Source organism: Nucisporomicrobium flavum, assembly GCF_016464385.1.
GTDB classification, from domain to species: domain Bacteria; phylum Actinomycetota; class Actinomycetes; order Mycobacteriales; family Micromonosporaceae; genus Actinoplanes; species Actinoplanes flavus_A.
This window is the reverse complement of record NZ_JADMLH010000005.1, coordinates 1-229,587: the sequence shown is the minus strand read 5'-3', so window position 1 is coordinate 229,587 and position 229,587 is coordinate 1. Positions and strand designations below refer to the sequence as shown.

The window sequence follows — 229,587 nt, the reverse complement described above, 5'->3', positions numbered from 1 at the left end:
CACTAGTCGGGGCGCTGGCTGTCTCGGATATGCATCCGCCTAACCGGAAGTTCGGAGTGCGGCCGGCGGCTTGGAGCGCGGTCAGGCTGGCGAGTGCCCATTGCGTCCGCAGCGACGCGCGGCCGGCCGGATGTGCGCGAATGCTGGGCGGCGCTTGCGCACCGCCGGATGCCCACGACGAAGCGTTAACTCCGGGCTAGGCCTGGGCGGTCGCAAAGCTGTCGCATGCAGGCGCCCACGCACGCCAGTTGCAACCTGTGCTCAGGGAGACAACGATCCCACGCGGTCGCTCATACCGGCTTCGCGACGTCAGTGGGCAGCGTCGTACGCCTCTACAACTGCCGCTGAAATACGCCCTCGCTCCGACACATCATGGCCGTTGGCAAGCGCCCACTGTCGGATTGCCCGGTTACGCTCCCGCTCAGAGACCACCGTTGTCGCGTGCGAACCGCGCCCTTTGCGCCGGTCTAGGTCTGCGCGACCTACCCGCGTGGCCGCAGCGAGGTAGACATCGAGGGCTTTGCGCAACTTCCCGGCGTTCTTCTCCGACAAGTCGATGGTGTAGCGGACGCCGTCTAAGCCGAACTCGACGGTGCGGTCGGCTTGGCTGCCGTCCATGTCGTCGATCAGTGTGGTGACAACTTGCCGAGCCATAACCTTCACTCCTGACTGGAGTCGCCGTTGCGTCAAATTCCCAACAAATTAGGGACATTGCGGGAGTCGTGATTAGTCTAGCGTCGTACCGATCCCTGAAGACGGCCGACCCGCTTACTTGATACCCCCGGGCCGCGCATGAACGGCTCCGCCTTCGGTAGCCGGGATTCGACGTGCTTCAAGCCCGGAGGCTGGTTCGGCGCCCCTGGCGCGCCAAGTCCATGAGCGCAGAAGTGAACCCCTGTACGTTCACGACAGTCGCTCCACCGGGTGTGTAGACGCTGACGACACCGCACCGGCGGCAGTACCACGACCGCCGCCACAGAGTCCATGCATCGTTGACCACCGGACCCGTGACCTGAAGGTCTCGGTGACGAGCGCGCAGAAGCCACCCACTTCCGAGCGCAACGATGCTGAAGAACAAAAGGCCGAACCACGCCGTGCCATCAACCGGGTTCAGGACCGCTAGTTGGAGGTCCCACAACGCCAGGGCACCTGAAACGCTGAAGGCAATGGCCGGCTTGGTCACGGAGCGCGGCTTCATCGGTGGAGTTAAGGCGCGAGCCAGCGCGGTCGTGAGCTCGACACGGGCTTCGATCGGCACGTCGTAACCGAACCGGCCAGGCATGCTGCCGCGAGCCACGCCGGTGCGGCGGCCTTCACGTACGACGGCCGCCACGCTTACTGACTGGTCCGCATGGTGACACCGCAGACAGCCCTGGGCGCGTGAAGATTGCTGGTGCACGGGACTCGCAGTCACGCTCACACCTCCACTGGAAACATCGGCGCGTAGGAAGGCTCGTTCTAGAGGTGGTGCTCCGTGGCCTCACGAGGGGAAGGGGGCCACCGCAAGAAGGCATGCCCATTCTCATGGTCCTGGTACGGGCCGCTACGGTGAATAGCGATCGGTATTCGAAGCCAGCATCAGGCCGGAATATAGATCGTCGGCAGATGTCGCATCCGGAACGCTACCACGCCGTCTCCGAATCTGCATTCGGCTGTTTGCCTTGTCGAGTCCTGATGCGGCCGATCGCGAGCGTCCAATGGTGGCAATAACGCTACCGGTGCTCACCGGAGCGCTAGAACTCGAAGAGATGATCCTAGGACGGCTCACGAGCTGTGGTGCGGCTAGCTCTTGCCCGGTGCGTGCCACACCGGAAGGGGGTGGAAGCAGCGCGCCGACAACGATCGAGGACAAGGGGAGACAACACCACGCAACGCGGGACAACTTCACGCACGCGTCCTCGCGTCGTTCGCTGGACACAGCCGAAGGGCGTCGCCTCAATCCGAGGCGGAAACAGCGTGGAACCGGCCCGAAGGGGAGTTGAGCCCTTGTATCAGCAAGCGCAAGTCCCAGTGCCGCGACCCGCGGTGTCGCGCAACGCCATCCCGCACCAGCGAGCGGTCCCCGGTCTCACCGTTCCCGACCTCGCGCACCGCCGCCACGTCCAGCCTGCGCACTACGCCATGTCTGTCATCGACACCCATGGCCGAATCGCCAGCTCTCCCACCGTCGAGGAACTCGCATGGGAGCCTGGGAACGCCATCGCCTTCACAGTCGACAACGACGGACTCATAACCGCCTGCCGCTGCACAGCCGAGAACCCGCCGCCCAGCACCGCACCCCAAAGCACAGTCGATCCGCGAAGGCACATAACTTTGCCGGCGCTAACGCGCCGCCGAGCCGGCATCACCACCGGCGATCGCCTGCTCCTGTCCACCGACCACCGGACCGAACTCCTCGCGATTTACCCACCCGGGCTGCTCACCGCCATCCTTCGCGAGCACTCCGACACCCAGATGCCACAGCCATGAGCCAGCCCGACATCAACTCCACCAACATCGCCCTGGTTACGGCCCTCATGGCCCAGCTCAACATCACCACTGACCAGCTCACCGGCAAAGCCCCACACACCCCACGACCGGTGCCGACCTTCGCCGAGTACATCCCTCACGTCGCCGCCGGGCTCTCCGCCAGCACCCGCCGCCTATACGACACTTACTGGCAGCGGATCCTCGCGCAGTGGGGGAGTCGCCACCTCGACGAACTGAAACCCTCAGAGATCAGACACCTCGCTGAAGAAGCCCGTGCACACGCCGTCATCCGCCGCAGCCACCGCGGCGGCGCCTCCGCCGCCGAACACCTCATCGCCGCCCTGCGCTGCATCTACCGTTACGCCGTCGACGACCGACTGATCTCCCCGGACCACAACCCCGCGGCCCGCGTACCCAAACCACGCCGTCAGCAAAGCTTGCGCCAAGCGCTACCCGAACCAGCGCTCTCCGCAATCTTCACCGTCACCCGTGAAACCGGCAACGACCCCGATCTCGACCTGCTAATACTGCGGCTGCACCTCGAAACCGCATGCCGCCGTGCGGGAGCGCTCAGCATCAGACGCCAAGACCTCGACACGCAACAGTGCCTCGTGCTCCTGCACGAGAAAGGCCAGACCCAACGCTGGCAACCCATCTCGCCCACCCTCAACGCTGCCCTGATCACCCACTTCGACCACCGCGGCGACGGCAACCCAACAAGCCAGCTCCTGCGCTACCGCAACGGCCGCCCCGTCGGCCGACGCCGCTACGACTACCTGTGGCAGCGCATCGGCAAGCACCTGCCATGGGTCGCATCCCAACAGGTCAGCGCCCACTGGCTACGCCACACCACGCTCACCTGGGTCGAACGGCACATCTCCTACGCGACCGCCCGCGCCTTCGCTGGCCACGCCAGCGCCGGCGACGGAGGCACCACAGCCACCTACGTCAAAGCCACCCTGCAGGAAGTAGCCCAAGCCCTCGCCGCCCTCACCGGCGAACCCCATCCACTGGCGGAGACGGACCGAACGCACGCTGGAAGCCGTGCTGGCCACTGGTCCAACACGCTGGTTCAAGCGCACCGGGTCGAGGCGCATCAATAGCGTGCAGGCGACCAACCCGGTCCTGGAGCCTGCAGGCTGAGTTAATCTCGGCGCATGTGGCGAGCCCGATGGACGCTGTACGGCGCCGCCCTCGTCGGCGCAGTCGTGGGCACCTCAGGCTGTGACAGCGCCCATCCGGCCCCGGAGCCAACGCCCTCCACATCTCAATTGGGCCCTGCAGCGCGGTACAGCGCTGTGGACGGTGGTTGTCCCACGTTCGACGGCGCCGAGGCGAGCCGGTACAACGCTGCGGGCAAGGGCAGGCCCGATGTATCCGCCTCAGCCGAAGCTCCGGTGCCGGGCGTGACGACGATCGACTGCCTGTGGGCGTCTGCAGATGCACGGCCGTCGGTCAGCGTGAGCGTGTCGCTCTATCCCAACGGTTTCGCCCCGGCCGGTAGCGGGGCCGGCAACGCGCGTCATTTCTACGACGGGCTTCGCGCCGAGGCAGACCGGGACGCCGCGCGGCCCTCCGCGCACGTCGCGGTCGCCGATCAGAGCCAGGGTTTCGCCGCCGCGTACGCGCCGACCGGTTCGCTGTCGCGGACGGTGCTGGCCGACAACGCGGTCGTGACGGTTGTGGTGCGGCCACCCACCGATGCGGCCGACGATCTCGACGGCCTGTCGCGTTATCTGCTCGATCGCGTGGCGCCGGACGCCGGCGTGCTCGCCGATCAAGTCGTGGCCGCCCTGCGGTGAGCGTTCGCGGGGCGGGTCAGCGGTAGACGGCTTGCGGCCACTTCCCGTTCTCGAAGGCTCCGTGGTCGTTGCGCCGTGCCAGCAGATCCCGGCTGTCGCCCAGCGTGGCGACGAACTTGTTGGCCAGCTCGGCGAACTGGACGACCGTGGCCTTGAGCAGCTTCTTCACGGCCTCGGCGAGCTTGTCGAGCGCGAACTGGATGTTGATGATGGAGGCGGCGTCCACGGTCACGTTGACCAGCTCCATGCCGGCGTCGACGAGCAGCTTCACGATCTCGACGGCGTACGCGACGTTGGTCTTGCCGACGTCGAACAGCCACTTGCTGATGACGACGGCGTTCTCGGCCGCCTTGTCGGTCGCGCTCTTCTGCGCCGCCTGCTTCTGCTTGTACGCACTGGACGCGGCACCCGACCACGCGTTGAGGTTGTCGTCCTGCGGAGTGTTGATGTCGTAAGAGATGTCCGAGACCGGCCCCTGGGCCGCGTTGAGGTAGTCGATGCTCGTCTGGAACAGCGAGAACACCGGCACGCCGCCCTGCAGCACCTTCTCGGCGTACCCGATGGCTTCTGTCAGCGTTTTGCGCAGGTCGTCGAGGTGGTTGTGGATGAACCACAGCGGGATCGGTCCCATCAGCCAGGACCAGTGGTTGACGCCCTCGACGATGCGGTTGAAGTTGTCCACGCACGAGTCGACGCCCTTGCGCAGCGAGTCGAACGCCTGCTCCAAGGCGACCTTGGATGATTCGACCTCGTTGGCGTCCACGTCCGGTGCCACGTCAGTTGCCCTCCGGCCGGGTCCCGTAGATGGTCTTCAGGTTGACACTCGAGCGTGTGTCGGCGTTCCGGTAGGCCTCGGCGGACTTGTCCAGCGCGCCGGCGATCTCCCCGAACTCGGTCGTGGCATCCCCGAGCAGCTGCTGATACCAGTCGTGAAAAGTCCGGTACGCAATCGCGTGGCCTTCCACCGAGACCACGTCGGCGAAGAAGAACGCCGTCGGATACAACTCAAGCCTGACGACATCCGCGTGCACGGCGGCCATGTCGCCCGACAGCTTGCGCCACTTGCCGGCCTCCGCGTGCACGGCGTCGACCACAACCTGTACTTGCTCGTCACCCGCTCCAGGCATCGACGAACCCCCTTTCGTCTACCCGCCGCCGGCGGGTCTTGTGGGATGTCACCCTCGCCGGACGCCGTCGAAGGCGGACCGCACGTCGGCCGCAAGAGCCTCAGGATCTCGCCGGGCGGTGTGGACGCCATCGATGAGGACGTCGCGCACCGATGTGCCGACCACGCGCAAGCGGACGAGCCCCGCGGGCCCGGCGACGGTGCATTCCTCGGCCGCGGCCTCGTGGAGCCGGGGCGCTGACATCTGCGCGAGGCGGCGGCGAGAGTCGTTCAAGGTCTCCCAGACGAACTCGAGCCAGCGGGGATCGTCGGTTTCCGTCAGCGGGGAGGGCGCCGCGTCCGAGTCGCCGTTGTCGTCATCGGTCGTGCGGGCGCCGGCGAGGGCACGTTTGTGTTCGGCCTGATGGTAGGCGGCCAGTATCGCCGCACCGAGCTGGTCTGCAGGAATGCGTTCATGCCATCGCCGGCTGATCGATACGTCGGCCACCACCCCGTCCGGCCTGACGCTCACCCAGACAGAGCTCGAAGGGTCAGTACCCTCCAGGGCCGCGCCGGGCCGGATGTCAATCTCCAGGCCGGCGATCGCCTCCTCAGCGCGGCGACGAAGCGACTCGGGATCACCGATCGCGTTCAGTGGTGCCAGGCCGTAGTCGCTCACATCAGCCTCCCCGCGGCGTAAGCCCTCACATCATAGGTGAGTGTCACTCACGTGGCCGGGCTGCTCAGGTGCGCCGCAGCACGGCGCACACCGCATTGCCGGCATCGAACTCGATGGTGTGCACCAGCTCGAACCCGGCGGACGTGAGCATCTCCGTCGCGGCCAGTACCTGGGCCAGACGGGAGTACCAGAAACCGCGGGTGGCGGCGACCACCAGGTGCCGGTGCGGGTACGCGCCGAGGTCGAACCGGCCCGCGAGGACGAGTTCCACGCTGACCTGGAACGTCTGCGCGATCTGTTCAGGCGTCTCGGCAGGCATGCCAGCACCTTAGCCGCGGGTGAGCCTCGTCCGAGCCGTGGACGGACCTGGCGTGACCTTCAACGGTCAGAACGACTCGGCACAAGCGAACAGGGCTAGACGAGACCGGCGATGGGCCGACGCAGCTGTGAGCGCGATCACCAGAAGAAAGCCATAGCCGCTCAGGCGCATGGACGAGATACCAACGTAAGGAGCGCGATCCGCGCTACTGCTTACAAACAACCCGCGAACGAACCAGCGACTGTTCAGCTGGCTATCATGTCCGCATGAACACCCATGCTGTGCATGGGTGCTACGGATTTGTGTCCGAGGGGGGACTTGAACCCCCACGCCCGATAAAGGGCACTAGCACCTCAAGCTAGCGCGTCTGCCATTCCGCCACCCGGACCTGCTCTGTCCAGCCTTGCCGGGCCGATCCGCGGTTGGCATCCGTGGTCGGTGGGCCCCGGCGGGCCGCACAGGAGAGAACTCTACACGGCGCCGTTGGGGGGTTGCATGCACCCCACCCTCGGCGTGCCGGTGGGGCTTGCCTGTGGGTGGGGGCCGCCGGGGTCGGCCGGGTCGGGGGAGTGCGGCGGGGCGGGCGGCCACCGGGTGGCGGGGCGGGCGGCCACCGGGTGGCGGGGCGGCACGCTGGCAGGGCAGGGGCAGGGGCAGGACAGGGCAGGGCGGTGCGGCGACGGGTCGGGACGCTGGCGGGTGAGGGAAAGGGATCTTGAGCTGGGGTTTTACCGGGCGGAAACGTTGACCGGATGGAGAATGCATCCTATGTTGTGGTGCAGGCCACTCATTCCGCGTCGCCCTTCGATCTCCCGGGGCGGTCGGTGAGATCGGGGTGCGGTGGCCGTACAGGCGCCTGTTCATGCCGGCTCCCCACCGGCTTTGCCCAGTCCTTCCAGTTGTCGAGCTACCGAGTGCCGAAGATCTGCGTTCCCGCCCTCGACCGGCCGGACGAGCGGCGGCGACGCGTATCCCTCGAGACGGCCGCGTGCCGACCAGCATCGCGGTCCTACACCCCCTAGTGAGCCGCCGGGCGCCGGGCGCCCGGTTGCGGCCGAGCGCAACAAAAGGGCCAGCAGCGAGAAAAGGGCCAGCAGCGAGGCCTGAGCGCAACAAAAGCCCCGGTGCGACAAGGGCACGGTGCAACCAATAGCCCCGTGCAACGAACTAGCCGGCGCACCGAAAGGCCGGCGCCAAGAAAAGGCCGTTCGGGGCGAGGCCTGAGCGCAACCAAACCCGGAAGAAAGCGAAGGCGGGCCGTACCCACCCGCCAGCCGAAGCAGACCCATCCCAGGAGGCCGTCATGAGCCACCCCCGTACCGTTCCGCCCTCCGTCGACGTCGTGATCGTCGGCGCGGGGTTCTCCGGTATGTATCTGCTGCACAAGTTGCGGGAACTCGATCTTACCGCCGTTGTTTTCGAGGCCGGCGCCGATGTCGGCGGGACCTGGTACTGGAATCGCTACCCGGGTGCTCGCGTCGACGTCGAGAGCCTTGCCTACTCGTACTCCTTCTCCGATGAGCTCGAGCAGGAGTACGAGTGGCAGGAGCGTTACCCGACGCAGCCGGAGATTCTCAGGTATGCGCGCCACGTCGCTGATCGGTTCGACCTTCGGAAGGACATTGTGTTCCGTACGCGGGTCAGCGCCGCCACCTGGGATGAGGGGCAGAAGTCGTGGCTGGTCCGTACCGAGCATGAGGATGCCGTCACCGCGCGGTTCCTGGTGATGGCCACTGGATGCCTGTCCGCGTCGAAGATGCCGGAGATTCCCGGCCTGGAGACCTTCAAGGGCGCGACGTACCACACGGCGCACTGGCCGCATGAGGGTGTCGATTTCTCCGGGCTGCGGGTGGGGATCATCGGGACCGGCTCCTCGGGGGTGCAGTCCATTCCGGTGATCGCCGAGCAGGCCGCGGATCTGACCGTGTTCCAGCGGACCGCTGCGTACTCGTTGCCGGCGCGGAATCGGCGGTTGCGGCCCGACGAGGTCAAGACGATGAAGCTGAACTATCGCAAGTTCCGGCAGGCTCAGCGGGAGTCCGGTTTCGGGGTGCCGACGCCGGTTCCCACGATGTCCGCGCTCGAGGTGTCCGATGCCGAGCGGGATGCGGCGTACGAGGTGGCGTGGGAGAGCGGGAGCCTGGTGAACCTGCTGACCGCGTACAAGGATCTGGCCGTTGACCAGGCCGCCAACGACACCGCGAAGCGGTGGATCCACCGCAAGATCCACGACATCGTCGCCGACCCGCAGGTGGCCGACGATCTGAGCCCGGACTATCCGGTCGGGACGAAGCGGCCGTGCCTGGACACGAATTACTACGAGACGTACAACCGGCCGAACGTGCATCTGGTGAATCTGCGGCGCACGCCGTTGGTCGAGGTCACCGAGAAGGGGATCAGGACCTCGGAGCGGGAGTACGAATTCGACGCGATCGTGTACGCCACCGGTTTCGACGCGATGACCGGCGCCCTCACCAACGTGGACATCCGGGGGCGGGACGGGTTGTCGCTGAAGGAGACATGGAGCGCGGGGCCGCGGACCTATCTGGGCATCGGCACCGCCGGGTTCCCGAACTTCTTCATGATCACGGGGCCGGGCAGTCCGTCCGTGCTCTCGAACATGGTGGTGTCGATCGAGCAGCACGTCGACTGGGTGACCGACGCCATCGCGCATCTGCGGGAGCAGGGGCTGCGGGTGATCGAGCCGGCTCGCCAGGCGCAGGACGCCTGGGTGGACCACGTCAACGAGATCGCGAGTTACACCCTCTATCCGAAGGCGAATTCCTGGTACATGGGCGCCAATGTCCCCGGCAAGCCGCGCGTTTTCATGCCGTACGCCGGCGGTGTGGGCGAGTACCGGAAGAAGTGCGACGAGGTCGCCGCCAAGGGCTACGAGGGCTTCGAGCTGACCGTCTGAGAGGAGAATGCCATGTCCCGTCGTGACCTGATCGATCCCGAGGTGCGCGTACCCCTGGATCAGTTGCTCGAAGCGATGCCCGGCGGTTTCAACGCCGTCGCGGACATCGTGGAGCGCCGCGCCGCCGTGACGGCGATGCTGGGCGCCATCGAGGTGCCCGAGAACCCGAATGTGGTCAAGGAGGACCGTACGGTTCCCGGGCCGCAGGGTGAGCCGGACATCAGCGTACGGATTTACAAGCCGGTCAATGCCGAGGCGCCGCTCCCGGGCATTTTCTTCATCCACGGTGGGGGGATGATTCTCGGGACCGTGGAGGGTGAGGATCCGACCGCGACGCTGATCTGCGACCAGGTGGGCGCGGTCGTGGTGTCGGTGGAATACCGGTTGTCGCCGGAGAACCCGCACCCGGCGCCGGCCGAGGACTGCTATGCCGGCCTGAAGTGGACCGCCGAGCACGCCGACGAGCTGGGCATCGACCCGCAGCGGCTGGCGATCTACGGCGCCAGCGCGGGCGGCGGGCTGACCATCGCCACCGCGCTGATGGCCCGCGACCGGGGCGGGCCGGCGCTCGCGTTCATCATGCCGATCTACCCGATGGTCGACGACCGGAACGAGACCGCGTCGAGCCACGAGATCACCGACATCGGGATCTGGGACCGGGCCGGCAACGTCGAGGCGTGGGCCTGGTACCTGGGCGGCAAGCCGGCCGACCAGTACGCGGCCCCCAGCCGGGCGGAGGACCTGTCGGGGCTGCCGCCGGCGTTCATCGACGTCGGCACGGTGGACCTGTTCCGCGACGAGGACATCGCGTTCGCGCAGCGGCTCATGGCCGCCGGCGTGTCCACGGAGCTGCACGTGCACCCGGGCAGCTATCACGCCGCGGAGACCTTCGCCCCGGACGCCGCCCTCGCGCAGCGGATCTGGGCGCTGCGGATCGATGCGCTGAAGCGGGCCCTCGGGTAAGGCGGAGACGTCAGGCGACGGCGAGCCGGTCGCGGCCGGCTCGCTTCGCCGCGTACAGGCGGGAGTCGGCCCGGTCGTAGAGGTCGCGGCCGCTCTCGCCGGGCCGGCACGCCGTCAGGCCCATGCTCAGCGTCACCCGCAGCCCGGGTGCGATCGCCGACCAGTCGCGCGCGCCGATCACCTGCCGGATCCGTTCGGCGACCTGGCGGCCCTCCAGCTCGCTGGTGTCCAGGAACATGGCGAACTCGTCGCCGCCGAAGCGGATCGCGACCTCGTCGTGGCGGCAGTGTGCGCTCAGCACCGCCGCGATCTCGGCCAGCACGCGGTCGCCCACGCCGTGGGAGAACTCGTCGTTGATGTCCTTGAAGCGGTCCACGTCGATCAGCAGCAGCGTGCCGGAGCCCGCCATCGCCGCGATGCGCCGATCGAAGAGACGGCGGTTGCCCAGGCCGGTCAGCGCGTCCGAGGCCGCGGCCTGGTCGGCGGTGCTGCGGGCCGCCTCGAGCTCGACCCGGCGGTACGCCTGCTGGAGCATCGTGCGCCGGTCCAGCCGCAGGCGCCAGAGCACGCGGATGTGGCTGTGCAGCGCCTCGAGGACCGTACGGGTGGCCTCGCCCGGGCTCTCCAGCGTCGCCGTGAGGGACAGCTCGTACTGGAACAGCAGGCTCTGCGCGGGCAGCACGCACAGTTCGAGCGCGGCGAGGAACTCCCGGCGCGCCGCGCGCAGCTCCCCGGCCGCGCGCAGGCTCAGGCCGTGGGCGAGGTGCAGGAGCCGTGCCTCGTGGTGCTGGCCGGCCGCCCGTACGGTTGCCAGCGTCCGGTCCACGACGGCCGTGGCCTCCTCGTGCCGGCCGGTCTTCGCGTGGCCGACGGCGAGCAGGGCGGCGCCGAGCGGGGAGTCGATGGCGCGCCCGGTCCAGTACTGCAGCAGCGCGACGCTCTTGTGGACCAGGACGGCCGCTTCCTCGTGGCAGCCGACCTGTTCCAGGCGCAGCGCCCATTCCAGCAGCAGCTCGGCGTACTGCAGCTCGGCCGAGGAGCGGTACAGGTCGTCGGGGGAGTCGAAGGCGTCGATCGCGTTGAGCAGTGCCACCTCGGCGAGCTCGAACAGGTCGGCGGCGCGGGCGGAGTCGGCCAGCGAGGCCATCGCCGAGAAGTAGCGCAGGCTCTTGCGGGGCACCACGTCGAGGATCGTCAGGGCGCGGGCCAGGTGATGCAGCCCGTCGTCGACCCGCCCGACCTGGATGAGCATCCGGCCGGTGTCCGCCAGGATCTTCGCGTCGGTGGTCCGGGGCCCGGTGAGGTGGCCCGGCTCGGCGACCAGCTCCTCGCCGATCAGCAGCGCCTCGTCGAGGCGGCCCAGGGAGCTGAGCGCGTACATGCGGCCGAGGCGGGCGACCCGGCGGGTGCGCTCGTCGCCGAGGATCCGCAGCACGCCCTCGGCCTCGTCGGCCGCCACCAGCGTCTCGCCGTGGTGGCCGCGAATGGTCAGGTCGTGGACGTGCAGGCCCATTCCCGCGTACGGACCGTACGGGGAGACCACGGCGGGCAGATGATCGGAGGCCACGAGCTATAGGTCGGTTGCGGGGGAGGCGACGTGAGCGTTAGCAGCCGTACCGGGAAGAATCCGAGAGTTACGGACGGCGAATGGCATCACCGATTCTGGCAGGCCGCCCCGCTGATCGCAAAAGTGCGCGTTAACAGCTCTGAAAACTTCCGGAAATTGCCTGTTGACGATCGGGCCACCGGGCTCCAAGAATGGGCGCAACGACGGCCGTCGATCCCCCTACGGAAGGTGAGCAGTCATGATCAGAAGAGCTGCCGACGACACCGGGCAGCGGCGTTCGCGCCGCTGGTCCGCGTTCGTCGCCTGTGCGGCCGGCCTGCTGACGGCCGCCGCCGGCGTCGCCGCCACCGCGAGCGCCCCGGCCGCGGCCGCCGCGAGCTGCAGCAACGGCTACGTCGCGCTGACCTACGACGACGGACCCAACCCCAGCAACACGAACAACCTGCTCAACGCGCTGCGGCAGGCGGGCGTCCGGGCCACGCTGTTCAACATCGGGCAGAACGCCGCGAGCAACCCGTCGCTGGTGGCCGCCGAGCGGGCCGCCGGCATGTGGATCGGCAACCACAGCTACACCCACCCGCACATGCTCAACCTCAGCCAGAGCCAGATGTCGTCGGAGCTGTCGCGGACCCAGTCGGCGATTCAGAACGGCGGCGGCGGCACCCCGCAGCTGTTCCGGCCGCCGTACGGCGAGACCAACGGCACCCTGCAGTCGGCGGCGTCCGCGCTCGGCCTGCGCACCATCACCTGGGACGTCGACTCGCAGGACTGGAACGGCGCCAGCACCGCGCAGATCGTGCAGGCGGCCGGCCGGCTCACCAACGGCCAGAGCATCCTCATGCACGACCAGTACGCGACCACCATCGCGGCGATCCCGCAGATCGTCTCCGGCCTGAACAGCCGGGGCCTGTGCGCGGGCATGATCTCGCCGTCGACCGGCCGGGCCGTGGCGCCCGACGGCACCAGCAACCCGCCGCCGACCGACCCGACCACCCCGCCGCCGGGTGGCGGCTCCTGCACCGCGACCCTCTCGGCCGGCCAGCAGTTCGGTGACCGGTTCAACCTCAACGTCGCGGTCAGCGGTACCAGCAGCTGGACCGTCACGCTGGCCCTGAACGGCGGCCAGAGCGTGCAGAACAGCTGGAACGCGTCGGTCAGCGGCACCACGGGAACCGTCACCGCCAGGCCGAACGGCGCCGGCAACAACTTCGGCGTGACCATCATGGCCAACGGCAACTGGACCTGGCCGGCGGCGAGCTGCCGGGCGGGCTGACAGCAACGAGCCGCGAGCGGCCGGGCGGGGGATTCCCCGCCCGGCCGTTTTTCGCTCCGGAAGGCTGACCGTTTCTGCTCCCGGGCGGCACCCGTACGCCCCGAGCATGAATCTCTCCGGTCAGTGCCCACCCGGCGAGAAGGCGGCCCCATGACGATCCTGCAGCGCGCCCGCAGCGGCTTGCTGGACGCCGTCCGCGCCGGTGACGCCTGGTGGTGGTTCCTGCTCGGGGGCACGCCGCTGCTGATCGCCGGGGCGTGGCTGGGCCCGGCCGCCCAGGAGGCCGCGTACGCGGTGCTCGCCGCGCTGGCCGGCGCCGGCGTGCTCACCGGGCTGGCCGTGCACCGTCCCGCCCGCACGACCGGGTGGTGGCTCGTGGCCGCCGCGATGACCTGCGGCTCGGCGAGCAGCGCGGCCTGGTCGCTGGCCTTCCTCGACGGCTCCCCGCCCGGCGGGCTGACGGTCGTCGACGCGGTCTACTTCGCCATGTACCTGCTGGTCGCCGCCGCGCTCGCGGCCGTGGCGTCCCGTGGCGCCTCGGCCCTGGCCGGCATGGTGGAGGCCGGCGTCGTGGCGTGCACCGCGATCGTGCTCGGCTGGGTGTTCCTCATCGACCCGTTCGTCAACGACAACGGCGGCTGGACGTCCGGCTCGACCGCGGTGGCGTACCCGCTGCTCGACCTCTTCATCCTGACCATGGCGGTGCGGCTCGCCGTGGCCGCGGGCGGGCTCACCCGTACGCACGTCCTGATGCTGCTCGCGGTGGCCACGATGGTCGCCTCGGACATCGTCTACTTCGTGTCCGTGTCCTCCGGCGGCGCGTGGTCGGGCCCCGGCGTCAGCGTGTCCGGCTGGATGCTGTTCTACCTGCTGCTCGGCGCCGCGGCCCTGCACCCGTCGATGGCGGCCCGGACCGCGGACCGCTCCGGGCAGGAGGTGCGCTCCTCGCGGCGGGTGACCGCCCTGTACACCGCCCTGGTGGCGATCGGACCGCTGGCCACGGCGTACGCGTGCCGGCGTGATCTCCGGGCGGGCGACTTCGACCTGGCCGACGTCGCGCTGCCGCTGGCCGCCACGGCCGCCACCGCGGTGCTGCTGGTGATCCGGCTGTCGCACACCAGCGCCCTGGTGAACCGGCGCGCCGCCGAGCTGGAGCAGTCGCTGGCCGAGCAGGCGGTGCTGCAGGAGCGGATGAGTCACCTCGCCCTGCACGACGCCCTCACCGGCCTGCCCAACCGGCTGCACGTGGAGCGCAGCCTCGACGAGGCGCTGCGCCGCCCCGACCCCGGCACCCTGCTGATGATCGACCTCGACGGCTTCCAGCAGGTCAACGACAGCTTCGGCCACCCGACCGGCGACGCGCTGCTGCAGGCGGTGGCGGGCCGGCTGACCGAGGCGGTCGGCACGGAAGGCGTGCTCGCCCGCCTGGGCGGCGACGAGTTCGCCGTGCTGCTGCCGGGCGTGGGCCACGCCGAGGCGGCCGCCGCCGTCCAGGAGCTGCTCGCCGCGCTGCGCCGCCCGGTGGCGGTGCTCGGCCACCGGCTGCACGTCACGGCCAGCATCGGCGTCCGGAATCTGGCCTCGGCGTCCGGCAGCGCCGAGGTGCTCAGCGACGCCGACATGGCGCTCAACGCCGCCAAGCGGGCCGGCCGCGACCGCGCCGAGGCGTACGACGTGCGCTTGCGCGAGAGCCAACTGCGCCGCATCGCCACCGTGGAGCGGCTGCGCGGCGCGATCGGCACCGGCGACATCGTGGTGCACTACCAGCCGATCGTCTCGCTCACCACCGGCCGGTTCACCGCGGTCGAGGCGCTCGTACGCTGGTGCCCGCCGGGCGCCGCCCCGATCATGCCCGACGACTTCATCCCGGCCGCCGAGGACAGCGGGCTCATCGTCCCGCTCGGCGAGCAGGTGCTCCGGGATGCCTGCCGCGACGCCGCGGGCTGGCACGCCCGGTACGGCATCGGCGTGACCGTCAACGTGTCGCCGCGGCAACTGGCCGAACCGCACTTCGCCGCCAAGGTCCGCGCGGCGCTGAGCGACTCCGGACTGCCCGCCGCCGCGCTGATCCTCGAGATCACCGAGGGCATGCTGATCGGCGCCGGCCCGCACGCCCGGCAGAGCATCGCGCACCTGGCCGACCTGCGCCACGACGGCGTGCGGGTGGCGGTCGACGATTTTGGCACCGGGTACTCGTCGCTGGCGTACCTGCGCGACCTGCCGATCGACATCCTGAAGATCGACCGGTCGTTCATGCCGGCCGGCGACGACGCGGGGGAGCAGGTGGCGCTGGTCCGCACGATCGTCGGCCTCGCGCACGACCTGCGCCTCGCGACGGTCGCCGAGGGTGTGGAGACCCTCGAGCAGGCCGCCGTGCTGCAGACGCTGGGCTGCGACAAGGGGCAGGGCTGGCACTACGGCCGCCCCGCCCCCGCCGACCGGACCACCGCCCTGTTCGCCGGTGAGGAGCTTCAGCCGGTGACGGCGAGCCGGGAGTCCCTCGCGCACAGGCGTTCGTAGAGCTCCAGATAGGACGCCGCCATCACCGCCGGGGTGAACCGGCGGGCCGCCTCCGCCCGGCATTCCGCCTCGGCGATCGCGGCGCTCGCGTGGACCAGGTCGCCCAGCTCGTTCTCGTCCGTGGTGAGCAGGCCGGTGCGGCCGTGCTCCACCAGCTCCGGCAGGCAGCCGCGGGCGATGCCGACGACCGGGGTGCCCAGCGCGAGCGCCTCGACCACCGCGGTGCCGCCCGGCTCGTTCCACCGCAGCGGGAACAACGCGGCGCGGGCCCCGGCGACGAGGTCGTCACGGTCCACGCCGGTCACCGTCCCGACCCAGCGCACCCGGACGCCGTCCACGTGCGGCGCGACCCGCTCGCGCCAGAACCGTACGTCCGGGTTCTGTGGGTCGGCGCCGTTCAGGTCCTGCGGGCGGTGGTACGGACCCACCGGCCCCGCCAGCACCAGGTCGAACCCTGCCTCGTGCGCCAGCCGGGCCGCCAGGTCCTGGCCCTTGCCGGGGTTGATGCGCCCCAGCACGACCACGTAGCCGTCCTTGGCGTGTGGCGGTCGCTTGTCGGCGCCCGTCGCCAGCGGCGTTCCCAGGTGGACGTGGCCCACGGCGTGCGCGCGCAGGGCCTCGGGGGCGTGGCTGAGCTGGTCGGCCGAGACGCCGTTGACGCGTACGCGGGCCCCGCCGTCGAAGCCGCCGTACAGCTCGGGGTGCTTGGCGAGGTCCCAGTGCAGAGTGTGCAGCCCCGGCGGCGCGTCCGGGCCCAACGAGGCGAGCGTGGCCAGGCCGGCGGCCTCGACGTGGTCGTGCACGAGGTCGATGTCGCCGGCGTCGAGGCGGCGCACGACAGCGCTCTGATGCGCCGGCACGACACCGCACACCTGGTTGTACGGCCGCTGCAGCTGCGGGAACTGTCCCGTGCCGAAGACGCTCAGCCGCTCGTCCACCGGCAGCGTGCTCTCGCCCACGGAGGCGAGCACCACCTCGACGCCGAGCCGGCGCAGCTCGGGGATCAGCGTGGCCACCACGTTCTCGATGCCGCCGTACCCGTGAGGTGGCACCGGCAGCCACGGGCCGGCGTTGACCAGGACCCTCATGCCACACCCACCGCGTACGGCCGGCGCGCCAGCGAGGCCAGCGGCGGGCGCTCCTGGACGCCGACGTCGCTCACCACGATCTCCCGGTCCAGGTGGGGCAGGTGCCCGTCGCCGCCCCGACGGAACTGCGTCATCAGCGTGGACGGTGGCATCGGCTCGGCGACCAGGCCGCGCCGGTGCAGCCGGGACCACGCCGTCACCATGATCTGAGCCGACATCCGGCCCAGCGCCTCGGTGCCCTGGTGGCGGTGGAAGCGCTCGCCGAGGTCCACCTGGGCCAGCGCGTCGAGGCCGACGAGGTCCAGCAGGTCGATCAGCATCGCGATCTCGACGCCGTACCCGGAGACGAACGGGATGCGCTCGAGGGCGGCGCGGCGGCCCGCGTACTCGCCGGCGAGGGGCTGCACGACGCCGGACAGTTCCGGCCAGAACAGATTGATCAGCGGCCGGGCGCCCAGCTCGGTGACGCGGCCCCCGCCGTCGGTCTCGACGCCCGAGGAGCGCACCAGCGGACGGTGGTAGAAGCCCTTGACGAACTCCACCGACGGGTCGGTGAGCAGCGGACCGAGCAGGCCGGAGACGAAGCGTGCGGAGAAGTCGCGCAGGTCGCCGTCGACGAAGGCGACCACGTCCCCGGTGCTCGCCGCCAGCCCCGCCCACAGCGCGTCGCCCTTGCCCTCCATGCGGGGCAGCCGCCGGGTCACCTCGTCCTGGCCGACCACGCGGGCGCCGGCGGCGCGGGCCACGGCGGCTGTCGCGTCGCCGGAGCGCGAGTCGACGACCAGGATCTCGTCGACCAGCGGGACCCGGCCGGTGAGCTCCCGGCAGATGGTTCCCACGATCGCACCGATCGTGGCCTCCTCGTCGCGGGCGGGGATCACGACGCTGACCCGGGTGCCCCGCTTGGCGCGGACGAGCTGCGCGGGCGTCCAGTCCGCGGCGTTGCCGGTGCGGTACGTCGTCCAGGCCTCGACGATCGGTGAAGCGGTCGGTGTCTCAGTCGCGTGCGAATGCCGCATCGGGCAAACCCCCAGATCGCTTGCACGAATGAAGATCGGCCTGTTCCCCGCGCGGTCGGCGCCAATCTTGGCGGTGCGTTAAGTGTGGATGTCGGGAAGCTGAGAATGCGTGGTCAGACGTTTCGCCGCCGCCGCTCCGGAGAAGTGCCGGGTCTGAAGACAGTCGACGGGCGGGAGGGCCGGATGGCGGCGACACGGGTGGGTCTCATCGGAGCCGGGGGAGTGGCGCAGCGGCACGCGCGGGTGCTCTCCGGGCTGCCGGACGTGCAGGTCGTGGGCGTGACGGACGTGGTGCCCGAGGCGGCGGCCGCGCTGGCCGAGCAGTACGGCACCCGGGCCCTGCCGGACGCGGCGGCGCTGCTCGGTGAGGGGCTGGACGCGGCGTACGTGTGCGTGCCCCCGTTCGCCCACGGCGCCGCGGAACGCCTCGTACTGGAGGCTGGAATTCCGCTTTTCGTGGAAAAGCCCATAGCGATCAACTGGGACGTTGCGCAAGAAATTGCCAGCCTCATTGCACGCCGAAATGTCTTGACTGCGGTGGGTCACCACTGGCGATATCTCGCCATTGTGGAAGAAGCCCGGAAATTGCTTTCCGACCGGCCCGTACGGCTCGTCACCGGGGCATGGCTGGACAAAGTGCCACCGGTCGCGTGGTGGCCGCGCCGCGACCGCTCGGGCGGCCCGGTGGTCGAGCAGGCGGCGCACGTCCTCGACCTCGCCCGTTGCCTGGCCGGGGAGGTGACCGAGGTGACCGCGGCCGGCAACGGCACCCCGCCGCCGGTCGACGGCGCCGACGTGGACGGCGCGACGGTCGCCACCCTGCGCTTCGCCTCCGGCGCGGTGGGCACCCTCGCCGCCACCTGCGTGCTCGGCTGGAAGCAGCGCGCCGGCCTGGAGATCTACGCCGACGGGCTGGCGCTGGACGTCAGCGAGACCGGGCTGGTCGTCCGCGACGCCGACGGCACCCACACCGTCGGCAGCGACCCCGATTCCGCCCGGGAGGCCGTCGACCGCGCGTTCATCCAGGCCGTCCGGGGCGAGGGCGACGACATCCGCGTCCCGTACGCCGAAGCGCTGCGTACCCACGCCCTGGCCTTGGCCGTCGCGGAAGCCGCGGTCACCGGCCGGGCCGTCGCGCCGGCCTCCCCGGAGGCGTCCCGTGCGTGACCGGAACATCGTGGTGACCGCCCCGGGCCGGCTGGAGATCCGCGAGGAGGAGGTGCAGCCCGGCCCGTTTCGCGTCCGTACGCTCTTCAGCGGCATTTCCGCCGGCACGGAACTGAGCTACGTCAAGGGCACCAACCCCGCCCTGCACGCCACGTACGACCCGGCGCTGGGCCTCTTCGGGGCGGCGCCCGCCGAGCCGTGGCCGGTCACCCGGCTGGGCTACATGGAGGTCGGCCGGGTCGAGGAGAGCCGTACGCCCGCGGTCGCCGAGGGCACGGTCGTGGCCATGACGTACGGCCACCGCACCGGCTGGACCGGTGACCCGCTGCGCGACCGCGTCGTCGCGCTGCCCGGCGACCTCGACCCGATCCTGGGCATCTACGCCGCCCACATGGGACCGATCTGCGCCAACGGGTTGCTGCACGCCGCGGCGGACCTGCGCGGCACCGACGTACGGTCGCTCGCCGACGGCGTGGCCGGGCGCCGCGTCGCGGTGACCGGCGCCGGGGTGGTCGGGCTGCTGACCGCGTTGTTCGCCCGTGAGCACGGCGCGGCGTCAGTCGTCGTGCTGGATCCGACCCCGCAGCGCCGCGAGGTCGCCGCCGCGCTCGGCCTGCAGACGCTCGACCCCGAGGCCGACGACCCCGCCGTGGTGCTGAAGACGGCGTGGCGGCACACCGCCGACGATCGCGGCGCCGACGTGGTCTTCCAGTGCCGGGGACAGGCCTCGGCGCTGCACCTGGCGCTGCGCCTGCTGCGCCCGCAGGGCACGGTCGTCGACCTGGCGTTCTACCAGGGCGGGGCGGACGCCGTACGGCTGGGCGAGGAGTTCCACCACAACGGACTGGGGCTGCGGTGCGCCCAGATCGGCCGGGTGCCCCGCGGGCTCGCGCCGACCTGGGACCGGGAGCGGCTCTCCGCCGAGACCGTCGCCCTGCTGCGCTCGTGCGGCGAAGCCATCCGCCGGCACCTGATCTCCGCGGTGGTGCCGTTCGACGAGGCCCCGGCCCTGCTGAACGACCTCGCGCAGCGCCGCCGGCAGGAACTGCAGGCCGTCATCGCCTGCTGAGAAACCCGACGTTTGCGGCCGTTACGGGTGGGCATCCCCGGCCTGTCCTCCCCACGAAAGAAGGAACCATGGTCAGCAGATCCCACGCCGGCGGCGTCGCATCGCCCCGCGCACGCACCCTTGTGCAAACGGCCGCCCTCGCCGTCGCCGCCGTCTTCGTGCTCGTCGGGATCCTGGGATTCATTCCCGGCATCACGACCCACTACGGCGACATGACCTTCGCGGGGCACCACAGCGACGCCAAGCTGCTCGGCGTCTTCCAGGTGTCCATCCTGCACAACCTCGTCCACCTGCTGTTCGGCGCGGTCGGGTTCGCCCTGGCCCGCACGGTCCCGGGCGCCCGCAACTACCTCATCGGCGGCGGCGCCATCTACCTCGTCCTCTGGCTGTACGGCCTGGTGGTCGGCCAGAACAGCGGCGCCAACTTCATCCCGGTGAACCCCGCCGACGACTGGCTGCACCTGCTGCTCGGCCTCGGCATGATCGCCCTCGGCTTCCTCACCACCCGCACCACCTCTCACCGCTAGGCGGTACCCCGCCCGCCGCAAAGGGCCGTACCGGTTAAGGTACGGCTCTTGCCGTGCGGCGTCGGCTAGCCTGCCGTCATGGCGAGCACGGAGCTGGATGAGCTGATCGTCGCGGACGCCGAGGCGCTGCGCGCGTGGTTGTCCGTCCACCACGCCACCTCGCCCGGCGTCTGGCTGGCCCTGACCAGGAAGGGCGGCACGGTCACCACGCTGACCTGGCAGCAGGCGGTGGACGAGGCCCTGTGCTTCGGCTGGATCGACGGGCAGGCCCGCAGGGGCGACCACGAGGCCTCCTGGATCCGGTTCACCCCGCGCCGGGCCCGCAGCGCCTGGTCGCAACGCAACATCTCGCACGTGGAACGGCTGGAGGCCGAGGGGCGGATGCAGCCCGCGGGCCGCGCCGCGGTCGACGCCGCGAAGGCGGACGGGCGCTGGGCGACGGCGTACGCCCCGCAGTCGGAGGTCGAGGCGCCGGCCGACCTGCTCGAGGCCATCGCCGCCGTCCCGGCCGCGCAGGCCATGTTCGACGTGCTCACGAAGAGCAACCTGTTCGCGCTCGTCTACCGGGTCAACGCCGTCAAACGGGCGCAGACCCGCGAGCGCAAGATCGCCGAATTCGTCGCCATGCTGGCCCGCCACGAGACGATCCACCCGCAGAAGGCCAGGCCCCCGGCTTGATCTTGCGTGAGGAACGGATCGGGGACTTCGCCTACACGCCCGTTCCTCCCAGGATTCCGGCGCGCCCGGCGAGGGCGGCGGCCTCCGTGCGGCTGGACACCCGCAGCTTGCGCAGCAGCGTGGCGGTCAGCCGTTTCACCGTCCGTTCCGAGACGTGCAGCCGTCCGGCGATCTCGGCGGTGGTGGCGCCCGCGGCGATCAGCTGCAGCAGCGTCCGTTCCCGCTCGTCGAGCTCGACCGGGGCCGGCCGGGCGCGGCGGGCCGAGCCCAGCACGGCGCTCAGGAGCTCCGCGGGCATCACGGCCCAGCCGTCCAGGATGGACAGCAGCGGCTGCAGCAGGCGTTCCGGCTCGCCGGTCCTGGGCAGGAAGGCCTCCGCGCCCGCCTGCAGCGCCTCCACCGCGAGCGCCGGATCGTCGTCGCCGGACATCGCCACGATCCGGGCCCGGGGCGCCGCCAGGCGCACGCCGGCGATCGCCCGGATCCCACCCGGTGGCGGCATGCGCAGATCGATGAGCACGAGATCCGGTACCCAGTGCCGGACCAGGCTCTCGGCGGCGGAGGCGTCCCCGGTGCTCGCCACCACTGTGGCGCGCCCGTCGGTCATCTCGGGGAGCAGCAGCTCGAGGCGGCTGACGACGAGCGGATGGTCGTCGACGATCACGATCCGGACAGACGTGGACACCCGCCTCGCATGCCCCGGGACCGCGCGCTCATGCGTCTGAGGTGCCGGGGGCGGATCCCGTTTACCCCCAGCCACCGGGGGAACGCTCCCGGCCATGACCGATGACATCCGAACCGACCGGACCGACGAGCCGGACGGCTCCACCGCGTACGAGGCGTCGTTGCGCGCGCCCGGGAACTCCGTCACGTCGACCGGCGACGACACCTCGCCCGCGTTCGAGGCGGGGGACGACGAGACGTCCGGCGCGAACCCGCACGCGGGCTACGACCCCGGAGCGGTCTCCGGGGACACGCCGGAATACCGTCCGGAGCGCTGACGGCGGACCGCCGGGCGCCGCTCGGGCGGCGTCCGGCGGCTCACGACTCCGAGGCGGCCTCCCTGGTCTCATCCGGGACGAGATCCGGGTCGAGGCCGGGGGCGAGCACGCGGTCGAGGTTCGTGACCTCGAGGACCATGCGCACCATCGGGCCCGGCTCGCGCAGCTGCAGCGTGATGCCCTGCGCGGCGGCGGCGCGCTGGGCGGCCACCAGCATGCCGAGGCCGGAGGAGTCCAGGAACGTCACCGCGCTCATGTCGATGTCGAGCCGCGTGCAGTCGCGGCGCTCGACGACCTGCTGGAGCACCTGACGCAGCACCGCGGCGTTCACCACGTCCACGTCGCCCTCGGGTACGACGACCATGGTCTCGCCTTCCCGTTCGATCGTGCAGTCGAAAGGCATGGCCGATCAGTCCTCCCCAGGGTTGGTCGCGTGGAGCGCGCTACCCCGGAAACGGGCGATCGAAACCCGGGGGAGTCGTCAATCACGTCCGGCGTGCCGCGTCGCGTGCAGCGCCTGCAGGAGCTCCGCACCGGTGAACGGCTTCTCGAGCAGGTGGACGTCCGCGGCCAGGGTGCCGTGCGTGGTCAGCACCGGCTGGGCGTACCCGGACATGAACAGCACCCGGATGCCCGGGCGCGTCTCGGTGATCGCCTCGGCGAGGTCCTTGCCCAGCATCCCCGGCATGATCACGTCGGTGAGCAGCACGTCGATGGTGCCCTCATGGGTACGGCTGATCCGCAGCGCGTCCAGTCCGTCGGTCGCGGTCAGCACGGTGTAGCCGCCGCGGCGCAGGATGCGCTCGGTCACCTCACGCAGCGCCGTCTCGTCCTCGACGACCAGCACCGTGGCGCCCCGCCCGCTGTGGTCGCCGGACGGCGTGGAGGGCCGGGTGTCCTCGGCGACGGCGTCGGTGACCGGCAGCAGGATCGTGATCGTCGTGCCGTACCCGGGCTCGGAGTAGATCTGGACCGTGCCGCCGGCCTGCGTGACGATGCCGTACACGGTGGCCAGGCCCAGGCCGGTGCCCTGCCCGCTCGGCTTGGTGGTGAAGAACGGGTCGAACGCCTTGTCGATGACGTCGCGCGGCATGCCGGTACCCGTGTCGGAGACCCGGATGCGCACGTACGGTCCCGGCTCCAGCCCGGCCCGCGCGGCCGGATGGTCGGCGTCGACCCGCACCTCGGCGGTGTCGATGGTGACCGCGCCGCCGGAGGGCATGGCGTCGCGGGCGTTGACGGCGAGGTTGATGAGCACCTGTTCGAGCTGGCCCGGATCGGCCATCACCGGCGGCACCGGCGCGGTACGGGTGGTCAGCGTGATGTGCTCGCCGATCGAGCGCCGCAGCATCTGCTCCACCTCGGCGACGATCGTGTTGACGTCCAGCGCCCGCGGGCGGATCACCTCCCGGCGGGCGAACGCCAGCAGTTGGTGGGTGAGGTCGCTGCCCCGGCGCGCCGCCCGGGCGATCTGCTCGGCGTCGCGCGCGAACGCGGTGCCGGGGGCGTCCTCGGTGATGAACGACGCGTAGTTGAGGATCACGGCGAGCAGGTTGTTGAAGTCGTGCGCCACCCCGCCGGCGAGCTGGCCCAGGCTCTCCAGCCGCTGGGTGCGCTGCAGGCGGGCCTCGATGCGCTGCTGCTCGGCCTCGTCGCGCAGCGCCTGCTGCTCGGCCTCCGCGGTGAGCCGGTCGGTGATGTCCCGGATGGCGGCCACGACGATGATCCGGCCGTCGGCGTCGAGGGCGCTGCACGATATCTCCACGGGGAGCTCGCTGCCGTCGCGGCGCCGGGCCGTCCGGGTGGCCCAGCGCGGCGCCGCGGTCGCGGGGTCGTCGCCTCCGTCGATACGTTCGGTGTCCAGCGGGGTCGAGTCGCCGCGGGTACGCAGCATCGCGACCGCGGGCGGCAACCCGTCGGGCAGCAGCCGGCTTACCCCCGTCTGGACGAGGTCGTAGCGCGGCAGCCCGAACAGCCGTTCCGCTTCGGCGTTGACGAGCACGATGGCGCCGAGCTCGTCGACGCCGAGCAGGGCGTCCGGCGCGGCGTCGAGGACGGCCTGCACCTGCGCCTCGGCGCGTTCCCGCTCGCTGGTGTCGCGGGCCGTGGTGGCCATCCCCACGATCGTCCCGACGGGGTCGCGCAGCGGGCTGACCTGCACAGACACCGGCAGGACGGAGCCGTCGGCGTGCACCCGGGCGGTGCGGTACCGGTCCATGCGGCCGCCGATGCGTACCAGGGTCCGGATCTCCTCCTCGTCCACGCGCCGCTCGGGCGGGACGATCCGGTCGATCGGCCGGCCCACCATCTTGGCGGCCGGGTAGCCGTACAGCAGCTCCGCGCCGGGGTTCCAGGTGAGCACCACGCCGTCGAGGTCGGTGGTGACGATGGCGTCGTGCGAGGACTGGACGACGGAGGCCAGCAGGGACCGGGCCTCCTCGGCCTCCCGGTGCCGGGTGTCGTCGCGCAGCACCGAGGCCACCAGCAGGTCGCCGCCGGGCACGGTGACGGCCGCGAGCGAGATCTCCACCGGGAAGACCTGACCGTCGCTGCGCAGGCCACTGAGGGGCAGCCGGCGCAGCGGCGGATGCTGGCCGGCCAGGTACCCGGCCCGGTGCCCGGGGTGGCGGGCGCGGACCTCGTGCGGGACGAGATCGTCGACGGAGAGCTCCAGCAGCCGGCCCGGCTCGTACCCGAACATCTCGTGCGCGCGGCGGTTGGCGATGACGATGGCGCCGTCCGCCCGGCTGACGATCACCGCGTCGGGTGCCTCGTCCACCAGGACTCCGGTCAAGGCGTCGGTCGTCGGCACCATTCCTCGCTTCCGGGGCTCGGCCCCCGCACTGCCTTACTCAACGTAGAGTGATCTGGACCGTCAGTGGTTGCTGTTCGCCGAAAACGGGGGTGGCATGGCAGGGGAGAACCATCTGCCGACCGGGATCGATCCCAACCGGCCCAGCGCCGCGCGCATCTACGACGCGTTCCTCGGCGGGAACCACAACTTCGCGGCGGACCGGGCGGTCGCCGACCGGGCCCGCGAGCTCGTCCCCGAGCTGCCCGGCATCGTGCAGGCCAACCGGGCCTTCCTGCGCCGCGCCGTCCGCTTCGCCGCCGGCCGCGGCATCCGCCAGTTCCTCGACCTCGGCTCCGGGATCCCGGCGAACGGCACCGTGCACGAGGTCGCCCGCGAGGTCCAGCCCGAGGCCCGCGTCGCGTACGTCGACCTCGACCCCACCGCGGTCCTGCACGCCCGGGAGATCCTCGGCGCGGATCGGCGTACCGTCGTCATCCAGGGCGATCTGCAGCGCCCGGAAGCGGTGCTGACCGACCCGCACCTGCGCGGTCTGTTCGACTTCGGCGAACCGGTCTGCGTCCTGATGATCGCCGTGCTGCACTTCGCGCCCGACAGCGCCGAGCTGACCGCCGCGCTGCGCCACTACCGCGACGCGGTCTCTCCCGGCAGCTGCCTGGCCGTCTCCCACGCCACCGGCACCGCGCGCGCCGAGGAGATGGAACGCTTCGTGGACCTCTACAACCGCACGGGTACGCCGCTCGTCACGCGCGACCGAGGGCGCGTCGAGGCGCTGTTCGACGGCTGGGACCTCGTCGAGCCCGGCGTGGTGCACAGCACCGAGTGGCACCCCGATCCGGGCGACGACGTGCCCGGCGATCCGGCCGCGACCCTCACCTACGTCGGCGTCGGCATGAAGCCTCAGACCGGCCCGCGGTAGAAGCCGGCCAGCGCGTGGAACGCCTGCTTGGGCTCCCACGGCACGTCCGGGTACGTGACACCGTGCCGTCCGGGCCGCAACGTCCGCACGAGGGACAGTGCCGTGGCATCGAGGTCGTACCGCGGGTCGTCGTCGTAGGGCGCCGGCGGGAAGCTGAAGCTCATCACGAACGCGCCGGCCACCCCGCGCCGGTCGAGGTCGTCCATCTGATCGATGAGCATGCGAGCCTGCGCCGCTTCGTCGCGCGGGTGGATCGTGCGTACGCGTGGCCTTGCTTCACCGAACAGCCGGGACAGGGCGAGACTCCACGGCGTCGCGTTGAAGGTGCCGAGGAGCTCGGGGTTGTCGGCGTCCCTGCAGGCGGCGTACCCGAGCTCGGTCACCGCGACCGGCTTGCCGGTGGCGGCCAGCCGGTCGAGCACCGTGCCGTAGCCCCGCTCGGTGGCCGGGTTGCGGTAGAGGTTGACGCCGACGACGTCGAACGGCGTCCAGTCGGGGTCCTCGAACGGCAACGCGCAGTAGGTGAGCGGGCCGTCGTACGACCGGCGCACGACCGCCACGGCCTCGGCCAGGAACGCACGCAGGGGCGGCGTGTGGCGCCGTTCCCGCAGGATCGGCCTCAGCTGCCGGCCGTGGGCCCGGCGGCGGTGGGTGCGGCCGGGCACGATGCCCCGCATGAAGAACGTCAGCTCGTTGCCGACCGAGAGCGTCACCCGGCCGGGAGCCCGCCGGCGCAGCTGCTCGACCACCGGCGCGGCCGCGTCCAGGTAGGCCAGGGTGCGCGCCGGCGTCGCGTTCCACAGCTCCGGGCAGACCCACACGTCAAGGCCGAGGTCGAGGGCGTACGCGCCGGCGAAGGCCAGCCGCTGCGGGTCGCGGGCGCACAAGCGTACGGCGGTGGCGTGCAGGTCACCGCGGATGATCTCCAACTCGCGCCGGACCAGCCGGGGCGTGTAGTCGGGCCGCCAGTCGGCCGACCGTGGCCCCATGGCCCGGCCTACGTCGTAGACCACGCCGGACCACCGCATCCCCGGTCACGATAGCCGTGTGGACGGTTTTCTCCCATTGCCTCCAGAACCCCACGGCTGTAGTTCGGGGGAATCCCGCCGCCCGGCTTGACGGTCGCGGCCGCGGGGACGTCACTGGAGATCATGGACCTGCCCGAGTCGATCGCGCCGATGCTCGCCACGCTGGGCGAACCGTCCGCGGAGCCCGGGCAGGCGATCGAGTTCAAGTGGGACGGCATCCGCTGCGTCTCGTTCGCCGAGGGTGGCGGCGTACGCCTGCAGACCCGCAACGGCAACGACGTCACCGCCGCGTACCCGGAGCTGGCCGGGTTGCCGGACGTCGTCGGCGACCGGCCGGTGGTGCTCGACGGCGAGATCGTGGCGCTGGACGAGGCCGGCCGGCCCTCCTTCGCCCGGCTGCAGCAGCGCATGCACGTGGCGGATCCGTCGCCCGCGCTGGTGGCGGCGGTGCCCGTCGTCTACTACGTGTTCGATGTGCTCCACCTCGGCGGGGTGTCGACCATGCCGCTCCCGTACGCCGACCGCCGCGACCTGCTCACCGGTCTGGCGCTGAGCTCCGACGAGGTCCGGGTGCCGCCGCACTTCGTCGACGCCGACCCGCAGGCGATCCTGACGGCCGCGCAGGCACAGGGGCTCGAGGGCATCGTGGTCAAGCGGCTCGGGTCGGCGTACCAGCCGGGACGGCGCTCGCCGAGCTGGATCAAGGTGCCGATCTCGCTCACCCAGGAGGTCGTGATCGTCGGCTGGAAGCCCGGCCAGGGCCGCCGCGCCGGCACGATCGGCTCGCTGCTGACCGCGGTGGCGGGCCCGGACGGGCGGCTGTCGTTCGCCGGCGGGGTGGGCACCGGGTTCACCCATCAGATGCTCGGCCACCTGCAGGACGTGCTGCGACCGTACGCCCGCGGCACCGCCCCCGTGCCCGGGATCCCGCGCGAATTCGCCCGCGGTGCCCACTGGGTCGAGCCGCTGTTCGTAGGGGAGGTGGCGTACCGGAACTGGACGCCGGACGGCCGGCTGCGGCACCCGTCGTGGCGCGGGCTGCGGCCGGACAAGACGCCGGCCCAGGCCGTACGGGACCTCGCCGCGGCGCAGACCCTGGTGAAGGGGCTGATGGTCACGCCGGACGGTGGCTGGCGGGTGGAGGTGGTCAGCCGGCACGGCGTCGAGTCGTTTCGCATCGTGCACGGCGACAACGTCGTGGAGGGGCTGGACCTGGCCGGGGTCGAGAAGGTCCTCGGGGCGCAGGGCATCGACCTGCGCAGCCTGGAGGCGGGCCCGGCGGCCTGACCCGGCTCACCGGTACGGGTCGGTGATCTCGCGCAACTGGGTGAGGAGCTGGTGCAGGCGTTCGGTGCCGCGCCGGCCGAGGTGACGGGTCCACTCGTCCTGGACGGCCACCTCGGTGCGGCGGGCCACCTGCTGCGCGGCGAGTCCCGAGCCACTGCGCATCCGCGGCCGGTCCGCCCGTCACCGAAGGCGACCGGTGGCCGACCTCGCCGCGCTTCAGCAGGTGCGTGCCGTCTTCGCCCGCGGGGTGAGAAGTGCCTACCACCGCAGGGTCCCGAACTCATCCGTGAGGGTCCCGGTCGGGCCGTCCGGGCCCAGCGTCGCCAGCCGTACGACGTTCCGCGCGCTCTCCGCCGCCGGCCTTCCCACGCCGAACGCGGCCGTCATGTCGGTGGCCGTGGTGCCCGGCTCCAGCGCGTTGACCTTGATGCCGGGGTGGGCCTTGGCGTACTGCACCGTCAGCATCGTGGCCGCCGCCTTGGACGCGGCGTAGAGCGGCAACGGCAGGCCGAACTCCGGCCGGTCGGGGTTGGTCACCGCCCAGAAGGATCCGAGGCTGCTCGACACGTTCACCACCGTGGGGTTCGCCGACCTGCGCAGCAGCGGGAGCGCCGCCTCGGTGACCCGGACGATCCCCACGGCGTTGGTGTCGAACACGCGCAGGGCGGTCGGGCCGTCGACGGCCTCGGCGCCGAGGATGCCGGCGTTGTTCACCAGGACGTCAAGCCGGCCCTCGGCCGCGTCGACGGCGGCCAGCGCGGCCGTCACCGAGGCGTCGTCGGTCACGTCGAGCGGCACGAAGCGGGCGCCCAGCTCGGCGGCGGCCTTCTCGCCGCGCTCCGCGTCGCGGGCGCCGATGTACACGGTGTGGCCGAGCTCGAGGAGCTGCCGGGCGGTCTCGAAGCCGATGCCCTTGTTGGCGCCGGTGATCAGGGTGACGATCATGGATCCTCCTTTTGTACCGATCGGTTGCCGAGCCACCATAGCAGCTTTTGTACCGAGCGGTAGGATGGGTGCATGAGCACCGGCACCCCCGCCATCGGGCGGCCGCGGGCCTTCGACGAGGAGACCGTCCTCGCCCGCGCCGCCGAGGTCTTCTGGCGCCACGGCTACGAGGGCGCCTCGCTGAGCGCGCTCACCGGCGCGATGGGCATCAACCGGCCCAGCCTGTACGCCACGTTCGGGAGCAAGGAGGAGCTGTTCCAGCGCGCCTTCGCCCGCTACCACGAGCGGCAGGCGGCCGTCGCCCGCGCCGCGCTGGACCAGCCGACTGCGTACGCCTCCGTCGAGGCGTTCCTGCGCTCCAGCGCCGACGGTCTCACCGCCGGCGACCACCCCGCGGGCTGCCTGTCCATCCAGGGCGGCCTGGCGTGCTCACCGGAGAACGCCCGCATCTCTCAGGTGCTGGCCGCCGGCCGGGCTGCCACCGAGGCGGCCCTGCGCGAGCGGCTCACCCGCGCCGCGCGCGAAGGCGACCTCCCGGCCGGCGTGGACCCGCAGGCGCTGGCACGCTTCGTCATGGCGCTGAGCGAGGGTCATGCCGTGCACGCCGCGGCGGGGGCGAGCCGGGAGGAGCTCCAGGCCTCCGTCGACATCGCCCTGCGGGTCGTCGCGCTCACGCCGCCCGGGCGTCCTTGACGAACACGAGTCCGTCCGTCTGCGCCACGTGGGCCGGATCGAGCGGGGCGTAGCCGAACCAGGGTGAGACGCGGGCGGCCGGTGCCGCTTCGGCGAGGAGGCCGGTCAGCTCAGCGGTGCCGAGGAGGCAGGTCTCCGGCGGGCGGGCGTACAGGATGCCCTCGATGGTGTCCGGGGGTGGCGTGCCGACCCCGCGGTGCTCGATCGTGCCGACGGCCGAGGCGAGGAAGGCGTAGGCGTCGCCCAGGTGGGCGCTGACGATCGCGCCGGCGCTCCACCAGCTGAACGGCTCGCCGCCCAGGCTCATGCTGCTCTCGCTGCGTTGCAGGTGCGCGTTGTGGGACGCCACCAGCGCCGGGCCGCGTTCCGCGAGGGCCAGCAGGTTGGCGGCCATGATGGAGTCCCGTACGCCCAGCAGCCGCGGCATCCGGCCGGGTGACGCGTCGGCCATCCAGTAGTGGTAGCGAAGCAGGCCGACGGCGGTACGCCCGTACAGGCGCGCCCGGTGCCATTCCTCCTCGGTGGACGTGGCGATCAGGTGGGGTGTCTGCGCCTCGAGCAGGGCCATGAGGTCGTCGGCGAGCAGCCGCAGCCGGTCGGCCTCGGGGGACCGGCCCACCGAGGCGGACGGGTTCATCATCGCGGCCTGGTCGGGCCATCGCCCGTCGGTGCCCAGCAGCCGGTCGAGCTCCTCCTCGGTGCAAGGCAACAACTCTTTGCCGACCCGCGCGGCGAGGTACGCGTGCAGCCCGGTGAGCGCCTCCCGCGGGCTCTGCGCGCCGGTGATCTCCAGCGGGCCGTCGAACCCGGCGAAGCGTACGTGTTCCGCCGCCGGCCGTCCCTCGTTGTACGCCCGCATCCAGCGCACCAGCTCGCGGTTGCCCGGGAACGCGCCCCACTCGTGGCTGAAGCCGCGCTCCATGGCCTCGTCGAGCGTGCCGGTGCCGGCGGTGACGTACCCGTCCACGATCAGCCCCATCAGGCAGTCGCTCTCGATGGCGATCGTCCGGTAGCCCTCCTGCTCGACCAGTTGCCGGAACAGCGTGTTGCGGACGGCGAGCAGCGACTCCTCGCCGTGGGTGGGTTCGCCCAGCGCGAGCAGCCGGGGCCGGTGGGACAGCACGCGCATGACGGTCGCAGCGTCGACAATGTTCATAGGTTCAACGCTATCGTTGAACTATCCGTTGAGACTCTGGAGCGATTCGAGCAGGACTGTGGCACAGAAGCTTCAAGAGGGGGAACGGCTCAGGCCGGTCGATCTGGCCCGCCGCCACGGCCTGTCCACCCAGGCGATCCGCAACTACGAGCAGGCCGGCATCCTCCCGGCGGCCGGCCGGAGCCCGCACGGGTATCGCGCCTACACGCCGCTGCACGCCTCCGCGCTGCGGGCGTTCCTCGCGCTCCTGCCGGGGTGCGGCCACCCGGCGGCCACCTCGATCCTGCAGGCGGTCAACCGGGGCGCGACCGGGGACGCCCTGCGGATCGTCGGCGAGTGCCACGCCCAGCTGCTCGAGGACCGCCGGACGCTGCGGGCCGTCGAGGTCGCCCTGACCGACCTCGATCCGGTACGCCGCGAGCGCGGTGACACGTTCGTCGGCCCGCTGTCCCGGCGGCTCGGCATCCGGCCGGCCACCCTGCGCAAGTGGGAGCGCGCCGGCGTGGTCCGGCCGCGCCGGGACCCGCGGACCGGTTACCGCGTCTACGGCGAGGCGGACGTCCGCGACGCCCAGCTGGCCCACCAGCTGCGGCGCGGTGGCTACCTGCTGGGGCAGATCGCGCCGGTCATCGCGCAGGTCCGGTCCGCGGGCGGGGTCGCACCGCTCGAGTCGATGCTGCGCGACTGGCACGCCCGGCTCTCGGCCCGCAGCCGTGCCATGCTCAGCGGGGCTGCGGCGCTGGACGCGTACCTGGAGTGTCGCGGGGAATGACGCGCCGCGCCCGGGCGATGCCCCAGGTGACGAGTGCCGCCGCGACGACGGTGAGGGTGAGCCCCGCGATCGTGACCGCCTCGCGGAACTGCGCGGTCTGCCCGGCGCTCCACCGCGACGTCGCGAGGTCGCCGGTGAAGAGGGCCGCGAGGATCGTGCCGGAGACCGCGATGCCGGCGCCGGAGGTGACCTCGGTCGCCGTGTCGGTGAGGGCCGCGCCGATCGTCGTCCGGTTCTTCGGCAGCCCGCGCAGCACGTTGACCCCGGCGACGACGCCGACCACCCGCATCCCGGCGGCCACGAGGACCAGCGCGAGCGCGACCCACCCGTACCCGGATCGGCCCAGCGCGCCGTAGACGCCGAGCCCGGCCACGACCGCCGCGGCGCTGAGCCACCCGGCCCGCTCCAGGCCGACGCGCCCGACGAACGGGCCGATGACCGCGCCGCCGGCGAGGAGCACGACGACCTGCGGGAGCATCCCGAGCGCGGCGAGCCCGGGCGTCCAGCCCCAGTCCAGCTGCAGCTGCAGGGTCACCAGGTAGCCGAGGCCGGCGGTGGCCAGCCCGGCGGCGGCCTTGAACGCCAGGCCGCTCGACACCAGCGGGTGGGCGATCAGCCGCAGGTCCAGCAGGGGGTGCCGGGCCGTGCGTTCGCGGACCACGAAGAGGATCGCCCCGGCGGCGGCCGCCGCGGTCGCCGCCCACGGCAGCACCGAGCCGGCGCCCTCGTCGACGAAGAGCGTCGGCGCGACGAGCGCGAGCATGATCGTCGCCGTGCCCAGCGCCGCGCCGGCGAGGTCCACCGGGTCGCGGTGCAGGGCGGCCGGCGAGTCCGGGGCGATGCCGGACCGTACGCCGATGAACGCGAGCGCGGCGATCGGCGCGTTGACCAGCAGCAGGACCTGCCAGGGCGCGATCGCGAGCACGAACCCGCCGGTGGTGGGGCCCACCGCGAGGCCGGCCAGGCCCACTGTCGAGATGAGGGTGGTCGCGCGGACCCGCAGCCCGTCGTCGTCGAACAGCCGGAAGGCCAGCGCCATCGACCCCGGCGTCGTCATCGCGGCCGCCACGCCCATCGCCGCCCGTACGGCGATCAGCTGGCCCGCGGTGCCCACGACCACGGTCGCGAGGCTCGCGGCGCCGAGCAGGCCCAGTCCGGCGAGCATGATCCGCCGGGGGCCGTACCGGTCGGCGATGGCGCCGGCGGCGAGCATCAACCCGCCGAACACCACGGCGTACGCGCCCGTCACCCACTGCAGGGCCGTGGTGGAGGCGTGCAGCTCACGCCCGATCGTGGGCAGCGCGACGGTGAGGATCGAGGTGTCCAGCATCTCGACCAGGAAGACCGCGGACAGCCCGGCGAGGGCCACCCACGCCTCCCGCAGCGACCGTGGTGAGGTTTGCTTGAGCGCGGTGGTGGTCATGTCACTAACTTAAGTGACTAAGTTTAGTGAGACAAGGAAGTGTGATCGGATGCCCAGGACGGGAGCGCGGGGCGGCCCGCAGACGCGCGCGAAGATCTCCGAGGTCGCGACGCGGCTGTTCCTCGAGCGCGGGTTCGACACGGTCACCGTCGCCGAGGTCGCCCGCGAGGCCGGGGTCTCCAGCGTCACCGTCTTCAACCACTTCCCGCGCAAGGAGGACCTGCTCCTGGACCGGGAGGCGGACGCGGCCGAGCTCCTGCGCTCGGCGGTGCGCGACCGGGCTCCGGGCGTCGACGTGCTGACCTCCCTGCGCGCCGCGGCCCTGGCACTGGTCGGCGACCGGCACGCGCTGTCCGGGCTCAAGGACGGATCCGTGCCCTTCTTCCGTACGGTCGCGGCCTCGCCGGCCCTGGTGGCCCGCCTGCGGGAGATCGCCGCGGAGCTGCAGAACACCCTCGCCGAGGAGCTCGGCCGTGACCCGGCGTTCGACGGCGACGCCACCCTGCTCGCCGCGTTCCTCATCGCTGGGTACGGCACCGTGATCGTGGAGACCGCCCGCCGCCTCACCGAGGGGGAGCCGCCGGACGCCGTGGCCGCCCACCACCGCGCGCGCCTCGAGCGACTCTTCGACGCGCTCCGCACGGGGGTCGCCACCGCGCCGCGCTAGGGGGTTATCCGGCCCACTCGCGCCGGAGCAGCCCGTAGACCCACGAGTCGGAGACCTCGCCGTTCACGACGCAGTCCTCCCGCAGCGTCCCCTCGCGCACGAAGCCGAGCTTCTCCAGCACGCGGGCCGACGCCCCGTTGCGGGTGTCGCATTCGGCCTGGACCCGGTTCAGGTCGAGGGTGTCGAACGCCCACCGCAGCAGTGCGCCCGCGGCCTCCGTCGCATACCCGTGGCCCCACGCCGCCTTGCCGAAGCAGTAGCCCAACGACGCGCTGCGGTGATCCGGATCCCACCGGCTCAGGCCGCACCAGCCGAGGAATGATCCATCGGAGGCGCGGACCACGGCCGGCCGCGACCCGGAGCCGTCCTCCGCCATCTGCCGGCACACGGCGATGAACCGCTCGGCCCGGGCGCGCTCGGTCCACGGTGGCGCGTCCCAGAAGCGCAGCACATCAGCGTCGCTGTGCAGGGCGAACAGCTCGTCCACGTCGGAGTCGTCGAAGGGCCGCAGGCGCAGACGGGCGGTGTGCAGGGTGGGCGTCGGCAGAACCATAGGGGCACCCTTCCACAGCGAAGAGGGTCGATACTGGGGCTTGGCCCGCGCCGGCCCGGCGCGGCCGAGGGACAGGGGGTAGGCCGATGTCAGTGTCGATGTCGCGGCGTACGTTGCTGAGCGCCGCCGCGGGAAGCGTCGCCGCCGTGGCGGTGGGCACGGAGTCGGGCGCGGCGCCCGGCACCCGGGACCACGTCTCGCCGGCGCTGCGCGAGCTGGAGGCGAAGATCCGCACCGGCATGGCCCGGTACGCGATCCCCGGCGTGGCGGTCGGCGTGTGGCACCACGGCACCGAGTACGTGCGCGGCTTCGGGGTCACCAACGTCGACGATCCAGTGCCGGTGGATGGCGACACCGTCTTCCGCGTCGCGTCCACGACCAAGACGTTCACGGGTACGGCCGCGATGCGCCTGGTGGAACGCGGCCGCCTCGACCTCGACCGTACGGTCCGCAGCTACCTGCCGGACTTCCGCACGAGCGACCCGGCGGCGTCCGCGCGGGTGACCGTACGGCAGCTGCTCAACCACAGCGCCGGGTGGCTCGGCGACTTCTTCCTGGACACCGGCACGGGCGCGGACGCGCTCGCCCGGTACGTCGAGGCGATGGCCGTGCTGCCCCAGCTCACCCCGCCGGGGAAGGTGTTCTCGTACAACAACGCGGCCCTGTCGCTGGCCGGCCGGCTGATCGAGGTGATCACCGGGGCGTCGTACGAGGAGGCCGTGCGCACGCTCGTCCTCGACCCGTTGCGGCTCAGGCACAGCGCCTTCTTCCTCGACGACATCCCGGGTGCGTCGGTCGCCGTGCCGCACGGTGTGGACGCCGACGGCAAGCCGTACGCCGTGCCGGAGGCGTTCGCCATCCCGCGGAGCATCCACCCCGCCGGGGGCCTGATCTCCAGCGCCCGCGACCAGCTGCGCTGGGCCCGGTTCCACCTCGGCAACGGCCGTACGCCCGATGGCCGCCGGCTGCTCACCCGCCGCTCGATGCACGAGATGCAGTCGCATCCCGGGCCGGGCGGCACCCTGTTCGTCGAGCTGGACGGCTACGGCGTCTCCTGGATGCTGCGCCCGACCGCGCAGGGGCCGAAGGTGGTGCAGCACGGCGGCGACTGGGCCGGCCAGCACTCCGGCTTCCTCATGGTGCCCGAGCGCGACTTCGCCCTGACCGTGCTGACCAACTCCGAGGGCGGCCCGCTGCTCACCGCCGAGCTGTTCGCCGACGACTGGGCGCTGCGCCGTTTCGCCGGGGTCCGCAACCTTCCCGCGGTGACCCGCCCGGTGCCGGACGCCGCGCTGGCCGCGTACGAGGGCCGGTACTCGGGATCCCAGATCGGCTTCGAGGGCGAGACCGCCACCGTCGAGATCGACCTGGTCGCCGCCGGCGGCGGGCTCAGCGTCCGGGTCGACGGGCAGGAAGCGCTGCGGCTGGCGTTCTACCGCCGGGACTACGTGCGGGTCCTGGAGCCCGGGGGAGCGGACACGTTCTTCCGCGCCAACTTCGTCCGCGGGCCCGACGGGCAGGTCGCCTGGCTGCGCTACGGCGGCCGGCTCTACCGCCGCGGTGCCACGACGCTGCGCAGCGCCGGCACGTCGCTGCCGCTGCAGCGGTCCACGCTGCCGTACCCGGGTCTCGGGTAGGGCCGGATGCCGGGCGTGGCGTTCAGGCCGCGCCCGGCACGCCCGCCGCCCGCAGCCACAGATCGCGGTTGCCGGCGATCAGCACGCGCCCGTCCCGCAGCGTCGTCACGGCCTGCGGCGGCGCCTCACCGCAGCCCAGCTCGCCGCGCTTCCACGCCCGGACGCCGTCGCCGATCCAGACCACGCCGCAGGAGTCGGCGCGCTTGCCCGCCTCGACCGGGCGGGAGTCGTCGATCACCCCCACCACGATCAGCTCCCCGGAACGGTCGACCGTGACGTCCTGCGCCCGGCCCGCCCCCAGCCCGCCGGTGGCGCCGGGCCGCCAGGTGCGCCCGTCGGTACTCGTCAGGACGTACGTGTCGTCCTGGGCGCCCTGCTCGGAGCGTTCCACGCCGCCGAGCGCGACCCACCGCCCACCGGCGTGCACCAGCCGGGTGAGCATCAATTGCGGTGGCAGGCCCGTCACGGCGGAGACCGACCAGGTGCGGCCGCCGTCGGTGGAGCGCCAGGCGCTGGTGCGGGGGAACCCGGACCCCAGCGCCACCACGGTGTCGCCGTCGGCGGCGAGCACGCTGATCACCTGCCGCACGGACCGTTCCGGCCCGTCAAGACCCGGATCGGACGGCAACGGTACGGGGCGCAGCGACGCCCCGTGGTCGTCGGAGCGCAGCACCACCGGCGCGTACCCGTCCTTCGTGCTCATCCCCGCGTCGACGACGATCCGGCCGCTCCTCGTCACCGCCATGCCGCGGACGAGGCTGCGCGACCCCTGCCCCTCGAGCCCGGCGGTGGACAGGTCCGCCCGGGCGAGCTCCTGCCGCACCTCCCCCCGGTAGCGGGCGAGCCCGGCGTCGTCCGCGGCGAGGATCGACCCGTCGCGTTCCACCACGGCCGCCTGCGCGCTGATGCCGCCGCCGCGCCAGCCGTTGACCGCGTCGGGCGGCCCGTCACCACCCCTCGTCGTGCCGTCCGGCGCCGGGTCGAGGCGCAGCCGGTCGCAGGCGGGCTCGCCGATCCAGTTCGCGGTGACGGCCCGGTATCCGTTCTGGTAGTCGCCGATCGCGCGGGCGCAGTCCCCGACAGGCAGGAGCAGACGCAGGCCGTGCCCGGGCGGTACGAAGTCCGATGCGGACGGCCACTGCACCGCATCGGCGTGACGCACGAACCCGAGGTCGGCGGCCGGAACACTGCCGAGCCCCGTACGGCCGGACTGTGGACTGCTGCCGCAGGCGAACAGCACGCCCGCGCCGGTGAGGGCGGCGATGACGGAGGCGGTACGGCGCATCGCGTGATCCTCGCATCGGACGGGACAGTGCGACGGCCCGTTTCCCCGTACAGTCCTCGCCTTGTGATGAGACGTATACATCTGTCCACTGCGGCTGCCGGTCTCGGCCTGGTCCTGCTGACCGGCGCCTGTGGCACCGGCGACGGTGGCGCGGCGGCGCCGGCAACCTCCACCACGGCGTCGGCCGCCGGTAACACCGCCGAGATCTGCGCCTCCGGCGGCAAGGCGGCCCGGGACGTCGTGGTCGGCCTGTTCTCCAAGCTCGGCGCCGCCGCCAAGGACGGCGAGCCCAGCGAGGCCGACCTCACCCGCATCTACCAGGACACGTTCGGCAAGCTCGGCGACGATCTCGAGGCGCACGCCGCCCGGGCCACCGACCCGGGCCTGGCCGCGGTGCTGCGGGAGATCGCCGCGGAGGCCGACAAGGTGGCCGCCGCGCCGGACGCCGACGCCGGCACCAAGGGCTTCCAGGCCACCCTCGGCAAGCTCGAGCAGTACTGCCCCGACGGGGAGCCCGGCGCCGGCTCCTCCGCGAAGCCCGGTGCGGTGGCCGGCGGCGCGGTCGGTGCGAAGGGCAGCGCGTGCGAGCTGCCGGTGACGTTCCCCGTCGCGCCGAAGTGGAAGCCCAAGGCGGTGCAGGTGGACGACGGCGACCCGCTCGCGGAGCTGGCCCGCAAGGGTTCCCTGCGGATGGTCTGCGAGATCGACGCCAAGCCCGCCGGGCACCTGGGCTTCCTGCGCGTCTGGTCGGATCCGAAGGGCGGCGATCCCAAGGCCGCGCTGCAACCCCTCGTCGCCGGGAAGAAGACCCGCAAGATCGAGTACACGTCCTTCACCGCCGGTGGGCAGGACGCCGTGGAGGTGTCGTTCGAGCAGTACCAGGAGCTGCTCGAGGAGCACGTCAAGCGCCGGGCCTTCGCCGTACGCACCACGGCCGGCGCGATCGTGGTGGAGCTGGGCACGCTCGACAGCGAGGAGTTCGAGGGGATGCTGCCCGCGTACGAGCGGGCGAAGACCGGGCTGACGGTGAGCTGAGCGGGCGTGGCAGGGGTCCCGCCGGCGGGGGCCCAAGGTCCCGGCGCGGTGGGGTCCCGCGGCACTGATCTCCGATGCGGCGGCGGGATGGAATAGGTGTGCCACGACGAACCAGGAAGGACGTGGACGCCATGACCGCCGTCCCGCACGCCGAAGCCCCCAGCACCATCAGCACCGAGATCAACGGCACCAAGGTGTCGATCGGCGCGACCGGTGCCACGGTCACCGAGACCACCCGCCGCAAGGCCGCCCGCTACACCCTCGCGGGGCTGCGCCTGGCGCTCGGCTGGATCTTCCTCTGGGCCTTCATCGACAAGCTCTTCGGCCTCGGCATGGCCACCCCCGCGAAGGGCGCCTGGATCGACGGCGGCAGCCCCACCAAGGGCTTCCTCGGCAAGGCCGTCAGCGGCCCGTTCGAGGGCTTCTACCACAACATCGCCGGCGCGGCCTGGGCCGACTGGATGTTCATGCTCGGCCTCGCCGCGATCGGCACCGCGCTCATCCTCGGCATCGGCCTGCGCGTCGCCGCGGTGGCGGGCAGCCTGCTCCTGGTCATGATGTGGACCGCGGTGCTCCCCCCGGAGAACAACCCCTTCATGGACGACCACCTGGTCTACGCCGGCGTGCTGGTGCTGATCGCTCTCACCTCGGCCGGTGACACGCTCGGCCTGGGCCGGCTGTGGGGCCGCCTGGCGATCGTCAAGCGCCTCCCCTGGCTCAAGTGACCGGACAGGAATGCAAGGGCCGCACCCGACGGGTGCGGCCCTTCGTCATTCGTCGCTGCGGCGACGCTCGCCGACGTAGTCCAGCAGCTCCGGGTCCGCAGAGGCGAGGCGGTCCATCTCCTCGCCCGCGTCACAGCTGAGCAGCGCGATGACGACCCCGTCCGGGCCGCGGGTGAGCACCTCCCAGGTGGCGCCGGAGTCCTCCCAGCGGCGCAGCCGCCCGACGTCGCCGGGCCCGGTCATTCCGCCACGACCAGGGCCTGCGGGGCGGCCTGCTTCATCCGCGTGTTGAGCCACGACAGCTGCCGGGACGTCTCGCCGTTGGCGTGCTGCGCGAGCTCCAGCAGATCACGGTCGCGCAGGCCCTGCGCGGCCTGAGCGACGACGGTCCACGTGGTCTGCACGAGCGTGCCCAGCACGTGCAGGTCCTGCAGGTCGCGCAGGAGGCCGACCGGGCCCGAGCGCACCTCGGCGAGGCCGGCGGCATGCAGGCGCTCGGGCTCGTCGGCGTCCGCGTCGTCGCGCTCGCCGTAGCGTCGCACGATCGGCGCCAGCCGGCGGACGTGGTCATCGCTCATCCCGGCCAGCGTGCGGCAGGTGAACAGCACATCGGGTTGCTGGGCGTGGCCCTCGCCCACGACCCGGAACGAGTCCGCGAGGGTCTGCTCGGCGCGGTGCGCGAGCGCCAGATAGATCGCGAGCTGCATCAGGACACTCCCGGGTCGTTCGGGTACGCCGGCGTGGGCACCGACCGGCTCGTCGTGGCTGCGCCACCCTCGGTCGGCGGCACTCCGGCATCGGCCGGCGCGGACCCGGCCGTGGTGGGTGCGGGGGCCGGCCCGTCGCCGTCGCGCAGCTTCGTCACCCGGCACGCGGCGGTCTTGAAGTACGGCTGCTTGGACACCGGGTCCCACACCGTCATGGTCAGCTCGTTGGCCTGCCCCGGCGGATCGTCGCCCGCCGAGCCGTAGTGGAACGGCGCGAACACCGCACCCGGCATGACCTGCCCGACGCGGGCCTTCACCTCGATGGACCCGCGGGGCGACTCCACCCGCACGAGGTCGCCCTCGGCGATGCCCAGCCCGGCGGCGTCGGCGGGGGAGAGCTCCACCCAGGACTCCGGCGCGGCGTCGTTCAGCGACCGGGACCGGCTCGTCTTGGTCCGGGTGTGGAACTGGTAGACCGTCCGGCCGGTGGTGTAGAGCAGCGGATACTCGTCGCTGGTCTCCTCGTGCGGCGGTGTCCACGCCGCGCCCTTGAGAAACGCGCGCCCGTCGGGCCGCAGCGCCCGGTGCTCCTGCTCGGTCACGGACGCGCCGGTCAGCAGGTCGTGGCCGTACGTCTCGCAGTAGTCGGTGGCCGTCGGGAACACCGCGTCGGTGTAGAGCCGGTCGGTGCCCTCCGGGGCGTCCTCGTTCACCGGCCACGGGATGCCGGTCGGGCCGCGCAGCTTCGCGTACGACAGCCCGGTGTAGTCGACCGGGCGGCCCCGGCTCGCCTCGCGCCACGCCTCGAAGGCCTCCTCGGCGGTGCGCCAGCGGATCAGCGGCTCACCCGCGGCGTCCCGGAAGTCCATGGCCCTCGCGTACGCCAGGAAGATGTCGAGGTCGCTGCGGGCCTCGCCGGGCGGCTCCACGGCCTGCTCGGACAGGTGCACCGTACGGTTGACGTTGGTGAAGGTCCCGGTCTTCTCGCCCCACCCGGCGGCGGGCAGCACCACGTCGGCCAGCCGGGCGGTCTCGGTCAGGAAGAGGTCCTGCACCACCACGAAACACCGGTCGCCGCTGAGAATCCGGCGGATGCGGGCCGACTCCGGCATGGACACCGCGGGGTTGGTCGCCGAGATCCAGAGGAACCCGATCGAGCCCTCCTCGGCGTAGCTCATGATCTGCATGGCGTGCGTCGGCGGGGCCCAGTGCGGGATCGTCAGCGGGTCGACGTTCCACAGCCCGGCCAGCTCGCGGATGTGCGTCTCGTTGTCCCAGTTGCGGAAGCCGGGCAGGTCGCCGTCCGCGCCGGTCTCCCGGTTGTTCTGCGCGGTGGGCTGCCCGTTCATCTGCAGGATGCCCGAGCCCGGGCGGCCGATCAGCCCGCGCAGCAGGTGCAGGTTGTGCACGGCGACGGCCGACGCGGTGGCCTGGTGCGACTGGTAGAAGCCCTGCAGCACGGTGGAGAGCACCGCACCGCTGGTCCCGAAGATGCGGGCCGCCCTGCGCAGGTCGTCCGCGTCCACCCCGCAGATCCGCGCCACCTCGTCCGGGGTGTACGGCTCCACCACCGCGCGCAGGTCGTCCACGCCGAGCGTGTGCCGGGCGACCCACTCCTCGTCGACCCAGCCGTTGGCGAACAGCTCCCGGGTCAGCCCGTTCATCAGAGCGAGGTTGGTGCCGACCCGCGGGGCCAGGTGCACGCCGCCGGTGCGTTCCGCCTCGGCCGCGACGGGCGTACGGCGGGGGTCCACGCACACGATCACCGGCGGGTCGGCGGCCCGGGTCCGGTCGAGGATCCGCGACCAGAGCACCGTCTGCGTCTCGGCCATGTTGTGGCCGTACAGGAAGATCGCGTCGCAGTGCTCGATGTCGGTGTACGACCCGGGCTGCCCGTCCGCGCCGAACGACTCCTTGAACGACGCGGCGGCCGTCGCGGTGCACAGCCGCGTGTTGCCGTCCATGTGCGGCGTGCCGATGCCGGCTTTGCCGATGACGGCCAGCGTGTAGTACTCCTCCAGGAACAGCTGCCCGCTGGTGTAGAAGCCGTGCGACAGCGGGCCCTTCTCGTCCAGCAGCCGCCGGGAGACCTCGGTGACGCGGGCCATCGCCGTGTCCCAGTCGGTCTCGACGAGCTCGCCGTTCTCACGCACGAGCGGGCGGGTGAGCCGGTCGGGGGAGTGCGCCCAGGCGGTGCTGCCGTACAGGCCCTTGGGGCCGAGCCGGCCATGGTTGACGACGTCGGTGGCCCGGCCGCGGACGCCCACCATGCGCCCGTCCTTGACGGCGATGTCGCAGCCGCAGCCGTTGCTGCAGAGCAGGCAGGCGCTGAGCACCCATCGGTCGACGTCACTCTCGGTGATGCCGTCGGCGAGGTACTGGTCGACGCGCGCCGGCCAGACCGTGCCGCGGGGGTGCGGGGTCCGTGGCCCCCAGATGTCGGCGATGCGATCCATCGTGCCTCCGATCAGTCCGGGGAGATCCTAGGCCGGTCCTGCGGGCCGCGCCGGGCGAGAAGGAACCCGATACCCCGTCGGTGGCCGATCGAAAAGTCCGGCCCGGTGGGATTGTCCCTGGTCAAACGCGGGTAGACGAGATCGCGACAGAGAGCCGATCATGCTCAGGAGGCTGGATATGACCGATCCACGCGCAGGCATGTACGCGTCCGGCGGCGCCCACGCGCAGGAGACCTCCGCGGCCAGACAGGTGGCGGGGCAGAGCGCCGAGGCGGCGGGGCAGGCGGCCGGCGAGGTCGCCGGTACCGCGAAGGACCAGGCACAGCGCGTTGCGGCCGAGGCCGCCTCGCAGGCCCGCACGGTCGCCGCCGAGGTGCGCGACCGGGTCGGCGAGCAGGCCCGTACGCAGCACGACAAGCTGGTGACCACGATCCGCGAGACCGCCGACCACCTCGACGAGATGCGCGGGGACCGGCAGGACTCGCCCGCCGCGACCGTGGTGGCCCGGGTGGCCGACAGCGGCCGGCAGTTCGCCGACTACCTGGACCGCAACGGCCCCGAGGGCGTGCTGCGCGAGGTCAGCGACTTCGCCCGGCGGCGTCCCGGCGCGTTCCTCGCGAGCGCGCTGGCGGCCGGCTTCGTGGTCGGGCGGCTGGGCAAGGGCGTGATGAAGGCCGACGACACCGCGGGCAAGCCCGCCGGCGACTCGTTCGTCTCCCGCGCCGAGGACACCCCGGCCTACGGGACCACCGCGACCACCGGGACCTACGGGACCACGGAGGCGTACGGGACCACCGGCTACACCCCGGCGGACGCGTACGACATCGGCGCCACCACGGCCGACACGGCGGTGTACGGCTCCACGTACGCCTCCACCGGCACCGGTACGCCGGTCGTCGCCGACGAGGGCTACCGGACCGACCTGCCGGGAGGCACCCGATGACGACCACCGCGAACCGTCCCGGCCACCGCGAGGAGGTGGCGGAGACGTCGATCGGCGAGCTGATCGGCAACATCAGCAACGACCTGTCGCAGCTGTTCCGCCAGGAGGTGGAGCTCGCGAAGGCCGAGCTGAAGCAGGAGGCCACCAAGGCGGGCAAGGCCGCCGGCATGCTCAGCGGCGCCGCGTTCGCCGGCTACATGGTCATCGTGCTGCTCAGCTTCGCCCTCGTGGCGGCCCTGAGCAACGTGATGGACCCGGGCTGGGCCGCGCTCATCGTCGCCGCCCTGTGGGGCGCCGCCGGCGCGGTGCTGTTCCTGAACGGCCGCAAGAAGCTCAAGACCGTCGACCCCATGCCCCGCCGCACCGTCGACACGATCAAGGAGGACGCGCAATGGCTGAAGAACCCGACCGGCTGAGGCAGCAGATCGAGCAGACGCGCGCCTCGCTGACGCGCGACGTGGACATGCTGGCCGAGAAGACCAGCCCCAAGCAGGTCGCTCAGCGGCGCTGGACCGCGGTGAAGGAGAAGGTCATGGGTACGACCGAACACGCCCGGCACAGCACGTCCGACGCCGCGCACTCCGCGGCGGGCACGGTGCAGGACAAGGCTTCCCAGCTGGGCGACAAGGCGTCGGAGCTGGGCAGCCAGGTCTCCGACAAGGCGCACGGCGTGGCCGACTCGGTGCGCAGCGCCCCGCAGGCGGTGACCCAGCAGACGCAGGGCAACCCGCTGGCCGCCGGCATCATCGCGTTCGGCGTGGGCATGCTGGCCGCGACGCTGATCCCGGCCACCGACGCCGAGAAGCGCGCCGGTGCGCAGCTCAAGGAGCACAGCGGCGACCTGACCGACAAGGTCAAGGAGGTCGCCACCGAGATGAAGGACGACATGTCCGGCTCGGTGCAGCAGGCCGTGGGCCAGCTCAAGGAGACCGCGCAGGACGCCGCGCAGACGACCAAGCAGCAGGCTCAGTCGTCGGCGCAGGACGCCCAGGAGCAGAGCAGGCGCGCGTTCAGCGACGCCCGTTCCTGACGGTCCGGCACGGCAGAGCAACGCGGGCCCGCGGATTTCTCCGCGGGCCCGCAGCCGTGTCCGGAAGGGTTACGCGGGTGCGCCGGCCAGCAGGCAGACCGCGAGCAGGCGTACGGACGGCCACGGCGCCCGCGCCCAGCCGTCGGCGGGGGTGTGCAGCGGCGACCAGCCCCGCCGGGTGGCCACGTCGGCGACCCCGTCGGCGTACGCGGCCAGCGTCACCGGGTGCAGGCCGCCGCCGCGCCCGTCGGTGAGCTGCTCGCGCACCTCGGCGATGTGCTGGTCGACCTCGGCCGCCAGCCCGGGCAGCACCCGCAGGGCGGCGGCGCCGTGCCCGCCGAGCCGCGCCCACCACTGCGCGAGGGCCAGGTGGGCCGCCGACGCGACGTGCTCGCGGCCGTGAGTCTCGAGATCCATGGCGACAACGTACGAACGGCCTCCGGTGCCGGGCAATGCCGCCGGGGCACGTGCACCCCAGATGTGACCGTTCGGCCACCGGGACCTCCGAGGATTCATCCCGCTCGGACGGTGGAATCCCGTTGATCCGGTTTGAGGTCACCGCCGGGCGGCAAAGTGATCATCACACCGCCCGGGTGTGTGCGGCAGCCGATCCCCGCGCCCGGTCGAGTCGGCGACCGGCCCCTCCGCACGGAGGGGCCGTCGTCTCGTTTGCGGCGCGCCGGGCGCGGGCACACCCGGGCGACAGCCGTCGTCAGGGAGGTGGCCATGCCGGCACGCGACGAGATGCCGAGTACGCTCAAGCGCTCACCCCGCAAGGCCCAGGACACCTGGGCCGCGACCCACGACTCGGCGGTCGAGCAGTACGGCGAGGGCGAACGCGCCCACCGCACCGCGTTCTCGGCGGTGAAGCACTCGTTCGAGAAGGTCGGCGACCACTGGGAGCCCAAGGCGGAGAAGGGGCCCAGCGACGAGCGGGCGGCCGGCGGGCGGGACACCGACGCGCCCACCGCGGGCGGGGTGGACGCCAACGCGAGCAAGCAGCACCTGCTGGACGTGGCGCGGCGGCTGGGCGTACGCGGCCGGTCCCGGATGACCAAGCCGGAGCTCGTCGACGCGATCGGCAAGGCCAACGAGCGCGAGACCCGCCGGGCGCGTACCGGGCGGTGAGGCTCAGACCGGGGCGTGCCGCTGGTCCGCGGCGGGCACCGAGACGGCCGCCGGCAGGGTGAATGTGATGCACGTGCCCCGGCCGCCGGGATTCGGCTCGGCGGCGATCGTGCCGCCGTGGCGTTCCACGATCCGCCGGCAGATGCCCAGACCGAGGCCGGTGCCCGTGTAGCCGGCCGCCGGGTGCGCGCGGTGGAAGTTGTCGAAGACGCGGCCGTGCTGCCCGGCCGGGATGCCGATGCCGTTGTCGCGGACCTCCACCCGGACCCGGCTGCCGGGCTCCGCGGCCGCGGCGATGGTGACCTCGGGCGTGGTGCCGGGGGCGGTGTACTTGATCGCGTTGCTGATGAGGTTGTCCAGCACCTGGCGGACCAGGACCGGGTCGGCGTGCACGGGCGGCAGGTGGTCGGCGCGGAACCGCGGCACCGGGCTGCCGCCGCTCTCCGCCTGGTCGACGCGGGCCGTGGTCAGCTCCGCCACCAGGGTGGTCAGCGAGACGTCCACCGGCGCCAGCGCCGCGTCCCGGGCGGTCGTGTACGCCAGCAGGTCGTTGATGAGGTTCCGCATCCGTATGCCGGCGCGCCGGATCCGGCGCAGCCCGTCCCGGGCGTCGTCGACGGCCGGGTGCTCGGGCGCCTCGTCGAGGGCCGTCATGCCGGCGTCGGACCAGCCCTCCACGGTGGCCAGCGGGTTGAGCAGGTCGTGGGCCACCACCCCGGCGAAGGACGCGAGCTCGTCGCGGTGCCGCCGCTCGGCGGTGACGTCGCTGAAGATGCTCACCGCGCACGGCTCGCCGTTGATCGGGTGCGGCAGCGGCGTGGCCGCCACGTGCAGGATGCGGCCCTCCGGCACGGCCGGGTTGCGCACCACCATGTCCATGCTGTGCGGCTCCCCGGTGCGCAGGGCGCGCTGGAACGGCAGTTCCTCGGCGGCGATGATGCGCCCGTCGGGGTGGAACAGGCCGTAGTGCTCGGTGCCGGCCATGTGGTCCGTGGTGCTCGCCAGCCCGCCGAACATCCGCCCGCTGGCCGGGTTGCGCAGGATGAGCCGGCCCTGGGCGTCCATCACCGCGAGTCCCTCGGCCATGCCGTCGACGATCGTGGCGAGCACGATGGCCTGCTCGGCGGCCGCCTGCTCGGAGGCCCGCAGGTCGGCGAGGAGCCGGTCCCGCTCGTCGCGCCCGAGCGCCAGCGCGAGCCCCACCACGGCCACCATCCCCACGAAGGCCTGGGCGATCAGCGCCCGCAGGGCGTTGTCGTGGACCTGCGCGAAGGGCCCCGCGCCGTGCAGCGTGAACAGCACGGCGGCGGACCCGAACGTCAGGTCGTGCAGGATCACGAACCCGGTCCGCAGCCGCAGCCCGGCCCACACCGTCATCGCGAGCAGCGGGAAGGCCAGCGGCAGCCCGTGGTTGAAGCCGAACGCCACGGTGTACGTCAGCGCCGAGACCACGACGACGGTGGTGTACTCCAGCGCCCGCCGGAGGTTCAGGCTCCCCAGCTCGGCGCGCAGCACCGCCCGGAGGCCGGCATGTTCGGCGTGCCACCGGCGTACGGCGTAGCCCAGCCGCAGCCCGACGGTGCCGATGAGCAGGATGCTGACGGTGTTGCGGGTCAGCCACACCGCCGTCGACGCGGGTGAGTAGACGCCGTTGACCAGCCAGGCCGCCGTCGGGCCGATCATCGCCCCGGCGGCGGTGGCCACGAACGCCGCCGCGATCAGGCGCCACAGCTCCGGCAGGCGGCTCATCGGCAGGCTGCCGCCGCCGCCCCAGACATGGGGCAGCCACTGCCGGAACAGCACGCCGAACAGCTCCGCCTGCACGAGGTTGGCCACCACGAAGCTCGCAGCGAGCGCGGGCGGCGCGCCGGTCGCGGTGTTCACCACCACCGTGACCACGGCCAGGGCCAGCACGTCGAGGGCCCGCCAGCGCGACCGGCGCTGGGCCAGGAACCACACCGCCGAGATGCCGGCCGCGGGCCAGACCAGGCTGAGGTTGGTGCCATCCATGATGGTCTGCCGGCCCAGCCACGTGGCGAGCAGGTACAGCGCGGCGAAGCCGGCGGTCCGCAGCAGTGAGGCGGGGAGGCTCATCGTGCCGTCTCCGACTGCCGCGACGCCCCGCCTCTCCGGGCGAGCAGTTCGTCCACCGCGGAGCACAATGCCCCGGGCGTGAACGGCTTGGCCACGTACGCGGCGTCGAGGCCGGCGATCCGGGCCAGCACGTTGCCGTGCCACAGCACGGTCAGGAAGAGGGCGGCCAGGTCGGGGTGGTCGGCGCGCAGCCGCTCGAGCAGCTCGAAGCCGTCCACGGCCGGCATGTCGACGTCGAGCACGGCGGCGTCCGGCGGCCCGTGCAGGGCCACCTCGGCCAGCGCGGTGGCGCTGTCGTGCGCGCAGATCACCTCGTGCCCGGCCCGCACGAGATACCGCGCGATGAGGGCGCAGATGTCCGGTTCGTTGTCGACCACCAGCAGACGCGCCACGCCGACCCCCGTTCCCCTCACAGGTCCTATCGGCACGCGGCCGGGGGCGCTGAGCGCGGGCGCCGGCGGGCCACGGAAATGGTGACTCCATTTCTGGCCGATCATCGGCACATGCATTCACCAGCATCTTTCATATATGCGCAGAACGGCATGCCGAAGGGTGAATGAATACCCGCGAACAATCGTGAGTATTGGCACCGGCCGGGCCGTCGGTTAGGTTGTGGAACAGGACGTCCTGACGGTTCACCGCTGTTTTCGCCGGATCGACCGGGAGTCGCCCGTGACGCTTCGCCTATCACCGAGAATCGAACCGGATGTGCGTTCCGCGCTCGCCGAGACCGTTCTTCTGCAGCAATTGGTGGACGCCTGCGGATCCCCGCTGAGCGTCGTCCTGCCCGACCGGATGGCGGACAATGTGGCCGCCTTCCGCGCGGTTCTCGCCGGGCACCGGCTGGCCGGCGAGGTCTTCTTCGCCCACAAGGCCAACCGGTCCAGCGCCCTGGTGCGGCACCTGGCGGCCGGTGACGCCGGCATCGACGTCGCGTCGCTCGGCGAGCTGCAGCACGCCCTGAGCGCCGGGATCGCGGCGCGGCGCATCATGGCCACCGGACCGAAGAACCGCGAGTTCCTGTGGCTGGCCGCCCGGGCCGGCGTGACGGTCAACGCCGACTCGATCGACGAGCTGAGCGAGCTGGCGTCGCTGGTCACCGCCCACCGGCTGCCCCGCGTCCGCGTCATGGCCCGGCTGTCGGGCTTCGCCTCCACCGGCGCACGGGTGACCAGCCGGCGCAGCCGCTTCGGCGTGCCGGCCCGCGCGATCGGCGCCGTCGCCGACCTGATCGGGAAGGAGGCCGGCGCGCTGGACCTGACCGGCGTCGCGTTCCACCTCGACACGATCGGCCTCGCGGAGAAGGTCGTGGCGATCGAGGGCTGCCTGGCCGCGCTGGACGAGTGTCACCGCCGGGGGCTGCGCCCCCGGTCGCTGGACATCGGCGGCGGGTTCGGCGTCGACTACCTCGCCGACGCGGCCGAGTGGGAACGCTGGACCAGCGAGCTGACCGAAGCCGTCCTCGGCCGCCGGCCGCCGCTCACCTGGGACGGGCACGCGTACGGCCTGCGCAACGACGGCGGCACGGTCCGCGGAGCGCTGGGCCTCTACCCGGCGCACCGGCCCGTCGCCGGGGCCGCGTACCTGGACGCGCTGCTGCGGGCCGAGGTGCGGGCGCACCGGCGCACCGTCGGCACGCTCCTGCTCGACGCCATGTACGACCTGCACGTCGAGCCCGGCCGCGCCCTGCTCGACCAGTGCGGCATGGTGCTGGCCCGGGTGCTCGAGGTCCGCGACGACGGCGACGGCACCGTGGTCCGGCTCGACTGCAACGCGCGGGACGTCAGCCTGGAGGAGCACGGGGTGCTCATGGACCCGGTCGTCGTGCACCGCTCGAGCCCGGCGGACCCCCGGCCGGTCGGTGCGTACCTCGTCGGCAACCTCTGCCTGGAGGCGGATCTCATCACCCGGCGCAGGGTGCATCTGCCGGCCCGTCCGCGCCCCGGCGACCTGCTGGCATTCGTCAACACGGCCGGCTACTTCATGGACTTCAGCGCCACGACCGCGATCCGGCAGCCGGTAGCCCGCAAGGTGGCCCTGTACCGCGACGGCGGCGCGTGGCGATGGTGCCTCGACGAGCAGTACTGGCCCGTGCACCCGGGCACGGAGGCGGCATGAGAGTCGACGCCGTGACCGACGCCATCGGGAACACCCCGCTGCTGCGCATCGACCCGTCGGTGCACGGGCTGCGCCACATCGACCTGTACGCCAAGCTCGAGCTGCTCAACCCGTTCGGTTCGGTCAAGGACCGTGCGGCGTGGGCCATGGCGCGGCCGCTGCTGGCCCGCGCCGCCGGGCGGGGCGACATTGTGGTCGAGCTCTCCAGCGGCAACACCGCCAAGGCCCTCGCGGTGATCGCGGGCATGCACGGGCTCGGCTTCCGGAGCGTCACCAACCGCATGAAAGTCCCGGAGATCAAAGACCTGCTCCTCCTGCTCGGCGCGGACATCGAGGAACTGCCCGGGCAGGCCGAATGCCTCGACCCCACCGACGCCGAGGACCCACTGACCCGCATGCACCGGTCCCTGGCCGCCGCAGGCACCGGCTACCTGCACACCGACCAGTACTTCAACCCGCTCAACGTGGACGCTCACCGGCACGGCACCGGCCCGGAGATCGTCGCGGACCTCGACGGGCGCGCCCCGGACTACTTCGTCGCCTGCGTCGGCACGGCCGGTTCCTCGACCGGCGTCGCCGCCGCGCTGCGCCGGCACAACCCGGGCCTGCAGGTGGTCGGGCTGGTCGCGCACAAGGCGGACTTCATCCCCGGCATCCGGACGATCGACGAGGTGCACGAGGTCGGCCTCTTCGACCCGGGCGTCTACGACGCCATCGAGACCATCACCGCCGACGACGCCGTCGACGGGCTGCTGACCCTGGTACGCCGGTGCGGCACCCTGGCCGGGCCCACGGGCGGGGGCGCGTACCAGGGTGCGGTGCGGCACCTGCGGACCGTGGACGCCGGGCTGACCGGGCGCCGGACGGCGGTGTTCATCGTGTGCGACCGCGTCGAGAGCTACCTCAGCTACCTGCGGGAGCGGCGGCCGGAGTTGTTCCGGCAGCCGGCGCGGCCCACGTCCACCCGTACGGTCACCGACGCGGAAGCCGCCCGGGCGCCCTCGGTGGACGTCGGCACGGCGCAGCGCTGGGTGTCGCAGGGCCGGGGGCCCGTGGTGGATCTGCGCAGCCCGTTCGCGTACCAGGCGCTGCACATCGACGGCTCCATCAACATCGTCGACGAGCTCTTCGCCGAGCTGCTGCACGGCGGGCTGCCGTTCGGGCGGCGGCAGCCGGTGCTGCTGGTGTGCCCGGTGGGGGAGAAGTCCGCCCGGTACGCCGCCCTGCTCACCCGGATGGGGCACCCGGACGTGCACTCCCTCGAGGGCGGCATCATCGCCTGGCGCGACGCCGGTGGGGAGCTGGTCCGTGACTGACGACCTGACCGGTTGGCACGAGAAGCTGCGCGCCCAGTTCCCGCAGGTCGTCGCCGATCCCGCGGTGGCGTACCTCGACAGCGCCGCGACCTCCCAGAAACCGCGGGCGGTCCTGGACGCGGTCCTGAACTACCTGACCACCGGCAACGCCAACGCCGCGCGGGGCACCTACCCCTGGGCCAACCGCACCACGGCGCGCATCGAGCGGACGGCCGACCGGCTGCGGCGTTTCCTCGGCGATCCGGAGCCGGACCGGTCCGGGGTGCATTTCGTCGGCGGGGCCACGGAGGGGCTGCGAACGGTGGCCCGCGACTGGCTGGCCCCGCAGCTGCGCGACGGCGACCGGATCGTCGTGCCGTACGCCGACCATGCCGCGAACATCGAGCCGTGGCGTGAGGCCGCGGAGCTGCTGCGCCGGCAGGGACAGCGGGTGGAGCTCGTGCCGATGCCGTACGACGCCGCCCACGACTACGACGCCGGGCGGCTGGCGGCGCTGCTGGACGGGCGGACCCGGCTGATCGCGGCCACCCACGTGCACCACGTGTACGGCAACGACATGAACGTCGACCGGCTGCGTACGGTCGCCGGCCCGGGCATCCCGATCTGCCTCGACGCGGCCCAGGGTGTCGGGCACGTGCCGTTGTCCACGGCGGAGCTCGACGTCGATTTCGTGGTGTTCTCCGGCCACAAGGCGATGGCCCTGCCCGGCACCGGCGCGGTCTGGGCGCGCAACGCCCGGGGCCCGGCGTTCGCGCCCGGCGGCTGGCGCGGTTCGCCCAACACCAGCGGCATCGTCAGCCTGGGCGCGGCCCTCGACTGGCTGGACGACGCCGGCGTGGACCGGATCGCGCGATGGACGAGGGCGCTGGCCGCCCGGCTCACCGACGGGCTGCGCGGGCTGCCGGCCTACGAGGTGCTGGGGTGCCGGCAGAGCCTCGCCGTGGACTCCCCGGTGCAGCAGCGGCACGGCATCGTGTCGTTCCGGCACCGCGACATCGGTTCCCAGGATCTCGGCTTCATCCTGGCCGCCGAGGGTCTCCTGGTCCGCGCGGACGGTCACTGCCAGGGGGAGCAGGGCGAGAAGACGGCATCCGTACGGGTGAGCCTGCACGTCCACAACTCCGTCGAGGAGGTGGACCGGCTGCTGACGGTGCTCGCCGGCCTCGATCGCCTCCGGTGACGGTGCGCCGGACGGCCCTATCGGAAATGGTTCCCGTTATCGTGTGCTGATGTTCTCCACCGCCGCTCTCGACCAGTCCCTGACCGCGGCCCGCCGGGCCGCCTGGGACGCCGTGATGGGCTCGTTCGTGCCGGGGATGACCGCGCTGGAGGAGGTCGTCCACGCCGCGGCCGAGGCGCTCGGCGGCGGCCCGCCGCGGCGCGTCCTCGACCTCGGCGGCGGACCCGGCGTGCTCGCCGAGCGGATGGCCCGGCGCTGGCCGTCGGCCGCCGTGTCGCTGCTGGACCTCGACCCCGTCCTGCTGGCCCTCGCCCGGTCCGCGCTGCCGGGCCGGGTGTCCGTGCTGGACGGTGACCTCGCCTCGGCGGGCTGGACGGCGCTCGCCGGGGGCGGCCACGACCTCATCACGGTCGTCATGACCCTGCACTACCTGCCCGCCGAGCGGGCCCGGGCCGTGTACGCGCACGCCCGCCGCTGCCTGGCCCCGGGCGGTGTGCTGATCGTCGCCGACCTGATGCCGGACGACGGCCTGCCGTCGCTGATGCGCGCGCTGGATCCCGGCGCCGGGGAGGCCGCCGCCGAGCTCGCCTGGGCGCAGTGGTGGAACGGGATCGCGGAGGCGGACGACCTGCGTTCTCTCGTCCGGTCCCGCGCCGTGGTGCTGCGGGACCGGGCGCCGGCCGAGTTCACCGCGAGCGCCGCCTGGCACGCCGCCGCCGCGGGCGCGGCCGGGTTCGCGGAGGCGGGCGTCATCTGGCGCTGCGGCCGGCACGCCGCGCTGGCCGCCGTCGCGGGGCCCGGACCGGCACACATCGTCACGTCGGCATTAGACGATGGTTATTGAAAACGATTACCGTTCCGGCACTGACGGAACGGAGTACTGACGTGAACCCACAACGCACGCTCGTCGCCGTGGCGGCCGCCGCGGCCCTCGCCCTTCTCGGCGGTTGCGGCTCCGGTGACGAGGCCGCCGGCGCCGCGAGCGCGTCGCCCGGCGCCCGGCTGGCCGTGGTCGCCACGACCCCGGAGGTCGCCGACTTCGTCCGCACCATCGGTGGCGCCGATGTCGCGGTCACCCAGATCATCAAGCCGAACGTGGACCCGCACGACTACGAGCCGACCCCGGCCGACCTGCAGGCCATCGGCGCCGCGAAGCTGGTCGTGAAGAACGGCGTGGGGCTGGAGGAATGGCTGGACCGCACCATCGAGGCGGCCGGCTTCGGTGGCACGGTCGTCGACTCGAGCCGGGGCGTGACGCTGCGCGACGGCGAGGGCGGCGAGCACGACCCGCACATCTGGCACGACCCCCGCAACGCGAAGATCATGGTGACGAACATCGAGAAGAGGCTTGCCGCCGCCGACCCCGCGCGCGCCGCCGACTTCGCCAAGAACCTCGCCGGCTACTCGGGCCAGCTCGACAAGCTCGACGCCGACGCCGAGGCCGCGTTCGCGAAGATCCCCGCAGCACAGCGCAAGCTGGTCACCAACCACGACGCGTTCGGCTACTACGTCGAGCGCTACCGGCTGCAGTTCGTCGGCTCGGTGATCCCCAGCCTGGACACCTCCGCCGAGCTGTCCGCGCAGCAGCTCGCCGACCTGGTCGCGAAGATCAAGTCGACCGGCACCAGGGCGATCTTCACCGAGAGCTCGCTGCCGCCCAGGACCGCCGAGGCCATCGCGCGGCAGGCCGGCGTCAAGGTCGTCGCCGGCGACGACGCCCTGTACGGCGACAGCCTCGGCGCGCCCGGCACCCCGGAGGGCACGTACCTGGGCGCCGAGCGGCACAACACCGAGGTCATCGTCGCGGCCCTCGGTGGCTGAGTCGCCCGGCGCGGTCCTGCGGTACGCCGGTGTCCAGGCCGGCTACCGGGGCGTACCCGTGCTCACCGATGTCGACCTGGACCTGCGCGCCGGGCAGCGGCTCGCGCTCGTCGGGCCCAACGGCGCCGGCAAGTCCACGCTGATCAAGTCGGTGCTGGGGCTCGTACCGGTGCTCGGCGGGACGGCGACGGTGCTCGGCCGCACGCCCGAGCAGGCGCGCGGCGAGACCGGGTACGTGCCGCAGACCGGCGCGCTGGACACCGATTTCCCGGTGACCGCCGCGCAGGTCGTCATGATGGGCCGCTACCGCCGCATCGGCTGGTGGCGGCCCGCCCGGGCGGCCGACCGGCAGGCCGTACGCGAGGCCCTGGACCGGGTGGGGCTGGCCGGCCGGGGGCGCGTCCCGTTCGGGGTGCTCTCCGGCGGGCAGCGCCAACGGGTCCTGCTCGCCCGGGCGATCGCCGCCGAGCCGCGGCTGCTGCTGCTCGACGAACCCTTCAACGGCGTGGACGCGGTCAGCCAGGAGGCGATCCTGGCGGTGCTGCGGGAGCTGAGCGCCGCCGGGACCGCGCTGGTGCTCAGCACCCACGACCTGGCCGTCGCCCGGGACCTCGCCGACCTCGTGTGCCTGCTCAACGGCCGGCAGTGGGCGGTCGGGCCGCCGGCGGAGACGCTGGTCGCCGGGCCGCTGCGCCGGGCGTACGGCGGCCACGCGGTCGACCTGGCCGACGGCCGTACGGTGCTGGTGGAGCCGTGACCGAGCCGTTCGCCGTCCCGTTCATGACGCGGGCGCTGGCCGAGCTGGCCCTGCTGGCGCTGATCTGCGGGCCGGTCAGCGTCTTCGTGTTCGTGCGCCGGCTGTCGTTCGTGTCCGACGCGCTGACCCACACGGTCTTCCCCGGGGTCGTCATCGGCTTCGTGGCCGGCGGTGCCGAGGGGCTGGTCACCGGCGCCCTCGTCGCGACCGTGGCGACCGCCGTGGCGCTGACCCTGCTCACCCGCGCGGGCGCGCTCACCGATGACGCCTCGACGGCCGTGGTGCTCACCGCGATGTTCTCGGCCGGCGTTGTGCTGGTGTCGCGCCGGTCCTCGTACACCTCGGATCTGACGTCCTTCCTCTTCGGACGCCTGCTGACGGTGACCCCGCGGCAGCTCGCCGAGACCGCCGTCCTGGTCGTCGTCATCCTCGCGATGCTGCTCGCCGCCGCCCGGCCGCTGCTGTTCCGGGCGTTCGACCCAGCCGGCGCGGCGGCGGCCGGCTTCCGGATCGGGCTGCTGGACCTGTGGCTCAACCTCATCGTCGCCCTGGTGGTGGTCGCGGCCGTACGCGCGGTGGGCACGATCCTCGTCGTGGCCCTGCTCATCGTGCCGGCCGCGGCGGCGCGCATGGTGACCGTACGGCCGGCCCTCATGGCCCTCGCCGGCACCGGGCTGATCGCGGCCGCGGGCTACGCCGGACTGCTCGTGAGCTGGACCGCGTCCGTCGGGCACGGTGTCGTGCTGACCTCCGCCTCCGCCGTCGTGCTGCTGCTCGTGCTGGCGTACCTGGCGTTGCTGCCGGTCGGCCTGCTCCGCCGCCGGCGGCACCGGCCGGCCCGGACTGGAAGGACGTCCCCGCATGAACTGGTGGGATGACGCGCTGCACCGCGCCGTCGCCGAGGTCGTCCTCGCCGGGGCGCTCGCCGCGCTGGTCGGCGTGCACGTGGTGCTGCGCCGGCTGTCGTTCTTCACGATGGCGCTGACCCACGCCACCTTCCCCGGCGTCGTGGCGGCCAGCATCGCCGGTGTCTCCATCTACGCCGGCGGGGTGGCCGCCGGGGCGGTGATCGCCGTGGGCGTGGCCGCCCTCAGCCGCCGCCGGGGCCAGGACGCGGCCGCCGCCACCGGGGTGATGCTGTCGGGCGGGTTCGCGCTCGGCGCGGCGCTGGTCGCCACGCAGAACGGGTTCAGCCGGGACCTGTCGTCGTTCCTCGTCGGCTCGATCCTCACGGTCGGCCCCGGCGACCTCGTCACCACCGCCGCGGTGCTGGCCGTGGTCGCCGCGGTGCTGACGGCGTGCGCCCGGCCGCTGCTGTTCACCGGCTTCGACCCGGCCGGGGCGCGGGCCGCCGGCTTCGCGACGGGCGCCTGGGACCTGGTGCTGCTGCTGACGATCCAGGTGGCGGTGGTGACGATCGTGCCGGCCGTCGGCACGATCCTCGCGCTGGCGTTGATCGTCGCCCCGGCCGCCGCGGCCCGGTTCTGGAGCTCCCGCCTGCCCGTCATGACGGCCCTCGCCACCGCCTTCGGCGTCACGGCCGGCCTGATCGGTCTGTACGCCTCCAGCCGCTGGAACGTCGCGGCGGGCGCCGCCATCGCCCTGGCCGCGACGGCGATCCTGCTGCTGTCCGCACTGCTCGCCCGGATGCCCGTCCTCCTGCGCCCGCGGGCGGCCGAGTCGTGAGAGCCGACGAGGAGCCGGTGCTGGAACGTGCCGTCGCGGTGCTGCGCGGGATGGCGTACGAGCACCGGCTGCGGATCCTCGTGGCGCTGACCGCCGGCGAGCGCACCCCGGGCGCACTGACCGAGGTGGTCCCGGCCGACCCCACCGCCGTGGCGCACCACCTGCGGTTCCTGCTCGACGCGGGGCTGATCCGCCGCCGGCGGCGCGGCCGCAACGTGTTCTACTCGCTGCGCGACGAGCCGACCCGGCGGCTGCTCGGGGAGGTGCTCCGCTACGCCGGGCTCCCGGCGTGACAGCCCGTCGCGCAGCACGCGTCGCCCCGCCAGGCCTCGCGTCCCTCTTTGACCGCGACGGCGGCGACGACGAGCGCGGCCACCGGATCCGCCCACCACCAGCCCAGCACGCTGTTGAGCCCGAGGCCGAGCAGCACCACGGCCGACAGGTACGTACACAGCAGCGTCTGCCGCGAGTCGGCGACCGCGCTGCGGGATCCGAGCTCGCGGCCGGTGCGGCGCTGGGCGTACGACAGGGCCGGCATGACGGCGAGCGACACGGCGGTCAGCACCAGGCCCGCGGGGGAGGCGCCGGGCTCGGCGCGACCGGCGAGCGACAGTCCCGAGTGCACGGTGACGTACGCGGCCAGCGCGAAGAACGACAGCGCGATGAGCCGTAGCGCGGTGCGCTCCCGGGCCTCGGGGTCGCGGCCCGCGAACTGCCACGCCACCGCGGCCGCGGACGACACCTCGACGAGCGAGTCGAGGCCGAACCCGACCAGCGCGGCGGAGGAGGCGAGGGCTCCGGCGGCCAGTGCCACCCCCGCCTCGACGAGGTTGTAGCCGATGGTGGTGGCGACCAGCAGCCGTACCCGCCGGGTGAGGACGGCACGCCGGGCCGGCGCGGGCCCGGCGACGGGAGAGATCAGCGGCAGGCTCATCAGCAGCAGCCCTTCGCCGGCGCCTGCGGGCACGCCGCCGGGTCCACCGCCAGCACGATCCCCAGCAGGTCGCCGAGCGCGTGGCCGATGCGGCCGTCGGCCAGCTCGTACCGGGTGCGGCGCCCCTCGGGGACCGCCGCCACCAGGCCGCAGCCGCGCAGGCAGGCCAGGTGGTTGGACAGGTTCTGCCGGGTGGTGCCGAGCAGGGCGGCCAGCTCGGCCGGGTAGCCGGGCGCCTCGCGCAGCGCGAGCAGGAGCCGGGCCCGGGTCGGGTCGGACAGGGCGTGCCCGAAGCGGGCAAGGACTTGCCCGGGCGTCAGCGTCTCCACCCGGCCGACAGTACAGCAGATGCTGTACTCAGGCCACGGGGCGGCGGCCCAGCCAGACCGTCCTGGTCGTGCGAACGGTGAGGTCGTCGCGGTCCGCCACCCCGGCCGCGAGGGCTTCCAGGGCCGCGAGGTCGGCCGGGTCGAGCCGGCCCTCGAGGCGGGGCGCCATGCGGCCCAGCGAGACCTGCGCGTACCGGCCGGCCGCCGGGGGCAGCGGGGGCCGCAGGTCGATGTCGGCGCGCCGCTCCTCCTCGACGGCGAAGCCGGCCTTGGCCAGCCGGTCGCCCCAGTCCTCGTGCATGTGCAGGCCCGCCTCGTCGCGCAGTGCCGCGAGCGCGGCGTGGGCCCGTTCCTCCAGGCCGGCGTCGGCCGTACCGGTGAGGAACAGCGGGAACGAGTCGAGCTCGGTCGCCAGCATCACGCCGCCCGGGCGCAGCGTCGCCAGCGCCTGGGCGAGGGTGTTGCCGGGGTCGGCCATGTGGTGCAGCGACGCCGACGCCCACACGAGGTCCGCGGGGCCGAGGTCGGGCCATGGCTGGTCCAGGTCGGCCTGAACCGTGCGGACCCGGTCGCCGAGGCCCAGTTCGTCGGCGCGGTGCCGCAGGTGCTCCAGCATCTCGTCGTCGACGTCGACCGCGGTCACCTCGGCGTCGGGGAGGTGCCGGGCCAGCGCGAGGCTGCCGGTGCCCGTGCCGGCTCCGAGGTCGATGATGCGGGGACGGGCGGGGACCAGCGATCCGGCCCAGGTGATGACGTCGCGGTGGTATTCCTGCAGGACCTCGGCGTCCAGGTCCAGCATCTCCGCCAGATGAGAATGTGCCATGCGCCGACCGTACCCAAAGCTTGCGCGTACGGCATAGCATCTTGCGTATGAAGCAAGACGGTGATCTGGACTCGCTCGTCCGGCAGCGCATCCGCGGGCTGCGGGTGGCCCGCGGCTGGTCGCTGGACGAGCTCGCGGCGCGCAGCTACCTGAGCCCCTCCACCCTCAGCCGGATCGAGACCGGTCACCGGCGGATCGCCCTCGACCAGCTCGCCCCGCTCGCCCGCGCGCTCGGCACCACGCTCGACCAGCTGGTCGAATCCGGCGACGACGGCGACGTGGTGATCCGCCCGCACCGCGACGACGCGCGCGGCATGACCACCTGGCTGTTGTCGCGCGAGGGTGCCCCGCACGGCGTCACGGTGGCCAAGCTGCGGATCACCCGGCCGGTCCCCACCGACCTGCGGGTGCACCCGGGCCGCGACTGGTTCACCGTGCTGTCCGGCACGGTCGTGCTGCGCCTCGGCGAGCGCACCATCCGGGTCCGGGCCGGCGAGGCCGCGGAGTTCTCCACGATGGTCCCGCACGCGTTCGGCGCCGAGGACGGCCCGGCGGAGGTCCTCTGCATCCTCGACCACGACGGCGAACGCAGCCATCTGGGACCCGCCCGCGACGGAGTGGCCCGGGACGGCTCGCCGGGCGCACGATACGAGGCATGACAGCGGCGAGCGGCCCCCTCAACGCGGGCGAGCCGGCGACGGCCGATGCGGCGGTGACCCTGTTCTCGGGCCCGGTCTTCTGCCTGTCGGACCGCTGGGGCGACATCGCACCGGGCAGCGCGCACGGCCTGTTCGTCCGCGACGCCCGGCTGCTCTCGGGCTGGCAGCTGCGGCTCGGCGACGGCCGTCCCGAGGCCCTGGCCGCCCAGGCCCCGGAGGCGTACGCGGGCCGGTTCGTGCTCCGCGGCCCGGGCGGCAGCGGGCTGCTGCTCGTCCGCGAACGCCTGGTCGACGACGGGCTCCGGGAGGTCCTCACCGTCCGCAACCTGGGCCGGACGGCCGTCGAGTGCGAGCTGACGCTGACCGTCGCCGCCGACTTCGCCGACCTGTTCGCCGTGAAGGACGGCCGGGGCGGGTCCGGCGCCGCCGACACCGCGGCCGGCGACGGGGAGCTGCGGCTCACCTCACGGTCCGACGCCGGGCGGGGCGTACGCGTGACGGCCTCCGGCGACCCGCTCCTCGAGCCGGGCCGGCTGACCTGGCACGTCGCTGTGCCCGCACGCGGGTCGTGGCACACCGAGATCGTCGTCGAGGCGATGGTCGGCGGCCGGTGGATCACCCCGGGCTTCGAGCGCGGCAAGCCGGCCAGCGACAGCGGGGCCGGACGGCGGTTGCGCGCCTGGCGGACGGCGGTCGCCCGGATCGACGCCGCGGACCCGGGGCTCGCCGCGGCGCTGCGGCGTACCGAAGACGACCTGGGCGCGTTGCAGGCGCCGGACCCGCGCACCGGGCGGCCGTTCGTGGCCGCCGGCGCACCCTGGTACATGACCCTTTTCGGCCGCGACAGCCTGCTCACCGCCTGGATGACGCTGCCGCTCGACCTGTCGCTCGCCGTGGGCACCCTGCAGGCGCTCGCCGCGACGCAGGGCCGCACCATCGACCCGGCGACCGAGGAACAGCCCGGCCGGATCCTGCACGAGCTGCGCCTCGGCCCGGACAACGACCGCACGCTCGGCGGCAGCCGCTACTACGGCACCGCCGACGCGACGCCCCTGTTCGTCATGCTGCTCGCGGAGGCCTGGCGGTGGGGCGCACCCGAGGCGGTGGTCCGTGAGCTGCTGCCGGCCGCCGACGCGGCCCTGCAATGGATCGACGGGTACGGCGACCGCGACGGCGACGGCTTCGTCGAGTACGAACGCTCCGCCGGTCACGGCCTGATCAACCAGGGCTGGAAGGACAGCGCGGACGCGGTCAGCTTCGCCGACGGCTGCCCGGCGCGCACGCCGATCGCCCTGTGCGAGGTCCAGGCGTACGTGCATGCGGCGTTGCTGGGCCGTGCCGAGCTCGCGGACGCGTTCGCTGACCCCGGCCGCGCCGCCGCCTGCCGGGACCGGGCGGCCCGCCTGCGCGAGTCCTTCGCCGACGCGTTCTGGCTGCCCGGGCGCGGCTGGTACGCCCTCGCCCTGGACGGCGTCAAGCGGCCGGTGGACGCGCTCACCAGCAACGCGGCCCACGCCCTGTGGACCGGCATCGCGACCGACGCCCACGCCGAGACGCTCGTCGCGCGGCTGTCCAGCCCCGACATGGACACCGGGTACGGGCTGCGCACGATGTCCCGGGCCATGGGCGCGTACGACCCCATGAGCTACCACAACGGCTCGGTGTGGCCGCACGACACCGCGATCGCCGTGGCGGGACTGATGCGCTACGCGCACGTACCCGGGGCTGCCGAGCTCGCCCACCGCCTGGCCGCCGGCGTCCTCGACGCGGCGGCCGCGTTCGGCGCCCGCCTCCCCGAGCTGTACTGCGGTTTCGGCCGCGACGAGTTCTCGCCGCCGGTGCCGTACCCGACATCCTGCTCACCGCAGGCCTGGGCGGCGGCCGCACCGCTGCTCCTGGTCCGGGCGGCGCTCGGCCTGGAACCGGACGTGCCGCGCCGCACGGTGGGACTGACCCCGCGGCTGCCGGCGTCGTGGGGTGAGGTGACGGTGTCCGGTCTGCGGCTCGGCCCGGCGACGCTGCGAATCACGGCCGAAGCAGACGCGGGGGAGCTCACCGGTCTGCCGCCCGGATGGCGGCGGGCCGGGGCCTGACCCGGCCGTACGCTGGCCGGGTGGCGAAGGTTCTGATCACCGGCATGTCCGGGACCGGCAAGTCGAGCGCCCTGCACGCGCTGGCCGGGCGCGGGCACCGCACGGTCGACACGGACACCGGCGAGTGGAGCCGGTGGACGACCCTGCCCGACGGCACCCGCGACTGGATCTGGCGCGAGGACGCGATGACCGCGCTGCTGAGCGCTCCCGCACCGGGCCACCTGTTCGTGGCCGGCTGCAGAAGCAACCAGGGCGCGTTCTACCCCGGGTTCGACGCGGTCGTGCTGCTGAGCGCGCCGGCCGACGTCCTGCTGGCCCGGGTCGCGGCGCGCACCGGGAACCCGTACGGCAAGACCGAGCGGGAACGCGCCGCCATCCTGGAACACCTCGAGTCGGTCGAGCCGCTGCTGCGGGCCACGGCCACGGCGGAGCTCGACGCGACCGCGCCGCTGGAGACCGTGACCCGGCAGCTGGAGGAGCTCGCGGAAGCCGCGGTGGTGGGCAGGTGACGGAACGTATGCGCCTCGCCGTTCTCGACGTCGGCTCCAACACGGTGAACCTGCTGGTCAGCGAGGCCGGGGGTGGGCTGCCGCTGCCGGTGCACACGTGGAAGCTGCGGACCCGGCTCGCCGAGCGGCTCGGCCCGGACGGCACCATCGCGGCGGGCGGGCGGCGGCGGCTGGTGCGGGCCGTCGCCGCGGCGGCCGGGGAGATGGGGCGTGCGGGTGTCGACGGGCTTTTCGCGTACGCCACAGCCAGCGTGCGGGATGCGCCCAACCGCGATCATGTCCTGGCCGAGGTCGAGAAGGGCAGCGGGATCCGGCTCGGCACGCTGTCCGGGCTGGAGGAGGCGCAGCTGACGTTCCTCGCGGCGCGGCGGTGGCTGGGGTGGAGCGCCGGGCCGATGCTGCTGCTGGACATCGGCGGCGGCACGCTGGAGGTGGCTTTCGGCCGGGACCGGCTGCCCGAGTCGGCGCTGTCGCTGCCGCTGGGTGCCGGGCGGCTGACCCGCGAGTTCCTGCGCGACGGCGACCCGCCGAGCGAGCAGGCGCTGCGCGAGCTGCGCCGGCACGTCCGCGAGCAGGTACGCCGCATCGCCGCCCGCGGATCCTGGGAGTCGCCGCGCACCGCGGTCGCGGCGTCGAAGACGTTCCAGCAGCTGGCCCGCCTCACCGGGGCCGCCCCGCTGCGGCACGGCCCGTTCGTCACCCGGCGGTTGCGGCGCCGGGCGCTGCGGCCGGTGATCGAGCGGCTGGCCGGGCTGTCCTCCGCCGAACGGCAGCGGCTGCCCGGGGTGTCGGCGCACCGGGCCCGGCAGATCCTCGCGGGGGCGGTCGTGGGCTACGAGGTGATGCGCGGGCTCAACGTGGAGGCGGTGCGGATCTGCCCGTGGGGGCTGCGCGAGGGGATCCTGCTGCGCCGGATGGAGGCGTACGAGCCGGAGCTGGGCAACGCCGCCTGGCTGCCGTGGCCCCCTCAGCGCCCGGCGAGGTCGAGAACGTAGGACTCATCCTCGCGGCGGAAGCCGAGCCGGTCGTAGTACGGCGCCAGCATGCCGGGCGGCGTCACGACCGTACGGCAGGCGCGGTCGGTGAACAGGTGGCTGCGCCGGTACACGAATTCGCCCGGGGTGAAGTCCCTGTACCGCTGGGTCACGTAGTCCAGTTCGACCCGCGCGACGCCCGCCTCCGGCCGGAACAGCACCACCCCGACGATCTCGTCGCCGTTGACGATCAGGTACGCGGCCCGCCCCTCGCCGGCCTCCGGACGGAAGCCGGGGTTGAACCGCACGATGTCGTCGTGGTGCAGCTCCAGTACGTGCCGCAGCATGTCCCCGCCGGGATTCACCTCCACCACCCGGTACGCCCGCTCGTCGTGCCGGCTGGTCACCATCCGGGCCAGGTACCAGACGTTGATGATCGTCAGCACCACGTTGAGGCCCACCATGGGCCACACGCCCAGCGCCGCGTTGAAGCCGATGAGCACCAGGCAGCCGACCAGGTTGAGGGCGCGCAGCCGCAGAAGCCGGCTCTGCAGCAGCGACCACACCAGCAGCGCCGAACCCGTCCAGCCGATCACGTCCAGCCACGTCATCCGGCCAGCCTAGGCGGGCCGGCCGGCCGGTACGCCCGGAACCCGGTGCGGATGTGCCGTCAGTCGCAGGAGACGCTGATCCCCTCGGCGACCAGCGCGTCCTCGCCGCCGTCGCCGCCGTCCCCGCTCTCGTGCTCATCCCCGTCGCAGCCGGGTGCCGCGATGGTCTCCACCTTTGCCGGATCCGGGTTGGCCAGCAGCCACTGTCCATAGCCGGACAGTGAGGCCAGCATCGCCGGCCATGCCGTGCCCGTGTTGCTCACCGAGGGTGCGGGGTGCGCGGCTTCGGGGTCACGGCGACGATCACCGGCAGCGGAGGCGCCGGCGAGGCGCCGAGGGTCGCGGCGGTCGGCAGCGCCGTGGCGCCGCCCATGGCGGCGCAGCCGGACAGGCCACACGAGAGAAGCGCCGCCGTCGCACCGATCTTCACCTCAGATCTCTCCTCGGCCATTCGACAGCCTTGTCGGTCATCGAGGCGCGCGAGGTGAGGGTCGTATGTCCGGCAACCGTGCCGCGACCGTTCCGTACCCGGAAGACCAGGCCGGCGTCTTCGGATCAAGGTATTCATGGGGTGTCGGGTGTGCCAGTCCTCCGGTATTTGGTGTGTTTGCTCGCGGTCGACTTCTCGGTGGCTTCGATTTGTCCTTCGCTGCGCAGGATGGTCAACCAACGGCGGACTGTCTGATCGGAGAGCCCGGTTCGGTGGGCAAGTTCGGCGCGGGAGGCCGTCGTGGTGCCGAGCGCTTGGAGAATCTCCGGACGCCGGTCGGCAGGTGCGTGGCGTTGTGCGCGGGTGTGGGTGTCGCCCGGGTTGAGTAGCGGGGCGAGGCTGTAGCGAGCCCATCTGCGGGTACCCACCTGCTGGATGAGCTCACGGGCGACGAGGTTCTGCAGCTCCGCGGTGGCCTTCCGAGAGTCGAGGCCGGTCAGTTTCCGGTACGTGGCGTTGTCGAGGGCGGCGCCGGCGTGCAGCACGCCGAGGGCCATGCACTGGCTGTTGGTGAGCCCTTCCTGGCCGAGGCTCCCAATCCATTGGACGACGTCGTCGTTGAGGAGAGCGTGGTTGGGAAAGGTCACCACGAACGAGGAAATGCGGTCGTCGAAAGCGGGCGCGCTCATGCCGGCTCGGCGCAGGGAGTTCAACATGGCTCGGATGCCGGAACCTCTGTTCTCGCAGACAGTCCGGTCCTCGCCGGGAATCGGTACGTCTTCGAGGATGCGCAGCAGAGTCGCGTTGCGGGAGGAAGTGGCGCCTTCCTCACCGAGGTTCTCCAGAGTGACCGGGCCGTAGAGCCCGCCTGGGTTTCGGATCACCAGGCGGTTGGGGAACATCTCCACCTGGACCTGGGCGCCACGGGAGGCGGCGGAGAGATCGCGGTGGACCAGCGCGTTGACCACCGCTTCACGCAGCGCGGTTTCGGGGTACTCCCAGATGTCCTGTCGACCCGCGCCGGTGGTGATCGAGCGGCGTGACATGTTGCGGCGCAGCGCGGCGAGAGCGTCGCGGACCATGACGGGAATCGGTCCTTCGACAGCGACGTTGTCGAGGAACCGCACGCCGGTCTGTTCGTCGGGACCGTTGTCGGTGGGGTAGTGGACGACGGTGAGCATGAGCTGAGGGAAATGCTCCTGCGGATAGCTTCCCAGGGCCAAGAGGCCGCCGATCGAGACCTCGTCGGTGGAGGTGCCCGGATTGGCAATGAGGATCTTTGTGCGGCGCAGAATCTCTTCCGTGCCCAGGTCTCGATAGGCATAGGGCCGGCTGTTGCGCAAGCGAAGCACCATCGCGGAGACCAGGTGCTGGTCGAGGGCGTCGAGGCCGACTCCGGCAACCGGCTCGAGGTCGTCTTTCGGCTGTCCTCGGGCGGACAGCATCATCTGCACTTCGTAGCTGGACAGTTGCCGGTCGCCGTCGTGCACGCGGGTGTAGGCGCCTTTGGCGAGGCCGGAGCCGCGGTAGAAGCACGGCTTCTGTTCGCGGGGGAGTTCGGGGATCTCCGCCACGACGAGCTGGACGCCCTCGAAAGCGAGGATCTGGATGTGCGGCCGCAACGGCGGATCCATGTCGTTGCTGCAGAGCGAGGCCAGGTCCGAGGCTAGCTTGGCCGGGTTCCCCAGCTCCGCCGGCGCGAATCCGGCAGTCTCGTCTAGGCCGAGGAGGAGAACTCCGCCGCGTGTATTGGAGAAAGCCGAGAGGGTCTCCCGCAGGCTCTTCGGCAGCCCGCCTGCTGCCGCCTTCTTGACCTCGATGTCGGTGACGTCGCTCCCCAGAACACGGAGATTCTCGACGATCTCCGCAAGCTCATCCGTGTTCATCGTGGCTCACATCCCGCCAATGATCCTGCCAATCCAACTGGTTGGCAGGTAGGTTAGCAGGATGCCGGTGTTCAGCACGGCCGAGCGCATGGGGGGCAGCGGCCTTTACTGTTCGCCATGGTGAACCGGATGGGAGTAGGCGGCCTCGAGCCAGTCCGCCGCCTCGGCGTCGACCTGGCCCGGTTCCTACAGCTCGACGTGGTGCATCCACACCCCGGAGCGGGCTGCACCACCTGCTTGATCCGGGGCGAGTCCGGTGTCACGGTCCGGAGGGCCGTGGTTTTCCGGTGTGCACGACCCGGTCGAGGCGGATTGCGGCGTACCCCAGGCTGGACAGGGCGCAGATGACCAGCAGGTCCGTGAGCGCCACCGGTTCGGTGCTCAGCAGGCCGGCGAGGAACGGTACGTACAGCGCGGCGAACTGCAGGCCGAGCGCCGCCGCGACCGCGACCAGCAGCATCGGGTTGGCGCGGGAGCCGGGGCGGGCCCGGGAGCCCAGCGCGACGGCCAGCTGGGTGGCGCCGAGCGCGAAGAAGGCCATGCTCTGCCACGGCCGGTCGGTGGCGTGCGCCCAGACCGCGATGCCGAGCGTGACGGCGGCGATAACCGCGCCGACGCGGAGGATGCGCTGCCACAGGCCCGCGCCGAGCACCGACTCGGCGGGCGGGCGCGGCGGGCGGCCCATGACGTCGGGCGGGGCCGGTTCGCTGCCCAGGGCCACGCCGGGCAGGCCGTGGGTGAGCAGGTTGACCCACAGGATCTGGGCGGGCAGCAGCACCAGCGGCAGGCCGAGGAAGGGGCCGGCCAGCATGACGGCGATCTCGGCGGCGCCCCCGGACAGCCCGTAGAGCAGGAAGCGGCGGATGTTGGCGTACACGCGCCGGCCCTCCTCGGCGGCGGCCACGACGGTGGCCAGCTCGTCGTCGGCCAGGACCAGGTCGGCGGCCTGCCGGGCGACCTCGGTGCCGCGCAGCCCCATGGCGACGCCGATGTCGGCGCGGCGCAGCGCGGGCCCGTCATTGACGCCGTCGCCGGTCATCGCCACGATGTCGCCGGCCTCCCGGCGGGCGGTGACGATGTCGACCTTCTGTTCGGGAGTCGCGCGGGCGAACACGCGCGCGTGCCGCATCCGTTCGGTGTCCGCGGGCTCACGGCAGTCGACGACGTCGCCGTCGGACGCGATGATGCCGACCTCGGCCGCCACGGCCCGGGCGGTCGCGGGATGGTCGCCCGTGATCAGCACCGGGGTGATGCCGGCGCTCCGGCAGGCGGCGATGGTCGCGGCGGCCGAGGGCCGGGCGGGGTCACGGATGCCGATGAGGCCGAGCAGCCGAAGGCCGCGTTCCCAGTCGCCCGGTGCCGGGGCGCTGTCGTGGTCGGCCCGGGTGACGGCCAGCACCCGGTAGCCGTCGGCGGCCAGCGTGTCCGCCGCCGTGGTGGCAGCCAGGACCGCGTCGTCCGGATCAGCGAGGTACCCGGAGTGCAGCAGCACCTCCGGCGCGCCCTTGCAGATGATCCGGGTGCCGCCGCCGGGCAGCCGGTGGACGGTGGTCATGCGTTTCCGGACGCTGTCGAACGGCAGTTCGCCGATGCGCGGCAGGCTGAGCTCGAGGGCGGCCGGGTCGAGCCCGAGCCGGCCGGCGGCAGCCAGCAGCGCCGCCTCGGTGGGGTCGCCGATCGCGGTCCAGTCGGCGCCGGGCTCGTCGGGGGCGCGCAGCGTGGCGTCGGTGCAGAGGGCGGCGGCGGTGAGCAGCTCGTCCAGGTCGGCGGCGGCTCCGGCCGTGACCTGCTGACCGTCGCGGTGCACGGTGCCGTGCGGGGCGTACCCGTGGCCGTCGATCTCGGCCTCGCCGGCCGGCGTCCACAGCCGGCGGGCAACCATGCGCCCCTCGGTGAGGGTGCCGGTCTTGTCGGTGGCGATGACGGTGACCGAGCCGAGCGTCTCGACCGCGGGCAGGCGGCGGATCAGCGCGTGCCGGGCGGCCATCCGGCGGGCGCCCAGCGCCAGGGCCAGCGTGACCACGGCCGGCAGCGACTCCGGTACGGCGGCCACCACCAGGCTGATCGCGGTGACCACCATGAGCTCGAGCGACTCGCCGCGGGCCAGTCCGAGCGCCAGCACCACGGTGCACAGCACGACGGCGGCGACGGCGAGCGCCCGGCCCACGCCGACCAGGCGGCGCTGCAGCGGGGTCAGGCCGGAGCCGGTGGCCATCAGCCCGGCGATGCGGCCCATCGCGCTGGCGGTGCCGGTGGCGGTGACCACGGCCCGGGCGCGTCCGCGGACGACCACCGTGCCGGAGGAGACCTGATCGGCGGTGTCCCGGCCGTCGCCTGCGGCGGCCTTGTCGACCGGTACGGACTCGCCGGTGAGCGCGGACTCGTCGACCAGCAGCGCCGCGGCCTCGACGACCGTGGCGTCGGCGGGCACGATGTCGCCCTCGGCCAGCACGAGCAGGTCACCGGCGACGACGTCGGCGGCGGGGACGAGCCGCTGCTCCCCGTCGCGCAGCACCCGGGCCTCGGGCGCGGTCATCGTGGCCAGGGCGGTGATGGCCTGGTCGGCCTTGACCTCCTGCACCACCCCGACGCCGGTGTTGACGACGATGACCAGGGCGATGACGGCCGCGTCGGTCCAGTCGCCGGTGGCCACGGTCAGCGCGATCGCGACGAGCAGCACGATGATGAGCGGGTCGCGCAGCTGGGCGAGCACCCGGCGCCACACCGGCACCCGCGGGTGGGCGGGCAGCGAGTTGGGGCCATCCTGCGCGAGACGGCCCGCGGCCTCGGCGGAGGACAACCCGAGGACACCGGCCGGCGTGGTCTGCAGATCTCCGGGCACGGCCGCCTCCTCGCGTCAGCTTCCTGCGTCGAGTCTGTCCCCGTTCGCCCGTGCCGTCCCAGGGGCTTAGGTCCCGCGCGCGGGGGCTCTCCGCCCGCGCGATGCTTCGCGTACCGTGCTGGCGTGATCGACACTGACCCGGTTCAGGGCGGGCCCGGCCGGCGGCGCGGGCGGGCGTCGTGGACCACGCAGCGCTGGTTCGCGACGGTCCTGCTCGCCATGGTCGTCCTGATCGTCGCCGGAACGGTGATCGGCGCCGCCGCGCTGTCCCGGACGGCCGCCGTGTCGAACCGGCTCAGCGACCGGATCGCCCCGGCCGGCAAGGCCACGGTGCAGCTCGGCGCCGCGCTGGCCGACCAGGCCGCCGACGTGCGCGGCTTCCTGCTCAGCGGGGATCAGGCCTTTCTGGATTCGTACGCCGACAGCCAGGCACAGGAGCGGCAGGTGCTCACCCGGCTGCGGGAGCTGCTCGGCGCCGAACCGGACGCCGTGGCGCAGGTCGCCGTGGTCGAGGAGCAGGCCCGGGAGTGGCGTACCACCGTCGCCGGCCCGCTCGTCGAGACCCGGCGTGCCGGGGCGGCCGCGGATCCGGCCGGTCCGGTGGCGCGCAACCTCGCGGCTTTCGAGTCCGTGAGCACCGGGGTCGCCGCCCTGGAGGGACGGCTGTCCGGCCTGCAGGGCGCCGCCCGGCAGGACCTCGCCGCGACCCGACGGGTCCGCGACGGCGTCTTCATCGGGCTGGTCCTGGCGCTGCTGCTGCTCATCGGGGTCGTCGCCGTGCTGCTGCGGGTGGTGGTGCTGCGGCCGCTGACCCAGCTCGGCTCGGCCGTGCGGCAGGTGGCCGGCGGGGACTTCCACCACCGGCTGGCCCCGGGCGGCCCGGCGGACCTGGCCCGCCTCGCCGGGGACGTCGAGGCGATGCGCCGCCGGCTCGTCGACGGGCTGGACGCCAGCCAGCGGGCCCGGGAGGAGCTGGAACAGCGGCAGGTCGAGCTGCACCGGCTGAACACCGACCTGGAGCAGTTCGCGTACGTCGCCTCGCACGACCTGCAGGAGCCGCTGCGCAAGGTCGCATCGTTCTGCCAGATGCTGCAGCGCCGGTACGCCGGTTCCCTCGACGACCGGGCGCAGCAGTACATCACCTTCGCGGTCGACGGCGCCACGCGCATGCAGCAGCTCATCAACGACCTGCTCACCTTCTCGCGCATCGGCCGCCTGTACGACGCCAGCCGCCCCGTGGACCTCGACGAGGTGCTCGACGGCGTGGAGCACACCCTGGCCCTGAGCATCGAGGAGTCCGGGGCGCGGATCTCCCGCCCGCCGCTACCCACCGTGGTGGGCGACCCGACGCTGCTCACCATGCTGTGGCAGAACCTGCTCGGCAACGCGGTGAAGTTCCGGCATCCCGAGCGCGCCCCGCGGGTCGAGATCGCGACGGCGCAGGCGGACGGCTGGTGGACGTTCTCGGTCAGGGACAACGGCATCGGCATCGCGCCCGAGTTCGCCGACAAGATCTTCGTGATCTTCCAGCGGCTGCACCCCCGGGAGGCGTACGCCGGCACCGGCATCGGCCTGGCCATCTGCAAGAAGATCGTCGAGCACCACGGCGGCACCATCCGGCTCGACGCGGCGCACAGCCCCGGCGCGTGCCTGACCTTCACGCTCCCGGCGGCCTGATCTTTTCTTCGCCGGCGGTGCAACCTCCTCGCGGCCGGGACACCTCTATGGGTGGCCGTCCACCACGGGACGGCCCAGGCACCCCAGGAGATCCCGATGCGACGTGTGCTCGTACCCATGGCTGTGCTCAGCCTTGCTCTGATCACCGCCTGTAGTGGAAACGACGCCGGCTCGCAGGCGGCCGGTGCCACGCCGGGCGCCGTGGGCGCCACGGGCGCGGCGGCCGAGGGGGCCGCGAAGCTGCAGGAGGTGGAGAACCGGACCGCCGACTGCATGAAGAAGAAGGGCTTCCGGTACGTGGCGTACGTCGAGCCCGCCGCCAGCGATGCGCGCGGCCGGTTCGCCGGGCCGCAGTCCGTCGTGGAGTCACCGAACGACGTGCGGGCGTTCCGCGCGAAGTACGGATTCGGCGTCCTCGCCAAGCTCGTCTACCCGAACGATCCCGTGCTCACCCCGCCCACCGGTCACAACCCGAACACGCCCATCCGGGACGCTCTCGATCCGGCCCGCCAGAAGGCCTGGGACGAGGCGCTGAACGGCTCCGGCGAGTTCCCCAAGGTCGGATCCGACCGCAAGAAGAGCACCTGGAAGCCGGGCTGCGCCGCGCAGGCTTCGACCGAGGTGCTCGGCGACGCACAGCAGGACGAGGCCGCGTCCAAGGAGGGGCAGCGCGCGTACGAGGCCTTCCAGACCGACCCGCAGGTCGTCGCCGCCGCGCAGGAGTACGCCGACTGCCTGCGCGAACAGGGCTACAAGGTGACCACGACCCGGCCCGGTGAGATCGAGGCGGCGATGTCGGAGGCCGCCATCGACGGCCGGCTCCCGGCGCAGACCGGCCCCGACGGCGGGAAGGTGCCGGTGGGCGGAGCCGTCACCGCCGCGGTGGCGGGCGACAAGAAGCTGAGCCCCGACGAGGCCAAGGCGGGACTGCAGGTCGAGATCAAGGCCGCCCTGGCCGACCTGGACTGCCGTACGGACTACGCGATCCAGGTCCGCAACAAGTACGCGGCGGTGGTCGTCGCCGGCAACGGTCGGGGCTGACCGTGCGGCTGGGTCTGCCCCGTCCCGGCCCGGCGCGGGTGGTCGCGGTGACCACGGCGGTGGCGCTCGCCGCCGGGGCGGCCGGATGGCTGGTGGGCGCCCGGGTGCGCTCGCCCGCCGATGCCGCGGCCGCGCACCGGCCCCCACCGGCGTCGCTGATCACCGTGGCGGTGGAGCGGCGCACGCTCACCGCGACCGTCACGGCGCAGGGCACTGTCGCGTACGGGGCCCCGCAGCCGCTCACGCTGACCGGCTCGGTGGCCGCCGCCGAGGACGGCACGGTCGCCGCCCCGCTGGTCACCAAGGCGCCGGCGGCCGGCCGTACCCTGCGCGAGGGCGACGTGCTGCTGGAGGTGAGCGGCCGCCCGGTGTTCGTCTTCAAAGGCTCGGTCCCCATGTACCGGATCCTGAGGCGCGGCAGCAGCGGCGACGACGTCCAGCAGCTGCGCGCGGCCCTGCGGCGGCTGCTCCCGGGCCGCGGTGTCGCCCGGTCGGGGCCGCTCGACGGCCGTGCCCTCGACGCCGTGGCGCGCTGGTACGACAAACGCGGCTACGAGGCCGTCGGACCCAGCCGCGAGCAACGTGCGGAGGTACGCAGGTTGGAGGAGGCCGTACGCTCCGCCACCGGTCCCGCGCTCGCCGACGCCAAGGCGGAGCTGGCCGACGTCCGGAGGACGTACGGCATCAGCATCGCCGGCGGCGAGGTCCTGTTCCTGCCCAGGCTGCCCGTGCGCCTGACAACCGTGACGGTCAAGGCGGGCGGCGCGGCGTCCGGGGTGATCGGTACGGTCTCCGACCCGGCCCTCGTGGTGAACGGGGACGTCGCCACCGACGACGCGGACCTGGTCCGCACCGGTATGCCGGCGACGCTGGAGCATTCGTCCGGCGCCACCTTCCCGGCGACGCTCAGCGCGATGGGGGCCGGCGCCGTTCCCGCGGCCGGGGCGTCGGCGGACGGCACCCCGGCGGCCGGGGACGAGGGCGCCGAAGGGTCGCAGGAGGCAGCCGCCGCGGGCACGCCGATCCGGCTCAGGCCGCGCAACCCCGCCAAGCTGAAGGCGCTGGCCGGGCAGTCGGTCAAGATCACCATCAAGGTGGGCGGCACCGGCCACGCCGTCCTCGCCGTGCCGGTCGCCGCGGTCTACACCGCCTCGGACGGCCAGGCGCGGGTCAGCGTCCAGGACGGCGCCGGGAAGGTACGCGACGTCCCGGTCGAGGCCGGGCTGACCACCGGCGGGTACGTGCAGGTCACCCCGGGCGGCGCGGAGACGCTGACGGCGGGGGACCGGGTCGTGGTGGGCAACCGATGAGCGCCGTCATCGCCCTGCGCGGCGTGAGCCGTACCTTCGCGAGCGACCCGCCCGTCGCCGCTCTGTCCAATGTGGACCTGCGGGTGGCGGCCGGTGACTACGTCGGCATCGTCGGGCCGTCCGGATCCGGCAAGTCCACGCTGCTGAACCTCCTCGGGCTGCTGGACCGCCCGGACTGCGGCACGTACGCGCTGGAGGGCGTGGAGACGACCGGCCTGTCCGACCCGGCCCGGACCGCGCTGCGCGGATCCCGGATCGGCTTCGTCTTCCAGGCGTTCCATCTGCTGGCCCATCGGGACGTGCTGGACAACGTCATGCTCGGCGAGGTGTACACGGGCGCGCCCCGCGCCGGGCGGGCGGCCCGGGCGGCCGCCGCGCTCGACCGGGTCGGGATGGGGCACCGGCGCGACTTCCGGCCCGGGCGGCTGTCCGGCGGTGAACGCCAGCGCGTGGCCATCGCGCGGGCACTCATCGGCGAGCCGGCGCTGCTGCTGTGCGACGAGCCCACCGGCAACCTCGACAGCGTCACCACCGGCGCGGTGCTCGACCTCTTCGACGAGCTGCGGGACGGCGGCACCACGCTCGTCGTGATCACCCATGACGAGGCGGTCAGCGCCCGGGCCGCCCGCCGCGTCCGCATCACCGACGGCCGGCTGAGCGAGCTCGACGCGCCGACCGCGGAGCTGCCGGCGGTGAGCGCGCGATGACCATGGACCTGCGCGATCTCGCCGGGGAGGTGCTGGCGGGGATCGGCACCCGGCCGGCGCGGACGGCGCTGACGATCCTGGGCACGGTGCTCGGCATCGGCACGCTGGTCACCACGCTCGGCGTCTCCGCCACGGCGGGCGACCAGATCGCCGGGCGGTTCGACTCCGTCACGGCCACCGAGATCACCGTGGACGTCAATCCGCCGGCGAGACCGGACTCGCCGCCCACGGTGCGGTGGGCCGCCCTGGACGACCTGGCCAGGCTGAACGGGGTCGAGGCGGTGGCCGCGTACTCGCAGTCGCCCGCGGGTCAGGAGCCGGCTGTACGCGCCAACACGCTCCGCGATCCGGAACGGGTGCTGGACCGTACGCTGCCGCTGCTCGGGGCGAGCACGGCGCTGCCCGCGGCCGCCCGTACCGAGATCTCCCTGGGCCGCTTCTTCGACGACGGCCACATCCGCCGCCGGGACCGGGTCGCCGTCCTCGGCGAGCAGGCGGCCCGGCTGCTCGGCGTGACCCGCATCGACAACCAGCCCGCGGTCTTCGTCGCGGGCGTGCCGTTCACGGTCGTCGGCGTGCTGGGCCCGGTACGCCGCGCCGACCAGCAGGGCCTGACCGGCGCGGTGATCGTGCCGTGGACCGCCGCCGACGACACCCTGCACCTCGGCCCGGCGAGCTCCGTCATCGTCACCACCAGCCTCGGCGCGGCCCCGCTCGTCGCCGGCCAGGCCCCGATCGCGCTGAGCCCCGACGACCCCGCGGCCGTCCGGGTGCAGGCGCCGCCGGACCCGGCCGAGCTGCGCACCGGGGTCGCCGAGGACGTCAGCGGTCTGCTGCTCGTCCTCGGCGTGGTCTCCCTGGTCGTCGGTGCGCTCGGCATCGCCAACGTGACCCTGGTGACGGTCATGGAACGCACGGCGGAGATCGGCCTGCGCCGGGCCCTGGGCGCCCGCCGCCGCCACATCGCCATCCAGTTCCTGCTGGAATCCACCGTCGTGGGCCTGCTCGGCGGCATCATCGGCGCCAGCGCGGGCATCGTCGCCGTCGTGGTCATCAGCGTCGCCCGGCAGTGGACCCCGGTCCTGGACGCCGGTCTCGCCGCCGCCGCACCGGTGGCCGGCGCGGCGGTCGGTCTGCTGGCGGGGCTGTATCCCGCTTTGCGCGCGGCCGGCATGCAGCCGGTCGACGCGCTGCGCGGGCCGGGCTGAGGCAGCGGCTGGTCCGCGCCCGGCGACGGCGTGGGCGGGGGGCCCCCCCCCCCCCCCCCCCCCCCCACGCCCGTCGGTGCCGTTCCGGTCAGGAGAGCGGGTGCGGCTCTCCGTACAGCAGGTCGTCCATGACCACCACGTCGCGCGTCGAGGTGTCGGTGTTGGTCGCGCTCAGCGGCGCGTTCCCGGTGGTGATCCGGACCTCGTAGACATCGGCGCTGGTCTTGACGCCCAGGAACGACAGGCTCTTGGACGCGGTCGTGCCCTTCGGTACGGCGTGCCACCACAGCCGGGCGCCCCAGCGGTCGTACAGCTCGATCTTCGTGGTGTCCGCCTTGTCGACGTCGGTGAAGACGGCGCCGAAGCCCTTCACCGTGGCCGGTGTGGTCGTGCCGGGGCTGAAGAACCGGACGCTCATCTGGTTGGTGCCGATCGGCGTGAACAGCCGCTGCGGGCTGAACGTGGCGAAGATGCCCGGGTACTGGCTGTTGAGGTTGCCGAAGCGCACGGGCGTCCAGGTCGGGTTGTCGGAGTCGGCGCTCACCTGGAACCTGTTGCCCGCGCCGGAGGAGAACACCGCGCCGCGGGGCACGGTGGTGTTGAAGAAGTCGCGGGGCAGCGCGTTGGGTGCGGACTGGGCGTCCGGCGTACCGTCCCAGTTGATCTCGCGGCGGCCGGCCGGCTGGCTGCCCGGCGTGCTGCCGTTGTTGGGCTCGCCCAGCAGGGCGCGGTACGCGTCCACGGTGGGCTGCAGGCCCGCCGCGTCGCCGGCGGCGCCCTCGATCTTCGTGAACGTCGGGGCCGCGGCCGCGCCGGTGGTGGCGGCGGCCGGGGAGGCCGTGAGCGGCAGCAGCGCGGCGGGTACGGCGGCCGCCGCCACGGCGAACTGGAGCAGGCGCCGGCGGAGCGGGTTGGTTCGCATCGGTGGTTTCTCCCTCGTGAACGGCCCGGGCATCGGAGCTCCGGGACGCATCGATGCTGCGCCGCGGGCGTGGGGGGCGCTGCGGGGTGCCGTGGGGGGAATCGCGGGGGAGCGCAGGTCAGGGCGGCGCCGGGTAGCCGACATTCGCCTTGACCGGCCCGGCGGGGGACTCGACCCTGGAGCCCGGTCCGCCGTCACCGGCCCGGGAGCCGCCCGCATGTCCGTCGAGTCCACCGCCGCGCCGCCCTGCGCCGCCGTCGTACCGCGCGGTGCGGGCTCGCCGCTGACCCGGTTCGTCGGGCGGGAGGCGGAGACCGCCGCCCTGGCGGCCGCCGTCCGCACGACCCGGCTGGTGAGCGTGGTCGGCCCGGGTGGCAGCGGCAAGACCCGGCTGGCGCACGCGGTCCGCGACCGGCTGGAGGCCGAGGGCGGGCCGGTGACCTGGTGGGTGTCGCTCGCGCAGCTCGACCGGCCGGCGCTGCTGTGGTCCACGGTGGCCGATGCGGTCCGGGTGGCCGAGGTCCCCGGCCGGTCCCCGGCGGAGGCGGTGGCCCGGCGGTTGCGCGAGCGGGACGGCCTGCTGGTGCTGGACAACTGCGAGCACCTCGTCGCGGGCTGCGCGGAGCTCGCCGGTGAGCTGCTCGCCGCCTGCCCGCGGTTGCGGATCCTGACGACGAGCCGGGAACCGCTCGCCGCGGCGGGGGAGAGCACCTGGTGGCTGGAGGGTCTGCCGGTTCCCGCGGAGCCGGCCGCGCCGCGCGCCGCGGATCTCACCGTCAGCCCGGCCGTGGAGCTCTTCACCGACCGGGCCCGGCTGGTCCGGCCGGACTTCGCGGTGACCGACGCCAACGCGGCCGACGTCGCCCGGCTGTGCCGGAGGCTCGACGGGATGCCGCTCGCCCTGGAGCTCGCCGCCGCGCGGCTGCGCGTGCTGCCGCTGCCGCGCATCGTCGGGTGGCTCGACGACGCGGTGTCGCTGCTGGTCACCACCGGGCGCGACGTCCCGCCACGGCAGGCTACGCTGCGCGCCACCCTCGACTGGAGTCACGACCTGCTGCCGGCCGCCGAGCGGGACCTGTTCGCCCGGCTGTCGGTCTTCCGCGGCGGGTTCGGCCTCGCCGCCGCGGCGGCCGTCGCGGGCGACGACGCCGGGGCCCTGGACACGCTGCAACTGCTGACGCGGCTCGTCGAAAAGTCCCTCGTGCAGGCGCGCACCGACGGGAGCGAGGAGCGGTACCGGTTCCTCGAGGTCGTCCGCCAGTACGCGGCGGACCGGCTGGGCGAGCAGGCCGGCATCACCGGCACCCGGCACGCCCATTTCATGCTGGAGCTGGCCGAGCGCGGAGAGCGCGGGCTCGCCGGCGCCGGCCTGACCGGGTGGCTCGATCGGCTGCACCGCGACCGCGACAACCTGCGGGCGGCGCTGGCCTGGTCCCGCGGCCACGATCCCGGGCTGGGCGTACGCCTCGCCGGAGCGCTCGGCCGCTACTGGCGGCTCAGCGGCCAGTACGCCGAGGGCCGGCAGTGGCTGGCCGCCGCGGTGTCCGGCCTGGACGGAAGCACCGCTCCCGCCGCCCGGGCGAAGGCGCTCACCGCGCTCGGCACGCTGGAGTTCCTGCAGTGCGAGTACGCCCCGGCCACGGCCCGCCTCGACGAGGCACGACGCCTGCACACCGCCACCGGCGACGACCGGGGCGTGGCCGACGCGGTGCAGAGCCTCGCCAGCATCGCCCGCGAACAGGGCCGGTACGCCGACGCCCGCCGCCACCACGCGGAGGTGCTCGCGATCGCCCGCCGCCGCGGTGACCCGGCCGGTACCGCCCGGGCCATCAAGTCCATGGGTTTCACCGCCGGCCTGGAGGGCGACCACGACGCGGCCGTGGAGTGGTCCGCCGACGCCGTCCGCCGCTTCCGGGAGCTCGGCGACGACGAGGGGCTGGCCGGCGCGCTCATCGACCTCGCCGCCGCCACCCGCCATCGGGGGGATCCGGGCACCGCGTGGTCGCTGCTGGACCGGAGCCTGGCCATCGGCGACCGGCTCGGGCTGCGGGAGGCGACGGCCTGGGCGCGGGACCAGCAGGGCATGATCGCGGCGGCGCGCGGCGAGCGTACGGAGGCGGTCCGGCTGCTGCGTGACAGCCTGCGCGTGCACCACGAGCTGGGCGACCGCTGGCGTACGGCGAGTGTGCTGGACGCGCTCGCGGGCCTGCGGACCGACCCGCCCGGCGGCGCCCGGCTGCTGGCGGCCGCGGACAGCCTCCGCGAGACCCTCGGCACCCCGCTGCCGCCGTGCGAGCGGGCCGGCCACGAGCGGCGGTGGCAGGCGGTCCGCGCGCAGCTCGCCCCGGCCGAGCTGGAACGAGCCTGCTCGCAGGCCCGGGCGTGGACGGTGGACGAGGCGGTCGCGGAAGCGTTGACAGACCCGCCCGCGGTCGTCGCCGCGCCGGTCGCCGTGGCCGTGTCCGCGGCGGAGGTCGTGGTGCAGGCGCTGGGCCGCACCCGGGTCGTGGTGGCAGGCCGCACGGTGGGGGCGGCGGACTGGACGTACGCGAAGCCACGGGAGCTGCTCTACCACCTGCTCACCCGGCCCGGCAGCACCAAGGCCGAGATCGGACTGGCGCTGTGGCCGGACGCCGCGGGCACCGAGCTGCGCAACAGCTTCCACACGGGACTGAAGCTCCTGCGTCGCGCCCTCGGTGACGCGGTGCGAGTGCGCTACGCCGGCGGCACCTACCGGTTGGAGCCGGTCCTTCCGCTCCACTTCGACGTGGACGACTTCGGTACGGCGGCCCGCAAATCCGAGGACATCGGCGCGCTCACCGCCGCGGCGAGGCTGTACGCCGGCGACTTCCTGAGCGACGTCCCTACCGGCGCCTGGGCCGAGCCGCACCGCGAGCAGCTGCGCCGCGAGTACGAGTACGTGCTGCGCACGCTGGGCGGCCTGCTCGCGAAACAGCACCGCTTCGGCGAGGCGATCGAGGTGTTCACCCGGCTGGCGGCCCACGACCCGTTGCTGGAGGCGGCGCACCGCGGGCTCATGCGGTGCCACGCCGCGCTCGGCGACCGGGGACGGGCCGTGCGGCAGTACGAGCAACTCGCCGGGCTCCTGCGCGACCAGCTCGGCGTGCCGCCGTCACCGGAGACCGTGCAGCTGCGCGCCCGGCTGCTGAGGGACCGCTGAACACCGCCCGGGGCGCGCCGGTGAGCCCGGGGCGGTGCCGTCAGCGGGTCAGCTCAGCGCGAACTTCTGCGCCGCGCTGCCGTTGCAGTCGTAGATCTGCAGGCGGGTTCCGTTGCCCGTGGCGCCGTTCGGGGCGTCCAGGCAGCGGCCGGACTGCGGGTTGCGCAGGGAGCCGTCGGCCTGTTGCTGCCACACCTGGCCGCCGACGCCGTTGCAGTCGTACAGCTCGACCTGGGTGTTGTTGGCCGTGCCGTTGCCGTTGATGTCGAGGCAGCGGCCGAGCGTACGCAAGGAGCCGTTCGCGTTGTGGAACCAGTGCTGGTCGACGGCGTAGCTCTGGCAGTCCCAGAGCTGGACCGCGGCGAGGTTACCGCCGGTGTCGTCGGCTGCCACGTCGACGCATTTGCCGCCCGGGCCGGTGGTGACGCCGCCGCCGGTGACCGCGAATTTCTGCGCCGCGCTGCCGTTGCAGTCGTAGATCTGCAGGCGGGTGCCGTTGCCCGTGGCTCCGCCGGGCGAGTCGAGGCAGCGGCCGGACTGCGGGTTGCGCAGGGAGCCGTCGGCCTGCTGCACCCACTTCTGGCCGCCGACACCGTTGCAGTCGTACAGCTCGACCTGGGTGTTGTTGGCCGTGCCGTTGCCGTTGATGTCGAGGCAGCGGCCGAGCGTCCGCAAGGTGTTGTCGGGGAAGTGCGACCAGTGCTGGTCCTCGGCGTAGCCCTGGCAGTCCCACAGCTGGACGGCGGCCAGGTTGACGCCGGTGTCGTCGGCTGCCACGTCGACGCACTTGCCACCAGGGGCGGCGATCGTGCCCTGCGGGCCGTTCGGCACGTTCGTCTGTCCGGAGTAGCCGGCCGCGACGATGTTCGCCTGCACCGCGTTGTCGGCGGCGTCGGTCGGGTAGCCGGACGTCATGACGCCTTCGAAGAACGTGCCCATGTTGCGGTTGCTGTTGTCGCCGCCGGTGCCCAGGATGATCGAGCCTTCCTGGTGCATCGGGATGTAGCCGCCGCGGTTGGGCAGGGCGCCGTTCCACCACGTGGTCAGCCCGCCGGACTGCGAGTTGCCGCCCTTGAGCGCGTACGTGGTCTGCCCGTTGTTCTTCAGCAGCGCCGTCACGTACGTGCTGCTGTTGCCGAGGTTCGCGGTGTTGGAGCCGTTCGCGCCCTGGAACATGCCGTTCTCCAGGTCCGCCTCCACCCACGGGCCCGAGCCGGTGCAGGGCGGGAAGTAGCAGGTGGTGGCGATGCTGACCGCGTCCATGTGACCGTTGCCGGTGTCCGCGACCTGGATCTCGGCGTTGCCGTAGTCGAAGCAGCAGTCGGAGCCGACGTGGGTGCCGCTGGCGACCATGTACATGCCCTCGGGCTGCCCGTTGACGGCGACACCGGAGCCCGCGGTGCGCCGGTAGCCGTGCTGGGGTGAGATCCAGATGCCGTACACCTTGTGGCCGCCCGCGGTGACGGCGATCTCGCTCGCGTCGGCCGGGTAGTCCGCCGGGCCGGCCGTGCCCGCCGGGGAGACGGTCAGGTCGTTGTGCCGGGCGGTCTGGTCGTAGATCTTGGTGATGCTGCAGGTGGTGCCGTTGCAGAACGCGTCGTGGTCGGCCGCGTTCGCGTAGCCGCCGGCCGCGAGCAGGCCCACGTCGTGCGTGGCCCGGTCGGAGGCGCGGGTCAGCTGGTAGAGCGGGCCGGCGTACGCGCCGAAGAGCGCCCGGGTGGTGCTGTGCGCGGCGACGCACGGGGTGCCGGCCGAACCGTAGATGTCGCAGGGCTGGGAGGTGGCGGCCGAGGCGGCGCCGGGGAAGCCGGCCAGCATGCCGGCGACGAGCGCCAGGGTCGCGGCCAGGGTGAGCAGGAGTGATCGGTCTCTGCGCATGGGGATGTGCTCCTAGCAGGGGAAAGCGGAGCGGGCGTCTGCGCGGTGGCCGGACGGCAGACATTGACGCAAGTCGACTTTCAACCGGAAGTTACGCCGCCTGATCGTTTGCGTCAATGTCCGAGTATCGATGTTCGTTAATGTTCGAAAGAACGGTCCAGCGGCGGTGCACCACCGCGAGGCCGCCCTTGCCCGGCGCCACGGCGATGCCGCGGTTGTGCGAGCGCTCCGGTCGCTCCGCCGTCGGGACGAACGTGAAGTCGCGCAGCAGCGTGCGCAGGACGACATTCATCTCCAGGGTTGCGAATGCGGCACCGATGCACCGGCGCACGCCGCCGCCGAACGGGATCCAGCCCGCGTCGGTCCGCGCGCCCACGAACCGGTCGGGGTCGAACACCTCCGGGTGCGGGAACAGCGTCTCGTCGTCGTGCAGCAGCGCGATGCAGGCCGTGACCACGGTGCCGCGGGGCAGCGTCCAGCGGCCGATGCGCAGGCTGTCCGCGCGTACCTGCCGGGAGGTCATCTCGACGACGGGCCGGACCCGCTGCACCTCGATGAGGGTGGCCTCGCGCAGCGCGCTGCCGCCGGCGTCGTCCTCGGCGACCAGGCGGTGCAGCAGCCCGGGGTGGCGGCGCAGCCGCTCGACCGCCCACGCCAGCGTCGTGGCGGTCGTCTCGTGGCCCGCCGCCAGCAGCGTCAGCAGCTGGTCGGCGATCTGGCTGCGGCTCATCGCCGAGCCGTCGTCGTAGCGGGACTGCAGCAGCATGGCCAGCACGTCGTCACGGTCGGCGAGGCCGGGATCCGCGGCCGCCCGGTCGACGAGCCGGTCGACGGCCGCGTCGTACCGCTGCCGGTAGCGCCGGAACCGCGCTCCCGGACCGTGACCGCCCAGCTCGACCCGCGCCGCGGGCACCACCGCCAGCACCGAACCGAGCTTCACCATGGCGGGCAGCAGTTCGCGCAGGTCGTCGCGGTCGGCGCCCTCCGCGCCGAACACCGCGCGCAGGATCACGTTCAGCGTGATGCGCATGGTGGACGGCATGACGGGGAACGGCCGGCCCTCCGGCCAGGACGCCGTCTCGCGCCGCGTCTCCTCCTCGATCATCGATTCGTACGCCCGCAGCCGGCGCCCGTGGAACGGCGGCGTGAGCAGCCGCCGCTGCTGCCGGTGCTCCTCGTCGCGGATCGCGAACAGCGAGCCGGGCCCGAGCACCGAGCCGAGGTTGGCGTCGGGGGTGTCGGCGAGCTCGGGGCCGGTCTGGAACAGCTCCCGCACCTCGGCGGGGTCGGCGAGCATCACCATCCGGCCCAGGTTGAGCGAGTCGACGGTGAACGCGGAGCCGTACCGCGCGCGCAGCCGGCGCATCGTGCGGCGCCGCCCGGCCGCGAACCGCACCGCCTGCACGAGGCGGGGACTGCTGGGGCCGTCGGGCAGGACCGCCTTCAGGGTGGTCGCGGTCATCGCTCACCTCCGCTGGTACGCCGGCGTACCAGGCCACGGTACGGCCGCGTACCGACACCGCACAAGGGTGCAGGCGATAGCTTTGTGGCCGTGACGACCACCGACGTGCCGGCCGGCGCGGACACCGGCTTCCGCCGCCGCCTCCTCGACGGGATGGCGGCCTGCATCCGCCGGCACGGCTACCCGGACACCACGGTGGCGGACATCGTGCGGGCGGCGCGCACGTCGCGGCGTACGTTCTACGCGCACTTCACCGACCGCCAGGAGTGCCTGGTCGCCCTGCTGTACGAGACCAACGAGCGCACGATCGCCCGCATCTCGGCGAGCGTCGACCCGGGCGCGGCGTGGGAGTTGCAGGTACGCCAGGCGATCGAGGGCTGGATCGCCGCCGTCCAGGCCGACCCGCCCATCACGCTCAGCTGGATCCGCGACGTGCCGGCGCTCGGACAGGGCCACGCCCGGCAGGTCCAGCGGGAGACGATGGCCGCGTTCGTCGTGCTCATCCAGCGGCTGACCGACACGCCGCGACTGCGGGCCGCGGGCGTACGGCCGCCGTCGGACCAGACCGCCGTCATCCTGCTCGGCGGGCTGCGCGAGCTGATCGCCGCCACGGTCGAGGACGGCCGCGACGTGCGGACCATCGTCGACCCGGCCGTCGAGGCGACGCGCCTGCTGCTGGGACCGCGGGCCGCGTCCTGACGCCGTCCCGGCGACCCGGGGCGGTGCGCGGCGATGATCCATGGTTTGCTCGGGGCATGGCGACCTACCCGAAGATCCTGCAGACCGTGCTGGACACCACGGACGTCCGCGGGCTGGCGGAGTTCTACCGGCAGATGTTCGGGCTGACGTACCGGCCCGGCGACGAGGAGGACAAGGGTCAGGACTGGCTCGTGCTGCGCGGCGGCGACGGTGCCCGGCAGCTCGCGTTCCAGCAGGTCGGCGAGCTGCCCGCGGCGACCTGGCCGGACCCGCGCGTGCCGCAGCAGCTGCACCTCGACACCACGGTGCCCGACGTCGGTGAGCTGGACGCGCAGCACGAACGGGCGCTGGCCCTCGGTGCCACGCTCCTGCTCGACCGCCGCGACGACCCCGTCGAGCAGCTGTACGTGTACGCCGACCCGGCCGGCCACCCCTTCTGCATCTTCGTGGGCTCATGACCGCCGCCGACCGCGGCGCCGTGCTGGCGCGACTCAAGGCCGACCCCGAGCTGTCGGGGCTGCGCCGGTCCCTGGACTTCTACTACGGCGACACCCGCCGCGAGGCGAGCATGGACGCGTTCTACGGGCGCTTCGTGCGGCCCGGCGACCTCGTGTTCGACGTCGGCGCGCACGTCGGCGACCACATCGCCTGTTTCCGCCGGCTCGGCGCCCGGGTGGTCGCCCTGGAGCCGCAGCCCTCCTGCATGCGGGTCCTGGAGGAGCTGTACGGCGACGAGCCGGAGGTGTCGCTGGTGCACGCCGCGTGCGGCGCCGAGCCGGGCACCCTGGAATTGCACGTCAACAGCGACAACCCGACGGTCTCCACGGCCTCGTCGCACTTCATCGAGGCCGCCGCGGGCGCCGACGGCTGGCACGGCCAGCGCTGGGACGGCCGGATCGAGGTCGCCTCGACCACGATGGACCTGCTCATCGAGCGGTACGGCGTCCCCGCCTTCGCCAAGATCGACGTCGAGGGCTTCGAGGACCGGGTGCTCGCCGGGCTGAGCCGGTCGATCCCGGTGCTGTCGTTCGAGTTCACCACGATCGAACGCGACCTCGCCGCCCGGTGCCTGCAACGGGCCACGGAGCTGGGCTTCGACGGCTTCACGCTGTCGCTGGGCGACGAGCGGCGCTTCCTCGTCCCGGACTGGGTCTCCGCCGGCGAGCTGGGGGAGCGCCTGCGCGCCCTGCCGCACGAGGCGAACTCGGGCGACGTCTACTGCCGCGCGCGGGAGGAACGCTGATGCTGCCCCGCCCGCCCCGGGTCTTCGAGGCCGACGACGTCCTCTCCGGCCGCGTGGTCCTGGACGGCTACCCGTTCCGCCTCATCTACCTGGTGATCTCGCACGCCTCGTACTTCGCCGACGCGAAGGTCCATCCCGGCGACCTGCCGCGGGTGGACGTCCTGCTGTCGGCCGCCGAGCTGCTCGAGGAACGCGGCTGGGAGGTGGTCGCGGTCGACGCGGGCGGCAAGCTCATCTGCCTGCGCCGCCGCGGGTGAACCCGGCGGGCGTCAGGCGGGGCCGCGGTCGACGAGCGTGAAGGCGGTCGGCTCGGTGCCGCCGCCCGGCCGCTCGAGCACGATCGCGCCGCGGTCCTCGCTCCACCGCGCCACCCCCGTGCCGGCGTGGGAGAGCAGGATCGTGTCCTCGCGCACCGGGTCGACGGTGAACAGGGCGGCGTCGCCGGTGCACGCCCCGAGGGTCACCGCCGGGCCGGCGGTCAGGCAGCGCCCGGAGACCGTACGGATCCGGTACGCCCCCGCCGCCGGGGTGAGCACGAACTCTGTGGGTTCCGCCGACCCGGCCGGGACGACACGTCCGCCGGCCGCCACGCCGAGGTCGAGGTCCGTGCCCACCGGCCGCAGCGCGACCCGGCGATGGCCGGTCAGCGCCGGGGGAGTGGCGTCGCCGGGGTCCGCGAGCGTGGACGCGGCAGCGGCCGGCGGCTGGGCGGCGGTGGCCACGGTCGCCGGCCGGTCCGCCGCCTGATCCGGCGCTGCCCCGGACGGCTGGCCGGTGGCGCGCAGGGTCACCACGACAGCGGTCGTGACGGCGAGCACCACGGCGGCCGCCGCGGCCACCTCGAACCGCCGCAGGGCGCCCACCCAGCGCGGCCCCGAGCGGCGGACGGCCGGTGGCGGGGTCATCGGGATGGGCCGCTGGACGGGCGCCGCCGCGACGGGACGCCGGCTCGCCGCCGCCTCGACCACCTCGCGCAGGAACGGAGTGCCGCGCATCGACGCCGGGGGTGCGGCGCTCACCGGCGCGGAGGTGCCGGACGTCGTCTGCGGCTGGGGTGCGGTGGCGAGCAGCTCGTCGAGCAGCTCGCGGGTGCCCGGCCGGTCCGCCGGGTTCTTGGCGAGGGCCCGCGCCACCAGGCCGCGCATCGGCTCGTCCAGCCCGGACAGCTCCGGCGGGTGGGTCATGATGCGCACGGCGGTGGCCGCGGGGGACTCGGCGCCGAACGGGGTACGGCCGGTGCCCGCGTACGCCACCACGGCGCCCCACGCGAACACGTCGGCGGGCGTGCCGACCTGCGACACCGACTCGTGTTCGAAGCGCTCCGGCGCCATGTACGACACCGTGCCGACCATCTGGTTGGTCCGCGTGTGCATGCTGGTCGGCTCGAGCGCCCGGGCGATGCCGAAGTCGATGACCTTGATGCCGCCCAGCCCGAACAGCACGTTGCCGGGCTTCAGGTCGCGGTGCACGACCCCGGCGCCGTGGATGGCGGTGAGCGCGGTGGCGATGCCGACGGCCACGCTGTGCAGGGTCGTCCGGGACAGCGGTCCCTGCCGCTGCACCACCTCGTAGAGGCTCGGCCCGTCGATGTACTCGACCACCAGGTACGGCGGGTCGTGGTACGGGTCGGCGTCCAGCACCTCGGCCGTGCAGAACGGCGGCACCTGCCGGGCCCGGTTCACCTCGCTGCGGAACCGCCGCCGGAACTGGTCGTCGAGCGCCAGGTCCGGCCGGACGACCTTGACGGCGACCTCCCGGCCGCCCGGGTCGGCGGCCAGGTAGACGGTGCCCATGCCGCCCTCGCCGAGCCGGCCGAGGATCCGGTACGGGCCGACCTCGGCGAGGTCCCCCGTGAGCCGCATCGGCCCCCTCTTCCCAGCATGATCGAACCGTCGATGAACGTGACGGACCCTACCCCAGGAAAGCGGGGGAACGACTGTCCCAAAGGCGTCACTCAGGTGCTCGTAACCATTCAGAAATCGCTACTCGCGAGTACGGCAGAACGGATCGGACAATTCGCGGATATACCGGTTCAGCGTCTCGGCGCGGCATTTCCCGCCGCCGGACCGCGGTGCCGGATCATCGCATCAGGCGGACGAAGACCTCGGCCAGGGCGGTGGCCGAGGTGGCCGGATCGCCGAGCGGCAGCACGATGTGGCTGACCGTGAGGCGGATGATGGACGCCGCGGCGAGGTGGACGACGGCGGGGTCGGCGTCCGGGAGATGCGCGGCGGCCCACTCCTCGACGACCGCGCCGGCAGCCTCCAGGACGATCCCCGAACGGGTCGTCAGGAAGGGGAACAGCTCGTCGGCGCCGCCGCGGGCGCTGGTCAGGATCGCGCGGACGAGGGGATTGGCCTCGGCCTCCCGCAACGTGTGCAGGATGGCGGCGTGCGCGGCCGCCCGGACGTCGGCGCCGTGGGCGAACAACTGCTCGCGGACCGCGGCGACGAAGTGCCGGATCTCGGCGGTGGCCAGCGCCTCCGCCAGCCCCGGCCGGCCCTCGAACTCGTTGTAGACCGTCTGCCGGCTGACGCCCGCCGCGCTCGCCACGTCGGCCATCCGGACGTGCTCCCACCCGTGCGCGACGGTCAGGGCCCGCGCGGCGGCCACGAGGGACTCGCGGAGCCGGGCGCGGGTCGCCTCCCGGTACGAGGAAGCTGAGGTCATGGCCCGCCCAGCGTAGACGGCGCCGTTACAGGGGCGGGGCCGTGTTGGCCAGGGAGGCGTCACCGCCGTAGTGCGCCAGGACCCGGTGGTCCATCACGCGGCGCCACAGGGGCGGCACGAGCGCGAGGAGCAGCATCGTCGCGTACCCGGCCGGCAGTTGCGGGGAGACGTCGAAGCTCCGCAGCGTCTGGTAGCGGCGTAGCGGGTTCGCGTGGTGGTCGCTGTGCCGCTGCAGCTGGAAGAGGAAGACGTTGGTGGTCAGCCGGTCGCTGTTCCAGCTGTGCCGCGCGTCGACCTTCTCGTAGCGCCCGGCGGCGTTGCGTTGCCGGAGCAGGCCGTAGTGCTCGAGGTAGTTGACCGCCTCCAGGACGGAGAAGCCGTCTCGAGCCGCCACGCCGAGCGCAGGCTGCCCAGCACCGTCCGGGGCCAGAAGCGGTAGTACGACTCGCCGAGCCGGGAACTGGCCGGATCCTCGGGTGTGGCGACGCGGACGTGGTGCCCGCGGTTGTGCTCGACGAAGAAGTGCCCGTACCCGGTCGGCGCCAGCGCGATCTTCGACAGCCACCGTTCGGCGCTCTCCCGCTTGTGCCCCAGCTCGTGCGCGGTGTTGATGGCGATGCCGTTGACCAGGCCCGCGGTCAGGACGAGCCCGGCGCCGCCGGCGACGCCCGGCCCCCGTACCCACGCCGCGCAGCACACCGCCAGCGCCGCGAACTGCGCGGGCAGGAAGAGGTACGTGATCCACCGGTAGTACGGCGACGCCTGCAGCGCGGGGACGGCGTCCTCGGGCGGGTTGGCGCGGTCGTCGCCGACGAGCAGGTCGATGACCGGGATGACGCCCAGGATCACGACCGGCGTCAGCCACCACGCCCAGCCCGAGCCGGTCGTGGCGGCCAGGGCCCAGGCGGCGAACGGCAGGGCCGGCACCACGAGCGCCAGGGGCCACAGCGGCCGCTTGGTGTCGCGCCACACGGATTCGGCAACGTCCATGCGGACATGGTTTACACAAGGCGCTCCTGTGTCAAGCGAGTGGCTTCTGAGCAGTGATTACTTGACGGCTATCGGGTTGACCGGGGAGCCGACGGCACCCGTGACCGGCAGCGGCGCGGCGGTCAGCCAGAAGTCGTACACGCCGTCGGCGGCACAGTCGGCGGCGAGCGCGTCGAGGTCCCACATCTCCCCGAGGAACAGTCCGATGTGGGGGATGGCGACCTGGTGCAGGGGCTGGAACGCGTCGTCGAACTCGTTCGGCCGTACCTCGAAACCCCATGTGTCGGTGGCGATCGCGGCGATCTCCGTACGGTGCAGCCAGCCGGCCGTGGTGAACGACAGGCCCGGCGCCGGACCGCCGGCGTAGTCTCCCCACCCGTCGCGGCGTGCCCGGGCCAGCTGCCCGGTGCGCACGAGCACCAGGTCCCCGCGGCCGACGGCGGCCGACGGGCCCTGCCGCTCGACGGTGGCTCGCAGGTGCTCCTCGGTGATGGCGAAGCCGTCCGGCAGCTCCCCGTCCCTGCCGAGAGCGCGGCCCACGTCGAGCAGCACCCCGCGGCCCGCCACCACCTCCGCGATCGTCTCGATGCCCGTCACCGCGTCGCCGAGGCTGGTCACCACCTGCCCGGCGGGCCGGCCGTTGTACGCGATGCCGTGGTCGAAGATGTGGCCCAGCCCGTCCCACTGCGTGGAGCACTGCAGCGGCATGGCGATGACGTCGTCCGCGCCGCCGATCCCGTGCGGGAAGCCCTGGATGCCGGCAGCGGCGTCGGTGCCGGTGTCCAGCATGGTGTGCACCGGGTTGGTACGCCGCCGCCATCCCTTCTGCGGGCCGTTCATGTCGAACGACTGCGCCAGCGAGAACGACACCCCGCGCCGGACGAGCGCCGCGCCCTGCCGCCGCTTCTCCGCCGTCAGGTAGTTCATCGTGCCGCGGACGTCGTCCGGGCCCCAGCGTCCCCAGTTGGAGCAGCGCTTCGCCGCCGCGGCGACGGCTCCCTCGGGATCCGTACGGTCGATCACGCGAACTCCCCGGCGATCCAGTCGGCGATGAAGACGCTGACGTGCGGCAGGTGGTCCAGGCCGATGTGCTCGGCGCCGCCCTCGGCCGCGGTGAAGACGCGCAGCTCGCGTTTCGGGCTGTTGACGGCCTGCTCGTACGAGCGGTGCGCGTACGCGAGGGGGATCTGCCGGTCGTTCTCCCCGTGCGCGATGAGGAACGGAACCGTGATGTGCTCGACGACCCCGTCGAGGTTCACGGCCTCGGCCTTCTTGATGAACGTGCCGAGGTCGGTCTCGCCCCACACCCACAGGACGTGGTCCCAGTAGTGCGGGACCGGGCGCTCGCCCTCGCGTTCCAGGCGGCGCTTCTGGACCGTACCCCAGTCGTGGTTGGCGCCCCACGCCACGCAGAGCGCGAGCCGTTTCTCGAAGGCCGCGGCCCGCGGGGCGTAGTAGCCGCCCAGCGACCAGCCGACCAGGCCGATCCGGGCGGGGTCGACCTCGCCGCGGGCCAGCAGGTGGTCGACGCAGGCGGCGGCCCAGCCCTCGGTCTCCACACGGGCGGTCAGCCCGCCGAAGCGCAGCGCCTCGCCGCTGCCGGGGCAGTCGACCATGAGCGTGGAGATGCCCCGGGCTGCCAGTTCCTGCGGGAAGCCCGAGACGTACATGTGCTCCTTGGTGGAGTCCAGGCCGTTCCACAGGATGATGCAGGGCGCGCCCGGCCCGGCCGATGTGAAGTACGCGGGAAGCTCGCCGCCCTCGAACGGCACGGCGACGCGGGTGGTGGCCGGGTCGATCAGGTCGAACGTCTTCCGCATGAGGTCGAGGCAGCGCTGGTAGATCGCCCGGCGGCCGGGGGAGTGCACGCTCTGCATCCGTTCGGCCTGGATGAGGTAGTTGGTGGCGCGCAGGTACCTCTGCCCGGCGGAGCGGCGGCGTCCCGCCCGTTCGTCGGCCTCGGCGCCGGCCTGCAGGTCGTCGACGACGGCGGTCCAGGACGCCATCAGCTCGGCGGTGCCCACGTCCGAGCCCTGCGCGGCCAGGTCGCGGATCGGCCGGCACGCCCGGTCGACCTCGTCGATGAGCCCGCCGCTGTTCAGCGCGGCGACCACGCCCAGGTTCCACACGTAGTTGCCGGGGAAGTACTCAAACATCGAGGTCCTTTCGCGAGAGTTCGGGGGAGCGGCGGCGGACCGCGGGCAGGGCCGGGCCCGGCGGGGCGGAGGTCACCCGGTTGGTCAGGGAGCCGATGCCCTGCACGGCGAGCGTCACCACATCGCCGTCGCGCAGGGGTGGCGGGTCCTGCCGGCCGTTGCGTCCCCACAGCTCGGCGAGGCAGCCGCCGTTGCCGACCGTGCCGGAGCCGAGGACGTCCCCGGCGATCAGGCGGCTGTCGCGGGCCGCGTACGCGGCGAGCGTCTCGAACGTCCAGCCCATGTTGGACAGCAGGTCCCGGCCGACCTCGGCGCCGTTCACCGACGCCGTGCACCACAGGTCGAGGAAGCCGTCGCTGTCGCGGTACGGCTCCAGCTCGTCCGCGGTGACGATCCACGGGCCGAGGCTGCCGGCGAAGTCCTTGCCCTTGGCGGGCCCCAGGCCGACCTGCATCTCGCGGCTCTGCAGGTCCCTCGCCGACCAGTCGTTGAGGATCGTGTAGCCGAAGATCCCGCCGCCCGGCCCGATCACCGCGGCGACCTCCAGCTCGAAGTCGCGGGCGACCGAGGCCGCGGGGAAGCGGATGTCGTCGTCCGGGCCGTGGATCGTGTGCGGGTTGCTGAAGTAGAACGTCGGGGCGTCGTACCAGGCCTCCGGCACGCCGCCGACGCCGTCGATGCTGCGCCGCACGCCCCGGACGTGCTCCTCGAAGGTGACGAAATCGCGCAGGGACGCGGGGACCAGGGGCGGCCGCAGGCGTACGTGCGCCAGCGGCACGCCGTCCTCCAGCGCCGGTGTGCCGGGTCCACCGGCGATGACGGCCCGCAGATCGGCGTCGGTGGCGAACGGGCGCACCACGTCACCCGCCACGACGCCGCAGCGCTGCCGGCCGCCGTACGCGAAGGTGGCGAGCCGCATCAGACCGGCGGGGCGACGAAGACGCCGCGGTCGGGGTCGTTGAACGACTTCTTCGCGACGAACTCGGTCATCGGGTTCGCGGTGCCCCACTGGTCGCTGACCATCGGATCGGTGATGTCGTACAGGTGCGGATGCCAGGTGTCCTCGTCGAGCTGTTCCAGTTCGGTGGTGTACTCGACCGTGTTGCCGTGCGGGTCGAGGAAGTAGCTGAAGGTGTTGTTGCCCGCCATGTGCCGGCCAGGCCCCCAGACCTTCTCCACCCCGGCGCGCAGCAGCCGTCCGGTGCCACGCATGTACTCGTCGATGCCGCGCATCTCGAACGAGGCGTGGTGCAGCGAGACGTGCGGGCAGCGGGCGATCGCCAGGCTGTGGTGGTGGCGGTTGGTGCGCAGGAACCACATCATCTCGCCCATGTGCGGGTGCGTGAGGGTGTCCGACAACGCGAAACCGAGGTGCCGGCGGTAGAACGCGACGGTCGCCTCCGGCTCCGGCGCGTTGAGGACCACATGCGAGAGCTTGACCGGTACGGACTCGCCCGCCTCCACCCTGCGATGCGTACGCACGGCGACGTCGCTGGACACCTCGACGGTGCGCCCGTCGTTGTCGAAGAAGCGGAAGCCGTAGCCACCGCCCGGCGTCGTGAGCTTGCCCGGTTCGGCCACGAGCCGTACCCCGCCGGTGCCGAGGCGCTCGGCGAGCGCGTCCACGTCGGACGGCGACGCGGCGCCGAACGCGACGAGGTCGAGCCGCTTCTCGTCCGCCCGGCGCAGCCGCACCGAGTACTGCTCGGGCGAGCCGGCCGCGGCCAGGAACGCGATCCCGCCGTCGGTGATCCCGGGGGTCAGCCCCCACATCGTGGTGTAGAAGCCCAGTTGCCGGTCGTAGTCCGGCACGGCCAGGTCGACGTGCCGCAGGTGGGTGATGAGCCGTTCGTGCATGACACTCCTCAGGCCGGGGTCGCCAGCAGGTGCGCGGTGCGTGCCATCAGGCCGGGCACGTCGCCGCGTTCGTGGTCGAGCAGCCAGCGCGACAGCTGCAGGGACGCCTCGACGATCGTGGCGGTCCGCTCGAAGCGCCGGTCGGTGAAGTCCTGCCACAGCCGGTCGCCGAGCGTGCCGGCGTCCAGCAGCAGCTCGGCGAGGACGGCGGCGTCCTCGAGGGCCTGCGCGGCGCCCTGCGCCAGGGTGGGCGGGCAGGCGTGCGCGGCATCGCCGAGCAGAACGACCCGGCCGCGGTTCCAGGGCGGCGGCAGCACGTGGCTCTCGAACCACGTGTAGTTGACCCGCGCCGGGTCGGTCAGCGTCTCCCGGATGTCGTCCCAGGGGCCGTGGTACGCCTGCGCCAGGTCGCGCATGACCGCGAGGGCCTCCTGCGGGGACAGCGTGCTGCGGTCCTGCGCGTCCTCGACCAGGTACGCGTACAGCGAGTCCTCGCCGGTCGGGCAGTAGCCGGCGATGTAGCAGCGGCCGCCGTAGTACAGGTCGGTGCGCGTGACGCTTGCGGGCCGGGCGGTGAAGGCACGCCAGATGCCCATGCCCACGCTGTGCGTCTCCAGGTTGATGCCGAGCATCCGGCGCGTCCACGAGCGGATCCCGTCGGCGCCCACCACGAGGTCGTAGCGGCCCGCCGAGCCGTCGGCGAACGTGACGTCCACACCAGCGTCGTCCTGGGACAGCGCCGTGTACGTGGTGCCGTACCGGACCTTCACGCCGGCCGCCGCCGCCCGGGTCATCAGGATGCGGGCCAGGTCGGGCCGGTACATGCCCACCGTGGCCGGCAGATCCGGGCCGCCGGTTCGGAGGTCGTCGAACTCGGCGATGAGCGTGCCGTGCGGGTCGGGGGCGCGCAGGCCGAGCGAGTCGAACGCGTACCCCTGCGAGCGGACCTCCTCCCAGACGCCCAGGGAGCGCAGCACCCGCAGCGCGTTGCCCTGCAGCGTGATGCCGGAGCCGGTGGCGCCGGCGTCGGGCCGGATGTCGATCAGGTCGACCGATACGCCGCCGTCGGCGAGAAGGATCGCGGTCGCGGCGCCGGCCGCTCCGGCGCCGACCACGAGAACGGAGCGGACCGCGGGCATTGATGTCTCCCTTGCTCGTCCGTGTGACTGGGACCACTGTCGCGCCGCGCCCGGTCCATCAGGAAGAGCGATTCGTTGATGCCGCCCATCCATGGCGTTTATGGTGGCGGCGTGGCCGTCGACCGTGTGCTGGTCAATCTCGACCTGAACCTCCTGGTCACGCTCGACGTGCTGCTGCGCGAGCGCAACGTCACCCGGGCGGCCCAGCAGCTCGGGTCGAGCCAGCCCGCGGTCAGCGCGGCGCTGGCCCGGCTGCGCCGCCATTTCGGCGACGACCTGCTGGACCGGATCGGCAACCGCTACGAGCTGACCCCGCTGGCCGTGCAGCTCGCGGCCCGCACGGCGCCGGCCCTCGCCGGGGTACGCCGGGTGTTCGACGTCAGCGCGGAGTTCGACCCCACGTCCATCGAGCGCGAGTTCACGGTCGTCACCTCGGACTACGCCGCCGCCGTGCTCGGACCCCTGGTGGCCGGCCTCCTCGCCGAACGGGCGCCGGGGATCCGCCTGCGGCTGCAGCAGACCACGCCGTACGCGGTCGACCACGCGGTGGACACCCTGCGCGGCGTCGACGGGCTGATCCTGCCGCACGGCTTCCTCAGCGACATCCCGCACACCGACCTGTACACCGACCGGTGGGTCTGCATCGTGTCCGCCGGCAACGAGGCGATCGGCGCGGGACTGACCCTCGAGCAGCTCGGCGACCTGCCCTGGGTGGTGCTCTACAACCGGCCCACCGCGTTCGCCCCGGCGACGCAGCAGCTGCGCATGATCGGCGTCGAGCCCCGGGTCGAGGTGGTCGTCGACGGCTTCCTGCCGATGCCGTTCCTCGTGGCCGGCACCAACCGCATCGCGCTGCTGCAGGAGCACCTGGCCCACCGGATGGCCGCCGTGGCCGACATCCGGGTCGTCGCATGCCCGTTCGACGTCGTGCCGCTCGCCGAGGCCTTCTGGTGGCATCCCATGTACCGCACCGATCCGGCGCACGCCTGGCTGCGCGGCGTGCTGGCCGAGGCGGGACGACGCCTCACCGCGGCCGGCCATCCACCGGCCTGATAGCGGCCATCACGGGTTTTCGCTTCCGCCGTTCCCGCGTCGCCCCCGATAGTCGGGCCAAGCATGTGACCGCGGTCACTGCCTCGACCGTCCCCGCGTCGGAAGGCACCCATGTCCGAGACGATCCTGCCCGCCCCGGCCGCCACCCCCGCGGCCCGGCGCCGGGCCGGCCTGCCCCAGCTCGTGCTGCTGCTCGCCGGCAGCTGCATGTCGGTGCTGGGTGCCGTGCTCATCGCGCCCGTGCTGCCCCGGATGACCGACCATTTCGCCGGTACGCCCGGGGCCGGCGTGCTGGTGCCCGTCGTGCTGACCGTACCGGCCCTGCTCATCGGACTGACCGCGCCGTTCGCCGGGTTCGTGGCCGACGCCGTGGACCGCAAACGGCTGCTCATCGCCGCGATGGTGGCGTACGCGCTCTTCGGCACCGCCCCGCTGTACCTCGCCTCGCTCGGCGCGATCATCGCCAGCCGCGCCCTCGTCGGGCTGTGCGAGGCCGCCATCATGACCTGCTGCACCACGCTGATCGGCGACTACTGGACGGGCGCGCGCCGCAGCCGCTACATCGGACTGCAGACGCTCGTCGCCTCGCTGTCGGCGACCGTGTTCCTCGGCCTGGGCGGCGCGCTCGGGGCGGCGGGCTGGCGCACCCCGTTCTGGCTGTACGCGGCCGCGGCGCTGCTCGCCGTACCCATGGCCCTGCTGTTGTGGCAGCCCGCGCGGCGCCGGACCCGCACCGGACAGCGACTGCCCGCCCTGCCCTGGCGGCACCTGCTCGTGCCCTGCCTGGTCACGCTCGCCGGCGGCGTGGTGTTCTACGCGCTCATCGTCGAGCTGTCGTTCGTCCTCACCGACGCGGGCGTCGGCTCCACGGCGACGATCGGCGGGCTGAGCGCCGTCATGTCGCTGGCGACGGCCGTCGCGGCCGGCTCCTTCGCGAAGCTGTCCCGGCACAGCCCGCGCCGGCTGCTGCCGGTGGCGTTCGGGCTGGCCGCCGCGGGCTTCGGCATCGTCGCCGCCACCGGATCGGTGCCGGCGATCACGATCGGGGCGGTGCTGACCGGCGCGGGCACCGGCCTGCTGCTGCCCACGCTGCTCACCTGGGCGCTCAACCGGCTCACCTTCGACCAGCGGGGCCGCGGCACCGGGGTGTGGACCGGCGCGCTGTTCATCGGCGAGTTCCTGGCGCCCGTGCTCATCACCGGCGTGGGCGCGGCGACGGGCGGGCTGCGGCCGGCACTGGGGCTGCTCGGGGTCGCCGCCGCCGCGCTGGCCGTGGGGTCGGTGCTCGTCGTCCCACGTGACGCCGAGGCGCTCGACGTCACGCGGGACTGAGCGCTCACTTCTTCGGGGCCATCACCATGACGCCCAGGCACATCTCGTCGCTCGTACCCTCGCCCCAGACGACGTACCGCGGGGGCAGGGTCTTCAGCTGGGGGAGTTGCTTGCGCAGGGTGGCGTCGTGGGTGCAGGTCACGCGTACGGTGTCACCGCGCTCCACAGTGACCGGTTCGGGCAGCGGCACCAGCGCCTGGTTGTCGAAGTCGTACGCCGGCACGTCGACGACCGTCCGCGCCTCCGGCGTACCCGGATTGATCTCGACCTTGATGGCCCGGCCCAGCAGATGCATGTGTCCCGCGGCCATGTAGATGGTCCCGGCCTCCCGGGCCGGCTGATCGCAGTGCTGGGTGTCGCCGGGCACCGGCGCCTTCCCGGGATTGCACATCGCCTGCAGGCCGGACACCATCTCCGCCGAGCCGGCGCCGAACCGCTCGCCGACGTCCGCCACGGCCGCCGCCCGGTCGCACAGCGGGCCGCTCGCACCCGGCTCGCACGGCAACTCGATCGGCGCGAACGCCAGCGCCGTCTGCAACGGGGTCAACGGCGCCCCGCCGTCCGCGAGGCGCATCCGGATGCCCGACCGGTCGGTGTCCCCGCCCTTGGCGCCCAGCAGGTTGTAGTGCACCTGCATGACCAGGTTGCTGCCCGGCGGCATCTCGAAGCCGAACCCGGACGGCATCAGCGTCTCGCCGGCCCCGGGCGCCCAATGCGCCACCCATGCGGTCTCGCCCTGCACGCCGGCGTCGCCGAAACAGGTCCAGCCCTCGCCGGGCGTACCGGCATCGGCCTGGGCGGCCGACCGCGCCTGCTCGCGGCTCAACCGGTAGAAGATCGCGTGGTGCACGATGGCGGCGTTCTGCGGCAGGAACCGGCTGCCGGTCAGGAAGGCCGGCTCGGTCAGCTTCGGATCGACGAGGAAACACCGGTACTCGTCGGTGCCACCGTGCGGGGCGGCCGGCTCGTACGCCTCCGGCAGGGCCAGATCGACGAACCGCTCCCCGGTACGCAGCGGGGCGGCCGACGCGGCGCTGTGCCCGGCGTGTGAGCTCGCGGCGGTGGTCGGCGCGGCGGCCGGGGGCGGCGACTCGGTCCTCGATCCGCACGCGGCGAGCAGCACGGCGGCGGTGAGGGCCGCGGCGGTACGGGCGGATCGCATGGCGGCTCTCCCGTGGGTCCGGCGGTGAGACCCGTCCATCCTCGCAGCGGCGGTCCGTCGGAAATATCCGGGAAGACCCGGACAGGCAGCTTTCGATCATTTCCGGTCCGGTGGGATCGTGCTGACGCGGGCGGCCCCTCGAGCTGCCGCTGCCCGCGCCGCTCCGGACCGTGATGTGTCACACGGTGGCACGAACGGGGGATTCGCCCCCGCGTCCGGCACCCTAGCGTCGGCGCGGAGATCGACTCCGCCGACCGTCCCGGGAGACCCGACATGCCCCGCATCGCCCCGACCGGCCGTCCCGCCCTGCGGCTGGCTGCCACCTGCGCGGCGGCGGGGGTGGTGGTGCTGGTGCTGGCCGGGTGCGCGTACGGCGGGTCCGGGGGCGGGGGGAAGCGGTTCGCCTCGCCGGTCTCGTTCATCCCGCCCTCGTCGGCCGCGGCCGCTCCGGCGACCGTGCCGGGTTCCGGAGTGAGTCCTTCACCGGCAGTGGTGACCACCAGTGCTGCTCCGGTGCCGGCCGCCTCGGTGATGCCGTCCGGCGGGTCGCATACCGGCACTCCGCGGTCCGGCCGGCCGCGGCCGGGCAAGCCGCATTCTGGGAGGCAGCATTCCCCTGGATGGCGCACCGGCAAGCCGCACTCCGGGAGGCCGCGTCCTGGCAGCCCGCGCACCGGCGAGACGCACCCCGGGAAGGCGCGTTCCGAGAATCCGCATGTCAGCAAGCCGCATCCCGGCAAGCAGTAGCCCGAACCTGGCACCTAGGTTCCTAGGATGCCGCATGCGCGGTGTGCTTCGGCACACGGGCGCGACATCGGCGACAACCGCTCACGTCGGCCGCGGCGGGTCAGGCTGGGGAGGCGGCGGGGGAGCGGGCCGGGGCCGCCGGGAGCCACACCGTCATCGTCGTTCCCAGGCCGGGCCGGCTCGCCGCCGTGATGGTGCCGCCGTGCGCCTCCGCCAGCTTGCGGGCGATCGGCAGGCCGAGCCCGCTGCCGCCCGTGGCGCGGGTCCGGGAGCTGTCGGCGCGCCAGAACCGGTCGAAGATCCTCGGCAGGTCTTCCGCCGCGATGCCCACGCCGGTGTCCGTGACCGCGACGGTGAGGCCCTGCATGTCGGCCGTCGCCGTGACCGTCACGGTGCCGCCGGGCGGGGTGTAGCGGATGGCGTTGGAGACGAGGTTGCCGACCATCTGACGGAGGCGTACGGGATCCGCCTGCACCTCCGGGTCTCCCTCGACGTGCACCGACAGTCTGACCTGGGCCCGGGCCGCGGCGCTGCGGTGGGCCTCGCCCACCTGCGTGATGAGGTCGCCGGCGTAGACGGCCTCCGGGTGGACGCGCAGGTTGCCCGCGTCGGCGGCGGCCAGGTCGCTCAGGTCGTCGATGATGTGCTGCAGCAGCAGCGCCTCCTCGTGCAGGAGGTCGAGCAGTGACGGGCCGGGCGCGGTGAGGCCGTCCTGGGCCGCCTCGAGCCAGCTGCGGATGTTCGTCAGCGGCGTACGCAGCTCGTGGGCCACATCGCTGACCATCGCGCGGCGTTGGGCCTCGGCGTGTTCGCGGCGTTCCGCGAGGTCGTTCAGGGCGCGGGCGAGGTAGCCGATCTCGTCGTCGCCGGCCACCGGCATGGGGGCGCGGTCGTCGACCGGTTGCGCCGCGGCGTCGGTGAGGGCGCGCAGCGGGCGGACGAGGCGGCGGCCCATGAGGATCGTGACGAGGACCGCGGCGAGCAGCACCGTGCCGGTGACCCAGGCGATGCGGATGGCGTTGGCGCGTGACAGCGTGAACACGGGGGTGTCCGCGCCGTCGTCGGGGTCGGTGACGAACAGCAGGGCCGGCGGGGCCACGTACGGCCGCAGCTGCCGTACGCGGGCCTGCTGCAGGCACGAGCGGATCTGCGCGGTGTCGGCGGCGGGGCTGGGCTCGCCGACCCGGAGCGGGAAGACGCGGAACTGGCGGGAGATGTACACGTCGTCCGCGTCGACGTCGAGGCACCGGGCGGTCAGCTTGGCGAGCTCGCGCAGCGCCCGGTCCTCGGTCTTCGTGATGATGTCGCCGACGCGGTCGCCGCAGTAGGCGGTCATGTTCTTCGGGTCGAGCGAGACCGCCTCGACCACGGGACGGCCGCCGGGCGAATCGACGATCTTGCCGTCCACCTGGCCGTCGGCCATGCATTTGAGCTGCGAGTCGAGCATCCGGCGCACGATGCCGCGTTCCTCGCTGGGGAGCCGGTACGGCCCGACGGCCCGCGGGTCGATGCGGTCGGTGCCGCCGGTGAGTCCCAGGTCGAGGCGCAGCGGATCGACGGTCGCGGACGGGCGGGCCGTGCGCAGCGACGGTCCCGGGCCGGAGTCGGCGATGATGTCGCGGTCCTCGGTGGTGAGCGTGATGCGCCGGCCCAGCTTGGCTGCGCGGGGCACGATCACGGTGCCGACGTCGGACCAGTCGCGGTGGGTGGCGGCGTACCCGACGAGCATGTCGTACACGCTCTTGTCGTCGGCGAGGGACCGGCCCTGTTCCTGGCGGATGGCGCGGGTGGTGGACTGCGTGGCGAGCCAGGCGGTCGCCACGATCGCGGCTACGGCGATGAGCAGCGAGGTGGCCAGCAGGCGGCCCACCAGGCTGCGGTGCAGGGGTACGCGGCCGCGCGTCACTCCGCGCCGCCGGTGAGTTTGTAGCCGACGCCGTACACCGTGACGAGGAGCTGGGGCCGGCGTGGATCCGCCTCGATCTTGCGGCGCAGGTTCATCACGTGCACGTCGATGGTCCGCTCGGTGGAGTTGCGGTCGAGGCCGCGGGTGCGGGTGAGCAGCTGGGCCCGGGTGAAGACGCGGCCGGGCTGGCGGGCCATGGCCTCGAGGATGGCGAACTCGCCCGGCGTGCACTCGATCGGTTCGCCGCCGGCGAGGACGCGGTGCCGGGCGGGGTCGACGGTGATCGGGCCGACCGTGATGAGCGGCCCGGCGGCGGGTGCGGTGCTGCGGACCCGGCGCAGAAGGGTACGGATGCGGGCCATGAGCTCGCGCGGGCTGTAAGGCTTCGTCAGGTAGTCGTCGGCGCCGAGGTCGAGGCCGAGCAGCAGGTCGTCCTCGGTGGCGCGGGCGGTGAGCATGAGCACCAGCACGTCGGATTCGCGGCGCAGCGTACGGCACACGTTGAGCCCGTCGAGGCCGGGCATCATCACGTCCAGCACGAGCAGGTCGGGGGGTTCACGCCGGGCCTGGGCGAGGGCGGACAGGCCGTCGTGCACGACGGTGGCGGCGTGACCCTCGGCTTCCAGGTACCGCCGCAGCACCTCGGCCTGTCGTCGGTCGTCCTCGGCCACGAGCACATGGGCACACACGACGGCGACTATAGGTGCGATGCGCGACTACGCCCATGGTTCGCAGGCGATCCAAACAACTTCCTCACGATCGCTGCCCACGATGGTCCGCATGTCATCTGAGGCCCCGACCGAGCGGATCACCGTGCCCCCGGGCGCGTTCGACGACCCCCCGCCCCGGCGGAGCCGCCGCCGGTGGGCCGCGGCCGCCGTGGGTCTGGTGCTGCTGGCCGCCGGGGTCGTGGCCGCGTTGCGCTGGCCGGACCGCGCTGCGGGGGAGCAGGTGCCGCAGTCCGGTCCCGCGGTGGAGACGGCCGAGCTGGAACGGCAGGACCTGTCGACCACGGACTCGCTGACCGGCACGCTCGGCTACGGCGCCGCGCGCCCGGTGACCGGCGGCGGCGAGGGCGTCGTGACGTGGCTGCCGAAGCCGGGTGCGAAGGTGACCCGCGGCCACCAGCTGTACCGGGTCGACGACCGGCCGGTCCAGCTCTTCTACGGCAGCCTGCCGCTGTACCGCCCGTTGAGCGTGCGCAACACGGTGGGGCGTGACGTCCGGATCGTGGTGAAGAACCTGCGGGCTCTCGGGTACTCGATCGGCGACCAGCCCTCGCCGGGGTCGTGGGTGACCGAGCCGAAGCCTGCCGCGGGGAAGAAGACCGCTGATCCGGCGAAGAAAGAGCCCGCGCCGAAGTCGGTGAAGGTGCGCAGCGGCGAGGGCGTGCTGACCGCCTCGCTGATCGCGGCGATCAAGCGCTGGCAGCATGACGGCCGGATGCCCGAGACCGGCAGGATCGGCCCCGGCGACGTGGTGGTGCAGCGCGGGCCGGTCCGGGTGGACTCGGTGGCCGTGCAGCCGGGCGCGGCCGCCGACGGCCCGCTGCTGTCGGTCACGCCGACCGACAAGGTGATCACCGTGCTGGCGGACGCGGCCGAGGCCGGCGCCGTCGACCGGGGTGACAAGGTCACCGTGTCGCTGCCCGGCGAGCAGACGGCGAAGGCAACGGTCAGCGCCGTCGGCACCGAGCTGAAGGCCCAGGACGGCGACGGCGGCGACGGGCCGCCGCGGCTGAGCATCACCGTCACGCTGGACGATCCGGAGAAGGCCAAGCGCATCGACTCCGCGGACGTCGAGGTCGCGTTCGCCGGGGAGACCCACGAGGACGTGCTGGTCGCGCCGGTGGGTGCGCTGGTCGCGCTCAGCGAGGGCGGGTACGCCGTGCAGGTGGACGGCGGCCTTGTGGCGGTGGAGACGGGCATGTTCGCCCGGGGCCTGGTGGAGGTCGAGGGCGCCGGACTGGGCCCGGGCACCAAGGTGGTGACCACCTCGTGAGCGGTGTGACGCCCGTGCTGTCCGTACGCGACGCCACCATGACCTATCCCGGCGGGGTGACCGCGCTGGCCGGGGTCTCGCTGGACATCGCGCCGGGCGAGCTGCTGGCCATCGTGGGGCCGTCCGGGTCCGGCAAGTCGACGCTGCTGCACCTGATGGGCACGCTCGACCGGCCGACGTCCGGGACCGTCCGGGTGGCCGGGCACGACATCGCCCGCCTCGGCGACCGGCACCTGTCGGCGTTGCGCGGGCGGCTGCTCGGCTTCGTGTTCCAGCAGTTCCACCTCACCGACGGGCTGAGCGCCGCCGAGAATGTGGCGACCGGCCTGCTGTACGCGGGGGTGCCCCGCAAGCACCGGCGCCGCCTGGCGCACGAGGCGCTGGCCCGGGTCGGGCTCGCGCACCGTGCCGGGCACCAGCCGCGGCAGCTGTCCGGCGGGGAACGCCAGCGGGTCGCGATCGCGCGGGCGCTGGTGAACGGGCCCGCGCTGGTGCTGGCCGACGAGCCGACCGGCGCGCTGGACACCGCCACCGGCCACGCCGTGCTGGACCTGCTGCACCGGCTGCACGCGGAGGGCACCACGATCGCCCTGATCACCCACGACCGGGACATCGCCGCGTCGCTGCCGCGGCGCATCGAGATCCGCGACGGGCGGCTGGTGGCGGATACCGCGCGGGCCGCCGTACCGGTGGTGTCGCGGTGACGGGCATCGGAATCCGCCCGGTCCGGCTGGCGCCGCTGGACCTGCTCGGGCTGGGGCTGCTGGGGATCCGTACCCGGCGGCTGCGGGCGGCGCTGTCGGCGCTGGGCATCTCGATCGGCATCGCCACGATGATCGTGGTGACCGGCATCCCGGCGTCCAGCCAGGCCGCGCTCATGCAGGAGCTGTCGGCGCTCGGCACGAACCTGCTGCAGGTGATGCCCACCCCGGACCAGGATCCGCCGGCGCTGCTGCCGGAGCATGCGGTGCCGATGGTGCAGCGCATCGGTCCGGTCACGGCGGCCAGCGCGGTGGCGAACACCCATACCTTGGTACGCCGCAACGACCGTACGGATCCGAAGGACGGTTCCGGTCTCACGGTGCTGGCGAGCCGCCTGGACCTGCTCGACGTGCTGGGTGCACACGTACGCGACGGCCGATGGCTGAACCCGGCCACCGAGAAGTTCCCGGCGGTGGTCCTGGGCTCGGTGGCCGCCGACCGGCTCGGCTTCGCGGAGTTGCCCGCCGGCGAGGCGCCGCAGGTGATGATCGGCGACAAGTGGTTCACGGTGGTCGGCATCCTCGCCACCACGCCGCTGTCGCCGGACGTGGACCGGTCGGTGCTGGTCGGCTGGGAGTCGGCGCGTACCCAGTTGCGTTTCGACGGTCACCCCACCGTGCTGTACATCCGGGCCGAGGAGGCGCAGCTCGAGGCGGTCCGGTCGGTGCTGCCGGCGACCGTGTACCCGGAGCGGCCGGGCCAGGTCATCGTGAGCCGCCCGTCGGACGCGCTCGCCGCGAAGCGGGCCACCGAGAGCGCGTTCTCCAGCCTGTTCCTGGCCCTGGCGGCGGTCGCGCTGCTGGTCGGCGGCATCGGCGTGGCCAACACGATGGTGATCTCGGTGCTGGAGCGGCGCTCGGAGATCGGGCTGCGGCGGGCGCTGGGCGCCAGCCGGGGTCAGATCCGCGGTCAGTTCCTCACCGAGTCGGTGGCGCTGGCGGGGCTGGGCGGGCTGGCGGGGACAGCGCTGGGGCTGCTGGGCACGGCGGCGTACGCGGCGGGGCACGGGTGGCCGGTCGTCGTGCCGGTGAACGCGGCGGTCGCCGGGGTCGCCGGGGCGGTGGTCGTGGGGGTCCTCGCCGGGATGTACCCGTCGATCCGGGCGTCCCGGCTGACCCCGACCGAGGCGCTGGCCACGGTGTGACCGCGGCGGCCCGGCGCGGGCCGCCGCGGTGGCGGATCACTTGTGTTTGGCGGCGATCTGCCGTTCGCACTCCGGCGCGAGATCCAGTCCCTTGGTGATGGACTCGCGGTCGTTCTGGTCGCCGCCGAGCGCGATGTCGAGGCCGTTGTCGCCGACCTCGACGTACCGGATGCCCTTCTCCTTGAGGCACTTCACCACGTCCCGGGCGAAGTCCTTGGCCTCCGGGTTCGCCGGGTCCTTCTCCCAGGGCGGCAGCGGGTAGTACAGCGGGTTGCAGATCTTGTCCGCGGCCTCGAGTTTGCTGATGACGCGGGTCGTCGGCCGCTCGTTCCTCTTCCAGTCCTGCTTGGGCTTGGCCCCGTGCTCGCGCAGGCACTCGTTGTACGGCTTGAGCATCGCCTCGAACTCCTCGGGTGTGGTGTCGAGCCGTTCCCGGGGGCGCGCCGCCGCGGCGGAGGCCGACGCGGACGGGGTGCTGCCGGTGCTGGCGAGCGTGGCGACCTGCGGGCTGTCGCCCGTGGACTCTGCGCTCGAGCACGCCGTGCCGGCGAGCATGACGGCGGCCATCATGACGACGGCGTGCCGGGATCTGCGTTTCGTTGCCATGGCTTGCCTTCCTGACGCGAATTCCTCCGCCAGGCAGCATCGCGAGCGTATGTGTGGAACCTGTCAGGTCCGCGGGGCGGAGCCGCCGGTTGCCGGTCACCGCAATAGTGTGGTTGACTACTCACATGTCACCAGCGAGGGGAACCCGGGTCCTGGGCACCGCCGAGGACCGCCGTGAGGACGTCCTGTCCACCGCCATCGGCGCGTTCGCGGCGCGCGGCTACTTCGGCACCACCACCGTCGAGGTGGCGAAGGCGGCCGGCATCTCCCAGGCGTACCTGTATCGGCTCTTCCCCGACAAGGAGGCACTGTTCGCCGCGGTGGTCGGCCGGTGCTTCGACCGCATCCGGGAGAGCTTCGCGGCCGGCGCTGCGGCCGCGACGGGCAGCTCGCCGGAGGCCGTCCTCTGGGCCATGGGCGGCGCGTATGCCGAGCTCATCCGGGATGAGCACCTGCTCATGGTGCAGATGCACGCCCAGTGCGCGGCGGTCTCGGTGTCCGAGGTGCGCCGCGCGGTGCAGCAGGGCTACGCCCGCCTCGTCGAGTACGCCCGCAGCGTCTCGGGTGGCACCGACGAGCAGCTGCAGGAGTTCTTCGCCCGGGGCGCCCTGTGCACCGAGGTGGTCACGATGGGCGCCCACGCGATCGACGCTCCCTGGGCCCGCACCCTGAACACCGGCCTGCGGCACTGATTCTCGCTCCGGCCGCCGCCTCGTCGCCGTTCCACGCTAGTGAGTGGTCAACCACTCTTTCTGGAGGTTCCCATGTCCGTCACCGCCACCGAGATCGTGCTCCCCGGCATCGTCGAGCCGGAGGGCCTGCAGGCCCGCGAACGCCCCCTGAACCCACCCGCCGCCGGACAGGTCCTGGTCCGCGTCGAGGCGAGCGGCGTCTCCTTCGCCGAACAGCAGATGCGCCGCGGCAAGTACTACGACCAGCCGCCGTTCCCGTTCGTGCCCGGGTACGACCTCGTCGGGCGCGTCGAGGCCGTCGGGGCCGGGGTCGGCGCCGCGCTGGCCGGCACCCGGGTCGCGGCCGTCACCAAGACCGGCGGCTGGGCGAGCATGGTGCTGCTCGACGCCGGGGACGTCGTACCGGTGCCGGAGCGGCTGGACCCGGCCGAGGCGGAGACCGTCGTGATCAACGGCGTGACGGCGTGGCAGATGCTGCACCGGGTGGCCCGCGTCCGCCCCGGCGGCACGATCCTCGTGCTGGGCGCCAACGGCGGGGTCGGCTCGACGCTCACCCAGCTCGCCCGGCACGCCGGGATCCGCGTGGTGGGCACCGCATCGCCGCGCCATCACGACGCCGTACGCGCCCTCGGCGCCGAACCGCTCGACTACCGCGCCCCCGACCTCCCCGCTCAGGCCCGCAAGCTCGCGCCGGAGGGCTACGACGCGGTGTTCGACCACGTCGGCGGCCCCGGGATCGTCGACTCGTGGCGCCTCGTCCGGCGCGGTGGTGCGCTCGTCTCGTACGGCTCCGCGTCCACCCGCGACGTCGCCGGCAACTCCCGCCTGCCCGTGCTCGCGCTCATCGGCCGTCTGCTGTGGTGGAACCTGCTGCCCAACGGCCGCCGGGCGTCGTTCTTCAACGTGTGGGCCGGCCGGCGCCGCCGGGACGCGTTCCGCCGCCGCATGCGCGAGGACCTGACCGCCGTCTTCGACCTGCTCGCCGCCGGCGCGCTCACCGCGCAGGTGGCCGCCCGCATCCCGCTGACCCGGGCTGCGGAGGCGATGCGCCTGGCCGAGTCCGGCACCGTCGCCGGCAAGGTCGTCCTCATCCCCTGAGCGCGCGGACGTCCTGAGTAGACGTACTCAGGACCCGGGCGGCTCGATGCGGCAGGGTACGCGGCATGGTGAGCCATGGGCGGGCGCTGGCGGTCCCCGCCGCCTGGATCATCGTGCCGTCCGCGACCGCGGCGGTCTGGGTGAGCGTCGTGGCGGCGAGGTCCGACGGGCCATGGGACAGGCTCGCCATCGCCTTCGCGCTGGGCGGCGTGGTGATGCTGACGCCGCCGGCGCTGCTGGCCGCCGCGGTGTGGATCACGCGTCGCGCCGGACGGGCCCGGACGGCCGCCGGGCTCGGCGCCCAGGGTGGCTTCATCGGACTGTGCCTCGTCGCCGCGTGCGTGGCCGGATGGATAGCAACGCACTGGTGACCCGACGCAACGATTACGGGTACCCCGGACGTGTAGTTTCCATGACCGCTACCGGGACCAGGCCGGAGGCGCCGACAGCCGTGCAGACCGAGGCCGCGTCCTTCGACGAGCTGTACGCCGCGCACTACGGCGTGCTGACCGTCCAGCTCTACGCGTACTTCGGCGACCGGCAGGAGGCGCAGGACATCGCCCAGGAGGCGTTCTGCCGCGCGCTGGCGCGATGGCGCACGGTGTCACGCTACGACGATCCGGTCGCGTGGGTGCGCCGGGTCGCCTGGAACCTGGCCCTGAGCAGGTGGCGGCGCGCGCGGACCGCCCTGGCGTTCCTGAGCCGGCAGCGGCGCGGCGACGAGCAGGTCGCCGGGCCCAGCCCTGAACGGGTCGCCGTGCTCGCGGCGCTCGCCGCCCTGCCGCCCCCGCAGCGGCGGGCGGTGGTGCTGCGGTACCTCGCCGACCTCACCGTGCCCGAGATCGCCGCGCGGGAGGGCGTACCCGAGGGAACCGTGAAGTCCTGGCTGCACCGCGCGAAGGCGACCCTGGCCGCCCAGCTCGACCCGGCCGACGCCGACGGAGGCGCGCGATGAGCGAGCATGTCGACAAGCTGCTGACCGACCTGCGCACCGAGGCGCTCGGCGAGGTCAAGGCGCCCGGCGCCGAGCAGGCGCGGCGCACCGTGCGCCGCCGCCGCGGAATCGCCGCGTCGGCCGGGACGGTGCTCGCGGTGACCCTGATCCTGTCGGGCGTCGCGCTCGCCGGCGGCCGGCCGCCGCACGACCCGGCGCCGCTGGCACCCACCACCGAGCCCTCCCGGCTGCCCGACCCCGATCCGCAGCAGCTGTCCCGGCTGGACGCCGCGAACCGCGCGCTGGGCGACCCCGAGAAACAGCCGTGGATCATGGCGACCGCGGGCGTGGTGACCGCCGACTACGAGAACCACGTCAACGACGTGCCCGCCGACGACTACCGCCTCTTCGTCTACTGCGCCGGCCCCGGCACGGTGGACGTCGTGGTCAAGGCCGGCGACCACGGCGACGACAAGCTCGCCGCGGGCACGGTCACCTGCTCCGACGACCCCGTGCCGGGGCAGCTCGCGCTGACCCAGCCGGTCGACGGCTACCTGCGGGTCTTCCTGTACGGCGACGAGCAGGCGGCCGGCCGGGCCGGGTTCTCGTTCAAGTTCGTCCGCACCGCCGAGATCAAGGACCCGCCCAGCCGGGCCTCGGCCGCCAACGCCACCACGGCAGCGGCGCTGCTCGGTGGCCCCGGGGTCGCGAAGGTGACCACCGAGACCGACAGGACCCTCGACGAGCGGCGGCCCGCCGGGCGCTACCTCGCGAGCTTCGCCTGCGCCGGCCCCGGCCAGCTCAGCTTCATCATCCGGTCGGCGCGGACGCTGCGCGACGGTACGGTCGCCACCGACGGGCAGACCCAGACCGCGGTCACCCACGTGTGCACGACGGCCGGCAAGGCGACCCGGGACGTGGCCCTGTCCCTGCCGGCCGGCTCCGCCTTCACGATCACGGCCGAGGCGGACGACGCGGCGCGCAACCGGGCGGGGTGGGCGTACGCGTTCCGGCCCGCGTGAGCTACTCGGGCGGTGAGTGCCCGCATGCCGGCCCGGCTGACGTACGATCTGCGCACTTTGTCCGTTAAGCGGGGAGTGTCATGAGAGTTGTCGTCGGTGTGCTGGCTGTCGCAGGACTGGCGCTGGGAGTGCAGGCGCCCGCCCGGGCCGCGCCGCCCGACCCCGCGAAGATCGAGGCCGTCACCGAGATCCAGGACGGCATGTGGCCGATCAAGAGGGAGTACGCGGTCGCCCCCGGCGAGGTCGTGCCCGCGCCGCTGGGCGTGCAGAGCGTGGACTCCCGGCCCGTACGCGGCCTGGTGGCGCAGGTGGAGGCGGGCGAGGGCCTGGAGTTCACCCGCCGGTACCGCAACTGCTGGTACACGCGCGGCAGTCAGGGCGAGATGGCGTGGTGCTCGTTCGATGCGGTGCTGGCGCCGTACCGGACGCTGGCGATCACCGCGCCGATGGTCGCCGCGACGGCCGAGGCCGAGCCCGGTGCGGGGGCCGTGCTGGCCTTCCGGTGGCAGAGCCGGGCGTGGGCCGACGCGCGCGGTGGCCTGCGCGAGGTGGTCGACTTCTTCGCCGCGCCGGGCGCCCCGGTCGTAGCGGGTACGGACGGCCTGCTGACGCTGGAGCCGCGGGAGCTGCCCACGGCTGACATCCGCACCAACGGCAACCACGTCCAGGTGCATGTCGTCGCCGCGACGCCGGGCCCGTCCGCGACGCCGACCGCCGGAGGTGCGGGCACACCTTCGCCGACGCCGAGCGGCAGTCCCTCCACGACGCCGACGGCGACCGCGACGGTGACCGCGACGGCGGCCGGCGGTTCGGGTGCGGCGGGTGGCTCGGGGGCGGGGCTGCCGGTCACCGGGCCGAACACCGCCGCGGTCGGCGCGGTGCTGCTCGCCGCCGGCCTGCTCGGCTACCTGAGCGGCCGCCGCCGGCGGAATCGATTCGAGTCGTGAACGCGAAAGGGCCGGGACCCGTCGAAACGAGTCCCGGCCCGGTGCCGTTCCGGCCGGCGGTCAGTCCCGGCAGTTGACGGTCATCGCGTACCAGATCAGCGTCGCCGACTGGGTCGGGTTCAGCGCCGGGTTGCGGCCCAGCGACTGGACGACGACCTTGGCGATGAACTGGCCCCAGTTGCGCTTGGCGATCGCGGCGTCGAGGTCCTTCAGCGCCGTCGCGTTGGCCTTGCCGTCCAGGTACTTGTGGGTGAGGGCCGACAGCCAGTTCCCCGTGGCCTCGACGGTGTAGGTGATGCCCACCTGCGCCGCCGCGTTGCCGGCCTTGTCGGTGGCGCCGGCGCAGACCACGGTGTGCACACCGTTGTCGGTGGTGTCGGTCGCCTTGGCCTCGGTCACGACGCCGGACAGCGCGTCGGTGGTGCGGCAGGAGACCGCCGGGGCGGCGTCCGCGCCGTACTTCGCGCCGTTGGTGGCGCCCACCACGGTGACGACCGGGGCGGTCTTGTCGACGTTCACCGTCGTCGTACGGGAGGTGGTGTTGCCGGCCTTGTCGCCGGCCGCACCCGGCACGCTGATCCCGGCGCCCTCACCGGCGACCGTGGCGTCGGCGGGGCAGGAAGCCACGCCGGAGCCGGTGTCGGTGCAGGTGTAGCGCACGGTCGGGGCGCCGCGGTACCAGCCCGCGGCGTTCTTCGTGCCGTCGACGGTGGCGGTGAGCTCCGGCGAGACGAGGTCGACGTCGACCGTCACCGTGGCGGTGGCGGTGTTGCCGGCCTTGTCGGTGGCCGTACCGCTGACGACCTGGCCGCCGCCGTTGGTGGTGACGGTGGCGTCGGCCGGGCAGTCGGCGATGCCGGAACCCTCGTCGGTGCAGGTGAAGTGGACGGTCGGGGCGGTGGTGAACCACCCGTTCGCGTTGGCCGCGCCCACCAGGCTCGCCGTGACCACCGGGGCGGTCAGGTCCACGCTGAGGGTCGTGGTGCTGGTGCTGGTGTTGCCGGCCTTGTCGGCGGCGCTGCCCGGCACGCTGATGTCGGCGCCGTCGGTCGTGACGGTGGCGTCGGCCGGGCAGGAGCCCAGGCCCGAGCCGGTGTCGGCGCAGGTGTAGCGCACGGTGGGAGCGCTGCGGTACCAGCCCGCGGCGTTCTTCGTGCCGTCGACGGTGGCGGTGAGCTCCGGCGAGACGAGGTCGACGTTGACCGTCACCGTGGCGGTGGCGGTGTTGCCGGCCTTGTCGGTGGCCGTACCGCTGACGACCTGGCCCGCGCCCTCCGTGGTCACCGTGGCGTCGGCGGGGCACTCGGCGATGCCGGAACCCTCGTCGGTGCAGGTGAAGTGGACGGTGGGGGCGCTGTTGAACCAGCCGTCGGCGTTCGGCTCGTCCACCAGGGTCGCGGTGATCGCCGGGGCGGTCTGGTCGACGCTGACCGTCACCGAGGTGGTGGCGGTGTTGCCGGCCCTGTCGGCGGCCGTACCCATGACGATCTTGCCAGTGCCGTCGGCCACCGTGGCGTCCGCGGGGCAGCCGGCGATGCCGGACGTCGCGTCGGCGCAGGTGAAGTGGACGGTCGGGGCGGTGCGGTACCAGCCGTCGGCGTTGGCCTCGCCCAGCACGGCCGCGGTGACGGCCGGCGTGGTGCGGTCGACGCTGACGACCACCGAGGCGGTGGCGGTGTTGCCCGCCTTGTCCACGGCGGTGCCGATGACGGTCTGCCCGGCGCCGTCCGTGGTCACCTGGGTGTCCTCGGGGCAGGCGGCCAGGCCGGAACCGGCCTCGACGCAGGTGAAGTGCACGGTCGGGGCGGTACGGAACCAGCCGTCGCCGTTCGCCTCACCCACGAGGGTGGCGGTGATCGACGGGGCGGTCCGGTCCACGCTCACCGTGACCGACGTGGTGGCGGTGTTGCCCGCCTTGTCGGTGGCGGTGCCCGTGACGGGCAGGTTGGCGCCCTCGCCGTCGACCTTCACGTCGGCCGGGCAGGTCTTGACGCCGGCGCCCGCGTCGGAGCAGGTGAAGCGGACCGTGGGGGAGGCGCTGTACCAGCCGTCGGCGGACACGTCGCCCAGCACGGTGGCGGTGATCGCCGGGGCGGTCTGGTCCACGTTGAGCGTGACGGAGGTGCTGGTGCTGTTGCCGGCCTTGTCGACCGCCGTACCCGTGATCTTCTGGCCGACGCCGTCGGTGGTGATCTTCCGGTCGGCCGGGCAGGTCGCGATGCCGGAGACGGCGTCGGAGCAGGTGTAGCGGACGGTCGGCGCGGTGGTGAACCAGCCGTCGGCGTTCGCGTCGCCCACGACCGAGGCGCTGATCGCCGGGGCGACCTGGTCGATGTTCAGCACGACCGTCGCGGTGGCGGTGTTGCCGGCCTTGTCGGTCGCAGTGCCGATGACGGTCTGGTTGACGCCGTCGACGGTGACCGGGGTGTCGGCCGGGCAGCTCAGCAGCGTCGAGACGCCGGAGACCACGTCCGAGCAGGCGTACGTGACGACCGGCGCGGTGGTGTACCAGCCGGCGGCGTTCTTCGTTCCCCGGACGGTGGCCGTGATGGCCGGAGCCGTCTGGTCGACGTTGAGCGTCAGCACGATCGTCGCGGTGTTGCCGGCGGCGTCCACGGCGGTGCCGGAGAACCGCTGGCCGGTGCCGTCGGTGCCGGCCCGGATGTCGGACGGGCAGCTCGCGATCGTGCCGCTGTCGTCCTTGCAGGTGAAGTGGATCGTCACCGGCGTCTTGAACCAGCCGTTGTACGGCGCCTGCGACAGCGAGGTGGTGATCGTCGGCGGGGTCCGGTCGGAGCCCGTCGTCACCGTGGTGGTGGTCGTGGTCGAGTCCGTCGGCTGGACGGTCGGCGTGCCGGCCTCCACGGGCGCGGTCGTGACGCCCGGCTCCGGGGTGGCGGTGGCCGTCGGGGCCGGGGTCGCGGTGGGCTCGGTGGCCGGCGCGGGGGCCGCCGCCGTGGCCTCGAAGACCGGTACGGAGCCGGCGACCGCGCCGCTGCCGCCGTTGTCGTTGTACGCCTTGACCTCGACGATCCAGTTCTTGGCGACGTCGAGGGGCAGCGTCGCCGAGGTGGTCGGCGCGTCGACGCGTACCGAGCTGGTCACCTTGGTCTGGCCGTAGCTGATCAGGTAGTACGTCGGGACGGGCCCCGAGGTCGCGGACTTCCAGACGACCTCGACCGTGCCCGGCGCGTCGGCGCGGCGCTGCACGACCAGGTTCGTCGGGTCGGCCGGGCGGAACCGGTCGAGCAGCGACTTGGCGGTCGAGCAGGCGCCGTACTCGTTCACGGTGGTGACCGCGAGCGTGTACGCGCGGGCCGGGTCGACGCCCGGGTAGCGGAACGACGTGTCCAGCGACGTGGTGTCGGAGAGCACGACGCCGTCGGACAGGCGCGTGAAGACGGCCCGGTAGCCGGTCAGGGGCGTGTAGCCGGTCCAGGACGGGGCGCGCCACGACGCCGTGGCGACCGTGCCGTCCGCGTCGCGGCCGGTGGACATGCCCATGACGGTGCCCGGCGTCAGCGACTTGAGCGACCAGAACGTGGTGCTCGAGGTCGCGCCGGCCGCGTCCGCGGCGCCCACCCGGATCTTGTAGTTGGTGCAGTTGTCCGGCGCGTCGATCGTGTAGCTCGTCGTCGAGGCCGGGACGTTGATGATCGTCTCGACGTCGCCGGCGATGCTGTCCACGACGTAGTGGTCGGCGTCGGCGACGGCCTTCCACGTCACGGTGATCTTGTGTACGTCGCCCGGGGCGCGGGCGACGCTGAAGCTCTTGGGGGCTGCCGGGGCAGCGCTGGCCGCGGTCGGGGTACCGACGGCGGTCACCGCCACTCCCAGCAGCCCGGCGCCCACCGCGGTGAGCAGTCGCCTCACGTCCATGTGGCCTCATCTCGTTCGAGCAGTTCGACCGTGTGATCGGCGGCGAACCTCAAGCCGACCTCAAGCCCTGCTCTGTTTCGGGGAAAGATCGGCGGCCGGGGGAGGGCCGCCGTCGGTCAACCGGCCAGGTCGGCGACGACCGGGACCGGGCCGGCCGCGGTCTGCGCGGCCGGCAGGGTGAACCAGATCCGCGCGCCACCGCGGAAGTGCGGGTCGGCGCCGATGGCGCCGCCGAGCCGCTGCGCGATGCGGCGGCAGATCGTGAGGCCGAGGCCGGTTCCCGGGTACGCGTCCGGGTGCGCCCGGTGCAGCTCCGCGAAGATCGCCTCGTGCTGGCCCTCGGGGATGCCGACGCCCTCGTCGGTGACCTCGATGCGGACCATGCCGTCCTCCTCCGGCCGCGCCGAGACGTGCACCCGGGCGGTCTCGCCGGGGCGCACGTACTTGAGCGCGTTGCCGAGCAGGTTCTCCAGCAGCCGCCGCAGCATCCCGTGGTCGCCGCGGACCGCCGGCAGGTCGTCCCACGTGACCCGCGGCACCGGGCGTGCCGGTACGCCCGGCCGGGGCAGGTCCAGCGCCCGGTCGGCCACCACGTCGTGCACCAGCGCCGACAGGTCGATCGTCGTCAGGTGCAGGCGGGCGCCGCGGACGGTCGAGTACGCCAGCACGTCGTCGATGAGCCGGCGCATCCGGTCGGTGCCCCGGTTGATCTCGGCCACGAAGTCGTCGTAGTCCGGCGGCGGTACGAACCCGAGGTCCATGTGGGTCAGCAGCTGGGCGTACCCGCAGATGCCGGCCAGCGGCGCCTTGAGGTCGTGGCTGATCTCTCGGGAGAAGGCCTCGAGCTCCGCCACCGAGCGGCTCAGGTCGCGGACCTGCCGTTCGAGGTCGGCGTTGCGCCGCCGCTCGCGCTCCAGCTCGGCGCGCAGGGCGGAGTCAGCGTGTTCCGGCATCGTCGCCCCCCTCGTCCGAGGCCAGGTAACCGGCCATGACCTTGACCGCGCCGGCCACCGCCTTCTCCACGCTCGCCACCAGCGCGCTGAGTTCCTGCTCGCTGGTGCCGGCCGTCGCGCCCCGCTCCACCTGCGCGCACGCCTCCGCCAGCGGGTCGGCGCCCAGCAGCGCGCTCGACGACTTGAGCGTGTGCGCGGTCGCCCGCAACGCGTCGTGGTCCTGTTTGCGCAGCGCCTCGGCCAGGGCCGTACGCCGCACGTCCAGCTGGGACAGGAAGGTGTTGACCGTGGTCACCACCAGCGCCCGGTCCTCCAGCTGGTCCTCCAGGTCACGCAGCTTGCTCAGGTCCGGCCGGCCGGTGTCCGGCTCGGGCGCGGCCTCCTCCGGCTCGTCCCCGCCGGCCGACAGGTACGGCTCCAGCGCCGCCCGCAGCTCGGGCAGCGTGATGGGCTTGCTGAGGTGCCCGTCCATCCCGGCGGCCAGGCAGCGTTCGCGGTCGCCGTGCAGCGCGGTCGCGGTCAGCGCGAGGATCGGGGTACGCGACCCGGCCGCCCGGATGCGCCGGGTGGCCTCCAGCCCGTCGGTGCCCGGCATCTGCAGGTCCATGAGCACCACGTCGTACGGCGTCCCGCCCAGCACCGCCTCCGCCGCCGCGGCCCCGTCGGCGACCGTGTCGCACTCGACGCCCAGCAGCTGGATCATGCGCCGGAAGACGGTCCGGTTGACGTCGTTGTCCTCGGCGAGCAGCACCCGGCCGCCGTCCAGCGCGGGCACGGTGATCGGGGCGCCGCGTACGCCGGTGCGTTCCAGGTTCAGCGCGGAGACGAGCCGGGAGAGCACGAGCGGGGCGGTGAGCACGCCCGGCTTGCGGACGATGCCGGTCCGCGGGTCGGTGGTGCTGATCATCAGGGCGCGGCCGGTCGGGCCGAGCGCCTCGATGACCGAGTCGGCGCGGCGTACCGCCCCGGGGTCGTGCGAGTCGTCGCACCACAGCACGGTGTCGGCGTCGGGGATGCGCCGGGTGACGTCCTCGAGGCGCGCCTCGACCGGCTCGGCGCCGGCGCTGGTCAGCAGCCACGAGAGGGCGAGCACCGAACGCGGCGAGGGGGCCACGACGGCGACCCGGCGGCGGGTCAGCGGCAGCGGCGCGGCGGGCTCGGGCTGGCGGGGCGCGGCCTCCAGCGGGAGCCGGATCGCGAAGTGCGAGCCCTGTCCCGGCTCGGAGTGCACGTCGATGCTGCCGCCGAGGGCCGCCACGAGCCGGGCGGCCAGCGCCAGGCCCAGGCCCGCGCCCTCGTGCCGGCGCGCCGCCGAGGAGTCGGCCTGCACGAACGGCGCGAAGATCCGCTCCCGGTCCGGCCCGGCGATGCCCGGGCCGGTGTCCGACACGGTGATCACGTACGCGTCGTCGCCGTCGCGTTCCGCCGTCACGATGACCTCGCCGGACTCGGTGAACTTGACCGCGTTGCCGACCACCCCGGTCAGCACCTGGCGCAGCCGCCCGGCGTCGCCGAGCACCATCGCGGGCAGGTCCGGGGCGGGCGCGGCGAGCAGCAGGATCCCCTTGCGGCGGGCCTGCTGCTGCAGCGGCTCGACGATGCCCTCCAGCACGGCGCGCAGCGGTACGGGCTCGTGGTCGACGGTCAGGCTGCCGGTCTCCAGGCGCGCCAGGTCCAGCAGGTCGTCGGTGAGCGCCTTGAGCGCGTGCACCGAGCGGTGGACGCTGTCGACGACCTCGCGGACGTCCTGCGGCAGCGGCTGCGCGCGCAACAGGTCCACTGTGGCGACGACCGTGGTGACGGGCGTACGGATCTCGTGGCCCAGCAGTGCGAGGAACTGCGACTTGGCGTGGCCCGCGGCGTCCGGGCCGGCGGCCGCCGCAGTCACGGTGATCAGCCGGCGGGGTGCGCCGCAGTCGCTCTCGAGGTGCGCGACGCGTACGGCACTCGCGGCGCCGTCGCACTGGCACGTCAGAACGGCGGGCTCGGCAGCCGGCGTCAGGTCCCGGACGATCCCGGCGAGCTGCGCGTGTGCCGGGCACCCGCCGGGTGCCCCGATCAGGGTCGTGCCCTCGGCCGGGCGACCGTCTCCCGACCACCGTCCGTTGGCGACGAGGACGCAGGCGTCCCGGTCGACGATCGCAGCCGGGCCGGGGTACGCCTCGACCAGCGTGCGTGCCGCAAATCCCATGCGCAGACCCTTCGCAGGACGGGACCCGGGGGTAGGTCCGCTCACCATGCTCGGGACACCTGGGGGCTACGCGGGAAGCGAACGGGTGCGAATCGGTTTCAGGCGGCGCGGTGCCGGCTGAGGTAGCCGGCCGGGGCCACCGACGGGGCCGGCGTCCGGCGGGACCGCACGCGGTGCAGGGCGCCGAGGGCGATCCCGGCGATCGCGAGCGCGGCGATCGACCAGGGCAGGGCGTCGACCGGTCCGCGGGCGGCGGCGCGCGGCGGCACCGCGGAGATCAGCACCCGCGAGGCGCCGGAGACCGACCGCCCGGCGACGATGATGCTCGCCCCGGACTGCCCGGCGGCGACCAGCTCCTGCGGCACGGTGACCTGGACGCGGCCGCTCTCGTCGCTGCGGGCCTGCTGCAGCGGGCTGTCGCCGAGCCGCACGTCCACCACGGCCTTCGGCCGGTACGCGAACCCGTCCACCTGCAGCTGCCGGCCACCGTCGACCCAGGTGAGCGCCAGCTTGTCCGTGCCCGTCCGGGTCGCGGCCCCGGCAGCAGCGGGCCGCGTGACGAAGAGCGCGCCCCAGAGGCCCAGCGCCATCACGACGAGGGCGACGGCGAGGCGGGTCGGCAGGGAGAAGGTTCGCATGAGATGAGATTGCGCCTCCGCAAGCCGTTACGGAACGTCATGGAGCCAACCTTGCCCGACGCCTGAGCTGCGCTTGACCTTCGCGCCTGTCCGGGCTCATTTCCGCGCTCACCGCGCCGATGAGCGGGATAGGTCCGGAAACGGCGAGGGAGGTGAGGCATGGCGGTCGACCTGACGCCCGCGCCGGCAATCACGCCCCGTGAGCCGCTCCCACCGCCCGCCCCCGCTGCGGCCGGCGACCCGCCGACGCGCCCGAAGTCCCGGCACCGGCGGCCGCTCACCCTCGCCGAGCTCGCCGACCGGGGCTGGCGCCCGCCGCTGGCCCTGGCCGTCGCCATCTTCGCCGCATGCGGCCCCGCGCACGCCCTCGGCCACACCGACCTCGTCTACTACGCGGTCCTGGTCGGCCTGGCGCTGAGCGCCTGTGCCGTACCCCTGGGGTTTCTCGCATCGCGGCACGACGCGAAGATCTCAAGCCGGGGGTCCGCGGACCGATGAGAGGGCGATGACCGCCACCGTCCCCGTTCACGCCCTCGCCCCGGCCGCCGCACCCGCCCGGCCCGGCCCGCACCGCGCGCTCAACGCGCTGCGGTCCGCGGCGGCCGTGCTCGTGGTGGTCTACCACCTGCGCACGCTGCTCTTCGTCGACGCGGCGGACGCGGGCGACGGCCTCGCCACCCGGGTCCTGTACGTGCTCACCGGCCTCGGACCGGCGGCCGTGGTCGTGTTCTTCGTGCTCAGCGGCTACTGGGTCGGCGGCAGCGTGCTGTCCGCGTTCCGGCAGGACCGGTTCCGCTGGGCGGGCTACGCCACGGCACGCCTGAGCCGGCTGTGGATCGTGCTCGTACCGGCCGTGGCGCTCACCGCCGTCCTCGACACCCTCGGGCTCGCGGTGCTCGGGCACACCTCGATCTACGCGGGCGACCCGGCGTACCACCACACCGTGCCCGCCGAGGACCTGGCCGGGCGGCTCGGACCGCTGACCGCCCTCGGCAACATGGGCTTCCTGGGGAAGATCGCCGTGCCCACTTACGGCACCAACGCCTCCCTGTGGTCGCTGGGTTATGAGGCTGCCTTCTACGCGATCTTCCCGCTCGCGCTGTACGCCTGGAAGGGCCGAGGCGGCGTGCCGGCACGAATTCTCAGTGCGGTTCTGCTGGTCGTCATCTGCAAATTCGTCGGTATTCCGGTGCTGATGTACCTGCCGGTGTGGCTGATGGGCGCCGCTGTCGCGCTGTTCCGCCGCCCGATCGCTGCCCGCCTGGTCACGCTGAGCCCGGTCGTCCTGGCGCCGGCCCGTACGGCGGCCTCGGTGGCGCTGGCCGGCGCGCTGTGGGCGACCCAGGCGAGCTACTCCGGACGCAACGTGCTGCTGCTCGCCGGGACCACGACGGTGCTGCTCGTCCTGCTGGTCGAGGACGTGCGCTGGACCGGTCTGCCGGGCCGTGCCCTCGACGCCGCCTCCCGGTACGCGGACTCCTCGTACTCCCTCTACGCCGTGCACCTGCCGATCGCCGCGCTGATCGCCGCGCTGCTGACGCCGCAGGCCGCGCACCGCTGGGCGCCCTCACCCGCGCACTGGCTCGCCCTGGCGGCGCTCAGCGCGGTGCTGGTCGCGGCGGGCTGGCTGTTCGCCCGGGTCACCGAGCGGCACACGAGCCGCCTGCGTGCGGTGCTGGACAGCCTGCTGCGGTCGCCCGCCGGCCGCCACGCCCGTCCCTGATCCCCCCTTCAGGGCAAGGAAATGGAGCGTTCTTGAAACAGCAGTTGATCTTGGGCGTCGCCGTGCTCGCCGCGGCCCAGGCCGGGTTCGCCGGCCCCGCCTCGGCCGACGTGCCCGACGGGTCCGGCTACAGCCTGGCCCCGACCGTCGGCGCCCCGGCGCTGACCGCGCAGGACTGCGCGGCCGACCCGGGTTGCGCGGCGGTGAGCCCGCCGCTGGGCGCAGGCCAGGACGACTGGCCGGCCCTGAGCGCCGCGGTCGCGTCCGCGGCGGCCCGCGGCACGTCCACCGCGCCGGCGACCGTGTTGCTGCCGGCCGGCGTCTACACGATGAAGAAGCCGCTGAGCCTGCCGCCGAACGTCAACCTGCGCGGCAGCGGAATGACGGCCACGACGCTGCTGATCGCCACCGGCAGCCACGCCGCGTTCGGCTACTCGTTCCTGGTCCGGCCGGACGACAAGGCGGCCGCCGTCGCGAACAGCACGAACCTCGTCTCGGACCTCGCCGTCAACGGCAACTGCAAGGCCGGCGCCGGGCTGACCGCCGATGCGGTGCAGCCCGCGGCGGCGTGCGACCACGGCGCCGGGAACAACGTGGGCGGCGGCGTATCGGCCGGCGACCGGTGGACCGTGCAGCACGTGCGCTTCACCAACCTCGAGTACTTCAAGCTGTGGATCCGCGGCACCAAGGGCGTCCGGGCCGTCGACAACCGGTTCGACAACCTGGGCGGCGCGGGCTCCGGCGACGAGGACAACATCGGCGGCGGCGGCAACGCCACCGACACGCTGGTGAGCGACAACCAGTACGACGGTACGGAGCTGGGCAACGCGCTCGACTTCACCAACGCGCGGAGCCTGACGTTGCGCCACAACACCGTCTACACCGACCCGCGGATGCTCGGCTGGTTCAACCGGGCCGACAACGGCTCGATCTTCCTCGAGGCGGTGACCGACTCCGAGATCAGCGACAACCTGCTCCACGGCGGCCACATCGTCCTCAAGACCAACGCCGACTACAGCCACACCGGCACCAACAAGGACGTCACCAACCCGGCCCGCAACGTCGTCCGCGGCAACCGGCTGGTGGGTTCGTACTTCGCCGGCATCACCGTGGGCTACAACGACTACCTCGACCCCGACGGGACGACCGGCCGCGTCGACGCGGCCGTCGACCCCGCCGACACGACGAACCACACGCTGTGGTCCGGCGGCGGCAACCAGATCGTCGGCAACGTCATCACCGGCGCCGACGAGGGCGGCATCCTCGTGTACGGCTGCTACGAGGCCGCCAAGAGCGTCGCGGACACCATCGCCGGCAACACGGTGGAGAACGCGTCGGCGAACGGGGCGAGCTACAGCACCGGATGCGGCACGTTCGACTCGGCCGGCATCGGGCTGAGCATCGGGCGCGGCGACCGGATCTACGGCAACCACATCACCGGCGGCGGCCTGCCCAGCACGTGGTACGGCGTCCAGATCGGCTCGCGCACGGCCAAGACCGTACCGGGCGGGACCGTGCTCACCGACCCGAGCGGGGCGTACGCCGACAACGACCTCACCGCCGCCGCGGTGGGCCCGTACCGCTACGGCCGCGGCACGCCCGAGTCCCCGGTGGCCGAGGCGGGCACGCTGACCGCCGACGGGGCGAAGCTGACCTGGCGTGAGGCGTACCCGCTGGCCAACGTCTGGGTCGGCGGCTACCGCGTCTACCGCGGCGGCACGCTGGTGGCCGACCTGCCCGTCGGCAGCCCGGTGGTCCCCGGCAACCTGGTGACCGACGAGGGCGCCACGCTGGAGACCGGTCTCGGCGGCTGGACCGCCGCCGGCGGTGCCTCGGTGAGCCGCGTCACCGGCGCCCCGGCCCCCGGCGTGGGCGCGGCCTCGCTGGCGATCACGGCCACCAAGGCCGGGCAGATCGGCGCCACCGGCCCGGCCACCCCGGTCACGGCGGGACAGACGTACACGGCGGTCGCCTCGTTCCAGGCGGGCGCCCAGGCGAGCGGCCGCCGGGTCCGTACCGGTGTGGTCTGGCTGGACGCCGCGGGCACCGCCATCTCGTCGCGGGTGTTCTCCGGCAACGCGAGCACCGTCGACGGCCCGGACCGGTGGATGACCAGCTCGTACGCCGTCCAGGCACCGGCCGGCGCGGCGTACGCCCGGGTGCTCTCCGCCGTCGACAACTGCGTGCTCGGCGAGACGCACCTGATGGACCGCATCGGCCTGATCGCCGGCACGGCCACCGAGGGCTGGACCGACCCGTCCGGAACCCCCGGGGCGGCCTACCAGGTCGTCGCGTACCAGGTCGGCGGCCCGGTGGGCAGCGAGTACTCGATCCCGGCGCCGATCTCGGTGTCCTGACGTCGCGGCGGCGCCGCCCGGGCGCGAGCTCCTCAGGGCGGCGCCGCGGCGGCCGATCAGCTGAGGAAAGGCGTGACCGGCCGGTCGCGACCCGCGGACCGGGAGGGGCAGGGGTGCGACGCTTCGCCGACCGTGCCGCCTGGATCGCCGCCCGGCCGTACCTCGTCGTGCTGGCGATCTCCTCGCTGATCGTCAGCCGCTGGTTCCGGACCGGCACGTTCATCGCGACCGGGGACATGGGCCCGTTCATCCGCCGCGGGTGGGCGCCGGAGGTGCTCTGGTCCTGGAACCACCAGACCACCGGCGCCGGCTCGGCGAGCTACACCATGGTGCGGTCCTTCGAGTTCATCCTCATCTGGTGCTGCCGGACCGTCGGGCTCACCGAGTACTCGGCGCAGTGGCTGTTCTACACGTGCATCTACGGCCTGGTGGGCTTCGGCGTCGCGTACCTCGCGGGCGCGTTCGTGAAGAGCGAGCTGGGGATCATCGCGGCCGGCGCGTTCGGCGTGCTCAACGGCTTCTTCCTGACCCGGCTGCCGAACCCGCTGAACATCATCTCGGTCGGCAGCGTCGCGTTCATCACCGGTATCGCGATGCGGGTGGCGATGGGGCGGCGGGTGCCCACGCCGATCGCCGGGTTCGCGCTCATGCCGACGTCGTTCCTCGGCTTCAACCCGCCGATGCTGGTCGTCGCGTACGCCTGGGCGGTCGGCGGCACCCCGCTGCTGGCCTGGCTCGTGCTCGGCCGGCGCGAGGCCGTACGCCTGCTGAAGTGGTTCGTGCTCGCCGCGCCCTGGGCCGCGCTGCTGAACGTGTGGTGGTTACTGCCGCTCGCGCAGGGCTTCACCGGCGGCGGTGGCGCGACAGCGAACGCCACGTTCACCGACCCCACGAACTGGTCGTGGTCGCAGATCAACAACACGCCGCCCAACATCCTGACGATGGTGGCGGTCTTCGCCTGGTTCCGGCCGCAGTACCTGCCGTTCGCCGCGGACCTGGACCAGCCGTGGTGGATCTGGATCCGGTACCTGCTGCCCGCCCTGGTGTTCGTGGCCCCGCTGCTCGCCCCGCGCCGCCTGCGCCGGCTCGCCTTCGGCCTGCTCGTCCTGGTGCTGCTCTTCGTCTTCCTGGCCAAAGGGCTGCGCCCGCCGCTGAGCCAGCTCAACCTGCTCCTGTACCTGCATGCCCCCGGGTTCTGGCTGTTCCGCGAGCCGATGAGCAAGCTGGGCCAGCTACTGGTCAGCTTCTTCGGCGTCATGCTGGCCATCGGCATCGAGGGCGCCCTGCTGCGCCTGCGCGCCCGGCCACGGCTGCGGCTGCCCGGCTGGCCGCGACGGTTCGCGTACGCCGGTTCGCTGCTGCCCGTGCTGCTCGTGCTGGCCTACCCGTTCCCGCTCTACACCGGCAGCGTCATGCCCGACGAGCGGCCGACGCAGCCCTCCGCCCACGTCCGCGTCCCGCAGGAGTGGTGGGACATGGCCGCGCACATCGACGCGGACGAGCGGCCCGGCAAGGTGCTCGTGCTGCCCCTCGACGACTACTACCAGATGCCCACGACCTGGGGTTTCTTCGGCGTGGACAGCGTCGCGAACCTGCTCATCGAGCACCCGGTCGTGCAACCCAAGCCGGACGGCTACTTCGGTGACGTGGCCGGCTTCAGCGCTGACGTGCACGCCGTGGAGACCGCGCTGCTCGCCGGCGACCTCGCCCCGGTGCCGAAGCTGCTCGACGCGATCGGGGTCAGCCGGGTCATCGTGCGCCACGACCTCGTCCGCGGCCTGCCGAACCGCTACTTCGCCGACGACCGGCTGCTCGGTGCCGCCATGGCCCGGGTGCCGGGCGGCAAGCTCGACGTCGACGGCACCCTCCAGCTGTGGGCGTTCAACGGCGGGACGAGCCCCACCGTGCGCACGTACGACCGGGTGCTCGACGCGCCGGCCCGCCCGGACGCCGGCGCGGCCGTGCTGGGCACCGTGGACACGCGTACCGCGATCGCCGCCCGGACCAGCGCCGATCCCGCCTCGACCAGCCCGCAGGTCGACGACACCGCGGTGGTCACGCCGGACGTCGTGCACTGGCCGGTGCCCGCCGTGGACAGCGGCTCGCCGACCACGACCGTCGACGTGGCCGCCGGCCGCTACACGCTCGCGCAGCGCGCCCGGGCGGCCGCCGTGCTCGTGCCGCGGCTCGACCTGGCGAACAACCGGCTGCTGCTGCAGGACCCGACGGTCGTCAAGGTCGACGGCAGGCCCGTCTCGGCCCGCCCGGCGCTGTCCGTGCCGCTACCCGCCGGCCGCACGATCCTCGCGGTGCGCGCCGGCAACCGTACGGTCTCCCTCGACGCCCCCGGCCCGCAGACGATCCAGGTCGGCGCCGCCACCAAGCTCACCCTGCTCGCCGCCGCGCGCAAGCCGGCCGACACGACGGGCTACTCACCGGTCTTCGACTGCAACAACTACGAGCCCCGGCCGTGGAAGGAGCTCGGCCTGAGCGCCGCGGTCACCGACACGCCGCAGGGCCCCGCCGTGCGCCTCAGCGCCGCCGACCACGCCGCCTGCACGAAGGTCGTCGTCCGCAACACCAAGGGCGGAGACATCTTCCGGGTACGCCTGCAGTACCGCCACGTGACCGGCGCCCGCCCGCAGATCTGCCTGTGGCAGGCCGGGGCGTCCGGGTGCGAGCTGGCCGCCCGGGCGGTGCTGGACGACAACTGGGCCTCGTACGAGCGGGTCGTGACCATGGACAGCCTCTCCGACGAGCTGCAGCTCATCCTGCACGCCGACGTGGGCGAGCGGCTCAAGCCGAGGACCGTCACCGAGTACCGCGCGCTGCGGGTCGACGCCCTCGAGCCGGTGGTGAGCCGGACCGTGTGGCCGCCCGCGGTCCCGGACGTCACGGTGGACCTCACCGCCGGCCGGCACGAGCTGCGCGTCGACGGCGGCCTGTCCGGGTCGGTGCTGGCCCCGTTCGAGCCCCTCGAGGACTGCTTCCGCTACGACGACCAGACCGCCGAGCAGGCCGGGCTGGGCGCCGAGTCGCAGATCGGCGACGACGGCGAGACGACGTACACGCTCAAGGCGGTGCGGCACCTCGCCTGCATCGGCGCGCCGGCCGAGGACGTCGGCGCCGCGTCGCTCTACGAGCTGTCCATGCAGGCGCGCAGCGTGGCCGTCCGCAACCCGAAGTTCTGCCTGTACCTGCGCGGCCCGGACCTCTGCCGCACGCTGCCGTCGGTCGCGCTGTGGCAGGGCTGGACCTCGTACGAGGCGCTGATCCCGCCCGACCCCAACGCCGTGGAGACCCGGCTCTACCTGTACGGGCTGCGCGACCTCAAGGAGAAACAGCAGTCCGAGGTCGAGTACAAGGGCGTACGCCTGCGCCCGGTCGCCTCGCCGTCGTCCGTGGTGCTGGTCCGGCAACAGGAACCGGCCACCACGTCCACGGTGGACTGGGAGAGGCACAACCCCACCCAGTTCTCGGGTACGGTCACCAGCGCCGGCCGCACCACCGTCGCACTGGCCGAGAACGCCGCCCCCGGCTGGATGCTGACCGGCGTCGACGGCGCCCGCAAGGTGACGCTGCAGGGCTGGATGAGCGGCTGGGCGCTGCCCTCCGGCGGCACGGTGACCCTGCGGTACGCCCCGGCCAAGGTCGCGCGGTACGCCCTCTACCTGCTGCCGGTGGCGGTCGCGGGGGCGGTCGCCTTCATGTACCTCGTACGCCTGCCCACCGGCCGGCCCGGCGTCTGGACCATGCGGCACCGGCGCCGTCTTATCTCTCGCCGGCTTTCCCTTCGCCGGCTTTCCCTTCGCCGGCTCCTTCGGAGGCGAGCCTCATGAGGGCTGTCCCGAAGCGCCGGCTTCGCATCACCGTCGCGGTGCTGCTCGTGCTGGTGCTCGTCGTGCTGTGGCTGCTGAGCCGCTGCTCCACCGGGCCGGAAACGGTCCGCGTCGCCGCGGTCGGCGACATGGCCTGCGACCCCGCCGACCCGGACCTGGCCAAGGCCGCTGCCAGCGGCGAGCGCTGCCGGCACCAGGCGGTCTCCGACCTGGCGGTCGCGATGAACCCCGCGGCGCTGATCGGCCTCGGCGACTTCCAGTACGAGCTGCCGAAGGCTGAGGCCTACCGGACCGTCTATGGGCCCTCCTTCGGCCGCCTCCTCAACCGCACCATCCCCGTGTACGGCAACCAGGAGTACAAGGTCCAGGACGCCAACACGTTCACCGCGTACTTCGGCAACCGCATCAGAGACACCAGGGGCTACTGGTCCCAGACCATCGGCCGCTGGCACGTGGTCGTCCTCAACTCCAACTGCGCGGCGGTGGCGGGCGGCTGCCGTACGGGCTCCCCGCAGCAGACCTGGCTCGCCCAGGACCTCGCGGCCAACGACCGCACCTGCGTCCTCGCGGCCTGGCACCACCCCCGCTGGTCGACCGGCATCGCGGGCCCCGACCCCCGCACGGCGGACCTCTTCCGAACCCTCTACGACCACCGCGTCGACCTCGTCCTCTCCGGCCACGAAGCCGACTACGAACGCTTCGCCCCCCTCAACCCCGACGGCACCCCCGACCCCCAGGGCGTACGCCAATTCGTCATCGGCACGGGAGGCCAGGCCCACTACCGCCCAGCCGCCACCGACGACACCCGCGACGAACACGGCAACCCGGAGGTGACAGCGGGCCGCCCGGCCGGGGAGTACGCCGACTTCGACCACCACGGCGTCCTCGAGCTGGAGCTGCGCCCGACGTCGTACGCCTGGCGTTTCCACCCCCTCGAAGCGGAAAAGCCGGTGACGGACGAAGGCACCGCAACCTGCCACTGAGCCACCCGAGCCGCAGCCGATCGAACCTCGCCCTGGCGAGAGCTCCGCCGTTTCGACCGGGCCTACCGTCGCGCACCCGCATGAGCCAGCACGTGGCGGCAACTGCGTGCTCGGGTCCGTACCAAGATCGGTGTTTCCGGCTCTTCGGTTAGTAGGTCTCGGCGGCCGGCCAGCGGTCACCGAAGGTGATGGCGAAGGCGTTCAGCACGGGCTTCCAGCGCATCGTCCATCGGGCGCGGCCGGCCCCGGTGGGGTCCAGGCTGCGGGTCACAAGGTACAGGCATTTCAGCGCGGCCTGCTCGCTCGGGAAATGTCCGCGGGCCCGGACAGCGCGCCGGTAGCGCGCGTTCAGCGATTCGATCGCGTTCGTCGAACAGATCACGCGACGGATCTCGACGTCGTAGTCGAGGAACGGGATGAACTCGTTCCACGCATCACGCCATAGCCGGATCATCGCCCGATACTTACTGCCCCATTTCTCGTCGAGGGCATCCAGAGCAGCTAGGGCGGCGTCGGCGTTGACCGCCGTGTAGATCGGTTTGATATCCCGCTTGATCGCATCAGCGTCCGCCCGCGAGGTGAGCCGGAACGTGTTCCGGATCAAATGAATGATGCAGGTCTGGACGATCGCTTCCGGCCACACGGCCTGGACCGTGTCCGGCAGTCCCTTCAGGCCGTCGCAGACGACGAAGAACACATCGCGCACGCCGCGGTTCTTCAGGTCGATCAGGACACTCATCCAGAACTTGGCGCCCTCGCCGCCGGAGCCGGCCCACAGCCCCAGGACGTCCTTGCGGCCGTCCACGGTGACCCCGATGGCCGCGTAGATCGGCCGGTTGGCGACCTGGCCCTCGCGGACCTTGACGACGATAGCGTCGATGAACACGGCCACGTAGACGCTGTCGAGCGGCCGCGTCGACCATTCGGTCATCTCGGCCACGACTTTGTCGGTGATCCTCGAGATGGTTTCCTTCGACACCGACGCCCCGTAGATTTCCGCGAAGTGAGCGGAGATCTCTCCGGTCGTCATTCCTTTCGCATACAACGACAGGACGATCTCATCCACTTCAGTCAGGCGGCGCTGCCGCTTCTTGACGATCTGCGGCTCGAACGTTCCTTCCCGATCCCGCGGCACATCAACGTGCACTTCACCGGCGGCGTCCGAGATGATTGTCTTCCCGCGGCTGCCGTTTCGTACATTCGTCGACTCACGGCCCGGCTCAGCCCGGTTCTTTTCATGCCCGAGATGCTCGGTCATTTCCTCGTTCAACGCCGTCTCGAGGACATTCTTGGTGAACAGCTTCAACAGGCCGTTCGGGCCCGTCAGCTCCAGCCCCCGGGCCTTCGCCTCGGCCACCATCGCCGCCGCAGCGGCCTGCTCCGGCGACAGCTGCCGCCCGTCACCCTCGATCTTCTTCCGTGGACTCACAACGTTCGATGTCATCACTCACGGTGCCCATCCCGCCGGACCTCAGCCCGGCGTGTCGGACCGGAAACACCGCTCCTGGCACAGTCCCGCGTGCTCAGCCGGTCGCCATCGGCTCACTCTCGCCGCGATGTCAGATGCTTTCTGATAGCTTGGGTCGACGTCAAGAGTCCACTTATTACCGAATGTTTGAATCTCGGATGCGGCCAATGGTGGGCGCCGATTTAGCTGTGGTGATGGTCGCTTTTTCGCTGTGATCACTCAGTGGAGCGGTGGCGGGTGTCGCGGAACAATGTAGGGGTGCGGCACCTTCAATTTTTCTCCACGTCAGAATTGGCGTCGATGCGTGACCGGACGGCATCGCGCGGCTATTCCCCGGCCGCAGAAGATCTCCGCCGGGAGCAGGCTCGCCGTCGTATGTGGGGATTGGCCCGCCGGCACGCCACGAAGCTGCATCGCTCGCGGGGCGGGGGAGACGTGCAGCGCTCGGTGGGCACGGGAAGTTGGCCGTGCTCGATGACGGCGTCGGAGCAGCTGCCGGGCCAGGCTGAGGGGTTGGAACGCGCTGAAATGCATCCCGGCGCGGTCGCGGAGGCGGATGCCGCGCAGCTGGCAGTGGGCCCCGAGGTCATGGCGGCGGAGCCAGCAGTGGGTTCGCACGTCATACAGCCGAGCCGGGTGTGGGTTCGGGCGCTGGCGCGACCTCAAGGCCGCGATTCGCGTCATCGGGCCTCGAGCGGCGGAGACGTCAGGGCCGGCCAGCCGTGCGGGCATCGCTTGTCATGTCGCCGCGGGCTGTCGGTGGGGAGCGCCGAACCACCGGGACAGGTGGTCGGCCAGGGCCCGCTGATCGTCGCCGATCCAGGCCACGTGCCCGTCCGGGCGGAGCAGAACGGCGGGTGCGCCTAGGTCCGGCCGGCGCCGGTGACGAGGTCGACCCGGTCGCTCCAGCCGTCCACCGCGAGACTCCCGGTCCGGTCCAGCAGGAGACCTCGGCCCCGGCGCATCAGCTCGTACAGCCGGCCCCGGCCGATCGGCATGTCCCGCAGCCGCCGGCCGAGCAGCTCGGGACCGGGGCCGAAGTCGTACCGGATGCCGATTGCCGTGATCCGCTCGGTGAGGAACCGATTGACGTCCTCGAAGTCCATCAGCTGTGCGAACAGCCGCCGCACCGCCTGCGGCCCCGGGTCGGTGGAGATCAGAACGGCCTGCGCCCGCGTCAGGTCCAGCACGTCGGCCGCCACCGGGCGGCGCTCGGTCTCGTACGTGTCCAGCAGGTCGTCCGGAGCCCACCCGTTGATCGCGGCCGCCAGCTTCCAGCCCAGGTTGAACGCGTCCTGGATGCCGAGGTTGAGGCCCTGCCCGCCCAGCGGTGGATGGACGTGCACGGCATCGCCGGCGAGCAGGATCCGCCCGGCCCGGTACCGGTCCGCCAGCCTTGTGGCGTCATCGAACCGGGACAGCCATCGGGGTGAGTGCACGCCGAAATCCGTACCGGCGAAAGCTGTCAGCCGTTCCCTCAGCTCCTCGAAGGTCGGCGGTGCCGCGCGTTCATCAGCGACCCGAGCGGCGGGGACGACCACGCGCCAACCCCCGCGACCGGTCGGTCCGACGCCGAAGCCGAGCTGGGTCTTGCGGATCTCGGCCACGGTCGCGGCGACGCGCTCCGGCGCCTCGGTCGCGTCCATCTCACCCAGCAACCACTCCGTCTGCGCGGGCTCACCGGGAAAACCGATCCCGAGCAGCTTGCGGATCGTGCTGCGGCCACCGTCGCAGCCGACCAGGTACCGCGCGCGCACCTCGGTCCCGTCGGCGAGCGCCACGGTCACGCCGTCGTCGTCCTGGCTCACGCCCACGACCGCGCATCCGCGCCGGATTTGCGCGCCGGCCTCAGCCGCCTGCTCCTCCAGCAACCGATCGGTGATCGTCTGAGGCATGCCGATCAGGTACGGATGCGAGGTGTCCAGCCCTTGCGGCACGGGCTTGGGGATGCCGGCGAACGACCCACCCGCCGGGTATTTCGTGCCGGCCGCGAGGAACCGATCCAGCAGGCCCCGCTGGTCCAAAACCTCGACGCTGCGCACATGCAGGCCGAGCGAGCGGACGAGCTTCTTCGGCTCCGCGTCCCGCTCCACCACGAGCACGCCCACGCCATGAAGACGTAACTCGGCCGCGAGCATCATCCCAGTAGGGCCGCCGCCGGCGACGACCACGTCGACTTCGTGTCCTTCCATGTTCACCGGGCGATTCTGAGCCGTCACCCGGTCCTTGCCGCAAGCCCCGGGGTGCGATATACGTTGAGAGTGGCAGGGAGCGGTCAAGCTTCCTGCCTTTGTCGTCGGTGCCCGCAGAAGTGGCAGCCGGTCTTCCCGCCGGCGGGTGGCCGCCGCCGCGCTCGTCGGCTCGATGACCACCGACGTCTGGCGTCCGGCCAATGCCTCCCGTCACAAAGCCCGCGTAAGTCGGCACGCTGCCCGCTTGGTCAGTCGCCATCGGCTCACTTCCGCTTCGACAGCCGACGTGCGCTCGATCCAGAATTGCGAGCGGGTCACCCAGCCTTCCGGCGGCTGGGGTAGAAGGCAAGTGTTCAAATTCGGTAGCGGCCAATAGCGGATGGCGATTTCCCTGTGGCGATCGTCGCTTTTTTGCGGTGATCGTTCAGTGGAGCGGTGGTGCGGGCCGCGGAACAATATGGGGGTGCGGCAACTTCAATTGTTCTCCACGGCAGAATTGGCGTCGATGCGTGACCGGACGGCGTCGCGCCGCTATTCCCCGGCCGCAGAAGATTTCCGCCGGGAGCACGCACGCCGTCGTATGTGGGGATTGGCCCGCCGGCATGCCACGAAGCTGCGTCGCTTGCATGGCGACGGTCATGCGCAGTTGCCGGAAGGTCGGCAGGGTCAAGCCTGCTCGATGACACGCACTGCGCCGGCGGAAGAGTCACCGGCGGAGTTCAGCGGACCGGTGCAGGAGGCCAGCGTCCCGGTGCAGGCCTGCGTGCCAGAACATGCCGAGTTGCGGCCCGGCGTGCTCGCCGAGGCAGATGATGCAGCGCGGCCCCCGTCGTTTCCGGTCGTCCTGGCGACCGGGCCGGTGGCGGATCCGGGAGTTGTCAACGCCGAGCCGTCAGTGACGGTGAGCGTCACCCTGTCGCAGGTTGTGGAGTCACCGGCAACAGTGCGCGAAAAGGTTAGCGGCCGCCTTTCATCGACGAATCGCGGAGAGCGATTCGCCAACACGGGCGCGTTCATCGCACGATCGGCATCCCCGAGGTGCGACGCGGGCAAGGGGGTCCGGACAAGCTCGCCTTTGTCAGTGGCGCTCGGTCGACAGAAATGGGCGGCGCCCGGCCGTGGGTCCACCAGCCGGAGACGTTCTGTGCTGTTACCGCCGGCCGACGCCGGGCCCGCTGCCGCCGTTGGCTCCGCCGCCGGCCCCGGCCCCGGCCCCCGCGCCGGCCCCGGCGAGCGTGGACGCGTATGCCTCTGCTGTCACGGCCGCTGCGCGGTCCCAGCCCAGTCGTTCCCGGACCGAGCGCACCCCCGCCTGCGCGAACCGCCGCCACGTCACTTCGTCGCCGAGGACGCGTACCAGGGCGTCAGCCAGCGCGACCGGGTCCGCCGGTGGGACTGCCAGACCGTTCACGTCCGGGTCGAGGACTGCCCGTACGCAGGCCACGTCCGTGGCGACCACCGGGAGGCCGACGCTCATGGCCTCGGCGACCGCCATCGCCGGCGGCGAGGTGGTGTAGTCGAATTTGAACGGCCAGGTGCCTGCCTGGGCCGCGGCCAGTTCGGCCAGCAGGTCCGGGACCGTCTCGGTGACGATCTCGACCTGTTCGGCCGTGCCGGCTCGGGCGAGGATCGCGGGCAGTTCCGGGCGGGGGATGAGCAGCAGGCGCAGGCGGGCTCCGGGGATGCGTTCGCGCACGCGGGGGAACGCCGCCAGCAGCGTGTCCAGGCCGCGTACGCTCTCGGCGCGGCCGGCGAAGACGATGGTCGGGTTGTCGCGGTCGTAGCGGGCGCGGCGGTCGTCGGCCGGGGCGCCCGAGGGCAGGCGGGTCACGGTGATGCCCGGGTGGCCGCCGAGGCGGGCGGCGACTCGGGGGTCCGGGGTGAGGACCGTGGTGACGCCGGCTCGGCGCAGGGCGGCCGTCGCGACCGCCGGGGGGAGCAGGGTGGTCAGGGCGACGCGCGGTTGCAGCACGTTGGACGCGCGCATCTCCGCCAGGGTGGCCCGGCGCCAGGCCATGGGGCCCGGCACGGTCGGCCACGCGTACGCGGTCAGCACCGTCTTGTACGGCCGCAGCACCGCCATGGCCGCCTGCAGGGGGCCGAGCGCCCCGGCGTGCAGGTGCACGACGTCCGGGCTGATGCGGGCCAGCGCCCCGGCCAGGTCGGCGGCGCGGCCCAGCGGGAACGTGGTGACGCCGCCGCCCAGCTCGTGGACCTCGGTGAACGCGTCGCGGCCGTCGTGGGCGCGGGTGGTCACCAGGTGGTGCTCGCCCGGCACGCGCCGGGCGGTCTCGGTGACCGTACGGCCCATCGCCTCGTGCGCCGAGAACTCGGCGATGAGGTGGGCGACGCGCGGGCTCACCGCGTGCCGGCCGAGGCGGACCCGGGCGACGCGGACCCGGCCGAGGCGGACCCGGCCGAGGCGGACCCGGCCGAGGCGGACCCGGCCGAGGCCGAGGCGGACGCTGCGGCCCGGCTGTCGCGGATGCCCATGACGAGGCCGGCGGCCTCGGTCAGCTTGAGCGTGGCCAGGCCGGCCGTCAGCATCGGGTGGCGTAGCAGCCTGCCGGGTTTGCGCAGCAGCGCGGTACGGGCGAACTTGCTTCCGCTGGAGTCGGCGTGCATACGGACATACTGGTCGATCCAGCGGCCGTAGTAGCGCTTCTTGGCGAAGGTCGCCCGCAGCTTGATGTGGCCCTCGTCGTGCCAGATCCATGCCGTGACCCGGCCGACGGTGGTCACCTCGCGGGTGCGGTCGGCCAGGTCCCAGTCCTCGGCCGCGGTGAGCTTCTCGTCCCAGCCGCCGAGCTTGTCGATGATCTCGCGGCGGAACGCCCGGGGGGATTCGACCGCCTCGTCACCGACGTACAGGTGCTTCTCGAGTTGCCGGCAGCGGGCCAGGAAGCCGTCGCCGAACGACCGCTCGGGGATGATCAGCGCGCCCACCTCGGGGCGGGCGGTGAACCGGTCGTGGATCTGCGTGGCGATGTGCGGCTCCAGCACCATGTCGGAGTCGATGAACACGACGACGTCGCCGGTGCTGCGGTCGGTGCCGTGGTTGCGCTGGGCGCTGCGCTCCGGGCCCCACTGCAGCACCTGGTCGGCGTGCCGCGCGGCGATCTCCGTGGTGGCGTCCGTGGAGCCGTTGTCGACCACGAGCACCTCCACGTCGGGGTGCGTCTGCGTGCGCAGCGAGGCCAGGCAGGCGTCGAGGGTGCGCGCGGAGTTACGCGTCGGCACCACGAAGCTGATTCTCACGGATACTCCTGTCGGTGGCGGGGGTTGCGGCGCGGACGCCGTCCGGTACGCGGGCGTGCTGGTCCACGGCGGCCAGCAGGGTGGTGGCGACGTCGTCCCACGAGTGGGCTCCGCCGTACGGCAGGGGTGCGGGCGCGGCGGTGGTCAGGCCTGGGAGCAGCTCGACGAGCCAGCGGGCCAGCGCCTCGGGCTCCGGCGGCACCACGACCCCGCCCGCCGCCCGCGTGGAGTCGCGCAGCCCCGGCACGTCGTACGCGATGGTCGAGGTCCCCATCGCCGCGGCCTCGGTGACCACCAGGCCCCAGCCCTCGCGGACGCTGGTCGCCAGGTGCACGTGGGCGCGGGCCATCCGGTCGTGCTTGGTCTCCTCGGGCACCCGGCCGAGGAACTCGACGCCCGCGGGGGCCTCCCGGCGCAGCCGGTCCAGCAGCGGGCCGCCGCCGATCATCCAGAGCCGCAGGTCCGGGACCTCGCGCCGGGCCAGCTGGACCGCGCGGATGACCTCCCGCGGCCGCTTGTAGCTGACCATCCGGCCGCAGAAGACGGCTGTGGGCGTCGCCTCCTTGGCGACCCGCGGCAGGTCCCCGGGCGGCTCGTAGCCCTCCGGCACCACCGTGACGTCGCGGGCGCCGAAGCGGGCCAGCGCGTCTCGGGTCGACTCGGAGACGGCGAGGATCGGGGCCCCGGCCAGGCGGCGCAGCCAGTTCGGTTCGAGGACGTACCGGCCGAGCTGCGCGGCGAGCGGCGGGGCGTTGATGTGCCAGATCTCCTCGCACGTCTGGTGCACCAGGGCGATCGTGCGGGCGCCGTCGCGGACCCATTCGTGGGCGTGGAACGGCACGGTGTTGGTCTCGTCGACCACCACGTCGAAGCGTCCCCGGCCGTACCGGTCCCACCACCGGCGCGCCTCGCGGTACACGGTGAAGCGGTTCCCGGCCCGGACGACGCGGTAGCCGTCGACGAGCTCGGCGGCGGGGCGACCGGCGACGGCCGCGGCGAACAGCGTCACCTCGTGCCCGGCGGCCGCCCAGCGGCGCAGCACCTGCTCGGTGTAGACCTCGGCGCCGCCGGATTCCGGGTGGGCCAGGTCGCGCCAGTTCAGGACGAGGATGCGCACGAGTCGACTCCGCAGGTCAGGCCGCGGTAGCGGCGGTACGGGAAGGATCGGCATCCGCCGCGGCGACCTGAGGGCCGGACCGGGGCGGGCGCGCCCACAGCCGCCCCTCGAGCACCGCCATCAGCAGCAGCGTCGGGGCCAGCGCAAGAGCCGAGCACGCGGCGATCTGCGCGGGCGAGCCGTGCCACACCTCGATGAGCGCCACCTCCAGCGCCGCGCCGGCCCACGGCACCGCGATGGTCCACGCCTTGCGGGCCAGCGCCGCGTTCGTCAGCAGCGTCACGAGCGACGTCGTCGCGGCGATCGCGGACAGCGCGCGGACCAGGTTGCCGGCGTCGGCGTACCCGTCGCCGTAGAGGACGCGCAGCACCAGCGACGGCACCGCGACGATCACGGCGGCGCCGAGCACGGCCGGCCCGGCGACGGCGAGGCCGCCGGTGGCCAGCGCGCGCCCGCGGCCGGGCAGCGGCCAGGCGGACAGCAGACGCGGGAAGACGGCCGCCATGATGCCCGCGGGCAGCGCCAGCACGGTCTTGGCCACGGTCGCGGCCGCCACGTACGCGCCGGACGCGTCGTCGCCGAGGTGGTGGCGGGCGAGCAGCAGGTCGGCGGTGGAGAACAGGAACAGCCCGGTCACGGCGAAGCCGGCGTGCGCGACGGCGCCGAGGCGCAGCGCGGCGGTGCCCCGGGGGCCGTCCGGCCGGCGCAGCGGCCCGGCCGCCACGATCAGCGACGCGGCCTCGGCGACGACCGTGCCGACCAGGGCGCCCGTCACCCCGAACGGCACGACGAGCAGCAGGCCGAGGGTGAGGCGGGCGACGGTGCCGACCACGTACGTCATCGCCACCGTGCCGACGCGCCGGTCGCCGAGCAGCAGCCCACGCGCCGCCGCCACCACGGCCGCCACCAGCAGGTACGGCCCCAGCTGCGCGGCCTCGGCGACCGAGGCGAGGTGGAAGTAGTCGCGCAGCAGGGGAGCGCACAGCAGCACGACGAGCGCGGGCCCGAGCGACCACAGGGCCACCGAGCGCAGCGTGCGCCGTACCGTGTCGCGGGTCAGCCCGTGCTCGGCGACCAGGGCGGACGCGGCGGTCTGCAGCGCGCCCAGCGGCACGCCGAGCATGAGCATCGCGGACAGCACCGCGCCGAGGGCCCCGTACGCGCCGGGGTCGAGGAGCCGGCCGACCACCGAGTGGAACGCGAGGTTGCCGGCGCTCTGCACGGCCACGGCGGCGGCGATCGGCGCGGCGCCACGGGCGGCGAGACGCGCGAGGCGGCCGAGGAGTGGAGGCACATCGTCTCTATCGACGGCCGGGCCGGTTTTCGCAAGCTTCTCTCGCCGGCTGCGTCGGAGATCCATAATCGGGGGGAAATGACCGATTACCGGCAGGCAGAGACGGCCCCGCAACCGCCGCGGACCACCGCGGCGGCGCCCGGCCGCGCCGCGATCGTGGCGGCGGTGACCGAGGCGCTGGAAGCCTCCGGACAGCGGTGGGCCTGGCAGGGCGAGGTGGGCGAGGAGCGGCGCTGGGCCGCCCGTACCGGCCCGAAGGACCTGGACATCTGGTACGCCGGGGAGCCGTCGGACGACGATCCCGTGGCCGTGCTGGGCCGCAGGTTCGCGTGCGCGCGGGTCGCCGAGGCGCTCGACCGGCGCCGGCTGCGGCACATCAGCGTGGCTGTGGAGACCCCGGCCGGTCCCGCGGTCGTCGACGTCACGTACGGCGACCTGTGCGTCGGCCCGGTGCTGCTGGTGCCGGGCACCCACGCCACCATCGATCCGGTGACCCACCGGTTCACCGGCGCAGCCGCCATGGCCGACCTGCTCGTCCGCCCGGTGCTGCGCGGCCGGCTGCCCACCCGTGACCGCCTCGACGAGGCCCGCGCCGCCTGGGCCGACGCCGACCCCGGGCACCGCCGCGCGCTCGCGTACGGCCTCACCGCGCAGCTCGGCCCGGCGGTGGCGAGTGAGCTCATCGCCGTGGCGAAGGGCGCGGCGCCGTCCGCCTCGCTGCCCCGGCGGGCCCGGATCCGCCTGGTCGCCCGCAGCCTGGCTCCCGGGGTGGTGGCGGCGACCTGGGCGCAGCGTCGCGCGGTGCTGCCGGCGGCGGGTGCCAAGGGCCCGCTCGGCCTGCGGACCCGTGGCGTGGTGGTGGCGCTCGTCGGCACGGACGGCTCGGGCAAGTCCACGGTCGCCACCGAGCTGCACGAGCGGCTGTCGCGGAACGGCCTGCCCAGCGCCTCCGCCTACTTCGGCATGGCCCGCGGCAACCTGCCCGGCGTGGCGCTTGCCCGCCGCGTGCTGAAAGTCGGCTCGACGGCACCGCGACCCGACGACGCACCGGCCCCGCCGGAGGCCGATCGCCAGGCGTTGCGACGGGTCGCGGCCTGGTTCTACGCGGGCGAGTACCTCTGGCGGTACCTGAGCGTAGTCGCGCCCGCGGTGGCCCGGCGCCGAGTCGTCATCGCCGACCGCTGGGTGTACGACCTGCGCGAATCGCCCTGGCCCGGCTCCGCGGCCGCCCGGGTCGCCGAATGGGTCGTGCCCGCGCCGGACCTGCTCGTGCTGCCGGACGCCCCCGCCGAGGTGATCCACCGCCGTAAGCCTGAGCGCAGCCTCGCCGAGCAGGCCGGGCAGCAGCAACGGTTCCGTGACCTGCTGGCCGAGCGCCCGGCCCGGCACGCCGAGCTCGTGGTGGACAGCTCGGGAGGCACGGCCGACCCGCTCGCGGCCCTGGTGGCGGCGGTCGTGCAGGCGGCGCACGCCCCGCGGCGCCGCCCCCGGTGACCCTGACCGCGAGCCGGCCCGCCGCGGCGCGCACCGGACCGCGGCACCGGTGGCTGCCCGGAGTGGATCCGCGCTCGGCCCGGCTCACCGCGGAGTCGGCGCTGCTGGGAGTGGTGGTCGGCGCGGCCGTCGTGGCGCCGTGGACCCGCGAGGGATACCTGCTCCTGCTCGACTGGGTGTCCGGCCCGCACCAGGCGATCACGCCCGGGCTCTACGGCCTCGACCCCGCGGCCCTGGACGCGCTGCCGTACCGGCTGATCACCCACGCGCTCCGCTCGGTGGTCGGCGCCGGCGCCACCAGCTGGCTGATCATCTTCGCGTACTTCCCGATCGTGGCCTCCGGCGTCTCCGCTCTCGCCGCGGGCGGCCGTCGCCGCCGCCACCCGGCCGCGCTGTTCGCCTGCTGCAACCCGTTCGTCGTGGAGCGGATCCAGGCGGGACACGTCGCGTTCCTGCTGTCCGTCGCCCTGCTCAGCTGGCTGCTGGCCTCGGCCGTCCGGGCCCGGCGCCGGGACCGCTGGTTCGCCGCCCGGCCCGCCGGCTGGTACGCCCTCGCGATGGCCGTCGGCCCGCACGCGGCCTGGCTGGGCGGGGTGGCGCTGCTGGCCGTCACGGTGCTGCCGCGTCCCCGGCGGCGTGACCTGATCCGGCTGGGTTTCGTGGTCGCGGCCGCCGCCTGCATCTACTCGTACGCGGTGGCCCTGCTGCTCAGCGCGATCCTCACCGTCCGGGTGGGCGGGCAGGACCTCGAGGTGTACGCCCCGCACGCCGGGCCCGGGGGCCTGCTGGCGACCCTCGCGTCGCTGCGCGGCTTCTGGCGCGGCGCGGCCGACAGCAGCCCGCAGGTGTCCCTCGGGTTCATCCCCGCCGCGGTGATGGTGCTTGCCGCCGTCGCGGGGCTGGCCCGGCTGTGCCGTCGCGGCCCGGTCGCCGGCGCGCCGCTGGCCGCGCTCGCCGTCGTGGGGGTGCTGCTGGGCGCCGGCATCCACGGCCCGCTCGGCGGCGCGTACCGCACCGCTTTCGACGTGCTCCCGCTGTTCGCGGCGATGCGCGAGCAACAGAAGTGGGTGGCGCTGACGATGCTCGCGTACGCGGTCGGCATCGGCGTGGCGGTGGAGGCGCTGTACGGCGTCTGCCGCTCGGCCCGTCCCGTCGTGGCGCGCCTGTCCGCCGCGGGTTCCCTGGTCGCGGTCGCCGGGGTGTACGCCGTGGTCGCCCCCTCGCTGCTTTGGGGGCTGGGCGGCAGCGTCACGGTGAGCCGGTACCCGGAGTCCTGGTACGCCGCCGACAAGATCATGGGTTCGGGTACGGAGTCGGTGCTGTTCCTGCCCTGGCACGAGTACCAGCCGTTCGGCTTCACCGGCAACCGGACGGTCGCCACCCCCGCCGGGGCGTTCTTCCGCCGGCCGGTGATCAGCAGCGATGCGGTGGAACTGGGCCCGGTCCGCACCAACTCGGTGTCGCGGCGGATGGCGTACGTCCAGCGCCTGGTCGCGGTCGGCGGTGGCGGTGCCTTCGGCCGGCTCGTCGCGCCCCTCGGAGTGCGCTACGTGGTCCTGGCCCGCGAGCGCGAGACCGACGAGTACGGCTGGCTCGCCGCGCAGCCGGACCTGAGGCGGGTGCTGCGTACGCCCGACCTGGACGTCTACCGCGTCGAGGCGCAGGGCACGGGCCGGGTCGTCGGCGCCCGCGGCGGGGGATACGACGATGCGGTCCGGCTGGCGGCACGCGGTGGGCTCGGCACCGAGGCGGTGCTGCCGGGCGGGGCGGCGCGGGAACCGCTGCCGTCGCCGGCCTCCGGCGGGGTCCGCCGGCTGAGCTCGACGGGCTGGCGGGTGGAGGCCGGCACGCCGGGCTGGGTGGTGATCCCGGAGGAGTGGTCAGCGGGCTGGTCGGCGGGCAACCGGCCCACCCGGGCCACCGCGGCCGGGACGGTCGCGATCGACGCCGGTGAAGCCGCGTTCTCCGTGCACTACCTGCCGTGGCGGTGGCTGCGGCTCGGCCTCGCCGCCTCCCTGCTGTCGCTGGCGGTGCTGATGGCAGCGGGTCTCGTGGAGCACCGCCGGGAGCTGTGGCACTGGTGGTGGGGCGACGCCCCGGAGGTCAGGCGGCCTCGGCGACCGGAGCGGTCCACGCGGCGGGGACGGTCACAGCCTGCTCACGCTGCGCGGCGTGAGCGCCGGCCGCCCGGTACTGACCGGTCAGGTGCAGCCGGGCGAAGATGACGAACGTGTCGCGGATGGTCCGCAGGATCGCCCGGCTGGTCACCGTGGAGCCGGCCACCCGCTCCTCCAGGCGGACCGGCGCGCCGACGAAGCCGCCGATGCCGGCCGCCTTGGCGGCGACGAAGAACTCCAGGTCGAAGGCGAAGCGGCGCTCGCGCAGCCGGGGCAGCAGGTCGGCGAGCACGTCGCGGCGCAGCACCTTGCAGCCGGTCTGGGTGTCCCGCATGCCGAGCAGGAACAGCAGCGCGACCAGCGTCGAGTAGAAGACCGAGACCAGCTTGCGGAACGGCGAGGAGGCGCTGGCCGAGGCGGCGTGCCGCTTGTCGGCGTAGACGCCGGCGTGCCCGCCCTCGCGCGCCACCCGCAGGTACTCGGCCAGGTGGGCCGGGTCGATGTCGCCGTCGGCGTCCACGAAACCGATCCACGCGCCGCGGGCGGCGGCGAAGCCCAGGTGCAGCGCGCCACCCTTACCCTGGTTGACCGGGCTCCTGATGACGCGTACGCCGGGAATGCCGGCGAGCGTGCGCTCCGAGTCGTCGGTGGAGCCGTCCGAGACCGCGATGACCTCGAAGCCGACCTGCTCGGCGGTCAGGCAGGCGACCAGCCGCTGCACGGTCGGGCGCAGCGCGGCGCCCGGGTTGTAGAACGGCACGACGACCGTCAGCTCGACGGCGGCGTCGGCCGGTGCCCACAGGCGGGTGGCGTCGAACAGCGACGCCGTGCGGGGGGTGCCGGCCGGAGCAGCGGTACGGGCGGAGACGGGGTGCAGCGTGACGGTCATGCCCGAGTCGATCGGCGGGGCACCTCAATGCAACCTCTAGTGATCTTCAAGGTGGCGGCAAGGTTGCGGACCGGGTTCAGCGCCGTCGGATTCTGCAACCCGGGCGTGTCACGATGAACCGGTGAACGTCGCCCGTACGCCCAGGTCAGGCCCGCTGCTGCTGGCCGCCGCGCTGCTGGGTGCCGTCGTCTCCCCGGGCGTCGCGCTCGCCGACGGGCCCGGGTACGGCGGCACCGCGGACGCCCTGACCGTGCAGTGGAAGCAGCCCGCCGGCGCCGACACCGACGGTGACGGCCTGGCCGTGTACGCCGTCGGCTTCCGCGGCGGATCCCCGGTGAACCTGCGCGTGGGCGCCGCCGCCGAGCGGTCCGTGATCGCGGACGCCTCGGGTGCGCTGCGCGTGCTGGTGGTCGCCGGTGCCACCCCGGCTCCGGCCCCGACGGTGGACACCACGGTGCTGCCGGTCGGCGCGGGCTCGGCGGCACGACTTTCGACCGGTACGAGCGTGCTGGCGGTGGGCAAGACGCCCACGGGGGCGCTGCGGACGCTCGTCGGCTCGGTGCCGCCGCCCACGACCGGGCGGGGCGTGCAGGACCTCGCGCCCTGGGCCGGTGCCGTGGCTGCGCTGGCCGGTGCCGTGCTGTGGCTGCGGCGGCGCAACGCGGTCGCGGCGGCGGGGCTCGCGCAGCGCTACCGCCACCCGGCCCGCCACCGCGCCTGAGGGTCTACGTACCGGAGGGTTCGAAGCGGTAGCCCACGCCCCGCAGCGTCCGGATGTACCGGGGCGCCGAGGCCGACTCGCCGAGCTTCTTGCGCAGGTTGCCGACGTGCACGTCGATGATGTGGTCGTCGCCGTACCAGTTGTCGCCCCACACGTCCTCGAGCAGCTGCCCGCGGGTGAAGGTCCGGCGCGGGGCCGACGACAGCAGGTCCAGGATGCCGAACTCGATCTTGGTGAGCTCGAGGACCTCGCCGTCCAGGGTCACCTCGCGCACGTCGGGGTCGATGCGCAGGGTGCCGTACTCGCGGATCGCCGCGCCCTGCGCGGACGTCGCGGAGGTGCGCGGCCGGCGGCGCATCGCCTGGATGCGGGCGGCCAGCTCACGGGGGGAGAACGGCTTGGTCACGTAGTCGTCGGCGCCCACGGACAGGCCCACGACCTTGTCCAGCTCGTCGGTGCGCCCGGTGACCATGACGATGTACGCGTCGGTGAACTGCCGGATCTGCCGGCACACCTCGATGCCGTCGACGTCGGGCAGGCCGAGGTCGAGGATGGCGATGTCCGGCTTCTGGCTCTGGGCCTGCTCGACCGCGCCACGACCGTCGGTCGCGACGACGACCTCGAAGCCCTCCTTCTCCAGCAGATGCCGGCAGAGCAGCATGAACTCGGGCGAGTCCTCGACGACGAGCGCACGCGGCCTGGACACGTGACCTCCAACTTTCCTTGCGCAGACGGGACGTGGTCCGAAGGTCCTATCGGTCGCGGCGCGCGGAAACGAAGAGTTAGGCCCGGGTACGCAGCGCCGGCGTCTCGATCTCGGCGCGGTCGGGCAGCGGGCCGGGCCGGGCGAGGAAGTACCCCTGGCCCAGCCGTACGCCCAGCGCCCGCAGCTTCTCGTGCTCCTCGACGGTCTCGATGCCCTCGGCGATCAGCATGGCGCCGATGTCCTGGGCGAAGCCGACCAGCGAGCGGGCGAGCGCCATCCGCACCGGGTCCGCGTCGATGCCGCGGGTGAGCGTGATGTCCAGCTTGATGATGTCGGGGCGCAGCTGCAGGATGTGGCTCAGGCTGGCGAACCCGGCGCCCGCGTCGTCGACGGCGATGAGGATGCCGGCGGCGCGCAGGGCCTCGGTGACCCGGACCACGGCGGGATAGTCGTGCACCTGGGCGTGCTCGGTCAGCTCGACCGCGATGCGCCGGGAGGCGTGCGCCAGCAGCGTCGCGCTGACCTCGGGGGTCAGCAGGGCCTCCACCGACAGGTTCGCGCTCAGCCACGCGCCGGCCGGCATCTCGTCCAGGTGCGCGAATGCCCGCTGCAGCGCCAGCAGCTCCAGCTCGACGCCGACGCCCGCCCGGGTGGCGGCGGCGAAGGCGTCCGCCGGGCTGGGGAACTTCTCCTTGTCGAAGCGGGCGAGCGCCTCGTAGGCCTTGACGACACCGTCCTCCAGATGCACGACCGGCTGGAAGGTGGGCTGGATGGCCCGGGAGTGGATCACTTCCTGGAGGTTCCGCATCGTGGGCGGTACAGGCACGGTGAGCGTCATGCCGTCCAGATCGGCGCCGATCCTCAAGCGAGTCTCAGACGGGTTTCAAGAGATGGGCAAGCCGCCCGGCCGCACCGGTCCGGACATGACCGGGCCCCGGCACGCTGGGCGTGGCCGGGGCCGTGTGGTGCGGACGGGCGTCAGACCAGGGCGGCCTCGTTCTCCCGGGCGCGGTGCAGGCATTCGATGAGCTCGTACGGGTCCACCTCGGCGTCGCCGTCGACGTCGACGACGCCGACCCAGGCGCCGTGGGCGGCCGCCGCGCCGGTCTGCAGCGCCGCGCCCTTGTCGCGGACGTCGGGGTCGTTGATGACCCGGATCCAGGGCAGCTCGGCCAGGCTCTGCTCGGAACCGTCGCTGGAGCCGCCCGACACCGCGATCATCTCGAACGAGATGTTCTGCGCGTACAGCGTCTCGGCGAGGCGCTCGACGGTGGGCCGCAGCGAGGCGCCCGGATTGTGGAAGGGGATGACCACGGTGAACTCGACGGCGGCCTGGCCCCGTGACCAGAAGTCCCGCGGGGCGGGGCCGGCGACGACGAAGGGAGGAACGGCGATGAGGTGTGCGACAGTCATGCCCGGTGTTTCGGCCCGCCACCTCAACGCCGGCTCAGGCCGTTCTCAAGTGGTGCGCAAAGCTGCGGTCATCTGCGCAGCGGCTCGATCGGGAGGCGGTGCACCACGCGCGGCTCCGGGTGGGACAGCGCCCGGACGTGCCGCTCCAGCTCCTCGTCGGCGCCGGTCATGCGGCCGCTGTGCTGGCGCAGGTGCTCGTCCCAGCTGGGCACCACGTACACCTCGACGAGCTGGTCCGGGCTCTCCCCGGTCCGGAACACGCCCCACTGCACCGCGCCGGTGCGCTGCCGGGAGCGGCGCAGCCGGGGCATCGCCGCGAGGAACGCCGCCTCGTCCTCCGGCGCGACCGTGTAGCTGACCTCCACCACGACCGGGCCGGCGTCCGGGTCCGGCTCGATCTTCAGGTGCGGGTCGGGCCATGGGCGGGCGGGCTCGCGGTTCAGGTGCCGCGAGGGCAGCAGCGGCCCGAGCGGGATGGTCGCCACGCCCAGCGCGGTGGCCGCCCCCGCCGCGAGCAGCGCCGGGACCAGGCCGATCCGGTCGGCGACCAGGCCCCAGAGCACCGCGCCGATGGCCTGGCCGCCGAAGAACACCGTCTGGTACGTGCCCAGCCCGCGGGCCCGTACCCAGCGCGGCAGGAACAGTTGCACCTCCGCGTTGAGGCTCGACAGGACGGCCATCCAGGCGGCGCCGGCCGGTACGAGCACCACCACGGCGACGGCGGGCACCCGTACCAGCGCGAGGATCGCCAGCACCACCGCGTACGTGAGCCCGGCCGCGGCGAGCATCCCGTTGGCCGAGAGGGCTGAGCGGATCCGGGGCAGCACGAGAGCGCCGAGGACCGCGCCGACGCCGAGCGCGCCGAGCAGCAGGCCGTACCCGCCCGCGCCCATGCCCAGCCGCCGGCTCGCCACGAGCGGCAGCAACGCCCACAGCGCGACCGCGGGCACGATGAACACGCTGACCCGCAGCAGCAGGCGGCGCATCACGGGGGAGTGCCGCACGTACCGGCCGCCCGCGCGCAGCGCCGCCACGAACGGCTCGGGCAGGCCGGCGTCCTCGGGCGGGCGCCGGTGCCAGAGGAACAGCGCCACCGCGAACACCAGGAAGCTGACGGCGTTGATCCCGAAGACGGCGGCCACCCCGACGTGCGCCACGAGCAGCCCGGCCAGCGCCGGGCCGACCGAGCGGGCGAGGTTCATGCCGATCGACCCGAGCGCGGCCGCCTCCGGGATCTGCGAGCGCGGCACCAGCTCCGGGATGACCGCCTGGTACGCCGGGTTGGTCAGCGCCATCCCGCAGCCCAGCGCGAACGTCAGCGTCAGCAGCAGCGGCGGGGTCATCACCCCGGCGAGGGTCAGCGCGGTCAGTGCGACGCCGACGCCCACCTGGAACAGCTGCACCCAGATGAGCAGCCGGCGGCGGTCCAGCGAGTCGGCGAGCACGCCGCCCGGCAGCGCCAGGAGCAGCACGGGCAGCGTCCCGGCGGTCTGCACCAGCGACACCAGAGTGCCGGCGTTGGGCTCGTCGACCAGCAGCCACTGCGCCCCGACCGTCTGCATCCAGGTGCCCAGCTGGCTGCCGAGCACGGCGAGCCACAGCACCCGGAACACCCCGATGCGAAGCGGCGCCCAGGTCGACTGGGGTGCAGTGGTGATGGTGGCCATGCGCGCGGGTATTCCCCGCATCCCCCCGGATGTACCTGAGCAGTTTGTGATCTTCCGTCACCGGCTTCGCCCGCCGGGCCGTACGCCCTGACCGCTGCGCCATAGCCGGACCACAGCAGCCTCTCAGCGGACATCCGGGCTGTCCCAAGGGGGCGCTCACAGGATGGCGCCATGCAGGAATCAGCGCCGGCGCTGCACCCGCCGCTGTCACGGCGCACGATCGCCCGGCTGGTGCAGCTGGCCGGTCTCTTCGACGTCGTCACGGCCGTGATACCCCCGCGGCACGGGCGGCTGCTCGCGCTCATGGAGTTCGTCCCGGCCGCCGGCATCCTCTCGGCCCGTACGGCAACCGCCCTGGTCGGGCTGTTGCTCATCTACCTCGGAGCGGGTCTGCGGCGCGGCAAACGGCGCGCCTGGCAGGTCGCCACGGTGCTGTCGGCCCTCGCGACCGTCCTGCACCTGGCCAAGGGCCTGGACTACGACGCGGCCGCGGTCTCCGCGCTGCTGCTGGTGACCCTGCTCGCCACGCGGGACCGGTTCACCGCACCCGCCGACCGGGGCAGCCGCTGGCGCGCGCTCACCGTTTTCCTCGGCTTCACCGGCGCCGGGTTCGCCCTCGGCCTCGCCGAGATCGCGGTACGGATGAACCGGCTCGTCGGCCATCCGGGCGTGGCGGACTGGGCCAAGGAGGCCGCGCTCGGGCTGATCGGGCTCGACGGGCCGATCCGCTACCAGCACGCGCTCGGCGCCGAGGCGGTGAGCCTCACCACCGGCGCCAGCACCCTGCTCGCCGCGGGACTGGCCCTCATCGTCCTGCTGCAGCCCGGCTCGCGCGCGCCCGGCCGTACGCCCGAGGAAGACCTGCGACTGCGGGACCTGCTGCGCCGGCACGGCAGCGCGGACTCCCTCGGCTACTTCGCCGTACGCGCCGACAAGTCGCTGATCTGGGCGCCGGACGGGGCCGCGGCGGTCGCGTACCGGGTCGTGCGCGGGGTGAGCCTGGCATCCGGGGACCCGCTCGGACCGCCCTCGGCGTGGCCGGGCGCGATCGGCGCCTGGCTGCGTGACGCCGCCGCGCACGGGTGGACGCCGGCGGTGCTCGGGTGCGGGCGGGCCGGCGGTACGGCGTACCGGCGGGCCGGGCTGGACGTCATCGAGCTCGGCGACGAGGCGGTGGTCGACGCGGCCGCGTTCCGGCTGGACGGCCGCCCGATGCGCGGCGTACGCCAGGCGGTCAACCGGATCGGCCGGGCCGGCTACACGTGCCGGGTCGCGCGCCAACGGGACCTGACCGAGGAGGAACTGCGTGAGGCGGCGCGGGCCGTCGAGGCGTTCCGCGACGGCCGGGTGGAACGCGGCTTCGCCATGGCGCTGTCCCGGTTCGGCGATCCGGGCGACGGCGACTGCCTGCTCGCGCTGTGCCGCGACGGGGACGGGCACCTGCGTGGGCTGCTGCAGTTCGTGCCGTGGGGCGACGACGGGCTGTCCCTGGACCTGATGCGCGCCGACCGTACGGCCGCCAACGGGATCACCGAGCTGATGGTGGTGGACGTGCTGCGCGCCGCGCCCGGCCTGGGCGTACGCCGGGTCTCGCTGAACTTCGCGGTGCTGCGCTCGGTGTTCGCCCGGGCCGACGAGCTCGGTGCGGGACCGTTCCTGCGCCTCGGCCACCGGGTGCTGAAACGGGCGTCCAAGGTGTGGCAGATCGAGTCGCTGTACCGGGCCAACGCCAAGTACCACCCCGCGTGGGAGCCGCGCTACCTGTGCTTCCCGGTCGCCCGTGACCTGCCGCGGGTGGCTGTCGCGGCGCTGACCGCCGAGGCGTTCCTGCCCGCACCGGCCCTGCGCGCGCGCACCCGGCCACCGGCGGTGCTGAGCGGGGGAGGGCGATGACGCTCACCGGCGTACCCCTGCTCGTGCTGGCCGTCGCGGCCACCGCCGCCGCCGGTGCCGCGACCGTCCGGCTGTGGCCGCGCCGCCTGCTGCCGGTCCGCATCGCCGGCGTGCTGCTCACCGAGGCGCTGCTGACCGGGGCCGTGGGTCTCGCAGTGAACCGGCAGGAGGGCTTCTACCCGTCCTGGGAGGCGCTGGCGGGCAACACCGGCACCGTGGCGCACGCCGGCCCGGCCGCCGTGGGCCGCCTCGACGGCCGGCTGCCGCCCGGGACGCCGGTGCCCTGGCGGCCGGACGGATGGCAGGCCTGGCGGCTGGCGGGACCACCCCGGCTGGTGGTGCCGGCTGCCTACACCACGTCGCCCCGCGACACGTTCCCGGTGGTCCTCGCGCTCGTACCGGCCGCCGCGCCCGCCGTGGCGACCGCGCGACGCCTCCCGGACGTGGTGACCGTGGTCGCCGTGCCGGGCCCGGGCACGACCGCCGCCGAGCTGCGCACCCTGCCCGGCCGGCTGCGCCTCGACGCGCGGGTGACGACGACGGGCTGGGACCTGGTCGCGCCGGGCCGCTCGGCCGCGCTCGCCGACGCGCTGGCCCGCACCCAGCCGCCCGGCTTCGCGGCGGCCCGCGGCTGGGAGCCCGACCAGCTCCCCGCGCCGTTGGCACCCGCGATGCGGCTCCCGGCGTGAGCGCGGACAGCCTCACGCCGCTGGTGGCGGCCGTCGCCGCCGTGATCGGCACCGCGGTCCTGGCGGCGCTGCGCTGGGAGAGGTGGCGCACCCCGGGCCGCGCCGCCGTCACCTTCGCCGCGCTGCTGGGCCTGGCGGCCGCGGCGGTCATGCAGGTCAACCGCATGACGGAGACCTATGCGTCCGGCAGCCGGCCGGCCGCCGCGGCCACCGGGAGCGAGCTGCTGACCGTACGGGTGCCCGGCCCGGCGAGCGGCCTCACCCTCACCATGTACGCGTACCTGCCGGCCGCCTACCGCACCGGACACGACCGGTACCCGGTGATCGAAGCGTTGCACGGCTATCCGGGCTCGCCGCGGACATGGCTGCGCCGGCTCGACGTCCAGTCCGTGCTGGACGGTGAGATCGCGGCGGGACGGATGGCGCCCACGGTCGTGCTGTTCCCGTTCCAGACGCCGGACCCCCTGCTCGACACCGAATGCACAGATCTGGTCGGCGGCCCGCGCACGGAAACCTTCCTGACCACGGACGTGCCCGCGTACGCCGAAGCGCACTGGCGGGTCCGCACCGACCGGGCGGGCTGGGCGTTGACCGGCTACTCGGCCGGCGCGTTCTGCGCAACCGACCTCCTGCTGCGCCACCCCACCGAGTACGCCGCCGCGGCCTCACTGTCCGGGTACGCCTCGCCCGGCATCCGCATCGGCGACGGCACCGAGAACACACTGCACAACCCGGCCTGGCGGCTGCGCCACCTTCCACCCCCGCGCGTGGCACTGTGGCTGGGGTGGGCCGCGGACGACCGAGGGACGAGACGGGCATCAACCCTGCTGGCACGCCTGGGCCGGCCACCGCTCACGGTGACCACGGCAGTGGTCGCACGCGGCGGCCACAGCGACGCGGTCTGGCACCAGATGGAACCGGTGGCCTTCGACTGGCTCTCCGCCCACCTCGCCCGGCCGCAACGATGAGGACCGTGGTCCTCCGCGCTTTCGCCGTCGTCATGGCGGGCATGCTGGTGGCGGCGTGCGCCGGTGCCGCCCCGGTCGCGCCGGCGCGGATCGTGGTGGCGCTGGGCGATTCCGTACCGGCCGGCACGGCCTGCGGCTGCGACCCGTTCCCGGTGCTGTACGCCCGCGCCCAGCGCGCCGCCGCCGTGAACCTCGCGGTCCCGGGCGCGACCTCCGCCGACGTGCTGGCCGGGCTTCCGGCCGCGCGGGACACGCTCGCCAGGGCGGACGAGGTGCTGGTCATGGCCGGTGCCAACGACGTGGCACCGGTGTTCCGGGGCGACTACGCGGCGGCCACGGCCGGGGTCCGCACCGCCGTCGCGGCCACGATCGCCGGTATCGAGGGCGTCCACCGCGTACCCGTGGTGGTGCTGGGCTACTGGAGCATCGTGCCGGACGGCCACGCCGGCACCGCCGACCCGCGGGCCGCCGCCCGGGCGACGGCCGCCGTCAACGACGCATTGCGGGCCGCGGCCCGGGACACCGGCGCCCGCTACGTCGACACCAAAGCGGCCTTCCACGGCCCCGACGGAGACAGCGACCCGACGCCGCTGCTGGCATCCGACGGCGACCACCCCGACGCCCGCGGCCATGCGGTGATCGCCGCCCTGCTGCCGCCTCTGCAGCGCTGGCCTTGAAAACGCACAGCACCGTTGACCCCGGCGGTCGGGTGAGTCAACACATTCGCATTGTGGCGGACCTCGACGCAACGATACATCGTTGGCGGCGATCCGTGGCCATCCTGAATGTGGTGGCGGACCCGCCGAGATTTGATCGCGCACCGATTCCCCACGTCGGCAATTCCCATACGAGGGCACTCGGCTCCCTGACCGCCCGAAGCATGTATTCTTCCATGGCGAACGCGTTCCGGCGATTTCGGCCCGACGCTTTGATACGCTGTCGCTCTGCAGATACGGTGGGCGCGCCGACAGGCGAGCGTGTCATTGTGTCGCTTTACGCGATTCCATAAGCAGTCGTGGCGCGTATCGGTTCCTGCCGCCGGCGACTCGGCCGAGGCGACGGTCGGGGTCGCCGAAGGCTTGACTGCGGTGGTGTCCGGGGTCGCGGGCGACTCGGTCGCGGTCGCGGTCGAGGTCGCCGAATGCGGGACTGTGGTCGCGTCAGGGGCCGCGGGTGGCTCGGCTGCGGTGGCGTCCGGAGTCGCTGACCAATGGTTGCGTTCGTCCCCCGACTGGTGGTGGCGGTCACCCGCCGGCTGGTGGTCGCGCGCGCCGGCTGGTCGGCGTCGCTGCGCACACCTGCTGGCCGGTCAGCCTTGCCACGCATGCCTGCTAGCAGGTCGGCGTCTTTGCGCGCGCCCGCCGGCCCGCCGACGCCCGCCGGCTGGTTGGCCTTCCTCCGCGCGCCCGCCGGCTGGCCCGCGCCCGCCGGCTGGTCGACCTCCCTCAGCGCGCACATCGGCTGGCCTGCGCACATCGGTTGGCCTGCGCTCGCCGGTTGGCCTGCGCTCGCCGGTTGGCCTGCGCGCGCCGGTTGGCCTGCGCGCGCCGGTTGGCCTGCGCGCGCCGGTTGGCCTGCGCCCACCCGTCGGCCGGGCCCCACCGGCTGGTTGGCTTCCCTCCGCGCGCCCGGCCGCCGCCCCGCGTCGCTGTCGCCGTGCAGGCGGCGCAGCTTCTCCGCGTGCCTTCGTGCCAATCCCCACTGTCGGTGTCGTGCGTGTTCGCGGCGAAACTCCTCCCGCGCCGGGGAATGGTTTCGCGATGCGGTGCGGTCACGCATGGTGGCCAATTCCGCCGTTGAGAATAACTGTAGCTGCCGCACCTGAAAATTGTCCCGCGTCCCGTCCCGTCGGGGAACTAGACGATCTCCCCGGAAATGCGGCGATCGTCACAGTGGGCGCCCTGGTGCGCCAATGCCAGAGTCAAGCTGAACAATCAGACATTCATCCGAGATAAGAAAGGAGCCTGATGTCGACGCCTTGCCTTCGCAGGGGCGGCCGGCGTGATGTCAGCGGCGAAAATACTGTCCCTGCGCGCCGCGCTGCCGATCATGCCGGTGTGGAGCTGGTGGTGAAGCGCTGGAGCAGTGGCCGGGCCTGGCGGATCGTGCTCAGCGGTGCGATGGGTGTCGCCGCGAACGCCATTGCGCTGGCGTATGTCGCGATGACGTGGGGTGGGCCGCATCGGGGTGTCATGGTGGCGTTGTACGCGGCCGGCGCGCTGATCGGCGTCGTTGTCATCGCCGCCGCGCAGACGCTCACCACTGCCCGCGGCAGCCGGCTGATCATGCTGGCGGTGGGGGTGGTGTCCACGGTCATCGTCGGGGTGGGCGCCGAGCTCGACGGTGGGGCCGGCTCGCCGGCGGCGCTCGGGTTCTTCGCGCCGAGCCTGCTCTTCGCGGTGACCTGTCCGCCCCGGGTGATGGTGGGGATGGAGGCGATGCTGGTCGCCGTCTACGCCGCGTCCGCGTGGTCCGGTACGCCGCCGCCCGGCTACATCTTCGTCAATCTGGGCGGCATGCTGGTCATCGTGGCGGTCTGTTCCCTGCAGGCGGCCATGGTCGCGGCCCAGCGGCGGCAGCTGCACGAACTCGCCCAGCTGGATCCGCTGACCGGCGCGCTCAACCGGCGCGGCATGGAGCAGGAGGCGGTTCCCCTGCTGTCGAGCGCCACGGCGGACCAACCGCTGTCGGTGCTGTGCCTCGACTTCGACGACTTCAAGCTGATCAATGACACTCAGGGCCACGCGGCCGGCGATCAGCTGCTGCGCTGGGCGGTGCAGACCGCCCTGCTCACGCTGCCGATGGACGCGCTGGTCGCGCGTACCGGCGGCGACGAGTTCATCATGGTTCTGCCGGGGCATGCGGCTGCCGCGGCTGCCGCTGCCGGCGATCGGCTGCGGACCGCGCTCGCCGCTCGGGTCGGCATCTCGTGCGGTGCGGCCACCGCTCCGGACGACGGCTCGGACCTGGCCGCGCTGGTCGCGGTCGCCGACGAGCGCCTGTACGCGGACAAGACCCGGCGCAGAGCCTCCCGTGGCGCCCTGACGGTTTAGCGGCGGATCGCGGCGAGGCGGTCGCGGCGGTCGTGGGACAGCTCGAGGTGGTGCGCGTGGCCCGGGTGGCTGTCCGGGTCGACGTGCACCGTGGCCGCGCTGAGCCGGGGGACACCATGGGTGAGCTGGTGCTCGGCGTCCGCCGCGATCTCGTGCGCGGCGAGCAGGGTCAGCCTCGCGTCGACCACGACCGCGGCCTCGGCGTGCAGGTGGTGACCGATCCAGCGCAGCCGCAGCTCCGACACGTCGCGTACGCCGTCGACGGCCCGCAGGTGGGTCTCCGCCCGGTCGACCAGCTCCGGATCGACCCGGTCCATCAGCCGGTGGTAGACCTCGCGGGCGGCGTCCTTGAGGACGAACGCGATGGCCACCGTGATGGCGAGGCCGACCACCGGGTCCGCCCAGCCCCAGCCCGCCCAGGCGCCCGCGGCGGCGAGCACCACGGCCAGCGACGTGAAGCCGTCCGTACGCGCGTGCAGTCCGTCGGCGACGAGCGCGGCCGAGCCGATGCGCCGGCCGACCGTGATCCGGTAGCGGGCGACCAGCTCGTTGCCGGCGAACCCGATCACCCCGGCCGCCAGCACCCACGGCAGGTGCGTCATCGCCCGCGGGTGCAGCAGCCGGTCGGCCGCCAGCCAGGCCGACGCGACCGCCGAGGCGGCGATCACCAGGACGATGACGACGCCGGCCAGGTCCTCGGCGCGGCCGAAACCATAGGTGTACGCCCGGGTGGCGGCCCGGCGGCCGAGCCAGAACGCGATGCCCAGCGGTACGGCGGTGAGCGCGTCGGCGACGTTGTGCAGGGTGTCGCCGAGCAGCGCCACCGACCCGGAGAGGACCACGATCAACGCCTGCAGCGCCGCGGTGACGCCCAGCGCGGTCAGCGAGATCCACAGGGCCCGCATGCCCTCGCGGGAGGCCTCGAGCGCGGAATCCACCTTGTCGGCGGTGTCGTGCGAGTGCGGCGTGAGCAGGTGCCCCAGCCGGTGCCGCCACCCGACGTGGCTGGGCGCATGCGCGTGCTCGTGCTGATGCTCGGACATTGTCATCCTCCTCAGGAGGCGAGGACCCATAATATGTGCTCATGCACGCACGCGACAACGTTGCAACTGCCGGTGAGCTGCAACAACAGCCCGCCGACCTGGTGGTCGAGGCCGCGACCACGGTTCTGGCCATGCTCGCCGACAGCACCCGGCTGCGCCTCATGGTGGAGCTCGTGCGGGGCGAACGCGACGTGACGGCGTTGACGGCCGCGGTCGGCGCGGCCCGCCCGGCGGTCTCCCAGCACCTCGGGAAGCTGCGCCTCGCCGGCCTGGTCCGGGGCCGCCGCGACGGCCGCCGCCAGGTGTACGCGCTCACCGACGAGCACGTGGCCCGGCTGGTGACCGAGGCGGTACGCACCGCGGAGCACCGGGTCTCCGACCGGCCCGCCCACCACCTCCCGCCCGCGGACGGCACGCCGGCCCAGCGATGACCGGAACGCCCGGTCCGCGATCAACCGGCCGGCATCGAACGGGCGCCGCGGTCAGCCGGCCGGGCGCCAGCCCAGCGCGGGCCCCAGCCGCGTCGCCATGTCGGTGAGGATCTGCACGTAGTCGGCGTGCTCGAAGCTGAACGGCAGGGCGAAGGCCACCTCGTCGATCTCCCGGAACGCGGCGTGCGCCCACAGCCGCTCGGCGATCTCCTCCGACGTGCCGACGAGGTCGGGCGCGAACATCATCCGGGCCGGCCCCTGCGGCGTCGTGGTGCGGGGCGTGCGCTTCTCGGCGTACGCGAGGTATCTGGTCCTCTGTTCGGCCGTGGCCGTGTCGGTCGGGATGACGACCAGGCCTTGCGAGACGCGGGCCCGGTCGCCGTCGGGGTGGCGGGCGCGGAACGCGCGGATGTGCGACAGCTGGATCTGCTCGAAGTCCTCGGACTCCTCGGCCTTGACCACGCTGCTGGTCAGGAAGTTCATGCCGTGCTCGCCGGCCCACTGCGCCGAGCGCAGGCTGGCGCCGCCGTACCAGAGGCGCGAGCGCAGGCCGGGGGAGTGCGGCTCCACCCGTTCGGAGAACACCTCGAAGCCCTGGACGCCGCCGGCGGTCGCCGCGGGCTCGCCGGCCACGAGGTCGAGGAGCCGCTCCACCCGCCGGTAGCTGAAGTCCTCGACGTCGCCGGTGTCCGGGTAGAGCGTCTCCTTGACGGTGTCGTAGCGCATCGGCGGGCCGACGCTCACCCCCGGGTTCAGCCGCCCGCCGGACAGCACGTCGACGGTGGCGAGGTCCTCGGCCAGGCGCAGCGGGTTCTCCCAGCCCAGCGGGATGACCGCCGTGCCCAGCTCGATGCGGCTGGTGCGCTGGGAGGCGGCGGCCAGCAGCGCGACCGGGGAGGAGATGCCGTACTGCAGGTGCCGGTGGCGTACCCAGGCGCTGTCGAAGCCGAGCTGTTCGCCGAGCCGGATCACCTCCAGCGTCGACTCGTGGCCGGGGCGGGGATCGGCGCCGTCGAACAGGCCGATCGTCAGGAAGCCCAGCTTGCGCAGCGGGCGGGAGGGCAGCGGCACACCGGAGATTCTGCCCTCAGCCGCGCAGCTGCGTCAGGGCCGCGTCGAAGATCTCGTGGTGACGTGCGACATCCGCGGCCGTCGTCTCCGGGCACATCAGCGCCATGTTGTGGAACGGGGTCAGCAGCACACCCCGGTTGAGCAGGTACACGTGCAGGAAGTCCTCCAGCTCGGCGTCCGCGCAGGCCGCCGACTCGGTGCCGGTGCGCGGAGCCGGGGCGGCGAAGCGGTACTCCGCGCGGGCGCCGAGCCGGCTCACCGACCACGGCAGCGCGTGCCGCTCGATGATCGCGCGTACGCCGTCCTCGAACCCGGTCGCCACCTCGGCCATGCCCGCGAACGCCGCCCCGGTCAGCACCTCCTCGAGCGTGGCGCGGGTGGCCGCCATCGACACCGGGTTGCCCGCGAGGGTGCCGCCGACGCCGCCCATGTCGACCAGGTCCAGGTCCGTACGCCCGCCCAGCCGCCCGGCCAGCTCGGCGGAGAGCCCGTACGCGCCCACCGGCACCCCGCCGCCGATCGCCTTGCCGATCGTCACCACGTCCGGGCTGAGCGCCCACGCGGCCGTGGCACCGCCCGGTCCCGCCGAGAACGTGTGCGTCTCGTCGTTGATCAGGTAGGTGCCGTACCGCCGGGTGAGTTCGCGGACGCCGTCCAGGTAACTCGGCTCCGGCAGCACGATGCCGATGTTGGTCAGCGCGGGCTCCATGAGCACCGCGGCCACGTCCCCGTACGCCAGCTCGCGCTCCAGCCCGGCCAGGTCGTTGAACTCGGCGACCCGGCTGGTCGACGTCACGTCGGTGGGGGCGCCGACGTTGCCCTCCCGGCTGCGTGGGCGCCCGTCCGGGCCGACGACGATCAGCGACTCGTCGACCGAGCCGTGGTAGCAGTAGCTGTTGACCAGAATCCGGGGGCGGCCGGTGACCGCGCGCAGCAGCCGGATCGCCCAGCGGTTGGCGTCCGTCGCGGTCAGCGCGAAGCTCCACAGCGGCAGCCCGAACCGGCGGGCCAGCTCCTCGCCGACCGCGGCCGCGTCCTCGGTGGGCAGCATGACGCTGGCGCCGCCCAGCTCCCCGAGCCGGCGGGTGACCGCGGCTACCACGGGTGCGGGGGAGTGCCCGGCCATGGCCGCCGTGTCGCCCAGGCAGAAGTCGACGTACTCGTGGCCGTCCACGTCGGTGATCCGGGCGCCGCGGGCGCGGTCGGCGTACACCGGGAAGCCGGCGGCGGTCTTGTTCATCCAGGTCATCGGCACGCGGCCGAAGAGGTGCCCGGCATTCGCGTACGCCGCGGCCGAGCGCGGATGCCGCTCGGCGAACCGGACCCGCTCGCGGTCCGTCAGCGTGCGCAGCCTGCCCCGATCGATCTCCGGCATGGCGCGACGCTACTCACCCGATCAGGCCCGGGTCCAGCCGATCGCCGGTGCGATGTCCCGGACGATCGTCTCCAGGATGCGGGCGTTGTACGCGACCCCGAGCTGGTTGGGCACCGTGAACAGCACGGTGTCGGCGGCGCGGACGGCCTCGTCGGCGGCGAGCTCCCCGGCGATACGGTCCGGTTCGCCCGCGTACGTGCGCCCGAAGCGGGACCGTACGCCCTCGAGCAGCCCGACCTGGTCCTCGTGGGCCTGATCGCCGAAGTACAGCCGGTCGATGTCCTCGGTGATCGGCAGGACGCTGCGCGAGACGGACACCCGCGGCTCGCGGTCGTGCCCGTGCTCCTTCCACGCCTGCCGGTACAGCTCGATCTGCTCGGCCTGCAACCGGTCGAACGGCACGCCGGTGTCCTCGGACAGCAGCGTGGAGCTCTGCAGGTTGACGCCGATGCCGGCCGCCCACTGCGCGGTCGCGCGGGTGCCGGCGCCCCACCAGATGCGCTCGCGCAGGCCGGGGGACTGCGGCTGGATGGCCAGCCCGCCGCTGATGCCCGTGCGGGCGGGGTCGGTACGCGCGACCGCGGTCCCGTCGATCGCGGCGAGGAAGATCTCGGTCTTGCGCCGGGCCGCGTCGGCCGCGGTCTCGCCCTCGGCCGGGACGTATCCGAACACCTCGGCGCCGCGCAGGACGGTCTCGGGTGAGCCGCGGCTGACCCCGAGCTGCAGCCGTCCGCCGCTGATCAGGTCGGTGGCGGCGGCCTCCTCGGCCATGTACAGCGGGTTCTCGTACCGCATGTCGATCACGCCGGTGCCGACCTCGATCCGCGAGGTCCGCGCGGCCATCGCCGACAGCAGCGGGAACGGCGACGCCAGCTGCCGCTCGAAGTGGTGGACGCGGACGAACGCGCCGTCGACGCCCAGCTCCTCGGCGGCCTGAGCCAGCTCGATCGTCTGCAGCAGGGCGTCCGCCGCGCTGCGGGTTTGCGAGCCGGACGCGTTGCGCCAGTGGCCGAACGACAGGAATCCGATCTTCTTCCGCACGAGGGTCTCAACCGTGCCGCGGCCGCCCGGATTCCCCGTTGCCGGCGTCGGCGCCGTCGGCCCCCTCGGCGTGACCGGTCGCCCGTCGCAGCCGGTCCATCCGGTCGGCGCCGCGCTGCACGGCCTCGCGGGAGCGCTCGAGGAAGTCGTTGCTGCGGTCCGTGCGCGCCGAGGTGCGCCCGATGGACTCCTGGAACCGCCGCATCGGATCGGCCGGCTGCGGGTCCTCGTCGGCCTCCGCCTGCTCGAGGCGGCGTTCGCGCTCGTTCGCGGCGTGCTCGCGCGCGTCGGCGTCGCGTTCCCGCTGGTCGGCGTGGCGTTCCCGGGCGTCGGCGCCGGCGTCGCGCCGGTCGGCGGCACGCTCGCGTGCGAGCACGCGGCGTTCGCGCTCGTCCAGCTGCGCCGCTCTCGCGTCCCGGTCGTCGTCCCGGACCTCCGCACCACCCACGGAATCACAGTATCCAAAAGCAGTACCATCGGCCGTCTGCAGCCAGGAGGTTTGTGCCGTGACCGGAGCCCGCCGTGCCCGCCCGGGCCTCGGGCTGGCCGCCGCGCTGGCCGCCGCCGCCCTGCTGCTCGCCGTGCCACCGGCCGCCCAGGGCCGGCGCAGCGGTCCCACCCCCGCGGCGCTGGCGTGGCCGGGCGCGCAGAAGGATGCCCTGGCCGCCACGCTGGCCGACGGGACGGCGTACGAACCGGGCGCGTTCCTCGACGCGCACACCTCGATCGGCACCGCTCCCAGCCGGGACGGCAAGCTCATGCGCCTGCTCCGGCGCGGCCCGGACGGCTCGGTCCGCCAGCTCCGGGCGCTGCCCGCCGCGGCCCATCCCTCGTTCCAGGGCATCACCGTCACGGGTGACCTGCTGGCCTGGTTCGAGCGTACGGACGGCGACCGGCTGGAGCTCTGGGCTGCGGATCTGCGCGCCGGACGGCCCGCGCACCGGGTGACCGCCGACACGGGCCAGGCCCGGTTCTACCGCTCGGAGAGCGACCTCGTGGCCGCGGACGGCCGGCTGCGCTGGGTGGCCGCGGGCGCCGGGGGAACCACCGAGGTCCGCTCGGCCGCGGTGGCCGGCGGGCCGGTCGAGGTACGCCCGGTGCCCGGGACGTGGCGGCTGCTCGCGTGGCCGTGGATGGCCGACGGCGTCGCCGAGTCGGCGGGCGCGGGGACCCTGCGCAACCTCGTCACGGGACAGGACGTCGCGGTCACCCGTACCCGTAAAGGGGCGACCAGCTGCAGTCCGAGCTGGTGCCAGGTCGTCTCGCTGGACGGCGACGGCTACAGCCGCATCGAGCTGATGCGCCCCGGCGGCGGTGACCGCCGCGTCGTCGCCGGCGGCACGGCGGCGACCGAGATCGTGGACGTCGCGCCGCTGGACCGCTTCGAGGTGTTCGTGCAGGTCGGCCGGACCGCGGAGCTGACCGGCAACGCCGAGCTGCTGGCCTACGAGATCGCCACGCGGCGCACGGTGCAGATCAGCCCGGACGCGGGTCAGATCGGCTACCGCGGCGGGGTGCTGTGGTGGTCGACCGGCAACCAGGAGACGTTCGTGCGCCACAGCCTGGACCTGCGGACGGTGCCGTAGCGAGCGCGCGAGGCCGCGGCCGCGCCCCGATGCGGTCGCAGGCGTATCGGGGCGTGCACGGGGTAGCTCGACGGGGTCCGCCGAGAACGAGGAGCCCGTCATGCCCAAGCCGGTGTCCGCGCAGGTCGTGGTCGTCGCCGGGGCGTCCACCGGCATTGGCCGTGCCACCGCGCTCGCGTTCGCGGCCCGCGGCGCCCGGGTCGTCTGCGCAGCCCGCGGCACGACGGCGCTGGACACGCTGGTCGCCGAGATCCGCGAGCGCGGCGGGACCGCGGTGGCCGTACCGGCCGACGTGGCCGACGCCGCCGCGGTGCGGTCCCTGGCCGAGCTGGCCGAGCGGCAGTTCGGGCGGATCGACACCTGGGTCAATGTCGCGGCGGTCGGCATCTGGGGCCGGGTCGAGGACATCAGCGCCGCGGAGTTCGAGCGGGTGATGCGGGTGAACTTCCTCGGCCACGTGCACGGCGTGCACGCCGCGTTGCCCGCGCTGCGCCGGGCCGGTGGGGGCGTGATCATCGGTGTGTCCTCCGGCGAGGGCAAGCGCGCGGTCCCGCTCAGCGGACCGTACGTCGCCAGCAAGTTCGCCCTGCAGGGCCTCTACGACACCCTCCGGATGGAGCTGGCGCAGGAGGGCGCGCCGATCGCCGTCACGACGATCCTGCCGGCCTCCGTCGACACCCCGTTCTTCGAGCACGCGCGCAGCAAGCTCGGCGTGCTGGTCAAGCCCCCGCCGCCGGTGTACGCCCCCGAGGTGTCGCCGCCAGCATCGTGTTCGCGGCCCGCCGTCCCCGGCGCGAGATCCCGGTCGGCGGCGCGGCGGCAGCCTTCATGCTGGGTCAGCGCGTCGCGCCGGCGTTGCTCGACGCCGCGCTGTCCGTCCGGCGGCTCGGGATCGGCATGCAACGCACGGACCGTCCGGACACCGGTACGGACAACGTGGACCACGCGCTGCCCGATCCTGGGCGCGTTCACGGCACCCACCCCGGCCGGGTGCTGCGGCACTCCCTGTTCACCAGGCTGATCGGTCACCGGCAGCGTCCGGGCGAGCTTCTGACGGCGGCGCTGACCGCCCTGCACCGCCGCGGCGCGAGCTCGCGGTGACGGCCCTTGCCGTATACCCCCTGGGGGTATAGAGTCGCGGCGAGGAGGCGATGGGCCATGGCACCCAGCGACGAGAAGATGAGCGGTCTGCGGACCGCGGAGCACCCGCACCACCCCGCCACCCACGACCACGGGCACCAGGAGCACGGTCACGGCGGCCATGACAAGCACGCCGGTCACGACCCCGAGATGTTCCGGCGCAAGTTCTGGCTGAGCTTGCTGCTGACCGTGCCGATCGTGGTGACCAGCCCCATGGTGATGGACTGGTTCGGCTACTCGATCGACTTTCCCGGCATCGGCCTGGTCGGCCCGGTGCTCGGCACGGTGGTGTTCTGCTACGGCGGCCGGCCGTTCCTGGCCGGCGGCGTCAGCGAGATCCGCGACCGGGCGCCGGGCATGATGCTGCTGATCTCCATGGCGATCACCGTCGCGTACGTGGCGTCGCTGGCCACCAGCCTCGGCCTCTTCGACCTCGACTTCTGGTGGGAGCTGGCCGCGCTGGTGACGATCATGCTGCTGGGCCACTGGCAGGAGATGAAGGCGATCGGGCAGGCCCAGGGCGCCCTGGCGGCGCTCGCGGCGCTGCTCCCCGACGACGCCGAGCGCGTCACCGGCGCCGCCGAGGTCGAGCGGGTGCCGGTCGGCGACCTGAGCGTGGGCGACGTGGTGCTGGTGCGCTCCGGCGGGCGCGTGCCCGCCGACGGGCGCATCGTCGAGGGCACCGCCGAGCTCGACGAGTCGATGATCACCGGTGAGTCCCGCCCGGTCGCCCGGACGGTGGGGGAGCGCGTCGTCGCCGGCACGGTCGCCACCGACTCGGCGCTGCGCGTCCGGGTGGACGCGGTGGGCGAGGACACCGCCCTGGCCGGGATCGGCCGGCTCGTCGCCCAGGCGCAAGCCTCCAGCGGACGCGCGCAGGTCCTCGCCGACCGGTTCGCCGCCATGCTGTTCTACATCGCGACGGCCGCCGCCGTGGTGACGTTCGCGGTGTGGTGGGCGCTCGGCGACGTCGGCCAGTCGGTCGTGCGTACCGTGACGGTCCTGGTGATCGCCTGCCCGCACGCGCTCGGCCTGGCCATCCCGCTGGTGATCGCGCTGTCCACGGCGCTGTCGGCGAAGGCCGGCATCCTCGTCAAGGACCGCCTCGCCCTGGAGCGCATGCGCACGGTCGACGCGGTGCTCTTCGACAAGACCGGCACGCTGACCAAGGGCGCGCACACGGTGACCGGGGTGGCGGCCGCGGACGGCGCGACCGAGGACGAGGTGCTGCGCATCGCCGGCGCGGTGGAGGCCGACAGCGAACACCCGCTCGCCCGGGCCCTGACCGCGGTCGCCCGCGACCGTGGCCTGCGGGCGACGGCCACGGACTTCCGGTCACTCACCGGCCGGGGGGTGCAAGCGGTCGTCGACGGTACGGCGTACGCGGTGGGCGGCCCGGCGCTGCTGCGTGAGCTGAACACGGCCGTGCCCGAAGCCCTCGCACAGACCGCGAACCAGTGGTCGCATCGTGGTGCTGCCGTGCTGCACCTGGTACGGATGCCCAGCGCCGGCAAGCCCGAGGTGGTCGGTGCGTTCGCGCTCGAGGACGAGGTACGGCCCGAGGCGCGGCAGGCGATCGAGCAGTTGCGCCGCACCGGCGTCCGCAAGACCGTGATGATCACCGGCGACGCGCGGCCGGTCGCCGAGGCGGTCGCCGCCGACCTGGGATTCCGGCCGGGTGTGGACGAGGTGTTCGCGGAGGTGCTGCCGGCCGACAAGGACAAGGCGGTGGCGGACCTGCAGGCGCGGGGGCTGACCGTGGCCATGGTCGGCGACGGGGTCAACGACGCCCCGGCGCTGGCCCGCGCGGACGTGGGCCTGGCCATCGGCGCCGGCACCGACGTGGCGATCGAGTCGGCGGGCGTCGTGCTGGCGTCCTCGGACCCGCGCGGCGTGACCAGCGTGATCCGCCTCTCGAAAGCCTCGTACCGCAAGATGGTGCAGAACCTCGCCTGGGCGGCCGGCTACAACGTGCTGGCGATCCCGCTCGCCGCGGGCGTGCTGGCCTGGGCCGGCATCACGCTGAGCCCGGCGATCGGCGCGGTGCTCATGTCGGCGTCGACCATCGTGGTGGCGCTCAACGCGCAGCTGCTGCGCCGGGTGCACCTCGACCCGCAGCAGCAGTGACGGCGGCCGGGGATGCCGGAGGTGCCGGCACCCCGGCACGCTAGCGTGGACACCGTGATCCCCGCGGAAGCAGCAGCCACCGGGCGTGCCGTCCGGTGGATCCTGCTGTTCTGCACCGTCTTCGGGCTGGCCACGATGCACACGCTGGGCCACTCGGGGGTGCACCGCCACGCGCACGGGCACCCGCCCGCCACGGCCACGGCCACGGCGGGCTCCGTCCCGATGGCGACGGCCGCCGCGGGGCCGGGTGCCGTGGCCGCTGAGCATTGCCCGGACGGGCGCTGCCACGACCACGGCGGGATGAACGGCTGGGCGGTCTGCCTGGCCGTCCTCGGCGGTCTCGCCGTCGCGGTGCTGCTGGCGGCGTTGCTGCTGACCCCGCGACGAGGCCTTCTCGCCTGGGGCCGGGATCGGCGCGCCGGACTGCGTGTGCCGCGACCACCGCCGAGACGGTGGCTGGGACTGACCGTGGCATCGGTGTCGGTGCTGCGCATATAGGACGCCTTCACCGGCATGCGGCCGTACGCGCCGTGTCCCGGTCCGTCCCCGCGCACCCCGTCCCAGCCTCGAGAGGTTGTACGTCCATGATCACCGTACGTTTCCTGCGCCGCGGCCTGCTCGCCGGCGCCGCCGTCACCGCCACCCTCGTCCTGTCCGCCTGCGGCGGTGACGACTCGCCGTCCGGCTCCGGGATGGACCACGGCGCCACGACCGCCGCGAGCGGTGCACCCGCGAGCGCCGCGGCCAACGACGCCGATGTGGCTTTCGCCCAGCACATGATCGACCACCACCGGCAGGCCCTCCAGATGGCCGCGATGGCCGAGGGCCGCGCCGCCGACGCCGGCGTCAAGGAGCTCGCCGGCCGGATCAAGGGCGCCCAGCAGCCGGAGATCGACACCATGAACGAGTGGCTGACCGCCTGGGGGAAGCCCGCGCCGATGCCCGCCGCGAGCATGGCGTCCGACATGCCCGGCATGCAGCACGGCGCGATGCCCGGCATGATGTCCGCCGAGGACATGACCACGTTGATGGGCGCCAAGGGCGGCACGTTCGACAAGCAGTTCCTGACCATGATGATCGCCCACCACGAGGGTGCCGTGCAGATGGCACAGCAGGAGGCGGCGCAGGGGTCGAACGCCGACGCCAAGGCCCTCGCCCAGAAGATCGTCACCGACCAGCAGGCCGAGATCGCCTCGATGAGGACGATGCTCGAGAAGCTCTGACCGGTCATCCGCGGGTGCCGGACGGACCGCCGTCCGGCGCCCGCGGGGACACCCGGCCGCTTCACAGCAGGCTCCCAGCCGGACCCGCTTCCGGCCGGGCCCGGTATATGGCAGGTTTGTGGTGAGAAGTCGGGCGGTGCGCGGGGGGATCCACAGTGGCAGGTGATGCGGTGCAGGTCCGGGCCGTGGTGGCCGCCGCGCTCGTCGCCGGTTCGCTGATCGCAGCGACGCCCGCCTACGCCGCAGCGCGGGAGACGTCCGCCGTCCCCGGGATGGCCGCCGCGGCGGCCCCGTCCGCCCCGTGCCAGCCTGCCGGTGTGTCCGCCGCGGACAGGGCGGTGGCCGACCACCTGAGGGCCGCGATGACCGGTCCGCGGATGGGCTCGGCCGTGACCGGTTACAACATCTCCTGCGCCCGCGCGGTCGTGAGCAACGTCCGGGCCCGCGGGCTGAACCAGCGCGCCGCGGAGATCGCCGTGACCGCGGCGATCGCCGAGAGCACCCTGCACAACTACAGCGTCGCCGTCGACCACGACAGCCTGGGCCTCTTCCAGCAGCGCCCCTCGCAGGGGTGGGGCAGCCCCGGTCAGCTGCTCGACCCCCGGTACGCCACCCAGGCGTTCCTCAACGCGATGATCCGCAAGCACCCCGGAGGCCGCTGGCTGACCGGCGACATCGGACAGATCTGCCAGCGCGTGCAGGGCTCCCGGTTCCCGCTGGCGTATGCGCCGGAGGCCCCGGACGCGCGGCTGATCGTGGCCGCGCTGTGGCCGGGCAGCGCCGCGGCGGCCCCGGTGGAGCAGGGCGCGGTCAGCAAGCCGGCCTCGGCGAAGAAGCCGGCCGGGCCCTTCCGGCGTGACCTGGCGGTGGCCGTGACCAGCCAGGGCTGGACCGACGCCCGCCACGACATGTCGACGGCCGACTGGAACGGCGACCGCCGCCCCGACCTGGTGGTGGTGCAGCGCTCGGGCACCGGCAGCGGAAGGACCGAGCTGTTCATCCTCGACGGCACGTCGACCCTGCCCAAGGGGGCGTCCAGCTTCCAGTACCTGCTGCTGCACACCGGCACCGTCCTCGGCCCGACGGACGAACGCCACACGTTCTCCCTGGCCGACTGGAACGGTGACGGCAAGCTCGACCTCGTCGTCGTGCAGCGGTCCGGGACCGCGAGCGGCCGGACGGAGTTGCGGGTGGTCGACGGTGCCTCGGCGTTCCAGCGCTATCTGCTGGAGACAACGACCGTGCTCGGGCCGACGGACGAACGCCACGCCTTTGCCGTGACGGACTGGAACCGCGACGGCCGCCTCGATCTGGTGGTCGTGCAGAAGTCCGGCACGCCGAGCAAGCGGACCGAGGCGCGGATCCTCGACGGCGCTTCGCAGTTCCAGCGCTACCTGGAAGAGGCGGCCACCGCCGTCGGCGCGGGCGACGCCCGCCACGACATGTCCCTCGCCGACTGGAACGGCGACGGCCGGCCCGACCTGGTGGTGGTGCAGAAGTCGGGCACGAAGTCCGGGAAGACCGAGGTACGCGTCCTGGACGGCGCGGCAACCTTCCGGCGGGTGCTGTTCAAGGCGACGACGGCGCTGGGGCCGACGGACGCCCGCCACGGGTTCTCGCTGGCGGACTGGAACGGCGACGGCAAGCTCGACCTGGTGGAGATGCAGAAGTCCGGGACGGCGAGCGGCCGGACCGAGGCGCACGTCCTGGCCGGATAGAGCGCGGCCTCAGAAGAGCGACATCTGCCCCGGCGTCGGGTCGCGTCGCCCGCTCATGCCGCGCCGGATCACCCAGGGCCGCAGCTGCGGGATCGGGTCCTCGTCGAGCGGCTCCCGCTGCGGCGGTACCCCGCCGGTGAGCGCCCACAGCGACGGCCCCAGGTTGATGCCCCGTTCCCGCAGGGCGCGGCGGAACACGGCCATGCTCAGCGGCAGCCGCAGCGCGTCCAGCTCGGGGAGGTCCAGGTCGGTGCGCATGCGCATGAGCCGCCGGTTGCGCTCGACTGCTTCGCGTACGCCGTCGGCAGCCAGCTGGGCCGCGGCCTTGTCGCCGACCGCCTCCCGGACCAGATGCAGCTCGCCCGCGTCCAGGGCGGCCCACGCCGAGTCCACCGAGCCGAAGGCCGCGAGCAGCCGGGCCGCGGTGGCCGAACCGAAGCCCCGGACGCCCGGCAGGTTGTCCGACGGGTCTCCGCGCAGCGCCGCGAAGTCCCTGTACTGCCACGGCTCGACCCCGCACAGCTCCGGCAGCCCGGCCGCGTCGACCAGCACCGCCTCGTCGAAGCCGCCGTTGCGGACGCGCAGGACCGAGGTGCTCTCGTCGATCAGCGCGAACGCGTCCCGGTCGCTGGTCATCAGCACCGAGCGCCACCCGTGCCGCCGGGCGTGGGCCGCCGAGCTGGCCAGCACGTCGTCGGCCTCGTACGCAGGCGGCACCACCGTACGGACCCCGGCGGCCGTCAGCAGCTCGGGCGCCGCGGCGATCTGCTCGGCGAGGTCCGCGGCCTTCGGCGGCCGATGCGCCTTGTACCCGCCGTAGTCGTTCCGGCGCGCTGAGTCATTCGGACAATCGAAGCCGACGACCAGCGCGTCCGGCCGCAGGTACGCCGCCGCCCGCGCGATGAACCCGACGAGCCCGCGCAGCGCCCACACCGGACGGCCGTCCGCGTCCAGGAAGCCGTCCCCCGCACCGGCGTGGTACGCCCGGTGCAGCAGGCTGTTGCCGTCCAGGACGAGCAGCAGGGGCACCGGCACCCGGCGATTCTAGTCCTCGCCACCGCCGGCGTTGACGGACGACGCCTTCACCGCGCCGCTGGAGAGGCCCCAGCGTTCCAGCAGCTCGGCGTACGCACCGGAGCGGATCAGCCGGTCCAGGGCGTCGCGCAGCGTGTCCCGCAGCGCCGTGTCGTCCCGGGCCACGGCGAGGCCGTACAGGCCGGGCTCGTACTGCACGGTCGAGGCGAGCTGGAAGTGTGAGCGGGTGCGCTGGTCGGTGGTCAGGTGCGCGGCGGTCGGATAGTCGCTCAGCACGGCCACCGCCCGTCCGGTCCGCAGCTGCAGCAGCGCGTCGGAGTTCGTCTTGTACGTGCGTACCGTCATCGGCTGGGTGCCGCAGCCCCGCTTCGACCGCTCCAGCAGGTCCACCTGGACCGTGCCCTTCTCCACCGCCACGACCCGGCCGCAGAGGTCCTTGAGGTCGGTGACGCCGTGCGCGTTGCCGCGTTGCACGACAATCGACGTACCGGCGGCGAAGTAGTTCACGAAGTCCGTGATCTTCTCCCGCTCGGCGGTGTCGGTCATCGCCGACAGCACCCCGTCGTACGTGCCGGCGGCCGTCTCGTCCAGCGACGAGTCGAAGTCGGCGGCGACCATCTCCACCTTGATGCCGAGCACCGCGCCGAGGGCGGCCGCGAGGTCCGGTTCGAAGCCGATGATGCTGCGCCCGTCGGTGCCGTACGACTCCATGGGCGGGTAGCTGGGGTCGGTGGCGAGCCGGATCGTGCCCCGGTCGCGGACCTTCTGCGGGAGCGCGTCGTGCAGCCCCTGGTCGAAGGCGACGTCGCCGGCCGTACCGGCGCCCGCCTCGCCCTTCACGCCCGCGCAGCCGGTCGTGGCGGCGACGAGCAGCACCGCGGCCGACGCGAGAGCCGTCCGGAATGCCGTCATGGGTACCCCTTTCACATGCCGGCCGGGACGGCGGGCAGCTCGTGCCCGGTCCGGCCGGTCGTCTCGATGAGGTCGGTCCAGCTCAGCGGGGCGGACAGCAGCGTGCCCTGGACGGCGTCGCAGCCGGCGTCCTCGAGCCAGGCCCGCACCTCGGCGGTCTCCACGCCCTCGGCGGTCACCCAGCACCCGAGGCCGTGCGCGAGCTCGATCACCGAGCGCACGATCGCCTCGCTCTGCGGGTTGCGCGTGATGCCGCGGACGAAGACCTGATCGATCTTGATCTCCGACACCGGGACGTTGCGCAGCTGCGACAGGCTCGTGTAGCCCACGCCGAAGTCGTCGACCGCGACGCCGGCGCCGAGGCCGACCAGGTCGATCACCGTCCGGGTGGCGGTCGCGGCGTCGCCGGCCAGCGCGGTCTCGGTCACCTCGAGCATCAGCATGTCGGCGGGTACGCCGTAGCCGGCGACCGTCGCGGCGACGAACGGGGCGAAGCCGGGCACCTCGAGGTTGCGCGCCGACACGTTCACCGCCACCGGCCACGTCCGCCCGGCGGTGAGCCAGTCCCGCTGGTCGGCCAGCGCCCGGTTCAGCACCCACGCGGTCAGCGGCTCGATCAGCCCGGACTGCTCGGCGGCGGGCAGGAACTCCGACGGTGGCAGCAGCCCGCGTACGGGGTGCTGCCAGCGTACGAGCGCCTCGACGCCGCAGATCTCGCCGTCCGCCAGCCGGATCTTGGGCTGGTAGTGCAGGACCAGCTCGTCGCGTTCCAGCGCGTGCCGCAGCTCGGCCTGCACGACGAGCCACTGGGTGGAGTGCGCGACGCCGCCGCCGGCGTACACGACGATGTTGACCGTGCCGCGTTTGCCCTGGTACATGGCGGCGTCGGCGGACTGCAGCAGCTCCTCGACGCCCGCGCCGTGCTCGGGGTAGAGGGCCACGCCGAAGCTGGCCTCGATGGTCAGCGGGATGCCGTCGAGCACGATCTCCTCGGTGAGCCGGGCGCGGGCGCCGGCCAGCAGCGTCACCACCTCCTCGCTCCCGAGGCCCGGCAGGATCACGCCGAACTCGTCGCCGCCGAGCCGGGTCACCGTGTCCTCGGGCCGCAGCGCGCCCACCAGCCGGTCGGCGACGACCCGCAGCAGCTCGTCGCCGGCGTGGTGGCCGAGCGTGTCGTTGACTTCCTTGAAGTGGTTGAGGTCGACCAGCACGACGGCGCCGCGCCGCGGAGCCGTCTCCAGCGCTGTCCGCGCCCGCAACCGGAACGCGGCGCGGTTCGGCAGCCCGGTGAGCGCGTCGTGCAGCGCCTCGTGCTCCTGCCGGGCGGCGTAGCGGCGCAGCGACCGGGTCGTCGACCAGGAGATCAGCGCGAGCACGAGATAGAGCCCGACGAGGCCGACGCCCAGCCGCCAGTACGTCACGCTCATCTGCCGCTGCAGGTGCGCGGCGATCGTCTCGTACGGCAGGTACAGCTCCAGCACGCCGATGGCCCGGCCGGAAGCGCTGGGCACCACCGGCTCCAGCACGCGGATGACCTCGCCGGGGCCCCGTTCCGGGTCGGGCACGACCGCCACGTCGGTGCTGCCGACCGCGGCGGCCGTGAACGCCGGATCGGCGACCGGTACGCCCCCGACGGTGGAGCCGTCGTCGGAGAACACGACCTGGCCGGTGAAGCTGCGCAGGCGCATCCGCACCACGGAGCCGTGGAAGATCGCGAAGTCGGTGGCGGACTGCAGCCGGTCGCGCTGTGCCGTGGTCAGCCCGGCGGTCAGGTCCGCGTCCTCCAGCGCCGGCGCGACCGCCATCTCGGCGATGACCACGGCCTGCGACCGGCCCTGTTCCTCGGCCTGCCGGATGGCGTCGTCCCGGTACCCGTTGACGAGCACGGCGCCGAGCAGCGCGACGGGCACCAGGCTGGCGGCGGCGTACGCGACGAACAGCCGCGACCCGCCTTCCGCACCCGATCTGCTCCGTAGCCGCACGGGGCTTCTATCGGCGCGAGCCGCGTCACCTGAAGGAGAACGACCCTCAGGCGCCGGTCCGGTTGCGGAACAGCGCGACGGTGGCCCCATCGACCTGCCAGTACCCGACGCGCACGAAGCGCGTGCCCAGCACCCCGCGCAGCGCGGGATAGCGCTCGAGGGGATCGTCGCGGTGGCCGTCGACGATGAGCCACACGCGGCGCTCGCCGCTCAGCCGGGCCGGGGCGTCGCGACGGTACTCGTCGGCGGGCAATCGGCCGACCTCCGCGGCCGGGCGGTGTACCAGCACGTCCCGCGGCCGGGCGGAGTCGTGGCGCAGGTAGTAGTCCACACCCGCGCGCAGAGCGCGGGTACGCGGCTCGTACACCAGGGCATCGCCCGCCTGCCCGTCCCGCTCGATCAGCGCGGCTGTCCCGCGGTAGTCCGGCCCGTTCTTGTAGGTGGCGCTGCGGACCCGCCGCTGATCCGGGTACGCCGACATCGCCAGCAGGAGCAGGACGGCGAGGATACGCAGCACGGTCAGCACGCGGCCCCGCCGGGACGACCACGTGACGGTCCCGGCGACGGCCACCGCGGCGAGGATGGCCGTCAGTGCGAGCACGATGAGCAGATACCGTCCGACCCAGAACGGGTGGAACAGCAGGGACACCACCGCCAGTGCGGCCGGCGGGGCCAGGGCCAGCACGGTGAGGTAGGCGACCGGGCGGGCCGGACGCCACCGGGCGAGCACCGCCAGGCCGATCAGCAGCCAGGCGGTGCGGTGGGCGCCGGCGATGGCACCCGGCGCCTGGTACAGCTTGCCCAGGGTCAGCGGGTCCACCCAGGTGAGCTGCGTGTCGCTCTGCCGGGTGCCCAGCCACGCCACCGGCAGCAGCACGACGGCGCAGATGGCGAGGGTCACGGCCCAGGGCGCGAGCACCCGGCGAGGGCCGTCCCGGTGGCGCATCACCACGATGAGGGCGTGCGCGGCGAGAGTGGTCAGCGCGACGAGGTGGCTGACGCCCAGCAGCACCACTGCGCACCCGTACGCCACCCACCGCCATCTACTTGTGCGTTCCGTGGCGCTGAGCAGCAGCAGGACCGCCAGGACCGAGAGCAGGCAGGTCAGCGCGTAGGGGCGGGCCTCGGCGGCGTACCGCGTGCTGTTCGGCAGGATGCACAGGAACAGCCCGGCCAGCAGCCCGACCAGGGGTGAGAACAGCCGGCGGCCCAGCTCCCCGGCCAGCCCGGCCGCCGCCGCCATCGCGATGATCGAGGGCAGGCGCAGGTCCAGCTCGCTCGTGCCGACCAGCCGGGTCCATCCGTGCATGAAGAAGTAGTACGGGCCGAAGACGGCGTCGACGTGCTGGACGAGCTGCCAGATCTGCGCCGGTGACCGCCGCGCCACGTCGGCGGTGGAGACCTCGTCCCAGCTGAGGACGGGGCGCCCGGCGCCGATCACGCCGACCACCGTCATGAGTACGGCGGGCAGCACTCCCGGAAGCAGGCGCCACCAACGGTCGCCGGACGGCGGCGGTGTGTCTGCCCGTTCCTTCTCCGTGGCGGCGAGGACGTCCATCACCACTCCCCGTTTCCGGGTGCTTGGTGCCCGGTTGTCACCATTGCACGGGGTGACCTTCGGTGACTGTCACCGATCCGACTGGGAGGCCACTGTGGACTGCGGGGTCGCAGCGGCCCCACTTCGACGGAAGACGTGGGTTCGGGGGGTTGTCAGCTGCGGATTCGGTGGAAAGGATGGGGCAGCAGAACGGGATACCGCACCCTGGAGGCCGGATGTCCGCCAAGACCGTGTTGCATAACGTCATCGCCGGAGCTCCGACCGCGCCCGCCGACGGCCGGTACGCCGACCTTGTCGACCCCTCGACCGGTGAGGTGTTCGGCAGCGCCCCGGTCTCCGGTGCGGAGGACGTCGACCGGGCCGTGCGCGCCGCCGAGGCGGCGTTCGAGGGCTGGCGTGACACCACCCCCGCCGAGCGCCAGCGGGCCCTGCTGCGCTTCGCCGACGCCGTCGAGGCCCACGCCGAGGACCTCGTCATCGCCGAGTCGCAGAACACCGGCAAGCCGATCGGGCTCACCCGGAGCGAGGAGCTCCCGCCGGCCGTCGACCAGCTCCGCTTCTTCGCCGGGGCCGCGCGGCTGCTCGAGGGCCGGTCCGCGGGGCAGTACATGTCCGGCTACGAGAGCTACGTGCGGCGCGAGCCCGTCGGCGTCTGCGCGCAGGTGACGCCGTGGAACTACCCGCTGATGATGGCCGTCTGGAAGATCGCGCCGGCGCTGGCGGCCGGGAACACGGTGGTCCTCAAGCCCTCGGACACCACGCCGGTCACCTCGGTGGTGCTGGCCGAGATCGCCGCCGAGTTCCTGCCGCCGGGCGTCTTCAACGTCATCACCGGCGACCGCGACACCGGCCGGGCGCTGGTGGCGCACCCCGTACCGCAGATGGTGTCGATCACCGGGTCGGTCCGCGCCGGGATGGAGGTCGCCGGGTCGGCCGCGGCCGACCTCAAGCGCACCCACCTGGAGCTGGGCGGCAAGGCCCCCGTCGTGATCTTCGACGACGCCGACGTGGCGGCCGCGTCCGCCGCGATCGCCGAGGCCGGCTACTTCAACGCCGGGCAGGACTGCACCGCCGCCACCCGGGTGCTGGCCGCGCCGGGCGTCTACTCCGACTTCGTGGCCGCGCTGGCCGAGCAGGCCCGCGGCACCCGCACCGGCGCACCCTCCGACGAGGACGTGCTCTACGGCCCGCTCAACAACGCCCGCCAGCTGGAGCGGGTCAGCGGCTTCCTGGACCGGCTGCCGGACCACGCCACGGTCGAGGCCGGCGGCTCGCGGCAGGGCGACCGCGGCTACTTCTACACCCCGACCGTCGTCTCCGGGCTGCGCCAGGACGACGAGATCATCCAGGACGAGGTGTTCGGCCCGGTGATCACCGTGCAGCGCTTCACCGACGAGGACGAGGCCGTGCGGTGGGCCAACGGCGTCGAGTACGGCCTCGCGTCCTCGGTGTGGACCCGGGACCACGGCCGGGCGATGCGGATGACCCGGCGGCTCGACTTCGGCTGCGTGTGGGTCAACTGCCACATCCCGCTGGTCGCGGAGATGCCGCACGGCGGGTTCAAGCATTCCGGGCACGGCAAGGACCTGTCCGTGTACGGGCTGGAGGACTACACCCGCATCAAGCACGTCATGCACTACACCGGGGAGTAGGCGTGCCGTCGTCCGAGGAGCTGCACAAGCGGCGTACGGCGGCCGTGGCCCGCGGGGTGAGTTCCGTGGTGCCGTCGTACGTGGAAAGCGCCGGCGGCGGGACGCTGCGCGACGTCGACGGGCGCGAGTGGATCGACTTCGCCTCCGGCATCGCGGTGACGAACGTCGGCAACAGCGCGCCCCGGGTCGTCGAGGCGGTCCGTGAGCAGGCCGGGCGGTTCACCCACACCTGTTTCATGGTCGCGCCGTACGAGTCGTACGTGGCGGTGTGCGAGCAGCTGATCGCGCTGACGCCGGGAGAGTTCGAGAAGCGCGCGGCGCTGTTCAACTCCGGCGCCGAGGCGGTGGAGAACGCGGTGAAGATCGCCCGGCATGCCACCGGGCGCCCGGCGGTCGTCGTGTTCGACCACGCGTATCACGGGCGGACGAACCTGACGATGGCGCTGACGGCGAAGGTGATGCCGTACAAGCACCGCTTCGGCCCGTTCGCGCCGGAGGTCTACCGGGTCCCGATGTCGTACCCGCTGCGCGACGGCGGGCTGAGCGGCCCGGACGCCGCGATGCGCGCGATCGACGTCATCGAGAAGCAGGTGGGCGGGGCGAACGTCGCCGCGGTGCTCATCGAGCCGATCCAGGGCGAGGGCGGCTTCGTCGTCCCGGCGCCCGGGTTCCTTCCGGCGATCGCGGCGTGGGCGAGGGGTGCCGGCGCGGTGTTCGTCGCCGACGAGATCCAGACCGGTTTCTGCCGTACGGGCGCCTGGTTCGCGAGCGAGCACGAGGGCGTCGAGCCGGACCTCGTGACGACGGCCAAGGGCATGGGCGGCGGGCTGCCGATCGCCGGTGTCGTGGGGCGTGCCGAGCTGATGGACGCCGTGCACGCGGGCGGGCTCGGCGGCACGTACGGCGGCAACCCCCTCGCCTGCGCCGCCGCGCTGGCTGCGATCGAGACGATGCGAGAGCTGGACCTGGCCGCCGCAGCCCGCCGCATCGAGGCCCGGATACTGCCGGCGCTGGAACGGCTGGCGGCGGCCGACGCGGGCATCGGCGAGGCCCGCGGGCGCGGCGCGATGCTGGCGATCGAGCTGGTCAAACCCGGCGGCATCGAGCCGGACGCGGCACGTACGACGGCCGTCGTGCGGGCCTGCCACGACGCCGGCCTGCTGGTGCTGACGTGCGGCACGTACGGCAACGTCCTGCGGTTCCTCCCGCCGCTGGTGATCGGCGAGCGGGAGGTGGACCGCGGGCTGGAGATCCTCGAGGCAGCGCTGCGCTGAGGGTCAGGGCAGGTAACGCACCTCAGGGAAGGCCGGGCTCGGCCCCTCGAGCAGGCGCTGCCGCCGGTGCCGCAGATGCAGGTCGAAGAACGCGAGCGGGTACGCCTGCTGGATCCGTACGGCCCGGCCGGGGTCGAGGGTGCCGATCCAGCCGGCGAGCTCCTCGTCGCTCATCCCGGTGATCGCGGCGAGCTGGGGGATGAGCCACTGGTGGTCGCAGTACGCCCCGTGCAGCGCGCCGTCGGCCTGCACGTTGAGCCGCCAGCCGCGCAGCTTGGACCAGAATTCCTCGACGCTCGGCTCGGCGGCGCGGCTGAACTCGGCCGTCATCAGCATGAACGGCCGGCGGAGCCCGGTGACCGGCGGCTGCGACTGCATCGGGCCGTCGAGGCTGAGCCCGGCGCGCACCCGCCGGTCCTCGTTCATGACCAGGGCCGTCGACGTGGCGCCCTTCGACCAGCCGTACATGCCGACGCGGTCCAGGTCGAGCGCGCCGGCCAGCCCGGCCGCGATGTCGTCGAGCCGGTCCAGAACGAACACCATGTCCGCGGCGGAGTCCCACGGCGTGAAGGACGCGTCCTCGTCGGGCACGACGACCCGCCCGCCCGGGAACTCCGTGTACGCGTCGCCCGTGTGATCCACCGTGACCACGACGTATCCGTGGCTGGCGAGCTCCTGCACCACGATCGTCGTCTCGGACCGGTGCCCCCCGGCGCCGTGCGAGAACAGGATGACGGGGAGCCGGCCGTGCCCCCGCAGCACGGCGGCACCCTGGTGCCCGGCCGTCCGCGGACCCGCGGCGGCGTCCGGGTCGAAGCCGTTGTCCCCGAGCAGCGCGCGCAGGGAGGCGGGGGTCATCCACGGGGCCACGGGGTGGCGCAGCGGCCGCCCGGCGGCCGGATACCAGAGGCCGGCCATCAGCTCGCGCCGCCCGGGGCCGCCGGCGAGGTGCAGCGTCACGGTCCCGACCCGGTGCGGCCCGGTGGGCGCGGGAAGCGTCAGCCGGGCCCGCGCGGGGGCTGCCCACCCGGCGCCGCCGAACGGTACGGCCAGCCCGGCGGCGGCAGCGGCGGTGAGGATCTGGCGGCGGGTCAGAGCGGTGGTCATCGGTCCTCCTCGGTGATGGTGGTGCCGATCCGGTCGATGAGCTTCCTCAGCCGCCCGATCTCGGCCGCGAGCGCCGCGGTCCCGGTGGGGGTGAGCGTGATCCAGGTACGGCCGCGCCGGCCCTCGTACCCCTTCTCCACCTCGATGAGCCCGGCCGCCTCGAGCACGCTGAGGTGCTTGGAGAGGTTGCCGGCGGTCAGTTCCAGCTGGTTACGCAGGTAGCCGAACTCGACCCGGCGGGCCTCGTGCGCGATGGTGAGGATCCCCAGCCGGACCCGCTGGTGCACCACCTCGTCGAGCCCGGTGGCCGGGTGCGAGCTCTCCGCTTCGTCGATCACCGCTGCCGCCGGGCGGCGCGCCGGAACCCGATGCCACCCAGCAGCAGGAGGGTGCCGGCGAGGATCTGCTGCGGCAGGAACGCCCCGCGCGTACCCCAGTGGGTCTCCGAGCCGAAGGCGCCCTCGAGCGGCATCAGCATCACCGCCAGGTAGACGACGGTGAACAGCAGCAGGGGCAGGTTGCGTTCCAGCCGGGCCAGCACCAGCAGCGCGATCCCGATCATGCCCCACGGGGAGAACAGCCGGTCGACCACCATCACCCACGAGGGGAACGCCTGCGGGTGGCTCGGGAGGTAGAGCGCCGCTGCCACCCAGAGGGCGGTGAAGACGACGGTGGTAACGGCGCCGGTCACCGCGTACGGCAGCACGCGCGCCCCCAGCCCCCGCGCCCGGGCGGCCCGTACATAGCTGTAGGCGATCGCCGCGTACGCGAGGAGGAGCGCGGGCGGCCAGTAATAGAGCACGCCCCGGCGCGCGAACTCGCAGCTGCCGTCGGAGAGGCAGTGCACCTTCATGCCGAACCAGTCGAACGGGATCCCGAGGAAGGTCACTCCGGCCAGCACGAGCAGCGCGACCCAGGTCAGGCGCTGATCCTGCCGTACCCGATGCGCCAGGGAGCGGACGTCCGAGAGCAGCCGGCGGGCGTCGCCGGCGGGTACCGAGTCTGTGGTCATGCCAATAGGTTTCCACAGCAAACCTATTTGCGCTAGTGCTTCACTGCGCGCGCATCGCCCACGGGGATCCGTACGCATTCAGCAGCTCGAGGAACGGCACCGCGTCGAACGCCTCCGGGCCGAGCACTCCGGCGCCCGACCATGTCCCGGCGGCGAGCAGTTCCAGGGCGACCACGGGGTTCACGGCCGTCTGCCACACCACCGCCTGGGAGCCGTACTCGTGCATCGACCACTGGTTGTCCACGACGTGGTGCAGGTACGCGGTGCTCGGCGCGCCCGCCTTGTCGAGCCCCGTGACGAGCGTGCCCGCGCACGTAGCACCGGTCATGCGCTCGCCCAGCGTGGACGGATCGGGCAGCACCGCGGCGACCACGTCGCGCGGCGACACCGAGACCCCGCCGACGCGCACCGGCCGGGTCTGGTCGAGCCCGAGCTTGTGCAGGGTCTTCAGCACGTCGATGAACTCCTTGCCGAGCCCGTACTTGAAGGTGACCCGGCCCGCGTCGACCCAGCGGGGGATGAGCAGCACCTCCTCGTGCTCGACGTGGACGCACTCGACCGGTCCGATCCCGCCGGGGAAGTCGAAGGTCTCCGGCTCGGACAGCGGCTCGGTGGTGAACCAGCCGCGCCCGCGCTCGTAGATGACCGGCGGGTTGAGGCACTCCTCGATCGTGGTCCACACCGAGAACGAGGGGGCGAAGTCGTAGCCCGCGACGACCAGGTTGCCGCCGTCGCGGATCCCGATCTCGTCGATGCGCGAGAAGAGATGATCGGCGGCGTAGCGGGCGAACACGTCGGAAAGCCCCGGTTCGACGCCCATGCCGACCAGGGCGAGCCGGCCGGCCGCGGTCCACCGGTCCGCGGCGGCGAACTGCTCGTCGCCGAGCTTGACCCCGGTACGCGCGAACGGCTCCCGCGGGTGCGGGCGGGACAGCGACATGGCCATGTCGAGGTAGTCGGCGCCGGCGGCGAGCGCGCCCTCGAAGACCGGCATGACGAAGCGGGGATCCACGGCGTTGAGCACGTGCGTGATGGCGTGCTCGCGGCACAGCGCGGCCACGGCCTCCGCCGAGGAGGCGTCCACCCGGGCCGCCGTGAAGCGACCGTCCGCAACGGACGCGACGGCACGCTCGGCGCGTACGGGGTCGAAATCGGCGATCACAAATCGGTCATAGAAGTCACGCCGGGCGGCGATCCGGGTGGCCGCGGTGCCCACGCCGCCCGCGCCGATGATGAGGATGCGCATGAGGGGTAGCGCCTTTCCAAGGGAAACCTTGCTCGCAGAGCGTTGTGGCCACGGAAACACTTGTCAAGGTCGGGGAAAGCTGCGATAAACGTATGTACATGAACGACCGCCACGGATTCGCTCGCGACACGGGAGGGTGACGACCGATTCCATTGCCGAAGCCGGGGCGCCGGGGAACAATCGCGGCGTGACGGACCAGGCTCTGGACAGCATCAACAAGCAGATCATCGAGCACCTGCAGCGCGACGGCCGGATGTCGTACGCGACGCTCGCCAAGACCATCGGGCTCTCGGAGGCCGCCGTACGCCAGCGCGTGCAGCGCCTGCTCGACCACGGTCTCATGCAGATCGTCGCGGTCACCGACCCGCTCACGCTCGGCTTCGCCCGCCAGGCCATGGTCGGCGTGAAGGTGCTCGGCGACATGCGCCGCATCGCCGACGAGATCGCCGCGATCCCGGAGGTGGACTACGTGGTGATCTGCGCCGGCGGCTACGACATGCTCGTCGAGCTGGTCTGCACCGACGACGAGCACCTCCTCGAGCTGCTCAACGACAGGATCCGGGCGATCGACGGCGTCTCCGCCACGGAGACGTTCATGTATCTGAAGCTCGCGAAACAGACCTACGCGTGGGGAACGAGATGAGCCAGGACCTGTCAGCCGCAGCCCGTGACCACCTCTGGATGCACTTCACCCGGCTCTCCGCGTACACCGGCGAGCAGGCCGGGGAGGTGCCGGTCATCGTGCGCGGCTCCGGTCCGTACATCTACGACCAGCACGGCAAGCGCTACCTCGACGGGCTCTCCGGCCTGTTCGTGGTGCAGACCGGGCACGGCCGCACCGAGCTCGCCGAAGCCGCCGCCAAGCAGGCCGCCGAGCTCGCCTACTTCCCGGTCTGGTCGTACGCCCACCCCACCGCCATCGAGCTGGCGGAACGCCTCGCCGGCCTGGCACCGGGCGACCTCAACCGGGTCTTCTTCACCACCGGCGGCTCCGAGGCGGTGGAGAGCGCCTGGAAGCTGGCCCGCAACTACTTCAAGCTCACCGGCAAGCCGATGAAGACCAAGGCGATCTCCCGCGCGGTCGCCTACCACGGCACCACGATGGGCGCGCTGAGCATCACCGGCCTGCCCCTGCTCAAGCAGCAGTACGAGCCGCTCGTGCCGAGCACGATGCGGGTGCCGAACACCAACTACTACCGGCGCCCCGACGAGTCGATGAGCGAGGAGCAGTTCGGCATCTGGGCCGCCGACCGCATCGCCGAGGCCATCGAGTTCGAGGGCCCCGACACCGTCGCCTGCGTCTACCTCGAGCCGGTGCAGAACGCCGGCGGCTGCTTCCCGCCGCCGCCCGGCTACTTCCAGCGGGTCCGCGAGATCTGCGACCGCTACGACGTGCTGCTCGTCTCCGACGAGGTGATCTGCGCGTTCGGCCGGCTCGGCGAGTACTTCGGCTCTCAGCGGTACGGCTACACCCCCGACATCATCACCTGCGCCAAGGGCCTCACCTCCGGGTACGTCCCGCTGGGCGCGATGATCGCCTCGGAGCGGCTGGTCGAGCCGTTCCTGACCGGCAGCGCGTCGTTCGCGCACGGCATCACCTTCGGCGGGCACCCGGTCGCCTCCGCGGTCGCGCTGACCAACCTGGACATCTTCGAGCGCGAGGACCTCAACGGCCACGTCCGCGCGCAGACCGGGCTCTTCCGGTCGTACCTGGACCGGCTGCTCGACCTGCCGATCGTCGGCGACGTCCGCGGCGACGGCTACTTCTTCGGCATCGAGCTGGTCAAGGACAAGGCGACCAAGGCCACGTTCGACGACGCCGAGTCCGACCGGCTGCTGCGCGGCTTCCTGTCGCAGGCGCTGTTCGACGCCGGCCTCTACTGCCGCGCCGACGACCGCGGCGACCCGGTCGTGCAGCTCGCCCCGCCGCTGATCTGCGAGGAGGCGCACTTCGCCGAGATCGAGCAGATCCTGCGTGCGGTGCTGAGCGAGGCATGGACACGGATCTGAGCCCGTCGTTCTGGCTCGCCTCGCTGGGCCCGGTGACCCGCCGGGACCCGCTGCCCGGCGACACGACCGCCGACGTGGCGATCGTGGGCGGCGGCTGCACCGGACTGTGGACCGCGTACTACCTCGCGGTCGCCGCGCCCCACCTGCGCATCGTCGTGCTCGAGGCCGAATACTGCGGGTACGGCGCCTCCGGGCGCAACGGCGGCTGGTGCTCCGGGCTGTTCCCGGTGCCGTACGAGCGGCTCGCCCGCCGCTACGGCGCGGACCGGGCAGATGCGATGACGCAGGCGCTGGCGGATGCCGTGGACGAGGTCGGCCGGGTCGCCGCGGCCGAGGGCATCGACTGCGACTACGCCAAGGGCGGCACGGTCTCGCTCGCCCGTACGCCCGCCCAGCTGCGCCGCGCCGAGGCCTCCCCGGACTTCATCGACGCCGACAAGGCGGCCGCCATCTGCGGTGCCACGCACGTGCTCGGCGGCACGTACAGCCCGCACTGCGCGGCCCTGCACCCGGCGAAGCTGGTCCGCGGCCTGGCCCGGGCCGTCGAACGACGCGGCGTCACCATCCACGAGGCCACCCGCGTGCGGCGCATCGAGCGCGGCCGCGTCGGCACCGAGCACGGCACCGTCCGCGCGCCGACGGTGGTCCGCGCGCTGGAGGGCTACACCGCCGCGCTGCCCGGGCACCGGCGCACGCTCGCGCCGGTCTACTCGCTCATGGTCGCCACCGCGCCGCTCGACGCCGCGACCTGGGAGCGGATCGGCCTGGCGCGGCGCGAGACCTTCACCGACGAGCGGCACCTCATCGTGTACGGCCAGCGCACCGCCGACGATCGCCTCGCCTTCGGCGGCCGCGGGGCGCCGTACCACTTCGGTTCCCGGGTGAGAGCCGGCTACGACCGGGACCCGGCGGTCTTCGCCGCGCTGCGGCGCACGATCACCGAGATGTTCGGCATCGACGCGCCGATCGAGCACGCCTGGGGCGGCCCGCTCGGCATCCCGCGCGACTGGATGCCCTCGGCCGGCCTGCACGAGGGCGTGGCCTGGTCCGGCGGGTACGTCGGCGACGGCGTGGCGGCGTCCAACCTGGGCGGTCGTACGCTCGCCGACCTCATCACGGGCGACCTGACCGTGCGCACCACGCTGCCGTGGGTGGGCCACCGCTCCCGCCCCTGGGAGCCGGAACCGTTGCGCTGGCTCGGGATCAACGCGGCGTTGCGTGCCACCGCCGTCCGCGACGCCTGGGAACGCCGCTGACGGCTCGGTAGGCTCCTGCGTCATGGGACGCCGTCGATGGATCGTGGCCGCGGTCGTGGTGGCGCTGCTCGGCGCCGGTGCCGGCGCGGTGTCGTATGCCGTTCCCGGGCTGGCCGCCACCGCCTGCCCCGGCTGCTACGGGCTCGACGACCTCGGCGGCCACGTGTACGCGGACACCGCCGACCCGCGCCTGCGCGACGTGGTGGCGGCGGCCGACCGGCGCATCGCCGCGTTCTACGGCGAGCGGCGCAGCGACCCGCGCGTGCTCATCTGCACGACCGACGAGTGCTACCGGCGGATCGGCGGGGGCGGCGAGAAGGGCCGTGCGCTGCGCGACTGGTCGCTCATGCTGTCGCCCGCGGGCGCCAACGAGACCATCGCGACGCACGAGCTGTCGCACAACGAGTTCCACGAACGGCTCGGCGGGGCGAGGTCGGCGGTGCCGCAGTGGTTCGACGAAGGTCTGGCCGTGCTCGTGTCCGACGACGGCCGCTACCTCGGGCCCGGACCGGACCGGTGCAGGCTGCCGTACGAGCAGGCGCTGCCGGTCGTGACCGCCGACTGGTGGAGCGCGGCGGGCGGTGGCGATGACCGTGCGTATCTGCAGGCGGCGTGCGTGGTGAGCCGCTGGGTGGGGCAGCACGGCGGGGCTGCGGGCGTGCTCGAGCTGATCTCGCGCCTGCGCGACGGCGAACCCTTCGCGGACCTGGTACGGCCGTGAACTCGGTCACATAACGGACGGTATTGAGCGTCATTCGCTGATCGGACAAGTCCGGACTCGTCCCTTCGGCCGAGGTCGGCGCGGGGCGGGCTCCGTACGGTTACACCCGATTCGCACCCCACCCGCTACCGCCCGGAGACCCGATGCGTCCTTCCCTGACCGCCACGGCGATCGCCCTCGTGCTGCCCGCCGCCCTCGTGGCCGTCGCCGAGCCCGCCACCGCGGCCGTCTCCGAGCCGGCTCCGGCGTACTCCCTGGAAGCGACCGTCAGCCCGGCACCCCTGACCGCGGCCGCCTGCGCCTCCGACCCGACGTGCGTGGCCGCCCCCGCCCCGCGCGGCGGCACCGCCGACGACTACGCCGCCCTCAACCAGGCGATCACCGCCGCCGCGGCCCGGACCCGCCCCGCGGTGCTCGCAGGCGACGGTACGGTCGTCACCCCGCCCGTCACCGCGACCGTGCTGCTCGGCGCCGGGGCGTACCGGCTCACCAAGGGTGTGAAACTGCCCCCGGATGTCGACCTTCGCGGTGCCGGGATCGCCGCCACCAGCCTCCTGCTGGACCCGACGGTGAACTGGAAGAACTTCAGCTACAGCTTCCTGGTGCGCCCGGCCGACCTTCAGGAGCCCGGCAGCACCAACCTCGTCGCCGACCTCACCGTCAACGGCAACTGCCGCACCGGCGCCGGCGCCCCCGAGCCCGCCGCCCTGCCCGCGCGGCCGGGGGAGACCTGCGACTTCCGTACCGCGCTGGGGACGAACGGCAGCACCGGCGGCGGCATCGCGGCCGGCGACCGGTGGACGATCCGCCAGGTCCGGTTCACCAACTTCGAGTACTTCAAGCTGTGGATCTCCGGCACGACCGGCGTCCGCGTCGTCGACAACCGCTTCGACAACTGGGGCGGCGCCGAGTCCGACGGCGAGGACAACATCGGCGGCGGCGGCCGCAACGACGGCACGGTCATCGAGCGCAACCAGTACGACGCGACCGCCCGCGGCAACTTCTTCGACTTCACCAACGCCGCCCGGACGACCGTGCGCGACAACATCGTGCACACCACCCCCGCGGTCGCGGCTGCGCGCGGCGTGACCGAGTACGGCAACCTCTACTTCGAGGGCGTGGCCGGCGCGACGGTGACCGGCAACGTGCTGGAGGGCTCGCACATCGTGCTGCAGTCCAACGCGCGGTACTCGCACGTCGCCCCGAACAAGGACATCACCCAGCCCCGCGACACCCTGGTGGCCGGCAACCGCATCCTCGACTCGGCGACGGTCGGCGTGGCGGTCGGCTACGAGGACTACCTGGACGCGGACGGCACCGGCGGCACGACCGGCGGCTGGGACGACACGAGCACCGACCCGGCCGACCACGTGGTCCGGCCCGGCGGCGGCAACGTGGTGCGCGGCAACGTCATCGAACGCCCCCGGCAGAGCGGCATCCTCGTGTACGGCAACCCGGCCGTGAAGGACACCGCGGACACGATCACCGGCAACGAGATCCGCAACGCCGGGTTCGGCGGCTCCACGGCGTACAACTCCGGCGTGGGCTGGTTCGACACCGCGGGCATCGGCGTGTCCACCGGCACCGGCGACGTGATCACCGGCAACGCGGTCATCGACGACCAGGAACGCCCCACCACCTGGTACGGCGTCCAGCTCGGCGCCCGCAAGACCACGACCGCGCCGGCCGGAACCGTGCTGAGCGGCAACACCACCACGGGCGTCATCGCCGCGCCCGTCCGTACCGCCGCCCTGGCCCCCGAGGCGCCCACCGGCCTGGCCGCCACGCCGACCGGGCTGACCTGGAACGAGTCGTACGCCACCGGCAACCCGATCGCCGGCTACCGGGTGTACCGCGACGGCCTCCTCGCCGCCGACCTGCCCGTGGGCAGCGCCGAGGTGCCCGGCAACCTGCTCGACGCCGACGCGGCGAGCCTCGAGTCCGTTCCGGCGGGCACGGCCGGCTGGACCGCGGGCACGGCCACGAAGGTGTCGCGCACCGAGGCCGCCGGTGCTGTGGGTGCGGCGTCGCTTCAGGTGACCGCCACCGGCAGCGGGCAGCTGAGCGCATACAGCCGCAAGGTGCCGGTCACCGCCGGGGCCACGTACACCTCGGCCGGTTCCTTCCAGGCCGGCACCACCGGCCGCCGGGTCCGCGCCGGCCTGGCCTTCACCGACGCCGCCGGCAAGGTGACCCGCCTCGCGTCGTCGAACGCCGCCACCGTCGACTCCGCGACCGGCTGGATGACCAGCTCGTACGGCGCCGCCGCGCCGGCCGGCACCGTCTCGGTCCAGGCGATGCTGCTGGTCGAGGGCGCGGTCCCCGGCGAGACCCACCTGCTCGACCGGCTCGGCCTGGTCGCCGGCACGGCCACCGAGCAGTGGACCGACCCGGCCGGCCGGGCGGGCGGCTACCAGGTCGTCGCCTACCGCGCCGGGAGCGGCGACACGTCGGCCGTCAGCACCTTCTGACAGCGACCATCCTGCCGCCCCCACCTCAAGAACGGCTCAGGCCCGGCTCCGCGGACACGCAAATCCGCGAAGCCGGGCCGATCCGGTTTCGACGCCTGATCTTGGGGGTATAAGGGCTCGCCCTACCGAGCCCGGGCGGAGAGGACGCGCACAATGGACGGTCAGGACCTGATGGCGCGGATCCAGGAACGCGGCCGCCTGCACGGCACCAACCAGACCCGCCGCGCGGTCCAGGGCGTCCTCGGCGTCCTGCAGGACATGCTGCCCGCGCCGGCGTTCCGGCGGCTCACCGCGCACGTGCCGGCCGAGCTGCACCCCGCCCCGCCGTCCGCCGCCGTCCGCCCGATCGAGATGCTGGGCTGCCGCGCCTTCATCGGCCGCGTCGCCGCCCGGCTGTTCCTCGACGAGCCGGACGCCGCCTTCCTCGCCCGCGTCGTCTTCGAGAACCTCAACGCCGCCGCCTCCGGCACCACCCCGGCGGCGATCGCGCATCTCGTGGCCGCCGACCTCCGCCCGCTGCTGCGCGCCGGCGTCACCCACCGGCCCGCCCCGCAGCTGCGGATCACGGTCCCGGCCCCGGCGACCGCCACCCTCAAGCGGGCCGCCCCGGCGCTGACCCGCCCGTAGCCCGGGCGCACGACCCCGCGGGCACATGTGCCGGGTCCCCGGGCAGACCGGTCCCCGAAGATCCGTTGGCGTTGTAGTGTGAGGCGCCACACGGGCCGGAGGAGGGCTATGACCGCGACACCGTTGTCCCTTCCGGTGCCGCCGCCCAAGGGCCCGGAGTTCGGCGCGGGTGCGCTGATCGTCTGCGAGAGCCTGGTCCGCATCTACCAGACCGGGTCGATCGAGGTGCAGGCGCTGCAGGGGCTCGACCTGATCGTGGAGAGCGGCGAGATGGTCGCCGTGGTGGGTGCGTCCGGCTCCGGGAAGTCGACGTTGCTGTCCATCCTCTCCGGCATCGACGCGCCGACAGCCGGCCGGGCCCGCGTCGACAAGTGGGACCTGCTCGCCATGTCGCGGGCCGACCGGGTGCGGTACAGGCGCCACGCCGTCGGATTCGTCCGGCAGCAGACCTCGGCCAACCTGGTGCCGTACCTGACCGCGCGGGAGATGGTGGACCTGCCGATGGTGGCCGCCCGGGTGCCCGCACGCCGCCGCCGGGAGCGCTCCCGCGAGCTGCTCGACGCGCTCGGCGTCGGGGCGTGCGCCGACCGGAGACCCGCCCAGCTCTCCGGCGGTCAGCAGCAGCGGGTCGCCATCGCGGTCGCGCTGGCCAACGAGCCGCAGGTGCTGTTCGCCGACGAGCCGACCGGTGAGCTGGACACGGCCACCTCGGCCGAGGTCTTCGGCGCCCTGCGGGACGTCAACCGGCGGCTGGGCGTGACCATCGTGGTCGTCACCCACGACCCCGGCGTGAGCGGCCAGGTCGAGCGTACGGTGGCCATCCGCGACGGGCGCACCAGCAGCGAGGTCCTGCGCCGCACCGCCACCGCCGACAACGGTGACGAGCACGTGATCGCCGAGGAGTACGCGGTGATGGACCGGGCCGGCCGGGTGCAGATCCCGCGCGACTACCGCGAGGCCCTGGCCCTGACCCGGCGGGTACGGCTGGCGCTGGAGCCCGACCACGTCACGATCAGGCCCGACGCATGACGCTGCTCGAGGTGCGGGGGGTGGACCGTACGTTCGGCTCCGTCCACGCCCTGCGCGACATCTCGTTCGACGTCGGATCCGGCACGATGGTCGCGCTCGTGGGCCGCTCCGGATCGGGCAAGACCACCCTGCTCAACGTCATCGGGGGCCTCGACCGGCCGGACGGCGGCACGGTGCTGGTCGACGGCGTCGACGTCACCGCCCTGGACGAGGACGGCCTCTCGCAGCTGCGGCGCGACAAGGTCTCCTACATCTTCCAGACCTTCGGGCTCATCCCGGTGCTGTCCGCCGCCGAGAACGTCGGGGTGCCGCTGCGCCTGGCCCGCACCGAGACCGGGGAGCGGGAACGCCGCGTCGCCCTCCTGCTCGACCTCGTGGGCCTCACCGACCACGCCCGGCAGGTGCCCGGCGAGCTCTCCGGCGGCCAGCAGCAGCGGGTCGCGATCGCCCGTGCCCTCGCCGCATCGCCCCGGCTGCTCATCGCCGACGAACCGACCGGGCAGCTCGACGCCGAGACCGGGCTGGCGGTGATGGCGCTGCTGCGCGGGGTGGTCGAGTCGGAGGGTGTCACCGCGCTCGTGGCCACCCACGACCCGGTCATGATGGCGCTCGCCGACCGGGTCATCCACATCGAGGACGGACGACTGACGCCGTGACGGCGCTGCTCACGCGGCGTGCCCGGGCGCAATGGCCGCTCCTGCTGGCCCTGCTCACCGTGCTGACCGTCGGCGCCACCCTGCTGGGCGTGTCGGCGCTGCTGGTCACCCACACGTCGGAGCGCGCCGTCGAGGTGGCCGCCTCCCGGGCCGACCCGGCCGACGTCGAGGTCACCGCGTACGACGTGCAGATCAAGGCGGCCGACGCGGTGTCGGTGGCCGCCGACACCCGGTCGGTTCTCACGTCCGCGGTCGAGCCGTTCCCCGCCACCACCTCGGCCCGGGCGTCGTCGATCATGCGGAGCCTGCCCGAGCACTCCGATGAGCGCCGCAGCGTGCTCAGCGAGGGCTACCTGTCGGGCGTCGAAGGGCTGGAGTCCAAGGCCCGGCTGCTGACCGGGCGCTGGCCGGCGAAGGCGGGGGAGACCGCGGTCTTCGACAGTACGGCCGACCGGCTCGGCATCACCGTCGGATCCAAGGTCCGCCTCGGTCCCGAGCTGGGCCGCGACCCGGCGCCGCCGATGACGCTGACCGTGGCCGGCCTGGTACGCCCGCTGCCCGACGCCGGCTGGGACCGCGACCCGCTCGGCGGCAGCGGGTTCGACCCCGATCCGGGCGACGCCGCCTTCGCCGACGACGTCGACGCCTACGGCCCGTTCCTCGTCGACCTGGACGAGCTGCTCACCGGCGGCTCGGCCATCGAACGCCTCGAGGTCACCGCCCGGCCCGACCTGTCCGCCCCGCGCGGGCGCGACCTCGACCGGGTCAGCTCCGCCCTGCGCGACGCCGACCGGCGGCTCGGTGGCACGCTCGGCGAGCGGGTCCGCATCGAGCGGGTCTCGTCGCCGCTGCCGCAGGTGCTGGAGGACGCCCGCCGGCAGCAGGAGCTCACCGCGGGCTCGGTGCTCGCGCTGGCGCTCATCGGCATCCTGCTCACGGCCGTCGCCCTCGCCCTCGCCGGACGGCTCGCCGCCGGGGTACGGGCCGAGGAGAGCGCGCTGTTCACGGCCCTGGGCACCAGCCCCGGTCAGGCCGCCGCCCTGGCCGCCACCGAGGCCGCCGCGCTGGCGGTGCTGGCCGCCGTGCTCGCCGTACCGGCCTCGTCGTTCCTGCACTCTGCGCTCACGCACCTGCCGCCCCTGTCCGGCGCCGGACTCGCGACCGGCCCGGTCGTCACCGGCATCCAGGTCGTCGCGGTGGCCTGCGGCGCACTGGCCCTCGCCCTGCTGCACATCGGGCTCGCCGTACGGCCGGCGGTGACGTTCCGGGGCCGTGGCGAGATGCTCGCCCGGTCCGGCGCCGACCTGCTGCTGCTCGCGCTCGCGGGCGTCGGATGGTGGCAGCTGTATTCCCAGCCTGCCGCGGCCGGGACGCGGGCCGACGCCGTCCGTGTCCTCGCCCCCGCCCTCGTCCTCACCGCCGGGACCGCGCTGGTGCTGCGGGCCCTGCCGCCGTCGCTGCGGCGGGCGGAGACGTACGCCCGCCGCGCCCGCGGGTTCGTGCTGCCGCTCGCCACCTTCCAGGCCGCCCGCCGGCCCCAGGCGTACGCGGCCGGGCTGCTGATCGGGCTGGGCTGCGCGGCCGCGACGTTCGGCACCGCGTTCGGCACCACCTGGACCGCCTCCCAGCACGACCAGGCGGACCTGTCCGTCGGCACCGACCTCGTCATCACCCTCGACGGACCGGCCGCGGCCGGTCAGGGTGCCGCCATCCGCGCCGCCACCGGCGGGGTTGTCAGCCCGGTCGCCGACCGGAACATCGCGGTCGGGCAGTGGCTCGGCGGCAGGGGCGAGGCGCCGCGGCTCGTCGCAGTCTCCGCCGCGGCGCCGCTGCGCGGCCGGGGCGCGTCGTCGGTGGTCGCCGGGTTCGCGCCCTCGGCGCCGGTCACCGGGCCGGCCCTGTCGCGCGGCGCCCGGGTCTCCATCACCGGCACCGCATCCCGGGACACGCCCGTCACTGTTATCCCGCGGCTGCTGCTGCAGGACGACAGCGGGCTGCGGACCTCGTGCACGGGACCGCAGATGGTGCTCGACGGCCGGCCGCACGCGATCAAGGGCTGTGTCCCGGCCGACGGGTTGAAGCTGGTCGGCGTCTCCCTGCCGATCGACTCCGGCTGGGAGGGCGACCCCACCAGCGCCGTCGACATCACCGTGAAACTGCCGGCCTCCTCCGCCGGCTCGTGGCAGGCTCGGGCGGCGTCCCCCTCGTCCCAGCAGCTGAGGACCCCGGCCGTCGCCGCCACCGGCCGCCGGCTGCGCCTCACGGCGACCGTGCAGTTCGCCGACCCCGCCCCGATCAGCCGCACCCTTGTCGCCACCACCTTCGACGATCCCGGCCCGCTGCCCCTGGCGGTCTCCACCCGGTTCGCGGACGACGTCGGTGCCCGCGTGGGAACGGAGCTCAGCCTGACGTACGGGAACGCGCCGGTCCCGGCCGTGGTCACCGCGATCGTCCCCACGATCCCGTCCGCTCCCGGGGCGCCGGCCGCTCTCACCGATGTGGACGCCCTCTCCCGGGCGCTCGTGACCCACGGCGAGCTCGAATCCCCGGTCACCGCCTGGTGGGTCGGCGACCCGTCGGGAAGCCCGGCCGGCCTGCACCTCGGCACGATCACGACGCGGGCGGGCGAGGCCGAACGCCTCATCGGCAGCCCGCTGCGGGCCTCGCTGCCGGCCGTGCTCAAGGTGCTCGTCGCGGCCGCGGTCGCCCTGCTGCTCGGCGGCGTCGTCCTGCACGTCTCCTCGGACGTGCAGCTGCGGGCCCTCGAGGTGGCCCGTCTGCGCGGGCTCGGCGTGCGCCGCCGCGACGTCCGGCGATCCCTGCTCACCGAACACGCCGCCGTCCTGCTCCCGCTCATCGTCGCCGGTGCTCTCGTCGGCGCGCTCGCCACCCGAGCCGTCGCACCGCTGCTCATCCGCTCCGACACCGGCGCCGCGCCGGTCCCGTCGGCCGTCATCCACTGGCCGTGGGCCGGCGTCGCCCTGCTGCTGGTCCTGCTGATCGCCGGGGCCGGGCTGGCCGCCGCTGCCGTCGTCACCGTCCAGGCGCGCCGCGCCGACGCCGCCCACCTGCGAGTCGCGTCATGAGGCTGCACTGGCCCTCCATCCGCGGCCGGGCCCGCGCCGACCTCGGTCCGCTCCTGCTGGTCGCGGCCGCGGTCCTGATCATCACGGCACTCACCGCGGCAGTTCCGCCGCTGCTGCGTACCACCGCCGACAAGGCGGCCCGCGAAGCCATCCGCGATGCCGGGCCGGACGCCGCCGTGCGGGCGGAGGCCCGCTGGGAGGACGACTACGGGATGAACGGCGGCCGGGTCCGCAGTCCTGCGCTGGCCGCCGACGTCGCCGATCTGCGCGCACGCGCCGACGAGGCCCTGGACCCGGGCCTGCGCGCCATCCTGCTGCCACCGGTCACCACCGTCACCGCGGTCACGCTCAACGTCACCGACGGCAGCGTGCTGCGCCGCTTCCAGGTCGACTGGGTGAGCAACGCCTCCGGCGGGCCGGCCGTCACCTGGGTCGCCGGGCACGCCCCGCGGGGCACCGTCGAGGGCAGCCTGGAGATCCCGCCCAACGGCCCGAAGTGGGAGGCGCAGATCGGTCTCTCCGAGGTCGAGGCCGCGGCCCTGGGGCTCGAGCCGGGCGATCACGTCCCGGTCGAGGACGATCTGCGTACGCCGTACAACCTGCTCGTCAGCGGCGTCTTCCGCCCGGCCGACCCGACCGACCCGGCCTGGCAGGCGGCGCCGTGGCTGCTGCGGCCGTCCGCCGACCTCGACGGCGCCGGCAGCACCCGCTTCGGCGGGCTGCTCACCGACGAGTCGCTCCCGGACGCGCGGCTCGCCTTCCTGCAGGACCAGTTACGGCGTACGGTCTGGTACCGCGCCGACCCCGACCGGCTCACGTGGGAGTCGGCGCAGCAGCTCGCCACCACCGTGGCCAGCCTCAAAGCCACCTCTGCCTCCTCCGGGGTGCGCGACGTCTCCCTCAAATGGGACACGAGGCTCGACAGCGTGCTGCGCGACGTCCGCGACCAGGTCGACGCCGCCTCCGCGCAGGCATCGGTGCTGCTCCTCGCCGTGGTCGCCGGGGCCGGCCTGGTGCTCCTGCTCGCCGCCGAGCTGCTCGTCCGGCGGCGCTCCGCCGCGCTGACCACGGCCCGGCAGCGCGGCTCCGGGCTGCCGTCCATCGCCGCCGAGCTCCTGATCGAGTCCTGCGCCGTGGCCGTGCCCGCGGCCCTGCTCGGCATCGGCCTGGCGGTTCTCGTCTCCGGCGGCGCCGCCGTCGGATGGGCCGCACCGATCGCGCTCTGTGCGATCGTCGCCGGTCCGGCCTTCGGCACGCTGGCCGCGGCGCGGGCCACCCGCGATCGTCGTCAGCCCGCCAACCGATCGGCGCGCCGCTGGCAGCAGCGCACGGCGACCATCCGCCGGGCGCTCGTCGACGTCGCGATCCTGACCGCCGCCGTCGGTGCCGTCGTGTCCCTGCGCCAGCGTGGGGTCGCCGACACCCTGCTGCCCGCCTCGGCGCCCACCCTCGGCGCCATCGCCGGCGCGCTGCTGCTGCTGCGGCTCATGCCGGCCGGCACCGGCCTCGTCCTGCGCCGCGCGCTGCGGTCCCGGAGCCGGCTGGCGGTCTTCGGCGCCGCCCACGCCGCCGCCACGTCCACCCGCGCGCTGCCCCTGCTCGTGCTGACCTGCACGACCGCGCTGGCCGGGTACGCGGTCACGCTCGAGTCGACCACCGCCCGCGGCACGGCCGACGGCGCGTGGCAGACGGTCGGCGCCGACGCCCGCCTGGACGTCGCGCCCGACGCCCGCGGGTCGACGGCTTCGCTGGCCGCGTCGATCGCCGCCGCCCCCGGCGTCCGGCACGCCGTCGCCGCCCAGCTGATCCCCGGCGTCCGGATCATCGCCGACAACGTGGCCGTCAACCCCAGCCTGGTGGTCGTCGACGCGGCCGCCTTCCGGTCCCTGCTGGCCGACACCCCGCTGCCCGACGCCCCCGACCTGGCCCGGCTCTCCGGCGGTGGCCCGCGGGCGGTGGTGCTCTCCAGCGACGGCACCCTGCGCCCCGGCATGACCATGAGCTGGCTGCAGGAGGACACCCAGCCCATCACGCTGACGGCGGTCGGCACCGCCCCCGCGATCGGCACCGCCACCGACGTGATCGTGGTCGACGCCTCGTCCGGAGTGCCGTACCAGCCGGACACCGTCTGGGCGACCGGTCCCGGCGCGGCCGCCGCCGTCCGTACCTTCGCCTCCGGCGGTCACGTCGTCGCGCGGGCCGACGTCGCCGACGACCGCCGCGGCGCCGCCCTGAACGCCGGGCTGGCGCGGCTCGACCGGTTCGCCGCCGGGGTGCTGCTGCTCCTGGGGGTGCTGGGCTTCGCGCTGGCCGGAGCCGCCAGTGCCCCGGCCCGCTGGGAGACGCTGGCCCGGCTGCGCACCCTCGGGCTGCGGCCCCGGGACACCCATCGCGTGGCGGCGGGGGAGCTGCTGCCGCCGATCCTCGCCGCCGCGATCTGCGGGCCCCTGCTCGGCATGCTGCTGGTGGCGCTGACCTTCGGCCCGCTGGCCCTGCGCACGCTCACCGGCCAGCTCACCGACCCGGCCACGGTCGTACCGTGGTGGCTGATCGCGGTGACGGCCGCCGTCCTGCTCGGCACCCTGCTCGCCGTCGTCGCCGGCGAGGCCGTGGTACGCCGCCGCCTGCGCCTGAGCGAGGTCCTCCGGGTCGGCTCGTCCTGACGCCGGCCGATCACCCCCGGGCCCGGAACGGGGCGAGGGTCGCACGGATCTGGTCGGCCGCGCCCCAGTCGTCGTCGAACTGCGCCAGCACCGCGAAATGCTGGCGCAGCTGAACGATCGGCATCCGGGCCTGCCAGCCGGCGTCGAGCGCGGTCAGCTCGGCGTACACGTCGAAGAACCGCTGCGCCTCAGGCGGCGGCGCGGTCGACCACAGGTGGGCAAGGTCCACGTCGGCCCACATGTACGACACCGCCGGGTCGATCAGCGCCGGGCGGCCGTCCAGGGTGGACATGACGTTCTGGGCCCAGAGGTCGCCGTGGGTCAGGCAGGCCGGCCGCTCCGGCACCACGTCGGGAAGGCGGTGACACAGCCGCTCCAGCGCTGCCCGGTCGCGGGCGTCCAGTGCGGCCTCGACGCGGGGCTCGCCGAGCCAGCGCAGCAGCCGGTGCTCGGCGAAGAACGCGTGACCGTCCTCGCCCCAGGTGTTGATCTGCTTGCGGCGGCCCAGCCAGTTGTCGCTGTGCCACCCGAAGCGCGGGTGGGTCGTGCCTAGATGCAGGCCGGCCACCGCGTGCGCAAACTGCTCCCAGAAGGCCTCACTGCCCGGCCGCGGCCGCAGCACCGACAACACGAGCAGCTCCCGATCCGCCCGGACCACGTCGGGTGTCGCCACACCGCCCAGCTCCCGCAGTGCCCTCAGCCCGTCGGCCTCCACGGCGAAGACGTCGTCGTCCGGTGGATCGGTGAAGGCCTTGACGAATACCGGCGGCCCGTCCCGGCGGGTCGCCGTGCCCGCGAGCGCCGCCATCCCGCCCGTCGCCGGCTCGACGGAGACGACATCATGGAACCCGGCGCGGCGCACGGAGTCGAGCAGGAACGTCGCGGGGTGGGTCATGGAGGCCCTTCTTGCCCTCGGGGGTCGTTCACCTGATCTACTGACCCTTCAGCAGCTTTGAAGCGACACTAACGCGAAATCCGACCGGCGTTATGTCCTGAAGATGATCTTTTGCTACGATCCACCAGCGCAGGGCGTTCTGCCTGAACCTTGCGCGCCCTTTTTGCCGCTGCCAGGGAGTGTCGTGCCTACAGATCGTCAGGTCCCCGCGGCGGACAGCGCGTGGCATCGGAGCCGCCGCTGCGTGGGGGAAAGCCACTGCGTGGAGGTCGCGGTTCTCGGCGCCGGTATCGGGCTGCGGAACTCCAGGTCACCGGGAACGGTTATCGCCATCGACGGGGCGGAGTGGCAGAATTTCCTCCACAGCCTCAAGTCTGGTGAACTGCGGATTCAGGGCTGATTCCCGGGCCGCGTGGCGCTCGTACCTCCGGGGCGGCGGTCCCGCCTTGACGGCTCGAAGGTATTCCTCGTTGGCGAACTCCTGAAATTGCTCGCCGTGGGTCCGGTTGCTTCCCCGACGGTGCCAATCGCCGTGCTGTTCGAAGAAGAGCCGCGGCACCTCACTGTCGAAGAAGTTCCGCAGATACTCCCTGGCCTGACGCTCGTCGATTTTCTTCAACTCCCACGCGCGAGCCCAGCTCTTGAGCACGTTGCTGCAGTAGTAGAAGAGGTCTTCCTCGATCCCGTCCGGGGCCACGCGCGCACCCCAGCACTGCCGGTAGCGAGGGTTCTCGATGGCCATCAGGACGAGCGCCTCGTTGAACTCCGCGTGCTTGTCCCGTTGTACTTCCTTCAGGTGCTGGTGCTGAATCAACACTGACGTCAGCAGAACGAACAGCGTCATGCAGGCGACCACTGCGGACGCGCCGCCGAACGCCTGACCCACGTCGGCGCTGACGGAATAGTCATGGCCTTCCGTGTCAGGTCCCTTCGGAATCTGGAGCTCGCCGACCGCCATCTGCACTCCTTGCTCGGGTCCTGAGACCATTATGCGCAGGAAGGCAATGGCCGACCTATATCACGGATTACTCATTCATTCCAGCTTTCGATTGATCTGCCAGTACGTCTTCTGCGATATGGCAACCTGCGGCAGAGCACAGTGCTTATTGGCCCGCGGCCGGACGCTGAATGGATATCCGTCATGAGTCGAAGCCCAGCCCGACCCGGTCCAGCGTCCGCAGCCACAGGTTGCGACGGCCGTCGTGCCGGTCGGCCTGGGCGATCGACCAGCGGGTCAGCTGGATGACGCCCGTACGGACCGGCTCCGGCGGGAACGGCACCGGCTTGCTGCGGACGAGCCGTAACGCTGTCAGTTCCGTACGCCGCCCGTCGAGCAGGTCCAGCATCACGTTGGCGCCGAAGCGGGTCGCGCCCACGCCCAGCCCCGTGTAGCCCGCCGCGTACGCCAGCCGCCCGCCGTGCGCCGTACCGAAGAAACCGCTGAACCGGCTGCACGCGTCGATGACGCCGCCCCATTTGTGGGTGAAGCGCAGCCCTTCCAGCTGGGGGAAGGTGTCCCGGAAGTGCTGGGCCAGCACCCGGAACGTCTGCTCGCGCTGGTCGTGGTCGGTGGTGATGCGCCCGCCGCGGTAGTAGACGGCGTCGTAGCCGCCCCACAGGATGCGGTTGTCCGCGCTGAGCCGGTAGTAGTGGAACTGGTTGCCGGAGTCACCGACGCCCTGCCGGTGTGCCCAGCCGATCGCGGCGAGCTGCGTGTCCGTGAGGGGTTCGGTCATCAGCGCGTAGTCGTAGACCGGGATCACGTAGTGGCGCAGGCGGCGCAGGAGGGTGCCGTACGCCCCGGTGGCCAGCGCAACCCGCCGGGCATCGACGCGGCCGCGCAGCGTGTGCAGGCGCAGGCCGCCGCCGGTCACGTCGATGCGGTCCACGCGGGTGTTCTCGTACAGCCGCACGCCCAGCTCCAGGCACGCCCGGCGCAGGCCCCAGACCAGCCGTGCCGGGTCGACCATGGCGCAGCCGTCGCGGTCCCAGACGCCGCCCAGGTACGTGGGGGAGTCCAGCTCCGCCCGCACGGCGTCCCGGTCGAGCAGCCGCACGTCGGCTCCCCGAGAAGCGGCCGCCTCCTGGTACGCCCTCAGCTCCCGCAGCTGCCAGTCCGCGGTGGCGACGTGCAGTTCACCCGTACGCGAAAAACCGCAGTCGATCCCGTGCCGCCGCACCGTCTCCTCGATCTCGTCGAGGTTGCGCCGACCCAGCCGTTCCAGGGTGTCCATCTCCGAAGGGAAGCGGCTGAGCCCGTTGTCGAAGCCGTGGGTGAGGCTGGCCGCGCAGAAGCCGCCGTTGCGCCCGGAAGCCGCCCACCCGGCCGTGCCCGCCTCGACGACGACCACGTCCCGGCCGGGGTCGCGTTCCTTGGCCAGCAGCGCCGTCCACAGCCCGCTGTACCCGGCGCCGATGACGGCCAGGTCGGCGGTCTCCGCGGCCGCGAGCGGGTCGGCCGCCGCCGGCGCGCCCTCCTGCCGCAGCCAGTACGGCTCCGGCGCGGCGTCCGCGAGCACGTCCACGGCCTAGACCCGCCGGCGCGGCCGGGACCGGATGCTCGCCGCCACCGCGATCAGCACGCCGGCCAGGAAGATCAACGTGCCCATCACGTTGACCTGCGGCGGCAGGCCGACCCGGGTGGAGCCCCAGATCCACAGCGGGAACGTGGTCGTGGTGCCGGCGGTGAAGTTGGTGACCACGAAGTCGTCGATGCTCAGCGCGAAGGCCAGCATCATGCCGGAGCCGACCGCGGGCAGGATCATCGGGAACGTGATCCGCCAGAACGTCGTCCACGGGTTCGCGCCGAGGTCGGCCGCGGCCTCCTCGATCGAGCGGTCCAGGGTCAGCACCCGGGCGCGGACCAGCACCGCGACGAACGAGATCGAGAACATGACGTGCGCGATCGTGATCGTCACCGCGCCCAGGCCGACGCCGAGGGACACGAACAGTGTCAGCAGCGAGGCGCCCATCACCAGCTCGGGGGAGGAGATGGCGGCGAACATGACGAGGTTGAGCACGCCCGAGCCGCGGAAGCGGTAGCGGCCCAGCGCGTAGCCGATGCCGGTGCCGAGGGCGCCCGCGATCAGCATCGTCGCCAGCGCGACGAGCAGCGAGGTCACCAGCGCCCGGGTCAGCTCGTCCAGCTCGAAGACGCGGCCGTACCACTTCAGCGTGAAGCCTTCCCAGGTCTGGTTGTAGCGGCCCGGGGTGTCGTTGAAACCGAACAGGATCATGATCAGCACGGGCAGGGTCAGCCAGGCGATGACCAGCCACGTGTACGCGTGCAGCACCCGCCCGCCGGTGAGCCGGTTCCGGCGGGTCGCGGTGGGCTGCGCCGGCGGCGTCTGGCGCGTCTCGGGTTCGAGGACCTGGGTCATCGCGCCGCCACCTTCATCACGTCCTCGGTGCCGAGCGCCCGCGCGTACGCGAACACCCCGATGAGCAGCACGGCCATCAGCGTGAACGACAGCGCGGACGCGGTCGGGTAGTTCGAGCTGGTCAGGTACTGCGACTGGATGACCTGACCGATCATCGTGGTGGACGAGCTGCCGAGCACCGCCGAGTTGACGTAGTCGGAGCTGGCCGGCACGAACGTCATGAGCACGCCGGCGAACACCCCGGGCAGCGCCAGCGGGAAGATCACCTTGCGGAAGGCGGTGGCCGGGTCGGCGTACAGGTCCCGGGCGGCCTCGACGACGCGCGGGTCGATGCGTTCGAGGGCCACGTAGATCGGCAGCACCATGAACGGCAGGAAGTTGTAGGCCAGGCCGCCGATCACGGCCGCCGGCGTCCCGAGGATGTGCGCCGAGGACGACAGCAGGCCGAGGTGCTTGAGCGGGCCGAGCACCATGCCGTCGTCGGTGAGGATCTGCCGCCACGAGATGGTGCGCAGCACGAACGACACGAAGAACGGCAGGAGCAGCAGGAACAGGTACGTCGCCTTGCGGCGCCCGGCGTAGAAGGCGATCCAGTACGCGACCGGGAACGCCAGCACGATCAGGATCAGCGTGGTGACCGCCCCGTACGCCAGCGAGCGGACCAGCTGCGTGCGGTAGTTGACGATCGCGTCCGCGTACGTCTGCCAGTGGCCGGTGAAGACGTACCCGGTGACGACGTCGCCCTCCTGCAGCGACAGCGACAGCATCGTCACCATCGGCACGACGAAGAACAGCAGCAGCCAGAGCCCGCCGGGCAGGACCAGCAGGTACGGCGCGAGCCGGCGGCGCAGCACGTCAGCCCAGCACGATGGGTTCGAAGATGCTCTGGTACTCCTGCTGCTCGGCGGCGGTGGCGAAGTCGCGGTAGTAGTGCAGCCGGGCGTAGTCGTCCGCGGTGGGGAACACCAGCGGGCTCTTCGCCACCGCCTCCATCGACGCCTTGTCCGCGCCGGTGGCGGCCGCCGCATCCTTCTTGATCTGCTCCTTCGCGGCCGGCACCGGGCACACGTAGTTGATGTACTCGGCGAGCGACGCGGCCACGTCGACCTGATAGAAGAAGTCCATCAGCTTGATCGCGTCCGACGGGTTCTTCGCCGTGATCGGGATAGCGAAGTTGTCGGTCCAGATCGTGCCGCCCTCCTCCGGGATGACGAACTTGAAGTTCGCACCGTCGGAGACGTTCTTCTGGAAGATGTCGCCGGACCAGGCCTGGGTGATCCACACCTCGCCCTTGCCGAGCGCGTCGACGTAGCTCTGGTCGTAGTAGTTGCGCAGGATGCCCTGCTGCTTCTGCTCCTTGAGCTTGGCGGCGGCCTTCTTCCAGTCCGCCGGGGCCGACTTCGCCGGGTCGATGCCGAGCGCCAGCATGCCGAAGTTGCCGAGCTCCTGAGTGTCGGAGAACATGCCGACCTTGCCCTTGAACGCCGGGTCCCACAGGTCCGCCAGCTTGGTGATCGGCCGGTTGACCTTCTTCGGGTCGTACGCGATCCCGGTCATGCCCGACGTCCACGGGATCGTGTACGCGTTGCCCGGGTCGAACGCCTCCTTGGCGTACGCGGGGTCGGCGTTCTTCGCGTAGTTCGGCAGCTTGGAGTGGTCCAGGGGGGCCAGGAAGCCGGACTGGACGAACTGCTTGAACTGGATGCCGTTGGTGATGACCATGAGGTCGTAGCCGATGTCCTGCCCGGCCGCCAGCTGCGGCTGCACCTTGGCGAACCAGGGGCCCATCTCCTGGATGACCTCTTCGTACTTGACCTGCACGCCGGTCGCCGCGGTGAACTTCTGCAGCTCGGGGTGCTTCGGGTCCATGTAGAGCGGCCAGTTGGCGAACGTCAGCTTGCCGTTGCTGGTCTTGCCGTTCCAGTACTTCGCGACCGCGTCGGCCGCGGGGGCGCTGGCGGCGGGGGAGCCCTTGCCCTTGACCCCGCAGGCGCTCAGGGCCGCGCCGAGCGCCGCGAGGCCGGACATCCGCAGCGCGTCGCGGCGGTCCAGCCGGCGCGAGGTCAGACCGCGGACGAGGGAGGGATCGGGTATGCGGGGGTGGCTCATGAGACTCCGATCGGGTACGAGTGCTGCGCGCTCCAGGTGAGGAACACGCGGTCGCCGGGTCCGGCCAGGTCCTCGGCCGAGTAGGCGTTCTGGTCGAAGACCACGAGGTCCGGGCCGGCGGCGGTACGCACGGTGTAGTTCGTGGAGGTGCCGTGGTAGACGACATCGGTCACCACGCCGGAGAGCACGCTGCCGGTCGTGCCGGTGGGCTCGTCGCGGCTGAGGTCGATCTTCTCCGGGCGTACGGACACCTCGAGCGCGCCGCCCGGCTTGACGGACTCCGGCACCGCGACGAGCACCCGGTCGCCGTCGCCGTAGCGCAGCACGGCCACCCCGTCCTCCACGCCGTCCACCGGGCCGTCGAGCAGGTTGGACGTACCGATGAACCCGGCCACGAAGCGGGTGGCCGGCCGCTCGTAGATCTCCCGCGGCGAGCCGAGCTGGTCGATGCGCCCGGCCTCCATCACCGCGATGCGGTCCGACATGGTCAGCGCCTCGCCCTGGTCGTGGGTGACGTAGACGAACGTGATGCCGACCTCGCGCTGGATGCGCTTCAGCTCGATCTGCATCTGCTGGCGCAGCTTGAGGTCGAGCGCGCCGAGCGGCTCGTCGAGCAGCAGCGCCCGCGGCCGGTTGACCAGCGCCCGGGCCAGCGCCACCCGCTGCTGCTGGCCGCCGGACATCTCGCGCGGCGAGCGCTTGTCCATGCCGCCCAGCGAGACGATCTCCATGATCTCGCCGACCCGGCGGCGGATCTCGTCCCGGGCGACCTTCCTGCGCTCCAGCCCGAAGGCCACATTCTGGTACGTGTTCAGATGCGGGAACAGCGCGTACGACTGGAACACCATGTTGACGTCGCGCTTGTTGGGCGACACCCCGGTCACGTCGCGGCCGTCGAGGTACACGGTGCCGCCGGTGGGCTCCTCGAACCCGGCGATCATCCGCATCGTGGTCGTCTTGCCGCAGCCGGAGGGTCCCAGCAGCGAGAAGAACTCACCCTGGCGCACGCTCAGGTCGGTGGGTCGTACGGCCTGCACGCGTTCGCCGTGGGCCAGGAATTCCTTGTGCACGCCGGCGAGCTCGATCGCGACATCGTTCATGGGTACCTCTTCAGCCGAGCCGACTCATCACGTGCTTGATCCTCGTGTATTCCTCGAAGCCGTAGACCGACAGGTCCTTGCCGTGCCCGGAGTGGCCGAACCCGCCGTGCGGCATCTCGGACACGAACGGCAGATGGGTGTTGATCCAGACGGTGCCGGCGTCGAGGCGGCGGGTCATCCGCATCGCCCGTCCGTGGTCGCGGGTCCACACGCTGGCGCTGAGCCCGAAGCGTGTGTCGTTGGCGAAGCGGACCGCGGCGTCCTCGTCGTCGAAGGCCTGCACGGTGACGACCGGACCGAACACCTCGTCCCGGATCATCTCGTCGTCCTGGCGCAGGCCGGCCACGACGGTCGGTTCGACGAAGTACCCGCGCTCGCCGACGCGCCGGCCGCCGGTGACGATCTCGGCGTGGTCCGGCGCCCGGTCGAGGAACCCGCGTACGCGCGCCAGCTGGGTCTCGTTGTTCAGCGGCCCGTAGTCCGCGTCCACCTCGCCCGGCGCCCCGACTGTGGTGTCCTTGGCGGCCGCGGCCAGGGCGGCGGTGAAGTCGGCGGCGATGCGGCCGTGCACCAGCACCCGGGTCGCCGCGGTGCAGTCCTGCCCGGCGTTGAAGTAGCCGGCACCGGCGATCGCCCGCGCGGTGGCCTCGACGTCCACGTCGTCGAAGACCACGACCGGCGCCTTGCCGCCCAGCTCGAGGTGCACCTTCTTCAGGTCGGCCGCGGCGGACGCGGCCACCTCCATCCCGGCCCGGGTGGAACCGGTGATCGAGACCAGCCGCGGCAGGGGATGGGCCACCAGGGCCCGGCCGGTGTCCCGGTCGCCGCAGACCACGTTGAACACGCCGGGCGGCAGGAACTCGGCGGCGATCTCGGCCAGCATCACGGTGGTGACCGGCGTGGTCTCCGAGGGCTTGAGCACGACCGAGTTGCCGGCGGCGATCGCCGGGGCGATCTTCCACACCGCCATCATCAGCGGGTAGTTCCAGGGCGTCACCTGCGCGCAGACGCCGATCGGCTCGCGCCGGACCCAGGACGTGTGCCCGGCCAGGTATTCGCCCGCCGACCTGCCCTCGAGCATGCGCGCCGCGCCGGCGAAGAAGCGCAGTTCGTCCAGAATGGGCGGCATCTCCTCCCGGGCGGTCAGCCCGAGCGGCTTGCCGGTGTCGCGGCACTCGGCGGCGACCAGCTCATCGGCGCGCGCCTCGACGGCGTCCGCGATCCGCAGCAGCGCGCGCTGCCGCTCGGCCGGTGTGGTGTCCCGCCACACCTCGAAACCCGCGGCGGCCGCGTCCATCGCCGCCGCCACATCGGCCTCCGAGGAGACGGGCGCGTGCGCGTACGTCTCACCGGTGCTCGGGTCCAGCACCGGCGCCGTCCGCCCGTCGGCCGGGTCGGCGCGCGACCCGCCGATGACGTTCTGCAGCACGGGCGACGCAGCGCTCACTGATCGGACCTCCCCGGTCGGCGTTGACGGACCTTGACACACGCCAAGCCGTCAAGACAAGGGAATCCGAAGCATTTTCCAAGCCCGAAACGAAATCAGGGGTATGGGTACGTTCCCGCGACGCAATCCGAGGTGGACGGGCGACCGCAAGAAGCTTCCCGTGGCGGCACCGCGGCCCGGTGGACCGGCCGGGGTGCGGTGCCGCCCGTGGCGGTTCAGGCGGTGACGGGCAGGGCGCCGAGCGCGCGCCCGGCCTCGCGGGCGGCGCTGAGCGCGCCGGCGTGCATCCGGGCCGCCTCGTCGGTGAAGGCGTCCAGCGCCGGGTTGACCCCGACCAGGGTGAACTCCCGCTCGACTACGGTCAGGTCGGCACCCCAGGAGTCCGCGATGATCCGGCGCAGGTACGGCGTGGAGTGGTCCCAGCCCTCGCGCGGGGTGCCGGAGCCGTACGCCCCGCCGCGCACCGTGGCCAGCACGACGGGCTTGCCGGCGAGGAACGGCGTACCGAATCCGCGCGGGTCCGTGGCGACCAGGTCGATGTACGCCTTGAAATGCTGGGAGACGCCGAAGTTGTAGAGCGGCACGGCGAACAGGATCGCGTCGGCCGAGAGCAGCTCGTCGACGAGCGTCGCGGCGAGGGCCACGGCCGCGCGCTGCTCCTCGGTGCGGTCGTCCTCCGGCGTCATGCCGGCGCTCACGGCGGCGGCCCACGCGGTCGCGGGCAGCACGTCCACGCCGATGTGGCGCTGCACGACGGCGTCGCCGGGGTGGGCGGCGCGCCACTCCTGCTCGACGATGTCCGCGATCTCGCGGCTCGCCGAGCCGTGCGTACGGATGCTGGCGTCCAGCCGGAACAGGGTCACGGCAACTCCTCGAGGTTGGGTTCAAGCTTGAAGTCACCGTAGCACCACAACTTCAAGCTTGAATCCAGATGCGAGATCGGTCACGTCGCTTCACCCGTGAAGTCGCGTCGTACGCTGAACGGCATGCCGGAGGAACCGCGGTGGCTGCAGAGCTGGGAGCGTGACGCCTGGCTGGCGCTCGCCGGGCTGATGTTCAAGCTGCCCAGCGCCCTGGACGCGCAGATGCTGCGCGACAGCAACCTCACGCTGTTCGACTACTTCGTGCTCAGCCAGCTGTCCATGTCCCCGGGGCGCACGCAGCGGCTCAGCGACCTGGCGCACCACGTCAGCAGCTCGCTGTCGCGGCTGTCGAACGTGGTCAAGCGGCTGGAGCAGCGCGGCCTGCTCCGCCGGGAGCCCGACCCCGAGAGCCCTCGCTACACCACGGCGGTGCTCACCGACGCGGGCTGGGACGTCGTGGTCGCCGCGGCGCCCGGGCACGTCGCCGCGGTCCGCCGGTACGTCATCGACGGGCTCACCGAGGAGCAGGTGCACGTGCTGCGGGAGGTCGCCTGCCACGTGGCCCGGCGGGTCGACGAGTCCTGCGGCGAGGCGCCGCGGGAGGCGCCTAGGGAAGCAGCTGGTCCAGCGCCGGCGGCCGGGTGAAGATGCCGTCCTCGCTGCCCAGCGTGGCGAGCCGCTCGAGCGACGGCCGGTTGATGTCGTGCGGCCAGTCCGGCAGGATCATCGACGTCCGGACCACGTCCGAGATCGGCGTGTACGTGCCGATGATGTCGCGGACCTCCTCGGGGTGTGCCGTCGCGTAGGCCATCGACTCGTTGATCGCCGCGGTGAAACGGCCGACCACATCCGCGTCCTGCGTGGCCGTCGTGGAGCCGGTGAAGTAGAGCGCGACCGTCAGGTCCGCGGCCGTGTCCACGAAGTTCGAGGCGATCACCTGCGAGCCCTGGGTGAGCGCCTCCGACAGCTGCGGCTCGACGACCCACGCCGCGTCGATCTGCCCGGACTGCAGCGCCGCCGGCATCTCGGGGAACGGCAGGGCGGTGAAGACCAGCTTGGCCGGGTCACCGCCGGCCCGGCGCACGGACTGCCGTACGGTCGTGTCGCCCAGGCTCTTCAGCGCGTTGACCCCGATCTTCTTGCCGGCGAGATCCTTCGCGCTTTTGATCGGGCTGTCGTCGGGCACCACGACGGCGGAGAAGTCGCGCCCCGGCCGCCCGTTCGACGTGACGCCGTTGGCCACCACCTTGAGCGGAACACCGTCGGCCTGCGCGGCCATCAGCGAGGTCGCGTTGCTGAACCCGAACTGGTACCTGCCCCCGGCCACCCCCTTGACGATGGCGGCGCCGCCCTGCTCCTGCACCAGCGTGAGGTCGAGGCCGCGGCTGCTGAAGAACCCCTTCTTCTTCCCGAGGTACGCCGGGGCGACATCGACGATCGGGATCACGCCGAGGCTGATCCGGGTGCCGCCGCCCGCCGGGGGCGCCGGTTTCCCGCCGTCGTCGGAGGTGCAGGCGGCCGCCGCGAACACGGTCGCCGCCACGGCGAGCGCGGCGAGAATCCGGCGCATGAGGAACTCCTGTAGGTCACGACACGAACACGCTCGCCGCACGCTACCCGCGAGTTCGGCCGTGCGGAACCGGCCGGAACGGACGAAGATCCGCGCCGAACCGCCGACCGGACCGGAACCTGCCGAACTGCCCTGGTACCGCCGGAACGCGGCGGCGAGGATGGCGGCATGGACGACAGCAGCCTCACGGCATGGCTGCTCGACGGCGATCCGGCCGGGCGCTGGAAGGTGACGGGCGACCCGTGCGACCGCGCGCGCATCGCCACCGAGGGCTGGGGAGCGCGGCTCCTCGCCGAGCAGGATCCGCAGGGCACCTGGCCCGTGGTGGCGCCGTACCCGGGCAAGCAGTGGTTCGTGCCGGAGCCGCGCGGGCTCAGCCGCCGGAACACCGCCCGGGCGCGGGCCGTGCTGCGCTGGTGGGACGGTTAGATCATGATGACCCGGGGCGGCGGGAAGCCGTTGAAGCGCGACGCGTAGACGCTGGTGTACGCCCCCGCCGACCCGATCAGCAGCTCGTCGCCCTCGCGCAGGTCGGCGGAGAGCAGCACGTCGCGGGCGAACGTGTCCTGGCTGTCGCAGGTCGGCCCGGTCAGGTGGTAGCAGCGGCGCAGCCGGGTGCCGCGGGTGTCGTGGATCGGGTAGTGCAGGTGCCCGCCGGACTCCAGCACCTCCATGAGCCCGTGGAACACGCCGAGGTTCGTGTGCGCCCACCAGCCCGACGGGCGCTCGGCCACCCCGATCACCCGGCAGCGGAACGTCCCGGCCTCGGCGACCAGGCAGCGGCCCGGCTCGGCGAAGACCTCGACCGGGTACGGCAGGTCCGCCAGCCCCGCGGCCGCCACCCGTCCGAACGCGGCCAGCGGCGGCACGGGCTCGTCGTACGCGGCCGGGAAGCCGCCGCCGATGTCCACCATCTCCAGCCGCACGCCGGCCCGCAGGAGACGGTCCATGATGCCGGCGACGTCGCGCAGGGGTTGCTGCAGCGCCGCCGGGTCCAGCATCTGCGACCCCATGTGGAAGGTGATCCCGTACGGCACCAGCCCCAGCTCGCGGGCCTCCAGCAGCAGCCGTACGGCGCCGGTGGCGTCCACACCGAACTTGCCCTCGCTGGGTACGACGCTGTCCTGCCCGCCGCTGATCAGGCGGGCGTACACGCGGCTGCCGGGCGCTTCCTCGGCGACCCGGTGCAGCTCCTCGACGCTGTCCACACTGAACCGGTGGACTCCGGCGGCGGCCGCGCGGGCGGTCTGCTCGCGGGCGCGCACGGGGTTGCTGAAGATCAGGTCCTCGGCCCGTACGCCCGCACCCGTGAGGGTCTCGATCTCCTGAAAGGAGGCGACCTCGAAGCCGGAGCCGGCGTCGTGCAGCGTCCGGAGCACTCCCGGATGGGTGTTGCATTTCGTGGCGTAGAACGGGCGGACGCCGGGGAAAGCGGCCCGGAAGGTGTCGAGCGCGGCGACGATGCGGTCGGCGCGCATCTGCAGGACCGGGCCGGTCCGGGTGTCGACGATGGGATCGACGGTCACGACGCGAGGAAATGACTGGCGCACCGGGATGCCCCTTACGCTGAGTTGTCGTTTCAATGCGGAGCGTGTGCTACTCAGTATGCATGGCGCCCGCGGAAACGTCGATGACCTGGGGGCATGGAGATCAATACCGAATGATCAAGCTATTGAGCTGGGTAAACGCAATTCGGGACACCCGCGCGGATGCCCCGAATGCGTCGTGCTACTCCCCTGATCAGCGGAGTTGCACCATCTTGAATTCGATCATGGCCCTTCGGGAAGTTGACTTTGAGTATCTACTTCCCATCTCTGAGTACAGATCGGTAGGCTCTCAGCGGTTGATATCGAACTCGCCGCACTTGGCCGAGTTCACAAACTCGGTCCAATGCGCCGGGTTGAAGATGAGAGCGGGACCGGAAGGGTTCTTGCTGTCGCGAACGGCAACGGCTGTGTCGAGGAAGGCGACCTCGACACAGTTGTTGCCGCCGTTTCCGTTGCTGCGACTGCTCTTTTTCCAAACGGCAGCGTTGAGATGGTGCGCTGGCATGCCCATGCACCTCCCTTCCATATGCGGTTGTGCGTGCCGGCCCCTTACGCGCGCAAGAGGCTCTCGATCATCTTAAGCGTGAGGCGCGGGTCGAGCGCCCGGGTGCTCAACTGATCGAACTCCGCACGGTAACGTGCGACCTCTGAATGTTGCTCTTCGTAGAGGTCTCCCGCAAGACCCTCCAGGTAAACTACATCCAGATGAGTGGTCTCCGGGAACTCCAAAAGTGCTGCTGAACCGCCCAGGAACGGATGTTCGCCGGCGTCGAACGGCAGGATTTGGACCGTCACGTTCGGTAATTGAGCCACGTCGATGAGAGACCGCAGCTGGTGATCCATCACGTCGGGGCCGCCTACGGAGCGTCGCACCACCGATTCATCGATGATCGCGAAGAGCTGGAGCGGGTTGGCGCCGCGCAGCCGGTCCTGCCGCTTCAGCCGCAACGCGACCCGCCGGTCGATGTGCTGCGGGGAGTCCGTCGAGCGGCCCGTGCGCATGAGCGCGCGGATGTAGTCCTCGGTCTGCAGAAGCCCTGGTAGGACGATGGGTTCCCACACCCGCAGGGAGGCCGCCTCCGCCTCCAGGCCGATGAAGTTGCCGGGGCGCATGATGTCGCGGTAGTCGGTCCACCACGTCTTCTGGCGCGACGAGCGGGCCAGGTCCATGAGGGCCTCGCGGTACTGCTCGTCGTCCACGCCGTACAGCACCAGCAGGTCACGGACGTCGCGGGGAGTGACGGCGACCCGTGCGGTCTCGATCCGGGTGACCTTGGCGGCATGCCATTCGAAATGCCGGGAGACATTCTCCTGGGTCAATCCGGCGCGTTCGCGGCACCGTTTCAGCTCCGTGCCCAAACGACGTCGCCGCAGCGTAGGACCTTCGTCTGTGGACACCCGTGGCTCCCTCGATCGTGGGACGTCGACAACCCGTCTGTATCGCCCCGTGATCCATCGTAGACGGGCGGGGTCGACGAGAAGTCTAGTACTTCTTGCATTGTCCTCGGGGGTCGGTACATGATGCTCCCGACAGCGAGTTATTGCCTTCTATACGGGCAGTTGCCCGACGGCGTAACGGTTCGATGTGTCTTAAGGAGTGGCGGCGTGCTGGCTGACCAGTTCTTCCTGATCGCGCACGAGGACCGCACCGGCCGGTCCCGTCTGCACCCCCGGGCCACCGGTCTGGGTCTGGCTGCCGCCCTGCTGGGCGAGCTCATGCTAGAGGGGCGGCTGCGCTGTTTCGACGGCGACCTCTACATAGAGAGCCGGCAGCCGCCGCGTGACTCCCTCGCGCACTCCGTGCTGGAGCTGCTCATCTCGCAGCCGCAGCACCGTGAGCTGCGCACCTGGCTGGCGTACCTGTCGCAGGACGCGGCCGACCGGGTGGGGGAGCGGCTCATGCGCTCGGGCGCGGTCGAGTCGGTGACCCGCCGCCGCATGCTCAGCACCCAGACCTTCTACATGCCCAACAACGAGGTGCAGCGCAACGCGGCCGCGTGGGCGCCGATGCGGCTCGCCAACATCATGGTGCGCGGACTGGAGATGTCCATCAGCGACCGCGTGCTGGCCGGCCTGGTCGTCGCGACCGGCCTCACCCGCCACGTGCTGTGGGACTTCGAGGTCCACCGGCACGCCCTCACCCAGCTGCCCACCGCCATCGGGTCGCTGCCCGAGGACCTGCGCCAGCTCATCGAGCACACCGAGGCATCCGTCGGCTCCGTGCTCGCCGTCGGTCGGCGGTGAGTGCCGTCGGCCGTCACCATCGCCGGCGGGACAACATCGACCAATGGGCTGGGAGGCTCTTGATGGGGAGTGACGTGACAGAGCCCGACATCGTGTCCACCGCCCTGGCACGTAACCGGCTCGGCGTTCCCTCGGTGGTCTTCTTCGGAGTCGCGGGCGCCGCTCCCCTCACCGTCATCATCGGGGCCATCACCACCATCTACGCCGTGGTCGGCAACACCGCCGTCCCGGTGGTGTACCTGGTGGTCGCGGGGATCCTCTCGATCTTCACGGTCGGGTTCGTCGCGATGAGCCGGCACATCGTCAACTCCGGCGCGTTCTACTCGTACATCAGTCACGGGCTGGGGCGGATACCGGGCGTCGGCGCGGCGTTCGTGGCGCTGCCGGCGTACGCGATGATGCAGATCGGGCTGTTCGGGCTGTTCGGCGTCGTGGCGTCCGGGGTGCTCAACGGGCTCGGGCTGAACGTCGGCTGGTTCGCCTGCGCGATCGCGGCGTGGGCGCTGACCGCGGTGCTCGGCGTGCTGTGGGTCGACCTGAGCGGCAAGGTGCTCGCCGTGCTGCTGGTCGCCGAGATCCTCATCGTGCTCATCTACGACGTGGTGATGGTCGCCAACCCGGCCGACGGCTCGGTCAGCTTCTCCACGCTCAACCCGGCGCAGGTCCTCACCCCCGAGGTCGCGGCCATGATGGTGCTCGCCATCGCCGGGTTCGTCGGCTTCGAGGCGACGGTCGTGCTCTCCGAGGAGGCCAAGGACCCGAAGCGGACGATCGCCCGGGCCACCCACTGGGCGGTCATCCTCGCGGGCCTGCTCTGCGGGCTCTCCGCGTGGGCGATGTCCGTGGGGGCGGGGCCCGGCAACATCGTCTCGGTCGCCAAGGCGGAGGAGACGGACCTGGTCTTCACGCTGGTCAGCCCGCACGTGCCCGAGGCGCTGATCAACATCGGCTACGTGCTGTTCATGACGAGCATCTTCGCCGCGTTGCTCGCGTTCCACGCCGCGGTCTCGCGCTACCAGTTCGCGCTGGGCCGGGAGGGCGTGCTGCCGCGGGCGTGGGGCTACACGCATCCGCGTACCGGCGCGCCGATCGTCGGCTCGATCACGCAGAGCGTGCTCGCGCTCGGGGTGCTGGTCGTCTACCGGCTCACCGGCGCCGACCCGCTGGTCTACCTGTTCGCGTGGCTCACGGTGGTCGGCGGCCTGGGCGTGCTGATCCTCATGTGGAGCGCGTCCGCGGCGGTCATCGCGTTCTTCGTCCGGCACCGCCACCAGGAGAACGTGTGGCGCGGCAAGATCGCCCCGATCACCGCGTTCGTGCTGCTCAGCATCATCCTGGCCGCGACGATCTACGGGCTCGGCGACCTGCTGCAGGTGGAGTCCGGCTCGATGTTCCACTGGATCTTCCCGACCGGGTACGCGGTCTTCGCGCTGGTCGGCTTCGTCTGGGCCCTCGTCATGCGGGCCGCCCGCCCCGAGGTGTACGCCGCGATCGGCCGCGGCGCGGACGGCGGCTTCATCGCCGACGCCCCGCGGCTCAAGGGATCGCACACCGAGCCGATCAGCGTCCGCGCGATGCTGAACGCCGGCGCCGTGCCGCAGCTCCCGCCGGAGCCGGACGCGCCGCCGGGACCGCCCCGGTGGGAGACCCCACCCGAACCGTCCCGGTGGACCTGACTTTTCCCCGCGACGACACGCCGGACCGCCCGCCGACCCGAAGCGAAAGGAGGTCACCCGTACGGGCCGGAATTCCGTCAGCCCCCCAAGAGCCCGGTGCTCCGGCCGGCGGCGGCGGGCGGTCGGCGTGTCACACGATCCAGGAGCTGCTAGGCCGCCTGCGGGAACTGGTAGATCCAGAACTGCTGCGCGTCCATCATGCTGGCGTCGCAGTTGCCCGACAGCCGGTGCAGCATCAGCCGGATCACCCGGCTCATCTTGCGGGCCTCGTCGTTGTGCTGGCAGAAGTCCAGCCCGATGATCCCGTTCTGGGCCGCGGCCAGCAGATACATCGCCTCGACCAGGTCGGCGAACGACGACCGGGCGGCCGGGGTGGGCAGCACGGCGACGAAACCGCAGTACCAGATCTTGCGCTGGGCGTAGAGCTCGGGCCAGCGCCGCTCGAAGTACTGCGGTGAGATCAACGGCATCGCGTCGAGGTCGTTCGTGTACGTCGACATCCCGCACATGTTTCCCTCGTCGTCGAGGCTGAGGTACTTCTGTACCCGGCCGTCGCGCATGACCTCGTCGAACTCGTTGCGGTACATGAGGTGCCGCTGCACCGCGAGGGCGTTCAGGCCGCGGAACGACTCCTCGTACATCTTCCAGGCCGACTCGATGAGCTCGTCGTCGTTGATCTGCTCGACAACCTTGATAACCATGCGATGCTCCCCGAATGACTGATGGTCGAGGCCAGCAATGCCCAGGCACTCAAGCCGATCGATGGTCTTTCTGACCACAGCGTACGGAGCGTATTCGTCGGATTACAAGGCGTGATTTATGCCAAGGTCAACGTGTCCTTTAATGACCGGCGAGCGTGATCAACCGGACGAATGAACCGCTGCTCATCCTGGGACGTGCGTCAGAAGCGATCGTACCCCCGCGAGGGTGCTTCCACCCCGGTGCCGGTGGGGACAGGGTCCATGACGCCGAGTCTAGGACTCGTGTCTGAAAAGGATCAGCCCTGTCGATCTTTCTGCGGAGCGCTCCGGGCGTCCGCGGCGCCCTGGGCATCGATGCCGGACGATAGGGTGTGGCGTCCGTACCGCCTGCGCCGGAGGCTTCTCGACGATGCGATCTTCCCGGACCGGGGCACGGCTCTGCGCCGTCCTCTCCGCCGTTGTCACCGTACTCGCGGGCGGCACAGCTGCCGTCGCCGCGCCGACATCCCCGCCCACCGCCGTGACCCCGTCGGGCACCCAGCCCGTCTACGACTACACCCAGGCCATCCGCGAGCAGGTGTGGGTGCAGGCGCCCACCGACAGTGACGCCGACGGCGAGCCGGACCGGGTGGCGGTGCGCATCATCCGCCCGCGGGAGACCGAGGCCGGCGTCAAGGTCCCGGTGATCTTCCAGCCGAGTCCCTACTATGCGGGGCTCAACGACGTACCGAATCATGACGACGTCGACCGCGACGGCGCCGCCGCCCGGCGCAGCGCCTCCCCGGGCGCGGACCGCGCGGCCGAGACTGTCACTTTCTCCGGTTACCTGGACAACTACTTCGTTCCGCGCGGTTACGCGGTGGTGTTCGCCGACAGCCTCGGCAGCGGCGGCTCCACCGGCTGTCCCACCTCGGGCGGGCGCAACGAGACGCTGGGTATGAAGGCGGTCGTCGACTGGCTCAACGGCCGGGCCCGCGGCGTCGACGCGACCGGCGCGCCGGCCCGGGCGTCCTGGTCGACCGGGCGCACCGGCATGATCGGCGTCTCCTACAACGGCACGCTGCCCAACGCGGTCGCCGGCACCGGCGTCAAGGGGCTGGAGACGATCGTGCCGATCGCCGGCATCTCCAGCTGGTACGACTACTACCGCGCGAACGGCGGGGTGGTGGCGCCCGGCGGCTTCCAGGGCGAGGACACCGATGTGCTGGCCAAGGCCGTCCTCACGCGGGCGAACCCCGAGGTGTGCGCCGGCGTGATGGCCGACCTGGAACGCGAGCAGGACCGGGTGACCGGCGACTACAGCGCGTACTGGGCCGAGCGTAACTATCTGCGGGACGTCGGCAAGGTCCGTGCCAGCGTGTTACTGGTGCACGGGCTGCATGACGACAACGTCCGCACGGGACAGGCCGGGCAGTGGTGGGACGCCCTGGCCCGCCGCGGGGTGCCGCGCAAGATCTGGCTGCACCAGGCCGGGCACACCGACCCGTTCAACGTGCGCCGCGACGTCTGGCTGGAGACCCTGCACCGTTGGTTCGACCAGTGGCTGTACCGCATCGACACCGGCATCATGCGCGAGCCGATGGCCGACGTCGAAGTCGCGCCGACGGTGTGGCGTACGTCCGCGACCTGGCCGCCGACGGGCACCCGCGCCACCACCTTCGCCCTCGGCGGTCCGGCCGCGGACGGGCGCCCGGGCACCCTGCGGCCCGGCACTGCGGGGCCCGGTGCGCGGCAGACGTTCGTCGACGACCCGTCCCGTACCGCGGAGGACCTCGTCGCCGACGAGCTGAGCGCCGACCCGGACCGGCTCGCGTACCTGTCGGCGCCGCTGGAGCGGGAGACCCGGCTGTCCGGCACGCCGCGGATCTCGGTCCGCGCCGATCTCGCGGGCGAGTCGCCGTACCTGACCGCGCTGCTGGTGGACTACGGGCCGGCCGACCGGTACGCGGGGCTGCGCAGCCTGCCGGTGCAGGACTGCGTCGGCCCGGGTATCCCCGAGGACCCGGGGTGCTTCACCCGCCGTGAGTACGTCACCGCCACTACGCCGCTGGAGATCGTGTCGCGGGGCTGGATGGACGTCCGGAACCGGATCTCCCCGTGGCGCACGACGCCGATCCGGGCGGGGCGGCCGTACACGTTCCGGTGGGATCTGCAGACCGAGGACCACGTCTTCGCGGCCGGGCACCGGATCGGGGTCGTCGTGATCTCCACCGAGCGCGATCACACCCTGCGGTACCCGGGCGGCACGACGGTCGGCGTGCGCCTCGGCGTGTCCAAGGTGGTCCTGCCGCTGGCCGGCTGACGCGCACCCGCGGACGGGCGGATCGGCCTCGTGCCGGTCCGCCCGTTTGTCGCTTACTTTCGAATTTTCCGAGGAAAGTTCAGCCCTATGAGGCAGAAGTTCTGGTGCGAGCGTCGATAGTGGACCAAGATATTCACAGCCGTGCATCGAGCCGGTAACAGGAGTTCGAAGGAGCAGCATGGTCCGTGCTCTCGTCCTCAGCCTCATAGCCGCGTCCGCCGCAGTCGCCGCCCACCCGGCCGCAGCGTCCGCCGCCGACCTGCCACCCCAGGAGCCGGGGGTCACCCTCCGCACGTTCGACACCCGCGTCCCGCTCACCCGCATCTGCACGCTCAAACCGGGGCAGACGCCGAACGTCGACAAGCTGATGCCCGACGTCGACTACACCGGCGACGAGTTCGGCCTGCAGGACAACTTCGTCGCGCATGTGCTCGGCAACCTGACCGTGCCCGCCGACGGCACGTACACCCTCCGCCTCGCCAGCGACGACGGCTCCCGCCTCGCGATCGACGGCAAACCCGTGGTCGACAACGACGGCCTGCACGGCGTCGAGTCCAAGGAGGGCACCGTCGAGCTCGGCGCCGGGCCGCACGCCCTGTTCGTCGAGTTCTTCGAGGCCGGCGGCGGCCAGCAGCTGACGCTGTCGTGGCGCCCGCCCGGCGCCGACGACTTCAGCGTCGTCCCCACCTCCGCGCTGAGCACCGACGCCGGCGTCGTCCGGGTGACCGCCCCCGGACAGAAACAGTGCGAGGGCGCCACCGACACCCCCGGCGACGGGCTGCCGCTCGACGCGGTGAACCCCGGTTACACGCTGACCGACCTGCGTCCCAACGGTTTCGAGCCGCAGGTGTCCGCGATGGACTGGACCAAGGACGGCCGGCTCGTCATCGCCACGTGGGGCGGCAGCGAGACCACGAACGGCGAGGTCTACATCCTCGACCACGTCACCGGGCAGACCGACCCCAGCAAGGTCTCGTACAAGAAGGTCGCCTCGGGCCTGAAGGAGCCGATGGGCGTCGCGGTCGTCGACGGCTCCATCTACGTGTCACAGAAGCACGAGCTCACCGAGCTGGTCGACAGCAACGGGGACGAGGTCGCGGACTCGAAGCGTACGGTCGCCACCTGGCCGTACGGCGGAAACTTCCACGAGTTCGCGTTCGGCCTGCTTTACAAGGGCGGAAACTTCTACCTCAACCTGTCGGTGGCCATCGACTACGGCGGCGCCACCACGAACCCGCAGCCGGCGGCGAACCGGGGCACGAGCATCGTCGTGAACCGGCGCACCGGCAAGGTCACGTACGTCGCGGGCGGGCTGCGTACCCCCAACGGCCTGGGCTGGGGTCCCGGCGGCGGCCTGTTCGTGGCCGACAACCAGGGCGGCTGGCTGCCGGCGTCGAAGCTGGTGGAGATCAAGCCGGACCGGTTCTTCAACCACTACACGAACCCGGCCGGGCCGTACGACGCCAACCCGGTGACCAAGCCGGTGCTGTGGCTGCCGCAGAACGAGATCGCCAACTCGCCGAGCACCCCGGTCCTGCTCCAGCAGGGTCCGTTCGCGGGCCAGATGCTCTTCGGCGACGTCACGTACGGCGGCCTTCAGCGCGCCTTCCTCGAGAAGGTCCACGGCGAGTACCAGGGCGCGGTGTTCCGCCACACCCAGGGCCTCGAGGTCGGCGTCAACCGGACCACGATCGGCCCGGACGGGTCGCTCTACATCGGCGGGCTCGGCGCCGGCGGCAACTGGGGCCAGGAGGGCAAGCTCACGTACGGCCTGCAGAAGCTGACGCCCAACGGCACCACGGCGTTCGACATGAAGTCCATGAGCGCCACCCGCGGCGGCTTCACCGTCGAATACACCAAGCCGCTGTCCGACGAGACAGTCGCGAACCTCGCCAAGGCGTACCAGCTCGAGCAGTGGCGCTACGCCCCGACCGAGCAGTACGGCGGCCCGAAGGTCGAGGAGGAGAAGCTGACCGTCAGCGGCATCCGGCTCTCCGCCGACCGCCGCCGGGTCACGCTCACCGTCGACGGGCTGCTGCCCGGCCGCGTGGTGCACCTGCGCTCACCACGGCCGTTCAGCGCCCAGGGCGGCGAGCAGCTGTGGAGCACCGAGGCCTGGTACACGCTCAACGCCATTCCAGGTGCCCAGCCCGACCAGGTGTTCTACGAGGCAGAGGAGGGCCGCCGCCAGGGCGGCGCGGGCGTCGGCACCGACCACCGCGGCTACTCCGGCATCGGATTCGTCGACAACTTCGGCACCCTCAACGCCTCGACGACGATGCACGTCGACGTGAAGAAGGCAGGCGACTACGAGGTCGGCCTGCGCTACTCCAACGGCCCCAACCCGTTCCAGGGGAACAAGACCGTCAGCGTGTACGTCAACGGCAAGAAGATCCGCCAGACCGTCCTGCCGACCACCAACACCTGGGACGACTGGGCCACCAAGACGGAACGGCTGGCGCTGCGCCGGGGTGACAACACGGTCCAGTACCGGGTCGACGCGGAGGACACCGGCCACGTCAACCTGGACCTGATCACCGTACGCAGGCCGGGGGAGCGGATCGTGCTGTTCGACGGCACGGACCTCGCCGAGTGGCAGCACACCGACGGGCGTACGGCGAGCTGGCCGCGCGTGGGCGACGGTGCCATGGAGGTGTGCTGCGGCGACCTGCGGACCCGCCAGGCGTTCGGCGACTACAAGCTGCACGTGGAGTTCAAGGTGCCGCTGCTGCCGCCGGACGTCACCGGGCAGAACCGTGGCAACAGCGGCGTCTACCAGCAGGAGCGCTACGAGCTGCAGGTGCTCGACTCGTACGGCGACACCACCCTCGACACCAACGAGGCGGGCGCCATCTACCTGCAGAAGGCCCCGGACGTGAACGCCGCCACGCCGCCGGAGACGTGGCAGACGTACGACATCGACTTCCGGGCGGCCCGCTACGACGCGGCCGGCGCCAAGACGGAGAACGCCCGCATCACGGTGGTGTGGAACGGCGTGAAGGTGCACGACAACATCGAGATCACCGGCGTGACGGGCGGCAGCATCGCCGAGGGCCCGGCCACGGGCTCGATCCGCCTGCAGGACCACGGCAACAAGGTCCAGTACCGCAACATCTGGATCGAACCGCAGAACTGAACCGCTTTCCGGGGATTGGCTGTCCCACCGCGGCCTCGGCCGCGGTGGAATCGCTCCATGTCCGTCGTCCGCCGGTTCTGGCAGCTGTACGAGCCCCTGCACGCCGTCACCTACTTCGCCCCGCAGGCCCGGGAGGCGTTCGAGAGCGCCGGACTGCGGGGCTTCTGGCGCGGCTACTTCGCCGGACGGGCCGCTCCGCTCGGCGCCGTACGGGCCGCGCCCGTCACCGCCCTCTTCTACGGGTTCGCGCCCGGCATGGTCGCCCGTGCCCTGCCGGACGTGTGGCACCGGGCAGCGCCGGAGCAGGCGCTCGCCGCCCGCCTCGACGGCGCGGTGGCCGCCCTGCGGGCCGTGCTGCCACCCGACCCGGCCGCATGGGCGGAGGCAGCCGGGCTCCTGGAGCGCGCCGCGGCGGCGGCGGTCACGGACGGCCGCGCGCTCGGCGCCGCCAACGCCGCCCTGCCCCGGCCCGAGGGCGAGCTCGCGCGGATGTGGCAGGCCGCCACGGTGCTGCGGGAACACCGCGGCGACGGACACATCGCCGCACTGGTCGGCGCCGGGCTCAGCGGCCTGCAAGCGCTCGCCCTGCGCGACGCCCTGTACGGCGGCCGGGACCAGCTTCAGCCGAACCGGGGCTGGACCGACGCGGAATGGGACACCGCAGTTGTGGCGCTGGCCGAGCGGGGCCTGCTCGACGCCGAGGGCCGCCCCACGGCGTCGGGGGAGGAGACACATCGGAGCGTCGAGAGCCGTACCGACGTGCTTGCGGAGCACCCGTGGACGGCGTTGAGCGCTGTCGAGCGGGACCGGCTGGCGGAGCTGCTCGTGCCGTTGGCCCGGGGCGCAGCGGCGGTGGTGCCGTACCCGAACGCGATGGGCCTGCCCCACCCGGACGGCGCGTAGCACCGCCTCACCGGTCGGCCCTACAGCGTGCCCTGCCGGGCGTCCTTCCACAGATCCACGGAGGTCGTGCCGGCCTCGAGGATCTTGTCGATGGTGGCGAGCTCCTCGTCGTCGAACGACAGGATGTCCAGCGCCGCGACGTTCTGCTCCAGCTGCTCCACCCGGCTCGCGCCGATGACCAGGGACGTCACCCGCGGGTCGCGCAGCGCCCATGCGAGGGCCATCTGCGCGAGGCTCTGCCCGCGTTGCTGCGCCACGTCGTTGAGGGAGTTGAGCCGCGACACCATCGCGTCGTCGAGCCAGTCCCGGTCGAGGGAGGTGCCCGCGGCGGCGCGCGAATCCTCCGGGATGCCATTGAGGTACTTGCCCGTGAGCAGGCCCTGGGCGAGCGCGGTGAAGCCGATGACCCCGGCGCCGACCTCGTCCACCGCGTCCAGCAGGCCCTCGGTCTCGATCCAGCGGTTCAGCATCGAGTACGACGGCTGGTGGATCAGCAGGGGAGTGCCGAGGTCGCGCAGCAGCCCCGCCATCGTCCGGGTGTGCTGCGCGTCGTACGACGAGATGCCGACGTAGAGTGCCTTGCCCTGGCGGACGGCGGTGTCGAGGGCGGTGGCGGTCTCCTCGAGCGGCGTGGTGGGGTCGAAGCGGTGCGAGTAGAAGATGTCGACGTAGTCGAGGCCCATCCGGCCGAGCGACTGGTCCAGACTGGCGAGCATGTACTTGCGGCTGCCGCCGCCCTGGCCGTACGGGCCCGGCCACATGTCCCACCCGGCCTTGGTGGAGATCACCAGCTCGTCGCGGTACGGGCGGAAGTCCTCGCGCAGCAGCCGGCCGATGTTGACCTCGGCGGAGCCGTACGGCGGTCCGTAGTTGTTGGCCAGGTCGAAATGGGTGATCCCGAGGTCGAAGGCGCGCCGGGCGATGGCCCGCTGCGCCTCGAACGGCCGGTCGTCGCCGAAGTTGTGCCACAACCCGAGCGACAGCACGGGCAGGTCGAGGCCCGAGCGGCCGGTGCGGCGGTACTGCATCCCGCTGGTGTAGCGGTCGGAGGCTGCGGCGTAGGTCACCGGCGGCGACCTTCCCGTGCCGCCGCCTTGACGGTGCCGACGTCGCGCTTCGTGCTGTCGACCGCCTCGGTGGGGGCGGGCGGGGTGGCCTGCTGCACCTGCTTGCGGCCCAGCAGCGCGGCCACACCGGCGGCGGCCAGCACGAGCACCGCCACGATGAGCGCGGCCAGCCAGTCGGGCAGGGCGAGCGCCAGGGCGGCGCCGATGGTCAGCAGGAGGGCGGAGACGCCGTACAGGGCGAGGACGCCGGCGCCGCCGAGCATCCCGGCGCCCGTGCCGGCGCGTTTACCCTTCTCCACCATTTCCGTGCGGGCGAGCTCGAGTTCCTGCCGTACGAGCGTGGAGACCTGCTCGCTGATCTGGCTGACGAGCGCGCCGGCCGACGCATCGGCGGGCCCGTCCTGCCGCATCCGGATATCGGTCATGGCCCCTGTGCTACCCCAGGTCAGGGCGAATATGCCCACCGGATTCGTACGATCGTCCTGCGGTGTGAGCTGAGTCACTCGAATCGGAGAACCGTCGGGAGGTGATCGTCGTCTTGCCTGGTGTGAGACGAAACCTGGACGCGGCCGACGAGGACGAGCTCGTACGCCGCACCGCCCGCGGGGACCGGCGGGCGTTCGACGAGCTGTACCGGCGCACCTCGCCGTGGCTCGCCGTGCGGCTGCGGCGCCGGTGCGCCGACGAGGACGTGGTCGCCGACGTGCTGCAGGAGACCTACCTGGCCGTGTGGCGGGCCGCGGGCAGCTTCGCCGGGGCCGCCACCGCCGGCAGCGCGGTCGGCTGGCTCTGGACGATCGCCGCCAACCGGCTGGTCGACGCGTTCCGCCGCCGGGCGAGGCACGCGCAGCCGCCGCCCGTGCCGCTGCTGGAGACCACGGCCCCGGCTGCGGAGGACGAGGTGATGGCCGCCCGCGTCGGCCAGGACCTCGAACAGGCCCTGCTGCGCCTGCCCACCGAGGTGCGGCAGGTGCTGCGGGCCATGGTTCTCGACGGCCTCTCCGTACGGGAGACGTCGCTGCTGCTCGGGGTGCCGGAAGGCACGGTGAAGTCCCGCGCGCGGCGGGCTCGCATCGCTCTGCGGGAGGCACTGTCATGACCACCCATCCGAACCTCGCCGTGATCTCCCGCTACGCCGAGGGTGACGCGGACCTCGACGACGCCACCGTCTGGTCGGTGGAGGTGCACCTCGAGGGCTGCGCCGACTGCCGGGCCCGGCTCGCCGGCAGCACCACCCCGGACACCCGGGCGCTGCTCGACCGGGTCGCCACCGCCGTGGACGAGGGCATCGAGGCGGGGCCGCGCCCGGCCCGGGTGCGCCGGGCGTGGTCGCCGGTGCGCCGCCGCTGGCTCGTCTGGGCCGCGGCGCCGTGGCTGGGCATGACCCTCAGCGCGCTGGCCTGCGCGGTCCTGCTCAGCGTCGCCCTGCCGGACCTGCCCTCCCTGGTGCTGCTGCTCGCGCCGGTGGCACCGCTGCCCGGCGTCGCCGTCGCGTGGAGCCGCCGCGCCGACCCGGCCTGGGAGCTGATCGCCGGCGCACCCGGCGCCGGGCTGATGATGCTGCTGCGGCGTACCGCGACGGTGCTCGCCGTGGTGGTGCCCGCGCTCGCCCTGGCCGGTGTCGGCACGCGGGAATCCCTGGCGCTGATGCTCCTGCCCAGCCTGGCCTGCACCGCGGCCACGATCGCGCTGGGTGGCCGCTTCGGCGTGCGCCGGGCCGCGCTCTGGGTCGGCGCGACCTGGGCCGCCGCGGTCGTGCTGCCCAGCATCGCCACCGCGGACATCCCCGTCGTGCTGCGCCCGGCCAGCGTCCCGGTCTGGGCCCTGGCCACCGTGGCGCTCGCGGCGTACGCGATGACCCGGGCCGACGACTACCGCAGGCTGGCGAGCCGTGACTGACCACCCGAACGACCTCGAGAGAGAAGTGACTATGCGTACGGTGTCCGCGGCGGAGACCGCCCCCACCACCTATGCCTGGGCGGTCCACGCCGAAGGCCTGCAGGTCCGGGCCGGCCGGCACCTGGCCGTCGACGGCCTCGACCTGGCCCTCGGCACCGGGGTGCACGGGCTGCTCGGCCCCAACGGCGCGGGCAAGACCACGCTGATGCGCTCGCTGGCCACGGTCATCAAGCCGGCCGGCGGGCGGCTGACGCTGCTCGGCGAGACCGTCGACGGCCGCGCCGACCTGCGACGGGTGCGGCGGGCCCTCGGCTATCTCCCGCAGCAGTTCGGGTTCTACCCGCGGTTCACGGTGCGCGAGTTCATCGAGTACATGGCCTGGCTCAAGGAGATGCCCAAGGCGGCCGTGCCCGGCGCGGTGCAACGGGCCATCGACCGGGTCGGCCTGGGTGCCAAGGCCGACGCGCGGATGAAGACCCTCTCGGGCGGCATGCTGCGCCGCGCCGGCATCGCCCAGGCGATCGTGAACGACCCGGAAGTGCTGCTGCTCGACGAGCCCACGGTCGGGCTCGACCCGGAGCAGCGGCTGGATTTCCGTACGCTGCTGCGTGCCCTGGGTGCGGACAGCTGCGTGCTGGTCTCCACGCACCTCGTCGAGGACGTGGTGGCCGCCTGCACCGACGTGGTGATGATCAACGAGGGCCGGCTGCTCTACCAGGGCACCCCCGCGGGCCTGATGGAGCAGGGCGAGCACGGCGACCCAGGCGACAGTCCCGCCGAGCGCGGCTACTCCGCCCTGCTGCGCCGCCACCGGGCGGAGGTGGCGGCCCGATGACCCGCATCCTCGGCATCGAGGTCCGCCGCTCGGCGGCCCTGGGCACCGTGCTGGTGCTGCTGGTGGCCGGCGGGATCCTCCTGTACGCGGCACCGCAGCGATGGGCCGCCAGCTGGATGGCACTGGCCATGGCCGAACGGGAATACCTGGTGCTGCTGTGGCCGCTCGCGCTGGCCGCCGGCGCCTGGCAGGCCCGCCGTGAGCACCGGTCCCACGTGGCGGAGCTGTTCGCCAGCACGGCCCGGCCCCGGGTCCAGCGGATGGTACCCGTCCTCGGCGCGATGGCCATCGCCGCCGCGGCGGCCTACCTGCTGGTGGCCGCGGCCGGCCTGCCCTGGATCATCGACACCGCGCACTATCTGCCGGCCCGGGCGTTCCTCGTGCTGGCCGTCGGCGTGCTCGCGATGATCGGCGGCGTCTGGCTGGGACTCGCCGTGGGCCGGCTGGTGCCGTCCATGGTGACCGCGCCCGTCCTGGCGGTGGCCGGCATCGCGTTCCTGATGCTGCTGCCGGTCGCGACCGGGCACCGGAACTGGCTCAGCCTCGTGTTCTCCCCGATGTACGGCATGGGCCAGTACACCGACTACCAGACGGTGGGCGCCCGGGTCAGCGTCGCGCAGGTCATCTGGCTGATCGCGTTCGCCGTCGCCGCCGCGGTGCTGCTCGCCTCGGGCGGCTGGCGTACCCGGGTGGCGGCACTGCTTCCTGTCACCCTCGGCGCCGCCCTGGCCCTCGCGGTCGTCCCGCGCGGCGAGTTCGTGGACAACCCGACCGACACGGTCGCCCAGGAGCTGGTCTGTGCCGACGGTGCCCCGCGGGTCTGCGTCAGCCGGGTCCACGCCGGCCTGCTGTCCGAGGTCGTACCCCCGGCCCGGCAGGCCCTGGCGGCGTTGGCGAAGCTTCCGGACGCGCCGACCGCCGTGCACGAGGACACCACGACCTACTACCCGTCCTGGTCACCGGCACCGCAGCCCGGCGTCGTCCTGCTCGACGTCCACGTCGACAAGTACGGCCACCTGGCCTGGCCCGACCGGGTCGTGCCCCGGGTGGTGATCGCGGCGCTGACGCCCCCGATCGCCTGCGAGGACGGGTTCAACCCGTCCGCGTCCCGCGCGGCGGCCGCGTACGTTCTCGGCGTCGAACCGGTGGCCGGCTGGGGCGAATGGGACGTCGTCTCCGACCAGCCCGACACGGAGCAGGCCGCCCTGTGGAACGGCCTGCGCAAGCTGCCCGAGCAGGAGGCGGTCGCCCGGGTGGCGGCGCTGCGCCGGGCGGCCGCCGGGTGCAAGGATCTCAAGGACGCGCTCACCGGTAGTGCCCGATGAGGGGGCTGGCGCTGTACGCGCGGTCGCGGCACGTACCGCTGGCGCTGGTGCTGAGCCTCGGGCTGACGGTGCTGCTGTGGTCGCTGTGGTCGATCTTCTCCAACTCGCCGGACGCGGGCGCGCCGATGGTCGTGCTGACCGTGCTGATCCTCGTCACGACGGTCGCCATCACGTTCGCCGGTCCGGACGAGGCCCTGGAACGGACCGCGGCGCTGCCCTGGTGGCCCCGCCGGGCCGCGCACGTGCTGGCCGCCCTTGTCCTCATCCTGGTGCTGCTGCTGGCGACGCTGCCGACCGGCGCCCGCTTCGGCCCGGCGGCGCTCGTGCTGCGCGACGCGGCCGGCCTGCTCGGCCTGGCGGCCCTCGGCGCGGCCACGATCGGGGCGATCCGCGCCTGGTTCGCGCCGCTGGGCTGGACGCTGGCGGTGATCGTGTTCCCGGCCGGGGACACCACGGCGGGACAGATCATCACCTGGCAGACCCAGGAGCCCGGCAACCGGGCGGCGGCGGTGACGGCGGCGGTGCTCGCGGTGGCGGGGCTGATGGCGTACGCGTTGTCCGGGCCGGTCCGGCCGACGCCGGCCGAGGTCGCGCTCTGAGGCAAGCGGTGCCGGCGGCTTCCTGGCACGTGCGACGATGACGGGATGACCGCCGAGCCCGCCGCCACCACCCGGCCGCGCCCGGGTCGTAGCCTCTGGATGCACCTCCTCGCCGCGGGGGTGTTCGGGCTGCTGGCCTGGTCGGGTGTCGCCGCGCTCGGCGAGTCGGCGACCGGGCCGGGCGTGGCGTCGCTGATCGCCGGCGTGGCGGGAGGTGCCGGGTCGCTGGTGATCGCCGGCTCGATGTGGCGGGCCGCGGCCCGTGGCGGTGGCGGCCGGCGGTCCCGGCCCCAGCTCATCGCGCGGACGGCGATGGCGATGGCGGCGGTCGGTGCCGGGGTGGCGGGCGTGCTTCTGGCGCCGGACGGGATGGATCACGGCTTCGTGATCGGGGTCGCCGTGTTCCACGCGGTCCTGCTCGCGCTGTTCGCCGTGCTGTGCGGCGACGCCGCGGCACCGGGCCACCGTGCGGGTGGCGTACCGGAGTCATGCTGATCTGGTGAGGTTGATTCTCAACATCCTGTGGTTCATCTTCGGCAGCGGGTTCGTGCTCGCGCTCGGCTACGGTCTCGCGGCGCTCATCTGCTTCGCGCTCATCGTCACGATCCCGTTCGGCGTCGCCTCGCTGCGCCTGGCCGCCTACTCGCTGTGGCCGTTCGGCCGTACGGTCGTCAGCCGGCCCGGCGCCGGCGTGCCGTCCGGCATCGCGAACATCGTCTGGGTGATCGTGGCGGGCTGGTGGCTCGCGCTGACCCACATCCTCGCCGGGATCGCCCAGTGCGTGACGGTCATCGGCATCCCGTTCGGCATCGCGAACTTCAAGCTGGTGCCCGTGGCGTTCTGGCCGCTGGGACGCGAGATCGTCGACGTGGACCGCTGAGGCGGATCACCCGGGCGCGCCTGCACCCCGGACCCGGCGGTGGCACGCCGGACCGCCCGGCGTGGTCCAATTTCGACATGAAGGTCAAGCTCAGCAAGCAGACTCTGATCATCATCGGTGTGGTCTGCGTGGCCCTGCTCATCGCCTGGTCGGCCACCCGGTCGTCGACCTCGGCGCAGGGGCCCGGGCAGCTCGACGACCCGGCGGCGCAGGCCTGCACCGACTACGCCGACGGGTACGCGCAGGCGCGCTCGAAGACCGCGCGGCTCGCGCTGGCGGACAAGGTGAGCCAGTCCTCGCGGGACAGCGACAACGACGCCATCCAGGACCGGGCGACGGCGCTCGGGCGCAGCGCCGCCGACGGTGGCTCGGCGTGGAAGCAGGACGGCGACGCGTTCGAGGACGCCTGCCGGGCAGCCGGCTGGAACCCACGCTGAGAGGTCCGCGCGACGGCCGCCCCGCCGGGTCAGACGGTGTCCAGCCGGACCGGCAGGGCGGGCAGCCCCCGGGCGCCCGGGCCCGCATCCGTGACGAGCACCGCGCCGTCGTCCGGTCCGGGGTCGTCCAGGCCGCCGCGGCCACTGGTGACCACGAGCGTGGCGCCCACCAGGCAGACACTGGTCGGCTGGCGGGCCGGCAGCGTGACCCGGCGGTCCAGGACGCCGTCGGGGCGGTAGCGGTGCACGGCCGCCCCGCCGAACAGGGCCGCCCAGACGTGGCCCTCGGTGTCCACGGTGAGGCCGTCCGGGGCGCCGTGGTCCGGGTCGAGGCGGGCGAATGGCCGCCGGCCGCTCAGCTCCCCGGTCGCCGGGTCCACGTCGAACCGGTCGATGTGGCCGAGCGGCGTGTCGGACAGGTACATCGTGCGGCCGTCCGGGCTGAACGCGGGGCCGTTGGCGATGGTGAGGTCGCGCAGCACGGTGCGCACCGTGCCGTCGGGGTCGAGGCGGTACAGGGCACCTGAGCGGGGGCTCTGGTCGCAGGCCATGCTGCCCGCCCAGAACCGGCCGGCCCGGTCCGCCACGCCGTCGTTCATGCGCCAGGGCCGGTCCGTCACCGGCTCCGGGGCGGTGAGCGGGCGGACCGCGCCGGCCTCGGTGATCAGCGCGAAGCCGGTGCCCGTGGCGGCCAGCCAGGTGCCCGGCCGGTCGGCGACCTCGGCGACCGCGGCGAGCGGGTCCGGCAGCTTCGCCAGCTCCGTGAGGGCGTCGGCGGTCCGCCGCTCGGGGGCCCCGGGCGCCGGGGCGGTCAGCAGGCGGCCCGCCGGGATGTCGACCAGGACGAGCCGGTCGCCCGCCCAGCGAGAGCCTTCGCCGAGTTCCAGCCGGTCCGGGGTGAGTGCCGTGACGTCGCTCATCGGCTGGTGATCCCCCGGCCGCCGCCGTCCTAATCACGCGGTCGGTCGGAGGCGGCTCACCAGCTCAGGCGCAGCGACAGGGAGGCCGACGGCACGGCCGGGTCGTCGGCGTCGACCACGGCCAGCAGCTCCGCGCCGGTGTCGCCGGACGAGCGCAGCGCCAGCCCCTCGATCTTGTCCGGCCGCGGCAGTACGCCGACCTCGGGCTCGTGACCGTCGGCGAGCACTGCCACCGCGGCGCCCACGACGGGTCCGTCGTCGACGGCGTTCGGCGTGTCCTCGGCCGCCGCGCTGACGATCACCCGCCCGTCGGGCAGCGCCACCGCGTCGGTGACGGCCAGCGCGACCCCGGCGACCGTGCCGAGGTCGTACCGGCGGACGCCGCCCACGCCGACCCGGTCGCTGCCGGCCCCGGTCACGGCGGCGAGCAGCGCCTCGAGCTCCACGTCGACGGAGGCCGACGGTACGCCCGCCGCCGAGTTGCCCCGCTGGAACCACCGCAGCCGGCCGCCGGCGACGCAGGCACCCTCGAGGTTGAGGCTGCCGTCCGCGAGCCCGAGGGCATCGCCGATGGCGTGGTACAGCGGGGTGAGGTCGGCGACGGTGCAGCCGCCCCCGGGCGTGACCAGGGAGGCGCGCATCCGGGCCGGCGACGACCCGGAGCCCAACAGCAGGACGCCGTCGCCGATCGGGCAGGCCGCCTCGAAGTCGGGCTTGAGGTGCTTCGTACCGTCGGCCGAGCTGAACGTCTCGTGCCCGTCGACCGGCGGGATGACCCGGACCCGCTCGACGCCGCCGGGGCGCACCCAGGCCGCGTGCGTGGCGTCGTCCTGGGCGATCAGCCAGCCGTCGCCGAACCGCGCTACGGCGGAGGCGGCCCGGACCGGGTCGCCGTCGTCGAACCGCAGCCCGGTCGGCTGATCCGTTGTCACGCGCATGGTCTCTCCCGGTCCGGTGTCACAGGCGGCGGCCCGGGGCGGGCCGCGGCGGGGGCGGGGGTGGGGCCGGTGTCACGGGCGGCGGCCCGGGGCGGGCCGCGGCGGGGTCAGGGCCGGTGTCACGGACGGTGGGCCTTGGTGGGCCGGGGCCGATGCCGGGGCGGGGGTGCGGTGCTGTCGCGCAGCACCAGTTCCGCGGCCGCGTGCTCGACCCGCGGCTCGTCGTCCGGCTCGCGGAGAGCGAGCGACATGGCCCGGACCCCGATCTCCTCCAGGGGCAGCCGTACGGTGCTCAGCGGCGGCGTCACGTCCACCGAGATCGGCATGTCGTCGAAGCCGATGAGGCTGACCCGGCCGGGCACGTCCACCCCGCGTTCGCGCAGGCAGGCGAGCGCGCCGACGGCCATGGAGTCGTTGAGCGCGGCGATGGCGGTCAGCGACGGGTTGCGGTCCAGCAGCAGGCCCGCGGCCGCCATGCCGCCGTTGCGGTCGAAGCCGGCGTACTCGATGTGCCGGGCCGTGAGGCGGTGGCCGTGCTCGCGGGCCGCGCGGCGCAGGCCGGCGAGCCGGTCGGTGGTCGTGGTGAGGTGCTTCGGGCCGGCGATCACGCCGATCGTGGTGTGCCCGAGCCGGTAGAGGGCGTCGGCCGCGAGGTAGCCGCCGTGCTCGTTCTCCGGGACGATCGCGTCGCCCGCGTGCTCGTGCCGGCCGATCACCGCGACCCGGCCGCCGGTGCTCTCGTAGAGGCGCAGTTTGCGGTCGAGGCGCGCGGTGGTGGGGGCGTCGTGGTAGCCGGAGCCGGCGAGCACGATCGCCGCGGTCCGGTGGGCGTGCAGCAGGTCCACGTACGCCAGCTCGCGCTCGGGGTCGCGGTAGCTGTTGCAGATGATGACGAGCCGGCCGTGGTCGGTGGCGACGCGCTGCAGGCCCCGGGTGATCTCGGCGAAGTACGGGTCGGAGACGTCGTGGACGATCACCCCGACGGCGGTGCGGTGCGCCCGGGCGAGCTGCTGCGCGTTGGCGTTGGGCACGAACTCGAGCTCGGCGACGGCCGCGAGCACGCGCTCGCGCAGCGCCTCGCCGACCGGCTTGGGGCTGTTGTTGATGATGCGTGACGCGGTGGCGGTGGACACCCCCGCACGCCGCGCGACATCCGCCAGGGTCGCCACGCGATCACCCTAGCCGACCGGGGCCGGGCAAGCGCTTGCCCGAGCGCCGCACGCGCCGGTAGCCTGCGAGGAAAGCGCTTACCTAGCGGAGGGTGCCGCCATGACCGCTCGCGTTCCCATCGGGATAGTCATGAACGGCGTGACCGGCCGGATGGGCTACCGGCAGCATCTGGTCCGCTCCCTGCTGGCCATCCGGGACGGCGGAGGACTGCCGCTGCGCGACGGTTCGGTGCTCTGGCCCGAGCCGGTCCTCGTCGGGCGCACCGAGGCGAAGCTCCGCGACGTCGCCGCGCGGCACGGGCTCACCGACTGGACCACCGACCTGGGCGCCGCTCTGGCCCGCCCCGACGTGCGGATCTACTTCGACGCCCAGGTCACCAGCGAGCGCGAGAAGGCGATCCACCAGGCGATCGAGGCGGGCAAGCACATCTACACCGAGAAGCCCCTGGCCACCACGCTGCAGGGCGCCGCCGACCTGGCCCGCGCCGCCGACGCGGCCGGCGTGCGCCACGGCGTCGTGCAGGACAAGCTCTTCCTGCCCGGGTTGCGCAAACTGCAGCGGCTCGTCGACGGCGGTTTCTTCGGCCGCATCCTTTCCGTACGCGGGGAGTTCGGCTACTGGGTCTTCGAGGGCGACTGGCAGGCCGCCCAGCGCCCCAGCTGGAACTACCGGGCGGCCGACGGCGGCGGCATCGTCGTCGACATGTTCCCGCACTGGCACTACGTGCTCGAGCAGCTCTTCGCCCCCGTCCGCGCCGTCACCGCCCAGGTGGCCACGCACATCCCGCGCCGCTGGGACGAGAACGGCGAGCCGTACGAGGCGACCGCCGACGACGCCGCGTACGGGATCTTCGAACTAGACGGCGGCGTGATCGCCCAGATCAACTCCTCCTGGGCCGTCCGGGTCAACCGCGACGAGCTGGTCGAGTTCCAGGTCGACGGCACCGAGGGCAGCGCCGTGGCGGGGCTGCGCGGCTGCAAGGTCCAGCACCGGGCCGCCACGCCGAAACCGGTGTGGAACCCCGATCTGCCGGTCAGCCATGCGTTCCGCGAGCAGTGGCAGGAGGTACCGGACAACGAGGAGTTCGACAACGGCTTCAAGGCGCAGTGGGAGATGTTCCTGCGCCACGTTGCCGAGGACGCGCCGTACACGTGGGACCTGTGGGCCGGCGCGCGCGGCGTGCAACTGGCCGAGCTGGGGCTGCAGTCCGCCCGCGAGGGCCGCCGCGTCGAGATTCCCGAGCTGCACAGATGAGCGCGACCGTGCACCTGCCCGACGGGCCGCTGACCCTGTCGGGCGCCGGCGCGGGCTACGCGACTCCCGGCAAGCGGTTCACGAGCCGGATCGCGTACGCCGCGGCGCACGTGGTCGCCGATCCGAGGGCGGAGAACGTGCCCGGCGCGCCGCCCATCCTCGACTGGGAGGCCACGCTGGCGTTCCGGCGGCACCTGTGGTCGTACGGGTTCGGCGTGGCCGAGGCGATGGACACCGCGCAGCGCGGCATGGGCCTGGACTATCCGGCGGCCCGCGAGCTGATCCGCCGTTCCGCGCGGGAGGCGGCGGCCGTCGGTGGCAGCATCGTGGCGGGCGTCGCCACGGACCAGCTCGCGCCCGGCCCGGCCACCCTCGACGAGGTGCATAAGGCGTACGCCGAACAGCTCACCGATGTCCAGGAGGCCGGCGCGGACCCGGTCCTCATGTGCAGCCGGCACTTGGCCGCCACCGCCACCCGGGCCGGGGACTACCTCGACATCTACGGCCGCCTCCTCGCCGAGGCGGGGAGCCCGGTGATCCTGCACTGGCTCGGCCCGGCGTTCGACCCGTTGCTCGGCGGCTACTGGGGTTCGGACGACCCGGCCCGCGCCGCCGACACCGTCGTCGAGCTCATCGCTGCGCACCCCGGACGCGTCGACGGCATCAAGCTGTCGCTGCTCGACGAGGCGTTCGAGGTCGCGCTGCGGCGGCGGCTGCCCGCGGGCGTACGCCTCTACACCGGCGACGACTTCCACTACCCGGCGCTTATCCGCGGCGACGAGCAGGGGCATTCCGACGCGCTGCTCGGTGTCCTGGCCGCCATCGCGCCACCCGCAGCGGCGGCGCTCCGAGCCTTGGACGACGGCGACGTCACGGCGTACGACGGGATCCTCGCACCGACCGTGACCCTGGCCCGCCACCTGTTCGCGGCACCTACCTGGTTCTACAAGACCGGCATCGTCTTCCTCGCCTGGCTGGCCGGCCACCAGGACCATTTCGTCATGGCCGGGGGAGTCCACAACGGACGGTCACCGGTGCATCTGGCCCGGTTGCTGCGGCTCGCGGACGCGGCGGGCGTGCTGCCCGATGCCGGCCTGGCCGCCTGCCGCGCCCGCGCCTGGGCCGTCACCGCGGGGGTGGCGCAGCCGTGAAGCGCTTCTCGTTCAACCAGGCCACCGCGAAGGGATGGCCGCTGCCGGACCTGGCGGCCGGCTGCGTCGCGGAGGGCGTCACCGCCGTCGGGCTCTGGCGCGAGGACGTTCAGGCGTACGGGGTGCAGCGCGCGGCCGGCCTCATGCGGGACTCCGGCCTCGCCGTCACCTCGCTGTGCCGCGGTGGCTTCTTCCAGCAACCGGGCTGGTTCGACGAGAACAGGCGCGCCATCGACGAGGCCGCGACGCTGGGTGCGCCCGTGCTCGTCCTGGTCTCCGGCGGCCTGCCCGCGGACAGCCGCGACCTCGACGCCGCCCGCGCGCACATCGGCGCGGCCCTCGGGGAGCTGGTGCCGTACGCGCTCGCCGGCGGCGTCCAGCTCGCCGTCGAAGCCCTGCACCCGATGTTCTGCTCCGACCGGTGCGTCGTGTCGACCCTCGAGCAGGCCCTCGACCTCGCCGCGCCGTACCCGCCGGAAGCCGTGGGCGTCGTCGTGGACACGTACCACCTGTGGTGGGACGACGACGTCTGGGCGCAGATCGGCCGGGCGGGCCGGGAACGCCGCATCGCCTGCTTCCAGGCCGCCGACTGGCTCACCCCGCTGCCCGCCGGGGTGCTGCTCGGCCGGGGCCTGCCCGGCACCGGCTGCGTCGAGCTGCGCCGCTTCCGGGAGGCCGTGGACGCGGCGGGCTACACCGGGCCGGTCGAGGTGGAGGTCTTCAACGAGGAGCTGTGGGGCCGCCCGGGACGCGACATCCTCGCCGAGACGATCACGCGGTACCGCACCCACGTCGCCTGATATTTATCTCTGTGGATGCGGTGCCGCTGCCGGCATGGTAGGCCGTTGACATGACGACGACACCGGAACGCTTCGGCCGCGGATCGGGTCTGTTCCGCCGCAAGCCCGTCGAGGACATCACCGACGACACCGGCGAGGGCCTCAACCGCTCGCTCGGCCTGTGGCAACTCACCGCCATCGGCATCGGCGGCATCATCGGCGCGGGCATCTTCGCCCTTGCCGGTGCGGTCGCCCACGAGACGGCCGGCCCGGCTGTGCTCATCTCGTTCCTCATCGCCGGCGTCGCCAGCGCCGCCGCGGCGCTGTCCTACGCCGAGTTCGCCGGCATGATCCCCAAGGCCGGATCCGCCTACACGTACGGCTACGTCGTGCTGGGCGAGGTCGTCGGCTGGTTCATCGGCTGGGACCTGCTCCTGGAGTACACGGCCATCGTGGCGGTCGTGGCGATCGGCATCTCCGGCTACTTCGCGTTCCTCATGGCCGAGATCGGCGTCGACCTGCCGAACTGGATGCTGGGTGCGCCCGGTACGGGTGACGGCCACGTGGTCGACCTGTTCGCCGTGCTGCTGTGCCTGCTCATCGCGTACCTGCTGAACCGGGGGATCCGCGCGGCCGCGCGCGCCGAGACCGCCGTGGTGGGCATCAAGATCGCGGTGGTCCTGCTCGTCGTCGTGGTCGGCTTCTTCCACATCAAGACGGCCAACTACCGGCCGTTCTTCCCCTTCGGCGTCGGCGGCGCGATCACCGGCGCGGCCACCGTGTTCTTCGCGGTCTTCGGCTACGACGCGATGAGCACCGCGGCCGAGGAGTCCCGCGACGCGCGCCGCCACCTTCCCCGGGCCATCGTCTACTCGCTGGCCGTCTCCATGGTCCTGTACGTACTGGCCACCCTCGTGCTCACCGGCATGCAGAACTACCGGGACATCAACCCCACCAGCGGCTTCTCCTCGGCGTTCGCCTCGGTCGGCCTCTCCGGCCTCGCCGACGTCATCGCGGTCGGCGCCATCATCGGCATCCTCACGGTGATGTTCACCTTCATGCTCGGCGTCACCCGCGTCTGGTACGCCATGAGCCGCGACGGCCTGCTGCCCTCCTGGTTCGCCCGCCTCCACCCGGTGCGCCGCGTACCCTCCCGCGTCACCTGGATCGTCGGCGTGGCCTCGGCGATCATCGCTGGCTTCCTGCCCATCCGCGAGGCGGCGGAACTGACGAACATCGGCATCCTGCTCGCGTTCATCGTGGTCTGCGTGGCAGTGATCGTGCTGCGCCGCCGGCGGCCGGAGCTGCCCCGGACGTTCCGGCTGCCGGGAATGCCGGTGGTGCCGGCGCTGGGCGTGGTCTTCTCGATCTGGCTGATCACGTTCCTGTCGCCGGTGACGTGGGTCCGGTTCGTGGTCTGGTTCGTGCTGGGCGCGGTGGTGTACTGGACGTACGGCCGGCGCCACTCCCTCCTCAACCGCGACCGGCCCTGACCCGTAGCCGCCAGAGCGTACGCAGCGTCGTGGCCGCGGCCACGGACAGTGGGCTATGGTGGCCGGCATGCAGGACGGGCGTGGCTTCGGCGGCACCGGCACGCGCTCCACGCTGCCGGCGCTGGTTCTGTGGGCCCTGCTGATGGCCGCCCTGGCCGCCGCACGCGACGGCGGGCTGTGCATCGTCTTCCGGCTGACCCGCCGGGTGATCCCGGGCTGTGTCCCGGCGTGGTCGGCGGACCGGGCCCCGCCGGCGTGGGCGACGAGCATCTGAAGCCGCCCGCTGCGCAGCGTCTCCCATGACGCTGCCCCTTGGCCTGGGAGAACCATGCCGACCTTCGTTCATCCACCATGCACCCGCACGCCCATCGCGCTGCGGTCCGTCACAAGCAGGCGATGGGCATGCTGACCGCCGGCGCGTACGCCCGTCCCGGCGTACGCCATCGACTGGCCCTTGACCTGGGCACCTCCACCGTCCGGCTGTGGACCTCGTCGACCGGCGAGGTGCTCGCCGAACCCGCGGTCCTCTGCCGGCCGGGCAACGGCCGGCACGTCGCCGGCCGGGCGGCGCTGACCGCCCGGGCCGGGGCGGCCCGGACCTGGCCCGTGCGCGACGGCGTCGTACGGGACTTCTTCGCCTGCGTCCATCTGCTGCGGCTGCTCGCGGCCGACCTCGGCCTGCCGCCGGACGATGCGTTCCCCGTGCTCGTCGGCGTGCCCGCGACCGCGACCCTGCGACAGCGCAACGTCCTGGTCGCCGCGGTCCGCCGGGCGCTGGGCGGACGGGTGGTCGCCGTGGAGGAACCCCTGGCGGCGGCCCTGGCCTGCCGGCCCGACCCGGGAGGCGACGACCTGATCGTCGTGGACATCGGATCCGGGCGTACCGAGGTGGCCCGGATCCGCGACCGCAGCGTGGCCGCGGCCGAGCGCGTCGAGCACGACGATCCCGTCGACCGGATCCTGCCGATCGCCGACTCCGTACGCAGGCTCAGCGGTCCCGGCTCCGCCCGCCGGCCCGGTGGCGCCGTCCGCCGGCTGATCCTCACGGGCGGTGGCGCGGCGGTTCCCGGGGTGGCCGCCCGGCTGGCCGCGCTGACCGGCCTGTCGGTCACCGTGCCGGCCGATCCGCCGATGGCCACCCTCACCGGCCTGCGACGGCTGCTCACCGGCTGACCGCCCGTCCCCTCTTTTCCGGCGACCGGCAACCAAGGGCGACCACGTTGACGGGTCGGACGCCTGTCCGGCTTTCCGGCCACCGGCAAGACTTGAGGCTCCGGCAGTCGCCGAGACGCCGGCATTCGCAGAGGAGGTATGAGATGAGCGCGCCCGTGGTTGTCGGCTTCGACGGTTCGGCAGCGTCCGAGGCGGCCGTGCGGTACGGGGCCCGGGAGGCCACGCTGCGCGGAACCGGCCTGAGCATCGTGCACGCGTTCGGATGGGTCATCGTCCCGCCGCCGATGTATCCGCCGTACGACGAGATCCTGCGCGGGCCCCGAGCCGCGCTGCTGGACCTGCTCGCCCGCACCGCCCACGACGTACGCCAGGAATGGCCGGATCTCACCGTGACCACCCGGCTGATCGACGGGTCGCCCGGCGCGGTCCTGACCGCCTATTCGCGGGACGCCGCGCTGCTGGTCGTCGGCCACCGCGGCATCGGCGGATTCGCCGGTCTGCTCGCCGGTTCGACGGCCACGCAGGTCGCCGCGCACGCCGCGGCGCCGGTCACCGTCGTCCGCGACGGGGAACGGCACGACAACGCCGTGATCGTGGCCGGGGTGGACGGGTCACCCCACGCCCTCGCGGCTGCGGAGGTCGCCTTCGCGGACGCCCGCCGCCACGAGGCCGAGCTGGTGATCCTTTCGCATGACCGGATCCACCCGGACGCCGAGGTGGCCGGGCACCTCGAAGCGCTCGGCCGGCGCTACAGCGACGTCAAGTACCGCCACGAGACGGCCGAGGGAGACACCGCGGCGACCGCGCTGATCGACGCGGCCGACCGCCTGGGCGCCGCGATGATCGTCGTCGGGTCACGCGGCCGCGGTGGCTTCCGCGGCCTGATCGCCGGCTCGACGTCCCGCGCCCTCATCGAACACGCCGACCGCCCGGTCACGGTCGTGCCGGTCAGCACCGCCCGCCGGGAGGACGAGGAGCAGGGACGATGACCACCACCGTACGGCCGGTCGTCGACAAGGTCCCGCTTCCCCGCCCGGCGCCCGGCGGCACCGATCCCGACGACCCGGACATCGTGGAGGTGTGGGGCCGGGACTCCTTCCCCGCCAGCGACCCGCCCGCCAACTGGTAGCCGTCTGCCTGAGGAGTTTCAATGACCATGTCAAGCCGCGTTCGCGGTGAGCGGTGGTGAGGGATGGAACTCACGGCCGTCGCGCAGCAGGGCCCAAATAACGTCGATCAGGCGGCGGGCCAGGGCGATCACCGCTTGG

General features: G+C 73.0%; 205 protein-coding genes, 1 tRNA gene and 3 pseudogenes. 113 read left to right on the top strand and 96 right to left on the bottom strand.

All coding sequences use genetic code 11. The annotated features are described in order from the left end of the window. Positions 1-309: 309 nt before the first annotated feature. The gene (locus IT780_RS15050) at positions 310-654 is read right to left on the bottom strand and encodes a histone-like nucleoid-structuring protein Lsr2 (protein ID WP_199512154.1); all 345 of its coding nucleotides are present in this window, start codon (positions 652-654) and stop codon (positions 310-312) included. Between the two features lie 1,811 nt (positions 655-2,465). On the opposite strand from IT780_RS15050, the gene IT780_RS15045 reads away from it, so the two are divergent. Next, positions 2,466-3,572 carry a tyrosine-type recombinase/integrase gene (locus IT780_RS15045; protein WP_233412857.1) on the top strand — a complete coding sequence of 369 codons (1,107 nt, stop codon included), beginning with the start codon at positions 2,466-2,468 and terminating at the stop codon, positions 3,570-3,572. A gap of 303 nt (positions 3,573-3,875) precedes the next feature. Next, the gene (locus IT780_RS15040; RefSeq protein ID WP_199512153.1) at positions 3,876-4,271 is read left to right on the top strand and encodes a hypothetical protein; all 396 of its coding nucleotides are present in this window, start codon (positions 3,876-3,878) and stop codon (positions 4,269-4,271) included. A 16-nt stretch (positions 4,272-4,287) separates the two neighbouring features. Here the strand turns inward: IT780_RS15040 and IT780_RS15035 are convergent, their stop codons facing one another. The 5 genes from IT780_RS15035 to IT780_RS15015 all read right to left on the bottom strand — a co-directional run bounded on the left by IT780_RS15035 (position 4,288) and on the right by IT780_RS15015 (position 6,762). Continuing rightward, a complete protein-coding gene (locus tag IT780_RS15035) occupies positions 4,288-5,046 on the bottom strand; it encodes a hypothetical protein (protein WP_199512152.1) in 759 nt (252 codons plus the stop codon). Between the two features lies 1 nt (position 5,047). Then, on the bottom strand, positions 5,048-5,365 hold the full coding sequence (locus tag IT780_RS15030; RefSeq protein ID WP_199512151.1) for a hypothetical protein: 318 nt from the start codon (positions 5,363-5,365) through the stop codon (positions 5,048-5,050). A gap of 81 nt (positions 5,366-5,446) precedes the next feature. Next, entirely contained in the window at positions 5,447-6,055 is a 609-nt protein-coding gene (locus tag IT780_RS15025; RefSeq protein WP_199512150.1) for a hypothetical protein, read from the bottom strand. 64 nt (positions 6,056-6,119) lie between these two features. Continuing rightward, entirely contained in the window at positions 6,120-6,374 is a 255-nt protein-coding gene (locus IT780_RS15020; protein WP_199512149.1) for a transcriptional regulator, read from the bottom strand. Between the two features lie 303 nt (positions 6,375-6,677). Beyond that, a tRNA-Leu gene (locus IT780_RS15015) sits at positions 6,678-6,762 on the bottom strand. 915 nt (positions 6,763-7,677) lie between these two features. Between IT780_RS15015 and IT780_RS15010 the strand changes: the two genes are divergently transcribed. Further along, on the top strand, positions 7,678-9,291 hold the full coding sequence (locus IT780_RS15010; RefSeq protein ID WP_199512148.1) for a flavin-containing monooxygenase: 1,614 nt from the start codon (positions 7,678-7,680) through the stop codon (positions 9,289-9,291). A 12-nt stretch (positions 9,292-9,303) separates the two neighbouring features. Beyond that, on the top strand, positions 9,304-10,254 hold the full coding sequence (locus tag IT780_RS15005) for an alpha/beta hydrolase (protein ID WP_199512147.1): 951 nt from the start codon (positions 9,304-9,306) through the stop codon (positions 10,252-10,254). Between the two features lie 10 nt (positions 10,255-10,264). Here the strand turns inward: IT780_RS15005 and IT780_RS15000 are convergent, their stop codons facing one another. Next, positions 10,265-11,821, bottom strand: a complete 1,557-nt coding sequence (locus tag IT780_RS15000; RefSeq protein WP_199512146.1) for a GGDEF domain-containing protein — start codon at positions 11,819-11,821, stop codon at positions 10,265-10,267. Positions 11,822-12,059: 238 nt separating this feature from the next. On the opposite strand from IT780_RS15000, the gene IT780_RS14995 reads away from it, so the two are divergent. Beyond that, on the top strand, positions 12,060-13,094 hold the full coding sequence (locus tag IT780_RS14995; RefSeq protein ID WP_199512145.1) for a polysaccharide deacetylase family protein: 1,035 nt from the start codon (positions 12,060-12,062) through the stop codon (positions 13,092-13,094). A gap of 150 nt (positions 13,095-13,244) precedes the next feature. After that, positions 13,245-15,614, top strand: a complete 2,370-nt coding sequence (locus IT780_RS14990; RefSeq protein WP_199512144.1) for a putative bifunctional diguanylate cyclase/phosphodiesterase — start codon at positions 13,245-13,247, stop codon at positions 15,612-15,614. On the opposite strand, the gene IT780_RS14985 is transcribed toward IT780_RS14990, so the two are convergent. Continuing rightward, the gene (locus IT780_RS14985) at positions 15,566-16,702 is read right to left on the bottom strand and encodes a glycosyltransferase (protein ID WP_199512143.1); all 1,137 of its coding nucleotides are present in this window, start codon (positions 16,700-16,702) and stop codon (positions 15,566-15,568) included. The genes IT780_RS14990 and IT780_RS14985 overlap by 49 nt on opposite strands. Next, positions 16,699-17,721, bottom strand: coding sequence for a glucosyl-3-phosphoglycerate synthase (locus IT780_RS14980; RefSeq protein WP_199512142.1), 1,023 nt, complete (start codon positions 17,719-17,721; stop codon positions 16,699-16,701). The genes IT780_RS14985 and IT780_RS14980 overlap by 4 nt, the downstream gene beginning before the upstream one ends. A 183-nt stretch (positions 17,722-17,904) precedes the next feature. Here IT780_RS14980 and IT780_RS14975 point away from each other — a divergent pair, with 183 nt between their 5' ends. The 4 genes from IT780_RS14975 (at position 17,905) to IT780_RS14960 (ending at position 21,162) form a co-directional block, all read left to right on the top strand. Next, entirely contained in the window at positions 17,905-18,888 is a 984-nt protein-coding gene (locus IT780_RS14975) for a Gfo/Idh/MocA family protein (RefSeq protein WP_199512141.1), read from the top strand. After that, on the top strand, positions 18,881-19,957 hold the full coding sequence (locus tag IT780_RS14970) for a zinc-dependent alcohol dehydrogenase (protein ID WP_199512140.1): 1,077 nt from the start codon (positions 18,881-18,883) through the stop codon (positions 19,955-19,957). The genes IT780_RS14975 and IT780_RS14970 overlap by 8 nt, the downstream gene beginning before the upstream one ends. Positions 19,958-20,025: 68 nt before the next feature. Beyond that, the gene (locus IT780_RS14965; RefSeq protein ID WP_199512139.1) at positions 20,026-20,484 is read left to right on the top strand and encodes a DUF4383 domain-containing protein; all 459 of its coding nucleotides are present in this window, start codon (positions 20,026-20,028) and stop codon (positions 20,482-20,484) included. Between the two features lie 78 nt (positions 20,485-20,562). Beyond that, positions 20,563-21,162, top strand: a complete 600-nt coding sequence (locus tag IT780_RS14960; RefSeq protein ID WP_199512138.1) for a YdeI/OmpD-associated family protein — start codon at positions 20,563-20,565, stop codon at positions 21,160-21,162. A 31-nt stretch (positions 21,163-21,193) separates the two neighbouring features. Here the strand turns inward: IT780_RS14960 and IT780_RS14955 are convergent, their stop codons facing one another. Continuing rightward, on the bottom strand, positions 21,194-21,847 hold the full coding sequence (locus tag IT780_RS14955; RefSeq protein WP_307831197.1) for a response regulator: 654 nt from the start codon (positions 21,845-21,847) through the stop codon (positions 21,194-21,196). 94 nt (positions 21,848-21,941) lie between these two features. On the opposite strand from IT780_RS14955, the gene IT780_RS14950 reads away from it, so the two are divergent. Continuing rightward, positions 21,942-22,163, top strand: coding sequence for a hypothetical protein (locus IT780_RS14950; RefSeq protein WP_199512379.1), 222 nt, complete (start codon positions 21,942-21,944; stop codon positions 22,161-22,163). Positions 22,164-22,203: 40 nt separating this feature from the next. Here IT780_RS14950 and IT780_RS14945 read toward each other — a convergent pair whose 3' ends face one another. After that, positions 22,204-22,566 carry an STAS domain-containing protein gene (locus IT780_RS14945; RefSeq protein ID WP_199512136.1) on the bottom strand — a complete coding sequence of 121 codons (363 nt, stop codon included), beginning with the start codon at positions 22,564-22,566 and terminating at the stop codon, positions 22,204-22,206. Between the two features lie 78 nt (positions 22,567-22,644). Continuing rightward, positions 22,645-24,978 carry a PAS domain S-box protein gene (locus IT780_RS14940; protein ID WP_199512135.1) on the bottom strand — a complete coding sequence of 778 codons (2,334 nt, stop codon included), beginning with the start codon at positions 24,976-24,978 and terminating at the stop codon, positions 22,645-22,647. A gap of 94 nt (positions 24,979-25,072) precedes the next feature. Between IT780_RS14940 and IT780_RS14935 the strand changes: the two genes are divergently transcribed. After that, positions 25,073-25,894, top strand: a complete 822-nt coding sequence (locus IT780_RS14935; protein WP_199512134.1) for an SAM-dependent methyltransferase — start codon at positions 25,073-25,075, stop codon at positions 25,892-25,894. On the opposite strand, the gene IT780_RS14930 is transcribed toward IT780_RS14935, so the two are convergent. Further along, positions 25,876-26,922, bottom strand: coding sequence for a glycoside hydrolase family 113 protein (locus tag IT780_RS14930; protein WP_199512133.1), 1,047 nt, complete (start codon positions 26,920-26,922; stop codon positions 25,876-25,878). The genes IT780_RS14935 and IT780_RS14930 overlap by 19 nt on opposite strands. A gap of 123 nt (positions 26,923-27,045) precedes the next feature. On the opposite strand from IT780_RS14930, the gene ligD reads away from it, so the two are divergent. Beyond that, complete coding sequence (gene ligD / locus IT780_RS14925; RefSeq protein WP_199512132.1) at positions 27,046-28,209, top strand: non-homologous end-joining DNA ligase; 1,164 nt, start codon at positions 27,046-27,048, stop codon at positions 28,207-28,209. Between the two features lie 6 nt (positions 28,210-28,215). On the opposite strand, the gene IT780_RS14920 is transcribed toward ligD, so the two are convergent. Beyond that, positions 28,216-28,371 carry a hypothetical protein gene (locus IT780_RS14920; protein ID WP_199512131.1) on the bottom strand — a complete coding sequence of 52 codons (156 nt, stop codon included), beginning with the start codon at positions 28,369-28,371 and terminating at the stop codon, positions 28,216-28,218. A 96-nt stretch (positions 28,372-28,467) separates the two neighbouring features. Next, the gene (locus IT780_RS14915; RefSeq protein WP_199512130.1) at positions 28,468-29,154 is read right to left on the bottom strand and encodes an SDR family NAD(P)-dependent oxidoreductase; all 687 of its coding nucleotides are present in this window, start codon (positions 29,152-29,154) and stop codon (positions 28,468-28,470) included. A 72-nt stretch (positions 29,155-29,226) separates the two neighbouring features. On the opposite strand from IT780_RS14915, the gene IT780_RS14910 reads away from it, so the two are divergent. Beyond that, positions 29,227-29,847, top strand: coding sequence for a TetR/AcrR family transcriptional regulator (locus IT780_RS14910; RefSeq protein ID WP_199512129.1), 621 nt, complete (start codon positions 29,227-29,229; stop codon positions 29,845-29,847). On the opposite strand, the gene IT780_RS14905 is transcribed toward IT780_RS14910, so the two are convergent. After that, positions 29,825-31,003, bottom strand: a complete 1,179-nt coding sequence (locus IT780_RS14905) for an erythromycin esterase family protein (protein ID WP_233412856.1) — start codon at positions 31,001-31,003, stop codon at positions 29,825-29,827. The genes IT780_RS14910 and IT780_RS14905 overlap by 23 nt on opposite strands. 58 nt (positions 31,004-31,061) lie before the next feature. Here IT780_RS14905 and IT780_RS14900 point away from each other — a divergent pair, with 58 nt between their 5' ends. Then, positions 31,062-31,775, top strand: coding sequence for a TioE family transcriptional regulator (locus IT780_RS14900; protein WP_307831196.1), 714 nt, complete (start codon positions 31,062-31,064; stop codon positions 31,773-31,775). Here IT780_RS14900 and IT780_RS14895 read toward each other — a convergent pair. Then, a complete protein-coding gene (locus IT780_RS14895) occupies positions 31,726-33,198 on the bottom strand; it encodes an MFS transporter (protein WP_199512127.1) in 1,473 nt (490 codons plus the stop codon). The two genes, IT780_RS14900 and IT780_RS14895, sit on opposite strands and share 50 nt — an antisense overlap. A 49-nt stretch (positions 33,199-33,247) precedes the next feature. Between IT780_RS14895 and IT780_RS14890 the strand changes: the two genes are divergently transcribed. Then, positions 33,248-33,865 carry a TetR/AcrR family transcriptional regulator gene (locus tag IT780_RS14890; RefSeq protein ID WP_199512126.1) on the top strand — a complete coding sequence of 206 codons (618 nt, stop codon included), beginning with the start codon at positions 33,248-33,250 and terminating at the stop codon, positions 33,863-33,865. Positions 33,866-33,869: 4 nt separating this feature from the next. On the opposite strand, the gene IT780_RS14885 is transcribed toward IT780_RS14890, so the two are convergent. Beyond that, complete coding sequence (locus IT780_RS14885; RefSeq protein ID WP_199512125.1) at positions 33,870-34,418, bottom strand: GNAT family N-acetyltransferase; 549 nt, start codon at positions 34,416-34,418, stop codon at positions 33,870-33,872. Between the two features lie 86 nt (positions 34,419-34,504). Here IT780_RS14885 and IT780_RS14880 point away from each other — a divergent pair, with 86 nt between their 5' ends. Then, entirely contained in the window at positions 34,505-36,055 is a 1,551-nt protein-coding gene (locus IT780_RS14880) for a serine hydrolase domain-containing protein (RefSeq protein WP_199512124.1), read from the top strand. A gap of 22 nt (positions 36,056-36,077) precedes the next feature. Here the strand turns inward: IT780_RS14880 and IT780_RS14875 are convergent, their stop codons facing one another. Then, positions 36,078-37,340: a WD40/YVTN/BNR-like repeat-containing protein gene (locus tag IT780_RS14875; protein ID WP_199512123.1), complete on the bottom strand. Its 1,263-nt coding sequence runs from the start codon at positions 37,338-37,340 to the stop codon at positions 36,078-36,080. Between the two features lie 66 nt (positions 37,341-37,406). Between IT780_RS14875 and IT780_RS14870 the strand changes: the two genes are divergently transcribed. Then, entirely contained in the window at positions 37,407-38,375 is a 969-nt protein-coding gene (locus IT780_RS14870) for a lipoprotein (protein WP_199512122.1), read from the top strand. Between the two features lie 98 nt (positions 38,376-38,473). Then, positions 38,474-39,100, top strand: a complete 627-nt coding sequence (locus tag IT780_RS14865) for a DoxX family protein (RefSeq protein ID WP_307831195.1) — start codon at positions 38,474-38,476, stop codon at positions 39,098-39,100. A 45-nt stretch (positions 39,101-39,145) separates the two neighbouring features. On the opposite strand, the gene IT780_RS14860 is transcribed toward IT780_RS14865, so the two are convergent. The 3 genes from IT780_RS14860 to IT780_RS14850 are packed head-to-tail and all read right to left on the bottom strand — an operon-like array spanning position 39,146 to position 42,263. Continuing rightward, the gene (locus IT780_RS14860; RefSeq protein WP_199512121.1) at positions 39,146-39,343 is read right to left on the bottom strand and encodes a hypothetical protein; all 198 of its coding nucleotides are present in this window, start codon (positions 39,341-39,343) and stop codon (positions 39,146-39,148) included. Next, positions 39,340-39,807 (bottom strand): hypothetical protein, encoded by a 468-nt coding sequence (locus tag IT780_RS14855; RefSeq protein WP_199512120.1) that lies wholly within the window; start codon positions 39,805-39,807, stop codon positions 39,340-39,342. Before IT780_RS14855 ends, IT780_RS14860 begins: the two co-directional genes overlap by 4 nt. Then, a complete protein-coding gene (locus tag IT780_RS14850) occupies positions 39,807-42,263 on the bottom strand; it encodes a molybdopterin oxidoreductase family protein (RefSeq protein WP_199512119.1) in 2,457 nt (818 codons plus the stop codon). Before IT780_RS14850 ends, IT780_RS14855 begins: the two co-directional genes overlap by 1 nt. 178 nt (positions 42,264-42,441) lie before the next feature. Here IT780_RS14850 and IT780_RS14845 point away from each other — a divergent pair, with 178 nt between their 5' ends. Genes IT780_RS14845 through IT780_RS14835 form a run of 3 tightly spaced genes read left to right on the top strand, consistent with a single transcriptional unit; the run spans position 42,442 to position 44,236 of the window. After that, positions 42,442-43,206: a hypothetical protein gene (locus IT780_RS14845; RefSeq protein WP_233412855.1), complete on the top strand. Its 765-nt coding sequence runs from the start codon at positions 42,442-42,444 to the stop codon at positions 43,204-43,206. After that, a complete protein-coding gene (locus IT780_RS14840; protein WP_199512118.1) occupies positions 43,203-43,622 on the top strand; it encodes a phage holin family protein in 420 nt (139 codons plus the stop codon). Before IT780_RS14845 ends, IT780_RS14840 begins: the two co-directional genes overlap by 4 nt. Beyond that, positions 43,598-44,236, top strand: a complete 639-nt coding sequence (locus IT780_RS14835) for a DUF3618 domain-containing protein (protein ID WP_199512117.1) — start codon at positions 43,598-43,600, stop codon at positions 44,234-44,236. Before IT780_RS14840 ends, IT780_RS14835 begins: the two co-directional genes overlap by 25 nt. 69 nt (positions 44,237-44,305) lie before the next feature. Here the strand turns inward: IT780_RS14835 and IT780_RS14830 are convergent, their stop codons facing one another. After that, positions 44,306-44,653, bottom strand: a complete 348-nt coding sequence (locus IT780_RS14830) for a DUF6401 family natural product biosynthesis protein (protein ID WP_233412854.1) — start codon at positions 44,651-44,653, stop codon at positions 44,306-44,308. Positions 44,654-44,962: 309 nt separating this feature from the next. Here IT780_RS14830 and IT780_RS14825 point away from each other — a divergent pair, with 309 nt between their 5' ends. Then, positions 44,963-45,364: a ChaB family protein gene (locus IT780_RS14825; RefSeq protein ID WP_199512116.1), complete on the top strand. Its 402-nt coding sequence runs from the start codon at positions 44,963-44,965 to the stop codon at positions 45,362-45,364. Positions 45,365-45,367: 3 nt separating this feature from the next. Here IT780_RS14825 and IT780_RS14820 read toward each other — a convergent pair whose 3' ends face one another. After that, positions 45,368-47,458 carry a sensor histidine kinase gene (locus IT780_RS14820; RefSeq protein ID WP_199512115.1) on the bottom strand — a complete coding sequence of 697 codons (2,091 nt, stop codon included), beginning with the start codon at positions 47,456-47,458 and terminating at the stop codon, positions 45,368-45,370. Next, positions 47,455-47,850, bottom strand: coding sequence for a response regulator transcription factor (locus IT780_RS14815; protein WP_199512114.1), 396 nt, complete (start codon positions 47,848-47,850; stop codon positions 47,455-47,457). Before IT780_RS14815 ends, IT780_RS14820 begins: the two co-directional genes overlap by 4 nt. Positions 47,851-48,166: 316 nt before the next feature. On the opposite strand from IT780_RS14815, the gene IT780_RS14810 reads away from it, so the two are divergent. Genes IT780_RS14810 through IT780_RS14770 form a run of 9 tightly spaced genes read left to right on the top strand, consistent with a single transcriptional unit; the run spans position 48,167 to position 56,629 of the window. After that, the gene (locus IT780_RS14810) at positions 48,167-49,576 is read left to right on the top strand and encodes a Y4yA family PLP-dependent enzyme (protein WP_307831194.1); all 1,410 of its coding nucleotides are present in this window, start codon (positions 48,167-48,169) and stop codon (positions 49,574-49,576) included. After that, positions 49,573-50,892, top strand: coding sequence for a pyridoxal-phosphate dependent enzyme (locus IT780_RS14805; RefSeq protein WP_199512112.1), 1,320 nt, complete (start codon positions 49,573-49,575; stop codon positions 50,890-50,892). The genes IT780_RS14810 and IT780_RS14805 overlap by 4 nt, the downstream gene beginning before the upstream one ends. Then, entirely contained in the window at positions 50,885-52,072 is a 1,188-nt protein-coding gene (locus IT780_RS14800; protein WP_307831193.1) for an aminotransferase class V-fold PLP-dependent enzyme, read from the top strand. Before IT780_RS14805 ends, IT780_RS14800 begins: the two co-directional genes overlap by 8 nt. 49 nt (positions 52,073-52,121) lie before the next feature. Beyond that, positions 52,122-52,916 carry a class I SAM-dependent methyltransferase gene (locus IT780_RS14795; RefSeq protein ID WP_199512111.1) on the top strand — a complete coding sequence of 265 codons (795 nt, stop codon included), beginning with the start codon at positions 52,122-52,124 and terminating at the stop codon, positions 52,914-52,916. Positions 52,917-52,957: 41 nt separating this feature from the next. After that, complete coding sequence (locus IT780_RS14790) at positions 52,958-53,893, top strand: metal ABC transporter substrate-binding protein (protein WP_199512110.1); 936 nt, start codon at positions 52,958-52,960, stop codon at positions 53,891-53,893. Further along, entirely contained in the window at positions 53,886-54,650 is a 765-nt protein-coding gene (locus IT780_RS14785) for a metal ABC transporter ATP-binding protein (protein ID WP_199512109.1), read from the top strand. Before IT780_RS14790 ends, IT780_RS14785 begins: the two co-directional genes overlap by 8 nt. Next, entirely contained in the window at positions 54,647-55,528 is an 882-nt protein-coding gene (locus tag IT780_RS14780) for a metal ABC transporter permease (RefSeq protein ID WP_199512108.1), read from the top strand. Before IT780_RS14785 ends, IT780_RS14780 begins: the two co-directional genes overlap by 4 nt. Then, positions 55,512-56,336: a metal ABC transporter permease gene (locus IT780_RS14775; protein WP_199512107.1), complete on the top strand. Its 825-nt coding sequence runs from the start codon at positions 55,512-55,514 to the stop codon at positions 56,334-56,336. The genes IT780_RS14780 and IT780_RS14775 overlap by 17 nt, the downstream gene beginning before the upstream one ends. After that, entirely contained in the window at positions 56,333-56,629 is a 297-nt protein-coding gene (locus tag IT780_RS14770) for an ArsR/SmtB family transcription factor (protein WP_307831192.1), read from the top strand. The genes IT780_RS14775 and IT780_RS14770 overlap by 4 nt, the downstream gene beginning before the upstream one ends. Here IT780_RS14770 and IT780_RS14765 read toward each other — a convergent pair. From IT780_RS14765 to IT780_RS14755, 3 genes are read right to left on the bottom strand one after another with little or no spacing between them, the layout of a single operon-like run. Then, entirely contained in the window at positions 56,608-57,270 is a 663-nt protein-coding gene (locus tag IT780_RS14765; RefSeq protein WP_199512360.1) for a cation efflux transmembrane domain-containing protein, read from the bottom strand. The two genes, IT780_RS14770 and IT780_RS14765, sit on opposite strands and share 22 nt — an antisense overlap. Then, positions 57,270-57,599, bottom strand: coding sequence for an ArsR/SmtB family transcription factor (locus IT780_RS14760; protein WP_199512106.1), 330 nt, complete (start codon positions 57,597-57,599; stop codon positions 57,270-57,272). Before IT780_RS14760 ends, IT780_RS14765 begins: the two co-directional genes overlap by 1 nt. 28 nt (positions 57,600-57,627) lie before the next feature. Next, positions 57,628-58,422 carry a class I SAM-dependent methyltransferase gene (locus IT780_RS14755; protein ID WP_199512105.1) on the bottom strand — a complete coding sequence of 265 codons (795 nt, stop codon included), beginning with the start codon at positions 58,420-58,422 and terminating at the stop codon, positions 57,628-57,630. Between the two features lie 47 nt (positions 58,423-58,469). Here IT780_RS14755 and IT780_RS14750 point away from each other — a divergent pair, with 47 nt between their 5' ends. Genes IT780_RS14750 through IT780_RS14735 form a run of 4 tightly spaced genes read left to right on the top strand, consistent with a single transcriptional unit; the run spans position 58,470 to position 62,678 of the window. Beyond that, positions 58,470-59,081: a helix-turn-helix transcriptional regulator gene (locus IT780_RS14750; protein ID WP_199512104.1), complete on the top strand. Its 612-nt coding sequence runs from the start codon at positions 58,470-58,472 to the stop codon at positions 59,079-59,081. Beyond that, positions 59,078-61,174, top strand: coding sequence for an amylo-alpha-1,6-glucosidase (locus IT780_RS14745; RefSeq protein ID WP_199512103.1), 2,097 nt, complete (start codon positions 59,078-59,080; stop codon positions 61,172-61,174). Before IT780_RS14750 ends, IT780_RS14745 begins: the two co-directional genes overlap by 4 nt. A gap of 20 nt (positions 61,175-61,194) precedes the next feature. Further along, positions 61,195-61,683, top strand: coding sequence for an ATP-binding protein (locus IT780_RS14740; protein WP_199512102.1), 489 nt, complete (start codon positions 61,195-61,197; stop codon positions 61,681-61,683). A gap of 8 nt (positions 61,684-61,691) precedes the next feature. Continuing rightward, on the top strand, positions 61,692-62,678 hold the full coding sequence (locus tag IT780_RS14735; RefSeq protein ID WP_199512358.1) for a Ppx/GppA family phosphatase: 987 nt from the start codon (positions 61,692-61,694) through the stop codon (positions 62,676-62,678). Here IT780_RS14735 and IT780_RS14730 read toward each other — a convergent pair. The 5 genes from IT780_RS14730 to IT780_RS14710 all read right to left on the bottom strand — a co-directional run bounded on the left by IT780_RS14730 (position 62,651) and on the right by IT780_RS14710 (position 68,426). Beyond that, a complete protein-coding gene (locus tag IT780_RS14730; protein WP_199512101.1) occupies positions 62,651-63,268 on the bottom strand; it encodes a hypothetical protein in 618 nt (205 codons plus the stop codon). The genes IT780_RS14735 and IT780_RS14730 overlap by 28 nt on opposite strands. 59 nt (positions 63,269-63,327) lie before the next feature. After that, positions 63,328-63,531: a hypothetical protein gene (locus IT780_RS14725; RefSeq protein ID WP_199512100.1), complete on the bottom strand. Its 204-nt coding sequence runs from the start codon at positions 63,529-63,531 to the stop codon at positions 63,328-63,330. Then, positions 63,528-63,698 (bottom strand): hypothetical protein, encoded by a 171-nt coding sequence (locus IT780_RS14720; protein WP_199512099.1) that lies wholly within the window; start codon positions 63,696-63,698, stop codon positions 63,528-63,530. The genes IT780_RS14725 and IT780_RS14720 overlap by 4 nt, the downstream gene beginning before the upstream one ends. Before the next feature lie 134 nt (positions 63,699-63,832). Continuing rightward, positions 63,833-65,584, bottom strand: coding sequence for an ATP-binding protein (locus IT780_RS14715; RefSeq protein WP_199512098.1), 1,752 nt, complete (start codon positions 65,582-65,584; stop codon positions 63,833-63,835). A 259-nt stretch (positions 65,585-65,843) separates the two neighbouring features. Then, positions 65,844-68,426, bottom strand: coding sequence for a cation-translocating P-type ATPase (locus tag IT780_RS14710; RefSeq protein ID WP_199512097.1), 2,583 nt, complete (start codon positions 68,424-68,426; stop codon positions 65,844-65,846). A 123-nt stretch (positions 68,427-68,549) separates the two neighbouring features. Between IT780_RS14710 and IT780_RS14705 the strand changes: the two genes are divergently transcribed. The 5 genes from IT780_RS14705 (at position 68,550) to IT780_RS14685 (ending at position 74,369) form a co-directional block, all read left to right on the top strand. Continuing rightward, on the top strand, positions 68,550-70,103 hold the full coding sequence (locus tag IT780_RS14705; protein WP_199512096.1) for a sensor histidine kinase: 1,554 nt from the start codon (positions 68,550-68,552) through the stop codon (positions 70,101-70,103). Between the two features lie 96 nt (positions 70,104-70,199). Then, positions 70,200-71,144 carry a hypothetical protein gene (locus IT780_RS14700; RefSeq protein WP_199512095.1) on the top strand — a complete coding sequence of 315 codons (945 nt, stop codon included), beginning with the start codon at positions 70,200-70,202 and terminating at the stop codon, positions 71,142-71,144. Between the two features lie 2 nt (positions 71,145-71,146). Then, positions 71,147-72,454, top strand: coding sequence for an efflux RND transporter periplasmic adaptor subunit (locus IT780_RS14695; RefSeq protein WP_199512094.1), 1,308 nt, complete (start codon positions 71,147-71,149; stop codon positions 72,452-72,454). Further along, on the top strand, positions 72,451-73,161 hold the full coding sequence (locus IT780_RS14690; protein ID WP_199512093.1) for an ABC transporter ATP-binding protein: 711 nt from the start codon (positions 72,451-72,453) through the stop codon (positions 73,159-73,161). The genes IT780_RS14695 and IT780_RS14690 overlap by 4 nt, the downstream gene beginning before the upstream one ends. Then, positions 73,158-74,369 (top strand): ABC transporter permease, encoded by a 1,212-nt coding sequence (locus tag IT780_RS14685; RefSeq protein ID WP_199512092.1) that lies wholly within the window; start codon positions 73,158-73,160, stop codon positions 74,367-74,369. The genes IT780_RS14690 and IT780_RS14685 overlap by 4 nt, the downstream gene beginning before the upstream one ends. A gap of 88 nt (positions 74,370-74,457) precedes the next feature. Here IT780_RS14685 and IT780_RS14680 read toward each other — a convergent pair whose 3' ends face one another. Next, the gene (locus IT780_RS14680; protein WP_199512091.1) at positions 74,458-75,291 is read right to left on the bottom strand and encodes a hypothetical protein; all 834 of its coding nucleotides are present in this window, start codon (positions 75,289-75,291) and stop codon (positions 74,458-74,460) included. Positions 75,292-75,508: 217 nt separating this feature from the next. Between IT780_RS14680 and IT780_RS14675 the strand changes: the two genes are divergently transcribed. Further along, positions 75,509-78,472, top strand: a complete 2,964-nt coding sequence (locus IT780_RS14675) for a BTAD domain-containing putative transcriptional regulator (RefSeq protein ID WP_199512090.1) — start codon at positions 75,509-75,511, stop codon at positions 78,470-78,472. A gap of 48 nt (positions 78,473-78,520) precedes the next feature. Here the strand turns inward: IT780_RS14675 and IT780_RS14670 are convergent, their stop codons facing one another. Then, complete coding sequence (locus tag IT780_RS14670) at positions 78,521-80,350, bottom strand: arabinofuranosidase catalytic domain-containing protein (protein ID WP_199512089.1); 1,830 nt, start codon at positions 80,348-80,350, stop codon at positions 78,521-78,523. 91 nt (positions 80,351-80,441) lie between these two features. Continuing rightward, positions 80,442-81,812 (bottom strand): cytochrome P450, encoded by a 1,371-nt coding sequence (locus IT780_RS14665; RefSeq protein WP_199512088.1) that lies wholly within the window; start codon positions 81,810-81,812, stop codon positions 80,442-80,444. A 90-nt stretch (positions 81,813-81,902) separates the two neighbouring features. Here IT780_RS14665 and IT780_RS14660 point away from each other — a divergent pair, with 90 nt between their 5' ends. The 4 genes from IT780_RS14660 to IT780_RS14645 are packed head-to-tail and all read left to right on the top strand — an operon-like array spanning position 81,903 to position 84,011. After that, positions 81,903-82,511: a TetR/AcrR family transcriptional regulator gene (locus IT780_RS14660; protein ID WP_199512087.1), complete on the top strand. Its 609-nt coding sequence runs from the start codon at positions 81,903-81,905 to the stop codon at positions 82,509-82,511. 56 nt (positions 82,512-82,567) lie between these two features. Next, the gene (locus IT780_RS14655; protein ID WP_199512086.1) at positions 82,568-82,969 is read left to right on the top strand and encodes a VOC family protein; all 402 of its coding nucleotides are present in this window, start codon (positions 82,568-82,570) and stop codon (positions 82,967-82,969) included. Beyond that, positions 82,966-83,754, top strand: a complete 789-nt coding sequence (locus IT780_RS14650; RefSeq protein ID WP_199512085.1) for an FkbM family methyltransferase — start codon at positions 82,966-82,968, stop codon at positions 83,752-83,754. The genes IT780_RS14655 and IT780_RS14650 overlap by 4 nt, the downstream gene beginning before the upstream one ends. Beyond that, positions 83,754-84,011 (top strand): hypothetical protein, encoded by a 258-nt coding sequence (locus IT780_RS14645; RefSeq protein ID WP_199512084.1) that lies wholly within the window; start codon positions 83,754-83,756, stop codon positions 84,009-84,011. The genes IT780_RS14650 and IT780_RS14645 overlap by 1 nt, the downstream gene beginning before the upstream one ends. Positions 84,012-84,023: 12 nt before the next feature. On the opposite strand, the gene IT780_RS14640 is transcribed toward IT780_RS14645, so the two are convergent. The 9 genes and pseudogenes from IT780_RS14640 to IT780_RS14605 form a co-directional block, all read right to left on the bottom strand. Beyond that, the gene (locus IT780_RS14640; RefSeq protein WP_199512083.1) at positions 84,024-85,616 is read right to left on the bottom strand and encodes a serine/threonine protein kinase; all 1,593 of its coding nucleotides are present in this window, start codon (positions 85,614-85,616) and stop codon (positions 84,024-84,026) included. A gap of 217 nt (positions 85,617-85,833) precedes the next feature. Further along, a complete protein-coding gene (locus tag IT780_RS14635) occupies positions 85,834-86,424 on the bottom strand; it encodes a TetR/AcrR family transcriptional regulator (protein WP_199512082.1) in 591 nt (196 codons plus the stop codon). A 25-nt stretch (positions 86,425-86,449) separates the two neighbouring features. Further along, a complete protein-coding gene (locus tag IT780_RS14630) occupies positions 86,450-86,989 on the bottom strand; it encodes a fatty acid desaturase (protein ID WP_307831191.1) in 540 nt (179 codons plus the stop codon). After that, positions 86,969-87,414 (bottom strand): annotated as a pseudogene (locus IT780_RS41845) (alkane 1-monooxygenase); the annotation flags it as partial. The gene IT780_RS14630 and the pseudogene IT780_RS41845, both read right to left, overlap by 21 nt. 57 nt (positions 87,415-87,471) lie before the next feature. Beyond that, positions 87,472-88,437, bottom strand: a complete 966-nt coding sequence (locus IT780_RS14625) for a cyclase family protein (RefSeq protein WP_199512081.1) — start codon at positions 88,435-88,437, stop codon at positions 87,472-87,474. After that, positions 88,434-89,570, bottom strand: a complete 1,137-nt coding sequence (locus IT780_RS14620) for an alpha/beta hydrolase family protein (RefSeq protein WP_199512080.1) — start codon at positions 89,568-89,570, stop codon at positions 88,434-88,436. Before IT780_RS14620 ends, IT780_RS14625 begins: the two co-directional genes overlap by 4 nt. After that, the gene (locus IT780_RS14615; protein WP_199512079.1) at positions 89,563-90,489 is read right to left on the bottom strand and encodes a fumarylacetoacetate hydrolase family protein; all 927 of its coding nucleotides are present in this window, start codon (positions 90,487-90,489) and stop codon (positions 89,563-89,565) included. The genes IT780_RS14620 and IT780_RS14615 overlap by 8 nt, the downstream gene beginning before the upstream one ends. Beyond that, positions 90,489-91,427 carry a VOC family protein gene (locus tag IT780_RS14610; RefSeq protein WP_199512078.1) on the bottom strand — a complete coding sequence of 313 codons (939 nt, stop codon included), beginning with the start codon at positions 91,425-91,427 and terminating at the stop codon, positions 90,489-90,491. The genes IT780_RS14615 and IT780_RS14610 overlap by 1 nt, the downstream gene beginning before the upstream one ends. A gap of 8 nt (positions 91,428-91,435) precedes the next feature. Further along, positions 91,436-92,566 (bottom strand): FAD-dependent monooxygenase, encoded by a 1,131-nt coding sequence (locus IT780_RS14605; RefSeq protein ID WP_199512077.1) that lies wholly within the window; start codon positions 92,564-92,566, stop codon positions 91,436-91,438. Positions 92,567-92,677: 111 nt separating this feature from the next. On the opposite strand from IT780_RS14605, the gene IT780_RS14600 reads away from it, so the two are divergent. Next, positions 92,678-93,619 carry a LysR family transcriptional regulator gene (locus IT780_RS14600; RefSeq protein ID WP_199512076.1) on the top strand — a complete coding sequence of 314 codons (942 nt, stop codon included), beginning with the start codon at positions 92,678-92,680 and terminating at the stop codon, positions 93,617-93,619. A 111-nt stretch (positions 93,620-93,730) separates the two neighbouring features. Next, positions 93,731-94,951 (top strand): MFS transporter, encoded by a 1,221-nt coding sequence (locus tag IT780_RS14595; protein ID WP_233412852.1) that lies wholly within the window; start codon positions 93,731-93,733, stop codon positions 94,949-94,951. A 4-nt stretch (positions 94,952-94,955) separates the two neighbouring features. On the opposite strand, the gene IT780_RS14590 is transcribed toward IT780_RS14595, so the two are convergent. From IT780_RS14590 to IT780_RS14580, 3 genes are all read right to left on the bottom strand, one after another. Further along, a complete protein-coding gene (locus IT780_RS14590; protein ID WP_199512075.1) occupies positions 94,956-96,113 on the bottom strand; it encodes a monooxygenase in 1,158 nt (385 codons plus the stop codon). Positions 96,114-96,960: 847 nt separating this feature from the next. Next, positions 96,961-98,766 carry a sensor histidine kinase gene (locus IT780_RS14585; RefSeq protein ID WP_307831190.1) on the bottom strand — a complete coding sequence of 602 codons (1,806 nt, stop codon included), beginning with the start codon at positions 98,764-98,766 and terminating at the stop codon, positions 96,961-96,963. Continuing rightward, positions 98,763-99,455 carry a response regulator transcription factor gene (locus IT780_RS14580; protein WP_199512074.1) on the bottom strand — a complete coding sequence of 231 codons (693 nt, stop codon included), beginning with the start codon at positions 99,453-99,455 and terminating at the stop codon, positions 98,763-98,765. The genes IT780_RS14585 and IT780_RS14580 overlap by 4 nt, the downstream gene beginning before the upstream one ends. A 91-nt stretch (positions 99,456-99,546) precedes the next feature. On the opposite strand from IT780_RS14580, the gene IT780_RS14575 reads away from it, so the two are divergent. From IT780_RS14575 to IT780_RS14565, 3 genes are read left to right on the top strand one after another with little or no spacing between them, the layout of a single operon-like run. Then, positions 99,547-100,767 (top strand): efflux RND transporter periplasmic adaptor subunit, encoded by a 1,221-nt coding sequence (locus tag IT780_RS14575; RefSeq protein ID WP_199512073.1) that lies wholly within the window; start codon positions 99,547-99,549, stop codon positions 100,765-100,767. Positions 100,768-100,781: 14 nt separating this feature from the next. After that, on the top strand, positions 100,782-101,471 hold the full coding sequence (locus IT780_RS14570) for an ABC transporter ATP-binding protein (RefSeq protein WP_307831211.1): 690 nt from the start codon (positions 100,782-100,784) through the stop codon (positions 101,469-101,471). Next, entirely contained in the window at positions 101,468-102,673 is a 1,206-nt protein-coding gene (locus IT780_RS14565; protein WP_199512072.1) for an ABC transporter permease, read from the top strand. Before IT780_RS14570 ends, IT780_RS14565 begins: the two co-directional genes overlap by 4 nt. Positions 102,674-102,709: 36 nt before the next feature. On the opposite strand, the gene IT780_RS14560 is transcribed toward IT780_RS14565, so the two are convergent. Continuing rightward, positions 102,710-103,279, bottom strand: a complete 570-nt coding sequence (locus IT780_RS14560; RefSeq protein ID WP_199512071.1) for a hypothetical protein — start codon at positions 103,277-103,279, stop codon at positions 102,710-102,712. Between the two features lie 125 nt (positions 103,280-103,404). Here IT780_RS14560 and IT780_RS14555 point away from each other — a divergent pair, with 125 nt between their 5' ends. From IT780_RS14555 to IT780_RS14530, 6 genes are all read left to right on the top strand, one after another. Continuing rightward, entirely contained in the window at positions 103,405-103,971 is a 567-nt protein-coding gene (locus IT780_RS14555; RefSeq protein WP_199512070.1) for a TetR/AcrR family transcriptional regulator, read from the top strand. Between the two features lie 72 nt (positions 103,972-104,043). After that, the gene (locus IT780_RS14550; RefSeq protein ID WP_199512069.1) at positions 104,044-105,069 is read left to right on the top strand and encodes a medium chain dehydrogenase/reductase family protein; all 1,026 of its coding nucleotides are present in this window, start codon (positions 104,044-104,046) and stop codon (positions 105,067-105,069) included. Positions 105,070-105,134: 65 nt separating this feature from the next. Then, the gene (locus tag IT780_RS14545) at positions 105,135-105,440 is read left to right on the top strand and encodes a hypothetical protein (protein WP_199512068.1); all 306 of its coding nucleotides are present in this window, start codon (positions 105,135-105,137) and stop codon (positions 105,438-105,440) included. Between the two features lie 41 nt (positions 105,441-105,481). Beyond that, positions 105,482-106,024, top strand: a complete 543-nt coding sequence (locus tag IT780_RS14540) for an RNA polymerase sigma factor (RefSeq protein WP_199512067.1) — start codon at positions 105,482-105,484, stop codon at positions 106,022-106,024. Beyond that, positions 106,021-107,025: a DUF6023 family protein gene (locus tag IT780_RS14535; RefSeq protein ID WP_199512066.1), complete on the top strand. Its 1,005-nt coding sequence runs from the start codon at positions 106,021-106,023 to the stop codon at positions 107,023-107,025. The genes IT780_RS14540 and IT780_RS14535 overlap by 4 nt, the downstream gene beginning before the upstream one ends. Positions 107,026-107,105: 80 nt before the next feature. Beyond that, positions 107,106-107,972: a hypothetical protein gene (locus IT780_RS14530; protein ID WP_199512065.1), complete on the top strand. Its 867-nt coding sequence runs from the start codon at positions 107,106-107,108 to the stop codon at positions 107,970-107,972. A 60-nt stretch (positions 107,973-108,032) separates the two neighbouring features. Here the strand turns inward: IT780_RS14530 and IT780_RS14525 are convergent, their stop codons facing one another. The 4 genes from IT780_RS14525 to IT780_RS14510 all read right to left on the bottom strand — a co-directional run bounded on the left by IT780_RS14525 (position 108,033) and on the right by IT780_RS14510 (position 115,633). Next, the gene (locus tag IT780_RS14525; protein ID WP_199512064.1) at positions 108,033-111,851 is read right to left on the bottom strand and encodes a Neogenin; all 3,819 of its coding nucleotides are present in this window, start codon (positions 111,849-111,851) and stop codon (positions 108,033-108,035) included. A gap of 116 nt (positions 111,852-111,967) precedes the next feature. Continuing rightward, the gene (locus IT780_RS14520) at positions 111,968-112,804 is read right to left on the bottom strand and encodes a sensor histidine kinase (protein WP_199512063.1); all 837 of its coding nucleotides are present in this window, start codon (positions 112,802-112,804) and stop codon (positions 111,968-111,970) included. Next, positions 112,788-114,995, bottom strand: a complete 2,208-nt coding sequence (locus IT780_RS14515) for an ATP-binding protein (RefSeq protein ID WP_199512062.1) — start codon at positions 114,993-114,995, stop codon at positions 112,788-112,790. Before IT780_RS14515 ends, IT780_RS14520 begins: the two co-directional genes overlap by 17 nt. 98 nt (positions 114,996-115,093) lie before the next feature. After that, positions 115,094-115,633: a hypothetical protein gene (locus IT780_RS14510; protein WP_199512061.1), complete on the bottom strand. Its 540-nt coding sequence runs from the start codon at positions 115,631-115,633 to the stop codon at positions 115,094-115,096. A 159-nt stretch (positions 115,634-115,792) separates the two neighbouring features. Between IT780_RS14510 and IT780_RS14505 the strand changes: the two genes are divergently transcribed. The 5 genes from IT780_RS14505 to IT780_RS14485 all read left to right on the top strand — a co-directional run bounded on the left by IT780_RS14505 (position 115,793) and on the right by IT780_RS14485 (position 124,535). Next, positions 115,793-116,131: a hypothetical protein gene (locus tag IT780_RS14505; RefSeq protein WP_199512060.1), complete on the top strand. Its 339-nt coding sequence runs from the start codon at positions 115,793-115,795 to the stop codon at positions 116,129-116,131. 7 nt (positions 116,132-116,138) lie between these two features. Beyond that, the gene (locus IT780_RS14500) at positions 116,139-117,356 is read left to right on the top strand and encodes an acyltransferase family protein (RefSeq protein WP_199512059.1); all 1,218 of its coding nucleotides are present in this window, start codon (positions 116,139-116,141) and stop codon (positions 117,354-117,356) included. 32 nt (positions 117,357-117,388) lie between these two features. Continuing rightward, on the top strand, positions 117,389-119,713 hold the full coding sequence (locus tag IT780_RS14495; RefSeq protein ID WP_199512058.1) for a glycosyl hydrolase family 28-related protein: 2,325 nt from the start codon (positions 117,389-117,391) through the stop codon (positions 119,711-119,713). Positions 119,714-119,826: 113 nt separating this feature from the next. Beyond that, positions 119,827-123,552, top strand: coding sequence for a hypothetical protein (locus IT780_RS14490; RefSeq protein ID WP_199512057.1), 3,726 nt, complete (start codon positions 119,827-119,829; stop codon positions 123,550-123,552). Continuing rightward, complete coding sequence (locus tag IT780_RS14485) at positions 123,549-124,535, top strand: metallophosphoesterase family protein (RefSeq protein WP_199512056.1); 987 nt, start codon at positions 123,549-123,551, stop codon at positions 124,533-124,535. Before IT780_RS14490 ends, IT780_RS14485 begins: the two co-directional genes overlap by 4 nt. A gap of 148 nt (positions 124,536-124,683) precedes the next feature. On the opposite strand, the gene IT780_RS14480 is transcribed toward IT780_RS14485, so the two are convergent. From IT780_RS14480 to IT780_RS14455, 6 genes and pseudogenes are all read right to left on the bottom strand, one after another. Continuing rightward, on the bottom strand, positions 124,684-125,964 hold the full coding sequence (locus tag IT780_RS14480; protein ID WP_199512354.1) for an IS256 family transposase: 1,281 nt from the start codon (positions 125,962-125,964) through the stop codon (positions 124,684-124,686). Between the two features lie 777 nt (positions 125,965-126,741). After that, positions 126,742-128,195: pseudogene (gene rox, locus IT780_RS14475) on the bottom strand (rifampin monooxygenase). Positions 128,196-129,345: 1,150 nt separating this feature from the next. Continuing rightward, positions 129,346-130,557 carry a glycosyltransferase family 4 protein gene (locus IT780_RS14470; protein WP_307831189.1) on the bottom strand — a complete coding sequence of 404 codons (1,212 nt, stop codon included), beginning with the start codon at positions 130,555-130,557 and terminating at the stop codon, positions 129,346-129,348. Further along, positions 130,554-131,453, bottom strand: a complete 900-nt coding sequence (locus tag IT780_RS42695) for a glycosyltransferase family 2 protein (protein ID WP_199512055.1) — start codon at positions 131,451-131,453, stop codon at positions 130,554-130,556. The genes IT780_RS14470 and IT780_RS42695 overlap by 4 nt, the downstream gene beginning before the upstream one ends. Continuing rightward, positions 131,422-132,570, bottom strand: a complete 1,149-nt coding sequence (locus IT780_RS14460) for a glycosyltransferase family 4 protein (protein ID WP_199512054.1) — start codon at positions 132,568-132,570, stop codon at positions 131,422-131,424. The genes IT780_RS42695 and IT780_RS14460 overlap by 32 nt, the downstream gene beginning before the upstream one ends. A gap of 16 nt (positions 132,571-132,586) precedes the next feature. Further along, entirely contained in the window at positions 132,587-133,864 is a 1,278-nt protein-coding gene (locus IT780_RS14455; protein ID WP_199512053.1) for an MATE family efflux transporter, read from the bottom strand. A 78-nt stretch (positions 133,865-133,942) separates the two neighbouring features. Between IT780_RS14455 and IT780_RS42690 the strand changes: the two genes are divergently transcribed. Next, positions 133,943-135,358, top strand: coding sequence for a thymidylate kinase (locus IT780_RS42690; RefSeq protein WP_199512052.1), 1,416 nt, complete (start codon positions 133,943-133,945; stop codon positions 135,356-135,358). After that, positions 135,355-137,583, top strand: coding sequence for a hypothetical protein (locus IT780_RS14445; protein WP_307831188.1), 2,229 nt, complete (start codon positions 135,355-135,357; stop codon positions 137,581-137,583). The genes IT780_RS42690 and IT780_RS14445 overlap by 4 nt, the downstream gene beginning before the upstream one ends. Before the next feature lie 109 nt (positions 137,584-137,692). Here the strand turns inward: IT780_RS14445 and IT780_RS41830 are convergent. Next, positions 137,693-138,364: pseudogene (locus IT780_RS41830) on the bottom strand (glycosyltransferase family 2 protein); the annotation flags it as partial. Positions 138,365-138,485: 121 nt separating this feature from the next. Here IT780_RS41830 and IT780_RS14440 point away from each other — a divergent pair. After that, on the top strand, positions 138,486-139,085 hold the full coding sequence (locus IT780_RS14440) for a hypothetical protein (RefSeq protein ID WP_199512051.1): 600 nt from the start codon (positions 138,486-138,488) through the stop codon (positions 139,083-139,085). Between the two features lie 4 nt (positions 139,086-139,089). Here IT780_RS14440 and IT780_RS43100 read toward each other — a convergent pair whose 3' ends face one another. From IT780_RS43100 to IT780_RS14420, 4 genes are all read right to left on the bottom strand, one after another. Then, positions 139,090-139,791, bottom strand: a complete 702-nt coding sequence (locus IT780_RS43100; RefSeq protein ID WP_199512050.1) for a response regulator transcription factor — start codon at positions 139,789-139,791, stop codon at positions 139,090-139,092. Between the two features lie 76 nt (positions 139,792-139,867). After that, a complete protein-coding gene (locus IT780_RS14430) occupies positions 139,868-140,629 on the bottom strand; it encodes an EAL domain-containing protein (protein ID WP_199512049.1) in 762 nt (253 codons plus the stop codon). Between the two features lie 140 nt (positions 140,630-140,769). Next, a complete protein-coding gene (locus tag IT780_RS14425) occupies positions 140,770-141,204 on the bottom strand; it encodes a glycosyltransferase (RefSeq protein WP_199512048.1) in 435 nt (144 codons plus the stop codon). Between the two features lie 68 nt (positions 141,205-141,272). After that, complete coding sequence (locus tag IT780_RS14420) at positions 141,273-142,871, bottom strand: MFS transporter (RefSeq protein WP_199512047.1); 1,599 nt, start codon at positions 142,869-142,871, stop codon at positions 141,273-141,275. Positions 142,872-143,042: 171 nt separating this feature from the next. Between IT780_RS14420 and IT780_RS14415 the strand changes: the two genes are divergently transcribed. The 5 genes from IT780_RS14415 (at position 143,043) to IT780_RS14400 (ending at position 149,474) form a co-directional block, all read left to right on the top strand. Then, the gene (locus IT780_RS14415) at positions 143,043-144,764 is read left to right on the top strand and encodes a phosphatidylglycerol lysyltransferase domain-containing protein (RefSeq protein WP_199512046.1); all 1,722 of its coding nucleotides are present in this window, start codon (positions 143,043-143,045) and stop codon (positions 144,762-144,764) included. Next, a complete protein-coding gene (locus IT780_RS41825) occupies positions 144,761-145,453 on the top strand; it encodes a hypothetical protein (protein ID WP_233412851.1) in 693 nt (230 codons plus the stop codon). The genes IT780_RS14415 and IT780_RS41825 overlap by 4 nt, the downstream gene beginning before the upstream one ends. Continuing rightward, a complete protein-coding gene (locus IT780_RS14410; protein ID WP_307831187.1) occupies positions 145,450-146,421 on the top strand; it encodes an alpha/beta hydrolase in 972 nt (323 codons plus the stop codon). The genes IT780_RS41825 and IT780_RS14410 overlap by 4 nt, the downstream gene beginning before the upstream one ends. 5 nt (positions 146,422-146,426) lie before the next feature. Next, on the top strand, positions 146,427-147,098 hold the full coding sequence (locus IT780_RS14405) for an SGNH/GDSL hydrolase family protein (protein WP_307831186.1): 672 nt from the start codon (positions 146,427-146,429) through the stop codon (positions 147,096-147,098). A gap of 1,380 nt (positions 147,099-148,478) precedes the next feature. Continuing rightward, positions 148,479-149,474 carry a GGDEF domain-containing protein gene (locus tag IT780_RS14400; protein ID WP_199512043.1) on the top strand — a complete coding sequence of 332 codons (996 nt, stop codon included), beginning with the start codon at positions 148,479-148,481 and terminating at the stop codon, positions 149,472-149,474. Here IT780_RS14400 and IT780_RS14395 read toward each other — a convergent pair. After that, complete coding sequence (locus IT780_RS14395) at positions 149,471-150,517, bottom strand: cation diffusion facilitator family transporter (protein ID WP_372443692.1); 1,047 nt, start codon at positions 150,515-150,517, stop codon at positions 149,471-149,473. The genes IT780_RS14400 and IT780_RS14395 overlap by 4 nt on opposite strands. Positions 150,518-150,558: 41 nt before the next feature. Between IT780_RS14395 and IT780_RS14390 the strand changes: the two genes are divergently transcribed. Further along, positions 150,559-150,948 carry an ArsR/SmtB family transcription factor gene (locus tag IT780_RS14390; protein WP_199512041.1) on the top strand — a complete coding sequence of 130 codons (390 nt, stop codon included), beginning with the start codon at positions 150,559-150,561 and terminating at the stop codon, positions 150,946-150,948. A 51-nt stretch (positions 150,949-150,999) separates the two neighbouring features. Here IT780_RS14390 and IT780_RS14385 read toward each other — a convergent pair whose 3' ends face one another. The 4 genes from IT780_RS14385 to IT780_RS14370 are packed head-to-tail and all read right to left on the bottom strand — an operon-like array spanning position 151,000 to position 154,883. Next, positions 151,000-152,019, bottom strand: coding sequence for an LLM class flavin-dependent oxidoreductase (locus IT780_RS14385; RefSeq protein WP_199512040.1), 1,020 nt, complete (start codon positions 152,017-152,019; stop codon positions 151,000-151,002). 16 nt (positions 152,020-152,035) lie between these two features. Next, positions 152,036-153,394, bottom strand: a complete 1,359-nt coding sequence (locus IT780_RS14380; RefSeq protein ID WP_199512039.1) for a transaminase — start codon at positions 153,392-153,394, stop codon at positions 152,036-152,038. Between the two features lie 21 nt (positions 153,395-153,415). Further along, positions 153,416-154,435: an LLM class flavin-dependent oxidoreductase gene (locus IT780_RS14375; protein ID WP_199512038.1), complete on the bottom strand. Its 1,020-nt coding sequence runs from the start codon at positions 154,433-154,435 to the stop codon at positions 153,416-153,418. A 7-nt stretch (positions 154,436-154,442) separates the two neighbouring features. Then, entirely contained in the window at positions 154,443-154,883 is a 441-nt protein-coding gene (locus IT780_RS14370) for a hypothetical protein (RefSeq protein WP_199512037.1), read from the bottom strand. A 58-nt stretch (positions 154,884-154,941) separates the two neighbouring features. Between IT780_RS14370 and IT780_RS14365 the strand changes: the two genes are divergently transcribed. From IT780_RS14365 to IT780_RS43095, 6 genes are all read left to right on the top strand, one after another. Next, complete coding sequence (locus IT780_RS14365; RefSeq protein WP_199512036.1) at positions 154,942-156,021, top strand: hypothetical protein; 1,080 nt, start codon at positions 154,942-154,944, stop codon at positions 156,019-156,021. A 100-nt stretch (positions 156,022-156,121) separates the two neighbouring features. Beyond that, positions 156,122-157,042 carry an SDR family oxidoreductase gene (locus IT780_RS14360; protein ID WP_199512035.1) on the top strand — a complete coding sequence of 307 codons (921 nt, stop codon included), beginning with the start codon at positions 156,122-156,124 and terminating at the stop codon, positions 157,040-157,042. A 158-nt stretch (positions 157,043-157,200) separates the two neighbouring features. Next, a complete protein-coding gene (locus IT780_RS14355; protein ID WP_199512351.1) occupies positions 157,201-159,288 on the top strand; it encodes a heavy metal translocating P-type ATPase in 2,088 nt (695 codons plus the stop codon). 54 nt (positions 159,289-159,342) lie between these two features. Continuing rightward, positions 159,343-159,786 (top strand): hypothetical protein, encoded by a 444-nt coding sequence (locus IT780_RS14350; protein ID WP_199512034.1) that lies wholly within the window; start codon positions 159,343-159,345, stop codon positions 159,784-159,786. A gap of 86 nt (positions 159,787-159,872) precedes the next feature. Then, complete coding sequence (locus tag IT780_RS14345) at positions 159,873-160,511, top strand: DUF305 domain-containing protein (RefSeq protein WP_199512033.1); 639 nt, start codon at positions 159,873-159,875, stop codon at positions 160,509-160,511. A gap of 155 nt (positions 160,512-160,666) precedes the next feature. Beyond that, on the top strand, positions 160,667-162,229 hold the full coding sequence (locus IT780_RS43095; protein WP_199512032.1) for an FG-GAP repeat domain-containing protein: 1,563 nt from the start codon (positions 160,667-160,669) through the stop codon (positions 162,227-162,229). A 9-nt stretch (positions 162,230-162,238) separates the two neighbouring features. Here IT780_RS43095 and IT780_RS14335 read toward each other — a convergent pair whose 3' ends face one another. Genes IT780_RS14335 through IT780_RS14320 form a run of 4 tightly spaced genes read right to left on the bottom strand, consistent with a single transcriptional unit; the run spans position 162,239 to position 167,716 of the window. Beyond that, positions 162,239-163,264: a 5'-3' exonuclease gene (locus tag IT780_RS14335; protein ID WP_199512031.1), complete on the bottom strand. Its 1,026-nt coding sequence runs from the start codon at positions 163,262-163,264 to the stop codon at positions 162,239-162,241. A 9-nt stretch (positions 163,265-163,273) separates the two neighbouring features. Then, a complete protein-coding gene (locus IT780_RS14330) occupies positions 163,274-164,176 on the bottom strand; it encodes an ABC transporter substrate-binding protein (RefSeq protein WP_199512030.1) in 903 nt (300 codons plus the stop codon). An 11-nt stretch (positions 164,177-164,187) separates the two neighbouring features. Next, positions 164,188-166,158: a putative bifunctional diguanylate cyclase/phosphodiesterase gene (locus IT780_RS14325; RefSeq protein WP_307831184.1), complete on the bottom strand. Its 1,971-nt coding sequence runs from the start codon at positions 166,156-166,158 to the stop codon at positions 164,188-164,190. A 46-nt stretch (positions 166,159-166,204) separates the two neighbouring features. Beyond that, on the bottom strand, positions 166,205-167,716 hold the full coding sequence (locus tag IT780_RS14320; RefSeq protein ID WP_199512028.1) for a glycosyltransferase family 39 protein: 1,512 nt from the start codon (positions 167,714-167,716) through the stop codon (positions 166,205-166,207). Positions 167,717-167,931: 215 nt separating this feature from the next. Between IT780_RS14320 and IT780_RS14315 the strand changes: the two genes are divergently transcribed. Together IT780_RS14315 and gabT are read left to right on the top strand one after the other, a co-directional pair. Next, positions 167,932-169,368, top strand: a complete 1,437-nt coding sequence (locus IT780_RS14315) for a gamma-aminobutyraldehyde dehydrogenase (protein ID WP_233412850.1) — start codon at positions 167,932-167,934, stop codon at positions 169,366-169,368. Positions 169,369-169,370: 2 nt separating this feature from the next. Continuing rightward, positions 169,371-170,642 (top strand): 4-aminobutyrate--2-oxoglutarate transaminase, encoded by a 1,272-nt coding sequence (gene gabT, locus IT780_RS14310; RefSeq protein ID WP_307831183.1) that lies wholly within the window; start codon positions 169,371-169,373, stop codon positions 170,640-170,642. A gap of 3 nt (positions 170,643-170,645) precedes the next feature. On the opposite strand, the gene IT780_RS14305 is transcribed toward gabT, so the two are convergent. The 4 genes from IT780_RS14305 to IT780_RS14290 are packed head-to-tail and all read right to left on the bottom strand — an operon-like array spanning position 170,646 to position 174,007. Next, the gene (locus tag IT780_RS14305) at positions 170,646-171,749 is read right to left on the bottom strand and encodes an alpha/beta hydrolase family protein (protein WP_199512027.1); all 1,104 of its coding nucleotides are present in this window, start codon (positions 171,747-171,749) and stop codon (positions 170,646-170,648) included. Next, positions 171,746-172,087, bottom strand: a complete 342-nt coding sequence (locus tag IT780_RS14300) for a transcriptional regulator (RefSeq protein ID WP_199512026.1) — start codon at positions 172,085-172,087, stop codon at positions 171,746-171,748. Before IT780_RS14300 ends, IT780_RS14305 begins: the two co-directional genes overlap by 4 nt. Further along, positions 172,084-172,761, bottom strand: a complete 678-nt coding sequence (locus tag IT780_RS14295; protein WP_199512025.1) for a hypothetical protein — start codon at positions 172,759-172,761, stop codon at positions 172,084-172,086. The genes IT780_RS14300 and IT780_RS14295 overlap by 4 nt, the downstream gene beginning before the upstream one ends. 40 nt (positions 172,762-172,801) lie before the next feature. Then, positions 172,802-174,007, bottom strand: a complete 1,206-nt coding sequence (locus tag IT780_RS14290; protein WP_199512024.1) for a saccharopine dehydrogenase family protein — start codon at positions 174,005-174,007, stop codon at positions 172,802-172,804. A gap of 187 nt (positions 174,008-174,194) precedes the next feature. Here IT780_RS14290 and IT780_RS14285 point away from each other — a divergent pair, with 187 nt between their 5' ends. From IT780_RS14285 to IT780_RS14240, 10 genes are all read left to right on the top strand, one after another. Further along, positions 174,195-174,650 (top strand): Lrp/AsnC family transcriptional regulator, encoded by a 456-nt coding sequence (locus tag IT780_RS14285; RefSeq protein ID WP_199512023.1) that lies wholly within the window; start codon positions 174,195-174,197, stop codon positions 174,648-174,650. After that, on the top strand, positions 174,647-176,017 hold the full coding sequence (locus IT780_RS14280; RefSeq protein ID WP_199512022.1) for an aspartate aminotransferase family protein: 1,371 nt from the start codon (positions 174,647-174,649) through the stop codon (positions 176,015-176,017). Before IT780_RS14285 ends, IT780_RS14280 begins: the two co-directional genes overlap by 4 nt. After that, positions 176,002-177,273: an NAD(P)/FAD-dependent oxidoreductase gene (locus IT780_RS14275; protein ID WP_199512021.1), complete on the top strand. Its 1,272-nt coding sequence runs from the start codon at positions 176,002-176,004 to the stop codon at positions 177,271-177,273. The genes IT780_RS14280 and IT780_RS14275 overlap by 16 nt, the downstream gene beginning before the upstream one ends. Positions 177,274-177,295: 22 nt before the next feature. After that, complete coding sequence (locus IT780_RS14270; RefSeq protein WP_199512020.1) at positions 177,296-177,994, top strand: hypothetical protein; 699 nt, start codon at positions 177,296-177,298, stop codon at positions 177,992-177,994. Between the two features lie 143 nt (positions 177,995-178,137). Further along, positions 178,138-180,465, top strand: coding sequence for a right-handed parallel beta-helix repeat-containing protein (locus IT780_RS14265; protein WP_199512019.1), 2,328 nt, complete (start codon positions 178,138-178,140; stop codon positions 180,463-180,465). Positions 180,466-180,618: 153 nt separating this feature from the next. Further along, the gene (locus tag IT780_RS14260) at positions 180,619-181,092 is read left to right on the top strand and encodes a DUF2267 domain-containing protein (RefSeq protein WP_199512018.1); all 474 of its coding nucleotides are present in this window, start codon (positions 180,619-180,621) and stop codon (positions 181,090-181,092) included. Positions 181,093-181,200: 108 nt separating this feature from the next. Then, the gene (locus IT780_RS14255) at positions 181,201-182,121 is read left to right on the top strand and encodes an ABC transporter ATP-binding protein (protein WP_199512017.1); all 921 of its coding nucleotides are present in this window, start codon (positions 181,201-181,203) and stop codon (positions 182,119-182,121) included. Then, positions 182,118-182,777, top strand: coding sequence for an ABC transporter ATP-binding protein (locus IT780_RS14250; RefSeq protein WP_199512016.1), 660 nt, complete (start codon positions 182,118-182,120; stop codon positions 182,775-182,777). The genes IT780_RS14255 and IT780_RS14250 overlap by 4 nt, the downstream gene beginning before the upstream one ends. Further along, positions 182,774-185,863, top strand: a complete 3,090-nt coding sequence (locus tag IT780_RS14245; protein ID WP_199512015.1) for an FtsX-like permease family protein — start codon at positions 182,774-182,776, stop codon at positions 185,861-185,863. The genes IT780_RS14250 and IT780_RS14245 overlap by 4 nt, the downstream gene beginning before the upstream one ends. After that, complete coding sequence (locus tag IT780_RS14240; RefSeq protein ID WP_199512014.1) at positions 185,860-188,526, top strand: FtsX-like permease family protein; 2,667 nt, start codon at positions 185,860-185,862, stop codon at positions 188,524-188,526. The genes IT780_RS14245 and IT780_RS14240 overlap by 4 nt, the downstream gene beginning before the upstream one ends. 10 nt (positions 188,527-188,536) lie before the next feature. Here IT780_RS14240 and IT780_RS14235 read toward each other — a convergent pair whose 3' ends face one another. Then, the gene (locus IT780_RS14235) at positions 188,537-189,421 is read right to left on the bottom strand and encodes a fructosamine kinase family protein (RefSeq protein ID WP_199512013.1); all 885 of its coding nucleotides are present in this window, start codon (positions 189,419-189,421) and stop codon (positions 188,537-188,539) included. Between the two features lie 103 nt (positions 189,422-189,524). Here IT780_RS14235 and IT780_RS43450 point away from each other — a divergent pair, with 103 nt between their 5' ends. Beyond that, entirely contained in the window at positions 189,525-189,821 is a 297-nt protein-coding gene (locus IT780_RS43450; protein ID WP_199512012.1) for a DUF397 domain-containing protein, read from the top strand. On the opposite strand, the gene IT780_RS14225 is transcribed toward IT780_RS43450, so the two are convergent. From IT780_RS14225 to IT780_RS14190, 8 genes are all read right to left on the bottom strand, one after another. Next, positions 189,732-190,379 (bottom strand): DUF6082 family protein, encoded by a 648-nt coding sequence (locus IT780_RS14225; protein WP_199512011.1) that lies wholly within the window; start codon positions 190,377-190,379, stop codon positions 189,732-189,734. The genes IT780_RS43450 and IT780_RS14225 overlap by 90 nt on opposite strands. Positions 190,380-190,560: 181 nt before the next feature. Beyond that, a complete protein-coding gene (locus tag IT780_RS14220; protein ID WP_199512010.1) occupies positions 190,561-191,946 on the bottom strand; it encodes an NAD(P)/FAD-dependent oxidoreductase in 1,386 nt (461 codons plus the stop codon). A 3-nt stretch (positions 191,947-191,949) separates the two neighbouring features. After that, entirely contained in the window at positions 191,950-192,801 is an 852-nt protein-coding gene (locus IT780_RS14215) for an ABC transporter permease (protein ID WP_199512009.1), read from the bottom strand. Continuing rightward, entirely contained in the window at positions 192,798-193,655 is an 858-nt protein-coding gene (locus tag IT780_RS14210) for an ABC transporter permease (protein WP_307831182.1), read from the bottom strand. Before IT780_RS14210 ends, IT780_RS14215 begins: the two co-directional genes overlap by 4 nt. Position 193,656: 1 nt before the next feature. After that, positions 193,657-194,910: a polyamine ABC transporter substrate-binding protein gene (locus IT780_RS14205; RefSeq protein WP_199512008.1), complete on the bottom strand. Its 1,254-nt coding sequence runs from the start codon at positions 194,908-194,910 to the stop codon at positions 193,657-193,659. Continuing rightward, positions 194,907-196,010: an ABC transporter ATP-binding protein gene (locus IT780_RS14200; RefSeq protein WP_199512007.1), complete on the bottom strand. Its 1,104-nt coding sequence runs from the start codon at positions 196,008-196,010 to the stop codon at positions 194,907-194,909. The genes IT780_RS14205 and IT780_RS14200 overlap by 4 nt, the downstream gene beginning before the upstream one ends. Positions 196,011-196,020: 10 nt before the next feature. Continuing rightward, positions 196,021-197,457, bottom strand: a complete 1,437-nt coding sequence (locus IT780_RS14195) for an aminobutyraldehyde dehydrogenase (RefSeq protein WP_307831181.1) — start codon at positions 197,455-197,457, stop codon at positions 196,021-196,023. Positions 197,458-197,672: 215 nt separating this feature from the next. After that, positions 197,673-198,320, bottom strand: coding sequence for an FMN-dependent NADH-azoreductase (locus tag IT780_RS14190; protein WP_199512006.1), 648 nt, complete (start codon positions 198,318-198,320; stop codon positions 197,673-197,675). Positions 198,321-198,443: 123 nt separating this feature from the next. Between IT780_RS14190 and IT780_RS14185 the strand changes: the two genes are divergently transcribed. Then, positions 198,444-198,965 carry a MarR family winged helix-turn-helix transcriptional regulator gene (locus tag IT780_RS14185; RefSeq protein WP_199512005.1) on the top strand — a complete coding sequence of 174 codons (522 nt, stop codon included), beginning with the start codon at positions 198,444-198,446 and terminating at the stop codon, positions 198,963-198,965. Here IT780_RS14185 and IT780_RS14180 read toward each other — a convergent pair. Continuing rightward, entirely contained in the window at positions 198,928-199,890 is a 963-nt protein-coding gene (locus IT780_RS14180) for an ABC transporter substrate-binding protein (protein WP_199512004.1), read from the bottom strand. The two genes, IT780_RS14185 and IT780_RS14180, sit on opposite strands and share 38 nt — an antisense overlap. A gap of 168 nt (positions 199,891-200,058) precedes the next feature. On the opposite strand from IT780_RS14180, the gene IT780_RS14175 reads away from it, so the two are divergent. After that, positions 200,059-200,319, top strand: coding sequence for a hypothetical protein (locus IT780_RS14175; RefSeq protein ID WP_199512003.1), 261 nt, complete (start codon positions 200,059-200,061; stop codon positions 200,317-200,319). Here the strand turns inward: IT780_RS14175 and IT780_RS14170 are convergent. The 3 genes from IT780_RS14170 to IT780_RS14160 all read right to left on the bottom strand — a co-directional run bounded on the left by IT780_RS14170 (position 200,316) and on the right by IT780_RS14160 (position 202,835). Next, positions 200,316-201,416 (bottom strand): type III PLP-dependent enzyme, encoded by a 1,101-nt coding sequence (locus IT780_RS14170; protein ID WP_199512002.1) that lies wholly within the window; start codon positions 201,414-201,416, stop codon positions 200,316-200,318. The two genes, IT780_RS14175 and IT780_RS14170, sit on opposite strands and share 4 nt — an antisense overlap. Positions 201,417-201,726: 310 nt before the next feature. Beyond that, positions 201,727-201,942 (bottom strand): DUF397 domain-containing protein, encoded by a 216-nt coding sequence (locus IT780_RS14165; protein ID WP_199512347.1) that lies wholly within the window; start codon positions 201,940-201,942, stop codon positions 201,727-201,729. Positions 201,943-201,986: 44 nt separating this feature from the next. After that, positions 201,987-202,835: a helix-turn-helix domain-containing protein gene (locus tag IT780_RS14160; protein WP_199512001.1), complete on the bottom strand. Its 849-nt coding sequence runs from the start codon at positions 202,833-202,835 to the stop codon at positions 201,987-201,989. 207 nt (positions 202,836-203,042) lie between these two features. On the opposite strand from IT780_RS14160, the gene IT780_RS14155 reads away from it, so the two are divergent. Then, entirely contained in the window at positions 203,043-203,681 is a 639-nt protein-coding gene (locus tag IT780_RS14155) for a GOLPH3/VPS74 family protein (RefSeq protein WP_199512000.1), read from the top strand. A gap of 74 nt (positions 203,682-203,755) precedes the next feature. Further along, a complete protein-coding gene (locus IT780_RS14150) occupies positions 203,756-205,357 on the top strand; it encodes an APC family permease (RefSeq protein ID WP_307831180.1) in 1,602 nt (533 codons plus the stop codon). Between the two features lie 149 nt (positions 205,358-205,506). Here IT780_RS14150 and IT780_RS14145 read toward each other — a convergent pair whose 3' ends face one another. Then, complete coding sequence (locus IT780_RS14145) at positions 205,507-206,058, bottom strand: hypothetical protein (RefSeq protein WP_199511998.1); 552 nt, start codon at positions 206,056-206,058, stop codon at positions 205,507-205,509. A 409-nt stretch (positions 206,059-206,467) separates the two neighbouring features. Here IT780_RS14145 and IT780_RS14140 point away from each other — a divergent pair, with 409 nt between their 5' ends. The 3 genes from IT780_RS14140 to IT780_RS14130 all read left to right on the top strand — a co-directional run bounded on the left by IT780_RS14140 (position 206,468) and on the right by IT780_RS14130 (position 212,399). Further along, complete coding sequence (locus tag IT780_RS14140) at positions 206,468-208,360, top strand: Xaa-Pro dipeptidyl-peptidase (protein ID WP_199511997.1); 1,893 nt, start codon at positions 206,468-206,470, stop codon at positions 208,358-208,360. Positions 208,361-208,538: 178 nt separating this feature from the next. Next, on the top strand, positions 208,539-211,496 hold the full coding sequence (locus IT780_RS14135; RefSeq protein WP_199511996.1) for a 3-keto-alpha-glucoside-1,2-lyase-like domain-containing protein: 2,958 nt from the start codon (positions 208,539-208,541) through the stop codon (positions 211,494-211,496). A gap of 57 nt (positions 211,497-211,553) precedes the next feature. Next, positions 211,554-212,399, top strand: coding sequence for an SCO6745 family protein (locus tag IT780_RS14130; RefSeq protein ID WP_199511995.1), 846 nt, complete (start codon positions 211,554-211,556; stop codon positions 212,397-212,399). A gap of 20 nt (positions 212,400-212,419) precedes the next feature. Here the strand turns inward: IT780_RS14130 and mgrA are convergent, their stop codons facing one another. Beyond that, positions 212,420-213,466 carry an L-glyceraldehyde 3-phosphate reductase gene (gene mgrA / locus IT780_RS14125; RefSeq protein ID WP_199511994.1) on the bottom strand — a complete coding sequence of 349 codons (1,047 nt, stop codon included), beginning with the start codon at positions 213,464-213,466 and terminating at the stop codon, positions 212,420-212,422. Further along, positions 213,463-213,891: a phage holin family protein gene (locus IT780_RS14120; RefSeq protein WP_199511993.1), complete on the bottom strand. Its 429-nt coding sequence runs from the start codon at positions 213,889-213,891 to the stop codon at positions 213,463-213,465. The genes mgrA and IT780_RS14120 overlap by 4 nt, the downstream gene beginning before the upstream one ends. A 122-nt stretch (positions 213,892-214,013) precedes the next feature. Between IT780_RS14120 and IT780_RS14115 the strand changes: the two genes are divergently transcribed. The 8 genes from IT780_RS14115 (at position 214,014) to IT780_RS14080 (ending at position 219,441) form a co-directional block, all read left to right on the top strand. Beyond that, a complete protein-coding gene (locus tag IT780_RS14115; protein ID WP_199511992.1) occupies positions 214,014-214,565 on the top strand; it encodes an RNA polymerase sigma factor in 552 nt (183 codons plus the stop codon). Continuing rightward, positions 214,562-215,365, top strand: coding sequence for an anti-sigma factor (locus tag IT780_RS14110; RefSeq protein ID WP_199511991.1), 804 nt, complete (start codon positions 214,562-214,564; stop codon positions 215,363-215,365). Before IT780_RS14115 ends, IT780_RS14110 begins: the two co-directional genes overlap by 4 nt. Positions 215,366-215,396: 31 nt before the next feature. Beyond that, entirely contained in the window at positions 215,397-216,200 is an 804-nt protein-coding gene (locus IT780_RS14105; protein ID WP_199511990.1) for an ABC transporter ATP-binding protein, read from the top strand. Then, positions 216,197-217,525: a hypothetical protein gene (locus IT780_RS14100; protein WP_199511989.1), complete on the top strand. Its 1,329-nt coding sequence runs from the start codon at positions 216,197-216,199 to the stop codon at positions 217,523-217,525. Before IT780_RS14105 ends, IT780_RS14100 begins: the two co-directional genes overlap by 4 nt. After that, positions 217,522-218,124 carry a hypothetical protein gene (locus IT780_RS14095; protein WP_199511988.1) on the top strand — a complete coding sequence of 201 codons (603 nt, stop codon included), beginning with the start codon at positions 217,522-217,524 and terminating at the stop codon, positions 218,122-218,124. Before IT780_RS14100 ends, IT780_RS14095 begins: the two co-directional genes overlap by 4 nt. A gap of 45 nt (positions 218,125-218,169) precedes the next feature. Beyond that, positions 218,170-218,619, top strand: a complete 450-nt coding sequence (locus tag IT780_RS14090; RefSeq protein ID WP_199511987.1) for a hypothetical protein — start codon at positions 218,170-218,172, stop codon at positions 218,617-218,619. A 1-nt stretch (position 218,620) separates the two neighbouring features. Next, on the top strand, positions 218,621-219,004 hold the full coding sequence (locus tag IT780_RS14085; RefSeq protein WP_199512346.1) for a YccF domain-containing protein: 384 nt from the start codon (positions 218,621-218,623) through the stop codon (positions 219,002-219,004). 77 nt (positions 219,005-219,081) lie between these two features. After that, positions 219,082-219,441 carry a hypothetical protein gene (locus IT780_RS14080; RefSeq protein WP_199511986.1) on the top strand — a complete coding sequence of 120 codons (360 nt, stop codon included), beginning with the start codon at positions 219,082-219,084 and terminating at the stop codon, positions 219,439-219,441. A 29-nt stretch (positions 219,442-219,470) separates the two neighbouring features. Here the strand turns inward: IT780_RS14080 and IT780_RS14075 are convergent, their stop codons facing one another. From IT780_RS14075 to IT780_RS14065, 3 genes are all read right to left on the bottom strand, one after another. Further along, the gene (locus IT780_RS14075) at positions 219,471-220,361 is read right to left on the bottom strand and encodes an SMP-30/gluconolactonase/LRE family protein (protein ID WP_199511985.1); all 891 of its coding nucleotides are present in this window, start codon (positions 220,359-220,361) and stop codon (positions 219,471-219,473) included. A gap of 56 nt (positions 220,362-220,417) precedes the next feature. Beyond that, the gene (locus tag IT780_RS14070) at positions 220,418-221,299 is read right to left on the bottom strand and encodes a DUF6910 family protein (RefSeq protein WP_199511984.1); all 882 of its coding nucleotides are present in this window, start codon (positions 221,297-221,299) and stop codon (positions 220,418-220,420) included. Between the two features lie 119 nt (positions 221,300-221,418). Beyond that, positions 221,419-222,468: a LacI family DNA-binding transcriptional regulator gene (locus IT780_RS14065; protein WP_199511983.1), complete on the bottom strand. Its 1,050-nt coding sequence runs from the start codon at positions 222,466-222,468 to the stop codon at positions 221,419-221,421. Between the two features lie 100 nt (positions 222,469-222,568). Between IT780_RS14065 and IT780_RS14060 the strand changes: the two genes are divergently transcribed. From IT780_RS14060 to IT780_RS14025, 8 genes are all read left to right on the top strand, one after another. Next, the gene (locus tag IT780_RS14060) at positions 222,569-223,723 is read left to right on the top strand and encodes a Gfo/Idh/MocA family protein (RefSeq protein ID WP_199511982.1); all 1,155 of its coding nucleotides are present in this window, start codon (positions 222,569-222,571) and stop codon (positions 223,721-223,723) included. Beyond that, positions 223,720-224,874 (top strand): dihydrodipicolinate synthase family protein, encoded by a 1,155-nt coding sequence (locus IT780_RS14055; protein ID WP_199511981.1) that lies wholly within the window; start codon positions 223,720-223,722, stop codon positions 224,872-224,874. The genes IT780_RS14060 and IT780_RS14055 overlap by 4 nt, the downstream gene beginning before the upstream one ends. Continuing rightward, on the top strand, positions 224,871-225,674 hold the full coding sequence (locus IT780_RS14050; RefSeq protein ID WP_199511980.1) for a sugar phosphate isomerase/epimerase family protein: 804 nt from the start codon (positions 224,871-224,873) through the stop codon (positions 225,672-225,674). Before IT780_RS14055 ends, IT780_RS14050 begins: the two co-directional genes overlap by 4 nt. Positions 225,675-225,724: 50 nt before the next feature. Beyond that, positions 225,725-227,146: an amino acid permease gene (locus IT780_RS14045; RefSeq protein ID WP_199511979.1), complete on the top strand. Its 1,422-nt coding sequence runs from the start codon at positions 225,725-225,727 to the stop codon at positions 227,144-227,146. A gap of 67 nt (positions 227,147-227,213) precedes the next feature. Continuing rightward, positions 227,214-227,420: a hypothetical protein gene (locus tag IT780_RS14040; RefSeq protein ID WP_233412849.1), complete on the top strand. Its 207-nt coding sequence runs from the start codon at positions 227,214-227,216 to the stop codon at positions 227,418-227,420. A 122-nt stretch (positions 227,421-227,542) separates the two neighbouring features. Beyond that, positions 227,543-228,319 (top strand): rod shape-determining protein, encoded by a 777-nt coding sequence (locus tag IT780_RS14035; RefSeq protein WP_199511977.1) that lies wholly within the window; start codon positions 227,543-227,545, stop codon positions 228,317-228,319. A gap of 143 nt (positions 228,320-228,462) precedes the next feature. Then, a complete protein-coding gene (locus IT780_RS14030; RefSeq protein WP_199511976.1) occupies positions 228,463-229,308 on the top strand; it encodes a universal stress protein in 846 nt (281 codons plus the stop codon). Further along, positions 229,305-229,448 carry a hypothetical protein gene (locus IT780_RS14025; protein ID WP_199511975.1) on the top strand — a complete coding sequence of 48 codons (144 nt, stop codon included), beginning with the start codon at positions 229,305-229,307 and terminating at the stop codon, positions 229,446-229,448. The genes IT780_RS14030 and IT780_RS14025 overlap by 4 nt, the downstream gene beginning before the upstream one ends. The last annotated feature ends 139 nt before the right edge of the window (positions 229,449-229,587 follow it).

Coding starts and splice junctions, on each gene's coding strand:
- IT780_RS14880 (WP_199512124.1), top strand. CDS start 34,505: ATGTCAGTGTCGATGTCGCGGCGTACGTTGCTGAGCGCCGCCGCGGGA.
- IT780_RS14635 (WP_199512082.1), bottom strand. CDS start 86,424: ATGACCTCAGCTTCCTCGTACCGGGAGGCGACCCGCGCCCGGCTCCGC.
- IT780_RS14290 (WP_199512024.1), bottom strand. CDS start 174,007: ATGCGCATCCTCATCATCGGCGCGGGCGGCGTGGGCACCGCGGCCACC.
- IT780_RS14775 (WP_199512107.1), top strand. CDS start 55,512: ATGAACTGGTGGGATGACGCGCTGCACCGCGCCGTCGCCGAGGTCGTC.
- IT780_RS14180 (WP_199512004.1), bottom strand. CDS start 199,890: ATGCGCCGGATTCTCGCCGCGCTCGCCGTGGCGGCGACCGTGTTCGCG.
- IT780_RS14485 (WP_199512056.1), top strand. CDS start 123,549: ATGAGGGCTGTCCCGAAGCGCCGGCTTCGCATCACCGTCGCGGTGCTG.
- IT780_RS14510 (WP_199512061.1), bottom strand. CDS start 115,633: ATGCGAACCTTCTCCCTGCCGACCCGCCTCGCCGTCGCCCTCGTCGTG.
- IT780_RS14270 (WP_199512020.1), top strand. CDS start 177,296: ATGGGACGCCGTCGATGGATCGTGGCCGCGGTCGTGGTGGCGCTGCTC.
- IT780_RS14175 (WP_199512003.1), top strand. CDS start 200,059: ATGGACGACAGCAGCCTCACGGCATGGCTGCTCGACGGCGATCCGGCC.
- IT780_RS15045 (WP_233412857.1), top strand. CDS start 2,466: ATGAGCCAGCCCGACATCAACTCCACCAACATCGCCCTGGTTACGGCC.
- IT780_RS14305 (WP_199512027.1), bottom strand. CDS start 171,749: ATGACCACCGCTCTGACCCGCCGCCAGATCCTCACCGCCGCTGCCGCC.
- IT780_RS14730 (WP_199512101.1), bottom strand. CDS start 63,268: ATGACGTGGCTGGACGTGATCGGCTGGACGGGTTCGGCGCTGCTGGTG.
- IT780_RS14960 (WP_199512138.1), top strand. CDS start 20,563: ATGGCGAGCACGGAGCTGGATGAGCTGATCGTCGCGGACGCCGAGGCG.
- IT780_RS14605 (WP_199512077.1), bottom strand. CDS start 92,566: ATGCCCGCGGTCCGCTCCGTTCTCGTGGTCGGCGCCGGAGCGGCCGGC.
- IT780_RS14965 (WP_199512139.1), top strand. CDS start 20,026: ATGGTCAGCAGATCCCACGCCGGCGGCGTCGCATCGCCCCGCGCACGC.
- ligD (WP_199512132.1), top strand. CDS start 27,046: ATGGACCTGCCCGAGTCGATCGCGCCGATGCTCGCCACGCTGGGCGAA.
- IT780_RS14265 (WP_199512019.1), top strand. CDS start 178,138: ATGCGTCCTTCCCTGACCGCCACGGCGATCGCCCTCGTGCTGCCCGCC.
- IT780_RS14515 (WP_199512062.1), bottom strand. CDS start 114,995: ATGGGATTTGCGGCACGCACGCTGGTCGAGGCGTACCCCGGCCCGGCT.
- IT780_RS14655 (WP_199512086.1), top strand. CDS start 82,568: ATGGCGACCTACCCGAAGATCCTGCAGACCGTGCTGGACACCACGGAC.
- IT780_RS14670 (WP_199512089.1), bottom strand. CDS start 80,350: ATGCGCAGAGACCGATCACTCCTGCTCACCCTGGCCGCGACCCTGGCG.
- IT780_RS14185 (WP_199512005.1), top strand. CDS start 198,444: ATGCCGGAGGAACCGCGGTGGCTGCAGAGCTGGGAGCGTGACGCCTGG.
- IT780_RS14140 (WP_199511997.1), top strand. CDS start 206,468: ATGCGATCTTCCCGGACCGGGGCACGGCTCTGCGCCGTCCTCTCCGCC.
- IT780_RS14135 (WP_199511996.1), top strand. CDS start 208,539: ATGGTCCGTGCTCTCGTCCTCAGCCTCATAGCCGCGTCCGCCGCAGTC.
- IT780_RS14590 (WP_199512075.1), bottom strand. CDS start 96,113: ATGCGATCCGCCCGTACCGCCGCGGCCCTCACCGCCGCCGTGCTGCTC.
- IT780_RS14915 (WP_199512130.1), bottom strand. CDS start 29,154: ATGATCGTCACCCTGATCACCGGCGCCAACAAGGGCATCGGCTTCGAG.
- IT780_RS14595 (WP_233412852.1), top strand. CDS start 93,731: ATGTCCGAGACGATCCTGCCCGCCCCGGCCGCCACCCCCGCGGCCCGG.
- IT780_RS43450 (WP_199512012.1), top strand. CDS start 189,525: ATGATCTTTTGCTACGATCCACCAGCGCAGGGCGTTCTGCCTGAACCT.
- IT780_RS15020 (WP_199512149.1), bottom strand. CDS start 6,374: ATGCCTGCCGAGACGCCTGAACAGATCGCGCAGACGTTCCAGGTCAGC.
- IT780_RS14250 (WP_199512016.1), top strand. CDS start 182,118: ATGACGCTGCTCGAGGTGCGGGGGGTGGACCGTACGTTCGGCTCCGTC.
- IT780_RS14205 (WP_199512008.1), bottom strand. CDS start 194,910: ATGAGCCACCCCCGCATACCCGATCCCTCCCTCGTCCGCGGTCTGACC.
- IT780_RS14615 (WP_199512079.1), bottom strand. CDS start 90,489: ATGCGGCTCGCCACCTTCGCGTACGGCGGCCGGCAGCGCTGCGGCGTC.
- IT780_RS14855 (WP_199512120.1), bottom strand. CDS start 39,807: ATGCAGCTCGCGATCTATCTGGCGCTCGCGCACCGCGCCGAGCAGACC.
- IT780_RS14355 (WP_199512351.1), top strand. CDS start 157,201: ATGAGCGGTCTGCGGACCGCGGAGCACCCGCACCACCCCGCCACCCAC.
- IT780_RS14255 (WP_199512017.1), top strand. CDS start 181,201: ATGACCGCGACACCGTTGTCCCTTCCGGTGCCGCCGCCCAAGGGCCCG.
- IT780_RS14640 (WP_199512083.1), bottom strand. CDS start 85,616: ATGCGGCTCACGGGGGACCTCGCCGAGGTCGGCCCGTACCGGATCCTC.
- IT780_RS14895 (WP_199512127.1), bottom strand. CDS start 33,198: ATGACCACCACCGCGCTCAAGCAAACCTCACCACGGTCGCTGCGGGAG.
- IT780_RS14805 (WP_199512112.1), top strand. CDS start 49,573: ATGAGAGTCGACGCCGTGACCGACGCCATCGGGAACACCCCGCTGCTG.
- IT780_RS14120 (WP_199511993.1), bottom strand. CDS start 213,891: ATGACCGATATCCGGATGCGGCAGGACGGGCCCGCCGATGCGTCGGCC.
- IT780_RS14795 (WP_199512111.1), top strand. CDS start 52,122: ATGTTCTCCACCGCCGCTCTCGACCAGTCCCTGACCGCGGCCCGCCGG.
- IT780_RS14430 (WP_199512049.1), bottom strand. CDS start 140,629: ATGACGCTCACCGTGCCTGTACCGCCCACGATGCGGAACCTCCAGGAA.
- IT780_RS14530 (WP_199512065.1), top strand. CDS start 107,106: ATGAGAGTTGTCGTCGGTGTGCTGGCTGTCGCAGGACTGGCGCTGGGA.
- IT780_RS14950 (WP_199512379.1), top strand. CDS start 21,942: ATGACCGATGACATCCGAACCGACCGGACCGACGAGCCGGACGGCTCC.
- IT780_RS14390 (WP_199512041.1), top strand. CDS start 150,559: ATGCACGCACGCGACAACGTTGCAACTGCCGGTGAGCTGCAACAACAG.
- IT780_RS14260 (WP_199512018.1), top strand. CDS start 180,619: ATGGACGGTCAGGACCTGATGGCGCGGATCCAGGAACGCGGCCGCCTG.
- IT780_RS14990 (WP_199512144.1), top strand. CDS start 13,245: ATGACGATCCTGCAGCGCGCCCGCAGCGGCTTGCTGGACGCCGTCCGC.
- IT780_RS14315 (WP_233412850.1), top strand. CDS start 167,932: ATGTCCGCCAAGACCGTGTTGCATAACGTCATCGCCGGAGCTCCGACC.
- IT780_RS14845 (WP_233412855.1), top strand. CDS start 42,442: ATGACCGATCCACGCGCAGGCATGTACGCGTCCGGCGGCGCCCACGCG.
- IT780_RS14680 (WP_199512091.1), bottom strand. CDS start 75,291: ATGCGAACCAACCCGCTCCGCCGGCGCCTGCTCCAGTTCGCCGTGGCG.
- IT780_RS14095 (WP_199511988.1), top strand. CDS start 217,522: ATGAGGGGGCTGGCGCTGTACGCGCGGTCGCGGCACGTACCGCTGGCG.
- IT780_RS14645 (WP_199512084.1), top strand. CDS start 83,754: ATGCTGCCCCGCCCGCCCCGGGTCTTCGAGGCCGACGACGTCCTCTCC.
- IT780_RS14935 (WP_199512134.1), top strand. CDS start 25,073: ATGGCAGGGGAGAACCATCTGCCGACCGGGATCGATCCCAACCGGCCC.
- IT780_RS14200 (WP_199512007.1), bottom strand. CDS start 196,010: ATGAACGATGTCGCGATCGAGCTCGCCGGCGTGCACAAGGAATTCCTG.
- IT780_RS14980 (WP_199512142.1), bottom strand. CDS start 17,721: ATGCGGCATTCGCACGCGACTGAGACACCGACCGCTTCACCGATCGTC.
- IT780_RS14575 (WP_199512073.1), top strand. CDS start 99,547: ATGTCATCTGAGGCCCCGACCGAGCGGATCACCGTGCCCCCGGGCGCG.
- IT780_RS14930 (WP_199512133.1), bottom strand. CDS start 26,922: ATGCGGTGGTCCGGCGTGGTCTACGACGTAGGCCGGGCCATGGGGCCA.
- IT780_RS14550 (WP_199512069.1), top strand. CDS start 104,044: ATGTCCGTCACCGCCACCGAGATCGTGCTCCCCGGCATCGTCGAGCCG.
- IT780_RS14945 (WP_199512136.1), bottom strand. CDS start 22,566: ATGCCTTTCGACTGCACGATCGAACGGGAAGGCGAGACCATGGTCGTC.
- IT780_RS14165 (WP_199512347.1), bottom strand. CDS start 201,942: ATGCCAGCGCACCATCTCAACGCTGCCGTTTGGAAAAAGAGCAGTCGC.
- IT780_RS14860 (WP_199512121.1), bottom strand. CDS start 39,343: ATGACCGGGCCCGGCGACGTCGGGCGGCTGCGCCGCTGGGAGGACTCC.
- IT780_RS14105 (WP_199511990.1), top strand. CDS start 215,397: ATGCGTACGGTGTCCGCGGCGGAGACCGCCCCCACCACCTATGCCTGG.
- IT780_RS14295 (WP_199512025.1), bottom strand. CDS start 172,761: ATGACCACAGACTCGGTACCCGCCGGCGACGCCCGCCGGCTGCTCTCG.
- IT780_RS14030 (WP_199511976.1), top strand. CDS start 228,463: ATGAGCGCGCCCGTGGTTGTCGGCTTCGACGGTTCGGCAGCGTCCGAG.
- IT780_RS14415 (WP_199512046.1), top strand. CDS start 143,043: ATGCAGGAATCAGCGCCGGCGCTGCACCCGCCGCTGTCACGGCGCACG.
- IT780_RS14840 (WP_199512118.1), top strand. CDS start 43,203: ATGACGACCACCGCGAACCGTCCCGGCCACCGCGAGGAGGTGGCGGAG.
- IT780_RS14130 (WP_199511995.1), top strand. CDS start 211,554: ATGTCCGTCGTCCGCCGGTTCTGGCAGCTGTACGAGCCCCTGCACGCC.
- IT780_RS14330 (WP_199512030.1), bottom strand. CDS start 164,176: ATGACGGCATTCCGGACGGCTCTCGCGTCGGCCGCGGTGCTGCTCGTC.
- IT780_RS14985 (WP_199512143.1), bottom strand. CDS start 16,702: ATGAGGGTCCTGGTCAACGCCGGCCCGTGGCTGCCGGTGCCACCTCAC.
- IT780_RS14820 (WP_199512115.1), bottom strand. CDS start 47,458: ATGAGCCTCCCCGCCTCACTGCTGCGGACCGCCGGCTTCGCCGCGCTG.
- IT780_RS14090 (WP_199511987.1), top strand. CDS start 218,170: ATGACCGCCGAGCCCGCCGCCACCACCCGGCCGCGCCCGGGTCGTAGC.
- IT780_RS42690 (WP_199512052.1), top strand. CDS start 133,943: ATGACCGATTACCGGCAGGCAGAGACGGCCCCGCAACCGCCGCGGACC.
- IT780_RS14675 (WP_199512090.1), top strand. CDS start 75,509: ATGTCCGTCGAGTCCACCGCCGCGCCGCCCTGCGCCGCCGTCGTACCG.
- IT780_RS14765 (WP_199512360.1), bottom strand. CDS start 57,270: ATGAGCCTGCCGCTGATCTCTCCCGTCGCCGGGCCCGCGCCGGCCCGG.
- IT780_RS14890 (WP_199512126.1), top strand. CDS start 33,248: ATGCCCAGGACGGGAGCGCGGGGCGGCCCGCAGACGCGCGCGAAGATC.
- IT780_RS14420 (WP_199512047.1), bottom strand. CDS start 142,871: ATGGCCACCATCACCACTGCACCCCAGTCGACCTGGGCGCCGCTTCGC.
- IT780_RS14875 (WP_199512123.1), bottom strand. CDS start 37,340: ATGCGCCGTACCGCCTCCGTCATCGCCGCCCTCACCGGCGCGGGCGTG.
- IT780_RS14560 (WP_199512071.1), bottom strand. CDS start 103,279: ATGGCAACGAAACGCAGATCCCGGCACGCCGTCGTCATGATGGCCGCC.
- IT780_RS14025 (WP_199511975.1), top strand. CDS start 229,305: ATGACCACCACCGTACGGCCGGTCGTCGACAAGGTCCCGCTTCCCCGC.
- IT780_RS14850 (WP_199512119.1), bottom strand. CDS start 42,263: ATGGATCGCATCGCCGACATCTGGGGGCCACGGACCCCGCACCCCCGC.
- IT780_RS14360 (WP_199512035.1), top strand. CDS start 156,122: ATGCCCAAGCCGGTGTCCGCGCAGGTCGTGGTCGTCGCCGGGGCGTCC.
- IT780_RS14750 (WP_199512104.1), top strand. CDS start 58,470: ATGAAGCAAGACGGTGATCTGGACTCGCTCGTCCGGCAGCGCATCCGC.
- IT780_RS14345 (WP_199512033.1), top strand. CDS start 159,873: ATGATCACCGTACGTTTCCTGCGCCGCGGCCTGCTCGCCGGCGCCGCC.
- IT780_RS14540 (WP_199512067.1), top strand. CDS start 105,482: ATGACCGCTACCGGGACCAGGCCGGAGGCGCCGACAGCCGTGCAGACC.
- IT780_RS14870 (WP_199512122.1), top strand. CDS start 37,407: ATGAGACGTATACATCTGTCCACTGCGGCTGCCGGTCTCGGCCTGGTC.
- IT780_RS14045 (WP_199511979.1), top strand. CDS start 225,725: ATGACGACGACACCGGAACGCTTCGGCCGCGGATCGGGTCTGTTCCGC.
- IT780_RS14080 (WP_199511986.1), top strand. CDS start 219,082: ATGAAGGTCAAGCTCAGCAAGCAGACTCTGATCATCATCGGTGTGGTC.
- IT780_RS14380 (WP_199512039.1), bottom strand. CDS start 153,394: ATGCCGGAGATCGATCGGGGCAGGCTGCGCACGCTGACGGACCGCGAG.
- IT780_RS14070 (WP_199511984.1), bottom strand. CDS start 221,299: ATGCGCGTGACAACGGATCAGCCGACCGGGCTGCGGTTCGACGACGGC.
- IT780_RS14060 (WP_199511982.1), top strand. CDS start 222,569: ATGACCGCTCGCGTTCCCATCGGGATAGTCATGAACGGCGTGACCGGC.
- IT780_RS14975 (WP_199512141.1), top strand. CDS start 17,905: ATGGCGGCGACACGGGTGGGTCTCATCGGAGCCGGGGGAGTGGCGCAG.
- IT780_RS14225 (WP_199512011.1), bottom strand. CDS start 190,379: ATGGCGGTCGGCGAGCTCCAGATTCCGAAGGGACCTGACACGGAAGGC.
- IT780_RS14690 (WP_199512093.1), top strand. CDS start 72,451: ATGAGCGCCGTCATCGCCCTGCGCGGCGTGAGCCGTACCTTCGCGAGC.
- IT780_RS14240 (WP_199512014.1), top strand. CDS start 185,860: ATGAGGCTGCACTGGCCCTCCATCCGCGGCCGGGCCCGCGCCGACCTC.
- IT780_RS14905 (WP_233412856.1), bottom strand. CDS start 31,003: ATGAACATTGTCGACGCTGCGACCGTCATGCGCGTGCTGTCCCACCGG.
- IT780_RS14910 (WP_199512129.1), top strand. CDS start 29,227: ATGAGCACCGGCACCCCCGCCATCGGGCGGCCGCGGGCCTTCGACGAG.
- IT780_RS41825 (WP_233412851.1), top strand. CDS start 144,761: ATGACGCTCACCGGCGTACCCCTGCTCGTGCTGGCCGTCGCGGCCACC.
- IT780_RS14715 (WP_199512098.1), bottom strand. CDS start 65,584: ATGAACACGGATGAGCTTGCGGAGATCGTCGAGAATCTCCGTGTTCTG.
- IT780_RS15050 (WP_199512154.1), bottom strand. CDS start 654: ATGGCTCGGCAAGTTGTCACCACACTGATCGACGACATGGACGGCAGC.
- IT780_RS14040 (WP_233412849.1), top strand. CDS start 227,214: ATGCAGGACGGGCGTGGCTTCGGCGGCACCGGCACGCGCTCCACGCTG.
- IT780_RS14735 (WP_199512358.1), top strand. CDS start 61,692: ATGCGCCTCGCCGTTCTCGACGTCGGCTCCAACACGGTGAACCTGCTG.
- IT780_RS14650 (WP_199512085.1), top strand. CDS start 82,966: ATGACCGCCGCCGACCGCGGCGCCGTGCTGGCGCGACTCAAGGCCGAC.
- IT780_RS14545 (WP_199512068.1), top strand. CDS start 105,135: ATGGTGAGCCATGGGCGGGCGCTGGCGGTCCCCGCCGCCTGGATCATC.
- IT780_RS14995 (WP_199512145.1), top strand. CDS start 12,060: ATGATCAGAAGAGCTGCCGACGACACCGGGCAGCGGCGTTCGCGCCGC.
- IT780_RS15010 (WP_199512148.1), top strand. CDS start 7,678: ATGAGCCACCCCCGTACCGTTCCGCCCTCCGTCGACGTCGTGATCGTC.
- IT780_RS14920 (WP_199512131.1), bottom strand. CDS start 28,371: ATGCGCAGTGGCTCGGGACTCGCCGCGCAGCAGGTGGCCCGCCGCACC.
- IT780_RS14885 (WP_199512125.1), bottom strand. CDS start 34,418: ATGGTTCTGCCGACGCCCACCCTGCACACCGCCCGTCTGCGCCTGCGG.
- IT780_RS14535 (WP_199512066.1), top strand. CDS start 106,021: ATGAGCGAGCATGTCGACAAGCTGCTGACCGACCTGCGCACCGAGGCG.
- IT780_RS14425 (WP_199512048.1), bottom strand. CDS start 141,204: ATGACTGTCGCACACCTCATCGCCGTTCCTCCCTTCGTCGTCGCCGGC.
- IT780_RS14520 (WP_199512063.1), bottom strand. CDS start 112,804: ATGCCGGAACACGCTGACTCCGCCCTGCGCGCCGAGCTGGAGCGCGAG.
- IT780_RS14830 (WP_233412854.1), bottom strand. CDS start 44,653: ATGGATCTCGAGACTCACGGCCGCGAGCACGTCGCGTCGGCGGCCCAC.
- IT780_RS14505 (WP_199512060.1), top strand. CDS start 115,793: ATGGCGGTCGACCTGACGCCCGCGCCGGCAATCACGCCCCGTGAGCCG.
- IT780_RS14100 (WP_199511989.1), top strand. CDS start 216,197: ATGACCCGCATCCTCGGCATCGAGGTCCGCCGCTCGGCGGCCCTGGGC.
- IT780_RS14075 (WP_199511985.1), bottom strand. CDS start 220,361: ATGAGCGACGTCACGGCACTCACCCCGGACCGGCTGGAACTCGGCGAA.
- IT780_RS14275 (WP_199512021.1), top strand. CDS start 176,002: ATGGACACGGATCTGAGCCCGTCGTTCTGGCTCGCCTCGCTGGGCCCG.
- IT780_RS14055 (WP_199511981.1), top strand. CDS start 223,720: ATGAGCGCGACCGTGCACCTGCCCGACGGGCCGCTGACCCTGTCGGGC.
- IT780_RS15005 (WP_199512147.1), top strand. CDS start 9,304: ATGTCCCGTCGTGACCTGATCGATCCCGAGGTGCGCGTACCCCTGGAT.
- IT780_RS14215 (WP_199512009.1), bottom strand. CDS start 192,801: ATGACCCAGGTCCTCGAACCCGAGACGCGCCAGACGCCGCCGGCGCAG.
- IT780_RS14940 (WP_199512135.1), bottom strand. CDS start 24,978: ATGGTGCCGACGACCGACGCCTTGACCGGAGTCCTGGTGGACGAGGCA.
- IT780_RS14555 (WP_199512070.1), top strand. CDS start 103,405: ATGTCACCAGCGAGGGGAACCCGGGTCCTGGGCACCGCCGAGGACCGC.
- IT780_RS14700 (WP_199512095.1), top strand. CDS start 70,200: ATGCGACGTGTGCTCGTACCCATGGCTGTGCTCAGCCTTGCTCTGATC.
- IT780_RS14280 (WP_199512022.1), top strand. CDS start 174,647: ATGAGCCAGGACCTGTCAGCCGCAGCCCGTGACCACCTCTGGATGCAC.
- IT780_RS14685 (WP_199512092.1), top strand. CDS start 73,158: ATGACCATGGACCTGCGCGATCTCGCCGGGGAGGTGCTGGCGGGGATC.
- IT780_RS14835 (WP_199512117.1), top strand. CDS start 43,598: ATGGCTGAAGAACCCGACCGGCTGAGGCAGCAGATCGAGCAGACGCGC.
- IT780_RS14620 (WP_199512080.1), bottom strand. CDS start 89,570: ATGTTTGAGTACTTCCCCGGCAACTACGTGTGGAACCTGGGCGTGGTC.
- IT780_RS14825 (WP_199512116.1), top strand. CDS start 44,963: ATGCCGGCACGCGACGAGATGCCGAGTACGCTCAAGCGCTCACCCCGC.
- IT780_RS14500 (WP_199512059.1), top strand. CDS start 116,139: ATGACCGCCACCGTCCCCGTTCACGCCCTCGCCCCGGCCGCCGCACCC.
- IT780_RS14610 (WP_199512078.1), bottom strand. CDS start 91,427: ATGCACGAACGGCTCATCACCCACCTGCGGCACGTCGACCTGGCCGTG.
- IT780_RS14145 (WP_199511998.1), bottom strand. CDS start 206,058: ATGGTTATCAAGGTTGTCGAGCAGATCAACGACGACGAGCTCATCGAG.
- IT780_RS14395 (WP_372443692.1), bottom strand. CDS start 150,517: ATGTCCGAGCATCAGCACGAGCACGCGCATGCGCCCAGCCACGTCGGG.
- IT780_RS14235 (WP_199512013.1), bottom strand. CDS start 189,421: ATGACCCACCCCGCGACGTTCCTGCTCGACTCCGTGCGCCGCGCCGGG.
- IT780_RS14665 (WP_199512088.1), bottom strand. CDS start 81,812: ATGACCGCGACCACCCTGAAGGCGGTCCTGCCCGACGGCCCCAGCAGT.
- IT780_RS14110 (WP_199511991.1), top strand. CDS start 214,562: ATGACCACCCATCCGAACCTCGCCGTGATCTCCCGCTACGCCGAGGGT.
- IT780_RS14525 (WP_199512064.1), bottom strand. CDS start 111,851: ATGGACGTGAGGCGACTGCTCACCGCGGTGGGCGCCGGGCTGCTGGGA.
- IT780_RS14745 (WP_199512103.1), top strand. CDS start 59,078: ATGACAGCGGCGAGCGGCCCCCTCAACGCGGGCGAGCCGGCGACGGCC.
- IT780_RS14320 (WP_199512028.1), bottom strand. CDS start 167,716: ATGGACGTCCTCGCCGCCACGGAGAAGGAACGGGCAGACACACCGCCG.
- IT780_RS14755 (WP_199512105.1), bottom strand. CDS start 58,422: ATGGCACATTCTCATCTGGCGGAGATGCTGGACCTGGACGCCGAGGTC.
- IT780_RS14035 (WP_199511977.1), top strand. CDS start 227,543: ATGGGCATGCTGACCGCCGGCGCGTACGCCCGTCCCGGCGTACGCCAT.